Below are 230,686 nucleotides of genomic sequence, written 5' to 3'. Positions count from 1 at the left end.
GTTACATGATGACAAACTTCTACGCACAGTGGAAGATAGCAAGTCTCTATGCAACCCTTAAGGGACCTGAGCTTCAGATGCCTGATGTGCAGATGGGCAAGAACAGTATCACTATCAAGTACAAGTTCTTCCTGCCTACTACTCCTACAGCAGTATGCTTCGTTACTTATGAAGTATTTGGAGATGGTACCATCAGATGTGAGATGAACTATGATGCTGTAGAGGGACTTCCTGATATGCCTGAGTTTGGCATGATGTTCAAGTTAAATGCAGATTTCGACCAGCTTACCTGGTACGGCCTTGGTCCTGATGAGACCTATGCAGACAGAAAGTGTGGCGGAAAGCTTGGTATCTACAGCAATGAAGTAAAAGATAATATGGCAAGATACCTTGTGCCTCAGGAATGTGGCAACAAGTGTGATGTAAGATATGCGAAGGTAACAGACAAGAGAGGAAGGGGAATGATGTTCTTCGGAAATCCATTCTACTTCAGTGCTCTTCCTTATACACCGCATGAGATTGAGAATGCAATGCACCACTATGAACTTCCACAGGTTCACTACACAGTTGTGCGTGCTTCAATGGGTCAGATGGGTATCGCGGGTGACGACAGCTGGGGGGCTAAACCTCATCCGCAGTTTCTTCTTCCTAGAGAAGGGTCACTCAAGTTTGAGTTCTTCTTCAGGGGTATCTAAGATAAGCAGCCGGGACAAAAGTCCTGGCTGTTTTTCATTAATACGGCCTGGGCAAATCGGGAGGACTCCATAACTCGTACAGACGCCCTCCCGATTTGCCCAGGCCTTACGTAATGGAGAAATCATGGACTTTTGCCTGGCTTTATGGGATAATTTAGTGAGTTTCATATATAGGAGGAGAGCGTATGGCACTGGTGGATCTTTGTAAGAGGGCTGCAGAAGCAAAGTATGAAGTACAGAATTTGAGTACTGAGACCAAGAATAAGGCATTGTTGAAGGTAGCAGAAGAACTGGTTTCAAAATCTGCAGACATAATAAAGGCTAATGCAGTTGACTATAAGACTGGCGAGGATAATGGAATGCATCCCGGCCTATTGGACAGGCTCCTTCTTAATGAGAAAAGAATTGAGGCTATGGCTGAGGGGCTTAGGCAGGTGGCAGAGCTTTCAGATCCTATCGGTGAAGAGATTGAGGAGTTTGACAGGCCAAATGGGCTTAAGGTTAAGAAGGTTCGTGTCCCTATGGGAGTTATAGGAATCATCTACGAATCCAGACCTAATGTTACAGCAGATGCCTTTGCGCTTACTTTTAAGTCGGGGAATGCTGTTATTCTTAAGGGTGGAAGTGATGCAATCAACAGCAATATTGCCATCACTAATGTGATCCGTAAAGCTCTTGAAGAATCCGGGGTTATACCTGATGCTGTACAGCTTATTGAGGATACGGACAGGGCTGTGACCAAAGAGTTCATGACTATGAAGCAGTATGTAGATGTGCTTATCCCAAGAGGAAGTGCCGGGCTTATAAGGGCTGTCACAGAGAACTCCAATATTCCTGTTATTGAGACTGGAACAGGCAATTGCCATATTTATGTTGATAAGGAAGCGGATCTTACTAAGGCTATTCCTATTATCATAAATGCCAAGACCCAGAGGATAGGTGTGTGCAACGCAGCTGAATCTCTGGTGGTTCACGAAGATATTAAAGAGGAGTTTCTGCCTCTTTTTGCTAAAGCAATGAATGAGCATAAGGTAGAGGTGAGAGCGGATAAGGCTAGTAAGGATTTAATTGAAGGTGCTCTTGATGCTACCGAAGAGGACTTTGGAAAAGAGTATCTTGACTATATTATCTCTGTTAAGACCGTTAAGGATGTGGATGAAGCTATTGCTCACATCAATAAATACAACACAGGTCATTCAGAGGCTATCATTACTGAAAATAAAGAGACAGCGCAGAGGTTCCTTGACAGAGTTGATGCTGCCTGCGTTTATGTGAATGCTTCAACCAGATTTACAGACGGCTTTGAGTTTGGTCTGGGAGCTGAGATAGGAATAAGCACACAGAAGCTCCATGCAAGAGGACCAATGGGACTTAAGGAGCTAACCTCATACAAATACGAGATCATCGGGGAAGGACAGATCAGGGGTTAAAATGAAACATATTGATTTACAGGAAGAAAGAGAACACATAATTCAGGTATCAAGAGAGCTTCACGAGGTGGGGCTTCTTGTAAGAACATGGGGGAATATTAGTAGCAGAGTAGACAAGGATCATTTCCTTGTAACACCAAGTGGAATAAAATATGAGGACCTTACTCCGGAGATGATAAGTCTGGTTAACATTAATGACCTTTCTTTTGAGGGAGACTATAAACCCTCAAGTGAGAGTAAGGTTCATGCTTACAGCTACAAAGTAAGGCCCGATGCAGGCTTTATCGTACATACACATCAGGTTTTTGCTTCCTGCGCAGGTACTTTAGGAGTTAAAAAAGTCTTTTCATATTTTTATGATGAGGATGTAACAATTCCAGTTGCGCCTTATGCACTTCCGGGAACAGAAAAGCTTGCGGAGAATGTTGCAAGGACTCTTAATAAGTACAAGGATTCCAATGGAATCATCATGGCTAATCATGGCACACTTTGTCTTGGAGGTAATTCTAAGGAGGCAATCTTTGAAGCGGAGATGATGGAGACTGCCTGTAACGACTTCCTCATCGATGTTTGCAAGACTGACATGACCCATGGAGTTGAGGTTGGCTATAACTCTCATCTTGAAAATGGCGTGGTAGTGTATGATCAGAAGGATACGCCTGAGAGAGTAAAAAGCATCCACGAGCAGATTTACTCAAAAAGACGTGACATAAATTACATAATCCATAATAAATCTGAGGCAGTTATGACTGTTTCCAGAAGAGCCAATCACATGCGACCTCTTCTGGATGACTTTGCTCAGCTCATAGGAGTGTCGGTCAAGATTCCTAACAATGAAGATGAGATATACCACAATATCAAGAAGAATGTTAACGTGGTATTTTCTCCTAATGATGGCGCATACTGCGTTGGAAGTACTGAAGATGATGCACAGGCTGTTGCAATTGTTCTTGATAAGGGCTGCATTGCCTACATGGCAGTAATGAGAAACGGCGAGGGACATTACCTTTCAAAGCTTGAGTGCATCAAGATGAACAGACATTACAGGAAAAGCTATTCCAAGCTCGCTGACATAAACAAAGACTAAGAGGAGAAAACCTATGATCAGAAGACCTAAGAGTATCAGACCCGGAGACACCATAGGAATTACAGCCCCTTCCTTTGGGGCATCAACTGAGCCCTATAGCCTTATGCTTCCCATATCAGAAGGGAACATTGAAAAGCTTGGCTATCACATAGTAGAGGGGGAGACAGCCAGAAAAGGCGACGGTATTGGTATCAGCACAGATCCAAAAGTTTGCGGAAAAGAGCTTATGGAGTTCTATAAGAGATCGGACATTGATGCCATAATCTCTGCCGGTGGTGGAGAGCTTATGTGTGAGACCATAAGCAATGTAGATTTTGAAGAACTAAAGAACTGTCCGCCAAAATGGTTTATAGGTTATTCTGACAATACAAACTTTGTTTTCCCTTTAGTTACTATTTCTAATACCCAGGCAATCTATGGACCTTGTATCTCGGGCTTTGCTAAGGATTGGGAAGAAACTGAGAAGGATTCATTTGCAATCCTTGAGGGAACCAAAAGCTCTTTTGACGGATATAAGAGATTTATTGAGCCTGGGAAAACAGATGATACTCAAGAGGAAAAGGAAGAAGTATCTGAAGGGCCTCATGTCTATACTGAAGAGGAACTCAGAGCAACCTATGCCTTCAATGCCGACAGGGAACTGGTTTCTTTTGTCAGTGGTGAAAATGGCATGAAAGAGGCAGCTGGTGAACAGGTACAGATGGAAGGAGTACTTCTTGGAGGGTGTCTTGATATTCTGGTGAACATATGTGGCACCAGATTTGACAAGGTCAAAGAGTTCAAAAAGGAACACCCTGATATCATCTGGGTATTTGAGGCTTGCGAGCTTAACCCCATGTCAATCAGACGCAGTATCTGGTGTCTTAAGGAGGCTGGATGGCTTGATGGGGCTAAGGGATTTCTTATCGGAAGGCCTGAAGATGCCTGGAAGCAGGATCAGATTGGCTGTAACCAGTATAATGCTGTGACTGGCGTAGTCGGAGATATGGGAGTTCCTATTATAATGGATGCGGAGATCGGACACGTGGATCCAATGCTTCCTGTAATCATGGGAGCCAAGGCAAAGGTAACTGTAAAGGGCAATGATCTGAACATTACTTATATTGACTGATCACAGGACAGGAGATAAGACTATGGCATCTATGGCTAAGGATATTGATGTTAAGAAGTTTTATGATGCGATTGTAAATTTTCAGAACAGTGAGGAATGTCAGGACTTTTATTACCAGGTCATGGACATGACTACCGGCCGTAAGAATAAGAGCGGAAGTGATGAGACTGTAAGGGACAGGATCCTTAAGGCTTACGCTGTCTTGTTCTGCGAGGATGCGAATCTTGAGCCCGGAGAAAAGGCTGGTCCGCAGGAGGTTGCTGATACTGCAGACAGGCTATACATAGGGAATGCCGGCTATGATCCTGAACACTGGTATCGGATGAAGTATCATTTCCCTGTAATAGATGATGATAACTATGACAGGTTTGCAGCTTTGGTGCTTTCTGACATGAATTCCGGGCCATTACATGATGCTGCTATAAATGATGGTGATACTTTGGTTGTGGGAGAGGCTGATCCTCTTCACATGACTGCCAAGGAGCGAAAGAATCAAAAGGTAAAGGGAGTAAACCTTCCTTCAGGAGGCGAACAGTGAATATTCTGATAGTAGATGAAGACAGTGCTTCCCTGAAGAAGATCAAAGCTTTTCTATCAAAGGAGTTTCCTGATCACAACTGCTTTTACTTTGACAGTTCCCTTTCTGCACTGGCTAAGGCCAGAGAGGAAGAGATAGATGTGGCAATTCTGGATACGGAGCTTGATGAGCTGGGAGGTCTTGACCTCGGTAAGTATCTTACAGAACTGAATCCATACGTGAATCTCATATATTATTCCGAAAAAACCGACCTGGCTTTTGAAGCTATGAGACTTCATGCCAGTGGCTACGTTAAAAAGCCCGGGAAGACTGCTGATGTGAAGAAAGAACTGGAGACTTTGCGTTATCCGGAGATTCGAAAGAAGTATAAGAGAGTCTTTGCTCAGACGTTTGGAAACTTCGAACTTTTCATTGATGGTGAACCGGTGGAATTCAAGTACACCAAGACCAAGGAAATTGTGGCAATCCTTATAAATAATAAGGGAGCACAAACTACCAATGGTGAAATTATTGCTAATTTATGGGAAGACGACGGAGACCCGGAAAAGAAACTTTCCTATCTCTGTAACCTTCGCCAGGATCTCCAGAACACTTTCAACAAACACAAGCTTGATGGAATTATATTGAAACAGCGTGGAAGTATGGCCATAGCAAAAGACAGGATAGAGTGCGATCTTTATGACTGGCTTGAAAATAAAAAAGACTCCAAGTACAGATATACCGGAGATTACATGAATCAATACAGCTGGTCCGAGTTCTATCACGCAGAACTGGACGAACTCAGCTATGAACTGGATGATGAAGATTTTTGAAAAATAAAATGGGATGCCTCAGGGCATCCCATTTGCTTTGCTATATCAGTTAGCTGATTTTACTTTCATCCACTCGTCGGCGTAAAGCTTGTCGCCGTCTTCACCAAGATACTGGTATGCTTCAACCTTCATTGTGGAAAGGTCAGGGAAAGCAACCTTGGAGTTCTTGATATCCTCGTCTTCAATGTTCTTTTGAGCTTCTGTGTTAGGAGTAGAGTAGGTGATGTACTCAAAGTTCTTAAGTGCTATATCTCCACGGCACATGAAATCGATCCACTTCTCAGCGTTTTCAACGTTCTTGGAACCCTTGGTAATTACCCAGGAATCAATCCATACGTTGGTTCCTTCCTTTGGAACTACGTACTCAAGGTCAGGATTTTCTCTTGCTGTGTAGATGGCTTCTCCTGAGTAGATAACTCCAAGAGCTGCCTCTTCACCGATCATTTTATCTCTTACCTGGTCAATTACATAGGCCTGAACAAGAGGCTTCTGAGCGATAAGATCTGCTGTGGCTTTCTCAATTTCAGATGCATTCTTTGTGTTCTGGGAGTAACCATTCTTAATAAGGGCTACCATGTAGGCATCTCTTACAGAATCCTGCATAAGGATCTGGCCTGAGTATTTCTCATCCCAAAGAATGTTCCAGCTGTCTACAACGTCATCAACCATTGTCTTGTTGTAAAGGATTCCTACAGTTCCCCAACAGTAGGGAATGGAGTATTTGTTCTCGGGGTCAAAGCTCTTTGATGTTTCAAAGTACTGCTGACCGATATTCTTAGCATTTGGGATGTTGTCGAAGTTCAGGGGCTGGATCATATCATTTTCCCTGAGCTTTTGTATCATGTAATCTGAAGGACAGACAACGTCGTAGGCTGAAGTATCCTGAGCCAACTTGGCATACATGATCTCATTGGTCTCGAACATGTCATAGACAACCTTGATGCCTGTTTCTTCCTCAAACTGTCTTATTACATCCTCGTCGATGTATTCGCCCCAGTTGTAAACATAGAGCTTTCCGTTTGAGCCGGCGCTGGAAGAGCTTCCGCATCCGATCAAAAGTCCGGCAGTCATTGCGACTGCAAGTACCACTGACAGTAATCTTTTTTTCATAATTCCTCTTATTTCTCCTTTGACTTACTACTTGGTGATCTGTAAACCACCATTAACAAAACAAGCACAACAACAAATATTATAGCAGATAAGGCGTAGATCTCCGGCTGGATACCTCTTTTAACCTCGTTATAAATAAGCGTTGAAAGGGTGTCAAAACCTGATCCCTTGGTAAAGTAGGTGATGATAAAGTCATCAAGGGACATGGTAAAGGCCATCAGTGCACCTGATACAATTCCGGGTACAAGGTCCGGCAGGAGAGTCTTTACAAATGCGTAAACAGGGGTTGCTCCAAGATCCAGAGCTGCCTCGTAAACATAGAAATTCATGTTCTTTATCCTTGGTATGACGCTTAGCATTACAAATGGAATGTTAAAAGTAATGTGAGCCAGAAGGATAGTATTAAAGCCCGTTGATATGTGCAGGAATCTGAAAAGGAGCATAAGCGAAATACCTGTTACGATATCTGCGTTTATCATGGGAATATTGGTCACGCCCATTATAAGAGACCGAAGCTTGGGACTTAGGCCAATCATGGCAATGCAGGTGAAGGTACCAATAATAGTTGAGATTATGGTAGACAGCACTGCGATGGATAAGGTGTTTATCATGGCGCCTGCAACTGCCTCATCGGAAAAGAGCTGCAAGTACCATTTTAAGGTGAATCCGCCCCAGCGTGCTCTTGACTTACTTGAGTTAAAAGAGAGCACAATAAGGGTCACGATAGGAGCGTACATGAACACCAAGAGGATGCCAAGATACAGTCTTTCAAAAAACTTCTTCATCAGATTGTACCTCCTTCCTTGTCAGCCAGGTTCTCAATGATCATGTTTATAAGGATAAAGATCATAAGAACTATAGAAAGTCCTGACCCTAAGTGCCAGTCATACACCTGTGTAAACTGCTGCTCGATGATGTTACCGATAAGCAGTATCTTTGAACCACCAAGCATAGTGGAGATGGCAAAGGTTGTAAGTGCAGGAATAAATACCATGGTTATACCACTTATGATTCCCGGTAAGGAAAGTGGCAGGATTATCCTAAGGAACGTCTGTAACTGGCCGGCCCCAAGGTCTCTTGCTGCATTTATCACGTTTTCATCAATCCTGCTAAGTGCATTGTATATAGGCAGGATCATAAAGGGCAGGAAGTTATAAACCATACCAAGTATGATGGCGCCTGGTGTATTGATGATATTGATGGTAGGTAGATGCAGGAATGTAAGCACTGTGTTTATAACGCCTTTTCCCTCAAGCAGAGTCATCCAGGTGAGGGTACGAAGCAGGAAGTTCATCCACATTGGGAGAATGAACAAGGTAACAAGGAAAGTATCACGCTCCAGCTTCATGGAAGAGAGTATAAGTCCCAAAGGATAGGCAAGGATAAAGCAGATTAGAGTGCTTATAAGGGATAACTCAATTGATCTTAAAAGGGCCTTCATGTATCCGGGTTCAGCTATCCTTGCAACATTTTGAAATGTAAAACTTCCGGCATTGTCAGTAAGTCCGTAGTAAAGCACCATGCCTAGGGGCACCAGGATAAAGATCACAGCCCAGGCAATGTACGGAGATGACATAAGGCCTGATGTTTTCTTGTCTTTAAACAGTTTCACTTATGGCCTCCTCATCCTCAGACTCAGGAACATTCATGATCTGAATATTGAATGGATCTACCTTGATGCCGACCTTGGAGCCTACCTCGGAAAGCCTTGTGGAATGTACAAGCCACTCAAAACCACCGGCCTCGACATCCATTTCATAATGAACTCCCTTAAAGGTAAGTCCTGTGACAACACCCTGAAGAGATGCATTTTCAGGAGATACAAGCTCCACATCTTCAGGACGGATAACAACGTCAACGGGCTTGTTTTCACCAAAGCCCTTATCAACACAGGCAAACTTTGTTCCGAGAATCTCAACCAGCTCATCCCTTATCATAGTGGAACGGATAATGTTGGAGTCACCAATGAAGTCAGCAACAAAAGCGTTTTCAGGCTCATTATATATCTTTTCAGGAGATCCTTCCTGCTGAATATAACCCTGGTTCATAACTACGATGTGATCAGACATGGTAAGTGCCTCTTCTTGATCGTGGGTTACATAGATGAAGGTAATGCCAAGCTCTTCCTTGAGACGCTTAAGCTCATACTGCATGTCCTGACGCATCTTAAGATCAAGAGCGCCAAGAGGCTCGTCCAGCAAAAGAACTTTTGGCTCATTTACAATTGCTCTAGCTATGGCGATTCTTTGCTGCTGGCCACCTGACAGGGAATCAGGCATACGCTTTTCATAGCCTTCAAGGTTAACGAGCTTGAGGGCATAGCTGATTTTGTCTTTTATATACTTGTCAGATTTATTTTTTATCTTAAGACCAAAAGCAATGTTCTCGGCTATATTCATGTGAGTGAAGAGAGCATACTTCTGAAATACTGTGTTGAGCTGCCTTTTATTTGGTGCAAGATCTGTGATATCCTTGCCGTCGAAGATAACCCGGCCCTGTTCAGGTTTTTCAAAACCACCGATGATCCTTAACGTTGTGGTCTTTCCACAGCCTGAAGGTCCAAGCAGTGTAACAAAAGAGTTCTCATATATAGAGAGATTAAGGTCATCAAGGATTACCTGACCATCATAAGATTTTGTGATGTGTTCAAGAGTAATAAGATCTTTGCCCATTATTGCGCTCCTACATTAATATAGTAAAATTCAATCTACTTTATTTTAATAGAGTGAGTGTGAGTGTCAATTACTTTTTTTGATATATTTAAAGTTTGTTGCACTTGTGATAGAATGTGATAAATAAAGGATTTTTCATATTTGTATTTATTAGGAGGCGCTTTCGTGGCAGCAAAAGACAAGTATGTAGCTTATGTGTCCAGCTACACATCAGGTTTAGGCACAAAATACGGTATCAGGATCTATGATGTAGATCTCAAGAATGGAAGACTGACCGAGAAGCAGAAGGTTGAGATCACAAACTCTTCTTATATCGGTATCTCACATGATAACAAGACTCTTTATTCCATTACTGATGAAGGTGTTGAGGCATATCATATTCTTCCTGATGGAGGCCTTGAATTCATTAATGAGGCATCTATAAATGGTATGCGTGGCTGCTATGTTAATGAGGATCAGACAGATCACTTCCTTTCTACAGCAGGTTATCATGATGGCAAGGTTACAATCTTAAGACTTAATGAGGATGGCAGCATCGGTGAGATCACAGATGAAAGATATCACAAGGGCCTTGGCACAGCTGCCGGAAGGAACCATGTTCCTCACGTCCAGTGCATAAAGGTTTCCAAGGACAACAAGTATCTTCTTGCTGCTGATCTTGGAATGGACAGGATAAATATCTACTCACTTAACCAGGAGACCGGCAAGATCAAGGAAGTGGATGTTATCCACTGCGATCAGGAATCTTCACCAAGACATATGCAGTTCTCAAAGGAAGGCAAGTTCCTCTATGTATGTCTTGAACAGAAGTGTGCTATTGATGTATATGAGTATCATGAGGATGAGAATGGTATGCCTGAGTTTAATAAGATTCAGGAAGTTAGCAATTCTGACGAGGCAGACTCAATCGGTGTTGCATGCAGCGCACTGACATTCTCAGAGGATTATAATTATCTGGTAAGCTCTACAGCAGGTGAAAACAATGCTATTGTTTATAAGGTTGATAAGGAGTCAGGTCTTCTTACTAAGAAGATCCAGCTTCCTGTAGCAGGAGAGTATCCTAAGGATGTAGCTCTTTTCCCTGATAACAAGCACCTTGTTTCACTTAACCATGAGTCAGATTCAATGACATTCTTCACTGTAGATATGGATGCAGGAACAATGGTAATGAACGGACCGGAGATTCCTGTAACTCGTCCTAATTGCATAGTATTCCACAAACTGGAAGGATAACAAAAACAAGGCTGTCACTTAAGCGACAGCCTTTTTTATTCTTACAATCAATTCTTTTGCCCAAGATAGAATCCCATAATTCCCTCAACCTTTGAAGACATATTGCTGATCATAAGATCGAGAAGAGTAATGGCGCACATGGATTCAACTACAACAACGGCTCTTGGAACAACAACAGGGTCGTGACGGCCCTTTACGTTGATTTCAATGTTTTCACCGTCTTTGTTTATGGTGTCCTGGGTCTTGGCAATGCTTGGGGTAGGCTTTACATAAGCTCTAACGACGATCTCACTTCCATCGGAAAGTCCTCCCAGGATTCCGCCGGCGTGATTGGTTTTCTTTGTGACCTTAGAACCAACAGTTTCAAAAGGGTCGTTGTTTTCTGAACCATACATGGAAGCCACTTTGCAGCCATCACCTATTTCTACTGCTTTGACAGCGCCAATGCTCATTACAGCATGGGCCAGGAGAGCATCCAGCTTATCAAAAACAGGCTCACCGATACCTGCAGGAACACCTGTAATCCGGCATTCTATCACGCCTCCGAGAGAGTCGTTGTTCTGGCGGGCTTGTTCAATGAGGTCCATAGCTCTTTTATCTGCTTCATAGTCAGGCATGACGGTAGGAGTCTTGAGCCTTACATCCATATCTGCCTTGGCCAGGTCTATTTCAACATTTCCAATAGATCTGGTATAGGCGCAAACCTTTATGCCCATTATTCCAAGCAGCTTTGAGCAAAGAGCTCCGGCAGCAACTCTTGCCACGGTCTCTCTTCCGGAGGATCTTCCGCCACCTCTGTAATCCCTGAAACCATACTTCTGATCAAAACCGTAATCAGCATGACCTGGACGGTAGTAGGAGGCTATATCATTATAGTCAGCAGAATTCTGAGATAAATTCTGTACCATCATGGATATGGGACTTCCGGTAGTTTTGCCCTTAAAGACACCGGAAAGTATCTCAACCAGATCATCTTCCTTCCTTGATGTGGTAGCACTTGAAGTTCCAGGCTTTCTTCGATCCAAAAAGACCTGAATGTCTTCCTCCTTCAGATCAAGCCCTGCAGGGAAACCATCAATCACACATCCTAAAGCCTTTCCATGGGATTCGCCCCAAGTAGAAACAGTAATATTTTTGCCGAAAGTAGAACCTGCCATTGCCATACCTCCTACGTTATTCTTTTAAGACATATTACAAGTATAGCATAGTCTAGTGCTTTGGGGCTTTTTTGCTTTTTGGATTTTTTTATTTAAAATTGGTGAATTATTTGTGAAATCGTTATATAATAAAATTCGTAGTTCTATACGCGCGAAATATCGCGAAAACAGGGGATTTTTGATATGAATGCTAGTAACTTGCAGATGAAGCTTGACTTCAAGAGCAAGGTGATTTCTAAAGTGGAGAAATTTAATAGGAAGCATAAGGCTTTATCTTTTCTGGGTATTGCCTATGCTGTGGTAGCTATAACCGGTTACAACTTCTTATTTTATTTTTACAGAAACACCAAAAGATTTACATGTCTTGCTTGTATCATCATGTTCTTTATTGCCAGCAGCAGTTTTTCTTATCCTGCTATGTCACTTAACATCAGCTTCGCCAGTGAAGCAGCATCCGGAGAAGAAGATGGATCTGCAGTGGCTGTTCTTTCCGGGCAGGAGGTTGCGGAGTCCAGCGCTGAGCTTGCAGTAGTTGAGGATGTTGATCAGGAAGTAATGGCCGAAGCCAGTGAAGTAGTGAATCCTGATGTTGCAGAGATCGACAACATGGTTTCACTTGCCCAGATCCTTGAAGATAACGAGGGCAGCGAAGAAACTGTGGCTGTTGAAGAAACTGAAGATGCAAAGACTCAGGTAAAAGATGCTGATGCTCAGCTTAAGAGTCTTGAGGAAAGTGAGGAAGTGGCACTTTCAAGTTCAGGAAACAGCTCAGATTCTGCAGATGTTTCTTTTGACGGCAGTGACTGGAACCTTCTTCTTGTTAACAAGCAGCATCCAATTCCAGATGACTATAATTTTGAACTTGGAACCATAAGTGGAAGTATGAGATGTGATGAGAGGATAATCTCACCACTTCTTGATATGCTCAAGGCAGCAAGGGCTGATGGTGTTAATCTCATTATCTGTTCTCCTTACAGAGATATTGAGAGGCAGACTATGCTCTTTACTAATAAGGTTGATCGTTACATGGGCGGCGGAATGAGTTACATGGATGCTTATAATCTGGCTTCACAGGCTGTTACTGTGCCCGGTTCTTCAGAGCATCAGATCGGTCTCGCGGTTGATATTATTACAGACGGTTATTCCACTCTTGATGAGGGCTTTGGAGATACAGCTGCCGGAAAATGGCTTGCTGCCAATAGCAGTGATTATGGATTTATCTTAAGATATCCTTCCGGAAAGGAAGAAATCACCAGCATAGAATATGAACCATGGCACTTCAGATATGTAGGGGTTGACGCAGCTAAAGTTATAGCGGATAATGACCTTTGCCTTGAAGAGTTTTGGAATATTTATGTTGATTAAGAGGATTAAGTTTTATTTATGTACAAGATTTTAAAGAAAGACGGAAGCGCCAAGAGAGCTGAATTTGATACTGTGCATGGTAAGATTCAGACTCCTGTCTTTATGAATGTGGCAACTGTTGCTGCAATAAAGGGTGGCGTTTCAACAGAGGACCTGGAGGGTATTGGTACCCAGGTTGTTCTGTCCAATACTTACCATTTGCACTTAAGACCCGGAGACGATCTGGTTTACAGAATGGGCGGACTTCATAAGTTTATGTCTTGTAATAAGCCTATTCTCACTGACTCAGGTGGATTTCAGGTCTTTTCTCTTGCAAAAACAAGAAGAATAAGAGAAGAGGGTGTTTATTTCCATTCACATATTGATGGGCATAAGCTTTTTATGGGGCCTGAAGAGAGCATGAGAATTCAGTCTCACCTTGCATCAACTATCGCCATGGCATTTGATGAGTGTCCCTCTGCCAAGGCTGAGCATGATTATGTTCAGATGTCTGTAGACAGGACCACAAGATGGCTTGAGAGATGCAAAAGAGAAATGGACCGTCTCAACAGTATGCCCTACACCATAAACCCTCATCAGCTTCTCTTTGGAATCAATCAGGGAGCTATCTTTGATGATATTCGAATAGAGCATGCCAAGAAGATCAGTGATATGAACCTTGACGGTTATGCTGTGGGAGGACTTGCTGTAGGTGAGAGTCACGAGGAGATGTATCACGTTCTTGAGACGGTGGTACCTTACCTTCCTGAAGATAAGCCTACTTACCTGATGGGCGTTGGTACTCCTGCTAATATTCTTGAGGCTGTAGAAAGAGGTGTAGACTTCTTTGACTGCGTTTATCCAAGCAGGAACGGAAGACATGGTCATCTGTATACCAACAGGGGACATATCAATATCCTGAATGCAAGATATGAGATGGATGATACTCCGATCGAAGAGGGTTGTCAGTGTCCGGCTTGCAGGAGATACTCCAAGTCATACATAAGGCATCTGTTAAAAGCTGGAGAGATGCTTGGAATGAGACTCTGCGTTCTTCATAATCTCTATTTTTATAATCATATGATGGAAGAGATACGTGAGGCTATTGAAAAAGGCTCTTTTGCTGAGTATAAGAGAAACAAAATTGCTGGAATGCAGGAATTTGATGGAAGTGGCGCTTCAGATGGCTATAATATCGCTAAAAACTGGCGAAAAGGATAAGCTTGAATTTACGGCGCATTTCTAGTATTATTGTTTGGTGTATAAATATTTAAGGTATGGAGGAAGTTATGGGATTACTTTTAACTAGTGCAGAAGGCGCAAGTACAACCAGCATTATTTCAATGGTGCTTGTATATGCGGCAGTAATAGGTGTTTTTTATTTTCTTTTCATGCGTCCACAGAGGAAGGAGCAGAAGCAGAAGGCTCAGGTTCTTGCAGCTCTTGCTGTTGGAGACAGCGTAAGGACTACAGGCGGATTTATCGGAACAGTAATCGATATCAATGATGATATGGTTATCGTTGAGTTCGGTAATAACAAGAACTGCCGTATTCCTATGGTAAAGGAAGCAATCGTTGAGGTTGAAAAGCCTGAAGATGCAGTTGCAACAACAAGTGATACTTCTGATTCAAAAAAGAAGTAATATTTTGTGTGTCTTTTTTAAGCCTGGTTGGTCATCCAATCGGGCTTATTTGTTAATAAAGGAGGAGAGTATGAAGCTGAACATTACTTGTATCCCCGGAGACGGGATCGGTCCTGAAATTGTTGGGGAGGCTAAAAAGGTCCTTGATAAGGTGGCTGAAACCTTTGGCCACGAGATGATATATAAGGATGTACTTATGGGAGGATGCTCAATTGATGCTTACGGAGTTCCTCTTACACAGGAGACTATTGATGCAGCTAAGAGCGCAGATGCTGTTTTGATGGGATCCATCGGCGGTGATACTTCTACATCACCCTGGTATAAATTGGAGCCATCTAAGAGACCTGAAGCAGGTCTTTTGGGTATTAGAAAGGCTCTGAATCTTTTCGCTAACCTCAGACCGGCATATTTGTATCCGCAGCTTAAAGAAGCGTGTCCTCTTAAGGAAGAAGCTGCTTCAAAGGGCTTTGATATGCTTATCATGAGGGAACTCACAGGTGGCCTTTACTTTGGAGATCGCTTTACAAAAGAGATTGACGGAGAATTAACTGCCACAGATACCCTTGTCTACAAAGAGAGTGAAATAAGAAGAATTGCCATTAAGGCTTTTGAAGTTGCAAGAAAGCGCAGAAGCAGTGTTATTAGTGTTGATAAGGCCAATGTTCTTGATTCTTCAAGATTGTGGAGAAAAGTAGTCAATGAAGTAGCTGCTGATTATCCTGATGTTGAGCTTTCTCATATGCTGGTTGATAACTGCGCAATGCAGCTTGTAAGAGATCCTGCTCAGTTTGATGTCGTACTTACTGAGAACATGTTTGGAGATATTCTTTCTGATGAAGCCAGCATGATCACCGGTTCCATCGGAATGCTTCCAAGTGCTTCTTTGAATGATACAAGCTTTGGTCTGTATGAGCCAAGCCACGGAAGTGCTCCTGATATTGCCGGAAAGGATATTGCAAATCCTATTGCTACGATTCTTTCTGCTGCTATGATGCTTCGCTATTCATTTAACCTTGATAAAGAGGCTGATGCGATCGAGAGTGCAGTTCGCAAAGTATTGGAAGATGGCTACAGGACCGGAGACCTCATGGGAAGCTCCAATGCAGATGAGGTTACGCAGGTAGGCTGTAGGGCGATGGGAGACCTGATAGTTGAACGAATCACTAACCTATAAGACAGAAAAGAAAATATATGATCTTTTGCCACATGAGCCTGAGACTATAGGTGCTACGCTTTTTATCATAGCAATGTCCTGTTATTATCTCTGGCGCATGTTTGCGATAACTCCTGTATATGATGAGCTTTACACTTATTATACCTTTATCAGCAGAGGACCATTTTATGCGGCTATTCACTGGCCACTCCCCAATAACCATGTGGGCTATTCGGTTCTTTCGGCGATATTGGATTTGTTTGGTAATCCCTATATAGGGCTTAGGGGAGTATCACTTGTCTGTGCTGTGACAAATCTGGTTCTTATCTACAGGATCTGTAAAAGATATTATTCTCATGGACTTGGTTTTGCTGCCATGGTGCTGTACGCATCAATGCAGATAGTTACTGAGTATAGTGTTCAGGGAAGGGGTTATACTCTTTCTACTACATGTTTTCTGTTATCTATCTATATTGCAGGTTATATATGCAGTGCTAACGATACACCGAAATCATATTACAGATACCTGGCAGTGTGCTTTGTATTGGGGCTTTATACTGTCCCTAGCAGTGTGTATTGGGTCATTCCCATCAGCGTTGCTATTGGAGCATATCTTATAATAAATGCCATAGCCAGCAGCGATGTGCGGGGGAAACTTCGAGAGACAGTTTATTATAAGAAGTTCAGTACCTTTTTTATCTATGGTGTTATAGCAGCTTTTGTGACAACAGTTCTTTATATGATAATCTGGCTTGCTATTGGATCTAATCTGCTGGTAAAGACTGAAGGCTCTGAGTTCTATGGCCTTTCCCACGGAACAGTTCTTTTACGGGCCCCGGTATCTTCCATGCTAAAGGGAGTTGAGTATATGCTATCCCAGCCTTATATTCAGAGCCTTTCTGTGGAAGATTTTAATGAGAGATGCTTTGGCTGGGGAATGAGCCTTTTGAACTACATGGTCCCCAACATGTCCTGGATGCTTTTGATTATTATTTTGCTGAGTCTTGTGATAGCTCTTTTGGAGTGTATCAGGCATCTGGCCTACAGCAGAACGGTTATAAACCTTATTATTGTATCCAATGTTGTGGTCACTACAGCTATGCTTTTTATACAGCATAAGCTTCCGTATCTTCGGGTCTTTTCCTACGGTGCTTTTATTGTTTGTGCTTGCGTTGTAACTTGCCTGGAGAGACTTATCAATAACTGCATCAGGCTGTATAATCGCTACAAGACCAAAAAGAATGCAGACAAAGAAGATTCTAAAATGGTCGTTAATGAATTTGAAAATGCTATTAAAGGGGACAAGTGGTATTCCGGTCTTGGAGTTTATGTTCCACTGTTTTTGATACTCATATTTTTTATTATGAGATTATCATCCTATCAGTTTAATGCTCAGCTGGGAGAAAGAGAAAATGATGTGTTCAACACTCTTTATATTGCGGATGTGCGAAGACGCCACAACGTAGCAGCCATTGATTGCGACCAGCAATACCTGCTTAAGTTTGGCTGGGATATTGATTGCAATAAGACCGATGTTGACGGAGCTGATATGGTGATACTTGATAAGAATCTTTTGGAGCCGGGCTACAGTGGTCCAGACTTTTGGAAGTTCTATCAGACCTATGAGACTATAAATTGGGACTACATCGATACGATGCGTGCCATTTATGAAAATGAAAACTTTATATTATATATTAAGTAGGAGGAGGCAGTATGGCTATGAACAGTGACAGAGTTTTTAAAGGATTACAACAGGCGCCCCACAGGAGTCTTTTTAATGCGCTTGGTTTTACTGAAGAGGAGAGAAACAGACCTCTCATTGGTATTGTTAGCTCCTACAATGAGATAGTTCCCGGACACATGAATCTGGATAAGATCACAGAGGCTGTTAAGCTTGCTGTTGCAGAGGCAGGCGGAATGCCCGTTGTTGTTCCTGCGATTGCAGTTTGCGACGGAATTGCCATGGGACATATCGGTATGAAGTACTCTCTGGTAACAAGAGATCTTATTGCAGACAGCACAGAGTGTCTTGCAACAGCTCATGCTTTTGATGGTATGGTATGCATTCCGAACTGTGATAAGAATGTTCCCGGACTTTTGATGGCTGCAGCAAGAGTGAACATTCCTACTGTATTTGTATCAGGCGGCCCTATGATGGCTGGTAGGATTGATGGACATAAGACTTCTCTTTCTTCCATGTTTGAGGCTGTTGGCTCAGTATCAGCCGGATCTATGACAGAGGCTAAGCTCTGTGAGTTTGAGGAAAAGGCTTGTCCTACCTGTGGATCCTGCTCGGGAATGTACACAGCGAACTCCATGAACTGCCTGACAGAGGCTATTGGTATGGGACTTCCTGGAAACGGAACTATTCCTGCTGTTTACTCTGCACGTATCCGTCTTGCTAAGCAGGCTGGATATGCTGTAATGAGACTTATTGAGAAGAATATCCGTCCAAGAGATATTATGACAAAAGAAGCTTTCATGAACGCCATGACTATGGATATGGCTCTTGGATGCTCAACAAATACAATGCTTCACCTTCCTGCAATTGCACATGAGGCCGGTGTAGAACTTAACATGGAGATTGCCAACGAGGTATCTTCAAGAACTCCTAATCTTTGCCATCTGGCACCTGCAGGTCCTACATACATGGAGGATCTCAATGAGGCAGGCGGTGTTCTTGCTGTTATGAGCGAGCTGGTTAAGAAGAATCTTATTAACACTGACCTTATCACAGCCACAGGAAAGACTGTAAAAGAAAACCTTGAGGGTGTTGTAAATAAGAACCCTGAGGTTATCAGGCCAATCGAGAATCCTTACATGGAGTCAGGCGGAATTGCTGTCCTTAAGGGTAACCTTGCACCTGACACAGGTATTGTCAAGAAGAGTGCTGTGGTTCCTGAAATGATGACACATGAAGGGCCTGCAAGAGTATTCGACTGCGAGGAAGATGCTATCGAAGCAATCCTTGGCGGTAAGATCGTATCAGGTGATGTTGTAGTTATCAGATATGAGGGACCTAAGGGTGGCCCTGGAATGAGAGAGATGCTGAATCCTACTTCAGCCATTGCAGGCAGAGGCCTTGGTTCATCTGTTGCTCTTATTACTGACGGAAGATTCTCCGGAGCAAGCCGTGGTGCTTCTATTGGACATGTGTCTCCGGAAGCTGCTGTTGGCGGACCTATTGCTCTTGTTGAAGAGGGAGATATCATCAGCATTGATATTCCTAACAATGCACTGAATCTCAAGGTTTCTGATGAAGAGCTGGCAAAGAGAAGAGCAAACTGGCAGCCAAGAGAGCCTAAGGTTACAACAGGCTATCTTTCAAGATACAGAGAGCTTGTTACAAGCGGAAATCGTGGAGCTATTCTCGAGATCCCTAGAGCGTGAAAAAGTAATAAGAGGAGTATGAAATATGCAGTTAACCGGATCACAGATTGTTCTGGAATGTCTCAAAGAGCAGGGAGTTGATACTATCTTTGGATATCCGGGAGGAACAATCCTTAATATCTATGATGAACTATACAAACAGCACGACGACTTTTGCCATATCCTTACCTCCCATGAACAGGGAGCAGCTCACGCAGCTGATGGATATGCCAGATCAACAGGTAAAGTGGGCGTTTGCTTTGCGACCAGTGGACCTGGTTCAACAAACCTGGTTACCGGAATCGCTACAGCATACATGGATTCCGTGCCTATGGTGGCTATTACCTGTAATGTTAATCTGCCTCTTTTGGGAAAAGACACTTTCCAGGAGGTAGACATGGCTGGTATAACTATGCCTATTACAAAGCATGGCTATATCGTCAAGGATGTAAAGGTTTTAGCTGATACCATAAGGAAAGCCTTTAGGATTGCCAAGACCGGTCGTCCTGGTCCTGTTGTTGTGGATATTACGAAGGATGTTACAGCAGCAAGCTGTGATTACAGACCTGTTCAGATAAGTGAGGAAGAACCTGAAAGAAAGTATACAGAGGATGAGATTAAATCAGCCCTCAAGCTTCTTAAGGCATCCAAGAGACCGTTTATCTATGTTGGCGGAGGAGCTGTTATTTCAGGCGCTTCCAAGGAACTTAAGGAGTTTGCTGAAAAGATTGATGCTCCTGTATGCGATACTCTTATGGGCAAAGGTGCTTTTGATGGTACCCACAAGCTCTACACAGGAATGATCGGTATGCACGGAACAAAGACTTCTAACCTTGGAGTGAGTGAGTGCGATCTTTTGATCACTCTTGGAGCAAGATTCTCTGACCGAGTAATTGGAAATGCTAAAACCTTTGCGTCTAAGGCAAAGATTCTTCAGATTGATATCGATGCAGCTGAAATCAATAAGAACATCAGGACCAATATGTCTATCGTTGGTGACCTTAAGCAGGTGCTTCAGGTTCTTAATGAGAGACTTGAACAGATGGATCATGCTGAGTGGATCAAGAAGATAGAGGATTATAAGAAGCAGTTTCCACTTCGCTATGAATCAAATAAGCTTACCTGCCCTTATATCATTGAGGAGCTTGATAAGCTTACTGATTCCGATGCTATCATTTCAACGGATGTTGGACAGCATCAGATGTGGACTGCACAGTACTATAAGTTTAAAAATCCCAGGACTTTCCTTACATCAGGTGGTCTTGGCACCATGGGCTATGGTCTTGGAGCCTGCATTGGAGCACAGGTGGGGAATCCTGACAAGGTCTGCGTTAATATTGCCGGAGACGGGTGCTTTCGAATGAACATGAATGAGCTGGCAACTGCTTCAAGATACAACCTTCCAATTATTGAGATTGTGATCAACAATCACGTTCTTGGTATGGTAAGACAGTGGCAGACTCTTTTCTATGAAAAGCATTATTCACAGACTGTATTTGAGGACAAGGTAGATTACTGCAAGGTTGCAGAGGGCCTTGGCTGTATGGCTATAAGAGTAACTAAGAAGTCAGAAGTGGTTCCTGCACTTAAAAAAGCTCTTAAAGCAAAGACACCTGTGCTAATTGATTGTATAATAGAAGAGGATGACAAGGTGTTCCCAATGGTTTCACCTGGAGCTTCAATAAGTGAGACCTTTGATGCTTCTGACCTTGCATCTAAAAAGAAGTAAGCTTTTTCATTAAGAGGGGAATATGAAAAAAACTCTTCGAGCAGGACTTATTGGTCTGGGGGTATTGGTCCTTCTTCTTGGCGTTATCTATGGACTATTAGGGGTGTATTACATGGGAGGCTTCCCATGTTTCACCTGGATCAATGGTGTTTACTGCACCGGTAAAACTGTTAATGAGGTCAACCAGGAATTGATCCGGAACAACAACTATGATGGAGTTGTTGTTCTGGATAATAATGGTGCAAGACTTTTTGTGGGCGCCGATGACTGTGATATGACCATTGATTACAGGGATTCTCTTTATAGCGTTTTCAATGATAGAAACCCTTTATATTGGGGTGTCTATGTCTTTAAAAATCTCACCTGCAACTATGAACCAACCGTTACGGTTAATAAGGATAAAATAGCCGGGATTATATCTGATTGGGAGATATTTGTTAATCCTGATGATTTTAAGTGCTCAATTGAAAAGAGCTCTGACGGCTATAGTCTTGAGAATGCCTTCCTTACAGTACCTGTAGAAGAGAAAGTTATTGATACTGTCTATGATTCAATGATGCATTTGGATAGTGTTGTGGATCTTTCCAACTATGATGAATGTTACAGAGATGTGGATCTTAGAAGCTCTGAACAGGAGAAGGTTGCTCTTTTTGCAAAGATAGATGATCTCCAAAGCTGCAATGTTTCCTATGTGGTTGATTCTGAGGTTATTTATCTTGGTAAAGATAGAGCCAGCGATTTTATTCTTACCGAGAAGGAGTTGGAGGAGGCGCTATCAGAAAAACCAAATCGTAGCAACCCTGGACTTGGAAAATTCATAATTGCCGGAGAAGAAACAACCCTTTCTGAAGAAGATGATATTAAAACACTTGAAGGAATTGTTACAGATGAGAACGGAAATCCTATCATAAGTGAGAGTAAGATCTTTGCATTTTTGGAAGATATTTCGGAAAGTCATGATACTTCCTGGATGATGGAAAATTACAGAGAAGGAAAAACTTCTACTGTAATAATCAATGATTCCAGTAAGGGCGACGGTTCAATTTTTGATATCGATAGCGAATTTGAGTATCTGAAAGAAGAATTCAAAAACGGAAATGTTAAACAGGAAGCGAGAGAATTTCAGCTTTCTAAAAGCGCAGTTGTTCATGATGCTGCCACAGAAATTGGCAAAACCTATATTGAGATCAACATGGGAGAACAGATGCTGTACTACTATGTTGATGGAAATCTTTCCATGGAGATGCCAATTGTAACCGGAAATGTCAACAGAAGTCGTGGCACTCCCACGGGAATATATCCCGTCTACAACAAGCGTTACCACACAAATTTGGTTGGTGTTGATTATGTCTCCTACGTAAATTATTGGCTCGGAGTTCATAAGGGAGTCGGCATTCATGACGCCCTCTGGCGCAACAAATTTGGCGAACAAATTTACAAAACTGATGGTTCTCACGGCTGCATTAATTGCCCGCTCGAGACTGTTGAAAAGCTCTGGGAAGTGGTAGATGTAGGGACTCCAGTTGTTCTCTATTATTAAAAATGTCCCGGATAAGTACGTTATTATTTGATTAATGAGCCATGAAATCATCAATTTAAAAATGCGCAGTTCTCGCACGAGGCGATGATTTTCAGAAAGAAAAAGGCAGCAAGTACCGATTGCTATGAGCAACGTCGAAATGAGGTACTTGCTGCTTTTTGAGTTCTAGAAAATCACAACGCAGGAGCAAACAAGTATTTTTGAATTATGATTTTATGGCGTTATAAATAATTAAATAACGCTTGTTCCACTAAGACGAACTTGACAAAATTTATTTTGCGATTAGAATGAAATTTATAGTTGCAAAACACATAAAAATAATTTGCGAATCAGAAATATTAGGAGGAGAAGTAAGTGTCAAGAGTTTATAATTTTTCAGCTGGTCCGGCAGTCCTTCCGGAAGAAGTTTTGAAACAGGCTGCAGCAGAAATGCTTGATTATGCAGGATGTGGAATGTCCATTAACGAGATGAGTCACAGATCAAAAACCTTTGATAATGTGATCCAGACTGCCGAGCAGGATATCAGAGATCTTATGAATATTCCTGACAATTACAAAGTTCTCTTTTTACAGGGAGGAGCAAGCCAGCAGTTCGCAGCTGTTCCTCTTAACCTTATGAAAAATAAAAAAGCTGGCTATATCATCACAGGTCAGTGGGCTAAAAAAGCTTATCAGGAAGCTCAGAAGTATGGTGAAGCTGTTGAACTTGCTTCCAGTGCAGACAAGACATTCTCATATATTCCTGACTGCTCAGATCTTGATATTCCTGATGACCTTGATTACGTTTACATCTGCGAAAATAACACAATTTATGGAACAAAGTTTAAGACTTTGCCTAATACAAAGGGGCATATCCTTGTATCAGATGTATCTTCATGCTTCCTTTCAGAGCCTGTTGATGTAACAAAGTACGGCGTTATCTACGGCGGTGTTCAGAAGAATGTAGGACCTGCAGGTCTTGTTATCAGTATTATCAGAGAGGATCTTATCACTGATGATGTTCCTTCTTACACACCTACAATGCTTAAGTGGAAGACTCAGGCTGACAACGGCTCTTTATACAACACTCCTAACTGCTGGAGCATCTACATGTGTGGCCTTGTATTCAAGTGGCTTAAGGCTCAGGGCGGTCTTGAGGAGATGAAGAAGAGAAATGAAGCAAAGGCTAAGATCCTTTACGATTATCTTGATCAGAGCAAGATGTTTAAGGGAACAGTAAGGCCCGAGGATCGTTCTCTTATGAATGTTCCATTTATTACTGATTCTGAGGAACTCAATGCCAAGTTCATTGCTGAAGCTACAAAGGCAGGTTTCGTAAGTCTTAAGGGACACAGAACTGTTGGCGGTATGAGAGCAAGTATCTATAATGCTATGCCACAGGAAGGTGTACAGAAGCTCGTTGATTTCATGAATGAATTCGAAAAGAACAACTAACAGGAGGCTAATATAGATGTACAAGTATAAATGTTTAAACCCAATCGCTAAGATCGGCCTTAACAATTTCTCTGATCAGTACACAGCGGTTGATAATGTAGACGAAGCAGAAGGCATTCTTGTTAGAAGCGCCAATATGCTTGAGATGGACTTTTCTGATACTCTTCTTGCTGTAGCAAGAGCCGGAGCAGGAGTTAATAACATTCCTCTCGATAAGTGCACACAGCAGGGCATTGTTGTTTTCAACACCCCGGGAGCTAACGCTAACGGCGTAAAAGAGATGGTGCTTGCTGCAATGCTCATTGCTTCAAGAGACATTATCGGAGGAACAGAGTGGGTTAAGGCTAACGCGGGAGATCCTGAGATTGCAAAGCTCACAGAGAAATCCAAGAAGAAGTTTGCGGGAACTGAGATCTTTGGTAAAAAGCTTGGTATTATCGGACTTGGTGCCATCGGCGTACGTGTTGCCAATGCTGCAAGACAGCTTGGTATGGAGGTTTATGGCTATGATCCATATCTCTCAATCGATGCTGCATGGAGACTTTCTTCAGATGTTAAGCACGTTACCAATGTGGATGATATCTATTCAAAGTGCGATATCATCACAATCCATGTACCTGCACTTGATTCTACAAAGGGTATGATCAACAAGGATGCCATTGCTAAGATGAAGAAGGGCGTAATTCTTATCAACCTTGCAAGAGATATCCTTTGCAATGAAGCTGATGTTCTTTCAGGTATCAATGCAGGTAAGATCAGAAAGTATGTTACAGACTTCCCGAACCCTGTAATTGCAGGTCATGATGGTTGTATTGTTATCCCTCATCTTGGTGCTTCAACTGAGGAGTCAGAGGATAACTGTGCTGTTAAGGCAGTTCTTGAGCTTAAGGATTATCTTGAAAATGGAAACATCAACAATTCAGTTAATTTCCCTAATTGCGATATGGGAATCTGTGACAAGCCAAGAGTAGCTATTTTCCACAAGAATGTAGCTAACATGATCAGTCAGTTTACAACAGTGCTCGGCGGCGCAGGTATGAACATCTCAGACATGACAAATAAGTCCAGAGGTGACTACGCATATACTCTTATTGATCTGGAAGATACAGTTACAGATGACATTGTAAAGAAGCTGTCTAAGGTTGATGGAGTAATCAGAGTAAGAGTGGTAAGAAAAGACGTATAAATACGGAAAAATATAGTAAAATAGTGGGAGAGATTTTGGAAAGACAAGATCTCTCCCAAACTTTTTGATATGGAGGAGACAAAATGGCAGATATAAAGCCTTTTAAAGCCTTTAGACCTGTTGCGGATAAGGTATCAAAAATAGCAGCCCTTCCTTATGATGTATATAACAGACAGGAAGCGAGAGAGGTTGTGGAAAAGAATCCTGATTCCTTCCTTGCTATCGACAGGCCGGAAACTTTTTTTGAACCTGATCACGATATGTATGCTCCGGAAGTCTATGACAAAGCAAAGGAGCAGCTTTGGGGCAGGATAGAAAAAGGGGATTTTGTACAGGACGAAGCTAATTCCTACTATATTTATGAACTTACTATGGATGGCAGAAGCCAGACGGGTATCGTGGCTGTTGCTTCTATAGATGATTACTTAAATGGCGTTATAAAAAAGCATGAAAACACAAGGGAAGAAAAGGAAAAGGACAGAATAAACCATGTCTATACCTGTAAGGCACAGACTGGCCCGATTTTTCTTTGCTACAGAGATAATGCCACTATCAATGAGATAGTTGACAGGGTTAAAACGGTGGATGAGCCTGTTTACGACTTCGCTTCAGAAGATGGAGTAAGACACAGGGTTTGGTTGATGGGAGACGAGGAAGAGAACAACATGATCTGCCGAGTGTTTACTTCCATTAATGACATTTACATCGCTGACGGACACCACAGATGCGCTTCAGCTGTTAAGGTTGGCCTTAAGATGAGGCAGGAAAAGGGTGATCAGTACAAAAAGAATCTTGAAGCGGATTATTTTCTGTCAGTTCTTTTTCCTGAGTCTGAGCTTATGATCATGGATTACAACAGGGTAGTTAAGGACCTTAACGGATTGACTCCTGAAGAATTTCTTTCTGTGCTTTCAAAGAAGTTCGATGTTAAAAAGGAAGAAGCGGCAGTAAAACCTTCCAAGAAGGGTGAATTTGGATTATTTCTTGATGGATGTTGGTTCAGGTTAAATGCCCATGATGACATCACAAGCGACGATCCTGTAGAGGGTCTGGATGTATCTGTTCTGCAGAATCAGGTTCTTTTCCCTGTCCTTGGCATTGAGGATCCTAAGACTGATAAGAGAATAGATTTTGTTGGCGGAATAAGAGGCCTTAAGGAACTTGAAAGGCGCTGCAAGACTGACATGTGCCTTGCTTTTTCAATGTATCCCACCAGTATAAATGAGCTTTTTGAGGTGGCAGATGCAGGAAAACTCATGCCTCCAAAGTCCACCTGGTTTGAACCTAAGCTTCTTAGCGGATTGTTCCTGCACGATATACGCGGTATTGTGGTACAATGAATGATATAAGGTCAAAAAGTAGAAGCGCGTTCATGATTGCATGATAAGCGGTTTGACCTTTTTACCTGAACAAACAAGATATATAAATTTAACTTCATGGGAGGGATCACTTTGAATAATAAGTTATACAAAATGATGAACTGGCCGGAAATTGAGGAGATTATCTACTCTGATGGTGATAATCCCCACAGGATACTTGGCGCCCATAAGGTGGGAAGTAGCTACCTGATCCAGGCGTTTTATCCTGATGCACAGTCCATGCAGGTTTATATTGAGAACTCTAAAAAGACCTACGAGATGGAGCTGGCTGATGAAGCCGGATTTTATGCAGCCATCGTGCCTTACGTAGACAAGCTTAAGTATTACTTTATTATCAAGGACACTGAGGGCAAGGAGACAAAGGTTGTTGACCCTTATGCTTTCGGTGCGCTTATGGACAGAGAGGATTTCATAAAGCTTGGAAGTGGTATTCATTTCCGCATTTATGAAAAACTTGGCGCTCATCTGATGACCAGAAACGGCGTTAAAGGATGCGAGTTCTGTGTTTGGGCACCTTCCGCTGCCAGAGTCAGCGTAATTGGTGACTTCAATACATGGGATGGAAGAGTTTGCCAGATGCACAGGCTTGATCCTATCGGCGTTTTTGAGATCTTTATTCCCGGAGCAAAGGAAGGGGATGGCTATCAGTTTGAGATCAAGACTAGAAGTGGTCTGATCTTAAAAAGACCTGATCCTTATGCTACAAAGTCCAGAGGAGAAAATGGCTCTATCTCAGTGATCAACGACATTAAGCCTATTAAGTGGACTGATGATAAGTGGATTGCAGCGAGAAAAAAATTTAACAGGGACGAAGATCCCCTTTCAATCTGCGAGATCTCACTTGAGGCTTTTGCCGGAAGACATGAGGGCAAAGGATCCATGGAGGAGATTACAGCAGACGTGCTTGAGTATGTTCAGAACCACGGCTTTAACACCATTGAGCTCATGCCTGTAATGAAGCATGTTCCCGGACATTTTTATCATGTCCTGAATTTCTTTGCTCTGGATGATGCAAATGGTTCAACTGCTGAATTTATGAAGTTTGTAGATACAATGCATCAGGCAGGAATCAGAGTTATCCTTGACTGGGTTCCTACTTTCTTCCCGAAATCCAGCTGCGGACTTTCTGATTTTGATGGAAGAGCTCTTTTTGAATATGCTGATCCAAGGGTTGGAATTCATCCAAAGTCAGGGGATCTTATATTTGATTATGGAAGAAGAGAGGTTTCTAACTTCCTCATTTCTAACGCGCTGTTCTGGGTAGAGAACTTCCATATTGACGGAATCAGAACCTCAGATATTTCAAGGATCCTGTACCTTGACTATGACAGAAAGCCTGGCGAATGGATGCCTAATATCTATGGCGGCAACGAGAACCTTGAGGCTCTGGAATTCCTTAAGCAGTTTACAACAGTGCTTCACAAGGACAATCCGGGGATTCTTCTTCTTACAAAAGAGACAGCTTGCTGGCCACACGTTACTGATGAGATCGATAACGGCGGACTTGGCTTTGATTACAAGTGGAATAATGGCTGGACCAGGGATTTCCTTGCATATATGGAAAATGATCCTCTCTTTAGAGCTGGTCACCATGATGAAGTTACCTTCAGCCTTATTTACAGCTATACCGAGAGATTTATCCTGGCATTTACCCACGAGGATCTGGAAAAGGGCCTTGAGGGACTTTACTATAGGATGCCCGGAGATACTTCACAGAAGATGGCGAACCTTCGTCTTGCAATCAGCTTTATGATGGTTCATCCCGGCAGAAAGCACCTTTACATGGAGCCTGACGCCCTTACAATTGACCAGGCAGTATTTGTTGAGAATCTTGTAAAGAAGCTCAATGATCTCTACTATGCAAATCCTGCACTTCACATCTTTGACAATAACGAGGGCGGATTTGAATGGATCAATGTCCTTGCTTCTGACGAGTGCATGCTTGCTTTTGTAAGAAAGACTGAAAGTGACAAGGAAATGCTGGTTGTTGTAGCTAATATGGCCGGCGTTGAGAGACAGTTTGAGATTGGTGTTCCGGCTGATGGAAGGTATCAGGAGATCTTTAATTCCGATGATATTTCTTTTGGCGGAACAGGCAAGATAAATGAAGGCAGAAGAGAAGCCAAGAGGAAGGAAATGGATGGCAGAAACTACTCCATTGGCCTCCAGATGGCACCTGTATCTCTTTCAATCTTCAGTTACACTCCATACACTGAGCAGGAGAAGAAGATAAGAGCTATCAAGGAAGAGGAAGAGATCAAGAAGGAAAAAGAGCGTCAGGAGAGGATTGCTGAGCTCAAAGAGAGACAGAGTCTTGAGGAAGAGAGACTTCTTAAGGAACTGAAGCTCAAGTATGAAAAAGAACTTTTGGAGCAGGAGAAGGCTATTGAGGAGAAGTACGAAAAGATTGAAGAAGAGAGGATCTTCAGTATTGTATCCAAAGAAGCTTTGAAGAGCGTGACCAAGAAGGCACCTGCAAAGAAGAACGCAGGAAAGACTACCGCGAAGAAGACCACAACAAAGAAAGCGTCTACTTCTAAGAAAACAGCTCCAAAGAAACCTGATACAAAGTAAAGTACCTGCTTGTAAATTCTCAAAGGGCACATTATAATGAGTGATGTGCCCTTTTTATTGGGTTTATGAACGAGCTGGAATAGCGCAGTCGGTAGCGCAACTGATTCGTAATCAGTAGGTCGAGGGTTCAAGTCCCTTTTCCAGCTCTCTTTTATTGCAATAAATTGGTACAGCGATAATATCTGTGATATAATATAATGTCGAGTGTATGTACTATTCAGAGCCAAGACTCGAAAACGCATACGTTTTCGAGTTGTTGGATGTCCGCCAAATGGAAACATTTAAAAATGCATCTGTTTGAGTAAACTCAACATTTGTATTTTTAAATGTTTCCGCTTGGCTCTGAATAGTAACAAAATATAATGTTTAGAGAGGGTTATCAGAAATGAAAGAACTTCAGGATTATGTACGTACAATACCGGATTTTCCAGAGAAAGGAATAATGTTCAGGGATATCACATCAGTTCTTCAGGATCCTGATGGATTCAAGCTTGCTATCGACAAGATGCAGGACCTTGTTAAGGATCTTGATTTTGATGTTGTTCTCGGAGCTGAGTCAAGAGGCTTTATCTTCAGTGCTCCTATTGCATATAACAGAGGAAAGGCTCTTGTTCCTGTTCGTAAGAAGGGTAAGCTTCCTTGCGAGACAGTTGAAGTATCCTATGATCTTGAGTATGGTCAGGCTACTTTAGAGCTTCACAAGGATTCAATCCAGCCTGGACAGAGGGTTCTTCTTGTAGACGACCTTATGGCTACAGGTGGAACTATCGAGGCTATGATCAAGCTCGTTGAGATGCTTGGTGGTGAGGTTGCCGGTATTCTTGTACTTATGGAGCTTAAGGGTCTCAAAGGAAGAGAGAGACTTAGCAAATACAGATTAGATGCAGCGCTTAGCTACGAAGGGAAGTAATATTTAATGGCGCAAAACTTCGATGACGGAAAAATTGAAGCCACTCCTGAGTTTCAGTCTCCGGATTGCCTATATAAGGGTCTTATCGAAAGGGTAAGAAAGTATCACCCTTCAGATGATATTTCTCTTATTGAAAAGGCATATCATCAGGCGGCTGCTGCCCATGAGGGACAGACACGTAAGTCGGGTGAACCTTATATCATTCACCCTCTTTGTGTTGCAATTATCCTGGCTGACCTGGAAATGGATAAAGAGACCATTGCAGCAGGTCTTCTTCATGATGTCGTTGAAGATACCATTTGCACCAATGAAGAGATTGAACAGACCTTTGGAACAGACGTAGCACTACTTGTTGACGGTGTTACCAAACTGACAGCTTTGCAGCTGACTACAGATAATACTAATAAAACTCAGGAACAGATCGATATGCAGGCTCAGAACCTGCGTAAGATGTTCCTTGCTATGGCTAAAGATATCCGTGTCATCCTTATTAAGCTGGCGGACAGACTCCATAATATGAGAACTCTGGCCCATATGCCACCTGAGAAGCAGCAAAGAATTGCGCAGGAGACGTTGGATATCTATTCACCTATTGCAGGAAGACTTGGTATCAGCAGGATCAAAGTTGAACTTGATGACCTTTCACTTAAATATCTGATGCCTGATGTATACAGGGATCTGGTAGATAAGGTTGCTATCAGAAAGAGCGAGCGTGAGCGCTACGTTGAAGAAATCTGTGAGAATGTTCGTAAGAACATAGCTGATGCAGGTATCAAGGGTGAGGTTAACGGAAGAGTTAAGCACTTCTTCAGTATCTATAAGAAGATGCGCAACCAGAACAAGACCCTCGATCAGATCTATGATCTTTTCGCTATCCGTATCATTGTTGATACTGTAAAAGACTGCTATGCAGCCCTTGGTGTAATCCATGAGCTTTATAAGCCTATTCCCGGTAGATTTAAGGATTACATAGCAATGCCAAAGCCTAATATGTACCAGTCGCTTCATACTACACTGATTGGACAGACTGGTCAGCCTTTTGAGATTCAGATCAGAACCTATGATATGCACAGGGCTGCTGAATACGGTATTGCTGCCCACTGGAAATATAAAGAGGCTTCAGACGGCAAGAAGTCTGAAAGCGGTGAAGAGGAGAAGCTCATCTGGCTTCGTCAGATTCTTGAATGGCAACAGGATCTTTCTGATAACCAGGAGTTCATGAGTCTTCTTAAGAGTGACCTTAACCTGTTTTCTGAGGATGTTTATTGCTTTACCCCTACAGGTGAAGTTAAGAACCTTCCTGCAGGATCTACACCTATCGACTTTGCTTACAGCATTCATAGCGCTGTTGGTAATAAGATGATCGGTGCCAAGGTCAATGGCAAACTGGTTCCTATTGATTACAAGATCCAGAACGGTGACAGAATTGAGGTTGTAACCAGCCAGAATTCCAGAGGACCGTCAAGAGACTGGCTTGCTATTGCAAAGGCTACCTCTACTAAGAATAAGATCAATCAGTGGTTCAGACACGAGCTCAAGGAAGAGAACATTACCAAGGGAAAAGAGCTTCTCATTGAGTATTGTAAGAGTAAAGGACTGGACTACTTTATAATCGCCAAACCAGAGTATCAGGCTATAGTTACCAAGAAATACGGCTTCCACGAGTGGGATGCAGTTCTTGCAGCAGTTGGTCATGGAGGACTCAAGGAAGGTCAGATCATCAATAAGCTCTTAGAGCTTGGAGATAAGGAGCACAAGAGGAACATCACTGATGAGGAGGTTCTTGCAGCAGTTGCTGAGAGCCATATTACTCCTCAGGTATCAGGTTCTGACAATGAGATCATTGTTAAGGGTGTTCATGATGTGGCAGTTAGATTTTCTAAATGCTGTAATCCTGTTCCCGGAGATGAGATTTGCGGCTTTGTCACAAGAGGAAGAGGCGTATCGATCCATCGTAAGGACTGTATCAATGTAGTTAAGATGCAGGAAGAAGACAGGACAAGGCTTATCGAAGCCAGATGGCAGAGCGACACAGCTGCTTCCGGTGGAAAATATGCTGCTACCATTAAGATCTTTGCCAATAACAGACATGGTCTTCTGGCTGATGTTTCAAGAGCTCTTACAGAGAAAGATATCGATATCATTTCCATGAACACAAGGACCAGCAAACAGGGACTTGCAACAATGGAAACATCCTTCCAGGTATCATCAAGGGCTCAGCTTCGTGAGATTGTTGATAAGATCAGACAGATCGATTCTGTCATCGACATTGAAAGGACTACAGGCTGATGGCTGAAAAAGAGACTAACGTTGGAATGTTTACCCTTGGTATGGTGGGCACCAACTGCTATTTTGTCTTTAAGGAGAATCAGGAAGATCCAGAGGGCTTTAAGCACTGTATCTTATTCGATCCTGCAGATCAGGGTCAGAGGATTTTCGACGCCCTTACGGAAAAGAAATTTAAGATAGATCTCATTTTGCTGACTCACGGCCACTTTGATCATATTGGAGGAGTGGACAAGCTTCGTGAGATTACAGGAGTTAAGGTTGGTTGCTACATAAAGGAAGAGGCAATCTGTAAGGATAAATACCTTAACCTTTCCAATGACTTTGGTGCAGACTGCGCCGTTTCTCCTGATATAACTTATAATGATGGAGATATCATTGAAGCTGCAGGCTTATCCTGTAAGCTTATTGCAACTCCGGGACATACTTCCGGCAGCTGCTGTTTTTATTTTGAAAAGGACGATATTCTTATTAGCGGAGATACGCTGTTTGATGAATCAGTCGGAAGAACAGATTTTCCTACCAGCTCCACAAGTGAACTGATTCGTTCTGTTAAGGAGAAGCTCTTTGTGCTGCCGGATGATACTGTTGTATATCCTGGACACGGCGAAGTGACCACCATTGGTCATGAGAAACAGTACAACCCATTTATTATTTAAGAAAATGCAAGTAATATATATTAAAGAAGACAAGTACCAATATGATATTCATTCCCTTTTCAAAGCATTTTATCCCGACGAGGATGTCAGGGTAATTGTAGGAGAAAAGGGCTTTAACGCTGAAAAAGAAAAGGATGTTTCACCTGAGGATGAAATATCCTTTATTGATGTAGATAAGAGTAAGAATGACCTCAAAAAGGATATTTACCTTACACTTTCAGAAAAGACCGGTAAAATCCTTCCCTGGGGAGATCTTACCGGAATTCGTCCCACCAGGATAGCCATGAACCTGGTTGATGAAGGCAAAAGTGATGAAGAGATCTTTCGGTATATGAAGGATACTTATCTTGTCAGCGATGAGAAGATAAACTTAAGCATTGACATCGCCAGAAGAGAGAAGCAGGTTTTAAAAGACATTGATTATCAGAATGGATACAGTCTGTACATTGGAATACCATTCTGTCCTACAACCTGTTTTTATTGTTCATTTACTTCGTATCCAATAGGAGCATTTAAAGGAATTGTTGATGATTACATTTCCTGCCTGAAAAAAGAGATTGATTATGTGGCGAAGGATTTTGCCGGAAAGACCCTTGATACTGTTTATATTGGAGGAGGAACACCCACAACCCTTGAACCTGATCAGATTCGAGAGCTTATAGGTTATCTCAGGGAAAGAGTTGATCTTTCTCATGTAAAAGAGTTTACGGTTGAATCAGGGCGTCCGGACTCCATTACCAGAGAGAAGCTAAAGGCTATGAAGGAGATGGGGGTTACCAGAATATCGGTAAATCCTCAGACCATGAGCGATGCTACTCTAAGGGTTATTGGAAGACAGCATACGGTGGCGCAGCTTATTGATTCCTTCAACATGGCAAGGGAAGAGGACTTTGACAATATCAATATGGATATTATCTTAGGGCTCCCCGGAGAAGATGCATCAGATGTTCAACATACGATAGATGAGATAAAGAAACTTGGTCCTGATGATCTGACTGTTCATTCACTGGCTATTAAGCGTGGTTCCAGGCTTTTTGAAGCTATCAGGGAAAGAGAACTCAGGGGCGAAATGAAGACCACCATGCTGGAATCCATGAACAACACCGGAGAGATGATGGAGATTGCAAGGAAGGGCGCCTTAGATCTTGGACTTGAACCTTATTATCTCTACAGGCAAAAGAACATCAGTGGTAATTTTGAGAATACAGGATATGCAAGACCGGGAAAAGCCGGTATATATAATATTCTGATAAATGAGGAAGTCCAGTCAATTGTTGCACTTGGAGCCGGAACGGTCACCAAGAGAGTTTATGGTGAGGGTGGCAGGATAGAACGTTGCGACAATGTAAAAGATGTCAAACTCTACATGGACAATATTGAAGAGATGATTGACAGAAAGAGGAAACTTTTTGCATAAGAGGGGGAAGCGTTTAAACTGCATATTGTTAAGCCTTGTGGCATTTCTACTTATGACGGGATTTGCATTCAAACCTGCCAAAGAAAGTGACTATCCTTTTGGGGCAGGCGTTTTCTCTTATGATCATCTTCCTAACGAGGCTGATATAAGGTGTATGAAGGAGAATGATATCACGGAAGTTTATCAGTACATTGCTCCGGAAATATCTGATGAGGAAGTGCATCGTTTTCTGAAAGAAATGGCAGTAAATGGTATTGACGTTTACGTCCTAGCCGGTGAACCGGAATGGTGCTATGAAGAGAACTATGCCAGCATGAAAACGGTTCTGGATAGGACAAGATCTTTCAATATGGGATTAAGTAAAAAACATAAGATCAAAGGCGTTGTTTTTGATATTGAGCCATATCTTTTGAAAAAATGGCACAACATCCCGGATGAACTCCTTGAACAGTACACCAATAATGTAGTTAAGGTCATGGAGGAGAGGGCAGAGGATGAGGTTCCTTTGAGCGTTTATCTTTGTGTACCGTATTCCTATGATACTTCAGGAAGGGAAAAGGTGCTTAGACAGCTGGTCAGTGAAACTGATGGCGTAATTGTCATGAACTATTATAAGGGCTCAGAGAAAGAGAATATAAAAAGAGAAGCAGCTCTTGCCAGATGGTACAAGAAACGTATCATCAATGCTTATGAGCTTCAGCCGGGGCTTCTTTCACAGACCAATAATTCTATCACTTATTACAAGGATGGTATTGATGCTGTTAATGATAATTACCAGGATCTTATAAGTGAATATTCCCATCATGATATGGGGATCGCTTTTCACACTTTGGAATATCTACGGGCATTGACTCTGCAAAACTCTGAAAAGAAGAAATAAAACGATATTACAAAAGTAAATTTATTTGATTTAGAAGATTAGTGATTTGTGGGAAACCGTTTTTTTTAAAACAGTGCCCCGTTTTATACAAATTTTAGTAAATTAATATTGATAATAATTGTGCAATATGCTATACTGAGTTAGTTAGTTAAATATTGCACAATTTAAAATTAAAGCAATATAAAAGGAGGTTTTTAAGTATGTTATTCCAACTCTATGGAAGCAGTGCTCCAATGCAGCTCATTGGATGGGTACTGGTGTTTGTGGGACTTATTCTCATGAACGAGATTGGCCGTAGGACCAAGGCTGGCGGAATGTTAGTTTTCGTCATCATTCCTACAATTCTTACAGTTTACTTTATTCTTGCACATCTTGGTATGTTTGGTGGAAAAGCAAATCCTACTGTTGCATACATGGATGGCTGGTTCCATTATTTCAAGCTTTATGCTGCTGATATTGGCTGCGTAGGCTTCATGATGATCAAGTACAAATGGGGCATCGGCAAGGAGAAATGGTTCAAGTGGTTCCCTTGGTTCATCGTTGCTGCTAACATCATGATCGCTAACGTTTCTGATATGGAGTCTGCTCTTGCAGCATTCAAGATCACTGGCGACTTCTCAGGCGCTTGGTGGGCATCAAACGAAGGCGTATTCATCTATGGTGGATGGTGGAACATTGTTAACGCTCTTGCGGGTATGATCAACATCTTCTGCATGACAGGATGTATTCACCTTTATTCTTCAAAGGATAAGAACCACGCAGATATGCTTTGGCCTGATATGACAGTATGGTTCATCCTTGCTTATGATGTATGGAACTTTGAGTACACATACCTCAACCTTCCTACACACACATGGTACTGTGGTGTTGCACTTCTTCTTGCTCCTACATTTGCTAACGCTTTCTGGAACAAGGGTGCTTGGATCCAGAACCGTGCTAACACACTTGCTATCTGGTGCATGTGGGCTCAGGTTGTTCCTACATTCCAGCTTATTGGTAAGTTCCAGGCAGCTCTTCCTTCAGTTTACGGTGGAGCTACAGCTGCTGGTGTTAACACTGAGATGCTTTACAACTCAGCTATGCAGATCTATCAGAGCGGCGCAGGTAAGACTGCTGCAGCAGGTGAGGCTATTTCGGCACTTGGAATCACAGCTAATCCTACAGCTCAGGGTGTTGTTGCAGTTCTTTCAATTGCAATCAATGTAATCTGCATCGCAGAGATTATCAAGAGATCTGTTAAGATGGGCAAGAACCCTTATGCTAACGAAGTATTTGTTGGAACTAAGGACTTCGACCTTGCTATGGAGCGCGCAGAGGTATAAATGGATAACGTTAGAGTTATAGAAGTAAAGAGAAGCATCTTTGAAAGTAATGATAAGGATGCTGATAAACTCAGGGGTGAACTTAAGGAGTCTAAGACATTTCTTTTGAACCTTATGTCCAGTCCCGGATCAGGTAAGACAACAACTCTTACCAGAACAATTGAGGCCCTTAAGGACAAGTACAGGATCGGTGTTATGGAAGCTGATATCGACTCTGATGTTGATGCTAAGACAATTGCAACAACTGGAGTTAAAGCGATCCAGCTTCATACAGGTGGAATGTGCCATCTTGATGCCGACATGACAAGGCAGGGTATCAAGGAGCTTGGTGTTGAGGATGTGGATTTTGCCATCCTTGAGAATGTAGGAAACCTTGTATGTCCTGCAGAGTTTGATACAGGAAGCACCAAGAATGCCATGATCCTTTCAGTTCCCGAGGGACATGATAAGCCACTTAAGTATCCACTGATGTTCTCCATTTGTGATGTGGTTCTCATCAACAAGATTGATGTTATTCCATATTTCGATTTCGACATGGAGAAATGTAAGGAGTACATCCTTATGCGTAACCCTAAGGCTAAGATAATTCCTATCTGTGCCAAGACAGGGGAAGGCATAAATGAGTGGGCAGATTGGCTTTCAGAGCAGATCGATGCTCAGATGAAATAATATTATTTAGGCAATGAGACTATGGAGATGCCGGACGATAAACATGGGGAAGTTTATCTTTATCCTTGTATTATCGCCCGGTATTTTTCGCTCAAAATGTAACTATTTGTTTGTTTGAAGAAAAGGTTATTTAGGATAGAACTATGCATGAACTTGGAGTTGTTTTCCGCATAATTGATGACCTTACTGATCTTGGTAAGGAAAATGAACTGGAGAAGATCCATTCAGTAACTATTCAGCTGGGAGAGGTTTCAGGAGTTGTTCCATCTCTTTTAACTGATGCTTGGAAGTGGGCAGCTGACAGAACTGAACTAATGAAGGATGCTGAGCTTATTATTGAGACTCTTCCTGCAGTCACGTTTTGTGAGGATTGTAAGAGCGAATATGAGACAGTAACATATGGCAAGATATGTCCAAAATGTGGCAGTGAACACACCTATCTCTTAAAGGGCAATGAATTTTTGATAAAAGAGATAGCAGCCACTTGATATAGATTAAACGCTTATAATTTTAGAAAGTAGAGGGTAGAGTAGATGGATATGAATAATTTTGATATGAACGATCTGATGACTCCTTATTCTCTTGATCCAAATCGTAACAAAAAGGATCCAAGAGCAGGGATCATTCCTGAAACCGTTGATATGAATGCGCCTTTCCGTGAGCCACTGGCAAGGTTCTCAAAGGCTGTAACAGACAGAAAAGAGATCAAGCTTGGCCTTGAGAAGATCACAAAAGAGAGCCCTGAGTATTGGGGCCTTTACAACCTGATCACAGATGAGCAGTGTGAGATCGCTCTTAAGCTTGAAAAGCGTAAGCCAAAGACTTTCGAGCAGATTGCAGCTCTTTGTACTAATTATTCCAAGGAAGAGCTTCAGAAGCAGCTTGATGAGATGTCTTATAACGGCGTTATCGAGTGGAACTATGAGAATCCTAAGCATGAGAAGCAGTATGTACTTCCTATGTACGTTCCCGGATCAGCTGAGTTCGGTAACATGAACCACAAAGTTTTAGAGGCACATCCTGAGGCTGGTGCTTTCTTTGAGAGAATGAGCCGTATTCCTCTTGAGGGTCTTACACACATGGTTCCTATGGGCGGAGCCGGTGTTGGTATGCATGTTATCCCTGTTGAGAAGGCTATTGATATGCAGGGATCTTCCATCAATCTTGAGAAGATTTCCTACTGGCTTGATTACTACGAGGGAAAATATGCTGCATCACCTTGCTCATGCAGAAGATCAAGAAAGACATTTGAGCAGGGTTGCGCAGATGATCCTGAAGGATGGTGCATCGCTATCGGTGATATGGCTGACTATGTTGTTGAAACACAGAAGGATGGCCATTATATCACTAAGGAAGAGGCTCTTGAGATCTTCAAGCAGGCTGAGGATAACGGTTTCGTTCACCAGATCACAAATATTGATGGCCAGGAGAAGATCTTTGCTATCTGTAACTGTAATGTAAATGTCTGCTATGCACTTCGTACATCACAGCTCTTCAACACACCTAACATGTCACGTTCTGCTTATGTTGCACACGTTGACAAGGATGCCTGTGTTGCGTGTGGTGGTTGCGTAGAGGTTTGTCCTGCCGGTGCTGCAACTCTTGGACAGAAGCTTTGCAAGAAGAATGGCCAGGAGGTTGTTTATCCTAAGATGCCTCTTCCTACTGAGCAGAAGTGGTCACAGGATATGTGGACTGAGGATTACCGTGACATTAACCGTATCAATACTCACAAGACAGGTACTGCTCCTTGTAAGACAGCTTGTCCTGCACATCTTCCTGTACAGGGCTATATCAAGATGGCTTCACAGGGCAGATATGATGAGGCTCTTGCTCTTATCAAGAAGTACAATCCGCTTCCTGCAGTTTGTGGACATGTATGTAACCGTCGCTGCGAGGATGCCTGCACAAGAGGTACTATCGATCAGGCCCTTGCTATCGATGAGGTTAAGAAGTTTGTTGCTATGCGTGACTTAAACGCAGATACAAGATATATTCCTAAGAAGGTTATTCCTAAGCTTGGTGGCGGCTTTGACGAGAAGGTTGCTATTATTGGTGCAGGTCCTGCAGGTATTTCCTGTGCATACTACCTGGCACTTAAGGGATACAAGCCAACACTGTTCGAGAAGAACAAGAAGCCCGGCGGAATGGTAACTTATGGTATTCCTTCCTTCGTTCTTGAGAAGAACGTAGTTGAGGCTGAGGTAGATGTTCTTAAGGAGCTTGGTGTTGATATCCGTCTTGGTGTTGAAGTAGGTAAGGACATCACACTTAAGCAGCTTCGTGAAGAGGGCTATAAGGCATTCTACATTGCTATCGGCTGCCAGGGCGGTCGTGGAGTAAATGTTCCCGGAGAAGACGCTGAGGGCGTTATCAAGGGTGTAGATATCCTTCACGATGTAATCGATGATGAGAACTACAAGCTTACTGGCGATACAGTTGTAATCGGTGGTGGTAACGTTGCTATCGACGTTAGCCGTACAGCACTTCGCTGCGGATCACCTAAGATCACTCAGGTTTCTCTTGAGACCCGTGACATCATGCCTGCTCTTCCTGAGGAGATTGAGCTTGCTGAGTCTGAAGGCATTGAGTTCAGAGGCGGCTGGGGACCTAAGGAGATCCTTACAGAGAACGGTAAGGTTAAGGGCATCGTATTCAAGAAGTGTACTCAGGTTAAGAATGCTGAGGGACGTTTCGATCCTAAGTATGATGAGAATGACACAATGGAGATCGCATGCTCCAACGTTATCCTTTCAGTAGGTCAGGCTACCGTTTGGGGAGACCTTCTTAAGGATGAGAACGTTGAGTTCAGAGGACCTGCTCCTGTTGCTGATAAGATCACATTCCAGACAACAGTTCCTGATATCTTCGTTGGTGGAGACATGTTCTACGGACCAAGATTTGCTATTGATGCTATTGCTTGTGGTAAAGAAGGTGCTGAGTCTATCCATAGATTTGTACAGCCTCATTCTTCACTCACAATCGGACGTGATCCAAGCTTCTTCATTGAGCTTAACAAGGATGATATTTCAGTTAAGGATTATGACCATGTTGGACGTCAGGTTCCTGGCAACAAGAACACTGATGGAAAGCTTTCCTTCCGTGATACAAAGCTTGTATTCACAGAAGAGCAGGTTAAGAAGGAGACTTCACGTTGTCTTAGCTGTGGTGCATCTATTGTTGATCCTAACAAGTGTATCGGTTGCGGACTTTGCACAACACGTTGCGAATTCGACGCCATCAAGCTCACAAGGGACAACCCTGATGCTTCAACCATGAGAAAGGCAGAAGAGAAGCTTAAGTACATTCTTCCTAATGGCGCTAAGCAGGCCCTTGCAAGACCATTCGTAAAGAAGACTCCAAAAGAGACTGCATGGCTTAAGAAGTGATATTACTCATAATGAGGGTGGCCTTGTGGCCACCCTTAATTATGAGAGCAATACTTGACTTAATTGAGAAAAGTGTATATTAATAAGAAAGTGATGCTTAGTTCACTTAGTCAATATTTAAACTAGAGGGGTATTTGCAGTACTTATGGCAACAAAGAAAGATACTAAAAGTAAAAAGAATTCTCTTTTGATAGTTGAGTCACCAACCAAGGTTAAAGCTATCAAAAAGTTTTTGGGCGCAGGGTATGAGGTTGCTGCCTCAAACGGACATGTAAGAGATCTTCCCAGAAGTACCATGGGAATTGATGTTGAGCATGACTTCGAGCCCAAGTATATAACTATCAGAGGAAAGGGAGATGTGCTTGCGGAGCTTCGTAAGCAGGTCAAGAAGGCCGATAAGATCTATCTTGCAACTGACCCGGACCGTGAGGGGGAGGCTATCAGCTGGCATCTTTGCTATGCCCTTAAGCTTGCAGAGGCAGATGCAAAGGTTCAGAGAGTAACCTTTAATGAGATTACCAAGAATGCGGTAAAAGAAGCTATGAAGCACCCAAGGGATATCGATATGAACCTTGTGGATGCTCAGCAGGCAAGACGTGTTCTTGACCGTATGGTGGGATATGAAATTTCTCCGCTTCTCTGGTCCAAGATAAAGAGAGGTCTTTCAGCTGGTCGTGTTCAGTCTGTTGCTCTTCGTATCATTGCTGACAGGGAAGAAGAGATTGACTCCTTCATCCCTACTGAGTACTGGACACTGGATGTAAACCTTTCAGTTGATGGCGAGAAGAAGCCTTTAGTTGCTCATTACTATGGTAAGGGCAATGAGAAGAAGGAGATAACTTCCAAGAAAGAGCTGGATGAGATCTGCAAGTCATTGGAGGGTCAGAAGTTCGTTATTTCTGATGTAAAGAAGGGCGAGAGGAGCAAGAAGGCTCCACTTCCGTTTACTACCTCTACACTTCAGCAGGAGGCTTCAAAAGCCCTTAATTTCTCAACTCAGAAGACCATGAGAGTTGCGCAGCAGCTCTATGAAGGAATTGAGCTTGGTAAGGAAGGTACAGTAGGTCTTATCACTTACCTTAGAACAGATTCCACAAGAGTATCTGACGAGGCTGTAGCAGCTGCCAATGACTACATCAAATCAAACTTTGGCGAGAAGTACCTTGCTGAGGGCGCTACAGTTAAGAAGAATGAAGGAAAGATCCAGGATGCTCACGAAGCAATCCGTCCTACATATATTGACCATACACCTGTAATGGTTAAGGATCATCTCTCCAGAGATCAGTTCAGACTGTATCAGCTTATTTGGAGAAGATTTATGGCAAGCCGTATGGCTGCTGCAAAATATGAGACCACATCAGTTAAGATTGATGCTGGAGAGCACAGATTTACTGTGGCTGCATCCAAGACTGTATTTGATGGTTTCCTTAATGTTTACACTGACGATGAGGACCAGATTGAGAAGAATGTTCTCATGAAGAACCTTGATACTAATACTAAGCTTAAATTCGTTTCCTTTGAAAGTGCACAGCACTTTACTCAGCCGGCACCTCATTATACAGAGGCTTCTCTGGTACATGACCTTGAAGCTCTTGGAATCGGAAGACCAAGTACCTATGCTCCAACAATCTCCACTATCATGGCGAGACACTACATCACCAAGGAGAACAAGAGCCTTTACATAACCGAGCTTGGCCAGGCAGTTAATAAGATGATGATGGAAGCCTTCCCTCAGATTGTGGACGTTAACTTCACATCCAACATGGAAGCTCTTTTAGATGGTATTGCTGATGGCGAAGTTAAGTGGAAGACTGTTATCGAGAATTTCTATCCTGATCTTAATGAAGCAGTAGCTGCTGCAGAGAAAGAGCTTGAGAAAGTTCAGGTTCAGGATGAGGTAACAGATGAGGTCTGCGAGCTTTGCGGACGTAATCTTGTTATCAAGTATGGCCCTCACGGAAAATTCCTGGCTTGTCCCGGATTCCCTGAGTGTAAGAACACAAAGCCATATTTTGAAAAGATCGGAGTTTCCTGCCCTAAGTGCGGAAAGGATATTGTCCTTAAGAGAACAAAGAAGGGCCGTATCTTCTATGGCTGCATAGATAATCCAAACTGTGACTTCATGTCATGGCAGAGACCTGTTTCCAAGAAGTGTCCAAAGTGCGGAGGACTTATGTATGCTAAGAACTCTAAGCTTGCCTGTGGAAACCCAGAATGTGGTCACGTGGAAGATAAAGAAACTAAATAACGCTAATTTTCTGAAAGTTTCTGAAAACTTCACCTTATTTTAATAATTGTAGGCGCTTTATTATTTGAAGCGCCTATTTTTTTATGCTATGATACAAATAGCGTAGTGAGATTTTATACGCTTTTTCGTTCAATATCTTGTAAAGGAGAACTCTGATGAGTAGTGTACAACTACTGGACAAGACCCGTAAGATCGGGAAACTACTTCATAACAGCAATTCAGGAAAAGTAGTTTTCAACGATATCTGCAGAGTGTTGTGTGATATTTTATCCTCTAACATGTTCGTCATCAGTAAGAAGGGTAAAGTATTAGGAATTGGTGAGAGTGCAGATGTAGAGTCTTTGACGGGACTTCTTGTTGACAGTGTAGGTTCATTTATTGATCCTATGCTGAATGAGAGACTTCTTACAATTCTTTCCACTAAGGAAAATGTAAACCTTGAAACACTGGGATTTGAAGGCATTGATTCCTCTAAATTCCAGGCAATAATCACACCTATAGAAATAGCTGGAGAGAGGCTGGGAACTCTTTTCATATATAAGACAGAAAAGCCCTACGACATAGATGATATTATTCTTTGTGAGTATGGCACAACAGTAGTTGGACTTGAAATGCTAAGGGCTGTCAATGAAGAGAATGCTGAGGAGAGCAGAAAGCTGGCAGTTGTTAAATCGGCAATAGGAACTCTTTCATTTTCAGAGATGCAGGCCATCATCCATATATTTGATGAGCTGGACGGAATGGAAGGCGTGCTTGTAGCCAGTAAGATCGCAGACAGAGTTGGTATCACCAGAAGTGTAATTGTAAATGCCTTAAGGAAATTCGAAAGCGCCGGAGTAATAGAATCCCGGTCCTCTGGAATGAAAGGCACCTACATCAAGGTAACCAACGATGTGGTCTTCGGGGAGATAAAAAAGCTAAAGCAGGAACTATAATTTGCCGATAAATATTGTAAGTACATCAGTATTTGCGACAGGGATGGATTTAGATGAAAGGATTTATCACAGGATAAATCCTTTCTTTGTTTTTATCATACATTTTGTAGACAAACCTTTCAAAAAACACAATATAAAGTATATAACACTTGTATTTTACGCGAAAAAATCATATTATTAATAATAATGCGAAGGAGGGGATGAAAGTGATAAACAGCAATGTCTTTGACTACATTAACGTGCTGGATAAGGCCGCTGATGCTTCCTGGACCAGGAACGAAATAATTGCTAATAATATTGCTAACATCGATACACCCGGCTACAAGAGGCAGGACCTTAACTTTGAGGATGAGCTTGAAAGAGCTCTGGGCCACTCCAGGTACAAGACCATGGATGCTAAGGTCGCTGACCTTAAGGATAAGCATTTACAGGCCAGGGTTGTTAATGACTACTCCGGATTTTCCTACAGGACTGATAAGAACAATGTTGATATAGATACTGAAAATGTTATGCTTGCAGCCAACCAGCTCAAGTACAACGGTCTTATGGAAGGCATTAAGGCGGAGTTTAAAAACCTTGCTGCTGTAACCAAGTCATCATAATGAGGGAGGTGTCAGATGAGCATATTTGATTCTTTTAATATCAATTCATCAGGTTTGACGGCTCAGCGATTCAGAATGGATATCATTTCTGAGAATATCGCCAATGCCAATACCACCAGAACTGCTGATGGCTCTCCTTATGTGAGAAAGGTTGTCAGATTTGAGGAAAAGGGTACACAAACTCCTTTTTCCAGGATACTTAACGAACGGCTTGACCATTATTCCGGTCGCGGCGTTAAAGTTACCACTGTTCAGGACGACACCTGGACACAGATGAACGTCGTATATGATCCATCTCATCCTGATTCTGATGAGAATGGTTATGTTACCTATCCTAACGTCAATACGGTTACTGAGATGACGAACCTTATTGACGCCAGCAGATCCTATGAGGCTAATGCAACAGCTTTTACAGCAAGTAAGGCAATGGCTACCAAGGGGCTGGAAATAGGACAGAGCTGAGCTGAGAACACCTGGCGAAGTCTTTTTGAGCCTGGTGTGAACTTGTTACGCGTAGCGTAACTTCCTTGTTTTTATGGGAAAATGGGAGGGAATCTTAAATGGCATCTCTTGATATTTCGCAGCTTCGAAACGTAAGTTCAGATGTTATCAGACATGCAGAGAAGACAAACAGCAGAGTATACAATGTTCTTGGCGACGACCAGAAGGGGAATGACGAGTCCTTCAAGAGCATATTTTCAGCTGCAATCGACAACATAAACACCACAAATGCTTATTTGTCCGATGCTGAAAATGAGGAGATCAAGTGGGCTTTAGGTCAGACTGACAACACCCACGATCTTTCTATTGCTTTACAGAAGGCATCTACAACTCTTCAGTACACGGTAGCCATCAGGGACAAGGCTATGGCGGCTTACAGAGAGATTACTCAGATGCAGATCTAAAGTTTTAGTTGTTTTATATATATGGGGAGGGAGAATAAATGCCTGAAAGAATTAAAGCTATTTGGCAGCGAATTCTCGACTGGTGGAATCAGTTCACAGCCCGTCAAAAGACCCTTATCATTGGGGCCAGCACGGTTGTACTGCTTACCATCATTATTTTGGTGTCTGTTTTAAATCAGCCACAGTATATTCTATTGGCAAATGCCAATTCTACAAAAGAAGCTTCTCAGATCAAGGAGCTTCTGGATTCTAATGCAGTAAATTACAAGATGTCAGATGATGGTTTGGAGTTTAAGGTCCTTAAAAAGGATCAGGCTTCAGCCAATCTTTTGCTGGGTGCAAATGATATCCAGTCCTATGCATACAGCATCGATAATGTTACAGAAGGCAGCTTTTCAACAACAGAGTCTGATAAACAAAAGAAATATGTGCTGTATTTAGAGAGCCGTCTGGAACAGGACTTTATTGCAAAGTTTGACGCCATTGAAAGTGCCAATGTAAAGCTTCACATTCCTGACAATGACGGAACACTCATTGGTAATCAGGAAGATTCATCAGCCTGGATACTTCTTAATCTCAAGGAAGATGGAAAGTTTGATGAAGAAAATGCTGCTTTCCTTGCTAAGGCGGTTGCTGTTGCTATCGGAAATGAGAATACTGACAATATCGTAATCCTTGACAGCTTAGGGAATATGCTCTTTTCAGGCGGAGAGGATACCACCACTTCAGGTCTTGCTTCAAGCCAGCTTACTGTTAAGGCTAAAGCAGAACAGCTCCTTAAGTCAGAGGTGAAAAAAGTTCTTCTTGGAACAAAGCTTTACGACAATATAGAGGTTGCCAGCAATCTGGTAATGGATTTTACAAAACAGGAAGTTGTTGATCATCAGTATACACCTGCTGAAGATCAGACTCAGGGTGTACTTAGCCATGAGGATACCTACAACGCTGAGAATGTCAGTGGAATCAGTGGTATTCCTGGTACAGATACAAATGCTGAAGATGAGACTACTTATGTAACGCAGGATAATACCAATTCCACATCAACTATTACTGAGGAGTCAAGGGATTATCTTCCAAATGAGAAGATCACTACAACTGAGAGTGTTCCCGGCGCAGTTAATTATTCTAACAGTTCAATTTCTGTTACAGCCATTAACTACGCAGTAATGAAGGAAGAGGACTATAAGGCTGAAGATCACGAGAATGCAACCTGGGAGGAGTTTAAGGCAAGTAATACTGAACCTTTAGTTTCAGAGGTTCCTGAAGCCATGATCAATGTAGTGTCTAAAGCAACAGGTATTCCGGCAGAGAATGTTGCTATGGCAGCCTATACAGAATATGTATTCTTTGACAGGACAGGAAGTACTATCACTGTTACAGATATACTTCAGATTGTTCTTATCTTTGTTATTCTTGGACTTCTTGCCTTCATCATTATCAGAAGCATGTGGACATCCAAGAAGGTGGAGGAGGAGCCGGAACAGCCGGAGCAGCTTTCTGTTGAGCAGCTTCTTGAGTCACAGCCTGAGGAGCAGCTGGTTGACATTGAGATGGATCAGGGCTCTGAGACCAAGAGGCTTATTGAAAAGTTTGTTGATGAGAATCCCGAAGCTGCAGCTACGCTTCTTAGAAACTGGCTCAACGAGGACTTTGGTTAAGTTATTTATTTGTTAGTGGGGAGTTAAACTATGGATGTAGAAGTAGAAGCTAGTGGAAATTCGCTAATAGCGGATTTTACCGGAACTCAAAAAGCGGCTATTCTTCTGATCGCACTTGGACCAGAAAAATCTGCTGCCATATTCAAACATCTTAAGGAAGAAGAGATTGAGGAGCTGACACTGGAGATTGCCAATACCAGGTCAGTTACATCCCAGATAAAGGAAGCTGTCCTTGAGGAGTTCTACGGAGTGTGCCTTGCTCAGCAGTACATTGCTGAAGGTGGTATCACTTATGCTAAGGAACTTCTTGAGAAAGCTCTCGGTGAGGATAAGGCTCTTGATGTTATCAGTAAGCTTACTGCTTCCCTGCAGGTTAAGCCTTTCGAGTTTATCCGTAAGACTGAGCCATCACAGATCCTTACTTTCATTCAGGACGAGCATCCTCAGACCATTGCCCTTATTTTGTCCTATATGTCACCTGCTCAGTCTGCCATGATCCTTTCAGCTCTGGCACCTGACAGACAGGCTGATGTTGCTAAGCGTATCGCGGCCATGGATAGAACCAGCCCTGATACCATTAAAGAGGTAGAGAAGGTTTTGGAATCAAAGTTGTCATCTCTTGTAAATCAGGATTACACGATTATCGGTGGTGTAGATGCAGTAGTAGAGATCCTGAATACTGTAGACCGTGCCACAGAGAAACACATCATGGAGACTCTGGAAATCGAAGAGCCAGAGCTTGCAGACGAGATCAGAAAGAAGATGTTCGTATTCGAGGACGTTCTCCTTCTGGACGACAGATCTATTCAGAGAGTGCTGCGTGAGGTTGAGAACTCTGACCTTGCTCTTGCGCTTAAGAGTGCTACCGAGCAGGTACAGACAGCTATCTTCAACAACCTGTCAAAGCGTCTTGCAGCTATGATCAAGGAAGATATGGACTTCATGGGCCCTGTTCGTATGAAGGATGTTGAGGAAGCTCAGCAGAAGATTGTTAACGTCATCAGGAAGCTTGAAGATTCCGGCGAGATCGTAATCTCCAGAGGCGGAGGTGATGAGTTAGTTGTCTAATCTTTTTAAGGCGGGTTTTGTAAGCTTTGATGCTTCAGAAGCCCGAATAATCGACAGTAATGAGTTGGCTAACAAAAAGATCGAGGCCTTCCAGGAGCAGGAGCTTAGAAGACAGCGTGCAATGATGTCTCAGGAAGAGGGATACGAGGAAGGCAGGGAAGGGGAAGACTTTATTCCCGGTATTGATATGGAACAGCTCACCCAGCTTACAGAGGATCAGAGCATGTTACAGTCAGTACCACCTGATCCTCAATTTGATATGGAAGCAATGCAGGCTGAGATCGACTTGAAGCTCCAGCAGGCACAGGAACAGGCTGACATGATCATTCAGAATGCCAATGCCCAAGCTGAAGAGATCAGGAATAATGCCGTAGAAGAGGGAAGAGCCCAGGGGTATGAAGCTGGCTATCAGGAAGGTGTTGCTGCAGCTCAGGCTCTTCAGGATGAAATAGAACAACAAAGAGGTGATCTGGAAAAGGAGTATCAACAGATTGTAGATGAGCTGGAACCTGAGATGGTGGATATCCTGACCCAGATCTATGAGCATGTCTTTAACATAGAACTCAGGGAAGATAAGGGAATCATACTTCATCTTCTTAAGACAACTCTTTCCAGAATTGAACCGGGAAATGATCTGATCGTTCATGTCTCATCTGATGATTACGATGAGGTAATGGATGAAAGAGATACTCTTCAGGCAGCTATTACGTCACCGAATACAACTATGGAGATCATTGAAGATCCTCTTTTGAAGGAGAATGAATGCATGATCGAGTCTGACAGTGGGGTATTTGACTGCAGCCTTGGAGTTGAGCTTTCTGAGATAACACGTAAGCTTAAACTCCTTTCCTTTGACAGAAAGAAAAGATAATTAGGAGATACTTATATGCTGGTATCCTCATTTGATCTTTCAAAATACAAAAAGATGGCCAACGCACCATTTTACCGGACAAGAGGTAAAGTGGTTAATGTCATTGGTCTTACTATTGAGTCAGCAGGCCCTGATGCCAAGCTTGGAGATATCTGCCTTATCTATCCCAAGAAAAAGGATGATGACTCCCTTACTGAACATGTGGTAAAGCCTGCCATGGCAGAGGTAGTAGGTTTTAAGGATAACCATGTTCAGCTTATGCCCTATGAGAATACCAGTGGTATCGGAAATGGCAGTATTGTTGAGAACACTGATTCTCCTCTTCGTGTAAACGTTGGTGAAGGTCTTCTTGGTCAGACTTTGGACGGCCTTGGAAGGATTGACGGAACCAACTACGGTCAGGGTGTTCAGTTGGAGGGCGGCGTTGCCTATTCAGTTGAGAACCAGCCACCGGATCCCATGACCAGAGATCCGATCTCTGAGGTGCTTTCTCTTGGAGTTAAGGCAGTTGACGGACTTCTTACAGTAGGTAAGGGACAGCGTATTGGTATCTTTGCCGGTTCAGGTGTAGGTAAGTCCACACTCCTTGGTATGTTTGCGAGAAATACCCAGGCGGATATAAACGTTATTGCTCTTATCGGAGAGCGTGGAAGGGAAGTAAGAGAATTCATCGAAAGAGACCTTGGCGAAGAGGGTATGAAGAGGTCAATTGTTGTGTGTGCAACCTCTGATAAACCAGCCCTTGAGAGACTTAAGGCTGCCAAAACAGCTACCTCCATAGCAGAGTATTTCAGGGACAAGGGAAAAGACGTACTTCTTATGATGGACTCCCTTACCCGTTTTTCCATGGCTCAGCGTGAGATAGGTCTTGCTTCAGGGGAACCTCCTGTATCAAGAGGATATCCACCATCAGTATATGCTGAGATGCCTAAGCTTTTGGAGAGAGCCGGAAGATCACGTAAAGGTTCTATCACAGGTCTTTATACCGTGCTTGTAGATGGTGATGATATGAATGAGCCTATCACGGATACTGCCCGTGGTATTTTGGATGGACATATTGTCCTTAACAGAAAGCTGGCTCAGAAGAATCATTATCCGGCAATTGATGTTCTGGCAAGCATCTCCAGATGTATGTCTGCAATAGCTGACCCTGAGCACAAAAAAGCTGCCGGTAAGCTTAAAAACGTCCTTGCTACCTACAATGATGCCGAGGATCTTATAAATATCGGCGCTTACAGAAGTGGTGCTAACAAGAACATTGACTATGCTGTTTCCAAGATTGAAATGGTCAACAATTTTCTTATGCAGGAGACTGACGAGAAGTTCACCTTTGAAGAGATCAGAGGTCAGCTCCTTGCCATGTTCAACGATTGATAGCCTATGGCAAGATTTGTTTACAGAATGCAGAGTGTCCTGAATATCAAGCAGCAGACTGAGAATCAGACCAAGATGGAGTTTGCTGTGGCTCAGGCTGAGCTTAATAAACAGCTTGATATACTTCAGGAATACATAGACAGGAAAGCTGCATACCTTCAGGAAGCTGAGGAGCTTCGAAACGACGAATCTCTTAAGCTTCAGGATATTCTGGATAATCAGTATGCAACTGCCCAGATGGACGTTATGATCAAGCACCAGTCCATGGTGGTCCAGAAGGAAGAGCAGAAGGTTGAAAGAGTGAGAATAAAGCTCACCAGGAATATCCAGGAGAGAAAGATGCAGGAGACCTTGAGGGACAGAGCTTTTGCAGAGTTCCTTGAGGAACAGAAACAGGAAGAAGCTAAGGAAAACGATCAGCGAACCAGCTTTACCTACGGACAAAGACAGAAGGAAGATAATTAAATGGCTGATACCAACTTACTGAATTCACCTGACGACCCCAAAGCCGCCAGGGCCAAGCTAAAAGCTGACAAAAAAGAATACAGGAAAGCCCTTAAGGAGCAGCGCAAAGCCCAGAAGGAAAAAGAGCAGGAATTTGCTGACAGAAGTGCGGAACTAAGCGGTGATAACGCCGGCGGTTTTGCGACAATCGTCATCACCTTCCTTATTATCCTTATCTGGCTTGCTATCATGGCTCTTTTAGTTAAACTGGACGTTGGTGGTTTCGGTTCAGATGTACTTGCTCCAATCCTTAAGGATATTCCATACGTTAATCTTATCCTTCCGGAAGGTTCTGTTGAGAAGAAAACTGATAGCACGACTACAGAGACTACAGTTGATGAGTCAGGAAATGCCACAACCGGAGCTATTGATAACCTTGATGATGCACTTGCCTATATCAGGAGACTTGAGAAGGCTTTAAACGATGAGATGCAATCTAATGCGGATCTTCGTACCGAGAACGAGAAGCTTAAGGCGGAAGTTGCTCGTCTTGAGCCCTTTGAAGAGCAGCAAAAACAGTTTTATGAGGAAAAGGCAAAGTTCTATGAGGAGGTTGTTTATGGCAACAACTCTCCTGACGCTGAGGCATTTGCTCAGTACTATGAGATGATCGATCCTGACAATGCTGCAGAGATCTATGCCAAGATCAAGCAGCAGGGTGTAGATGACGCTGCTATCAAGGCCTTTGCGACAACCTATTCCAGCATGAAAGCAAAGAGCGCTGCACAGATTTTTGACGAGATGGTCAATGAGAATCAGATAACTCTTGTCTCCAAGATACTGGCTCAGATGAGTGTTGAGAATCGTTCTGATATTCTTGCTGCCATGGAGAAGGAAAATTCTGCCAAGCTGACTCAGCTTCTTGAGCCTACATCTATGGAGCAGAAGTCAACTAAGATAACAGGGTAAAACTATGAAGATGTCAGGGAGAAACGTCCATTGGCATCTTCATTTTTTTTATATAAACCTCTTAAGTTTGAGGCTGAATAACCGATATACATAACGAAGTACTACGGGTGTACTTTGGGTACAAGAAAAAGAAAGGAGGAGTTGCATGGGCAGTGCAAATAACGCAGTAAGCGCTATTGCAGCTTACATGGCACAGGGCACTGCAGCCACAAATGTTTCAAATGTCGTAAGCTCCAAAAAGAGTTCTCAGACAGCAGCTACAAGCTTTGACAATGTGTTCAATAAGGTTTCGGATTCCCTCATCCAGGCCAGAACAACGGAAGCTTCAAAGGATGTAAATCAGGCTCTTAACGCTGCAAAGCAGACAAAGACAAATGATCTTACAACAAAAGCTGAAACAACCAAGGCAGATATACAGGTTGATGAGAACACTAATACTAATCAGGTGGATACAAGTTCGCAGGAAGTGAACGAGAATACCACTGAAGTGGCAGCAACAAGTCAGACAAATGAAACACAGGGCACGGAAGCTGATACTAAGCTGCAGGAAGCCATCACTGAAGATGGAAAAGAGCTAATGGCTCAGATCGCAGAGACCTTCGATGTAAATGAAGAGGATATAGTCAATGCGATGCAGGTACTAGGCCTTATGGCGGCAGATCTTTTAGACCCGGCTAACATACAGATGCTTGTGACAGAACTTACCGGTCAGGAAGAGGCCATAGATCATATTACAGATTCTGATATATATACATCACTGCAGGACCTCATGGAGGGTGCGGAGAGTATGAAGAGCGAACTTATGAATGAGTTCAATCTATCAGAGGAAGAACTAAGGAGCGCTGTTGAAGATAGTAAGAATAGCTTCAAGGAGCAGTTTCAGACAGAGAAAAACCAGATTCAGCAACAGCAGCCCGAGATCTTTTTGAATCCTCGGGAAAGCGTAATTAAGGAACAGCTGAACACCCAAAAGACCACCGCACCACAGTCTGAGGCGTTCACAGAGAAGGTCCCGGAAGAAAAGTCTATAGAGATCATCACGGAAGACTCAAAAGGTAGCAGTGATAACAAAGGAAATTTCCATTCCGGTGCCGAATCATCCAATCTTTTCAATCAGGTGATGAATAATATCGCAGATGCTGTAATGAATGCAGATCCTACATCCTCTGTAAGCTACACCGACAGAGCACAGATGGAAGATATTATCAGACAGATCACTGAAAAGATCACTATTTCATCAAAAGCAGAAGAGACATCAATGGAATTGCAGCTGCATCCAGCCAGTCTTGGTAATGTAAATGTACTTCTTACCAGTGGCAAGGACGGAATCGTAGCCAAGTTTACAGCCCAGAACCAGATAGTAAGAGAAGCTGTTGAAGCTCAGATGGTTCAGCTCACACAGAAGTTTGAAGAAAATGGCATTAAGGTAACATCTATTGAAGTTACAGTTGGTGGCCATGGATTTGAACAGAATTTAGAGCAGGGCAACGACAGACAGCCTGGTCAGGCAGGAACTGATAAGAAGGTTAAACCTCTTAGAAGGATCAATCTTTCAGAGCTGGAAGATGACCAGATTGAAGAACTCACCAGTGATGCCGACAGAATAGCTGCTTCGATGATGGCAGTAAACGGAAACTCAGTTGACTTCAGTGCATAACTGAAGAACAAAGAGGTTAAAGAATATGGCAGATACAAGTTCAGTAAATGCAATCATTAAAAATGGTGAAGTAATAAACTCAGGTATTAAGACCAAAGAGCAGGAGGCAGCATCAAAAACTACTCCTAACGGTTATGATAAGGATGCCTTCATGCAGATCCTTGTAGCTCAGATGAAGTATCAGGATCCATTGGAGCCTACATCCAATACTGAGTATATTTCCCAGTACGCAACCTTCACACAGGTTGAGCAACTCTCCAATATGGCAAGTGCAATGTCCTTATCAAGGGCATCTGAGATGGTTGGAAAGACAGTTACCATTAAGCAGACTAATGCTGAAACAGGTACTTCTTCCGAGATCCAGGGTGTGGTTGACTACGTTAACTACAGCGGAAACAAGGCATACCTTAATATTGGCGGCGTTAACTACGACATAGAAGATGTAGTTCAGGTTCTTGATTCCAGCTACACAGAAGCTCTTGAAGCTGTAGCTGATTTCCAGAAAGCTATCGACAAGCTTCCTAACCTTGACATGATCACGGAAGAGGAGCACGGCCTTACAATCGATACTATGTATCAGTACTACAATGAGAATATGCCTGATAAGGCTAAAAAGATGATGGACAAGAACTACGTTACTTCACTTCTTCAGTATGTTAACCGTATTGATGATATCAGGGAAGATGACCACAGGAAATTTGTTGAGAAGGATAACTCATAACTGATCGATTTGTTATCATGGAGGACTAAAGACATGACGTTGGATAACAGACAGTTTATGTCCATCGGACAAGTCCAGGATCAATACTTAAATCCCAATACTCCTAAAGTAGGCAAGGATGCAACCCCCTTGCCTACTGGAGAAAATTCTTTTGCTTCAGTTCTAAATAAAGTAAAGGAATCAGCCGATATAACTAACAGTGAAGGACCTGTTAAGTTTTCTAAGCATGCCATGAACAGGCTGAGCCTTCGAAACATTGAACTGACTAGCGAGCAGATGGACAGACTAAATCAGGGCAAGATCGAAGCCAGTGAAAAAGGCATAAAGGATTCATTGATCCTGGTGGATCAGCTGGCATTTATAGTAAACGTACCCAACAATACCGTAGTAACAGCAATGGATCAGACAGAAAACAAGAGCAACGTATTCACTAACATAGACGGAGCAGTTATTGCATGATTGGCCCGAAGAGGGGTTCCGGCTTAGCCGGCAGGTGGACGTGCCTGACCCTCCAGGAAATCTTCAGATCCCGGACAGACTGCCGGAATCTATCCGCAAAACTCTTGCTTCGTCCGAAATCAAAATTGTAATGGCTTTTATTTGATGGAGGACTTTGCCTTATGATGAGATCACTTTATTCTGGTGTTGCAGGACTTCGTACACATCAGACCAAGATGGACGTTCTTGGTAACAACATTGCTAACGTAAATACTACTTCTTTTAAATCACAGTCAATCACATTCTCAGATCTTATGTATCAGACAACCCAGACAGCATCCGGAGCAACAGAGACAAAAGGTGGCGTAAATGCACGCCAGATCGGTCTTGGTGCTAAGTCAGGTGCTATTGCAACTGCAATTGAGTCTCAGGGTGCAACTCAGACTACAAATAACCCTTTCGACATTATGATAACCGGTAAGGCTTTCTTCGTTGTTAACAACGGTAAGGAAGATCTTTACACAAGAGACGGCTCTTTCTACGTAGACGGCGCCGGCAATCTTGCAATGCAGTCAAACGGATACCTGGTACAGGGCTGGGTTGCTCAGGAAGATAAAGAGACCGGTGAGATCAAGGTTAACAAGAATGGCGGACTTGCTTCACTTCAGATCATGAGTGCAGACAATGCCACATATTCACCTGCATCCACAACAGCAGCTCTTTACTCCGGAAATATCGATGACCACGATACAAACGTAACATCTGATGATGGTAAGACAATTACCCTTGAGTTCTACGACAACAAGGGATATCTTTACACGGGAAAATTCACACTGAAGGATACAGGAACAGACCATCTGTTTTCACTTCAGCTGACAGATATTATTGATTCTGATGGAAATACCATCAATAAGACATTGGCTGATGGCACAACAACTCTTGATCACATTAAATTTGGATCAAGTGAGTCTTTTGACTACACTATTTCTGATACTCACGAAATCACAGTTGGATCAACAAGCGCTGAGATTTATCAGAAAGCAGGAACAAAGGTTTATACTGATGTACCTAGAACAGGTGTCCTTTCAGACCTTTTGACATCCAGCAAGACAAGCTACGCCGGAATTCTCAACAAGCTCTATGGCGTAACAGATAAAGAAGTTATTGACCAGACTAATGGTTATTCAAAGACTTCAGCATACAGTATTGATGACTCTGGTAAGATGACCATTACCTATGAGAAGGATTATGTAAAAGCTAAATCACTTAATTCCGGTTTTTCATACAAGTCAGGAAATACTGATGCTTATTATGTGTCAAATGGTACAAAAGGTGAGGCTTATCAGGTTCCTACAAGCACTAGTGGAACAATGAAGGATCTTATTGCAGCTACAAAGGCAACTCTGGAAAAGGTATTTGGCATAGATTCAACACCTATGACAACCTATACCTCAGACAGTAGCTATTCCTACACATTTAAGACAAATGCAGGAAGTACAGCTGATGTATTCACAGTAACAAAGAGCTCAACACTTCCAGCTACAGCAAGTACAGCAAAGTACGAGCAGATGGACGATTATACAAGTTATGATGCAGATTTCATGGATGGTTCTGGCAACCTTACACTGAAGTCTACTACAGATGCTTATACAGCAGCTCATCCCGGCGAGAAGCTTTTCTATTCATACGCATCCGGAACACTTAAGGTTGTTGGATCAAAGGTTGATTCTACAACTACAACACCTGATAAGTCATATTCCTATACAGGTAATGTTACTGGATATACAAAGAATGCACTTTATGCGGCATCTTCTCTTACAACAGCTCAAAAAGTTGAATTGGCAAAGGTTCTTGATAATGTTGTGACTCCTTCTCCTGCTTTGGTTGTTGCTGGTGATGATGCTCAGACAGCAACTAATCTTACAACTTATTTAAATTCTAATGGATACACACACCTGACCTTTAGGACTATTACCGGAACAAGCGGATTGGAACTCTACACATCTGAGCCATCAGTAGTTGAAGACACTACTAATGTAGTATTTACCGGAACACCTTTCTCAAAGGCTTACAATGCAGCAGAAGGCAGTGCAGCTACTCAGTTCACATCAAAGACTCCTTCCACAGTATTCAAAAACTCCTCTGATGGATCTGCGTATGTATTAACAGGAAATGAAGCTAAACTTGGAGACTATAACGCAAATGTACTTAACACAGTTTACGGCATTGATCCTACAAGTACAGCAATGGGTTATTCTTCAACATCACTGGTTAAGTTTAGCTCAACAGGTGCAATTACAATTTATGATAACTTAACAGCAAATCCTACCTTCAGCTCTGATTACTCAACATCTGAAGGAAGCTCAGATACAACTATCAGTTTTGTAACAAATAATCCTACAAGTGCATACTCAAACGTTCCATTAAGCGGCAATATTACAGATCTGTTATCAACAGCAACAGGAAGTCTTAAGGATCTTCTTAACTCAGTTTACAATGTATCCGATGAAGATGCTGACGCTTTTGGAACAGACGGAACCTATAAGATCAACAACGATGGAAGTATTTCATTAAGCACAGGTTCAAAGACTGTACAGCTTGTTTTCAACGCTGCAAACGGTGCTCTTACAACAGCTAATGGTGCCAAGGACGGTATGGTTGACATGTACTTTGACCAGAGCATTGACGGACTTGAGGCATTTGGTTTCCAGGTTTCAAATTCCAGTGATCCTTCTGAGCAGGCTAAGAAGGGAACACTTGAAGTTGATTTCTCAACCGTTACTAACTACAACACATCAGGCTCATCAACAATCAAGGCTGTTAAGGGCGACAAGAAGTCTCTCAACACAGGTAGGGCAGTAGGTGAGATGAACGGTGTTACAGTAAGTACTGACGGACAGATCTACGCTACTTATTCAAACGGCCAGACAAAGCTCCTTGGACAGATTGCATCAGCCGAGTTCGCTAATGCATCAGGTCTTTCAAAGGAAGGAGATAACCTGTATAAGTCAACTCTTAACTCCGGTGATCCTACAGTTCAGGATATCACTACAGACGGTGGCTACATGAATACAGGTGTTCTGGAAATGTCAAACGTAGACCTCTCTAAGGAATTTACAGAGATGATCACAACACAGCGTGGTTTCCAGGCTAACAGCCGTATCATTACAGTATCCGATACACTTCTTGAGGAGCTCACAAACCTTAAGAGATAATAGATAGCTCTTTTAACCAAATAATCCATCAAATAAAAATATCCCTTCGGAATACGTCCATTCCGGAGGGAGTTCTTTTAACCTGAATTCAAATTATAAAATCTTAATAAAACTTTCAGATTATACCCATAGAATATGCGGGCTTAAACAATTAAAATTAATGCACAATGGGAAGGTGTGAAAGGAGGCTCTTTATGGCTGTTATTAATATAAATCCGATCAGTATGGCGCAGGGGGCAAGCCCGGTAACGCCTGCTGCCCAGCCAAGGCCGGCGCAGGTTGGGAAGACAACCGGTGGGAGTGAAAAGGTCCTGGACGCTGCTAGAAAAGAAATAGAGCGCCGGGCGGATTATAGAGAAAACTTAGCCACTAAGGAATATGGTCCTGTAATATCAAGGTCCAGTGATGGTGATACTGTGAGAGTTAAGGCCTCTACCATTGATCAGGCAAAGGCTATGGAAAGTGCGGGTGCTTATGAGGTTCCTCAGATGTCCCTGCGGACTTTTGATGCTGCTAAGGACCTCCATGAGTATGGGCTTATAGAAGATAAGTTGCAGGATTTTGATCTGCCGGGAAAGACTGATGTCGCAGATAAAGCTGCTACAGCTGAGAAAGCTGACATTCCTGAGAAAACAGATATTCCTGAAAAGCCTGCTTATGAAGCGCCGAAGCCTGAATATAAAGAGTTAGAGTTTCCTGAGGAAGTGAAGGAAAAAGCTTATGAGGCACCTGAAGTTGCTGCAACAGCTGTACAGCCTCAGCAAAGTGCTGATACCGCAGCTGCAACAGTACAGGTTCAGCCATCTGCAGAGACGACTTCATCCGCAGCATCTGCAGAGACTTCTCTTCAGGGAGTTTCTGATGCAGAACTTCAAAGGAAGTATCTTCAGGGTGATATTTCCCAGACAACCTATAATCAGGAGATGGAATCCAGAGCTGCCAGAGAAGAACAGCTTAAGGCAGAATTTAGCAAGGCATCAAATGATATAACAAATGATGCGGCAAAAGAGACAGAGAACGAAAGAAGCGGTGAAGCGATCGAAGCACTTGGATCCGAGGATTCTTCAAAGAATATTCCCATTGATGTAAGAGAGCAGTTTGTACAGACTATGGATGATATGGGAAGCTGATTTTTCCTCAATTCATGGAAGATAAAGTATAAATGGGATGGACCCCCGAGGCAGGAGATAGCCCCAGGGGGTCTTTTTTATTCTTTTTTTAAAGGAAAATATTAAAATTGTACTGTTAAGTATTGAATATTAGTGGTAAAATGTTTTTAATACCACAATATGTAGTATTATGCCATGATAATGCAATTATATTGATTATTCTTTTTGTTGGGGGAAGGTTACGGTTCTGAATTTTGTTTCAAAATAATTCCCAACAAGTGAAATTATGCTTCAATTATGTCCAAATTGTGAACGTTTCCAGGAGATTTAGCCTCGGAAACGTGGTAAAATTAGTACATAGAGAAATTTAATTTCAAAAATGATTGAAATTTTTGCAAATAATGAAATTATTGGTTCCGAAAGGTGGCGTTTTATATGGGTTCAATTATTGAGCTTACCAAGTTGGATACCAGGAAAATCTACATAAATGCTGACCTTATTGAGACTGTCGAAGCTAATCCCGACACAGTCATTATTTTAATGTCCGGAAGAAAACTCTTGGTCAAGGAAAAACCTGAGGAAATTTATAAGATCATCAATTCTCAGAAAGTAGAATAAACTATTTTATTAAGGAGGATTTGTTGTGGATATTGCGTCATTACTTGGTGTTGGATTATGTTTTCTTTTCATGATCCTCAGTATTGTATTTTCCGCCGGAATCACCGGTGTTAAATACTTTTTGGATGCTCCATCTGCGATGATCACATTCGGTGGTGCTTTCATGGCGGTTCTTGCGTCAAGAAGTATGCCCAGCTTTATCAGCGGTCTTAAATCCTATACGCTGATATTTAAAATGCCTAATGATGATACCAAGACTACCATTAAGAGCATTATTGACTTGTCTAATACGGCGAGAAAAGAGGGTTTGCTTGCTCTGGAAGAAGCTGCCGGAAACCTTGAAGATGCCTTCATGAAAAAAGGCGTCATGCTTATTGTTGACGGTACTGAGCCTGAGCTTGTTAAGAGCATTCTTGAGGCTGAGATTGATGCCATGTCCGAGAGACATAAATCAAACTATTCCTTCTTCGGTGACGTTGCAGGTATGGGTCCTTCCTGGGGTATGATCGGAACCCTTCTTGGACTGGTTCTGATGCTTCAGAACATGTCAGATCCTTCATCAATCGGACCGTCCATGGCGGTTGCCCTCATTACGACATTCTACGGATCCGTTCTTGCGAACTGGTTCTGTTATCCTGCTGAGAATAAGCTTAAGGCAAGGGATAACGCTGAATATATGGCAAAAAGTATTGTTATTGAAGGACTTCTTTCTATTCAGGCTGGTGAAAACCCACGTGTTACTGAGGAGAAGCTTAAGTCATTCCTGTCACCTGGTGACAGAGCAGCTTATGAGGCTGAAAATGGTTCCGGAGATGGCGGAGGAGAATAATAAATGGCAAAGAAACCAGAAGAAATAAAACCTGGCTTGCCGGCGTGGCAGGGTACCTTTGGTGACCTGATGAATCTGCTCCTTTGTTTCTTCGTTTTGCTTTTCTCTATGGCAACTATGGACGCAGCGAAATTCGAAGAGGTTGCAGCTTCCTTCAGTTCCGCGTTTGGTATTTTTTCAGGTGGTGAGATGGCTATAGGCCAGGGAGCTCTTATCGGAGATGGTGTATCCCAGCTCACAGAGCTTTCAAGTTATGTTACATCCATGGGTCTTGCTCAGAGCGGAGATGACTCGGATTCTGAGACGGCAGATGTGGGAGATATGGATCAACAGGAGCTTATGGAGGCTGCTGAAAAAGAGCAGCTGGAGGCTTCCGAGGAACTGGCTGAGAAGATTGAAAAAGCTCTTGATCAGGGTGAGATAGACAATCTTGTATCCCTGAACTACACCAGCCAGTATGTACAGCTCACAATCCAGGGATCAATTCTTTTTGATTCGGGTAAAACAGATATTAAAGAGGATGCAATCCCTGTAATCGACAAGGTAGGACAGATCCTTGAGTCCTATGCCGGTGGAACAATAGAGATTGAAGGACACACAGATAACGTGCCTATGTCCGGTGGCGGAAAATATGCCAACAACGATGAGCTTAGCTCAGGAAGAGCTCTTTCAATCTTTTATTATCTGACTGAGCACACAAATCTCGATCCGGCAAACCTGGTTCATACAGGAAGAGGTCAGTACGATCCAATAGCGGATAACTCTACTGATGAGGGCAGAGCCCGTAACAGAAGAGTAGAAATAAAGATCTATAATCCATTAAGTGCTTCATACTAAAACCTTAAGGAGAATGAAAACTTATGAAAAAGAATCTTTTATCAATAATCATTCTGGCACTTCTTATTGTCAATCTGGCTATGACCGGATTTATGATGCTCAGTGTCATGACTACAAACTCTCAGACAGCCAAGATCATTTCTGACATTGCTGCAGCTCTGGAGCTTGAGGCCAATGGTGGTTCCACCGGAGGATTTTCCGGATCTGCATCAGGTGTTGTAGCTGTAACAGATATGGCTACCTGGGGCTTTACAGGAGATGAGAAGCTTACGATCAACCTTAAGCAGGGCGCTGATGGTAAGCAGCATTATATGGTTGTTGAGGTTGTATTCTCTCTCAACAAGGCAAGTGCAGATTATGCAACTCTTGGTTCAGAAGATAACCTCGCCAACGTAAAAGAAGTAGTTAAATCAACAATCACAAGCACTCTTTCCAGCTACACTCTTGAAGAACTTCAGGCTGGAGCAGATGAGACTGCAAGAGAGACTATTCTTGAGAATGTTCAGGAAATGTTCAATTCGAACTTTATCTATGATTGCAGCTTCTCAAGTGTACTTTATAACTAATTATTTATTTAAGGAGATAAGCCTTGAGTGAAGTACTATCACAAAGCGAAATAGATAGTCTGCTGTCAGCACTCTCAACAGGTGAGCTTGATGTGGACCAAATGCAGGCCACGGACGAGAAGAAGGTCAAGGATTACGACTTCAAACGTCCGGCCAAGTTCTCCAAGGAACATCTTCGTACTTTGGAGATGATCTACGAGCATTACGGTCGTCTTTTGTCCACCACATTGCCTCTGTATTTGCGTAAGAACGTATCGGTTTCCGTGGCAAACTCAGAGACTGTAACCTATTCAGAGTTTAGCAACGCCCTTTCCAATCCTGTTATCCTGGGTGTTATTAGTTTCCTTCCGTTACAGGGAACTATTATCCTTGAGCTTCAGGCTAACATCGGATTTTCCTTCATTGACAGAATGCTGGGAGGTGAAGGAAACGGACTGGACAAGCCTAGACCCTTTACTGACATCGAGATGCCTCTCATAGAGAAACTGGTTACCATATGTATGCAGCTTATGGTTGAGCCGTGGCAGAACGTTGTGGCCATCAATCCTGTTATGGAAAGGATCGAGACAAACCCACAGTTCGCCCAGGTTATTTCACCTACTGATATGATTGCCATTGTAACTCTTAACATCAAGATAGGTGATACAGAGGGACTTATGAACGTCTGCCTTCCATATTTCACGTTAGAGAGTGTTATGGATAAGTTGAACACCAAGTTCTGGTTCTCTACGATGCAGAAGAACGCAGAAGAGGACTACGAGGAACATCTGGAGGCTATGGTCAGACATGTGGATGTGCCTGTGAAGGCTGTCCTTGGAAGATGTAATGTTTCAGTTAATGACTTCGTGCATTTACAGGCAGGAGATATTATAAGACTTGATAATCGGGTAAATACGGATATGCAGATATTTGTTGGGAATATCTATAAATTTACCGCTTTGCCCGGTACAGCAAAAGACAAATATGCCGTACGGATCACGTCGGTTGTAAGAGAGGAGGAAGAGTAGGAGCATGGATGGAATGTTATCTCAGGACGAAATTAATGCTTTGCTAGCCGGTATGGATACTTCCGGTGGGGGCGATGCTGCACCTGCAGATGCTCCTGGGGATGCTGATCTAGGAGGTGGCGATGCGCCTGCAGATTTTGGCGGAGGCGGAGGTAGCGGTATTGATGAGTCTCTTCTTACCGATACTGAAAAGGATGCCATTGGAGAAGTTGCCAATATCAGCATGGGATCATCAGCTACAACGCTGTACTCCCTTGTCAACCAGAAGGTAAATATTACCACTCCTCAGGTTGAACTGGCTAACTGGGAAAATGTGATACAGAACTATGAGAGGCCCTGTGTATTCATTCAGATCAAGTACACAGTTGGTCTTGATGGAACAAATATCCTGATTCTGAAAGAGCATGACGTTATGGTAATCACCGACCTTATGATGGGTGGTGATGGTACCAATACAGAAGGAGAGATCGGTGAGCTTCAGCTTTCTGCTATTTCCGAGGCTATGAACCAGATGATGGGCGCTGCTGCCACATCTCTTTCTACAATGATCAATCAGAAGGTAGATATTAGCCCGCCACAGTCAACTCTGCTTGACATGATCAATGATGATCCATCTGATATCGCTGAGTTCCTTACAGGAACCTTTGTAAAGATTTCCTTTAAGATGCAGGTAGGAGATCTGGTGGATTCAACTCTTATGCAGTTGTATCCTATCGACTTCGCTAAGACTCTTAAGGATACTGTAATTGCCGGTGATGCAAGCGCTGCTGGAGAGGCTGCGCCTGAACCAGCTCCTGCACCAGCTCCTGAACCAGCTCCTGCACCGGCTCCGCAGCCTATGGGAATGCCGGGAATGGATCCATCTATGATGGGACAGGGTATGCCACAGATGGGAATGCCTCAGATGGGTATGCCACAGATGCAGATGGCAATGCCACAGATGCAGATGGCTCCTCAGATGATGAACATGAATATTCAGCCTGCTCAGTTCCAGACTTTTGCAGGTGGAACTTCCATTATGGCAGGTGGCGAGAATATCGGTATCATCAAGGATGTTCCATTGGAGGTTACAGTTGAGCTTGGAAGAACTGCCAAGCCTATAGCAGATATTCTTGATTTTGCTCCCGGTACCATCATAGAGCTTGATAAGGTTGCCGGTGAACCTGTAGATGTTCTTGTTAACGGCAAGTTTGTTGCCAAGGGAGAAGTTGTAGTAATCGAGGAAAGTTTTGGCGTACGTGTGACAGAAATTGTCCAGTAAGATGGGGAACTGTTTATGAGTTCATATTTGCAGCTTGTTTTTATGCTTTTGATCTTCGTTGCCGTTCTTGCTGCCACATATTTTTTTACCAAGTGGATAGCTGGTTTTCAGAAGGAAAAGCAGACCACCGGTAATATAGAAGTCATTGAGACGGCAAGGATTTCAGCCACCAAGTATATACAGATTGTCCGTATTGGACAAAGGTATATGGCTATTGGTGTTGGCAAGGATGAAATCACAAATTTGGGAGAAGTGTCCAGGGAGGACTTAAACTTCAGGGAAGAAGATTCTGAAACAAATATGAGTTTCAAGGATATCCTTGAAAAGTTTAAGGGTGAGATAAAGAAGTAAATGAAAAGACGGGGAAGTGTGGATCAGAATATCAGACATCTGCTCAGGAAGGGGCTTTTATCAGCCCTTGCCTGTCTTTTAATGTTTTCTTTTCTTTCGGTTGCGCATCCTTTGACTACCCACGCTACAGAGAATGTTATATCAGATACCACGCCTACGGATCCGACCGTAGACAGAGATAGTCAGCTTACCGGTTCCAAGGATGAGAGGACCAATATCAATGATCCCGGAACAGCCGAGACACCGGACGATCTGAAAAAGCTTAATATAGCCAATACGGTAACCATCACCTATGACAATGGTAATGGCTCTTTAAATGGCGCTTTGAGGATACTTATTACCCTTACACTGATATCACTGGCGCCAACCCTCCTGGTAATGATGACCTCTTTTACCAGGATTATTGTATCGCTGCATTTTGTAAGGACTGCGCTTGGAACCCAAACGTCACCTCCTAACCTGGTGATGATTGGGATTGCTTTGTTTATGACACTTTTTATCATGCAGCCTACACTTACAACTGCTTACAACGATGCAGTTATTCCTTTTGAAGAGGGCCAGATGGACCAGAAGGAGTTCTTTGAAGAGGTTATGAAGCCCTTCAGGCAGTTTATGTATGGCCAGACCCAGACCAAGGATGTAAGGCTCTTTATGGAGATTGACGGAATTGAGTGGGATGGAGAGCTGGAGAGTATTCCCAATGTGGTACTTGTTCCAAGCTTTATTGTAAGTGAGCTAAGAACAGCCTTTATTATTGGCTTTTTGTTATATGTTCCATTTATTGTAATAGACATGGTTGTAGCATCGGTACTTATGAGTATGGGTATGATGATGCTCCCGCCGACCACCATATCGTTGCCCTTCAAGATTCTCTTGTTTGTATTGGCAGATGGATGGACGCTGATAATTGGAAACATTGTTAAATCATTTTATTAAAAGAGAAAGGAGCCGGATATGATCACATTAGCGGATATTAACCTGATCATTGGAGAAGCTCTTATGCTTGTTATAAGAGTTGCACTTCCGATTCTGCTTACATCTATGTGTATAGGTCTTGCAGTATCAATATTCCAGACCGTTACATCAATCCAGGAGCAGACCCTTACCTTTGTGCCTAAGGTACTTGGGGTATTCATGATGATCATGCTCCTTGGAAACCATATGCTAACTGAGCTGTCAGGCTTTATCACCAGTTTGTGGTCTGACTTTTCAAAGTACGTTCGCTAGGAGCGGTAAATGATTGATTATAACTTCAGCTATGGCGATCTTGAGGTTTACCTGCTTATAGTTGTCAGGATAATGTCTTTCATCTTTGTTTGCCCCTTTTTAGGTGGAAGAGGAACACCGAACCTTGTGAAGATTGGCTATGGACTGTGCCTTTCAATTCTTTTATATGGAGCGGTACCTTTTTATCCGATTGATTACAACACGGTGGCAGGTTATGCAGTCATTGTTTTAAAAGAGGTTATGGTTGGCCTTTTAATTGGCCTTTCAGTTAATCTGTGTCAGCTGATCGCAGCCTTTGCCGGAACTATTGTTGACATGCAGATAGGTCTTTCAATGGTAAGTATGATGGATCCTGCTACCAATCAGCAGGTTACCATTACAGGATCTCTGTATTCACAGTATCTGACAATGGCGCTTATTCTTACCGGTTTTTATCAGTATATTTTAAGGGCGCTGGCAGACAGTTTTACCCTGGTACCGATAAATGGGGCAGTGATCAACTCAGATAAGATGTTACAGGTACTTTTGGATTTTATGAAGGATTATATCGTTATCGGATTCAGGATATGCCTTCCGATATTCATCATCACCTTCATAACCAACGTAGTACTTGGTATTTTGGCGAAAGTTTCACCTCAGATGAACATGTTCTCTGTAGGTATTCAGATAAAGATCATAGTTGGTCTTATTGTAATGACATTTACAATTGTAATGCTTAAGGATGCTGCAAATTTCATTCTTATTTACAGCAAGGAGATGATCCAGAGTTTTGTACAAAGTATGCAGAGCGGATAATGATTCCACAGTATTAATTAAATATAATCTGCAGTTCTTTGCCGAGGATCAAAACGGCGCTGAAAAGACAGAACAGGCTACACCGAAAAAACTCAGCGATGCCAGAAAAGAAGGCCAGGTTGCCAAAAGTCAGGAGATAGCAACAGCATTTACTATGCTCACTCTTTTCCTGATATTAAAGTTTGGCTATACCTTTATGGGAACTAACTTCAAGGCTGTTTTTGAAAGAGCCTACAACAATATTCCCTATGTAACAAGGACCTACAATGGATATCCTCCTGTTACAACTATTATGGCAATATTGACCAATGCGCTTTTGACCATCCTTTTGGTCTGTGCACCATTTTTTCTTTTGGGTGTGGCTGTCAGCTTTATGTGTGACCTTATACAGGTTAAATGGCGACCAACAACCAAGCCATTAAAGCCAAAGTTTTCAAAGCTGAACCCTATCAGCGGAATGAAAAAGATCTTTTCCACAAGAAAGCTTTTTGAACTGGGCAAGAGTCTACTAAAGCTTGCTGTTATGGCGGCTGTTATATATACGTTTTTTACAGGCAGGACAGAATCTCTTTTCCTTCTGTATGACATGCCTTTAAAGCAGGCAATAGGCCTTATGGGTAATCTGATATTTGATCTGGGATTTAGGATTACAGCAGCTTATATGGTCATTGCTTTTATTGATTACATTTATCAGAAATACAAATTCAAAAAAGACATGATGATGACCAAGAAAGAGGTCAAGGACGAGTTCAAGAACTCTGAAGGAGATCCTCAGATCAAATCGGCTCAGAGACGTCGTATGATGGAGGCTTCCAGAAGGAGAATGATGCAGGCTCTGCCTGAGGCTGACGTTGTCATCACCAACCCTACTCATTACGCAGTTGCCATCAAATATGATGCGGATGAGGCTGATGCGCCTATTGTGGTAGCTAAGGGTGCAGATTATCTGGCTCAGAAGATAAAAGAGATAGCTAAAGAAAATGATGTTGAGATAGTAGAGAATAAGCCTCTTGCACGAATGCTTTTTGCTAACGTTGAGGTTGGAGAGCTGGTTCCACCAGAGCTTTACAAGGCGGTTGCCGAGGTTCTCGCGTATGTATATCACCTGAAGGGTAAGGTTTAAGCATCACCTGTTTAGAATCCTTTGGATAACAACTAAGACGGAAGGAGGATAATGATGGATCTTAAGAAAATTCGAGATCGTGTATATGATTATGGTCTGGCTCTTTATATCGTAGCCGCTATTGTAATGCTCATTATTCCGCTTCCGGACTGGCTTCTGGACGTACTCCTTGCCTTCGACATGTCACTTTCCTTTGTTATCATGTTCACGGCAATGTTTGCGTCGGACGTTTTGCAGATGTCATTCTTCCCGACAATCCTGCTCTTTACGACCATATTCAGGATTTCGCTGAACGTATCGTCCACGAGACTTATCCTGACTCAGGGTAGTGCCGGTCAGGTTATTGAAGTATTTGGTTCCTTCGTAGGTGGTGGTGACCTGATCGTAGGTGCTATCGTCTATATTATCCTTATTATCGTACAGCTCATGGTCATCAACAAAGGTTCTGAGCGTGTAGCTGAAGTATCAGCTCGTTTCACCTTGGACGCTATGCCCGGTAAGCAGATGGCTATTGATGCCGACCTTAATACCGGCGCTATTACAGATGCAGAGGCTAAAGAGAGACGTGATAAGATCCAGGAAGAGGCAAGCTTCTTCGGAGCCATGGATGGTGCTACCAAGTACGTAAAGGGAGATTCCACAGCGGGTCTTATCATTACAGCAGTCAACCTCCTTGGCGGAATTGCCATGGGTGTTCTGAGAATGGGGATGGATGTTAATACAGCCATTAATACCTATTCAATCCTTACTATGGGTGATGGTCTTGTAAGTTCAATCCCTTCACTTATGATCTCTATGTCAACAGGTATTCTGGTTACTAAGGGCTCAAAGGAAGCAGACTTTGGCCATGTCCTTATCGGTCAGCTCTTTGGTGCATCCAAGACACTTTACCTGGTTGGCGGAGTTGTGGCAGGACTTGGTATCCTTTCACCACTTCCTACAGTTCTTTATCTTACCTTTGGTGCAGGCTTCATTATCCTTGGAAGGATTGCAAGCCAGACCATGGAAGAGGCTGTGGTAGAAGGAGAAGTTTCATCAGAGGAAGAACAGCAGGCGGAGGAGATCAGGCAGCCTGAGAATGTTACAAGTCTTCTTCAGGTGGATCCTATCGAGCTTGAATTTGGTTACGGTATTATTCCTCTTGCTGATGTAAATCAGGGCGGAGACCTTCTGGATCGTGTTGTTATGATCAGACGTCAGGTGGCGTTGGAGCTTGGAACTGTGGTTCCTATCATTCGTCTGAGAGATAACATTCAGTTGAATCCGAATCAGTATATTATTAAAATTAAGGGTATACAGGTAAGCGATGGAGAGATTCTTTTCGACCATTATATGGCCATGAATCCGGGACATGTTGAGGATGAGATCACCGGTATCCCGACATTTGAGCCATCATTCCATCTTCCTGCTACCTGGATCACCGAAGGACAGCGAGAAAGAGCTGAGTCCCTTGGATATACGGTTGTTGATCCGCCATCTATTATTGCTACGCATTTGACTGAGGTTATCAGAGAGCATATTGCAGAGCTGCTTACAAGGCAGGATGTTCAGAATCTTGTGGACAACCTTCGGGAGAACAATCCGGCCCTTGTGGACGAGCTTGTGCCTAAGCTCATGAGCCTTGGTGAGATAGAGAAGGTTCTTCAGAATCTGCTAAGCGAGGGTATCTCGATCAGAGACCTTGTTACTATTTTTGAGACCCTGGCTGACTTTGCACCTTCAACCCATGATCCTGATATTCTCACGGAGTACGTGAGACAATCGCTTAAAAGAGCTATTTCAAGTAAGTACTTTGCTACAGGTGAGACCACAAGTGTTCTTACCCTGGATCCTAAGATTGAGCAGGAGATCATGAGCTCTGTTAAGCAGACGGAGACTGGTGCTTATCTTACTCTTGACCCGGCAAGGACCAAGTCTATATTGACTGCAGTTGGGGAGAATGTGCAGAGACTTGAGGAAGCCGGAAAGATGGCCATTATAATGGCATCTCCAATTGTAAGGATGTACTTTAAAAAGATGACACAGGATTATTACAAGGACCTTATTGTAATTTCCTATAACGAAGTGGAACCAACTATTGAATTACAATCTGTGGGGATGGTAACGGCATAATATGATTATCAAAAAGTATGTTGGAAAAACTGAAAGTGAGGCAACGGAGGAAGCTAGAAGGGAGCTGGGGCCTAACATTGTTGTAATGACTGTTAAGCCTGCCAAGAAGACGGGATTCTTTTCCTTCTTCCAGGCTCAGAAGATTGAGGTTACTGTGGCTTTAGAGGAGGAGTCAGAGAGACCTCAAAGGACCTATTCGCCTCAAAAAGAAACTCCAAGGCCTGTGGTAAAGCCATCTGAGGATATTTCCCAGAGGGATACCATCATTGCTTCCAGTGGAGGAATTGCGCCAAGAACATCTGAATTAAAGGATGATAACAGTGCTATTGAAGAAAAGCTTGATAACTTAAGTAATCTTTTGGAAAAGAATTTCCTGAAGACAGATAAGGAGGAGTTTAGCGATAAAGAGCCTTTAGAACCTGTTAGTGCTCCTTCCAGAAAGAAAGCTCCTGAACTGTCAGAGGAGACAATGTCTTTTATCAAGCTTCTTTACAATACTCTTATTGAAAATGAAGTCGATGAGATCTATGTGAATCAGCTTACAGACGAGGTTGAGAAACTTGCTAAACCCGGCCTTCCTTTTGACTATGCACTGTCAAATGTATATCAGAAGATGGTACTTAAGTTCGGCAAGTCTGAGCCTATTGAGCTTGATTGCGAAGGCCCCAGGGCTGAGATCTTCATTGGACCTACGGGTGTCGGAAAGACAACTACAATAGCCAAGCTTGCTTCTGAGCTTTCAGTAACCCAGAAAAAGAAAGTAGCTCTTTTAACTGTTGATACATATCGTATAGCAGCTGCTGAACAGCTTCGTACTTACGCCTCAATCCTGGAGATCCCATTTAGGGTCATCTATTCAGTTGAGGAGATGAAGCAGGCTGCAGAAGACTTCAAGGATTACGACTACATTATGGTGGACACTGCCGGACACTCCCTCCACAACGAGGAGCTTAAGCAGGGCGTTGAGAGTTTCATCAGAGTCCTTGAGGATATGATGGACTGCGAAAACTTCCTTGTGCTTTCTGCAACTACTAAGTACAGAGATCTTATTGAAATTGCGGATGCATATTCCGAGATGGTAGCTTATAAGCTTATATTTACCAAGATGGATGAGACCGGTGCAAAGGGGAATCTTTACAATGTAAGGATGCACACCGGTGCGCCGATTGCCTATATTACAAACGGCCAGAACGTTCCTGATGACATCGCTATATTTGATGCCCAGAGGATCGTTAAGACTCTTCTTGGTGGAAAGAGTTAATTTTCGTTGGGGAAAAGAACTAATGGATCAGGCAACACAGCTTAGAAATATTATTAAGAATTCAAATATGCCCCAAAGGCCTTTGGCCAGGATAATCACTGTCACCAGTGGAAAAGGCGGAGTGGGCAAGAGCAATGTGGCCATCAATCTTGCAGTGCAGTTTCGCAAGATGGGTAAAAGAGTCATTATCCTGGATGCAGACTTTGGCCTGGCTAATATCGAGATAATGTTCGGTACCATACCGAAGCACAATTTAAGCGATCTTATTTATCAGGGCAAGAACATTAAAGACATCATTACCTGGGGACCGGAAGGGGTAGGATTTATTTCTGGAGGTTCCGGTATTTCGGGAATGTATAACTTAAGCCGTGATTATCTTGTATACATAATCGTAAATCTTGCTGAACTGGATGCGATTGCAGATATTATTATCATTGACACGGGTGCTGGTATATCCAGTGCAGTAATGGAATTTTTGGTTGCCAGTGGTGAGATCATTTTAGTTACGACACCGGAGCCTACATCAATTACTGACAGCTATTCACTGCTAAAGGCCCTGAACCAGTCACCGAGATTTTCCAGGGAGAATACCAAGGTCAAGGTTGTGTCTAACAGGGTAAGCTCTGATGATGAAGGACAGCAGCTGTTTAATAAGCTTAATGCCGTAGTGGCAAGGTATTTGAAGCTTCCTCTTACGTATCTTGGACCGATACCACAGGATCAGATGCTTGCCCGAGCAGTAATGCAGCAATCACCGGTATCCTTGCAATATCCTAATGCCAAGTCCGTGAAGGCCTTTGAGAATATTGCAAATCAGCTTATGAACCCGGGAGAGGCTGCAGAAGTAAAGCAGCGAGGAATGGCAGCATTTTTCTCCCATATCATTACAGGAAGAAAGCTTTCCAGTGCAAAGGTGATTGGAGAAAATCCCAATACTACTGTGTAACGATTTATTGTATAATAAAATAGTATAAGATTAAAAATGGAGATAACTTATCAATATGCTCACTGACTATATTGCACCAGGCAATAGGGTGGAACTTAAAGCTACAGGCAAGATCTGGATGGATGACGATTCCCGGACCAAGCACATCTATATGAGTAAACTTATGGATGTGACGTCTGATGACAGGATCGAGATCCTGATGCCTTTTGAGAGAGGCAAGATAGTTCTTTTGCCGGTAGATGGGGAGTACAGCCTGTGTTTTTATTCAACAAAGGGTCTGTACCAATGCTTTGCCAAGATTGTGGACAGATACAGAAGTGACAATATGTACATTCTTGTCATGGATCTGACCAGTGAATTATCAAAACTTCAGAGAAGAGAATATTACAGATTCAGCTGCGCTCTTGAACTAAATTCCAAAGTGATATCTAAGGAGGAGCAGGAGGCATTTGAAAAGAACCGGAAAAATCTTGTTGATACCGGTTCGGACCTGCAAAAGAGCGTTGTTGTAGATATAAGCGGAGGCGGACTACGATTTGTAGCGAACTTCAGGTATGAGGAGGGCAGCACCATATATGCTTCCTACAGACTACCGGGAAGTGCCAGTGATAAAGTATATGAAATGATTTGTAATGTTTTAAAGGTTCAGGAGCTTGAAAGCAGGCCGGGGCTGTTTGAACACCGTATCCAGTACATTTTTATTGATGAGAACTCCAGAGAAGATATTATTCACTTTATCTTTGAAGAAGAACGAAAAATCAGAAAGAAGCAGACTTAATTATGAAAAAAATTCTAATTATTGATGACTCTGCACTTATGAGAACTGTACTCAGTGATATTATTAATGCAGATTCAAGATTTCAGGTGGTTGATAAGGCTAAGGACGGAATTGAAGGCCTTGAACTCCTCAAAAAGAATACTTATGACGCTGTAGTCCTTGATATTAACATGCCTCGTATGGATGGCATAACAATGCTCAAGGAAGTACAGAAGGCAAAGATCAGAGCAAAGATCATGATGGCCTCTACCGACACCAAAGAAGGTGCTAAGGTTACCATGGACGCTTTGGATCTGGGAGCACTTGATTTCGTTCACAAGCCTGACAGAGCTTCAGAGTGCAGAGGTGAAGATTTCACTAAGCACTTTATCAATACTCTGGCTGCTGTGGCAGAAAGTAAAGCGCCCACTATATCTTCAAAGGCCTTTTCATTTGAGGATGCCAAGGAATCACGAAAGGTTGTGGAGCTGGTTACTAAGTCTGCCAGCAAGATCACCGGTAACAGGATTGTAGCAATCGCAAGTTCTACCGGAGGCCCCAGAGCACTTCAGTCCGTGATACCTAAGCTTCCCAAGAATCTTAAAACACCTGTAGTACTTGTACAGCATATGCCGGAAGGCTTTACAGCTTCCCTTGCAGAAAGACTTGATTCTCTTTCCGAGGTAAAAGTAAAGGAAGCAGCTGAGGGAGATACCCTTCAACCCGGGTGGGTATATATCTCAAGAGGCGGAAAGCATATGCATATAGTTAAGAGCGGTGGTAAGAGCACTATCCATTATGTTGATGGACCTACCAGAGAGGGCGTAAGACCCTGTGCTAACTTTATGTATGAGTCGCTGATGGAATCCGATTACGACGAAATATGCTGTGTAGTTCTCACAGGCATGGGCGCCGACGGTACCGAAGGAATCAAGAATCTAAAGTCAAAAAAGAAAGTATATGTAATCGGTCAGGAAGAGAGCACCTGTACCGTTTATGGAATGCCCAAAGCTGTAGCAACGGCTGGGCTGGTTGATCAGGTAGTTAAGCTTGACAACGTTGCCCAGGAAATAATAATGCATGTCGGTGTGAATTGAGGGGTTTCATTACATTTTATAATTCTTTTATCTTTGTTCACTAAATTCCTCCATTCAGAAAGCCGATATTATGTTCAAAAGTATGCGGTTTAACGTATTTACTTTTGAATCTAATCATTTCTTATGGAGGTAAATAGGTTATGGATGTTTCCCAGTATCTAAGTGTCTTTCTCGATGAAGCAAAGGAGCACCTTCAGTCACTGAATGACAACATCATGATCCTTGAGCAGGATCCCGAGAATGAGGATTGTATCAACGAAATCTTCAGATCGGCGCATTCCATGAAGGGTATGGCTGGAACTATGGGCTATACCAGAATGCAGAATCTTACTCATGACATGGAAGATGTATTCTCTGACGTACGTGGCGGCAAGATCAAGATCAAATCTGCTGATATTGATGTTTTGCTGCAGTGTCTTGATGCTATTCAGGGATATGTAGACAATATCACCGAGAATCAGGACGAAGGTACTGAAGAGCATCAGAATATCATTAAGTCTTTAGCTGATATCAGGAATGGTGTAAGTGGCGGCGGTGACGCAGCTGCTGCTCCTGCAGCAGAGGCTGCACCTGCAGCGGAGGCAGCAAGTGATACTTCATCAGACGCAGCTTCCGGTGCAGATGGTTCTTCGGATTATAGAGCAATCAAGCTCGATCCGTCTGTTAAATCCACATTAGAGGAGGCAGTAGCACAAGGTAAGAAGATTTATGGTGTTACTGTGCATATTCAGGAATCTTGTATTTTGAAGGCTGCAAGAGGCTTCCTTGTATTTAAGGGCCTTGAGGAAATCGGTGAAATCGCCGTTTCAGATCCTTCAACACAGGATATCGAAGATGAAAAGTTTGACTTTTCTTTCAGTTTAGTTGTTATCACAGATGAACCCAAAGAAAAGGTTGAGGAAATAGTAAAGTCTGTATCAGAAGTTGAGAGCTGCGAATGCGGTGAATTTGACCTTGGTGGAGCCAAGACAGTAGAAGAAAAGGATGAAGCTCCTGCAGCAGAGGCAGCACCTGCAGCAGCTGCAACTCCAGCTCCAGCAGCAGCTCCGGCAGCACAGACTACTGCACCAGCACCTGCAGCAGGTGGCGGCGGTGGAGGAAAGAAGCCTGTTGGCAAGCCTGTTGTTAACAGAACAGTCCGTGTAGATATTGAGAAACTGGATGTTCTTATGAATCTTGTCAGTGAGCTTATCATTGCTAAGAACTCACTTATTTCAGCTGCTAATACTTCAGGTGTCAGCAACGTTAATGAACAGATTGAGTACCTTGAGAGTGTAACCACTAACCTTCATGAATCAGTTATGAAGGTTCGAATGGTTCCTATTGAGAGCGTACTTCAGAAATTCCCTCGTATGATCCGTGATCTTAACAAGACTCTTGGTAAGAAGATGGAACTTACCATGACTGGTGAAGATACTGAAATGGACCGTACCGTGGTTGATGAGATTGGCGATCCTTTGATGCACCTTATCAGAAACAGTGCCGATCATGGTATTGAATCTGCAGAACTTCGTGCTCAGCGTGGAAAACCAGATGTAGGACAGATTTTCCTTCATGCCTTCCAGGATGGTAACAGCGTTGTTATCGAGGTTGGTGATGATGGTAATGGTATTGATGCTGAGGCAGTAAAGAATAAGGCTATTGAAAAGGGAGTAGTAACTCCTGAACAGGCAGCTCTTCTGTCTGAGAAGCAGTGTGTAGAACTTCTTTTCCACCCAGGCTTCTCAACAGCAAAAGTTGTATCTGAAATTTCCGGTAGAGGTGTTGGACTTGACGTTGTTAAGTCAAAGGTAGAATCCCTTTCCGGCGAAGTAACAGTTAGAACAAAGCTTGGTGAAGGATCAACATGGGTTATCAGACTTCCTCTTACCCTTGCTATCATTCAGGCTCTGATGGTTATCGTAGGCGAAGAGAAGTACGCTATTCCTCTTGATTCAATTCAGAGTATCGAGGATGTTTCTCCTAGCGATATCAAGCTTGTTGAGAATAAGGAAGTTATCAATCTTCGTGGATCAGTTACACCTATTATCAGACTTAATGAGGTTCTTGATACTGAGTCCACCAAGTCTCAAGATGAAGACATGGTAGTTGTTATTACAAGAAAGGGCGATCAGTCCTTCGGACTTGTTATTGATGAACTTATGGGACAGCAGGAAATCGTTATTAAGCCTCTCGGCAAGTATACAGCTAAGTGCAAGCTCATTAGTGGAGCTACTATCCTCGGTGATGGTGAGATCGCTCTTATCCTGGATACAAACTCTGTTATCTGATAGTTTCTGCTACATAGACCTTAAAGCAATTATAAGAAAGGAAGATTATCGATATGAATGAACTTAGAGACAATTCCGAAACTGGCGAACTTATCCAGTACATTGTAATTAAGATCGATGATGAACAGTATGGCATCAACATCAAGTTCATCGATAACATCGTTAGAATGCAGCAGATCACCAGAGTGCCTAAGGTTGATGACTATCTTAAGGGTGTTATCAATATTCGAGGCGAGATTGTTCCTGTAATGAGCGTAAGGATGAAGATGGGACTTGCTGAAGATGAGATCACAGGAAAGTCAAGGATCATTATCCTTAAGACCAGCGAAGGCGATCTTGTAGGCATCATTGTAGACCAGGTTAATCAGGTTCTTACACTGGATTCTAATAATGTTGAGAAAGTTCGTTATGACGACAAGAAGGGCAAATCAGATGCTTCTTTCGTTAATGGTGTTGGACATTATGAAGGCGGACTGGTATCTATCTTAGACCTTGATGCTGTAGTATCAGAAAAGGATGCAAAAGAGAAAACAGCAAACGCCGGCTGATCGGAGGAAATGCTATGGGAGATATGAGTCTGGACAATCTGTCTAGTCAGTATTTTGATATTCTTAAGGAGCTGGGTAATATTGGTGCCGGTAATGCCACAACAGCTCTTGCTCAGATGATTGGCACAAAGGTAGATATGGCTGTACCTCAGGTCAGACTCCTTGATTTTAAGGATGTTGGCGATATGATGGGCGGCGCTGAACAGATTATGGCCGGAATTTACCTTGCTGTTGAGGGAGATATAGATGGTTCTATTATGTTCCTTTTAAACAAACAGGCAGCAAGACATCTTGTTGATAAGCTGATGGGTACCGGTGCTAAACCTGAGGATCAGGAGTTTGATGAGGTTGAGATGTCAGCACTTAAGGAGGTTGGTAATATCATTACCGGTTCCTACCTTAACTCACTTTCAATGATGACTAACCTCAAAATGGTTCCTTCAATACCTTATGTGGCCATTGATATGGCTGCAGCAATCCTTAGTGTTCCTGCTATTCAGTTTGGTATGATGGGCGATAAGATTCTTTTAATTGAAACCCAGTTCTTTGATGAGCTGAAGCTCAGTGGTTATTTCATTTTGCTACCTGATGTGGATGGTTATAGCAAGATTCTCTCATCACTTGGTATGGGAGATGGCAATCTTTAAAGCGAAAGGGCGATTATGAGTCAGATTATTAAGGTTGGTATGGCCGATCTGAATATTTGTGTCAGCCCTGATGGAATAACCACCCTGGGATTAGGTTCCTGCGTGGGAATTGCGGTAAGAGATCCTGTCACCAAAATTGGTGGCCTGGCACACATAATGTTACCGGACTCAACTGAAATAAAGAACAATTCGAATATTCCTAAGTTTGCTGATACAGGAATAGAAGAGCTTATTAAGCAGATTGTTGCAAAGGGAGCAAGCAGACAAAGGCTTGTAGCAAAGATTGCAGGCGGAGCTCAGATGTTTGCTTTCCAATCCAACAATACCACAATGCGTGTAGGCGATAGAAATGTAGCGGCAACCCTCAAAAAACTGAAGGAAATGAATATTCCGGTTCTTGCTCAGGATACTGGTGACTCGTATGGTAGAACGGTCATTTTTTATCCGGAAAATGGCAATTTTATAATTAGGGCTGTTGGCAAGCCTGAGAAAACTATATGAATACTGATATTGATCAGATTAAAAAAGTCAATACGAAGTTGATCACTCCGCTGATAGTGCTTGGATGTACGGCGATCATAGCTATCTTTACGTACTTTAAGCGCTATCCGGCCGGTGATTTCTTTGTTATTGTTTTTGCCTCTGTGGTTATTTTTCTTATTATTGGTCTCATCATTGAAAAGATGATCAACAGGTTTGTGGAGATCAATTATGAGAAAAAAATGGCGGAAAGAGCTGAAGCTGAGCGCCTTGAGGAAGAGGCAAGAGCCGCTATGGAAGCGGAAGGTGGTGGAGAAGAGATAGGTCCTTTGGACATAGAGGAACAGGACGTTCCACCACAATTCTAAACTACTGACTAGGAAGTTGACTTTATGGACGAGGCAGGCAGAAGTAAATTATGGAATGAATATCATAAGACTAAATCAGCTGATATCCGTGAGCAGCTGATATTGGAGTATGCGCCTTTAGTAAAACTGGTTGCCGGAAGACTTTCCATGTATCTCGGATTTAATGTGGAATACGATGACCTTGTTGGCTATGGTATCTTTGGACTTATTGATGCTATAGACAAGTTCGATCTTATGAAGGACGTTAAGTTTGAGACCTATGCTAGTTTGAGGATCCGTGGAGCAATTCTTGATCAGATCCGTAAAATGGACTGGATTCCCAGGACTATCAGACAGCGCCAGAAAAAGATTGATGCAGCCATCAGGGAGATCGAGAGAGATGGTGGACATGTAGCTACTGACGCTGAGATTGCTGCCAAAATGGATATCAGTGAGGATGAATATCAGAACTGGCAGAATCAGATGAAGGTAACAGGTGTTGTTTCCCTCAATGAGTTTATGGACCAGGGCGCAGATATCCCTGAAGACGCTAACAATCGAAGTTCTTCTTTTGTAAAGCCTGAGGAGGCAATAGAAAAGGAAGAACTAAAAAAGATGCTTGCAGAGTCCTTAGAACTACTCACTGACAAAGAGAAGAAGGTCATTCTTTTATATTATTATGAAGAGCTTACGTTAAAAGAGATAAGTGAAGTATTGGAGGTTTCCGAATCCCGTGTTTCTCAGCTTCACACCAGGGCACTTCAGAAAATGAGAGAAAGATTAGGAGATTATCTGGGTATTATTACAAATTCAAGATAAAGTATTGGGCGAGGTTAAGATATGAATGGTTATTTCCAAATGGTTATAACTCCCAAAGGCACCGGCATAAAGGTTTTTGCCCCCACTGAAGATGGACAACCCTTAAACGTTAATGACGTGAGGGATTATCTTGATGACCGGAAAATTCAATATGATGTTGTGATCATCAACGAAGCTGTGACGAAGGCTGATGGAGAGGTTGTCATGTTTACAGAAGCGCAGATGCTTCCTGAACGTGAAGGGTGTAAGTTTGACGTTTCCAAAGACCGAATGACTGTCACAGCATTTTTTTATCCTCCAACTCAGGACGGTGAACTCATGACAGAAGAAGAGGTTCTTGGTTCACTGGCCTACAGGAAGATTACCTATGGAATTCAAACTGATGCCATTCATGACTTCTTTGAACACAGGCAGTACTGTACTGAAATTGTAGTTGCCCAGGGCAAACCTGTTAAACAGGGAAAGAATGCCAGGGTTGAACTTCATTTTAATTCCAATCTCAGGGCAAAGCCTACTTTGAGAGAGGATGGAAGTGTGGATTATTTCCACTTAAACCTCATTAATAATGTTGAAGCCGGACAGCTACTTGCAACACTACATCCTGAGGTCCCTGGAGAACCCGGCATAAATGTCTATGGCGAGAACATCAAGCCTGCTGCTGTGAAGTCTGCCTATATTAAGTATGGCAAGAACACTGTTTTGTCCGAAGATAAGATGACACTAACAGCTGAAAAGTCAGGTCATGTTACCGTTAAAGAAGGTAAAATAACTGTTTCAGACGTACTGACAGTTGAAAATGTCGATGTTTCTACCGGGAATATCGAGTATGAAGGAAGTGTACAGGTTAAGGGAGTTGTTGCCTCCAACTTCTCAGTAAAAGCTGGCGGAAATATCGTGGTTAAGGGCATTGTAGAGGGTGCAACCCTTGATGCCGGAGCTGATATAATCCTGGAATGTGGAGCAAAAGCCGGTGGAAATATAAAAGCCGGTGGAAATGTAGTTACAAAATTCATAGAAAATGCTACTATTACAGCAAGAGGAGGGATAACCAGTGAGTGTATCCTTCACTCAACTGTATCTTCCGGTACCGAGATAAATGTAACAGGTAAAAGAGGTTTTATAGCCGGCGGAAAAGTTTCTGCTGCAGAAAAGATACAGGCCAAGATCCTTGGATCTGAAATGGGGGCCAACACTATTATTGAGGTTGGTGCGGATCCGGAACTTAAGGTCAGGTTAAAAGAGCTGCAGAAGAATATAACAGCTGCCAATAAGAATATTGAGGGTATAAAGCCTACTATAGAAGGCTTTACCAAAATGCTCAAGGCAGGAGCTAAGTTCACTCCGGATCAGGTGGCTAATGCCAAGAAGCTTATTGATCTCAATAAGACATTGACAGAACAGATCCAGAAAGATTCGGATGAATATCAGGAACTGATGGAAAAGCTTGCAGAGTCCAAGGAAGCTGAGGTTATAGTTGAGGGGACAGCTTATCCGGGAACAACTGTTAATATAGGCGAGCTTTCTATGATAGTAAAAAAACCGGTTCAATACAGTAGGTTTGTTGTAGACAAGGGAGATGTTAGGCTCGCACCGATCTAATAAACAGGAGGAGAAAGATGTCAATCAATCGAATTGACTTTGGAGTGATGGCTGCGTCCACTGATGTATCCACCATTAAGGCAGCTGAAGAAGCCAAGCCTTATGCGGATCAGCAGAATTTTCAGGCACAGTTCAAGGAAGAGGTGCAGAACAAGGAACACTCCGTAAACGCCAAAAATGATATTGACCAGGGGAAGCTTAATTCAGATGCTCAGGAAAAAGGCTCAAATGAGTACATGGGCGATGGTGGAAGAAACAGACGCCAGAATGAAGATAAGAAGGAGGCACTTGAGAGGCAGCTTTCTGTAGAAAAGATGGAAAAGATGGCCGAAAATATGCTGGACAGGAAAGGAAAGCCTGTGGACCTTCGTATATCATCGGGTTTTGATCTGAAGATTTGAAGAATTAAGCTTTCTATATTATAATGAAATGACGTGTATAATTTATACGTTTAGTTTTTGTGGGGAAATTGGGCGGAGAAATGATCAGTATTACAGAAATTGTTCTCATAGTCGCAGGATTTGCTGCGATCATATTAGGGTATCTTCTACCTGCCGGAAAAGAGCTGGATGAAGAAGACAAGATGCTCATGGAGAGGGAGATTCGTGAGCTTGTTAGACGTGAGGTTGAAGAGCAGAAAGATACCATAGATGATATGGTTGGGGACAGCGTCGAGAATTCTTTAGACAGGACAGAAAGGGCCATGGAGCGGATCTCTAATGAAAAGATGTCTGCTATTGGCGAGTATTCTGACACTGTCATCAATGATATCCACAAAAATCACGATGAAGTAATGTTCATGTACGATATGCTCAATGACAAACACAAGAATCTTACCAGTGTTGTCAGTGAGGTTACCAGGAAGGCTGATGAGGCCAAACAGGTTGTTCGTGATGCTGAGGCTACAGCCAGAGAGGCTCAGGAAGCTTCTAATAACATTTATCCTTCTTCTCTTGGGGAGAATGTAAGAGCAATACTTCTTGATGAGGCTGACGATAAACTCAGCGGAATCCATATTCCTTATAAAGAGAAGGCTCCTGAACCGATTAAACCTGTTCCTCAAGAGCCCATTGAGGAGGAAAGCGTACCTGAGCTTGGCGGACTTGATGAGATTCCTGTAGAAGTCCTTAAGCCAGAGCAACTATCTGCCCTTCATGTCATTGGAGGCAAGAGTGAAAAGGAGTCACCTACTTCAAAGGTGGTTCCGATCACAGAAGCAGTCAGAGTTGAAGGAAGATCCAAGAATCCTGATACTTCGATGCAGGAGCTTACAGCCAACGATCCTGTTTCTCAGAATAAACAGATCATTGAAATGCATAAAGCCGGAAAGAGCAATATGGTAATAGCAAGGGAGCTTGGCCTTGGTATAGGAGAAGTAAAGCTTGTAATTGATCTTTCCAATAAACATAGAAAAGTCAGATAAGAGGTTTTTGAATGAAATTAAAGTATTATCTTCGTGGAATGGGTATTGGAATTATCCTTACTGCGATAGTGATGGGGTTCGCTCTTGGGGGTAGAAAGTCGACACTGAGTGATGCCGAGATCATTAAAAGAGCTAAGGCTCTTGGTATGGTTGAAGCTGATAGCGGAGTTTTAACTCAAAACACAGCTGAGGTGGATAAAGATAATGAAAATGATTCATCTGCATCCGATCCGTCACTGGATCAAGAAGGAAAAGAAGTATCTGAAGAAATCCAACAAGAAGTCGCTTTATCAGATCCATCAGTTTCAGAAGTGGCTGAAGAGAAGGAAGACGGAGAAAAAGACTCTTCAGAAGCTGTCACAGCTGTTTCAACAGAACAGGTAAGGACTGAAAGTGCTGCAGAAGCATCTACTAAAGAAGTTAAGGGAAGCAGTGCTCCTTCATCAGTGGCATCTGTAGCATCTTCTGAGGCTTCTAGCGAAGCTACTACGGCTGCATCTACAAACGCATCTACAGAAGAAAGAAAAGAAGAGGTAGCAGAGACTGCAAATGCTGAAGCTAGTAGAAATGCTTCTTCATCAGAGCAGACTTCAACCTCAGGCACTTCCAAGATAGTGACAATTCCCGGAGGACTTGGGTCAGATCAGGTAGCAGCTATATTATATAGAGAAGGTTTGGTTGATAACGCTGTTACTTTTAACAGATACCTTATAGACAGAGGCATGGACAGAATAATCCGTTCAGGTACAAAGACCATACCTGATGGTGCTTCATACGAGCAGATTGCTAGTATTATAACGAAAGGCTGAAAAAGAAGTAGAAAACTGCTTCTTTTTTTGTTGATTTATAGTTTTTCTTGTGATAATATATAAAAGCTGCGGACTAATTGGGCGTTTATGCCATTTAGAACTTGCAGCAGTAACATAAAAAGCACGTGTGCCTGATTCCAGATCCGGTGTCAGTAAACTCTGATCAGATTTGGAGCCTGCCGGTTAGGATAACGCAACTTTTCGGAATTACAGGTGGAGGACATACGGAAGATCAAACCAAACGGAGGTATTAAAATGAGCGTTGTATCAATGAAGCAGTTACTTGAGGCAGGTGTACACTTTGGACACCAGACAAGAAGATGGAACCCTAAAATGGCTCCTTACATCTTCACAGAGAGAAACGGAATCCACATCATCGACCTTCAGAAGTCAGTTGTAAAGGTTGACGAGGCTTACAAGGCAGTTTTTGAGATTGCACAGCAGGGTGGAACAATCCTTTTCGTTGGAACAAAGAAGCAGGCTCAGGACGCAGTTAAGACTGAGGCTGAGCGTTGCGGAATGTACTATGTAAATGAGAGATGGCTCGGTGGAATGCTTACAAACTTCAAGACAATCCAGAGCAGAATCGCTAGAATGAAGACTATCGAGAAGATGCAGGAAGACGGAACATTTGATGTTCTTCCTAAGAAGGAAGTTGCTCAGCTTAAGAAGGAGCTTTCTAAGCTTCAGGCAAACCTTGGCGGAATCAGAGATATGAAGAGAATTCCTGATGCTATCTTTGTTGTAGATCCTAAGAAGGAGAGAATCTGCATTCAGGAGGCTGAGTCTCTTGGAATCACTCTTATCGGTATCGGTGATACAAACTGTGATCCTGAGGAGCTTGACTTCATCATTCCTGGTAACGATGATGCTATCAGAGCAGTAAAGCTTATCGTTGGCAAGATGGCTGATGCAGTTATCGAGGCTAACCAGGGCGCTGAGTCAGACGCAGCTGCAGATTACGTTGCAGAGGGTGCTGAGGAAGCAGCTGAGACAGTTGAGGCTTAATTCTCTAAGTTGTAAATCGAATATAAAACCTACGGAGGAAATATAAATGGCTATTACAGCAGCAATGGTAAAAGAGTTACGTGAGTCAACAGGCGCTGGAATGATGGAGTGCAAGAAGGCTCTTACAGAGACTAACGGAGATATGGATCAGGCCGTTGAGTACCTTAGAAAGAACGGTATCATGAAGGCTGAGAAGAAGGCTAGCAGAATCGCAGCTGAGGGTCTTACAAGAGTCGCTGTTAAGGATGATCAGACAGCAGCTGTTGTTGAGGTTAACTCAGAGACAGACTTCGTTGCACAGAACGAGAAGTTCCAGTCATTCGTTGAGGCAGTTGCTACTCAGGCTGTTAACTCAGATGCTAAGGATCTTGATTCATTCATGGCTGAGAAGTGGAATCTTGATGAGTCTAAGACTGTTAACGAGGCTCTTATCGAGATCACAGCAGTTATTTCAGAGAAGCTCAGCATCAGAAGATTTGAGAAGGTTGTTGCTTCAAACGGTATTGTTGTTCCTTACACACATGGCGGCGGAAGAATTTCAGTTATCGTAGAGGCTGAGACAGACGTTGTTAATGATGAGATCAAGGATGCAGTTAAGAATGTAGCTATGCAGGTTGCAGCTCTTAATCCTAAGTTCGTTTCTTCTGAGGATATTTCAGAGGAGTACAGAAACCACGAGAAGGAGATCCTCCTTGCTCAGGCTATGAAGGAGAACGACGAGCTTCCAGAGGGTAAGAGAAAGCCTCAGGAGATCATCGAGAAGATGCTTATCGGTCGTCTTAACAAGGAGTTCAAAGAGATCTGCCTTAATGAGCAGGTTTATGTTAAGGCTGAGGATGGCAAGCAGTCAGTTTCTCAGTACCTTGCACAGGTTGGTAAGGCTAACAATGCTAACCTCAAGATCAAGAGATTTGTTCGTTTCGAGACTGGCGAAGGTATCGAGAAGAAGAACGAGAACTTTGCTGAGGAAGTTGCTAAGCAGGCAGGCGGACTTAACTAATTATAGTATGCTAATTTATGGAGCTTTGGACATGTGCCAAGGCTCCATTTTTTTATGGAAATTTTAAGGTAAATGTCATATACTAATACATGGTGTGTTTTGGAAAACGATACACACAAGATGTATGATAAAGGTTGGGTGATCTATTGGAACAGGCAGTTACTATCAAAGGAACTAAATCAGGTATCATACTGGTTTTGGATCCATCTATTTCTTTTGATTCATTATCAGCTTCAATTGCAGAGAAGTTTAAAGAGAATGCGTCTTTTCTTGGAAAGCATACCTTTGGACTGGTGATAAGAGGCAGAAGTCTGTCTGCAGAGGAGACTGATCAGGTGATCGATATCATCCAGAATAATTCCTATCTGACCATTGGCTGTGTGATTGACGATGAATCTTCTCTTGAAAAGGGATTTAAAAGAGCGCTTAGTTCTGAACCGGAACAAGATACTTCTGTTTTGGAGGAGAGTATTTTAACACCTGACGGAGATTTGGCGTTGATCTACAGAGGTAATCTCAGGTCCGGGCAGGATATTTCCAGCGAGAGAAGCATTATTGTTCTTGGAGATGTAAAACCCGGAGCAAACGTTACTTCCTATGGCAGCATTTTTATTCTTGGTGAACTTCGTGGCAATGCCTTTGCCGGAGCTCAGGGCGATAGGAACGCTGTGATAATGGCTCTTGATCTTAATCCTATTCAGGTGAGAATTGCTGATGCTATAGCTATTTCACCTGATGCAGAAAAAGGTGCTAAATTAAAGGTCAAAAAGAAGAGGATCCTTGCTACTAATGATAATGAACCTGAAGTTGCCTACATTGAGAACGACCATATTGTAAAAACTGGATATGGTGCGTCATTTTTAAGACAGTTTTACAAGATTTAAGTATTTTGATTTAGGAGGATATTAATGGGAGAAGTAATAGTAATTACCTCAGGTAAGGGTGGCGTTGGTAAGACAACAACTACTGCTAACCTTGGTACTGGACTTGCTAAACTGAATAAGAAGGTTGTTTTGGTTGATACTGATATAGGTCTTCGTAACCTTGATGTGGTTATGGGACTGGAGAACAGGATTGTCTATAATCTTGTTGATGTAGTAGAAGGCAATTGCAGAAAGAATCAGGCTATGATCAAGGATAAGAAATATGAAAACTTGTATCTTCTTCCTGCTGCCCAGACAAGAGATAAGACAAGTGTAACTCCTGAGCAGATGAAGCAGCTTACAGATGAGCTTAAACAGGAATTTGATTATGTTATTCTTGATTGTCCTGCAGGAATCGAGCAGGGCTTCATGAATGCCATTGCAGGCGCTGACAGAGCTCTTATTGTTACTACACCTGAGGTTTCAGCTGTACGTGATGCTGACAGGATCATTGGTCTTCTTGAATCCAGAGAGATCAAGAACCATCAGCTTATTGTTAACAGACTTCGTCCTGACATGATCAAGAGAGGCGATATGATGTCAGCTGCTGATGTAGTGGATATTCTTGCAGTTGAGCTTATCGGACAGATTCCTGATGATGAGAATATTGTCGTTTCAACTAATAATGGTGAGCCTTTAGTTGGTGATAACTCACTTGCCGGACAGGCATATATGAATATCTGCCGTCGTGTAACAGGAGAGAACGTACCTTTCCTTGATCTTGATTCTAAGAAAGGCATTTTTTCCTGGTTTAAGAAAAAGTGATAGGAGGCTGATTGCAATATGAAGATCACAGATTTTTTTAAGAAGAAATCATCAAGCGATGTTGCTAAGGACCGCCTAAAGCTTGTTCTTGTTTCTGACAGAGCCAGCTGCTCTCCTGAGGTTATGCAGAGAATTAGAAGTGACATCATAGAAGTCCTTTCCAAGTACGCAGAGATTGATATGGAGGGCATTGATATCAACATCACTCAGGTTGATACTGAGGATAACAGTGGAAAGACTGTTCCGGCTCTTTATGCAAATATTCCAATCAAGAAGATGAATCACACTGCTAAATAATATGGATAACACTAATTTGTCCCTTTCTTCCGAGGAGGCTCAAAAGCTTCTTCTGGAAGGAAAGGGTAACACCCAAATTGATAATATCGGTAAGACCAACTGGGATATCATAAAGGAGAATATCTTTACATATTTTAACCTGATATTCTTTATAATGGCTGTGCTGCTTGTTATTTCAGGAGCCTGGAATTCACTTACATTCCTCCCGGTTGTTATTTGTAATGCTCTTATCGGTATTTTTCAGGGCATAAAAGCCAAAAATATACTGGACAGGCTAAAGGTTCTTCACCAGACTACTGCCACTGTAATCCGAGATGGACAGGAGAAACTGGTACCTATTGATAAGCTTGTTCTTGGCGATGTAGTAGTTTTTTCTTCAGGGAATCAGATATGCGCTGATGCTGTTGTTATAGATGGTGAAATTGCTGTAAATGAGTCCCTTCTGACCGGTGAAGCTGATGAGATCATTAAGACTTCCGGTTCAGAGCTTATGTCCGGTAGCTTTGTTGTTTCCGGAAAATGTCTTGCCAGACTTACTAAAGTAGGTCAGGATTCCTATATTTCACAGCTTATGCTCAGGGCTAAGAAGATGCCCTCAGCTGAGCAGTCTGAGATGGTAAAGTCCATTAACAAAATAGTTGCTTTTGCCGGACTTATTATTATTCCTGTGGGAATATGTCTTTTTGTTCAGAGCGTTTTTATTCAGGGGAATTCTTTTGCCGAGAGCATTCCCTCAATGGTTGCTGCGCTTATAGGCATGATTCCTGAAGGTTTATACCTTCTTCTTAGTATTACTCTTGGACTTAGTACAATTAGACTTGCCAAAGAAAAGGTTATGCTCCATGACATGAGGAGTATAGAAACTCTGGCAAGAGTAGATACTATTTGTGTGGATAAGACCGGAACAATAACTGATAACAGTATGCTTGTGGCAGATGCTGTATTGGCTGACGGTACAGAAGATCCGGAAGTTTTTGATTACTATGTGAATCTTATAGCTGATTATATTGGGTGTGTTCCGGATGATAACATAACCATGCATGCTCTGGAGGATTATTTCCCCATAAGAAACAGTAGGACATGCGTTTCATTCCGTTCCTTCTCGTCCAAGTACAAATACAGCGCTGTTCAGTTTACGGATGGCTCTTACGTCATGGGGGCACCTGAGTTTATTCTTCAGGATAGATATGAAGCATATAAGGATGTGATTGATTCTTACGCCGGAAGAGGCCTTAGGGTTCTTTGTTTTGCTTCTTATTATGGCGGAGCAGATGGAAAAGAGATTATTGATGAATATTCTGATAATCTATCGGTGGAACTTCCGGATGGAGAACTTAAAGGGGCTGTTACCAAACCTCTTGTCTTTATTTTGTTACAGAATCCTGTAAGGGAAGCAGCACCTTCTACCTTTGCTTACTTTAAGAAACAGGGGGTAGATGTAAAGGTTATTTCCGGAGATAATCCGAGAACTGTTTCCGAAGTTGCCAAGAAGGCAGGTATTGATAATGCCGACAGATATGTTGATGCCAGCACCCTTGAGGACGAAGATATAAGAGATGCTGCTCGGAAATATACTGTATTTGGCAGAGTTTCTCCTGAGCAGAAGCAGAAGATAGTAAGAGCACTGAAAAGAGATGGCCATACTGTTGCCATGACCGGCGATGGTGTTAATGATATTCTGGCAATGAAGGATGCTGACTGTTCTATTGCTATGGCAGCCGGATCTGATGCGGCTGTACAGGCTGCTCAGGTAGTCCTTATGGACAGTGATTTTTCCAAGATGCCAAAGATTGTTGCAGAGGGTAGAAGAAATATCAACAACATAGAGAGAACAGCAACATTGTTCCTTGTGAAAAATATCTTTTCCCTGCTGCTTGCTGTGTTCTCTATTATCAATGTACTTACTTACCCTTTACAACCATCGCAGATAACTATGGTTAGTCTCTTTAACATAGGCATACCTGGATTTTTCCTGGCAATGGAGCCTAATAATAAAAGGATAAAGGGACATTTCCTTGTTAAGGTCCTATTAAAGGCTATGCCAGCTGCGCTCACAGACTTTTTTGCGATAGCTGCTCTGGTTGTATTTGGCAATACCTTTGGGGTAGAGCCTACGGATGTTTCTGTTGCAGCAACATTTCTTTTAGCTATTGTTGGATTCATTATCCTGACCAATATATGTAACCCTGTAAATAAGTACAGACTTAGAGTTATTTTCGGGTGCATTGGCGGAATGATATTGGCAGCATTTATATTTAATGATCTGTTCTCTATTTCCTATGTATCAGTAGAATGTGTCATGCTATTTGTTCTTTTTGCAATTGCTACTGAGCCTTTTATGAGGTATCTGACCATTTTGTTTACTAATTTGGAAGAGAGGATGCAGCATAAAGCTAAATTGTGATATAATAAATAGCATAAAATTTATTTAATAGGAGATTGCTATGGAAAACAGTCAGGAAAAATATGAATCATTAAAGCTTGGCAATCAGCTTTGCTTCCCGCTTTATGCCTGTGCGAAGGAGATAATAAGGAAGTATAAGCCCTACCTTGATGATATCGATCTTACTTATACTCAGTACATTACCATGATGGTTCTTTGGGAGAAGAAGACAGTTAATGTTAAAACCTTGGGGGAGTGCCTTTATCTTGATTCAGGTACTCTTACTCCTGTGCTTAAAAAACTTGAGGCAAAGGGATATATTTCCAGAGTCAGATCCAGCGAGGATGAAAGGAATCTGGTGGTTTCTATTACCAAGTCCGGTGAGGCTTTGAAGGATAAGGCTATTAATATTCCAGCTGCCATGGGTTCTTGTGTAAGGCTTAGTCAGGAGGAGGCAAAGCTTCTTTATGACCTTTTATATAAGATTATTGGAAATGTTAGATAATCTTTATTGATTTTTTATCCTTTGAGAAATATAATGATATTCGGTCAGTTGTGCGTTTTTGGGGATTAATTATTTTTTTGCATTTAAAAGTCAAAAAATTAACAAAAAACGCACATTCTTTATGGAGGTTTTTATGAGTTCAAATCATCATGAACATCATGAACATCACCATGATCCTGAGCATATGAAGGCTATTGTTAACAGGCTTTCCAAGGCAATCGGTCACCTTGAATCAGTCAAGAAGATGGTTGAAGATGACAGGGATTGCGCAGAGGTTCTCGTTCAGTTGGCTGCTGTAAGATCCGCAATCAACAACTGCGGAAAAGAGATACTCAAGGAACACATGAGCCATTGCATTGTCCATGCAGTTCAGGACGGGGATGAACAGGCCATCATTGAACTCAATGAGGCCGTAGACAAATTTATGAAAAACTCATGAGCTATCTCATGAGAATTGTATGTGAAAGGGGCGAAAGACCTTGGCTATTCCTATTTTAAACGTAGTAAACTTTCTTATTCTGTTTCCCTTCATTATGGCAGTTCTGATCTTTATTCTTAAGAATGCCAGCCCATTCAGAAGTGCAGTGATCATTCTTGGCGGCTTTACAATTATGGCAGCTGCTATTTATGTTGCTGTGAATGTGCTTATGTCCGGAGACACTACACAGTTTGTGTATCTGGCGGAGACGCATATTCCTGACAAGATTGTAATAGGAGGAGAGATCTTCCTTATGTGTCTTGTTTGCTTCCTTAGTATCAAATACAAGAAGTATTATGCGATTCTCTTTTCACTTGCCGGAACAATTCCTGTTTTGTGGATGGATCTTACAGGACATGTTGTAGAGGGAAATACTCATATCAGAATTGATACCTTTGCAGCAGTTATGTATCTGATTGTAGGTATTGTAGGTATTCTTATCTGCATCTACGCTTCAGGTTACATGAAGGATTATCATCATCATCACACAGATGTGGATGACAGATCTAATTACTTCCTTGCACTTATGTTTGTATTCCTTGGAGCAATGTTTGGACTGATCTCATCAGACTCTCTTGGTTGGATCTATTTCTTCTGGGAGATCACATCAGTATGCTCATTCCTTATGATCGGTTATACAAGAACTCAGGAGGCTGTAGACAATTCCTTCAGAGCTCTTTGGATGAACCTTCTTGGCGGATGCGGATTCGCAGCAGGCCTTATGATCTGCAATATGGGTCTTGGCATTTCTAACCTTAGCCAGGTTACTGCCGGTGGAAACGAGCTTGTTATTGTTCCAGTTACACTTTTTGCTTTTGCTGCACTTACAAAGAGTGCTCAGTTCCCATTTTCACGCTGGCTCCTTGGAGCCATGGTTGCACCAACTCCTTCCAGTGCGTTGCTTCACTCAGCTACAATGGTTAAGATTGGTGTCTACATGCTGATCAGAGTTGCACCTATCATGTATGGAACTCTTACAGGTGTCATGATCACAGTCATCGGTGGATTTACATTCTTTGCAGCATCACTTCTGGCTATTACTGTTAGTGATGGTAAGAAGGTTCTTGCTTATTCAACAATTTCAAACCTTGGACTTATCACAGCCTGCGCAGGAACAGGTACTACAGAGGGTGTATGGGCAGCTGTTATGCTGGTTCTTTTCCATGCTGTATCAAAGTCACTCCTGTTTCAGACTGTAGGTGATATTGAGAACTGTATGCACAGCCGTGATATTGAGGATATGCACGGACTTATCATTAAGCTTCCAAGACTTGCATTCATCATGATCATTGGTATCTGTGGAATGTTCATGGCACCTTTTGGAATGCTTGTATCAAAGTGGGCTGCTCTTAAGTCCTTCGTTGATTCAGGTTCTGTATGGCTTGTTCTTTTCCTTGTATTTGGATCAGGTAGCACATTGTTCTACTGGGCAAAATGGCTTGGAAAGATCTGTGCAGTTATTCACCAGTCCTTTGAGCTGGAGGATATCACACCTAGAAGTGAGCTGGTTTCTATTTTCCCTCTTACTTCACTGATCATCATCATGTGTTTTGCATTCCCATGGATGTCAGGAACTATGATCCAGCCTATTCTTGATGAGGCTTTCCATACCAATATTCCTGATGTTATCGGTGGATCTGATGTTATTATCATGATGATCATGGTAGCTATGGTATTTATGATCCCTATTGGTTCAAGATTCCTGTCAATTGGTAAGAATTCAAAGATGACAATGTCTTATGTAGCCGGTGTAAATGCTGGTGATGACAGGCATTACATTGATTCTTTCGGTAAGGAGAGAGCACTTTATATGTCTAACTGGTACATGGAAGAGTTCTTCGGTGAGAAGAAGCTCCTGTGGCCATGTATCTGGGTGGCTGCTGTCCTTGTGGCAGTAATGCTCATCATTGTTGTAGGAGGTGCTATCTGATGGATTATACTTTCATAATTAAGGCAATAGCATATATAGTTCTTGCTCCGATTATCGGAGGACTTTTGTCTGGAACAGACAGACTTTTCGCTGCTCGAATGCAGGGAAGACAGGGCCCACCAATCATTCAGCCCTTCTATGATGTAAATAAGCTTCTTCATAAACAGACCACCGTTGTTAACTCAATCCAGGTGCTGTTTGTGACAGGTTACCTTATCATGACAGTATTCACCGGATGCCTTTTCTTTGCCGGTGGAGATATGCTCCTTGTTTTCTTCGCCCTTTCTATGTCAGAGGTACTTATGGTTATGGCTGCTTTCTCAACCAATGGACCTTACAGTATCATGGGCGCACAACGTGAGCTGTTACAGATGATGTGCTATGAGCCAATGACTCTTTTAGTAGCTATTGGATTTTACTATGCACAGGGAAGTTTCATGGTAAATGACCTTATTAAGGCTTCTTCACCTGCAATACTTCAGCTTCCCGGATTCTTTATCGGATTTGTATTTATACTGATCATTAAGCTTCGCAAATCACCTTTTGATCTTAGTACTTCACATCATATGCATCAGGAGATGGTTAAGGGACTTACAACAGATCTTTCAGGTAACAACCTGGCTTTTGTTGAGATCGCAGAGTGGTATGATACAGTGCTTATGATGGGTATCGTTGGAATGTTCTTCATTACAGCAGATCCTATAAGCCGTATCTGGGCTATAATTGCATGCGTTGTTGTATTCTTCCTTGAGACACTTATTGATAATATCTTCCCACGAGTAAAATACATCACAATGCTCAAGGTTACATGGGCTGTTATCCTTGTATTTGCGGGAACTAATCTGTTAATTCTTAACGTATTAAAATAAGAATAGAAGGGAATAAGATCAATGAACATTGCAAAATCACCTTGGGTGTTACATTATGATGGATCCAGCTGTAACGGCTGTGATATAGAAGTTCTTGCTACCATGACTCCCATGTATGACGTGGAGAGATTTGGTATCATCAATACCGGTAATCCTAAACATGCGGATGTGCTTCTTTTAACTGGAGGTATCAATGCTCAGACAGCTCCAGTTGTTAGACAGCTCTACAACATGATGCCTGATCCAAAGGTAGTTGTTGCCTGCGGAATCTGCGCATGTGACGGCGGTATTTTTAAAGAATGTTACAACATCTTAGGAGGAGCAGACAAGGTTGTTCCAGTAGATGTTTATGTACCTGGATGTGCTGTAAGACCTGAAGCGCTTATTGAGGGCGTTGTAAAGGCTGTTGGCATTCTCGAGGAGAAGAGAAAGAAACTGAAGGCTTCCATGAAGGCCGGCTACTGTACTGTAGATTACAGCAAGATGGCTATTCATATGACTGCTGATGATTACGATCCAAGTAACCAGTATGATGCAGTTCTTACAGAAGAAGCACTTCGTCAGCAGGCAGAAGAGAAGATCAAGGCTTCTGCGAAACCAGCTGCACCGGCTCCTAAGCCCGCAGCTAAAGCTGCAGCACCTGCTCAGGCGGCTCAGGCACCAAAGCCAGCTGCTCCGGCAGCTCCAGCAGCTGATAATTCTGAGAAAGGAGATAAGGCTTAATGAATACTGAATTTATAAGTGTTAATCCAGAGAGCGTTATAGACGAATCTCAGAAGCTTAAATTTGCCGGATATCATCTTATTCAGCAGTGCGCTACAAGAGTTCCTGATGCCTACGAGCTTATTTATACCTTCGGAAAAGAGCTTGAGATGAAGAATCTTAAGATCGTACTTCCAGAGGATCAGGAAATCTCAAGTATTACAAGCATTTTCCCTTGCGCATTCATCTATGAAAATGAGATGCACGATCTTTTCGGTGTGCAGATCAAGATGATCAATATTGACTATGAAGGCAAGCTCTATCGTACAGCGATCGAGACACCATTTAAATAATTGGAGGAACCTAAATGTCTACTAGAAGTGTAATTCCATTTGGACCCCAGCATCCGGTTCTTCCGGAACCTATTCACCTTGACCTTGTTATGGAAGATGAGAAGGTAGTTGAAGCTATCCCTTCCATCGGATTCATCCACAGAGGTCTTGAGAAGCTGGTTGATAAAAAAGATTTTAATGAAATGGTCTATGTTGCAGAGCGTATCTGCGGTATCTGCTCTCTTGGTCATGGACTTGGTTATAGTGAAGCTGTTGAGCACATCATGGATATTGATGTTCCTTCAAGAGCTAAGTATTTAAGAACAATCTGGTCAGAGCTTTCAAGAATACATTCACATCTTCTCTGGCTTGGACTTCTTGCTGATGCTTTCGGCTTTGAGTCTCTTTACATGGAGTGCTGGAGACTTAGAGAAGATGCCCTTGATATGTTCGAGGCTTCCACCGGCGGCCGTGTTATCTTCTCAGTTATGAAAGTTGGCGGAATCAGAAGAGATGTTTCTGATGAGATGCTTAAGGACTTCTACCAGAGGATCAACAGAATGGAAGAAGAACTTAAGGTTATTGCTAAGCCTTTCCTTAACGATATGGCTGTACAGACAAGACTTCGTGGTGTTGGTGTACTTACAGCTGCAGAGGCTGATGAGCTTGGATGCGCAGGTCCTTTCCTTAGAGCCAGCGGAATCGCAAGAGATATCAGAACTACCGGTTATTGTGCATATGGTGATGTTGATTTTGAGCCTATCATCAGCACAGAGGGTGATTCCTATGCTCGTACCGAGTGCCGTATAAAAGAGATCTTCCAGGCCTTTGACATTATTCGTCAGTGTATCGACAAGATGCCTGCAGGTGATATCGATGTCCCTGTTAAGGGTATGCCAAACGGCGAGTATGTAATGAGAATAGAGCAGCCTCGTGGAGAAGCTATCTATTACGTAAAGGCTAACGGAACCAAGTTCATAGACAGAATGAGAGTCCGCACTCCCACATTTGCTAACCTTTCAGGCCTTGTTGAGACACTTAAGGGTTGTGATCTGGCTGACGTGCCGATCTTAGTTCTTACAATTGATCCATGTATCAGCTGTACAGAGAGATAATTGGAGGGAGAGAGGAATGGCTATCGTAAGCTTTAAAAACACAGTAATTCATAACCTTTTATCAAAACCCAAGACAAGAAAGGTTGAGAAGGAGTATCCACAGGGTACAAGAGGTCACGTTGAAAATGATATGGATCTTTGCATTCTGTGTGGTCTTTGCTCTATAAAGTGTCCTACACACGCTATCACTGTAGACAAGGCTGAAAAGACCTGGTCCATCAGACCTATGAGCTGCATCCAGTGCAGATGTTGTGTAGATAACTGTCCTAAGAAGTCACTTTCTATGGGACTTAGATTCCAGGAGCCAGGTTCTGAGAAGGTTACAAAGACCTTTAAGCAGTCTGAGAAGGCTATCGCTGCTCAGGAAGCACTCATGAAGGCAGCTAAGGAGCGTGCAGCTGCAGCAGCCGCTGCAAAGGCAGCTCAGGCAGCTCAGGGTGGCGCAGCTCCAGCAGCAAATGCAGGAGCACCTGCAGCTAATCCTGCACCAGCAGCAAATGTACAGCCTGAAGCACAGAAGGCACCTGAAGAGAAATAATTCAACAGACCATTTTGGCATAATATTGGCATGACAAAACGAATAGTAGTAAAAGGGGCGGTACAGGGTATAGGTTATCGCCCCTTTATTTCTGAAAAGGCAACTGAATATGGACTTTCAGGCTATGTGAAGAATTGCGGAGCATCTGTTGAGATTTTGGTTTCTGGTGCAGAGATGGACGTAGATTCTTTTATTGCCATGCTATCCAAAGAGGTTCCTGCTGGTGGCTTCATCCTTTCTGTTGAGGCCAGTGAAGTTGATAAGGACGCTTTGGCAGCTCTTAACCCCAAAGATGATGGCTTGTATTTTGGTACAGACGATAGTTTTGTGATCATAGAGAGCAGCCAGCTGGATCTGTCATCGGAGCTTCCGGTATTCCTTCCGGATATCGGGATTTGCGATGACTGCATGTCTGAGATGCTGGATACTTCAAACAGACGCTTTAGATATCCTCTGATAAGCTGCGCTGTCTGTGGGCCACGTATGAGTATTCTGAACAGGCTCCCTTATGACAGGGATACTACTACCATGGAAGATTTTTGCATGTGCCCATCCTGTCAGAAGGACTACGGTATTGGACGCAGGAAATATGCCCAGACCATTTCCTGCCACGACTGCGGCCCTCAGATGATATTAAAGGTTCGAAAGAGTGCGACATTTGAATCTGGCGAGAAATCTGTCCAGAAGGCCATTGAACTTCTTCGTGATGGTAAGATAATTGGCCTTAAGGGAATTTCTGGGTATCAGCTTGTCTGCAGACCCGAAGCAGAAATAGCATCACGGCTTCGAAAGGTTAAAGGTCGTGAGAATAAGCCTTTTGCCCTTATGTTCTCTACGGTGGAGGACATCAGAAAATATGCCTTTGTATCAGAACTTGAAGAAAAGCTTTTGAAATCCTCTGCAAGGCCAATTGTATTAGTTCGCGCCAATAATGAAATCATCTTCCCTGAAGAGGTTCTGAAAGGAAGCCTATATATTGGTGCTTTTCTTCCTTCAGCAGGAATTCACAGACTTCTGACGGATGAACTTGGTCCCTTGATCGTTACCAGCGCCAATAAGTCTGATGAACCTATGATCATCAATGACGAAAAGTTTCTTTCCGTGTTTATGCCTGATTCAGGAAAACAATCCGATGATGGCATAGCTGATACAAGTGTAGATGCAGTTCTTTATCATAAGCGTCGCATCAACATGGCACAGGATGATTCAGTCATGTTTGTTATAAATGTTGACGGCAGGGAAACTTCCCAATTTATTAGGCGTGCCAGAGGCTTTACACCACTTCCTGTTATTGTTGATCCAACTTCTGATAACAACGATCTATCATCAACTTCATATTCTGATAGAGTGTTATCTGATGAACATAAAATTGGAATTTTGGCTTTAGGTGGAGATCTCAAAAGTTCTTTTGCCTTTGGAAAGGGCGATAGAATCATCCCGTCCCAATACATTGGTGACTTGAAGGACTATGAAGTCAATAGAAGCTATGGAAAGCTTTTAAATGATTATCAGCGTATATTTGAATTTAAGCCTGAGGTTATAATAAGCGATCTCCATCCCTTGTATATGTCCACGAAGATGGGAAAAGAGCTTTCGAATAAGGAGGATATACCTCTTCTGGAACTTCAGCATCACTTTGCCCATATTTACTCTGTAATGGCTGAAAACAGTCTGACAGAATGCATTGGAGTATCCTTCGATGGAACAGGTTTTGGGCTTGATGGGAATATTTGGGGCGGCGAATTTGTTTATTGCAAAGGCTCCAAAGCAGAAAGGATCCTTCATCTTTCCTATGCTAAGCTTGCAGGAGGAGATGAGGCACCAAAGAATGCTGGAAATGTGGCACTTTGCTACATCCATGAGGCAAAGAAACGTGGGCTGATAAGTCCGGATGCTTTTGATAATGTCTGTGAGTCCAAAGTTCATATAAAGGACATGACTCATGTATCAAACTCTGATTCCAAACTATTGCTAGCAGCCCTTGATAATAACATAAACACCTTTGAAACCTCCAGCATGGGAAGGCTATTTGACGCTGTTTCTGCACTTCTTGGAATATGTAGTTACAACAGCTATGAAGGCGAATGCGCTATAATGCTTGAGAAAGAAGCTCTTTTATTTAAAGGGGAAGACTATCCCAAGTTTACCTTCTCTATAAAAGATGATGAAGCTGATCAGATAGCTCTTTTTGCTGAAATATATAAATGCCTTCAGGAAGGGAACTACAGTAAGCGAGCTATTGCTTACGGCTTCCATATGGCTATTAAAGATTTGATAACAAAAGCTTCTGCTTTATTATATCGAAAATTTAGCGACACGGATTCTGCATCTGTTGATATGGCTGTGTGTCTCTCGGGTGGAGTATTTAATAACAGGCTTCTTCTTACAAGAGCAATAAAAGCCTTAAAAGATGAAGGCTTTGAAGTCTGCTGGAACCAGAAGGTTCCCCTTGGAGATGGTGGAATATCAACAGGTCAGGCATATTATGGCTTGCTAAATTCATGAAAACGATCTAGTATTACAAGATCGTCATAAGTTTTTTATGTAATCAAAGGTAATATAAAGTGTAATTCCGGCTTGACCGGTTCTGTTAGGAGAACAATATGTGCGTAGCAATACCAGGAAAAGTAATAGCCCTTGAGGGCACAAAGGCCACTGTAGATTTTAGTGGCAACATAGTTCACGCTGAGGCTGGACTTGTTAATGTTAAGGTTGGAGATAAGGTCCTTGTTCATGCCGGCTGCATCATTCAGACAATGGATGATAAGATGGCTGACGAGATGGAAGAACTTTTTAAAGAGATAGAGGATATTACTGCATAATGGCTATGGATCTGGATAGGATAATAGATGAACTAAAAAACTATGATGGTCCTGAAGTGCGAATTATGGAAGTGTGCGGTACCCATACAGCGGCTATTTCAGAAAATGGTATTCCATCCATGCTTTCACCTAAGATCAAACTCATATCAGGTCCGGGCTGTCCGGTTTGTGTTACAGTTACTGCTGTGATAGACAAACTGGTAGAGCTTTCCATGGCTGAGAATACCTGTGTTCTTACCTTTGGTGATCTTATTAGGGTAAAGGGAACTACTAAATCCCTTGCTGATGCTAAGGCTGATGGTGCTCATGTTCAGATGGTTTACTCCCCAATGGAGACCATTACCAGGGCAAAAGAAAACCCGGATATAACCTACGTTTTTGCGGCAATAGGATTTGAAACAACAACGCCTGTTTATGCTCTTGTCGTAGAGAAAGCCATAGAAGAAAACATTAAGAATTTAAAGCTCTTAACGTCCCTTAAGACTATGCCTGAAGTCATCAGATGGGTAGTTAATAACGGAGGCGGAATAGATGGTTTTATAGCCCCCGGCCACGTTTCAGCAGTTACAGGTGGCAACTTATTCAAAGAGCTTTCAAAGGAGCTTGGTATTCCTTTTGTAGTATCAGGCTTTGAGGGAAGACAGCTTCTTTTAACTGTATATGCTCTTTTGAAGATGAAAGGAAACCCCGGATATAAAAATCTTTACCCGGATGTTGTTACTGATGAAGGTAATCTTAAGGCAAAGGAAGCAGTAGACAAGTACTTTGAACCCTCTGATTCGTCCTGGCGTGGTATGGGCAAGATCAAGGGCTCTGGCATGATCCTTCGCAAGGAGTATAAGCAGTTTGATGCCGGAAGTTATGGCCTCGATGAAGACCATATGCCAAAGGGCTGTAGCTGTGACAAAGTTTTAGTTGGAAAGATAAGCCCCAAGGAGTGCCCATTATTTGGAAAGAGCTGTACTCCGGATAACGCACATGGTGCTTGCATGGTCTCCACCGAAGGCAGCTGTTATAACTACTTCATTTCGGGAAGAAAATAAGAAATAGATATTAACGAGGATATAAAATGAAAATAACCATGGCTCATGGAAGTGGCGGAGAGTCCACCTCTAAGCTGATTGAAAGTGTATTTGCAAAACATTTTAAGAACCAGTTCCTTGATAAACTGGAGGATTCTGCAGTAGTTCCTGGAAACGGAAGACTGGCTGTAACCACCGATAGCTTTGTGGTTACTCCTATTGAGTTTCCTGGAGGAGATATAGGAAGATTGTCTATATGTGGAACAGTGAACGATCTTCTTATGAGCGGCGCAAAGCCTATGTACTTAACCTGTGGATGTATTCTTGAGGAAGGACTTGATATTGAGGTTCTGGACAGAGTTATAGCATCTATGGCCAAGACAGCTAAAGAAGCAGGCGTCGTAATCATTACCGGTGATACTAAGGTTATTGAGAATAAAGGTGGTACACCCGGCCTTATAATAAATACTTCAGGAGTAGGATTCATTAGTGAGGATTTGGATGTTCCCGGTCCATTAAAGCTTCAGGACGGCGATAAGATAGTCCTTTCAGGTAATCTTGGAGACCATCATGCAGCTATCCTTGGCACAAGAATGGGTATTGAAAGCAACATTGTGTCCGACGACGCACCATTAGTTGAAATGGTACAAAAACTCCTGGATAACAACATAAGAGTTCATGCCATGAGAGATGTAACAAGAGGCGGACTTGGAACAGTCTTAAATGAATTTGCTTCTGCTTCTCAGTGCAGCATTGAACTTAATGAAGATGAACTTCCGGTTTCTCCTGCTGTCAAAGATTTTTGCGGAATCCTGGGCCTTGACCCTATGTACATGGGAAACGAGGGAAAGATGGTATTATCTGTACATCCTGATGACGCAGATGAAGCTCTTTTGCTCATAAGACAGTCAAAATACGGCGAGAATGCAGCAATCGTTGGCGAGGTTAAAAAGAATCAGGAAAGCGCTGATAATATTAATGTAACCGTCAGGACTAAAATCGGCGGAAAACGCGTGGTTGGGCTAATGTACGGTGAAGGTCTTCCAAGAATCTGTTAGGTGTGCTAAAATACGTTACAGACGTTTTTGGAGATTTCAAAAAGGTAATAATATGGAATTTAAAAGAATAAATAAAGATACAGTAACATGCATCATAACTGAAGACGATATGGATGAGCAGGGAATCAAGCTTGAGGACCTGTTTGAGAAGAAGAAGGAAGCCATGGATTTTCTTCATGAGGTCATGAAGAAGGCTGAGGAAGAGGTTGATTACAAGCCAACCGGTAGCTTTATGCCACTTCAGATCACAGTTCTTCCTGATCATTCAATTTCGCTTACTTTGACTGAGAATGCCTCAGCTTCTTTTGGTGAGATCCTTAAGAATCTTACTGAAAAGGCCGGAATCACAATTCCTAAGAGTGTTCTTGAGGACATTGGTGATTCAGTTGATGAAGAGAGGCTCAATCGTCTAAACGAGTATCTGAAGAACCTTAAGCAGTTCACCAGCCAGGTTAAGAACATTATTGGCGAGAACGGACTGGATGAATCTAAGGATACAGATTCTGAGAAAATTTCTGTCAATAATAATGCTACAGTAGGTAGCACCAAGAACAAGGCTGACAAGATATCAACCGGAGCTTCCAAGTCTGCAAAGAGTTCTGATAAAGATCTTCAAAGGCTTAAGTTCCATGAATATATCTTTAAATTTGACGACCTTAAGACTGTGATCGACTTCAGCGCAAAGGTTCCGAGGGATATCGATATCAGCAGTTCCCTTTACAAGGATCCTGTTTCAGGAGATTATTTCCTGGATCTTGTCAGGAATGATGTGGAGCCTAAGGTATTTGCTTCACTTTTCACCATGGCGTATGAATTTGGACATTTTGAGGCCAGCAACCTGCATGTTATTGCACACATTAAGGAGAGCTATAACTGCATAATAGAAGGAAATGCAGTAAAAGAAATGTCTTCACTTTCTAATATGTGATATGATAAGTGACAGGAACGGTCCAGCAACGAGCCGTTCCTGATTTTTTATGTAATAGCATAGATTATTCGAGGATTTATGAGACTTAATAAATTTATTGCTTCTAGCGGGGTTTGTTCCAGAAGGGAAGCAGATAAGTTAATAGAGTCCGGTCGGGTCACTGTAAATGGTGCTATTCCTACTGCCGGGGCTGATGTTTCTGAGAAAGACACAGTTCTTTTAGATGGAAAAGAGCTAAAGGCTAAGGAAAGTTTCACCTACCTTGCTTACTATAAGCCCATTGGTGTCACCTGTACCGAAAAGGATGCCCATGCTAAAAGAACTGTCATAGAGGATTTGGGCCTTGATAAAAGAGTTACTTATGCCGGGCGTCTTGATAAGGACTCAGAAGGGCTTCTGATCATGACTGACGACGGAAACCTTATCCAGGCAATGATGAAGGGCTCCAAAAGACATGAGAAGGAATATGAGGTCACAGTTGACCGTGAGATTTCCGGCGAATTTCTAAATAAGATGTCTAACGGAGTGTACCTTCCGGAACTTGATAAGACCACCAGAGGTTGTCAGGTGAAAAAGACCGGAAAAAGCTCTTTTAACATAATTCTGACCCAGGGCCTTAACAGGCAGATAAGGCGTATGACAAAGGAGTGCGGAGCTAACGTCATTTCCTTGAAGCGTATCAGGGTCATGAATATTAAGCTTTCAGAATATGACCTTAAGCCTGGGCAGTACAGGCCTATAAGTGAAAAGGACCTTTCAAAGCTCCTTAAGGACTGCGGATTATAAAATAATTGTTGGGGGATTTTAATATGGCAAATGCTGATATAAGAGCTGAGTATGATGCTCTCTGTAAGGAGATAAAGCATCATATGGATTTATATTACAATCAGGATACACCTGAGATTTCTGACTATGAGTACGACCAGCTGATGCAACGGCTTAAAACTATTGAAAAGGAGAATCCATCCTTTGTCACAAAGGACTCTCCAAGCCAGATAGTTGGCGGAGTAGCGAAGCGCGAGGCTGGTGTCAAGGTTACTCATAACGTTCCCATGCTTTCAATTGAAGATGTGTTTAATAAAGATGATGTGACACAGTGGGTTAATAAGGTACATTCCATGCACCCGGGAGCTGTCTTTAGCGTTGAGCAGAAGATTGACGGACTCAGCCTTTCTCTTCGCTATAACAGAGATGAAAAGGACGGAAAGCTCCATCTGACTCTTGCAGAAACAAGAGGGGACGGTCTTATTGGCGAGGATGTTACAGCCAATGCACTGGTGATTCCTGATGTTCAAAAGGCACTTAACCTTCCTTATGAATATCTGGAGCTTCGCGGCGAAGTTTACATGTCTCACGATGATTTTGAGGCATTTAATGAAGAGCAGGAGAAGCAGGGAAAAAAGACTGCTGCCAACCCAAGAAACTTAGCTGCAGGTACTTTACGCCAGCTTGATCCTGAGATCACTAAAAGGCGTGGCCTTAAAATGTTTGTATTTAACGTTCAGGATGGGCCACAGGAGCTACGAGAATCTCACGTAAAAGCAATGGATATTTTGACTGATGCAGGCGTTAAGACAGTTTTCCATAAGGCCTGTTCATCGGCACAGGAAGTGGTAGATGCCATAGATGCAATCGGCGAAATGAGGGATGGACTGGACTTTGATCTTGACGGTGCAGTTATCAAGGTTGATAACACCTTGTGGAGAGAGGATTTTCCAGCTGGTTCCAAGTATTCAAGTGGGCATATAGCGTACAAGTATCCTCCTGAGGAGCGAGTTGTTGTAATGGATGAGATACTGGTGGATGTAGGAAGGACCGGTAAGCTCACCTTTACAGGAAGCTTCCATGACAGAGAGACCGGAAAACCTGCCAGGCTTTGTGGGACCAGTGTATCAAGGGCAACTCTTCACAATCAGGATTACATTACTGAAATGAAGGTGGGAATCGGCGGTGAATACAAGCTATTTAAGTCAGGAGAGATCATTCCTAAGCTTAATGGCTGCGTAAAAGAGCCGGAGACTATATTTAAGGCTCCTACAGAATGCCCTGTTTGTGGTGGACATCTTATTAGAGAAGCAGATACAGCTGATATAAGGTGCATAAATCCCACATGTCCTGCACAGGTTACAAGAACAATTGCCTATTTTACTTCAAGAGATGCCATGAATATCATGGGTCTTGGTGATACACTTGTAGAAGCACTTGTAAAAGAGGGATATCTTAACAATTATTCTGATATTTATCATCTCAAAGACCACAGGGATGAGCTCATCGAAAAGGGAATTATTGGTAAAGAGAAGAACACTGATAAACTACTTGGAGAAATAGAAAAATCCAAAGAAAATGACCCTGTAAGGCTTCTTACAGGTCTTGCCATAAGAAACGTAGGAAAGTCCACAGCAAGGGAGATCATGAAGCATTTTGAGGATCTTATGGATCTTACTAAGGTTACCAAAGATGGCTTTTTGCAGATTCCGGATATTGGCGAAACCACGGCTGATGATCTTTATGAATTTTTCCATGATGAGAGGAACCTTTCTATCCTTAATGAAATGAACAGCCTTGGCCTTAATATGAAGGCTGTAAAGGATGAAGGCGCTTCTGATAAACTTTCTGGAATGACCATTGTTGTAACCGGTACACTTCCTACTCTTGGAAGGAAGGAAGCAGAGGAGCTTATCGTAAAAAATGGAGGAAAAGCTTCCGGATCAGTATCGAAGAAAACTTCTCTGGTCCTTGCTGGAGAAGCTGCCGGCAGCAAACTGACCAAGGCAAATGAGCTTGGAATCAAGGTTATAGATGAAGCACAGTTCCTATCTATGATACAATGAGGAATGTATTATCAAATAAACTAAGGAGAATTAAACAAAATGCCCATCAAAGTACAAAATGACTTACCGGTAAGAGACACACTCGAAAAAGAAAATATATTTGTAGTTGATGAGAACAGGGCCATGCATCAGGATATCCGTTCACTTCAGATCTGTATCCTTAATCTGATGCCACTTAAGGAAGACACAGAGCTTCAGCTCCTTAGATCCATGTCAAATACACCTCTTCAGATTGATGTATCCTTTATGCAGATGAGTACTCATCATCATGCAAATACATCACCTAACCATCTGATGAGATTTTATAACACCTTTGATGAACTTAAGGATAACACCTACGACGGACTTATCATTACCGGTGCACCTGTTGAGCAGATGCCTTTCACAGAGGTTGATTACTGGGATGAACTTTGCAGAGTTTTTGAGTGGTCCAAGACTAATGTAACATCTACCTTTCATATCTGCTGGGGAGCCCAGGCCGGCATCTATTATCATTACGGAATAGACAAGGAGCCCCTTGCGGAAAAGAGATTTGGAATCTATCAGCATCGTGTAATGAACCGTAAAGTTCCGCTTGTCAGAGGCTTTGATGATGTTTTCCAGATGCCTCATTCAAGACACACAGAAACACCTGCAGATAAGATCCATGCCTGTGAAGATCTGGTAGTTTTGGCAGAGTCGGAGATAGCAGGAGTATTCCTTTGCATGAATAAATCTGGTTCTCAGATATTTGCAATGGGACATGCCGAGTATGACAGACTTACTTTGGATGAGGAATACAAAAGAGATCTTAGTAAGGGTCTGCCAATACAGCCTCCAATCAATTATTACCCTGATAATAATCCAGACAACAAACCTGATCTTGTCTGGAGAGGACATGCAAACAACCTTTATTCTAACTGGCTGAACTACTATGTATATCAGAACACACCATACAAGTGGGGACAGATCCTCGATGAAGAAAAGAGGCAGATGGCTTCACACGGTCTGACACATAAGGCCTGACATTAAATGTTTATCATTCTGGGATCAGAAGGTGAATTATGGCAGAAAAAAGAAAAATGCGTAACATATATATAGCTTTTCCTGAAGGAAAACATAAGGTTCTTACTCTTAGCTATGACGATGGAAAAATGCCTGATAAAAGGCTTTTGGACATACTTAATGAATATGGTATCAAAGGCACCTTTAACATAAACTATGGACTTGAGAATAATCCTTTCACATATCCTTATGAGGAAAGGATTCCCATGTCAAAGATAAAAGAGCTATATAAAGGACATGAAATTGCTTCCCATTCCTTTACACATCCTACAATTGCCCGTTGCCCCAAGGAACAGATGGCTATGCAGATCCTTGAGGACAGAAGAGGATTGGAGGAAGTGGTTGGATATCCGGTAAGAGGTTTTGCTTACCCCAACGGCTCTTTTTCAGATGATGTTGTAGATGCTCTGAAGTCGTGTGGAATGGCTTATGCAAGGACTATCCGTTCAACACATTCATTTGATCTTCCTACAGATCCCTTTAGATGGGATCCTACCTGTCATCATACTGAGTCCTGTCTTGAAGATCTGTGTGATGGATTTGTTGATTTCTATAAAACCCAGTACCTGAAGTGCTTTTATGTATGGGGCCATAGTTATGAATTTGAGAAAGAGAATAACTGGGATATAATCGAAAATTTTTCTAAAAAGATTGGAAATAAATCTGATATCTGGTACGCAACAAACATCGAAATAATTGATTATCTCGATGCCTACAATCGCGTACAGGTTTCTGTTAACGGGGATTTTGCTTATAATCCAAACGCATGCAGCATATGGATCGAGGTGGATAAAAAGTCTATAGAGCTTAAATCGGGGCAGATTACTGAGTTGTAATTTTCATTTAAATAAGTTAAAATATTATTGTTAGGACGTTAATTTTTCTGATAAGGAGAACTCGTATGCCTCTTAATATGGAAAACGAAGACGTTAATGTAAACTCTTCCGAGCTTAAGAAAAAACCTACCAAGAAAACCAAGGAGATGCTTGACGAGAACGCTAAGCAGATCGAGGAATTACATGAGCAGCAAAGAGTCCTTACAGATGAACTTGCCGGTCTTGAAAAAGAAGAAGCTTCTCTTGGAGATAAATCTGCCCTTAAGATGAAGGTTACTCACAAGAAATTTGGTGAAGGAACAATCATAAAGCAGGACGGCAAATATATTGAGGTTAAGTTCGCTGATGTAACAAAGAAGTTTGTTCTTCCTGGATGCATTGCGGATAAGTATCTTGAGGTTGAGGATGAGAGCATTCTCGACTATTACATCAAGTGCAATGAGATCCATGAAAAGAAAATGTCCACAGAGCTTAAGATCAAATCTGCTACTTATGCGATTCAGAGACATGAGGATGCTATTGACAGACTTAAAGCAAAGCTCAAATAAATAGTTTCCAGATGAATTATAAAGGGAATGTCATTTATCTTGACATTCCCTTTTTTGATGCATTATTACATTGCTTTTTTCTCAAGATCATCAACCTTTTTCTGGGCTGTAGAGAGCATGAGTTTAATTCTGTTAAGCTGGTTAACCTCTGATGCACCTGGATCGTAGTCGATGGCCACAATATTGCAACCAGGGTACATGTGGCGCATCTGCTTGATAACACCCTTTCCAACAACGTGGTTTGGAAGGCATCCAAAAGGCTGTGTGCAGACGATATTGGTAGCACCTTCTTTAATAAGTTCTACCATTTCTCCTGTAAGGAACCAGCCCTCACCGGTCTGATTACCTATAGATACTATAGGCTCAGCATATTTAACCAGTTCATAGATACTTGTTGGAGGATCAAAGTGTACACTCTTTGTAAATGCCTTAGTAGCTGCACCACGAAGTCTTTCGATTCCCCAGATTGCGCCTCTCATAAGAAGAGCAGTCTTTTTGGAGGTACCAAGCTCAGCTGCCTTGTAGATTTGGTTGTAGAAGCAGTAGAGCATGAAGTCCATAAGATCAGGAACAACAGCCTCTGCACCTTCTGCTTCAAGAAGCTCTACCAGATGGTTGTTGGCTGCAGGAGCAAACTTTACAAGGATCTCGCCTACAACACCAACTCTTGGCTTAACAATATTCAAAAGCTCAATCTTATCAAAGTCTTCTATGATCTCACGGCAGATTTTCTGGAACTTAATAAAGCTCATATGCTTAGCTGTGACAAATTCTTTTGTGACTTCAAGCCATTTTTTGTGACAGGCATCAACAGATCCTTTTACAGCTTCATAAGGGCGCATTCTGTAGACACATCTCATGAAGATATCACCGAATATAGCACCATAAGCAGCTCTCATGAACATCTCGGCATTGATGTGGAAACCGGGATTAGCTTCCAGTTTGGAGAGGTTAAGTGATACAACAGGGATCTGCTCCATACCGGCCTTTTTAAGGGCTCTTCTGATAAATCCGACATAGTTAGTGGCTCTGCATCCGCCTCCGGTCTGGGACATGATAACAGCAGTCTTGTTAAGGTCGTATTTTCCTGAGTGGAGCTCATCCATAATCTGACCTACAACCCAAAGAGAAGGATAGCAGGCGTCATTATTTACGTACTTAAGTCCCATGTCAATTGCATGTCTGTTATCATTTTGCATTACTACAAAATTGTAACCACAGGCAGCAAAGGCAGGTTCTAAGATATCAAAATGTATAGGTGACATCTGAGGGCAAAGAAGAGTATAGTTCTTTCTCATTTCCTCAGTGAAAAGTACTCTGTTATTAGCAGTGGAACGGATGGTCCTTGGCTGGTTTTTCTGCTTGCGGACACGAATTGCTGCAAGAAGTGAACGAACTCTGATCCTTGCACTTCCAAGGCTGTTTACTTCATCAATCTTAAGGCAGGTATAAATCTTGTCAGAACCTGACAGGATATCATTAACCTGGTCTGTTGTTACAGCATCAAGACCACATCCAAAGGAATTAAGCTGAATAAGATCAAGATCATCCCTTTCTCTTACAAAGCTTGCTGCTGCATAAAGTCTAGAATGATACATCCACTGGTCAGAAACTATAAGTGGACGCTCTGGCTTACCAAGATGAGAAACAGAATCCTCAGTCAGTACAGCAACTCCATAGGAGCAGATCATATCAGGGATTCCATGGTTGATCTCAGGATCAACGTGGTATGGTCTTCCGGCAAGAACAATTCCATGTCTGCCGTTTTCCTCCATCCACTTAAGGGTTTCTTCACCCTTTTGCTGTACATCTTTTCTGGCAACAGCCATTTCTTCCCAGCCATCCTTAGCTGCAGCGATGACTTCTTCTGCAGGGATCTCTGAAAACTCTTTTACCAGAGCATCAGTCACAGTGTCGATATTAGTGAAAGCCATGAAAGGATTTCTAAGCTTCACTTTTCCGTCTGTAATAGACTCAACATTGTTTTTGATATTCTCTGAATAAGAAGTAACAATTGGGCAGTTGTAGTGGTTGGTTGCACCTTCAACTTCCTGGCGCTCATAGAAAAGGCCTGGATAGAAGATGAAATCTACCTTCTGTCTTATAAGCCATTCAACATGACCGTGGGAGATCTTAGCTGGGTAACACTCAGATTCGCTGGGGATGGATTCAATACCAAGCTCGTAGATCTGATGTGTTGATCTTGGTGAAAGAACAACCTTATAGCCAAGCTTTGTAAAGAATGTAAACCAGAAAGGGTAGTTCTCATAGAAATTAAGTACCCTAGGAATACCAACAGTTCCCCTGGTTGCCTTGTCAGCTTCTAAAGGCTCATAGCCAAAGATTCTCTTGTATTTATAGTCAAAGAGGTTAGGGATATTGTCAGCATTTTTAACCTTACCGATACCTCTTTCGCATCTGTTACCTGAAATATGCTGACGACCACCGGTAAACTTGTTGATGGTAAGTCTGCAGTGGTTTGTACAACCCTGACAGGTTGTCATGCTGGTTGAGTACTGAAGAGAATTGATCTGGTCGATAGACAGCATAGTTGTCTTGTAATCCTTAGTCTCTTCAAATCGCTCCCTGGCAATGAGAGCCGCACCAAATGCGCCCATGATACCAGCAATGTCAGGTCTTATAGCTTCAGCACCTGAGATGATCTCAAAGGCCTTGAGAACTGCATCATTATAGAAGGTACCACCCTGAACAACAATGTGCTCTCCAAGATCCTTGGCATCAGATACCTTGATAACCTTAAAGAGTGCATTCTTGATTACAGAATATGCAAGACCTGAGGATATATCAGCTACATCAGCGCCTTCCTTCTGGGCCTGCTTAACTCTTGAATTCATAAATACAGTACATCTGGTACCAAGGTCTACAGGAGACTTAGCATAGAGAGCAACCTTGGCAAAGTCCTGAACAGAATAGTCAAGAGACTTGGCAAAGGTCTCAATAAAGGATCCGCAGCCTGAAGAACATGCTTCATTAAGCTGAACGGAATCAACGGAATTATTTTTGATGTGAATGCACTTCATATCCTGACCACCAATATCAAGGATACAGTCAACCTTAGGGTCAAAGAATGCAGCAGCATTGTAGTGGGCAATGGTCTCAACCTCTCCATCATCAAGAAGGAGAGCAGACTTAAGAAGAGCTTCGCCATAACCTGTAGAGCAGCTTCTTGCAATACGAACGCCCTTTGGCATCAATTTATAGATCTCCTGGATAGAGGAGATTGCTGTCTTAAGTGGTGAACCATTATTGCTTGAATAGAAGGAGTAGAGAAGATCACCGTCTTCGCTGATGAGGGCACATTTTGTTGTAGTAGATCCTGCATCGATTCCAAGGAAGGCATTTCCTACATAATCATCAAGCTTACGGGTTTTTATTCTGTATTTATCCTGACGAGCCTTAAAGGATTTATATTCATCCTCGCTCTTAAACAGTGGATCAAGACGTGAAACCTCAGCCTCCATTACAATCTTTCCAGAGAGCTTATCAACCATCTCGTTCATGGAGTAGGAAGTCTCTTCGCTGGCATTAAGAGCTGAACCGATAGCTGCAAAAAGATGTGAGTTATCAAGTTCAATGGTGTGTTCCTCGTCCAGCTTCAGGGTTCTTATAAATGCAACCTTAAGCTGATCCAGGAAGTGAAGAGGACCACCAAGGAAAGCTACATGCCCACGGATTGGCTTACCACAGGCAAGTCCTGAAATTGTCTGGTTTACTACAGCCTGGAATATGGATGCAGAAAGATCTTCCTTAGTGGCACCCTCATTGATAAGTGGCTGAATATCAGACTTGGCAAATACTCCGCATCTTGCAGCAATTGTATATAAAGAATTGTAGTTTTTAGCATACTCATTAAGACCTGTTGCATCTGTCTGCAAAAGAGATGCCATCTGGTCTATAAATGATCCTGTACCACCGGCACAGATTCCGTTCATTCGCTGCTCAACATTGCCATCTTCAAAGTAGATGATCTTGGCATCTTCACCTCCAAGCTCGATCGCAACATCAGTCTTTGGTGCAAGAGCTTTAAGTGAAGTAGAAACAGCAACAACCTCCTGAACAAATGGAACTTCCAGGTGCTTAGCAAGTGTAAGTCCGCCGGAACCTGTTATAACTGGATGAAGAGTTATGTTTCCACACTTTTCTTTTGCCTCAGAAAGGAGCTCTGCTAAAGTCTCCTGAATATTAGCAAAATGTCTTTTATAATCAGAAAAAACGATAGACTTTTCCTTATCTAAAAGAGCAATCTTAACGGTTGTGGAACCAATATCAATTCCTAATGTGTAATCCTTGGAAATCATGTAAATACCTCATTTTCTTCTAATTAAATGTTGCAGAAGACAATCTCTATGATTATAATTCAGTAGTAATGAAAAATCAATTATAAGGAAAACGAACATATGAGTAATTTTATGAATGAAATGGAAAGAAAATTCGGCAAATATGCCGTTCCTAATCTGACTTTCTACATCATAGGACTTTTTATTACAGGATATCTGCTTCAGCTAATGTCGCTGACAGGTCTTAATTTAACCCAGTACCTTACACTTGATCCCTACAGGATACTTCATGGCGCTCAGATTTGGCGTCTTTTTTCCTGGGTTCTTATCCCGCCTGCAAGACTTAGTATCTTTACAATAATCACTTTGTTTTTCTATTTCTTCATTGGTACTACCATGGAGAGGACAATTGGAACCTTCAGGTACAACGTATTTATTTTTGGTGGATTTCTGCTTATGATCCTGGCTGCTTTTGCGACCTATGGAGTCTACTTTTTGGTACTTGGCGGAAATGTTCAGATGCTGGAAGTTTTGATGGCAAGCCTTTCGAGGGTATTCTATACTTATTACCTTCAGGAAGCAGTATTTCTTATTTTTGCCATCTGTTACCCAGACATGCAGATCCTTTTGTATTTCATCATTCCTGTAAAGGTGAAGTACATTGGAATTTTCTACGCAGCATTCCTTGGATTCCAGGCTGTATACGATGGAATTATCGGTGGAAATTATGCTGTACTATTTGCAATTCTTTTCCAGTTTATTAACGTAGTTCTTTTCTATCTTCAGACAGGAAAGCTTAATCACTTAAAGCCTCATGAGGCAAAGAGAAGAGAGACCTATAAGCAAAGCGTTAAGATGACACCAAGAGGAATAACAAGACATAAATGCGCTGTCTGCGGAAGATCCGAAGAGGATGATCCAAATCTTGAGTTCAGATTCTGTTCAAAGTGTAATGGTAACTATGAGTACTGCCAGGATCATCTGTTCACACATCAGCACGTTAAATAAGGAGTTATATGGGAAACTTAGATAATAAAGAAAAAGAGTTTGCTGAAATTTTAAAGCTTGTAACAAGAACTGCAAGAGAGAACAGAAATGTCATCTCTAAAGAGCAGGTTGAGCTTGCATTTTCAGAACTGGAGCTGGATGAAAACCAGCTGAATATGGTCTTTGACTATCTTTCAAAGCACAATATCGGCATTGATGAAGCAGTTGATACAACTGAAAACCTCACAGAGGAAGAGACCAACTATTTAAATGATTACCTTGAGAGCCTCGAAGGTCTTCATAATCTTTCTGATGGCGAGAAGGAAGCAGTTTCTATGGCTGCAATTGCAGGAGATAAGGAGGCCCAGGCCAAGCTTATCGAGAATTACCTTCCACTTGTGGTTGACGTTGCCAGAATGTATTCTGAGCAGGGTGTTTTTCTTGAGGATCTTATTGGCGAAGGGAATGTAGCGCTGACTAAGGGCGTAACTATGCTTGATGCTGTCGGAGAACCTTCAGAGGTTGAAGGATTTCTTTATAAGCTTATGCTTGATGCCATGGAGCGCATAATAGAAGAGAATCTTGCTGAAGATACCGGAATGCAGAAGGTTCTTTCTCTTGTTAACGAGGTGGCTGATAAGGCAAAAGAGCTGTCAGAGGACCTCAGGCGCAAGGTGACAGTGGAAGAGCTTATGGAAGAGACTGGCTGGGATGAAGAGAAAATAAGGTCTGCGATCAAGTTTTCCGGTGACAATATTGAAGACCTGGACAGCGGAAAAGAAGATAAATGAGAAATATAGTTAACGAAGACGATTTTAAGTACTACATGCAGGATATAGAAAGGCACTACTTCGGTGGCAGGTACAACTACCTGGAACTTTTGGACAATGAAATGGTTCCTTTTAAATTTAAGTCCATCATCACCAAGTATCTGAAGGAACAGGTTGGACTTGAAACCACACTGGAGAGCCACATCTATTACCTGGAAAAAGATACTTTTGACTACGAGATATATAAGCAGCTAAGATGCAGGGTAAGAGTATCGCAGTACAAAGATCCTAATAAAAGAGATAAAGGTTTCAAGGAAAAGCTATATTCAATAACAGAATTTGTAAGTATTCCAAAAGAAGAAAAGGAAGAGATGGGAATAATAGTGAGAGAGCTTGTTATTTCAAAGCTTGCACTATTTGGCTTTTCTGTTTGATATTTCTTTTGAAAAAGAGCACAAAAAAATCACCCGGCATAACCGAGTGATTTTTATTTTGTACTTAATTAAATTATCAAGCTCTTTCAACTTTGTTGGATCTAAGGCAGCTTGAGCATACGTGCATTCTCTTAGTAGCGCCGTTAACCTTAACTGCTACGTGCTGAACGTTTGACTTCCAAACTCTGTTAGATCTTCTATGAGAATGGCTTACGTTGTTTCCGAAATGAACGCCCTTGCCACAAATTTCACATTTAGCCATTTTGACACCTCCTTATAAGCCATGTTATCAATTCTAATAGCAAATTACTGCGGGAAATTTCCGCAACATTGATATATTAGCAAAAAACAAATCATATTGCAAGTGGAATATGAAAAAATTCCTTTATTTTTTAGAAGACACCGATTATAATACTATATGTATGCAAAAAAGAAGGCGTATGTAACTATAAGGAGGACAAATATGAAGGCTTCTTCTATGAACACTCACATGGGAAATATTTCTATAGATAATGAAGTTATTGCCCAGTATGCCGGTGCAGTTGCAATGGAGTGCTTCGGAATAGTAGGAATGGCAAATGTCAATGTTAAGGATGGTCTTGTCAGCCTGCTTAAGCTTGATACCATGACAAGAGGTATCAATGTTACCCTGGATCAGAACAACAAGCTGAAACTTGATTTTCATGTAATCGTTGCTTATGGCGTAAGTATCTCAGCTGTATGTGATAACCTTATTGATAACGTTAAATATAAAGTAGAAGAATTTACGGGGCTTGAAATCGAAAAGATTAACATCTATGTCGAAGGCGTCCGTGTCATTGATTGATCGATTTTGAGTTCAGGAGGATTTTGTTTTGAGTAATAATGCTATTGACGCTAAGATGCTTGCTAAGATGTTCCTTAGCGGAGCTAAGAATCTTGATGCCAAGAAAGAATGGATTAACGAGTTAAACGTGTTCCCTGTTCCTGATGGAGATACAGGTACTAACATGACAATGACTATCATGTCAGCTGCCAAGGAAGTACAGAATCTTGGGGATTCAACTGATATGGGAGCTATCTGTAAGGCTATTTCATCAGGTTCCCTTCGTGGAGCCAGAGGAAATTCCGGAGTTATTCTTTCACAGCTCCTTAGAGGATTTACCAAGGTTGTTAAGGAACATGAAACAGTTTCAGTAAGAATCCTTGCAGAAGCTTTTGAGAAGGCTGTTGAGACTGCATATAAGGCAGTTATGAAGCCAAAGGAAGGAACAATCCTTACAGTCGCCAAGGGCGCAAGTGAAAAGGCTCATGAGCTTTATATGGAAGGTTGTGATGACATCGCTAAATTCTGTGAAGATGTTATCAGCTATGCAGAGGAGGTTCTTGCTAAGACTCCCGATATGCTTCCTGTTCTTAAACAGGCTGGTGTAGTTGATTCAGGCGGACAGGGACTTGTACAGGTTCTTAAGGGAGCAAGGGATGGATTCCTCGGAAAAGAAATAGATCTTTCTATTACAGATGAGGATGTAACTCCCGGTGCAAGAGCATCAGCAAAAGAGACTACTCAGGAAACTGACATCAAGTTTGGTTACTGTACTGAGTTCATAGTTCTTTTAAATAAACCTCTTAATGTAAAGCAGGAGATCGACTTCAAGGGCTTCCTTGAGTCAATCGGCGACAGTATCGTAATGGTAGCTGACGATGAGATCTGTAAGGTCCATGTTCATTCAAATGATCCGGGACTTGCTATCCAGAGAGCTCTCATGTATGGTCAGCTTTCAAATATGAAGATTGATAACATGTGGATGGAGCACAGAGAAAAGCTCTTCCATGAGAACTCTGACGGCTCCTGGTCTGAGATCCAGACAGAGATCAACGGAGCAGCTGAGCTTACACCTACTTATTCAGCAGGAGATGATATTCCTCTTGGGGATAAGGTTGAGATGAATGATGCAGAGGAAGAAGTTCCTGTTGGACCAAGGAAGGATGTTGGATTCGTAACTGTATGTGCAGGATCAGGACTTGCTGATATCTTCAGGGGCCTTGGCGTTGATTATGTCATTGAAGGCGGTCAGACCATGAACCCAAGTACTGCAGACATCCTTGATGCAGTTGATAAGGTCAATGCTGATACAGTAATCGTTCTTCCTAATAATAAGAACATCATTCTCGCAGCTAACCAGGCAGCTATTATGTCTGAAGACAGTGAGGATGGAAAGAAGATCGTTGTAGTTCCTTCAAAGACTGTACCACAGGGTATCACAGCAATCATTAACTTCGTTCCTGATGCTCCTTTGGATGGAAATATCGAGGCTATGACAGAGTCTCTTTCAACTGTTTCAACTGGAGAGGTTACATACGCTGTAAGAGATACAGTTATTGACGATGTAACTATAAAGCAGGGCGATTATATGGGAATCGGCGACAAGGGAATCCTTGGTGTTGGTTCTGATATCTCTGATGTGACCTTTGATATGCTTGAGAAAATGATGAATGATGATCTTGAGCTCATAAGCGTCTACTACGGAGATGAAGTTGATGAGAAGGATGCAGAGAGCCTTAGAGACAGGATCTCAGATCGCTTCCCACAGTGCGATGTTGAACTTCAGTTTGGTGGACAGCCAATTTACTATTACATAGTTTCTGCAGAATAAAACATATTAAAAGCCGGGCAATTTAGTCCGGCTTTAACTTTAGGGGTATTTGTTTTGGGGAAAAGAGAACTTGATGAAAGCATAATTGAACTAAAGGGCATAGGGGAAAAGACCGGTAAGCTCTTTAATAAACTTGGAGTATATAGCTGTGGCGATCTTCTAAGTTATTACCCAAGGGGCTATGATCTTTTTGATGCCCCTTTAAAAGCCTGTGACCTTAAAGAGAATGTTATCTGTGCTGTAAAGCTGACAATAATCGGCAATGTGACAAAAAGGCGTGTCAGAAACCTTTCAATTGTAGCTTTTGAAGCTGCGGATGATACAGGAATGGTGAAAATGGCATATTTTAACGCGCCTTATCTTGCGTCATCCTTAAAGAGTGGAACTACCCATATCTTTAGAGGAATGGTCAGGAAAAAAGGAAATTTCTTTTCCATGGATCACCCCAAGATGTATAAGATCGAGGAATATGCTGCTCTTATGGGGCATCTTCTTCCAAGATATCCTCTTACTAAGGGACTTACAAACAATACTGTTATGAAGGCTGTTGAAAAAGCCTTTCTAAATGTGGGGACCATAGAGGAATTTGTTCCCGGTGATGTTCTTTCAAGGCTTGGACTTATGGATTATTCAAGGGCTCTTAAGGCTGTTCATTTTCCTGACAATGGTTCCATGCTTGAGGATGCCAGAAGAAGGCTTGCTTATAATGAATTTCTTTTGTTTGTTATAAAGCTAAGACTTCTTAAACAGACCCAGGAAGAAGCCAAAAACGAAAACCCGATGATCGAAGTTGCAGATGTGACAAGACTTTTGGAACAGCTTCCTTATAAGCTTACAGGTGCTCAGCTTCGGGCATTTGATGATATTAAAGCCGATCTTTCCGGTGACTATGTCATGAACAGGCTTATCCAGGGTGATGTAGGCAGCGGAAAAACCATTCTTGCATTTATGGCTCTTTTAATGTGTGCTGCCAACGGATATCAGGGAGCAATGATGGCTCCTACGGAGGTTTTGGCAGCCCAGCATTTTGAGAGCTTTAAGAAATTGATAAAGGATTATAATCTGACAAGTCTTAAACCAGCTCTTTTAACAGGAGCTCTTTCTGCAAAAGATAAAAGGGAAGTTCAAAGGCAAATATCCGAGGGCGAAGTAAACTGTATCATTGGTACAAATGCACTGATACAGGAAAAGGTTATATATAAGAATCTTGCTCTGGTTGTGACTGATGAGCAGCACAGATTCGGTGTCAGGCAAAGAGGGGCCCTGGCTGGTAAGGGGCTTAGCTGCCATGTGCTTGCCATGAGTGCAACTCCGATTCCAAGGACTTTGGCCATTATTCTCTATGGAGATCTGCATATTTCCTTAGTTGATGAGATGCCGAAGGGAAGACTTCCTATAAAGAACTGCGTTGTTGGAACTTCCTACAGGCCTACAGCTTACAAATTCATAAATGACCAGATCCAGGCCGGAAGACAGTGCTATGTCATCTGCCCAATGATAGAGGAAGGGGAGCTTGATGGTGTTGAGAATGTTACAGACTATACTCATATGCTCAAGGCCACACTTCCGGAAATGGTGAATGTAGCTATGCTCCACGGTAAGATGAAGCCAAAAGAGAAAGATGAAATAATGGAGGCCTTTGCCAGAAAAGATATTGATGTTCTGGTTTCCACAACAGTTATAGAAGTGGGTATCAACGTTCCTAATGCTACTGTAATGATGATAGAAAACTCCGAAAGATTCGGCCTTTCTCAGCTCCATCAGTTAAGGGGAAGAGTTGGAAGAGGAAATGAGCAGTCATACTGTATATTCATTAATACCTCAGATGACGAGGAAACCAAAAAGCGTCTTGATGTTATGAATAAAACAAATGATGGCTTTAAGATTGCAGAGGAAGATCTTAAGATGAGAGGCCCGGGAGATCTGTTTGGAGTCAGGCAAAGTGGTGAGCTTTCCTTCAGGCTTGGAGATATTTACCATGACTCTGATCTGGTCAAGGAATCAGCTATGGATGCAGACAGGATTTTGTCATCAGACCCTGAACTGGCCCTTCCACAACATGCTGTGCTGAGGGAACTTATAGCCACAAAATCTGCAAATTCAGTTGACACTGCGACCTTATAAAATTAAAATGTTTTTAGTTAATTAGGTAGAAAATAGGAGGAGTGTCGGCGTTCGCCGGCCTATGGACATGTCTAAGATTGCTATTATTACCGACAGTAACAGTGGAATTACACAAAAGCAGGGTGAAGAGCTTGGGATTTTTGTTGTTCCCATGCCCTTTATGATAAACGGTCAGGATTTCTTTGAAGATATCAATCTGACTCAGGCTGAGTTCTATGAAAAGCTTGCTGAGGACGCTGATGTTTCCACAAGCCAGCCTTCACCAGACTCCCTTATGACTATGTGGGATAAGGTTTTAAAGGAGTATGACCAGATTATTTATATTCCTATGAGCAGCGGACTTTCAGGCTCATGTCAGAGTGCACATATGATAGCTTCTGAGGAGTATGAAGGTAAAGTTTTTGTGGTTGATAACCAGAGAATTTCTGTAACCCAGAGACAGTCTGCACTGGACGCCAAGGAAATGGCTGATGCCGGTTTATCTGCCCAGGAGATTGTAGATAAGCTTATGGAGAATAAGATGGAATCCAGCATCTACATCATGCTTGATACTCTCCATTATCTTAAGAAGGGCGGTAGGATCACTCCTGCAGCAGCTGCCCTTGGAACGCTTTTAAGGCTTAAACCTGTTTTGCAGATACAGGGTGAGAAGCTTGATGCTTTTGCTAAGGCCAGGACCACTGCTCAGGGAAAGAGCATTATGATAAATGCCATTAAGGCTGATATAGAGAACAGATTCGGTGGAATGGAAGCCGGAGATTTCTGGATTGCCGGAGCATATACCAACAATCTTGATGCTGCATTAGAGTGGAAGAAAGAAGTTGAGGAAGCATTCCCGGGACATGAAATGCATCTGGATCCGCTTTCTCTTTCTGTGGGATGCCACATTGGACCAGGGTCTCTGGCTGTGACCATTACCAGGAAGGTCCATTTTTGATCTAATTTTAAAGAAGTTTTGAAGGGGTTATATAAATGTCAGTACAGCAACAATATGATGCTTCCAGTATCACAGTCCTTGAAGGACTTGAGGCGGTTCGTAAGCGCCCTGGAATGTATATAGGCAGTGTTACAACAAGGGGACTTAACCATCTGGTTTATGAGATTGTTGATAATGCTGTTGATGAACATCTTGCTGGATTCTGTTCCAGGATCCACGTTACGCTTGAAGCCGATGGCTCTGCTACAGTAGAGGATAACGGCCGAGGCATTCCTGTTGGTATGCACGCTAAAGGAATAACAGCAGAGCGTGTAGTTCTTACCATGCTCCATGCAGGCGGAAAATTTGATAATAATGCTTATAAGACCAGCGGAGGCTTACACGGTGTAGGTTCCTCCGTTGTTAATGCGCTGTCAACAAGGATGAGCGTCAGAGTTAAGAAGGACGGCTTTATTTATGAGGATGCTTACGAGAGAGGTATACCGACTGTAAAGCTGGAAAATGGTCTTTTACCTGCTGTTGGCACAACCAAAGAGACAGGAACAACTATCAATTTCCTTCCTGATGACACTATTTTTGAAAAGACAAGATTCAAGGAGGAGGATATTAAGTCCAGGCTTCATGAGACTTCTTACCTGAATCCTTCTCTTACTATTATTTTTGAAGATAAAAGACCCGGAGTTGAGGAATATATTGAATTCCATGAACCTGATGGTATTACCGGGTTTATCAGGGACATGAACAAGTCAAAAGAGCCTGTTCACGATGTTATTTCTTTTTCCGGTGAGAGTGAGGGTGTTGAGGTTGAGATTGCCTTCCAGTATGTGAATGAATTCCATGAGGAAGTGTTGGGCTTTTGTAATAACATCTATAATGCTGAAGGTGGTACACATCTTACAGGCTTTAAGACCATGTTTACCAACGTCATCAATCAGTATGCCAGAGAACTTGGTATCTTGAAGGACAAAGACGTTAACTTTACCGGTACCGATGTAAGAAACGGCATGACAGCCGTTGTTTCTATCAAGCATCCGGATCCTAGATTTGAGGGACAGACAAAGACCAAGCTGGATAATCAGGATGCAGCCAAGATTGTATCCAAGATAACTGGTGATGAGGTCACAAGATACTTTGACAGAAACCTTGAGACACTTAAGGCTGTCATTGGCTGTGCTGAAAAGGCTGCCAAGATCCGTAAAACAGAAGAAAAAGCAAAGACAAACATGCTTACCAAGCAGAAGTATTCCTTTGATTCAAATGGTAAGCTTGCTAACTGTATCAGTAAAGACTCTTCAAAGTGTGAGATCTTTATCGTAGAGGGAGATTCCGCCGGTGGCTCAGCTAAGATGGCAAGAGACAGAAACTACCAGGCTATTCTTCCTATCAGAGGTAAGATCCTTAACGTAGAAAAGGCTAGTATTGATAAGGTTTTGGCAAATGCAGAGATCAAGACTATGATCAACGCTTTTGGTTGTGGATTTTCTGAAGGCTACGGCAATGACTTTGATATCAACAAGCTTCGCTATGACAAGATAATTATCATGGCCGATGCGGACGTAGACGGTGAGCATATTTCAACCCTTCTTTTGACTCTATTCTACAGATTTATGCCGGAGCTTATTTATCAGGGACATGTATATCTTGCTATGCCTCCTCTTTATAAGGCAATTCCTGCAAGAGGTAAGGAAGAGTACCTGTATGATGATGTGGCTCTTTCTAAGTACCGTAAGACCCACAAGAGTGCGTTTACGCTTCAGAGATACAAGGGTCTTGGTGAGATGGACCCTGAACAGCTTTGGGAGACCACTCTTGACCCTGAGCGCCGCCTTCTTAAGCTTGTGGAGATAGAGGATGCTAAGATGGCTTCTCAGATGACTGAGCTTTTGATGGGTGTTGATGTTCCACCTAGAAGAGAGTTTATCCATCAGCATGCAACTGATGCTGAACTTGACGTATAAAGGGATTCAAGTTCACAGAATTTTTCGCTCGCGATAAATATTCTGTGAACTTGAAGACCGAACGAACATAAGGAAAAAAGATGCGTGAAGAATGAACGCATCGATTTCCGCATGTCCGTCGGATTTCGAGAGCACAGCGGAGAAATCCGTTATACGTCAATATTTGAAAGGGATTAATATAATGGAAGATAGAATTATACGAACCGAATATTCTGATATCATGCAGAAGTCTTTCATTGACTATGCCATGAGCGTAATCATTGCAAGAGCTCTTCCTGATATCAGAGACGGCCTTAAGCCTGTTCAGAGAAGAACCCTCTACGATATGTATGAACTGGGTATCAGATATGACAGGCCCTATAGAAAGAGTGCAAGAATAGTGGGTGATACCATGGGTAAATATCATCCCCATGGTGACAGCTCTATCTACGATTGTCTTGTAGTAATGACACAGGATTTCAAGAAGGCTATTCCTCTTGTTGATGGTCACGGAAACTTTGGTAATATCGAAGGCGACGGCGCAGCTGCCATGCGTTATACCGAAGCAAGACTTTCCAAGATCACTCAGGAAAACTTCCTTGAGGACCTTGATAAAAACGTGGTAGATTTTCTGCCTAACTTTGATGAGACTGAAAAAGAGCCATCAGTTCTGCCTGTAAAGATACCTAACTTTTTGGTAAACGGTTCTGAAGGTATTGCGGTAGGCATGGCCACAAGCACACCTCCACACAATCTTTCAGAGGTTATAGATGCAGAGATTGCCTATATTCAGGATGACTCACTTACCACAAAAGACCTTATGAGATATATCAAGGGACCTGATTTTCCTACCGGTGGTATTGTTATCAATAAGGATGAGCTATTAGACATCTACGAAACCGGTGCTGGTAAGATTAAGATCCGTGGTAAAGTAGAAACTGAAAAGGGCAAGAATGGACACATTAATCTTGTTATCACCGAGATACCTTACACCATGATCGGTATGGGTATCGGTAAATTCATGTCTGATGTGGCTGAGCTTGCTGAAAAGAAGATCACAAACGATATTGTTGATATTTCAAACCAGTCTTCAAAGGAAGGTATCCGTATTGTTATCGAGCTCAAAAAGGATACTGATGTAGAGAACTTCACAAATCTCCTTTATAAGAAGACCAAGCTGGAGGATACCTTCGGTGTAAATATGCTGGCAATTGATAACGGAAGACCTGAGACCATGTCTCTTCGTGAGATCATGAGAGCTGTCGCAGACTTCCAGTTTGAAGTGACCACCAGAAAGTACCAGACCCTTCTTAAACAGGAGCTGGACAAGAAAGAAATCCAGGAAGGTCTTATTAAGGCCTGCAATGTTATTGATCTGGTAATCGAGATCCTCAGAGGCTCTAAGGACAGACAGATGGCAAAAGACTGTCTGGTTAACGGAAATACTGAAGGCATTAACTTCAAATCCAGAGAATCAAAGGCAATGGCGTCACAGCTTCTTTTCACTGAGCCACAGGCTGATGCAATTCTCAATATGAGATTATACAAACTCATTGGCCTTGAGCTTGAGGCTCTTATCAAAGAGCATGAGCAGACAGTTGCAAACATCTATAAATATGAGGATATTCTTGACAGCCATGAGTCTATGTCAATGGTTATCGTAAATGACCTTACAAAGATCAAGAAAGAGTACCAGAAACCAAGGAAAACTCTTATTGAAAACCGCGAGACGGCTGTTTATGAGGAAAAGCCTGTCGAGGAAATGGATGTGGCATTTATCATGGACAGATTTGGATATGCTAAGACCATAGATGTTAACACCTACGAGAAGAATAAGGAGACCATTGAGGCAGAATTCAAGTACTCCTTTATCATGAAGAATACAGGTAAAGTATGCTTCTTTACCAATACCGGTAACCTTCATACTGTTAAGGCAATGGATCTTCCTCAGGCTAAAATGAGGGATAAGGGTGTTCCCATCGACAATGTCAGCAACTTTGACACAGCTAAAGAGACTATTGTTCTTGCTGCCAGCCAGTCAGACCTTAATCTTTACAGAATTCTCTTTACCACCAAGACTTCTATGATGAAGGTTGTCGACGGCGGTGAATTTGATGTTTCTAAGAGGACTGTAGCTGCTACTAAGCTTTTGGATGGGGATGAGGTTGTAAATGTGGAAATTCTCCACACCCAGAAGACCGTTGTCCTTCGCTCCAATGATGGTTTCTTCTTGAGGTTCCTTGTGGATACAGTTCCCGAGAAGAAGAAGGCAGCTGTTGGCGTAAGAGGAATGCGCCTTGGAAAGAACGATTATATAAGAGATGTATTTTACTTAAATGACATGGAGGAGAAGTCCGTAGAACACAACGGAAAAGAGCTTCACCTCGGACATCTTAAGATAACCAGCAGAGATACAAAGGGAACAAAGGTGAGAGTATGAGAGTAATAGCAGGTTCTGCAAGAAGACTTCGTCTCGTTACGCCTGAGGGCAACGACACTAGGCCAACCCAGGACAGGATAAAAGAGACTCTGTTTAATATGATACAGAATCAGGTTCCTGGAGCGGTTTTCATCGACCTTTTTGCGGGAAGTGGCGGAATTGGAATAGAGGCTCTTTCAAGAGGAGCTAGTAAGGCATATTTCATTGAAAATGCTCAGGTTGCCTACAAATGCATATTGGAGAACCTTAAGACTACACATTTTGAGGACGTCTCTACAGTTCTCAAGCAGGATGTGGTTCTTGGGCTTCGTAACATTAAGGAGAAGGAAGCTGATATAATCTTTATAGATCCTCCTTATCATGGTGAGCTTTACGAGAGAACTCTTTCTCAGCTTTCTGAAATGCCCTACGTTACAGAGAATACTATGATCATTGTGGAAAGTACAAAGGATTTCGATATGTCTTTTGCTGAGGACTATGGCTTCGAGATCAGGAGAGTCAAGGAATACAAGACTAATAAGCATGTGTTCTTATACAGAAAGGTAAACTGATATGAAAATTGCTGTTTATCCCGGAAGCTTTGATCCGGTTACTTACGGTCATCTGGATATAATCAGGCGTGCATCTTCAATGTTCGATGAGCTGATTGTAGCTGTAATGTGCAATTCCGCTAAAACTCCATTGTTTACGCTTGATGAACGTGTTAAAATGTTAAAAGAGTCAGTGAAAGACCTTAGCAATGTAAGGATAGAGTCTTTTAGTGGCCTTTTAATTGATTATTGTAAAGAAAATGATATTCATATTGTTATCAGAGGCCTCAGAGCTATCACTGATTTTGAGTACGAGCTTCAGATTGCACAGACCAACAAGGAACTGTCACATGATCAGGTGGATACAGTATTCCTGACTACTAATCTGAAGTATTCTTACCTTAGCAGCTCAGTTGTAAAAGAAATAGCAAGCTACAAAGGGGATATAACACCTTGTGTTTCAGATTTTGTAGCTGATGCTCTTTATAAGAAATATGAATCGAAATAAAGTCAGGGGGACTTAAAAATGACCAGCAGAATTGAACAACTGATTGACGAGATCGAGACTTATATCGACAACTGTAAGCCACAGCCTCTTTCCCAGACCAAGATCATTGTTAATAAAGAGGAGATCGACGAGCTTCTTCGTGAACTTAGAAGCAAGACTCCTGAAGAGATAAAGAGATATCAGAAGATCATTAGCAACAAGGAAGCTATCCTTAATGACGCCCGTAAGAAGGCTCAGGAACTCATAGATGAAGCTACAGTTCACACAAACGAGCTTATCAATGAGCATGAAATCATGCAGCAGGCTTATGCACAGGCCAATGAAGTTGTTTCTCAGGCTGCAATGCAGGCAAAGGGCATTCTTGATAATGCCATGATGGAAGCAAATGATATGAAGGCTGCAGCTGTTCAGTATACAGATCAGCTCCTTGCAGATGTTGAATCTATTATTTCACAGTCTATTGACGCAACCAGCAAGCACAACGATGAGATCATCGAGTCTGTTAAGCAGAACAGCATCAATATTGTTAAAGAGGTTGCTCAGAATAATGACAGTATTCTCTCAGCGCTTACACAGTACAGTGAGATAATCAAATCTAACAGAGCAGATCTTAAGCAGAGTGCAACTGCCACAACAACAGCCTCTGTTCCTACTGAACCTGCTGATGACGGAAACGCCGGTGGCGAAGCTGAGTCTTTAAATCTTGATATGTTAAACTGATATGCTACGACTTTTTGAGCTGCCGCTTTTGCGACAGCTCTTTAACTTATTTTTCGGAGGGGTTATGAAAAAGTATTTTTGTCTATTTCTATCTGCAATAGTCCTTACTATGTCTATAGTTCTTTTCCCTGAAAATAGCATGACTGTGAAAGCAGCCAACAAAACCGTAAATATTGTAATTGATCCCGGTCATGGGGGAACTGGGGATAAGAATCTTGGAGCTCAGTATAACGGACTTTCAGAAAAAGAACTGACACTTCAGGTTGCAAATGCTTTAAAAGCTGAGCTGGAAAAATATGACAACGTTAATGTCTATATGACAAGAACCACAGATACACTTGTCTCTTTAGAAGACAGGGCTAAATATGCCAAGAGCGTAAATGCTGATTTTGTGTACAGTATCCACTTTAATGCTTCTGCCGGTCATGATTTCTACGGTTCAGAGGTCTGGACTTCAGCCTTTGGTAACGGGTACATGATGGGATATAACTTTGGACAGATTGTTGGTGCTGAATGGAATGCACTTGGTCTGTATCAGAAGGGCACAAAGTCTAAGGTCGGAGGCTCAGGAAAGGATTACTACGGCATCATAAGGCACTGCGTAGCAAGGCAGATACCATGCGTAATCTTAGAGCATGCTTACCTTGACCATGGTTATGATGTTCCTAAAGTAAAGAGTGATGGGTTCCTTGCTAAGCTTGGTGCTGCTGATGCAACAGCCATAGCCAAGTATTTTAAACTGAAATCATCAGTTACAGGAGCTGATTATTCAAATTATTCCTATGCCTCGGTTAAAAAGCCTTCAGGCACTATGTACCAGGATGAGACAGAGCCAGAAACCTGCGAGATCAAGGTGCTTTCCACCGATCCTGCCAGCGGAAATGTCCTTGTGGAAATGACTGCTAAGGACAACCAGAGCCCAGTTATCTATTTCAGCTACAGCTATGACGGAGGCAAAAATTTCTGCTACCTGCAGATGTGGGACAGAAGCAAGACCACCCAGTCTTTTAATGTAAAAGTTCCATCAGGAACCACAAACCCTACAATTGTCTGCAGGTGCTACAACAACTATGAAAAGGTAGCACAGAGTAATGCTGTACCGGTTACAAGCACCTTCAAATATTAAGGGATAAAGCCATTGAGACTTGATAAATTCTTAGGGGACCAGAATATTGGTACCAGAAAACAGATAAAAGAATACATAAAAAACGGCCGCTGTCATGTCAACGGAGAGGTAGCAACCAAGCCAGATGTACATATCAACGAAGATACGGATATCATCACCTTTGACGGTGTAGAGCTTACATATAGCCGTTTTCATTACTATATGTTAAATAAACCTGTTGGCGTGGTTTCTGCTACCAGGGATGGCAAGAATGAGACTGTTTTGGATCTTCTTGCTTCTGAGAACGTCAAGGGCTTAAGTCCCTGCGGAAGGTTAGATATTGATACGGAAGGTTTACTTCTTTTAACTGATGACGGAGATCTTATCCATAAACTGTTATCTCCCAAGAAGCATGTTGATAAGGTTTATGAAGCCCATTTGGCAAAAGAGCTGTCACAGGACGATATAGATAGACTTGAAAAGGGCCTTGATATCGGTGATACCAACGATGATGGAAGTATAAAGATGACACTTCCGGCAAAGGTTGAAGTTCTTTCCCCTGACAGCGAAGGCAGACCTGTGATACATCTTATTATCCATGAAGGCAGATTCCATCAGGTTAAGAGAATGTTGGAAGCTGTTGATAATGAGGTTTTATTTTTGAAAAGACTCTCAATGGGAAGCTTAAAACTTCCTTCGGACCTTCCTTGTGGAGAGTACAGGCCTCTTACTTTGGAAGAAATAAATGAATTAAAGAATTAGGTTTTTCTATGAATAATGAATTTTTAAATGATTTTGAAGCAGTTATATTTGACCTGGATGGTTCACTGGTTGATTCCATGTGGATGTGGAAGGCAATCGACATTGAATACCTTCAAGGCTTTGGGATAGAGCCTCCAAAGAACCTCCAAAAGGAGATTGGTGGAAGGAGCTTTGTAGAGACAGCTCATTATTTTAAAGAGAGATTTGGCATCGAGGATTCTGTCGAAAAGATTGGTGACGACTGGAATAAAATGGCCTGGGATAAGTACACAAATGAAGTCCCTTTAAAGGAAGGTGCCTTTGAGTTCTTATCCGAGTGCGAAAAGAAATCCATCAAACTTGGCATAGCTTCCAGCAATTCCAAGGAACTGATAGAACAGGTCCTTTCTTCCCATAATATAAAGGAGCGATTTGTCAGTATCAAATCAGGTACCGAGATCCTAAAGGGAAAGCCTGCTCCTGATGTTTATCTGGCTGTTGCAAAAGAGCTTGATGTTGCACCGGAGAAATGCCTTGTTTTTGAGGACCTGGTTGATGGGATAAAAGCGGGTAAAAATGCCGGAATGACTGTCGTAGCTGTTAGCGACGACTACTCAATGCACAGTGATGATCTCAAAAGAGAGCTTGCAGACTATTATATAGAAGATTATTGGGGATTTATCTAATGAAGAAGAAATATAAGGGTGAGTTTGGTTATATCAGCTACAGAAAGAATGTGGCTATCATTAGGACAGCAATCTGCCTACTTATTGTGGTTGGTTTATTTGTTACAGGTCTTATTATGTACGGCTCCCAGAAAAATGTCCTTAGCATCATTGCGGCTCTTGGCTGCCTCCCTACAGGCTGGAGCGCAGTAAATATGATAATGTTTTTGAGGGCAAAAGCTTGTCGGGAGAGTGATTTTAATAAAATTGAGGAAGCTAAAGGCGGACTTCTTATTCATTACGATCATGTGATCACTTCATATGATAAAAACTTCAATGTTGCAGCCTCAACTGTACTTGATAAGAATATCTGTTGTTACACTTCAGATCATAGCTATGATACCGTTGATCTGGAGAAGCACATAAAGAAAATGATGGCCCAGAGCGGTTATTCTTCTTATAGTATTAAGGTTTTTGACAAGCTTGATGCTTTTTTGGATAGGCTATCCCAACTTGAAAAACTCAGGGATGAAAAAGGTATTGATCCGGCAGCAATTGAAGATGCCTGGGTTCCCGGGACAACCCAGACCCCTGCATCAGTTCTTTTATCAATATCTCTGTAAGGTATTTATTATGAAAGAAATCACTATTGGAGCAAATGAAGAGGGTAAGAGACTGGATTCCTTTTTGAAATCCTATCTTAAAGAGGCTTCCGGAAGTTTTATCTACAAAATGCTTCGAAAGAAGAATATTACCCTCAATAATAAAAAGGCAGACGGAAAAGAAAAGCTATCTAGCGGAGATTCCATTAAGCTTTTCTTTTCAGATGAAACCTTTGAAAAGTTCCGAGGTCAAAAGGAAAGTTCCGGATTCAAAAATCTGGGAGATGCCCTCAAGACCTTCGGGGAATTTCCTGTTGTTTTTGAAGATGACAATATTGTTCTAGTGAATAAGCCCTGGGGTGTACTTTCTCAAAGGGCAAGTCAGGATGACCTTAGCCTTAATGAATGGCTCATAGATTATCTTTATGATAAAGGGGAGCTTACAAAAGAATCCCTATCTACCTATAGGCCATCTATCTGCAACAGGCTTGATAGGAATACCAGTGGACTTATTATCTGCGCAAAGACACTTATAGGCGCAAGGAAAATGAATGAGATAATAAAGGACAGATCCGTAGAAAAGTACTACAGGACCATAGTTACAGGCAGGATTAAGGACGGGCTGTCTTTAAAAGGTTTTCTTAAAAAGGACGAGAAAACCAATAAGGTTACAATAAAAGATAAGGATCCTAAGGATGATTCTTATTCCTATATTGAGACTGAGTATGAACCTGTTGAGTACATTAAAGACACGGATCTGACTCTTTTAGAGGTTAAGCTTGTAACAGGCAAACCCCACCAGATAAGGGCGCATTTAGCCAGTATAGGTCATCCAATTATTGGAGATGTGAAGTACGGCGGAAAGAAAATAAAGGGGCTAAATACACAGCTCCTTCACAGCTATCGACTGGTTTTTCCGGACAATATGGGAGAGCCTTTTACTGATATAGAGGGAAGAGAATTTATAGCACAGCTTCCCGACAAATTCAAAGAATTCTTAGAATGAGAAGGTCGATATGCCTACATGGAAATCCAGGGGGCTTCGTGGATCTACATTAGAAGAGCTGATCAACAGGACCAATGAGAGATACCTGGAAATGGGTCTTGCTCTTATTCAGAAAATCCCCACACCAATTACACCAATTAACATAGAGAAGGAGACCAGGCATATCACCCTGGCTTATTTCGATCAGAAGAGTACCGTAGACTATATTGGCGCTGTACAGGGAATACCTGTATGTTTTGATGCCAAGGAATGTGCTTACGAGACTTTTACTCTTGAAAACATTCATCCCCATCAGGTTGCTTTCATGGAAAATTTTGAAAAGCAGGATGGCGTGGCCTTTTTCCTGATCTATTATACCGGACTTAATGAGTTTTATTATCTTCCCTACAGACAGCTGAAGATCTTTTGGGACAGAGCTGAAAACGGCGGAAGAAAGAGCTTTCGCCACGATGAGCTAGATGAAAAATATGTTATAAAATCTCCAGGTGATTCCGGGCTTCTAATTCCGTATCTGGATGCCCTTTCTATAGACCTTGAATCCAGAGAATAAATTGTTGACATGTATCTTGATATAATGTAAACTCTTCTCTATGATAACGAATTACCATATTAACACTGTACATTACTAAAGTGAGGTTTATATGAACAAAGTGTTATTACATACCCCGGACGGAGTAAGGGATATTTACGGATCAGAGTGCAGAGACAGGCTCATTATCACAGATAAGATCCATGACAAGATTAAGAGTTTTGGTTATGAGGATATTGATACTCCAACCTTTGAGTATTTTGATGTGTTTGCTGAAGAGATCAATACTTCTGATGCAAAAGAGCTTTACAAATTCTTTGATAAAGAAGGAAATACTTTAGTACTTAGACCTGATTTTACTCCTTCAATAGCAAGATGCGCTTCCAAAGTCATGCTGGAGGACGGAGAGGTAGTAAGAGTAGTTTATCAGGGCAAATCCTTCCTTAATACTTCTAATCTGCAGGGTAAGCTTAAAGAGAACTTCAACATCGGCGTAGAGCTTTATAATGACAATTCAGTTTATGCTGATGCTGAGATGATAGCTCTTTTAATAGAAAATCTTAAAGCTTCAGGACTTACAGATTTTCAGGTTAGTATCGGAGATGCTGATTATTATAAGGGAATCTGTGAAGTAGCAGGAATTGATGAAGAGACAGAATCTCTTATCAGGGAACAGATAGTTCAGAAGAACTATTTCGCTGCAGAGAATATCATGGCAGAAAGAGGCATTCCTGATAATTACAAGAACCTAATCGTAAAGGTTTCTGAATTTATTGGATCTGATGAAGCCCTTGATATGGCTGAAAAGGAAGTTACCAATGAGCGTTCGGTAAATGCTATTGCCAGGCTCAAAAGGTTGTACCAGGTTTTAAAAGAATACGGATGCAACCAGTATGTGTCTTTTGACCTGGGAATGCTCAGTAAATTCAATTATTACACAGGTGTCATTTTCAGCGCATACACTTACGGTGTTGGAGATGCCATTGCTAAGGGGGGGAGATACGACTCACTTCTCGGCAAGTATGGAAAGGAAGCTCCGGCTATTGGCTTCGTTATTATTCTTGATGATCTTATGTCTGCGCTTTACAGGCAGAATATTGAGATACAGCAGGAAGAAGCGGTAGTAACTCTTGAATATGATGAGAATAGCTTCTCAGATAAGTTATCAAAAGCTGCAAAACTTAGAAAAGAAGGCGCCAAAGTTGCCCTTTGTTATAAGAAGGGGTAAAGGGTGAATAATATGAGATATCTTACATTTGCACTTGGTAAGGGAAGACTTGTTAACTCTACCATGGAAATACTTAATAAATGCGGGATTGAATGCGAAGAGATCCTGGATAAGAAGACCAGAAAGCTTATTTTTACCAACGAAGAACTGAAGCTTAAGTTTTTCCTGGCAAAGGGGCCTGATGTTCCTACCTATGTTGAATATGGTGCTGCTGATATTGGAATAGTTGGCGCAGACACTATATTGGAAGAAAACAGAAGAGTATACGAAGTTCTGGACCTGGGCTTTGGAAAATGCAGAATGTGTGTCTGCGGACCTCATGAGGCAAAAGAGCTTTTGGAGCACAGAGAAATGATAAGAGTAGCCAGCAAATATCCCAATATTGCTAAAGACTACTTCTATAATAAAAAGCATCAGACAGTTGATATTATTAAGCTTAATGGATCTGTTGAACTTGGACCTATCGTAAACCTATCTGATGTTATTGTTGACATTGTTGAGACAGGCTCCACTTTAAGAGAAAACGGACTTGAAGTACTTGAAGAAATCTGTCCGTTATCTGCAAGAATGATTGTAAATCAGGTAAGCATGCAGATGGAAACAGAAAGGATCAGAAAACTGATTGCAGATATGAAGGAGAACCTTGGGTAATATGCGAACACTAAAACTCACTGAAGAAACTAAAAATGCACTTCTCGGAAATCTTCTCAACAGAAATCCCGGAAGTTATACAGAATATGAGAATACAGTAAATGAAATAATAAATGATATCCGTAAAAACGGTGATAAAGCTCTATTTGATTACACACTAAAGTTTGACAAATGTCAGCTTGATGCTACAAGCGTTAAGATAACCAGACAGGAGATAGAAGAGGCATATAAAGCACTTGATCCTGAATTTATTGAGGTTATGAAAAAGAGTGCTGAAAATATCAGAGCATTCCACGAGAAGCAAAAGCGTAACACTTGGATTGATACAAAAGAAGATGGCTCTATTCTTGGACAGCGTATCCTTCCTATTGAGATTTCGGGAGTTTATGTCCCTGGAGGAAAAGCAGCTTATCCATCCAGCGTTTTAATGAATGTTGTTCCTGCAAAGGTTGCAGGAGTTGAGAGGATTGTAATGTGCACACCTCCCGGAAAGGATGGAAAGGTTAATCCCGGAACCCTTGTAGCTGCTGATATAGCAGGTGTTACCGAAAGCTATAAGGTTGGTGGTGCACAGGCAATTGCAGCAATGGCTTTTGGTACAGAGTCTATCCCTAAGGTAGATAAGATCACAGGTCCCGGAAATATTTTTGTTGCACTTGCAAAAAAGGCTTGCTTTGGTCACGTTTCTATTGATTCCATTGCCGGTCCCAGCGAGATTCTGGTTTTGACAGATGATACAGCTAATCCAAGATTTGTTGCAGCAGATCTGCTTTCACAGGCTGAACATGATGAAATGGCAAGCGCAATTCTCATTACCACATCTCAGGACATTGCAGAAAAGGTATCAGATGAAATTGATGGATTTTTAAAGACCTTAAGCAGAGCTGAGATAATTAAAAAATCTTTGGATAACTATGGATATATCTTTGTGGCTGATAATATGGAGGATGCTATTGAAGCAGCTAATGCAGTTGCATCTGAACACCTTGAAATAATCACAAGGAACCCCTATGAGACAATGACCAAGATTAAAAATGCAGGCGCTATTTTCCTGGGGGATTATTCATCGGAACCTTTGGGTGATTACTTTGCAGGTCCTAACCACATACTTCCAACAAACAGAACTGCAAGGTTCTTTTCACCTCTTTCTGTTGATGATTTCATTAAGAAAACTAGTATTATTTCGTATTCACAACAGGCTTTATTAAATGTTCATAAGGACATCGAACTGTTTGCAGCCCAGGAAGGCTTGACTGCTCATGCAAATTCCATAGCAGTTCGGTTTGAGTGAATCAGTCGATGAGGTTGGCTTATGACTGTTATAGTCAATAAGCTTAAATTACATTTGTAATTAAATTTAATAATGTAAAAATTGCAAGTTAACTTTCTAAATTATATGTAAACTGCAAGTTTATACTATGTTTATAAACGTAAATCGCAATATTTAGGCTTAAATACTAAGGAGACACAAGTTATGGAAAAAAGAAGTGCGACAGTAGAGCGAAAAACGCAAGAAACAAACATAAAAGTTTCCATTAATCTTGATGGTAGTGGCGTTTCAAACATCTCTACAGGGATCGGTTTTTTCGACCACATGCTTCAGGGATTTGCAAAACATGGATTTTATGACATTGATGTCACTGTGTCTGGAGACATTGAGGTAGACGGTCATCACACTGTTGAAGATACCGGAATTGTACTTGGGCAGGCCATTGCAAAGGCGCTTGGGGACAAGAAAGGCATTAAGCGCTATGGTAGCATGATCTTACCAATGGATGAAACCTTAGTACTTTCAGCTGTTGATCTTTGTGGAAGACCTTATTTTTCTATGGATGCAGAGTTTGAAGCACCTATGGTCGGTGGATTTGACACCCAGCTTGTGAGAGAATTCTTTTATGCTGTATCTTATTCTGCAGCCATGAATTTACACCTTAAGGTTTTATCAGGATTAAATGATCATCACAAGATCGAAGCTCTTTTCAAGGCTTTTGCGAAAGCCCTGGATGAGGCAACTACCATCGATCCCAGAATAACAGATGTATTAAGCACAAAAGGAGCGCTTTAATATGGGCTTTTCAGGAAAAAGATTTATTGGTTCTGTTTATCTAAAAGATGAGAAGGTTGTCAAAAGTATTACTGATCAGCAGGTGATCTCTGAAGATCCTGTTGCTTTCGCTATAAAGCTTTCTGACTCCAATGTTGATGAAATATATGTATTTGATCTTTCTCCTTCTGGAGATGATGCTAAACACGAAAAGGCTCTTGATATGATCAAGGATATCTGCAAGGCTGTCGATGTTCCTGTTACCGGTGCCGGAAATGTTAAGCGTATGGAAGACATCAAAAAGCTTTTGTATGCCGGATGCAAACGTGGAAGTCTTAACTTTGAAAAGCCCGGAAATATTGAAATCCTTCAGGAAGTTTCTGAGAAGTTCGGCGAAGATAAGATTGTAATCTGTTACAGCAATCCTTCTGTACTTGAAGACAATAAAGAGGCTGTGGAGAAGTTTGGCTCAGAAATAGTTCTTTTCCCTAAGGACAATAATGACTTACAAAAGCCATCAATTGACCTGCCATTTTCCGTTTTAATTGACTCCATCCAGAATGAGCCTGATGAATTATTTGCCACTAATGATTTCATTGATGGAATTACTGGTAACATTATTAACGACAACTTCTCGAAAATTGACGCATATAAGCAGTCTCTCACAGATAAAGGCATTAAGATATGTGCCCTTGAACCTGCATTTTCCTGGGAAAGCCTTAAGAAGAATTCTGACGGTATGGTCCCTGTAATAGTTCAGGATTATAGGACTGATCAGGTTCTTATGCTGGCTTACATGAATAAAGAGGCTTATGAAAAGACTCTTTCAACAGGCAAGATGACTTATTTTAGCAGAAGCAGAAATCAGCTTTGGCTAAAGGGAGAGACAAGTTCTCATTTCCAGTATGTGAAAGCTCTTTATGCTGACTGTGACCTTGATACCATTCTTGCAAAGGTTAAACAGGTGGGAGCTGCTTGCCATACAGGAAGCTACTCTTGTTTCTTTAACGAGATTGCCAAGAAAGAATACAGCGAAAAGAATCCTCAGAAGGTTTTAGACAGCGTATACGAGGTTATAAAGGACAGAAAAGAGCATCCAAGAGAAGGCTCTTATACAAATTATCTCTACGAAAAAGGCATTGATAAGATCCTCAAAAAGGTTGGAGAAGAGGCTACAGAGATGGTTATAGCCGCTAAAAACCCAAATGATAATGAGGTTATTTACGAAATGTCAGATTTCCTGTATCATATGATGGTCCTTATGGCTGTCAAAAATGTCAGCTGGGAGGACATAACTGACGAACTGGCAAGACGATAAAGGAAACTCTATGAATACTAAATTAGCTTTATCAGATGAGACATTACTTAGCATCGAAAAGCCTGAGAGATATATAGGCAATGAGGTCAACTCTGTAACAAAGGATAAGTCACAGGTTGATATAAGATTTGCTTTTTGTTTCCCTGACGTTTACGAAATAGGCATGTCTCATCTGGGAATACAGATACTGTATGGAATGTTCAATTCTTACCCGGATGTTTGGTGTGAGCGTGTTTATTCTCCCTGGATGGATATGGATAAGCTCATGAGAGAAAAGAACATTCCTCTTTTTGCGCTTGAATCTCAGGATCCCGTGAAGGAATTCGACTTCCTTGGCTTTACCCTGCAGTATGAGATGTGCTATACAAACATACTTCAGGTCCTGGATCTTTCAGGTATTCCATTCCTTTCTGAAGAAAGAAATGAGAATGATCCGATCGTTATCGGTGGTGGCCCTTGTACCTATAATGCTGAACCAATAGCTGAGTTTTTTGATATCTTTTACGTAGGTGAGGGTGAAACAAGATACAGAGAACTTTTTGACCTGTACAAGGAATACAGGAAAGAAGGCTATTCCAGAAAAGAGTTTCTGCACAGGGTAGCCAAAATACCCGGAATGTATGTACCTTCTCTTTACAAGGTTGAATATAAGTCAGACTTTACAGTAGATAGCATCGCACCTGTTTATGATGATATACCTAAAAGAATAGAAAAAGAGCTTTGCACCGATCTTACAAATGCTTTTTATCCTACAAAACCAGTTGTTCCATACATTAAATGCACTCAGGACAGAATTGTCCTTGAGATCATGAGAGGCTGTATAAGAGGCTGCAGATTCTGTCAGGCAGGACAGCTCTATAAGCCTCTTCGCGAAAAGGATGTGGAGCATCTAAAAGAGATTGCTGTGGAAGCATTAAATAACACCGGATACGAAGAGATTTCACTTAGTTCCTTAAGTTCCAGTGATTATTCTAAACTTCCTGAACTCATCGATTTTTTGATAGACAGATGCAACGAGAAGAAAGTGAACATTTCACTGCCTTCCCTTCGTATCGATGCATTTTCCCTTGATGTAATGAGTAAGGTCCAGGATGTAAAAAAGAGCAGTCTTACCTTTGCGCCTGAGGCTGGAACCCAGAGAATGAGAGATGTTATAAATAAAGGTCTTACTGAGGAGGATATCCTTAGAGGATCCCACGAAGCGTTCCTGGGTGGTTGGAATAAAGTTAAGCTGTACTTCATGTTGGGACTTCCCACTGAGACAGATGAAGATATTCTTGGTATCGGTGATATCGCAAATAAGGTTGCTGTTGAGTATTTTGAGACAGTACCCAAGGAAAAGAGAAATGGAAGAACAATTGATATTGTTGCCAGCACCTCTTTCTTTGTTCCAAAGCCTTTTACACCATTCCAGTGGGCGCCAATGAATACAAAAGAGGAATTCCTGGATAAGGCTAATAAGACCCGAAAAGGAATCATGTCTCAGCTTAATCAGAAACATATCAAATATAACTGGCATGAAGCTGATGCCAGCATGATGGAGGGAATATTTGCAAGAGGTGACAGAAGGCTTTCAAAGGTTATCTTAAAGGCTTATGAGAAGGGGTGCATATACGACGCCTGGAGTGAGTACTTTGATTTTGCCAAGTGGATGGACACCTTCAAGGAATGTGATATAGATCCATTTTTCTACACAACCAGGGAAAGAACTGAGGATGAGTTGTTCCCTTGGGATATTATCGACTGTGGTGTAACTAAGGAATTCCTGCTTAGAGAGTGGAAAACAGCTCTGTCAGGCAAGCCCTCTACCAACTGCAGAAAGGGATGTCTTGGCTGTGGAGCAGCAGCTTACGGCGTAGGAGTATGTAAGGAAAGTAAATCCAATGATTAAATTACGTGTGAAATTTTCAAAGAATGGTCCTATTAAATTTATAGGCCATCTTGATGTAATGAGATATTTTCAAAAAGCAATAAGAAGAGCTGATGTGGATATAAAGTATTCAGAAGGCTTTTCTCCCCATCAGGTGTTATCTTTTGCGCAGCCTCTTTCTGTAGGGGCAACAAGTGATGGAGAATACCTTGATATGACTGTTAATTCCATGGTAAGTACTTCAGATATCATGAACAGACTTAATAACGTAATGAATGAGGGCATAGAGATTCTGGCTGTTGAAGAACTTCCTGAAAACGCCGATAAAGCAATGACCACTTCTTATGCAGCGAAGTACAAAGTAAGATTCAGGGATAGTCTTAAGCCATCTTTTGACTGGATTTCAGAAATGGAGAAGTATCTGGAGGCGGATAAGCTTCCGGCCATGAAAAAGACCAAGAGCGGCGAAAAAGAAATAGATATGAAGCACATGATATTTGATTATTCCTTCGACAGAGAAGATGATAGTGCAACATTTCTTTTGAGCATGAGCAGTGTAGAGACTCTTAAGATAGCTCTTTTGTTTGAATACTTCTTTAAGAGTCTTGGAGAAGAGTTTAATCCTTTGTCCCTTGCAATCCATAGAATTGATATATATACCTCCGGAATGGATGGGGATAAGCTCTATATTGAGCCTTTCATTCCGGGTGATGTGTCTGAAAGAGTATACATAAATGGCTGATATTCTCGTTTCAAAATACAATGATAATCCTGTAGTAGCCTGTTACATAGATGACAGGCTTGAACATCTTTCTGTCCTTCATGACTCTGACAGAGGTGATGTTTATCTATGCAGGGTTGAAAACATTGTAAAGAATATTAGTGCAGCCTTTGTCCGCTATGGTGATGGAAATACTGGATATGTGCCCTTTAAGAGCATCCTGAGTTCTAATGTGTGTAATCGAAAGATAGTATCTCCTGATGAAATAAGGCAGGGAGATGAAGTGATCCTTCAGGTTGAAACAGAAGCTCAAAAGCTCAAACAGGCTAAGCTTACCTCTTATATTTCTGTATCCGGAAAGTATTCAGTAATTACTCTAGGCAAAAAAGGACTAGGAGTCTCATTAAAGCTAACTTCCAATGTCAGAGATGAACTATCTTCTGAACTAAAAGAAACATATCAGGAGTTATCAAAGAATAAAAAATCGGAATTATTTGGCCAATCCTTTGGGGTAATTTTAAGGACGGAAATCCTAGATCTATTGAACTCAGGTGTTTCTAAGGAGGAACTATTAGATCTGGTTTATTCTGATATGTCCTGTAATCTTAAGGACCTTTCTACAATCCTAAAGAATGGAAGAACACGGACTTCATCATCCTGTCTTTATAAGCAGGAAAATGACACTTTGGATTCTCATATTACCAAAGCTAAGAATTTCCTTACTTTACAGGGGATTGAAGATGTTAATGTGATAAATGAATCCGTGGTTTATAGCATAAAGACTGATATCGAAAAGCTGATGCATCGTAAGATTTGGTTAAAAAGTGGTGCTTTTCTGATCATAGAACAGCTTGAGAGCTTTAATGCCATTGATGTTAACACCGGAAAAGCAATTTCAGGCAAAAAAGACATTATTAAAAAGGTGAACGAGGAAGCAGCTTTAGAGATAATGCGCCAGATTCGGCTTCGCAATCTTACCGGTATGATTCTTATTGATTTTATAAACATGAAAGATAAGGATGCAGTTGAAGATCTTTGTAATTATGTAAGGTCTCTTTGCAGGAAAGAAGCTGTACACACCCAGTTTATTGATATAACTGGATTGGGTATTGTTGAGCTTACCAGGAACAAAAACGATAAATCATTAAAAGAAATATTAGAAAATCACAATAATACTGTTGACAACATGATAGATGAATGATATTATACCATGGTATGCCGCTTAACTAGGCTTAAGTGGGTTTATCCCCGCCGAAGTTAGCGAGTTTTTTGAAGAAGGAGGTAACTTATGTACGCAATTATTGTAACTGGTGGAAAGCAGTACAAAGTTTCCGAGGGCGACGAGATCAAGGTAGAGAAGCTTGATGTAGAGCCTGGAAAAGAAGTAACATTTGATAATGTTATTGCAGTAAGCGACGACAAGACTCTTAAGGTTGCTGGCGATGTAAGCTCAGCAAAGGTTAGCGCTACAGTAGTAGAGCAGGGTCGTGCTAAGAAGGTTATCGTTTACAAGTACAAGAGAAAGACTGGCTATCACAAGAAGAACGGTCACAGACAGCCATTCACACTTGTTAAGATCGACAAGATCACAATGTAATTAGTTTAAGCGAATACCATGACAACCATAACAATTACCAGATCGTCAGATGATAATTACAAAAGGATTGAATGCAAAGGTCATGCAGGTTTTGATGACTATGGCAAGGATATAGTTTGTGCAGCAGTTTCAGTACTTACTATTAACACCATCAATTCTCTTGAGGAACTCACTGATGATGATCTCGTTGTAACACAGGACGAGAAAAAGGGAATAATTACAATGGAATTTGATAACAAGCTTTCAGATTCAGCGGTTTTACTTCTGAAATCCTATGAACTTGGGATCAATGGTATTTACGAAGAGTACGGTAAGAAGTATTTGAACATTAAAATTAGGAGGGAATAAGTCATGATGAATATGAACCTTCAATTTTTTGCTCACAAGAAGGGTGTTGGATCTACTAAGAACGGTAGAGATTCAGAGTCCAAGAGACTTGGAGCAAAAAGAGCTGATGGACAATTCGTGAAGGCTGGAAATATTTTATACAGACAGCGCGGAACACACATTCATCCTGGTGTAAATGTTGGAATCGGTAGCGATGACACATTGTTTGCACTTGTTGATGGTGTTCTCAGGTTTGAGCGCAAGGGCAGAGACAAAAAGCAGGCTAGCGTTCATCCTGTAGAGAATAAGTAATTTGTACCTTTCAGGCTTCAAACTTATCGTTTGAAGCCTGTTTTTTACTAAATGATTGAGGAATAATTATGCCTGTATTTGTTGATAAAGCCAAAATATTTATTCAAAGTGGAAAGGGCGGCGACGGCCATATCTCTTTTAGACGTGAGAAGTATGTTCCTAACGGAGGCCCTGACGGCGGTGATGGAGGAAAAGGTGGAGATATCATCTTCAAAGTAGATGAAGGTATCAATACACTTTCAGACTTCCACTACGGCGGAAAATATAAGGCTGAAAATGGTGAAGATGGAAATAAGAGACGTATGCACGGTAAAAACGGTGCAGATCTCATAATAAAGGTTCCTGAAGGAACTGTAATAAAAGAGGCCGAAAGTGGTAAGGTTATTGCTGATATGAGTGGCAATAACAAAGAGGCCGTTATTTTAAAGGGCGGAAAAGGCGGAAACGGTAACATGCATTATGCAACATCTACAATGCAGGCTCCAAAGTATGCACAGCCTGGTCAGCCAGCAATATCACTTGAAGTTCTTTTAGAGCTTAAGGTCATTGCCGATGTTGGACTTGTTGGTTTTCCAAATGTTGGAAAATCCACCTTCCTTTCAAAAGTATCCAATGCCAAGCCTAAGATTGCCAATTATCATTTCACAACACTTACTCCTATGCTTGGTGTTGTTGATCTTGATGGTGCAAGAGGCTTTGTAGTCGCAGATATTCCCGGACTTATCGAAGGTGCATCTGAAGGAGCAGGTCTTGGACACGAGTTTCTTCGTCATATCGAGCGTACCAGAATGATGATCCATGTGGTTGATGCTGCCTCTACTGAGGGTAGAGACCCATTAGAGGATCTTGAAGCTATCAATAACGAGCTCAAGAACTACAACGCAGACATATCTAAGAAGATCCAGGTTATTGCAGCCAATAAAGTGGATATGCTTCCTGAGGGTGAAAATTCAGAAATAATTAATAAGATCAGAGAAAAGTATGAACCACTTGGAGTAAAGGTTTTTGCAACATCCACCCTTACTGGAAAAGGCATTAAAGAATTGTTATACTATGTAAGTAGTACACTTTCTGAGATGAAGGATGAGCCGGTAACCTTTGAACAGGAATTCTTCCCTGAAGAAATCTCCAGAGAAGCTGATGATGCATACTCAGTATTCTACGATCAGGACGAGGCAGAATATGTCATTGAAGGTCCTAAGATTGAGAAAATGCTTGGTTACACTAATCTTGAATCCGAAAAGGGATTTGCTTTCTTCCAGAAGTTTCTTGCTGATACAGGAATTTTGGATGAACTTGAAAAGTTACACATACAGGAAGGCGATACCGTCAGAATGTATGGCTATAGTTTTGAATACTACAGAAATGCAGATACTGTACCTGTAGATGACGATGAAGATACAGATGAGGTTGATGAATAAATGACACTTACTAGCAAACAAAGAGCTTTTTTAAAGGGACTTGCAGCTGACCTTGAACCGGTTTTCCAGATTGGAAAATCCAGTGTTTCTCCCGAGGTTGTTACAGCTATTTCCGAGACTTTTAATACACATGAGCTTGTAAAGATCACAGTATTAAAGAATTGTCTTGATGATGTTAATGAAGTAGCCAGAACTGTTTCAGAGAGAACAAGGTCTGATCTGGTTCAGGTAATTGGAAGAAAGTTTGTTTTATATAAGCCTTTCAAGGACGATCCGAAGATTATTCTTCCCAAGAACAAAAAAGCAGATATATAAATCTAAACCCTTTCAATATACCATTTCGGAGGCTAAATTATGGAATGCAGAAAAATTGGTATACTAGGCGGAACATTTGACCCTATACACAACGCACATTTACTTCTCGGCGAATCGGCCAGGGAGCAGTTTGGGCTTGACAGAATTATCTACATCCCCAATAACCTTGCTCATATGCCAAACAGAACCGAAGTATCCAGCGGAGATATACGTTATCAGATGGTGAAAATGGCTATTTCTGATAACCCATATTTCACCTGCTCAAGACTTGAGATAGATAAACCGGAAGGCACCTATACCTATGATACTATTCAGGATCTGAAGCTCATGTATCCCGGAGATGAATTATATTTGATCCTTGGTGGAGACTCTATTATAGGCATTGATACATGGTATAGAGCATCTGAACTGTTGAAATCCTGTATTATTCTCGCGGCTGTAAGAGAACAGGATGATCTTCCTGCTCTTGATAAAAAGAGAAGAGAACTGGCCAAGATTTATGGAGCTGATATAAGACTTCTGACTTTTAACAGGATGGATATTTCCGGAACTGAAATAAGACAAAGAGTGAAGACCGGACGTTCTGTCAGATATCTCATGCCGGAACAGTGTATTGAGTTCATGTGTATAAAGGGGCTTTATAGATGAAAACTATTGAGATCTCTCAAAAACTCAGAAAACAGCTGGAGAAGGAATTAAAACCTGACAGGTTTGATCATACCTTAGGTGTGGCTTATACTGCTGCCAGTATGGCTTTTGTGCATGGAGCAGATGTCGAAAAGGCCTTAATTGCAGGCTTTTTACATGACTGCGCTAAATGTATGTCACATGATGAGCAGATAAAAATCTGCGAAAAGAACAATATCGACATTACTGATGTAGAGAGAAGAAATCATTCTCTTTTACATGCCAAGGTTGGAATGTACCTTGCAAGAACCAGATATGATGTCTACGATACGGAAATCTTAAATGCCATAAGATGGCATACAACCGGAAGAGAGGACATGTCTCTTCTGGAAAAGATAATTTACATAGCAGACTTTATAGAACCTAACAGAAAGCCATTAGAAGGACTTCCTGTCATAAGAAAAGAAGCCTTTGAGGATTTAGACAGGTGTCTTGCTCATATTCTCCATGATTCTGTTATCTATCTACAAACCATCGGAAAAGAATGTGATGATGCTACTATGAACGCCTATGAATTTTACAAAAAATACTACAAATAACGAGAGGTAAATATGTCAGATATTGAGATTTCAAAGAAGATGGCTGCCATGGCGGTTGATGCTTTAAATGACAAAAAGGCAGAAGATGTTAAGGTAATTGATATCAGCAATATTTCTACATTAGCTGATTATTTTATCATAGCTGGAGGTACTAACCGTAATCAGGTTCAGGCCCTTGCTGATAATGTTCAGGAAAAGCTGGGAAGATCAGGACACATGACCAAAAATGTAGAAGGATACGACAGTGCAAACTGGATCCTTCTTGATTTTGGTGACATCATAGTTCATGTTTTCGACAACGAAAATAGACTATTCTACGACCTCGAAAGAATCTGGAGAGATGGAAAGCTCATCGACGCAGGAGAATTGGCATAAATGCCGCTTTTAATCCATTCATTTTAAAATGCTTGTTTGCTCCTACGTTGTGGTTTTCTAGAATTAAATAAAACAGCAAATGCCTCATTTCGACGTTGCTTAAAGCAATTGGCATTTGCTGTTTTTTTAATTCTGAAAATCATCGCCTCGTGCGAGAACTGCGCATTTAAAAAATATATGGCTCAAAAGCTACTTAATCTCAATAGAATCTCATAACTCCAAAAACCTTACCCAGTATCTTACAATCATCTACGATAATTGGATCCATAGAATCGTTTTCAGGCTGGAGTCTGATATGATCTTTCTCTTTATAGAATGTCTTTACTGTAGCTGAATCATCGATAAGAGCTACAACCTGATCTCCGTTTTTAGCTGTATCACATACTTGTACGAATAGTTTATCACCGTTGTAGATGCCGGCGTTTATCATGGAATCGCCTTTTACGTTAAGGATAAAGGCATCTGCACCCTTAGGGCACATCTCAGCAGGGATAGGAATGTAGGAATCGATGTTCTCCTCGGCGAGGATAGGAGTTCCTGCTGCTACCTGACCAACTACAGGAATGCTGACAATCTCAGTCCTTACCATATTGAATCCATCATCACAGATTTCAATTGCGCGAGGCTTAGTAGGGTCTCTCCTGATATATCCGTTCTTCTCAAGAGTCTCTAAGTGGGAGTGAACGGAAGAAGTAGATTTAAGATTAACAGCCTTACATATATCCCTTACAGCCGGTGGAAAGCCTCTTAAAAGAGTCTGTTCCTTGATATAATCAAGAATTTCCTGCTGTTTGGGTGATATCTTACCTTTTGACATAGGGCTCCTCCTGTGTGAATATACTACATTTTTTTATTAGTATAGCACAGAGTTAAAAACAAATGCAAATATTTGTTCGGAAAATATGTTCGAAAAATGTTGACAAGCGAAAGTTTGTTCGATATTATTATTTCAGAACAGTTGTTCGTAACATTTGTTTGGGTTTTCATTTAAGGAGTATAGTCATGAGTGAAGCAATGAGAGCAGCAGCAAGTCTTTATAACGATCCCAGATATTTCAGCGAAAGTGAAGTGCGCATTCGTAAAAACAAGATGAAAAGACAGCGCATTTTCAGAAGACAGGTTTGTCTCTTGGCATTAGCAAGTGCATTAGTGCTTTTTCTTATGATATTTATTTTTTCATCATTTATGTCAGATGCTCAGTCCGATGATTTTACACCTGAATTTAAATATTATAAGACAGTAACTGTTCATGCTAATGATACTTTATGGGATATTGCAAAGAGTAATTATTCCTCTGAACATTATAAGAACGTTAATGCATATATATCAGAGATTTGCTCAATCAATTCAATTGCTGATTCTTCATGCCTTCAGGCTGGAGAAGCACTTATAATTCCTTACTATTCAACTGAATTTAAATAAATTTAGTCTATCATTCTTCCTTGGTTTATTATATGATATGACCGAGGGAGTGATTATGAAATTATCTAGTCTATTAGTATATGATTCTATTGTAATTCAGTGTCACGACAACCCTGATGCAGATGCAATCTGTTCAGGGTATGTTTTGTTTAGATACTTTGAATCTCATAAAAAGAAGGTCCGTTTTGTCTATTCTGGCAATTTCGAGATCACAAAGAGTAATCTGGTTTATCTTGTTCAAAAACTCAACATTCCAATTGAATATATAAAAACCTTAAGATCTAAACCAGATCTTCTTTTGATGACTGATTGCCAGTACGGGGAAGGTAATGTTAAGAAGTTTAAAGCCAAGGAGGTTGCAGTAATCGACCATCATCAGGTTTCCTGCAATCTGCCTGGCCAAAACGAAGTAAGAAGTAATCTTGGAAGCTCATGCACTGTTATTTGGAATCTTCTCAAGATAGAAGGTGAAGAGAAGTTAATAGACAAAAAGATTGCAACCGCCCTTTACTATGGGCTTTATTCAGACACCAATGCTTTTTCAGAAATTGCGCATCCTTTGGATAAAGATATGGTGGATTCTCTTGACTATGATAAGTCGCTTATCTTAAGACTTAAGAATATGAATCTCACTCTTAAGGAAGCCAGAATAGCTGGTGTTGCAATGCTTGGGCTTGAGTATCATAATGCCAATAAATATGCGATTTTGAGAGCTGAGCCCTGTGATCCTAATCTTCTTGGACTTATAGGAGACTTCATCGAAGGAATTGATACTGTAGATGTATGCCTGGTATATAGCGTACTTCCTTTCGGTGTTAAATTTTCTATCAGAAGCTGTGTTACAGACACAAGGGCAGATGAATTGGCTTCATTTATAGCTGATAAATTAGGTTCAGGAGGCGGTCATACTGAAAAAGCCGGTGGAATATTAAAACATGAGCTTTTAAAGAAGGAATACCCTGATTATGTAGATGTAGATGATGATTCTCCAAGACATTCCATCAACAACATTATCAGAGAGCGTTTAAATGATTACTTTGAAAACTCTGACATAATCTGTGCAAAAACGACTCCTCTTGACACTTCAAAAATGAAGAAATATGTCAAAACTCCAAGGATTATTGGATTTGTTAAACCTCAAAAACTTATTCCTCCAGGAAATATGGCTATTGTAAGAACCATAAAAGGAGATAATAATGTACCGATAAGAGATAACACAGTCCTTATTATTGGCCTGAATGGAGATGTTTTTCCAATTAGTGAAGAGAAGTTCCAGAGTACCTATAAGATAAATGGCAGAAAATTTAAACTAGATCTTGATTATACTCCTATAATCAAAGACGCAGATAACGGTAAAACTTATCCTTTGATTCCCGAAGCAAAGGGGTGTATTTCTACAACTGAGCATCATATCTATGCCGAGAAGCTTACAAAAACCACCAAGGTATTTCCATATTGGGACTGCGATACCTACATGATCGGTAAAAAGAGTGATTACATTGCAGTTAGTGTAGATAATCCCCATGATATATTTATTGTAGAGAAAGATCTTTTCAAAAAAATATATCGGTCAACTAAATAAAACCACAAAATTTTAATTCATTTATTGTGGCCTTTTTCCCTTGAAGTAGCATGTAAAAAGATGGTAATATATTGCCGTTACATGTTTACTTTGGGGGTTTTTTTTTGAGTTACACAAGAGCTAATTACAGAAGAAAAGATGGCCAGAGACTTACGGCCTCAGAATATAGAAAAAGACGTCAAAAAGAAATAATAATTCATCTTAGCATGCTGGCATTTGCTTTTCTGGCAGTTGCAGCAGGGCTTATTTTTCTTGTAGTCAAGGTGACCCATAAGAAGACGGAAGAGCCTGTTGCGCAGGTTGTAGAACAGGCAGTAGAAGAGGTATCAATTATTGATACCGTGGTTGAAGACGTGGAGATTGAAGAAGAGAACGTCTACCTGACAAAATCCGAAGATTCCGAGAGCTTTTTTGATGGATATAGTGTCTCACCTGATTCCGATACGGTATATATTTCCAGCGAGGAAGTTTATAGTACTTACGGACTATTAGTCAACCTTGAAACCGGAAAGGTGGTTGCTTCCAAGGATGGTAATGTCCGCATCAATCCAGCTTCCATGACCAAGATATTGACCCTTTTGGTCGCTGTAGAAAACATGGAAAATATAGATGACACCTTTGTCATGACCAGAGAAATTGGGGATTATGTATTCAAGCATGACTGTAGTGCAGTAGGATTTGAGGTAGGAGAAGAGCTCACAATCAAGGATCTTCTTTACGGTACGATACTACCTTCCGGTGCAGATGCAGCAATGTGTCTTGCTGAGTACGTGGCAGGATCTCAGGAAGCTTTTGTAGATTTGATGAATAACAAGCTCGCAGAGCTTGGGCTTTCAGATACAGCGCATTTTACAAATTGCGTTGGAGTTTATGATGAAGATCATTACTGCACACTTCTTGATATGGCTATGATACTGAAGGCGGCTGAAGAGAACGCTCTTTGTCATGAGGTATTAAACGCAAGGACCTATCTTACTACACCTACAACTGAGCATCCGGAAGGCCTTCAGATATCCAACTGGTTTCTCAGGAGAATAGAAGATAAGGATACCCATGGTGATGTAGTAGGCGCCAAGACTGGCTTCGTAAACCAGTCAGGTTGTTGTGGTGCAAGCTATCAGATATCCAATGATGGTAAACACTATATCTGTGTAACAGCCGATGCCTGGAGCTCCTGGAGATGTATTTATGACCAGGTTGATATTTATGAGACTTACACAAGCTGATTCTCACTAAAAAACAGGCATTTTGAGTTATTTTTTGTTCTAATCATTATCGATATATAGTATACTTTTATAGACAGGTTATGGAGGTATACTATTGGGTAAAGGCACAGTCGAAAATGAGTTAAAAAAGGTTGTTTACCTTAGTATGATAATGACCATGACTATATTGGCCATTCTCATAATAGCCCTTAACAGGATAATGAACTGGGAAATATGGATGTTACCACTCATTATCTTAGGTACAGCTATTTGCTGGGGGATATACCTGGCAAACCATTTGCCACAAAGATCACAGATATACATTTGTGGTATTGTGTCTATGCTCTTTGTGTTTTATTATTGCGTCAAGATTCAGACCGTATTCGACTGCGGAACTGTCATTGTTATCATGTTGTTCCTTTTCACTTTTACCAGGGAACGAATTCTTACTATAGCAGGTGCTATTTGCGCCTTTTTAAGTCTAATATTTCACCTTATTGTTGAAAAAAGCATACATCCACTTGACCTTGACCTCTACTCTGTAGTCAGAGCTGCCATGGTCTTTCTAATAGTTCCTTTTTCAGCAATAATCATAGACCATATCGTGAAGGCCTGGACTAATGCCGAGCACAAATATCTAAGTCAGATAAAATCCCTCACAGATGAAAACGAAAGAGTTAATAACTTCCTGGCAAACGTTTCCCATGAAGTAAGAACACCTATCAGTGCGGTGATAGGTCTTTCTCATGTGCTTCAAAACGAGAATCTTTCAGAACAGACAATGAGCAAGATAAAAGCCATATCAATTGCAGGCCACAGGGTTTCTGAGCAGATCAATGATATCCTCGATTTCACGGAAATTGATATGGGTAAAATAGCTATCACTAATGACACCTATATGGTTTCTTCAATGATCAATGATCTTTTACCGCAGCTGGCCTATTCTGACAATTACGGACTTGATCTTGTGATCGATATAGATCCTAAGATTCCCGCCGTTCTTGTAGGCGACGAAACTAAGATAAAAAGAATTATATGGCATCTAATAAGGAATGGTTTTAAGTACACTAAAGAAGGTGGTGTATGTCTTAATATAACTGCCGATAAAAGACCTTACGGCGTTAATCTCATTATAGTTGTTAAGGATACAGGCGTTGGAATAAATAAAAATGAGATGGACAGCATATATGAGAAGTTCTATCAGGTGGATAGTGGCAGAGCCAGAACAAGCGGAGGTTTAGGCCTTGGAATTCCTATTATCAACGGTCTCACTAATGCTATGGGCGGCGTTTTCACTATAGAAAGCCAGATAGGTGAGGGCACTGTTGTAAAGGTTAGTATTCCTCAGAAGGTGGTTGATTCAAAGCCTGGTATTTCAGTGTCAGATCATGAGAACTGTGTTGCAGCCGGTTTTATTAGCTTTATGACTACAACTCAACCTAAGATCCGCGATTTTTATCTGGAAATGATCGGAAGGCTTTCAAATAGTCTGGATATTAAGTTTTTCAGAGTTCAATCAATAGATGAGCTGCAAAAACTGATCCTTAACAATAAGATAACTCACTTATTTGCAGGAACAGGAGAATATCTTGCGAATAGAGACTATCTTGATGGACTAGCCCGGAAAATGAATGTTGCTATATTAGCTGATCAGGGATTTGATGAAACGGTAGCCCATGGTATTACTTTGCTCCAAAAGCCATTTTATGGCACTCAGATTGCAAATTTCCTTAACCATCAATTCAGCAATGAAATACCTGAGGACTTAGTGGTTACCTTCCCAGGAGTCAAAGCGCTTGTTGTTGATGACGAGCATATGAATCTTGTGGTAGCAAAAGAGATATTTGAATCTTATGGAATGATCATTTCAACAGCCTCCGGTGGTGAAGAAGCCATTAAAATGTGCGATCAAAATGATTATGACATCGTCTTTATGGATCATATGATGCCCGGCATGGACGGTGTTGAAGCCATGCACATAATCAAGCAGAACGCCGGTAAGGCAAATAAGCCAATACTTGTTGTAGCTCTTACAGCAAATGCCATCAGTACAGCAAGAGAAATGTTTATTTCCGAAGGCTTTGATGGTTTTATTCCTAAGCCAATAGAAGTAACAGAGCTGGAAAGAGTGCTAAAAAAGGTCCTTCCAAACAATTTCATTTCCTACTCAGAAAAGAAAGCAATTATATCCAAGGATACAGTTTCAGAGAAGAAAACATTAGATAGCACCAAAGAGGATAAAACGGATATCATTGAGGTTTTAAAAGGCCTCGACGTTGATACTGAATATGGACTTGATTATTGTTCAGGAGACAAGGACTTCTACCTTGAACTTCTTGCTGACTATGCTGATAAGTCAGATTCCAAGCTAAAAGAAATACAGGATTACTTTAATAACAAGGACTATAAGAACTACGAAATCAGAGTCCATGGAGTCAAGAGCACATCAAAGCTTATAGGAGCCATGAGCTTATCAGAAAAAGCCAAACAATTGGAAGATGCAGCAAAAGAAAAAAATGAAGCCTTTATAACAGATTATCACGACATATTTATAAAAGACTATGAAGCGCTAATGAATACAATTAAAAGCCACCTTTCACCCGGTGAGGAAGGAGGCTCATTATGCTAAATTCCTTCAGAAAATTCTTAAGAAGCTTTCTTAAGGTTGAAGACAATGTAAGAACCAAAATATTTATCATACTAAACGGAATTGGCTTTTTAGCCATGTCTGTTGCCATTCTGACAGACATAATCATCGGCGAACATCCCGTTGAGATCATTGCCCTGATCATCACTGGAATACTTTCTTTTATTATCACTATTTGGGCTTCAAGAAATGACAAGATCCAGATAGCTGCCAATATAATGGCTGCATGTATCGTTATAATAATTGTGCCTATAGCCTTTTATTTTGGCGGAGGACCTACAGGTGGCGGAATTATCTGGTACAGCTATGCCTATCTTTATGTAGGCATTATACTTGTGGGAGCCATGAGATGGATCATGCTGTCTCTTCTGACCGTGAACATAGTAGGGCAATTTGTTATCTGTTATCTGTTTCCTGATTATATTCCAAGTCATGATAAACTTCCTTTTTTCGTTGATGTTTGCGTCTCAGTTTTGCTAGTGGGTATTTCCGTATTTTTCATGGTGCTTATCCAGCATATGCTTTATTTGGAGGAGAGTGAAAAATCAAAGGAAAGAGCTAAAAAGATTGAGGAATTAAACAGAGCTCAGAACAGATTCTTCTCTAGCATGAGCCATGAGATAAGAACACCTATCAACACCATTATTGGTCTTAATGAGCTAACCTTAAGAGAGAATATTTCACCTGAAGTTACAGAGAACGCCAAGAACATTCAGGCTGCATCAAAAATTCTTTTATCTCTTATAAATGATATCCTTGATATGTCCAAGATTGAATCAGGAAAAATGGACATAGTAAAGGTTCAATATGACGTAGGAAAGATGCTTTCCGAGATCGTTAATATGATATGGATAAAAGCCAACGAAAAGGGGCTTAAATTTACGATTTCAGTTGATCCTACTATGCCTTCACAGCTCTTTTCCGATGAGGTCAGGATAAAGCAGATTCTGATCAACCTGTTGAATAATGCCGTGAAGTACACAAAAGAAGGTCATGTTTCTCTTTCAGTTCACTGCACAAGGACAGAAGGTGGAAAAGCTCTTGTATCATATTCTGTTGAAGATTCAGGAATGGGTATAAGGAAAGAGAGTATACCTCATCTTTTTGATGCATTCAGAAGAGAAGATGAAGAAAAAAACAGGTATATCGAGGGCACAGGTCTTGGTCTGTCTATAGTTAAACAACTGGTTGATCTGCTTGGTGGAAGTATATCAGTAAATTCTGTTTATACTAAGGGCTCAACTTTCGTTGTTTCAATCGAACAGGAAATTGTCGATGACTCCATGCTTGGTGATTTTGACAGCCACAGGGAAAACGCTGCAAAGGACACTTATCAGTATCATCAAAGCTTTGAAGCACCTGAAGCAAGAATACTCATAGTGGACGATAATTCAACAAACCTTATGGTAGCAAAAAAGCTACTTAAAGCAACTAAGGTTATGGTTGACACCGCAGAAAGCGGAGAAAAAGCTCTAGGGCTGACTTTGCAACATGAGTATCACGTAATACTCATGGATCACCTTATGCCTGTAATGGACGGTATAGAGTGTCTTCATGCCATCAGAGCTCAGGCCGGAGGTCTTTCAAAGGATACTCCTATTGTGGCACTTACAGCCAATACGGGTTCAGAAAACCAGGCTCTTTATAAACGTGAGGGCTTTGATGCTTATCTGATGAAGCCTGTAGACAGTGCAGAGCTTGAAAGCACCATCAGAAAGCTGCTTCCTCAAAAGCTGGTAAAAGTCAGCCAGGGTAATGACGCTTCTGAAGATAACGAGAGTATCTATCATGAAATCAGAAGGAAGATCCCTATTGTCATAACTACAGAAAGCACTTCAGATCTTCCGGCAGAGTTAATAGAAAAATTTAATATACCTGTTATCCCCTTTAAAGTTCATATCAATGAAGGTGTTTTCTATGATGGCTTGGAAGCAGGCAATGACACTATAGTACGTTCCATGCAGGATACTAGTATCATTACCAGAAGTGAAGTACCTTCTGTTGCGGAATATGAGGATTTCTTCTCTGATCAGCTGACGCATGCACAGCATATAATCCATATTTCCAGTGCTAAAAGTATAGGAGATGGATATGCTAATGCCTGCGAAGGTGCGTTGGCATTTTATAACGTGAGAGTAGTGGATTCAGGCCTTGCATCAGGTGGTCTCGGATTATTAGTAATGTATGCAAAAAGTCTAACTGAAACAGGAATGTTTGATCCTGATCAGATCGTAGAGGCTCTTGAAGAGAAAAAAGACAAAATATCTACAAGTTATATAATCAACAATACAGATTACCTCTACAGAAGCGGAAAACTGTCTAATTACGTGCATAAGATATGTGTAGCATTTATGCTGCATCCAATTGTTGAAGCCAGAAATTCCAGCTTAAACATTAGGAAACTATGGGCCGGCAGCTTTGATAAAATATCATCCAAATATATAAAGAGTCTTTTAAAGCATCCCGGAGAAATAGATAAATCAGTCCTGTTTATAACCTATTCGGGACTTATGCATTCTGAAATTGAAGAGATCCAAAAAGAAATTGAAACCTATATACATTTTGACAAAATATATGTGCAAAAAGCTTCACCGTCCGTTTCAATTAACTGTGGCCCGGGTACCTACGGTCTGTTTTTCATGAGGAAAAACTGATGATCCAATATAACCTTTACTTTGAAATATGTTCAATACCCATATATCTGATAATGCTTATAGCGACTCTTTCCAGGAAGATGATAAGAGGAAGATCAAACTCTTTTCTGAATCTGATCCTTATCTCTGGACTTTTAGCCGCTTTAAGCGATACGACAGGAAATTATATCCTTTCCAAGGCATATCCACTTACAGATTTGCAGGTATTTTCTGTTAAAATTTTAAATTATATCTATTACTTTTTCAGATCTGCATCAATCACACTTTATATCTTTTACATTTATAGCGTAACAAGAACCTGGTATAAGATCAGGCAGATATGGAAGCGACTGATCATCCTGATGCCTTTTCTTATTATCGTTACTTTACTTGTAATAAATATATCAAGAGGAAATATTTTCTACGTAACAAATCAGACAGGATATCACCGTGGAGCTCAGGTTCTTACAGTATATTTCTGTGCTGCATTCTATATGTTTTATGGTATCATTTATCTGATCTATAGAAGAAAGCTTCTTAAGACTTCAGAATGGGTTTCTTTAACAATGCTTTATATTCCAAGTATTGTGGGTGTCATTATCCAGTATTTCAAGCCTGAGACCCTTGTAGAATGCTTTTTCACCAGTCTGACATTTCTTTTCGTAATAATCTTCGTTCAAAAGCCTGAGAAACAGGTAGATATGAATACCACACTGCCAGGATACTTTGCTTTTAAAGAAGAAATGGGTAAAATCCATGCTACAAAGCAAAAGGTTCAGGTTGTAATTGCAAGGATTTCCAACGCTGAACAGCTTCTCAGATATCTGGGAGAAAAAGCATATTATGATTATATGCACTCAATTGGCAGAGTAATAGAGCATTACGCAAAAGAAGAAAAACTAACAATTGAGTTTTATTTTGAAAATCCCGGATGCTTTTATATTATTCTTGAAAATATAGACTACAATCCTGTGCAAGCTATTCCTTATGTCCGGGAAAAAGTTAGGGGGAAAAGCGGAAAGGTATCAGACACCGGTGCGAGCATAGATCTAAAAATAGTTACAATAGCCTTTCCTGATGATATTGAAAACGTTAACGATCTGTTATGGTTTGGTCATAACTTCATAAGATTTACTGAAGGAAAGATCTATTGTCATGCTTCACAGATACTCAGCCAAAGAACCTATCAGATAGAGACAAGACTTGATGATATCTTAGGTCGAGCCATTGATAACGGCCAACTTAAGATAAATTACAATCCAGTTTGGTCAGTAAAAGAGGGTAAAGCTCTTTTTGCAGAAGCCGTAACTACTATACATGACGAGATTTTCGGAGAAATCGATGCAGATACACTTAGAGTCGCTTCAGAAGCAAGAGGCACCAATATGCTTATGGAAGACTATGTGATGGAACGTGTATTTGCATACTTGGGATCAAATAAAGTTGCAAAAGAGTATTATGAGTACATTATAATTCATCTTTCCTCCAGTCTGGGCATGCAAAAGAACTTTACTGACAGGGTTTGGACTCTCAGAAATCAATATAACGTTAATCCTGCTTTCATTTGTTTTGCCATAAGTGACACAGTATATGATATGATGAGAGGGGGACTTTATGACAACATAAGGAAGTTGACCCTTCAGGGCTACAGACTTGGAATTGATGGTTATGGTAACGGTTATTCGAACATAAAGAATATTGTGGAACTCCCTATCAGCACTATAAGACTGGACAGGACCATGATAACCGAAGTAGAAACCGAACAAGGCAAGGCGCTTCTTAGTGGATTGATCCAGATGCTAAACAACATTCCAATTCCTGTAGTTGCTCCTGCTGTTGACAATTTTGAGACAAAAGAAATGTTAACCAATATGGGGTGCGACCTTATGCAAGGTGCGTACTTTGAGAGGGAAAAGCATTGAAAAAGATAATGATAGTAGATGACGAGCCTATGATGCTCAAAATTGCAGATCGGGCTCTAAAAGACTTTTATCAGACAATTCAGGCTTCCTCCGGAGAAGAAGCTCTAGAGCTTTTTGACAGCCAGTCTCCGGATATGATCATTTCTGATCTTAAGATGCCTTCAATGTCAGGAGAAGAACTTCAAAAGAAGATAAACGAAAGACGAGGAGAGAATCTCCCCTTTATTTTCATGACTGCTGATGAGGAATATGATAATGCAGAAGCAAACTTTATCAGAAAGCCTGTAAAAGCAGAAGAACTGTTAAACCTGGTAAATAGATTATTTGAAAAGACAGGCAGAAAGATAATCACCCACGATGAGTTAAAAAGAGGCACAGGTGATACCAAATCCGAGAGAGAAAAGCTTCCACAGTGGCTCGTTAAGTCTCCACTGGTCAATGTTCATGCCGGCCTTAATAACAGCGAAACAGCAGCGTATATGCTTTCTGCAATAGACATTTTCCTTGATCATGCTCAACCAAATCTTGAGGATATGGAAAGATTTTTTGCAGCAGGTGACTATGAAAATTTCACTGTTAAAGTTCATGCTTTAAAGAGTACAGCAAGGATAATTGGCGCCATGATACTTTCAACCATGGCCGGCGCAATGGAAAAGGCCGGAGTAGAAGGCGACATGGAATACCTTAAATCAGAGTATCCTTTGCTCATTGATGAATATAAAAAGTACGTAAAGCTCTTTTCCCATAATAAGAAAGAAGAGAGCAAAAAAGACATTTCTGACGATGAACTTGCAGACGTTATGCTAGCAATTAAGGAATATGTAGCTGCTGAGGACTTTTCACTTACAGAAGATGCTATAGAGTATCTTGAAAAATGTAATATTTCTCCTGAAAAAGAGAAGTACATAGCCGATATAAAAAAGAGCCTTTATCAGCTTGACTGGGATAGTATCCACAGTATAGTCGGTTAATGGTATTGGAGGATTATATGGTTCAAAAGAGTAAAAAGGGTCAACCGGGAAAGAACAATGTGCTGATAATCAGCTCTCAGGAAAAGTTTTCCGTTCATGGAATGGAAATGAAGCTTAATGAGATAGGATTTAACAGCACTTATGTGCCTCTTGATATAAAAGTACTTCAGGAAGAAGCTGAAAGCAGTGAACTGATCGTCTATTATATGGACGAAACAGTTAATGATGATCCAGCTTTTTTGGTATTCCTGAAGGATCTTTGCATGGAAAAGGAGAAGAACCTCATCCTCATTGGCAGAAGAGATGAATATAATGAGATCATCAAAACCGTGCCTTTGGAGTGCATTACAGCCTGGTTTGAAAGACCTTTAGAGATGAAGGCTTTTCTTGATAAGGTTGTGGAACAGTTCGATAAGTTGATGGTTCAGGGCATGCGTAAAACAATACTTATCGTAGATGACGACGTGACCTATATGCAGATGATACGTGAATGGCTTAAGGACAGTTATCAGGTTGTAATGGTCAATTCAGGAATAAAGGCCATTAAATGGCTGGCAGGAAACAAAGTTGATCTGGTTTTGTTAGATTACAATATGCCAATTACCAGTGGACCACAGATTTTCCAGATGCTTAAAAGTGATGTTGATACAGACGAAGTTCCAATAATGTTTCTTACTGGAATGCAGAATAAAGAAAGCGTTATGACAGCCATGAGACTTCGTCCTGCAGATTATCTTTTGAAGAGTATTAGCCGAAACGAACTCAAGGATAAACTGGATAAATACTTCGAAATGCAAAAGGCCAGGGTTAAGGCGGGATTGTGATATCATTGCGTTAAATTCCGGTTTAATGAAATAATCTATATATAAATACCGAGGTGATTGAATGTTCCTACATTTGCTTGTAGATAGGGAAAAGGAAGCTTTTATCGATCTTGCCCGGCTTGCAGCCGGTTGTAATAATGATATAACTGATGAACAGGAAATAATGCTTGAACAATACTGTGATGAAATGGGTATTTCTTTTCCCATGAGCCATGCTAAATCACTTGATGAGATCATCGATTTTTTCAAAGAATCCTCCTATCAAAACAGAAAAATGGTTGTCTTTGAAATAATAGGCTTACTGTTTTCTGATGGAAATTTTGATGAAAATGAAATGGCATTCGTGAAAAAAATGGCCAATGCACTGGGTGTAAGCAAAGAAACTGTTGAGGAAATGTTTGAACTAAATACCAGGTATTTGGCAATTCTTCATGATATTCTATGTATTATCGAGGATGAAAACAGCTGATTTTAGCAAAAACAGACCAGAGACTTATAAAAGCCTCTGGTCTTTCTTTTATAATATTAGTGAAAAAATTATCAAGCCTGTACAAATGCAGGTGTATCAGCAGGTGCATCAAGAAGCTTTTTAAGTTCATCATCTACTTTCAAAAGTGTGATTGAGAATCCTTCCATATCAAGGGATGTCATGTAATTACCTACAAGAGTCTTATAAACCTTGATATTTTTCTTTGTAAGCTCTTCTGCAAGGTGCTTATTGGCAACGAAAAGTTCCATAAGAGGAGTTCCGCCCATTCCGTTGACCATAACAGCAACCTCATCTCCTGCATTGTAAATACCTTCTGCAAGTATCTTGTTAAGGAGCTTATCTACGATATCGTTGACAGGGCTGATCTTTTCGCGGTTAACACCAGGCTCACCATGGATACCAATTCCGATCTCAACCTCATCTTCTGCCAGATCAAAGCTTGGCTTTCCGGCTGCAGGAACTGTGCAGGCATCAACGGCCATACCCATGGAACGAACATTTTCTATAACCTTTTCAGCAACTTTCTTTACATCAGCAAGGCTTCCACCAGCTTCTGCGCAAGCGCCGGCAAGCTTATGAACGAAGATTGTTCCTGCTATTCCTCTTCTGCCTGTTGTCCAGGTACTGTTTTCAACAGCAACATCGTCAGCAGTAATAACCTGATCAACTTCAATGCCTTCATCTCTGGCCATATCAGCTGCCATCTCAAAGTTCATAACATCGCCGGTATAATTCTTGATTACAAGAAGAACGCCTTTTCCACCGTCAGCAGCCTTAATAGCCTCAAAAATCTGATCAGGTGTAGGAGAAGTAAATACTGCGCCGGCAATGGCTCCGTCAAGCATTCCCTTACCTACATAGCCACCGTGTGCCGGCTCATGTCCTGATCCACCACCGGATACAAGGGCAACTTTGCCCTTAGAGCCGCCAGCTCTGACAACTACATCAAAGCCATCAAGCCTTCTAAGATACTGCGGATAAGCTGCGATCATACCATCCAGCATCTCATCAACTACATTGTCGACCCCATTGATTAGTTTCTTCATTTCTGCCTCCTTATTAGTTATTTATTTTTTTCACAGTCCGTGTCTGCTCCGCGGCTGCGATAACATCCTCTATCTTACTTCCACAAACAGCTGTAACAGCTGCAGCTATAGCGCCTTCTACAACAGGTGCATCAGCAAGACGGGCATCAATATTCTCATCCTCTAATAGTTCGATGGCTGTTTCTGCGCTCATAATTCCGCTTCCAAGATCAGCAAGTAGAACAACACCGTCGCCATCATTGGCAGCTTTTATGGCTTCAGAAATCCTGACAGCATCTGTTCCAATTTCCTTATCTTCAAGTCCACCGGCGCAGATAATACCCTTATGTGCAGAAGCTATCTGGTCTGTTAGGTCTTTTATTCCTTCAGCTATCTTCCAGCTATGCGATACGATTACAAGTCCAACCATCTGATCACCCCTTTAAAAAGTCTCTTATAACTTCAAGTGTCATTGTTGCTGAGGTCGCACCTGGATCCTGATGACCGATACTCCTGTCGCCAAGATAGCTTGCGCGTCCCTTGGTGGCAGCAATAGTCTTGGTGAATTCGATTCCTTCATTTGCTGCCTCGCAAGCTGCATCAAGACCATCAACTAAAGAGCCTCCCTCATCAACCTTGGAAGCAAAAGCATCATGAGCAGGAATAAGTGAGTCAAGCATTGTCTTTTCGCCCTTTTCAGCCTTACCTCTCTTTTGTATACCGGCAATCGCTGCTTCTAAAGCAAGCTTAAAATCTTCTGCAGAAAGGCTATCCTTACCGGCAAGAACCTTTGCAGCTTCCATATAGGCTGTTCCATACAAGGGTCCGGATGCACCACCTACAGTAGATAAAAGAGTCATTCCTGTCTTTTTAAGTGCTGCACCAAGATCAGCTTCATCAGGTGAAACCTTCTCGATCACAGACTGAAAACCTCTGGCCATATTAACACCGTGGTCAGCATCCCCAATTTCTCTGTCCAGGTCTGTCAAAAAATCCTTGTTCTCAATAATCTTTTCTCCAATACACTTTAAGCAGTCATATACTCTGGTCGACATATACAATTTGCCCTCCACTTTATAATTTTTTAATACCCTGCATAGTATATTATAACAAATAGACAGTAAAATAACACAATTATCTATACAAAATATACAAGATTTAACCAATTTTATTTACAATAAAAAACCTCCACAGCTGCCTGCGGAGGTTTCCCGGATAGTTATTTAATTTGCTTTTTCAGCTTTTGCTGAAATAAGGTTTTGGATAAGATCATCCATGGAATCTGCTTTGAAAGAATTTCCATTGATATCGGCAAAGAATTTCATATTGCCGTTTTTATCCATTTGTATTCCAAAATTGGATATCTCATCACTTTCGTCGGTATTTCCACCGATCTTTTCACTCATGTCACTAATGGACTTCATGGCATCATCAATCTGCCCCAGTAATTTGTTCTTAGCTTCCTCGTCTGCCGGATCCTCAGAAGCAAGAAGCTTCATTTCATCCTCGCTAAGAATAATGCTGTATTCCAGATCTCCGCCAATCTGAGAAAGATCATCATTAGGACCAGCTACGAAAACGTCGGCATTGTCATATTTCTTCTGGAGAAGGTCTACAACCTTTCCATACATCTCGACTTCGGGAGAAAGCTCAACCTTTGCACTCTCACCAAAGAGATTACCAATGCCTTCTGTTTTCTTTTGAACTTTCTCCTTCGAAGGCCCTCTCGGATTTTTGGAAATTGTTCCATTCCTTACAGGAGTAGTATCTTTACTATGGAACAGTTGGTTAATATTGCCATTAATGCCGTTAGCCATATTCTTCCTCCTTGAAAGATACACACAGAATCCTTTCTGCGGTTACAAAAATGTATAATAGCCCTAGTATTAATAGTCTTCAGTTTGAGGTCAGTATAACACCCGCTGCTTGAAAATATTATTAAATATGTATTAAAGTTACCCCAAAAAGAAAAAAACTTCCAAAAAACCAAAGGTCTTTTGGAAGTAAAATTTCATTGCATTATTTATTGGCCTGTTCGAAATCTTCAATGTATTGAATAATAAACTTAACAGTTCCATCTATGCCAAGAATACTTGAATTTATGCAAAGATCATAGCTGTCAGCCCTTCCCCATTTCTTGGAGGAATAATAGTTGTAATAGCTCTGACGCTGCTTATCCTTTTTATTCATCATCTCTCTGGCTTTGTCATCAGTATTAACGTCGTCAAATCTTTCTTTGATCCTTTTTATCTTAGTCTCCTCATCGCCATGAATAAAGAGATTTAAGACGTTCTTATAATCTGAAAGAGCATAATCAGCGCATCTTCCAACAATTACACAAGGACCTTCATCAGCAATCTTCTTAATGGTATCAAACTGTGCCAAAAAGACCTTATGACTAATTGGCATATCAACAAAACTTGATGCGTTATAACCAAAGGAATATGTATCCATAACCAGGTTATAAAGGAATGAATTAGTAGGTCTCTCATCATGATTCTGGATCATTTCCTCACAGAATCCACTTTCCTTGGCTGCTCTGCTAAGTAACTCCTTATCATAGCAGTTAATTCCAAAGTGCTGCGCGACCTTTTCCCCAATTTCTCTTCCGCCTGAACCAAACTGACGACCAATGGTAATAATTGTGTTCATACAAGTCACCCCTTTGCATCAATATTTTTCTGCTATACCCTTATTTTATACTATTTTAGCACCTCAATCAAATGGGAAAAGTACTCAGGCAAGGGTGCATCTACTTCTACATACTCAGAGGTTGTAGGATGGATGAAACCAAGGGTCTTTGCATGCAGACATTGTCCCTGAAGCTTGAATTTACTCTTTCTACCTGGTGCATAGACCTCATCTCCCAATAAAGGATGCCCGATATGAGCCATATGTACCCTTATCTGATGAGTTCTTCCTGTTTTTAATCTGCATTCCACATAGGTAAAACCATCCTCGTAAAAGCGCTTTATTACCTTAATATGAGTAAATGCATTCTTTCCGCCCTGTTTAACTACAGCCATTTTCTTACGGTCTGTTGCACTTCTTCCGATAGGAGCGTCAATATCAAGCTCATCTTCTTTTATGACCCCATAGCAGATGGCATGATAAACTCTGTTGATGGAATGTTCTTTAAGCTGAGAGGCAATATTCTGGTGAGAGGCATCATTTTTACAGATAATTACAGATCCGGTAGTATCCTTATCAATTCTGTGAACAATACCGGGCCTTAAAACTCCGTTAATGCCCGAAAGATTATCCATGCAGTGATACATAATGCCATTGACCAGTGTGCCTTCATAGTGACCGGCTGCCGGATGTACCACCATATCCTTAGGTTTATTAACAATGACTACATCATCATCCTCATATAGAATATCAAGAGGAATGTCTTCAGGCTTGATCTGCGGAAGTTCAACAGGAGGGATTTCCATATATATCCTGTCCCCTTCGCTTACACTAAAGGAGGCCTTCACATTTTTATCATTGCAAAAGACCTTTTTGTCATCGATAAGCTTTTTGATATAAGTCCTGGAAAGATTATCCATAAGTTCGCTTATAAGCTTATCAATTCTGTATCCTTCATATTCATCTGTAACAACAAAATCAAATCTGTCGTTATTTCTTTCCATTATTTGATTTCCCTGAATTTCTTGTGCTGTTTAAAGCTTAAGAAGTTAAAGTCATTTTCCTTGTAGTAAAAAAGGAAAAGAATTACAAAAAGAAATGTTGAAACAGTTACATAAATATCCGCCACATTAAAAATGGGGAAGTTAATGATAACAAAGTATATGAAATCAACAACATAGTCCTGTCTAACCCTGTCAATCAGGTTTCCTGCTGCTCCACTGGCAATAAGAACAAGAAGAATGTGCAGCACATTATACTTCTTATCATCAGGCATTCTAAAAAGAACATATGCAATGATAAAAAGAATAAGCACAGCAACCAGTATAAAGAATACCTTCTGATTCTGAAGCATTCCGAAGGCTGCTCCTGAATTCTTAAGGAAATTCAGTTCAAGAACACCATCTATTATTTTAAAAGCCGGTTTATCCTGAAGATATATGCATGCAAGGTACTTAGTGAACTGATCTAAAGCTACTAAAAGAACAATCAGCACAATATCTACTGCCAGGAATATTTTCTTTTTCTTAGACATCTTTGTATTCATAATTCTACATCCTTACAATCAATCGTTATTCTCAATATAGATAAGTTCATCAAGAGCATCAGACATTTCCTGTCTGGTAACTGTATCGTCTATAAATGCCTTACCTATCTTTTTCAGAAGAACAAATTTAATCTTTCCTGAATCTGACTTCTTATCAGACTTTGTAATATCAAGAATCGCTTCTTTGTCCACACTGTCTATTGAAATAGGCAGATTGAAAGGAACAAACATATCCCTGATCTCATAGTATTCTTCCATGGAAATAAGCTGTCTTTTCCAGGAAATAAAAGCAGCTGCTATTGCTCCAAGGGCCACACATTCTCCATGGTACATTTCAAAATTCATATACTTTTCAATTGCATGACCAAGGGTATGACCAAAGTTAAGAAGTGCTCTTTCACCCTTTTCTGTGGGATCCTTTTCAACAACAGCTCTCTTAATCTCACAACTTCTCATAACCATTTCAAGGAGAATATCAGGCTCCTTGTCATTGATCTCATACATATTCTCAATAAGCCAGGTATAGAAATTCTGATCCTTAATAAGTCCATGCTTCATAACTTCTGCAAAGCCGGAAGCATATTGTCTGTCGCTCAAGGTATTAAGTGTGTTTACATTCATATAAACCAGTCTTGGCATATAAAAAGCGCCAACCATGTTTTTAACGCCCCCAAGATCAACACCGGTCTTACCGCCTATGCTGGAATCTGTCTGTGCAAGAAGTGTTGTTGGAACCTGAACGAAAGATACACCACGAAGATAAGTAGCAGCTGTAAAGCCACACATATCGCCAACTACGCCACCTCCAAGGGCTATCAAAAGGTCGTGTCTGTCAAAGTGTCTTTCAATAAGAAATTCGTATATCTTCCTGATCTCGTCAAGGTTTTTATTGCTTTCCCCTGCAGGAATCGCATAACTGACAACAGTGTCACTAGCCTCAGAAAGGCATTCACAAACCTCTTTTGCATATAATTTTTCAACATTAGTGTCAGTAATAACCGCTATTTTTCTATCTTTAAATCCAAGGTCTGAAATCTCTTTTCCTAAAGAGCTAAAATCAGTTGTAAAAACGATATCATAGCAGGGCTTATTCTGATAGTTTACTGTAATTCTGTTTTCCATTTCATCCTCTTTTCGTAAAAAAAGGCTGTTGACTGTAAATCTACATGTCAACAGCCTGATGCTTTAATCTATCTGCTGTGGGCCTTCTGAAATGCCACCACCAAATGTTCCTGATAAAATATTCTGGAAATCACCGGAAATATCAACAGAAGCGGGTGTGATAATAAATATATATCTTGAAATCTTCTGAAGATTACCTGAAATTGCAAAACATGAACCGGATGTGAAATCTATGATCCTTTGAGCTATATCTACATCAAGTCCCTCAAGATTAAGTACTACAGTACGATTAGCAAGAAGGGTCTCTGTTATCTCTCTGGCATCCTCAACTGATGTAGGTTTTATAACACAAACCTCCATACCGGCAGCTGAAAGTGATTTCTTCCTTGAAGGAGTTGTCTTGGGAGTTGTCTTTTTAAGCTTCTCCTCGGCAACCTCTATACTGGGATCATCCTTACCTATAGGTGCAGAGTTATTTATGGCCTCTACCTTAGATGGGCTATCATAATAACTATCATCTGCATCATAATAACTACTGTCGTCTTCCCCATTAAGCTGAATTGCTTTTAAAAATTTATCCATAACGCTCATAGTATTATGCACTCCTCACATTTAATCCCAACAAATCTATAATATTTTATCGTAATATGACACAATATGTCAACAATTGTAACGTTATTCTTCAGTGGATTCCTCGGCTGGGCCTTCCTCTTCAACTGGAATATCTGACTCATCTTCAGGAGCAAGCTCTGATTCTCCCATATCATCACCTGATTCTCCTGTAACAGCTTCATTATCATTTCTGATATCATAAGAACTGTCACTTGTGTCAGAATTTTCTGCTTCAAGTCCGCTCTTTGCCTTAGAATCAACAGTAAGAGCATCAAGAACAATATAGTCAAAAACATTTAGACCATAAGTGGTATTGGACTTAACAATAGAATATTCATCATTCTGATAAAGGATTTTGATCTGCCTGAAATCAGCATATCCTTTATTGATATTGTAAACACCGATAAGAGAATCGGTTTTACTTACAGTATATCTTTGATTAGAGTCTGTAAGGATCAGAGTGTCACCACTTCTTAAGGCATCAGTATCAAGATAATACTGGGTTTCATCCTCATTATAAATAGTAATTGGAATGAACTCCGAAGTCTCTTTTCCCTGTTCATCGTATTTAACACGAAGAACACCGGTTTCATTTTCATTATTCTTAATTATGTAGCTCTTAGGAACAAGATAAAAACTCCTGTTTACAATAGATGAATTAGGAATCTTTAATCCTGTCTCATCTTCTGTAATAAGCTCAATATTAAGGAATCTGTCCCTGCAGAAGGTGATCATGGAATTAGTGAAAGTAAGCTGCACAAATGTATCCCCATCAGCATTTGTGAAGGTACTTACTTTTCCCCAGGATTCATTCTGATTTTTGATGAATCTAACCTTAACATATTCAAGTTCAACAAGTTCCTGAACTTTTTCAGGATCATCCTCCTTAATGACAATAGACCACTCTTCACTGGTGCTTATTTTATATACAGGGTCTCCGGTCTTAACAAGATTATTGTTAATAAGCTGTGTTTTTGAATAGTTTGCCTCATCAAAAAGATCTGCAGTCATCTGCTCCAATGTAAGATTTTCATATCCATCTATTGAATAAATGACAATTCCTGTATCCGGAGCGTATCTGTAATCAATGGACTGAAGTGTTCCACTATTAGCATTAAGAGACTGGATATTAGATAAAATACTGTTGTTGGAAAGCTTCTGAACAGTACCGTCAAGGCTTACCTTAAAGTCATAAACAGTGTGAAAATCATGAGGATCAAATGATGAGTCAAAGTTTACAATCTGGGTTCGAAGTTCAGAAAGATCCTCGTCTCCAAGAGCAACCTCTTCAGAACCCTGAGACTTAAGATATTCCAAGAGCTGCCCGGACTCATCGACAGTATAAACCAGATTACCTACTGCTACTCTGCCACCTTCTGTAGCAAAATAGTTGATGTATCCGGCTGTATCACTTTCTATTATCTTTTCTGAACGAATAGCTATTGCGTCATAGATATTGTTAGTAGAAAGAGATCCCTCCATAACCTGGTATCCAACCATATGATCCCTGCGAAAATAAGTAATAACACTAATAATGATATATATCGCCATTACAGCAAAGAAAACCATACCAATATTGATGTTATTAAGATTCTTGGGATATTTTGTAACTTTGGTATTTCTGTTTCCTGCCATCTGTTACATATCCTTTAAATTCATCAATATATAAGCCGCGGATAGCCGCGGCTTATATATAAAAATATTCAACTTATTGTTTGATCAAAGTGAAATAACTACTTTAGACTTTACTGACTCTGGAAGTTCAGACTCATCAAGTGAAAGGCTCAGCACAAACTCTACCCCAAATTTTTCTGAAAGCTTTTCAAGCTTCCCAACTGTGTCTGTGATATCCTTGCCTTCGAGACATGAAATATTTAAAAAACTGTCAAAATACATTTGCTGGAGATCATGGTCCTGTGAAATGATACCACTGACGAATCCAATGAATTCATCAGGATTTGTGATCATAAAATCAGATACTACAATTAAACGGATCTTATTATTCAGTTCGTACATGTGCTTGGTGTTCTTGTCCAGAAAAACGACACTTCCAAGAACGTTCTTTACCTCGGTGTTAACCTTGTCCAACAGGCATTTAGTCTTTCCTTTTCCCTTTTTCCCAACAATTAACTGAACCATCGGCATACCCTCCTGCAAGTAAGAAATTTTATAAAATAATTATAGTTTATTAGGTGGTAAAAGACAACCTCAATTCACTATTTCATTGAGCAATAAGCTCATGTCTGTATAAAGTGTTCCGGAGTCTGTATCACGCATGATTACTGAAATGTATGGATTGCCACTTGTATCTCTAGCAAGAAGGATAAGACAATGTCCTGCTGCATTGGTAGTACCGGTCTTCCCTCCGATAACAGTTACACCAGTAGGCTGAGATTTCTCTCCCCTAAGATATGCATTTGTGTTATTTACTGTAATTTCCTTGGCTGTTCCCTTTGAATCCAGATAGCTTGTGGAATACTCATTCATATTGATGATCTCTGAAAATGTATCGTATTCCATGGCAGCATTAAAGATCAGATACAGATCATAAGCAGTTACGTAGTGATCATCATCAGAAAGGCCGTGAGGATTGATGAAATGTGAATTGGTAGCACCAATCTTTTTTGCCTCAGAATTCATTACAGCTACAAAATCATCTATAGAGCCGGAAATATTGGAAGCGATCAGGTTAGCAACATCATTGGCTGAATAGATAAGAAGAAGGTGCAGTGCCTGATCCAGCGTCATCCTGTCGCCCTCTTTTAAGTTGATCTTCTGGGCTCCGGACTCAGTTACGTATACATCACTTCCGGCCACAAGAACCTGATCCAAAGTACCGTACTTAAGAGCCACATAGGCAGTCATTACTTTGGTAAGGGACGCAGGATGAACCTGCATATGAACATTCTTTGCATATAAAGTCTCTTTATTGGATAAGTCAAAAAGACCTGCACTTGCTGTCTCTGAAATCTCCACTCCGGATTCATTTATATCAGAATCCACAACGCAAAGATCAGAAGCAAATGTAGGATAGACGTTTGAATCAGCCATATCGGAGGTCGAAGAGCCAACCGAATACTTGGCTGAATATGAAACACCGGCACAGCCGGTAGTAAATACAACACAAAGAATTACTGCACTAAATACTGAGAGCAGCTTATTTGTACATCTCACGCCACTCAAGATCTCCTCTGTCAAGTGATTTAATCAGCAGTTCAGCTGAAGCAAGGTTCGTAGCAACAGGAATATTGTGCATATCACAAAGAGTCATGACATTATTGATATCAGGCTCATGTGACTTTACAGTGAGAGGATCTCTAAGGAAAATAACAAGATCGATCTCATTATGTTCTATTGCTGCGCCAAGCTGCTGTGATCCCCCCAGATGTCCAGCAAGATATTTATGCACAGTAAGATTTGTAACCTCTTCAATAAGCCTTCCGGTCGTACCGGTAGCATAAAGATCATTTTTACTAAGAATACCCCTATAAGCTATGCAGAAATTCTGCATAAGTCTCTTTTTAGCATCGTGAGCAATTAATGCTATATTCATTAACGCTATACCCTCCCTATGATGTATTTATTGCCCTGCAGGCGTACGTTTAATACAAATCCAATGCCTGCATAGACACTGATAAGCGATGTGAGTCCATAACTTACAAACGGAAGCGGAATACCTGTATTAGGCATAACTCCTGTTGCAACACCCATATTAAGGAATCCCTGGAAACCTACCCAGGCTCCAACACCGGCAGCGATCACCTGTCCTGCCATATTCTTGGCTCTCATGGATATCATAAAGCACCTTATGGCAATGAGTACTATAAGAGCAACCACAAGGCAAGCACCGACAAAGCCAAATTCTTCGCCAATAACCGTAAAAATAAAGTCTGTCTGAGACTCGGAAATGAATCCACCATTGAGAACCGAACTGATCTCATTGGTATTATAACCCTTACCATAAAGCTGTCCTGAACCTATAGCCATCATGGAATTCAGAGTCTGGTATGCATCTGAATTGGCATAGTCTTCCGGATGAAGCCATGCAAGGATACGCCTTTGCTGATAGTCGTGAAGAATACTGCTCTCTCCCTGAACGGCATTATAAATAATAAAAAGTGCCAGCGGGATTGCAGTTCCCAGTACAAAAGCTACAATCTTCCAGTTAATACCGGCCACAAATATGATGGAAGCAAATATTATCATGACCATGATACAGGTAGAAAGATCAGGCTGAGATGCAATCAGCAAAAGAGGAACTGCCAGGAACAACAGGCATATGACGATAAAACCAAGGTTCTTGACCTTATCCTTATATTTCATAATAAACTGCGCATAAAATAAAATCAATAAAATTTTGGCAGTCTCTGATGGCTGAAAGGTAATACCAAACAGGTTTATCCACCTCTGGGCACCATTGGTACTGGAGCCCAAAGGAGAAAGAACAAGACCTAAAAGAACAATATTCGTCAAATAACAGATAATGTAAAACTTAACGAACCACATGTAGTCAAGAAGGGATAAAAAGACCATGATACCGATTCCAAGAGCCATACCTGCAATCTGCTTGTTCTTGGAGCCGGGATCAGCGGAACTGATCGACATTATTCCTATTACCGTTAAGCCAATGACCATCAGGACCAGCGCAAAATCGTAGTCGATGATCTTATATTTCTTAAAATAATCCATAAGTAATCCTTAATCAGCGTTTGTGGCACCATCCTGAAGTGTCTGCGCTGTTCCAGAGATAATATCATCCTCATCTCTAAGTTCAAAGTAATATGATAATGCTTCTTTTGTAATCTGAGCTGCGTAACTGGAAGTATAACCATAAGCTATACGCGTAGCTATTGCTATCTCAGGTTTTTCATAAGGTGCATAGCAGACAAAGAGTGAATGGTTCGGCCTTGATGCTGATTCCTGTGCTGTACCGGTCTTACCGGCTACAGCTACTCCAAGATTAGCGTAGTAGGATTTATCCTGAACCACCTGTCTCATTCCTGTATGAATAGCATTCCAGTAGGAAGCTGGCATATCAACAGTATTTCTTATGGTCGCACTGTATTCTTCCAGAAGGTTACCGTTAGAATCTGTAGTCTTATCAATAAGAGTAAGGTTATAACAGGTTCCGTTGTTGGCAACAGTAGTTACATATCTCGCAAGACCAACTGTTGTATATGAATGAGAACCCTGACCAATGGCTGAACGAACAGCGTCCTGATCTGAAACCTGAGGCTCTGACTCTGCTATCTCAATGCCTGACTTCTCAGTAAGACCATAAAGATCTGCATATTTAGCAAGCTTTTGAAGACCAATCTCAGGTGAGTAATTTCCACCTGTAAGTCCCAGCCTGTAACCCACTTCGTAAAAGAAAACGTTGCAGGAATTCCTGATTCCTCCTGTAACATTAAGTCCGCCGTGGCCTCGTGGATAGATCCAACAACGAGGACCCGGGTTAAACTTTTCAAAGATACCTCCGCAGTATATCACTGAGTCTGTAGTGATAACTCCTTCAGTAAGACCTGCTGTAGCTGATACCATCTTGAATGTGGAACCGGGAGCTGTCTTTTGCTGTGTTGCATAGTTGTAGAGCGGATTTGAATTATCGCTTCGAAGCTTAGCATAATAAGCTGCATCTACTCCGTTTGCCATAAGGTTATTGTCATATCCGGGATAAGATACTATGGCAAGTACATCTCCGGAATTGACATCGGTAACAACCATAGAACCTGTACATGGATCCAGAGCAAGCTGGGCCGGGGTAATGTCAAGGTTGGAAATTCTGTTGAGCATAAAGCTGTAAGCAGACTCTCCGCCTCTTTCCCAAAGTCCAAGCTCTTCCTCGTCAACATGAATATTTCCCTGCTCCACAAGGATATTGCAGACCTGTGTTCCTGATATATAGCCATCAAGTAACAGATATTTATAAAGCCTTGTCTGGAAATCATAGTCCTGAGAAAGCTCTTTTCCCACATATCTGACTATCTGATTAAAGATTTCTTCAGAATCAGCATACTGATTATCAATGGAAAGCTTGGAAACATCTACCCAGTTCATTGCTATTGTATATTTCAGATACTCAGCCAGGGAAATAGTCTCATCCTTAGTCCAGGCAATATACATTTCATCTTCTCTGTCCACCTTTGAAGAATCAATTATGCCATCAGAATATAGCATTGAGGCTATATGGCTCATATACCACTGATACTCCTTGGAGAGCTGATCATAAGGAGTCTTTTTGTCTGTGAGCTCAGCTTCAATTTCAGCAAGTACTGATGCGTTCTTGGTAACAAACTGCTCGTAAACAGCTCTTTCGCTCTCCTTGGCATCAGCTGCATTCAAATGGCTGATATCAATTACATCATTATCAAAAATGGCATAATAAACATCATATATCGGGATAACTATATTGCTGGAGCTTGATGTAGAGGTATATGTATAAGTCTTAACGTTCTGGATCTTGGATGCCAGAATTCCAGCCAGTGACTGCTCGATAATGTTGTAGCAGGCCTCTGTCAGTTCCTTATCAATAGTCAGATAAACATCATTTCCTGCAACAGAATCCACATAGTTACTGGTCTCGATAACCTGACCGGTGTTATCAACATAAACAGTCTCTGATCCCTTTGTTCCCTGAAGAACACTTTCCATGGACTGCTCAATACCAGACTTACCTACAGTATCATTAAGACCGTAACTTGGATTTTCCTGAATAAGACTTGCCAGTTCATCCTCTGAAATCTTACCTGTGTAGCCTAAAAGCTGGGAAAAATATATCGAGTCAACATATTTTCTTGCAGTACTCTCCTCTATGGAAACACCTGCAAGATTAGAAGCATTCTCCATAACATCAGCCACAGTTTTCTCGCTGACATCAGAGGCAACTGTGGTATCAATATACTTCTGGTATGAATTCTGGCTCATGTTGTAGCGAATATTAAGGATTTTTAAGGCCCTGTCCTTTGTATATCCCTTTCCGGGAACAAACGTAGAGGAATCATCAGGATCATCATAATCGCCAATCTTGAAGTTCATGCACATATCCTCAATAACTTCATCAGCCGTCTTGGTCTTTTCCTCATATTTAAGGTCATTTACAGATGCATGCCCATAGACATCAGCAAGAAATCGAAGTAACTGATTGCCCTCTACCGTGAACTCATAAAAGTTCGCATCATTAACAATAATGCCAAAATCCTGGTCGACAGAATCGCCATTCTTTTCGATAATATCGATGAGTTCATTCAAAGTAGTGTTAATGGCCTTATGTCTTCCTGAACCGGATTTATAAACGTCCTCAATAGTAACTGAATTAGCCAGCTCATTATATGCAAGAAGCTTACCGTTTCTATCATAGATATTACCTCTTGCTGCCTGAATGGTTTTTTCTTTTTTGATCTTGAGCTTGAAAGTGTCCAGATAGTACTCGCCATTAATTACCTGCAGTGAAAAGAGCCTGTAGACCAAAATACAGCCCAGGATAATAAGAACTCCAGAAACAATGACTGCTCTGGAGGTTATAAACTTTATGATCCCCTCTTTGATATTGTTAAACAAACTTCTTGGCGCTCCTTAGCTCTTTTTCATCGATAGAATTATTGATCCACAGAATAAGCGGATAATAAAAGATAGCAACAAGTGCAGTATAAACAAGTTCCGGAATGATTATGTTGTTCATATAATATCCGATATCAAACTTTGTCCTGAAAAGAAACATCAGCACATAGCAGATAAATCCAAATATAAAGTCCGAGAGACTTATCACCAGGATAGGAATAGCAAGATTCTGGGTAAAAAACACATCGTGAAGTTTCCCGACAACAAATCCAATATACATATAGATCAGTGCATAAAATCCAATGTATGTTCCAAAGAAAATATCAACTAAAAGTCCACAAAAGAATCCTGTAAGAAGTCCCGATTTGTCTCCTCTGATAAACCCGGCAGATGCTGTAAAGATAATCAGAAGATTTGGAGTTACTCCACCAAAATCAATAACCCTGAACAACGTGGTCTGCAGGATAAAAGAAACAAGAATGAATATGAAGTTAAACAAAGGACGTCTGAAATTCATAATATACCTTAGTTACCTATGTTCTTCTTCTGATCCAGTAAAACAAGTACTTCGTTCATGTGTTCAAAATCCACAGCAGGTGTGATCCTTCCTGACTTGGTCAGGTTATTGGAATCCGCATCAATTGTGGAGATATAACCAATCAATATTCCGGGAAGATACTTATCGCTGATATTAGAGGTAACAACCTTGTCACCGATACTAACCTTATCTGCGTCATCAACAAGCTTGGAAAAACTGATATAACCCTGCCTGTACAGTTCAAGATCTCCGGAAACTATAAGATTATCTGAAGAAGCAAGAACCATACCACTAACAGCAGCATTATCAGCTATGATTGACTGTACCTTAGCCCAATCTGGGCCAACGTCTATTACTCTTCCAACAAGACCTCCACCGGCAATTACATTCATATCAGTCTGTATGCCATCATCAGAGCCTTTGTCAATTACAAAGGAGTGATACCAGTTTCCTGCGTCTTTGGCAATGATCCTGGCCCCGGTCTTTTGGTATTCCTCATACTGGGCATCCAGTTCGTAGAGGTTTCTTAGCTCAGTAAGTTCATACTTTTCCTGCTCTAAGTTGGTATTAGCCACAGTAAGCTCATCAATCTGAGCCTTGAGCTTCTCGTTTTCATCAAGAAGCCTTGTAATAGATGACAGCTTATCTGTTGTGTCCTGTAAAAATGAACCCACCGTAGTGATTCCCTTTTGAAAGGGCACAACAAAAACACCAGCGAAGGAGTTCAGTGGTCCAGTAAACAAGCTGGTGTTAAATGTTATGATTATAGTTCCTACACAGAGGATTGTTAAAATAAAGAGGAGATATTTACTTGGAAGTGTAAATTCTTCTCCTCTTCTCCTTACAATAGGACTCATTTATTTGTCCTCTTCTATTCCATATGCAAGAGCTTTGTACTGATCTTCTCTGATGATCTTTGCAAGTCCCATGGCAACAGAACCGACAGGATTTTCTGCAATATTAACGTTGAGGCCTACACCATTTGAAAGACGCTGAGCCAGATGGCATACCTGTGATGCTCCACCTGTCAGGTAAAGACCATGCTTGAAGATATCTGCAGCAAGTTCCGGTGGAGTCTTCTCAAGAGCAGCCTTGATATTGTCAAGGATCGCATCGAAGTTCTCGATAAGGGACTGATTGATTAGATCTGTAGGGATCTGTCTCTCAACAGGAAGTCCTGTAACAATGTCTCTTCCGTAAACAACAGCATCCTTGCCCTCTTTTTCAAAGTCCTTAAGAGAAATCTTAACGTTCTCAGAAGTCTTCTCACCAATAAGAAGTCCAAACTCTTTTCTGATCACGTTTCTGATGGACTCATCAAACTTCTTTCCACCAACCTTAATAAGCTTACTTACAACGATGCCTCTAAGAGAAAGGATAGAAATCTCTGTGGTATCATAACCAACGTTAACCACCAGAACACCCTGGGAGTTCATGACATCAACATTCATTCCAAGGCCGTCAGCCAGTGGCTTTTTAACCATCATGATCTTCTTAGCCTTGATGCCTGCGTCATTGATAAGATCGTGAAAAGCTCTTCTTTCTACCTCTGTTACATCCTTAGGTACAGCAATATATACCTCACAAGGCTTTACAGATCCCTTCATCTGATCTGTTATAAAGAGCTTTACCAAAGTCTCCATATGCTCGATATCAGCAATAACGCCGCTGTTAAGAGGATAAGAAATCTTTATCTTATCAGGAGCCTTCTCATACATATCATATGCTGAATTACCATAAGCAAAGACATTTGTCTTATTCTCAATGGCAATCATGTTCTTTTCTACTGTAAGTCCGTCCTCATCTCTGTTGTAAATCTTGATATTACTTGTACCAAGATCAATTCCAAATATATTAGCCAAAACAGCCTCCTTATAGCTTAATAAGCATAATTTTACAATTAATTAGTATAACACAACCAAACCTTTATCCACAAGCTTTTGCAAAGTCTTAAGAATACCAAGCTTGGCGTGTGGCCAGGTAAGTCCCCCCTGGAAAAATACGCTATAGGGCTCCTTAATTGGACCATCTGCAGAAAGTTCGATAGATGAACCTGAAACAAAGGCACCGGCTGCCATGATAACCTGAGCATCATAGCCAGGCATATCCCAGGGCTCAGGAGCAACAAAGCTGTCCACAGGAGCAGCTGCCTGGACTCCCTCACAAAATGCTATTACTCCCTCAGGCTTTCCAAAGGTTACGGCCTGGATTATATCGTGTCTCTCCTCTGTTGCGTTTGGAACCACATCAAAACCGAGCTTTTCATAAATGTTAGCTGCGAAAATAGCGCCCTTAAGTGCTGAAGCAGTAACAGTTGGTGACAAGAAAAATCCCTGATAGAACTGAGGCAAAATTCCCAGAGAAGCTCCAACCTCTTTTCCAAGACCCGGTGAAGTGAGCCTGAAGGCAGCATTTTCAACACATTCCTTCTTTCCGGCAATATAACCACCAATTGGAGCAAGTCCGCCGCCTGGGTTCTTTATAAGTGATCCAACAACCATATCAGCGCCCACATCAGTAGGTTCTATAGTCTCTACAAACTCTCCATAGCAGTTATCAACCATACAGATTACAGATGGTTTAATCTCCTTAATAAAGCTGATCAGCTCTCCTATTCTTGTAACAGAAAGTGTAGGCCTTGTCTGATAGCCCTTTGAACGCTGAATGGTAACAAGTTTTATATTGTCATTATCTAAAAGAGATTTTCGTATTCCGTCAAAGTCAAAGCTTCCGTCAGGCAAAAGATCCACCTGTGTATAGTCGATGCCATACTCCTTAAGACTTCCCTTTGATGGCCTGATACCTATTACTTCCTCAAGAGTATCATAGGGCTTTCCTACAGGGGAAAAGAGCATGTCTCCGGGACGAAGGTTACTCATGAGAGCAAGTGCCAGAGCATGGGTCCCACAGGTGATCTGTGGGCGGACCAGAGCGTCCTCCGTATGGAAAACTGAAGCATATACTGCCTCAAGCTTTTCTCTTCCAATGTCATTATAACCATAGCCTGTTGTACCAAGAAGACATGCTTCACTAACTTTATTATCCTGCATTGCCTTAAGGACCTTAAGCTGATTGAACTCTGCATTTTCATCAATCTTCTTAAAGCGTTCCTCTAAAGATGAGAGAATCTCCTCTCCAAAATCATATACTTTCTTTGATATTCCAAGTTCTTCGTAAATCTTACTGTTCATAAATCCTTACTATCTCTTTCAAAATCTTTTCTTCATCCCGGTCAAAGTCTCTTTTATCTATCCAGATAACGTCTTCTTCACGTTTAAACCAGGTAAGCTGCCTTTTGGCAAAATGTCTTGTGTTACGTTTTATCAGGTAAATGGCCCTGTCAAGGTCATATTCACCATCCAGATATCCAAACATCTCACGATATCCCAAGCCCTGCATGGAAGTAGCTGTTCTTGGAATTCCAAGTTTTGATAGCTCTTTTACCTCTGCTTCAAGTCCTTCCTCTATCATAAGATCCACACGCTTATCTATCCTTGAATAGAGAACTTCTCTGTCATCCGTCAGAACAAAATACTTAAAATCATATGGAGATGTTCGTTCACGTTGTTCCTTATTGTGCTGCGATATTGGTCTTCCGGTCTTTTTATAATACTCAAGGGCCCTGATAACACGCTTGGAATTATTCTCATGGATTGCTTCAGCTGACTCAGGATCTACTGCCCTTAGCTCTTCGTGAAGCACGTGAACACCTACAGTCAAAGCCCGCCTTTCAAGCTCTTTTCGATAGGAATCATCCTCATCAGTCTCAGTAAAATCAATATCGTAGAGAACAGCCTGAATATAGAATCCTGTTCCACCTACTATAATCGGAACATGTCCTCTTGAAGCAATATCTTCTATCGATTCCTTAACAAGCTTCTGGAATTCAAAAACGTTGAAATCCTCTGAAGGCTCAAGAAAATCAATCAGATGATGGGGAACACCATCCATCTTCTCAGGACTGATCTTGTCAGTACCAATATTCATGTATTTGTAGACCTGCATAGAATCAGCGGAGATGATCTCTCCGCCAATAGTCTTAGCCAGTGCTATGGAAAGCTTTGACTTTCCAACAGCCGTAGGTCCTGTCAGTACAATGAGTTTTTGCTTTTCCATTACTCAACAACTCTCTTAAACTTCTTGTCAATCTCATACTTGCTCATGGATATGATAGTTGGTCTTCCATGAGGGCAATTGTATGGATTTTCAAGGGTGAGAAGCTCGTCCAAAAGAGCTTCCATCTCAGCATAGCTCATTTTGGTGTTCCCCTTTACCGAAGCCTTACAAGCCATACTTGCTATCTTATAGTTTATCACATCCGGTGTTCGTTCAAGATTGGTCTCATGGGATAGTTCATCCAGGATCTGAAGGAACATATCCTTTTCTGAATCACAGCCAAAAAGATCAATCGGAATAGCTCTCATGGCATATTCCCTGCCACCGAAGTTCTCAATATTAAATCCAAGCTTTTCAAAATACTGTCTGTACTGAAGGAAAAGCTCTTCCTCAGAACTTGTAAGCGCTACAATAACAGGTGGATTCACCATCTGAGACAACATCTCTCCATTCTTATAGCGCTTCATCATGCGCTCGTAGTTGATCTTTTCATGAGCTGCATGCTGATCAACAAGGAACATCTTGTCCTTAAAGGCAATGATCCAGTAGGTGCCAAATATCTGGCCCAGGATCTCATATTCCTTCACGTTATCTTTAGTCAGCACTTTCTCGTCAAAGAGATTAAGCTGCATCGGCTTTTCTACGACAATAGCTTCTTCCTGTTTGATGATGGGTGAAGGATGCTCACTTTTTTCAGCGATAGAGCCATCAGAATCGCCAAATATCCTGGTCCATACAGCAGACTTATTACTGTCCTCGATCTTTATAGGCTCTGCCTTTACGCCATGGGCATAAACAGGAGTATCTTCGCTTATCTTGTGCTGTTCAAAACGAAGTCTCTCAAAAGGCTGAGGTGCAGCAGTTTTAGGAGCAGAAATGGATGATTTTTCGTCGCTACCATTTGAAGTGTCATTTCCAGGAAAAGAATCGTTTCCGCCTTCTACGTTTCCATCACCACTTCCAAAACCGACAGCGCTGCTCTTAGAAACAGGCTCATCCTCACCAAGAAGTGCATCAGGGATCATCTCATGCTGGCGAAGTGTATTCTCAACATTAACCCTGATAAATTCTGAAAGTCCAATCTGGTCGTTAAACCTGACTTCCATCTTGGCTGGATGAACATTTACATCCACGCAAGATGGATCCATTCTAAGGTGAAGCACTGCAAAAGGAAACTTATGCATCATAAGATACTGCTTATATCCCTCTTCCAGAGCTTTTGACATTACCTTATCCTTGATATATCTTCCATTGACAAAGAATATCTCATAGTTTCTGTTGGATCTGTTTATGGATGGCTCACCAAGATATCCTTCAAGGATATAGCCCTTATCTGCAACATTGATAGGAATAAGGCTTACCGAAATATCCCTTCCGTAAATCCTGTAGATGATTTCCTTAAGATCCCCATTTCCTGATGTAGAAAACTTATCGTCCTTGTTGTTTATGTAATGGAACGAAACCGTTGGATTATCCAGGGCCATATGCTCCATTACATCCCCAATGTAGCTGCCTTCCGTCTGGGGTGTCTTAAGAAATTTCTTTCTTGCAGGAGTATTGTAAAAGAGATTTCTAATTATGAGTGTTGTTCCTTCGGGTGCTCCGATATCCTCAAAAGCAGCCTCATCGCCGCCATTTATACAATACCTTGTTCCAACAAGCTCATCCTTTGTCTTAGTTATCATGTCCACCTGAGCAACAGAGGAAATACTTGAAAGAGCTTCTCCTCTGAAACCAAGGGAATGGATGGAAAAGAGGTCTTCAATGCTCTTAAGCTTACTGGTAGCATGTCTCTTAAAAGCCTTTCGGATCTGAGTCTTTTCGATTCCGGAACCATTGTCCGTAACCCTTATCATATCAATTCCGCCGCCCTTGATCTCAACAGTAACCGCGGTAGCTCCTGAATCTATGGCGTTTTCAACCAGCTCTTTTACCACACTGGCAGGGCGCTCAACCACTTCACCTGCAGCAATCTGATCTATTGTGTTTTTATCAAGTTCATTGATAAATGCCATCAGCTTTTCCACCTGTTCTTAAGATCACTCTGAAGCTTGTACAGAGTGTTTAATGCATCCATTGGAGTGAGAGTTGTGATATCAATCTCCTGAAGCCTTTTTAAAACGTCTTCATCTGTAACCGTGTCAAAAAGGGACATCTGGTTGGTATCAACCTCGTCGTAGTGTTTAACCTTAACCTTTTTGTCGCTCCTGTTATCCTTGGCAATACTCTGAACTTTTTCTGTGATATCATTATCCGTAAGTTCAGCAACTATCTCTTTTGCCCTGTCTATTACCATGTCTGGAACGCCAGCAAGCTTTGCTACCTGGATTCCATAGCTCTTATCTGCACCACCTTTGACGATCTTACGAAGAAAGACAATATCATCGCCATTTTCTTTAACAGCAATACAATAGTTGTTTACATTGTCCATCTTGCCCTCAAGCTCAGTAAGCTCGTGGTAATGGGTTGCAAAAAGAGTCTTGGCGCCAAGGAACCTTCTGTTACTGATGTGCTCGGTCACTGCCCAGGCGATAGCCAGACCATCATAGGTACTGGTTCCTCTTCCAATCTCATCAAGAATTAAAAGAGAATTTGGTGTGGCATTTCTAAGGATATTGGCAACCTCATTCATCTCAACCATGAAAGTTGACTGTCCGCTTCCAAGGTCGTCAGAAGCTCCAACTCTTGTAAATATTCTGTCCACAACGCACATGTCAGCAGAGTCTGCGGGAACAAAACTTCCGATCTGACACATAAGTACTATAAGGGCTGTCTGCCTCATATAGGTTGATTTTCCGGCCATATTAGGTCCGGTAATTATTGAGATACAGTGCTTTTTATTGTCCAGATAAGTGTCGTTAGATATGAACATATCTGATGCGTCAAGCATACGCTCCACCACGGGATGGCGGCCATTCTTGATATTGATAAGCCCCTTTTCGTTAAGGGTGGGCTTTACGTAATGATTTCTTTCAGCCACATGGGCAAGGGATGCAAATACATCCAAAAGAGCCAGTGCCTTTGCGGTAGTCTGTATCCTGTCGATCTCCATTCCAATGGAGTCACGTATCTTACAGAACATCTCATACTCAAGGTTATTGAGCTTATCCTGAGCATTTAAGATTGTGTCCTCAAGCTCTTTTAACTTTGGTGTTGTATATCTCTCGCAGTTAGTAAGAGTCTGCTTTCTGATGAAATAGTCAGGGACCTTGTCCTTAAAGGAATTGGTAACCTCAAAGGAATAGCCAAATACATTGCTGTACTTGATCCTAAGGTTTTTAATTCCGGTCTTTTCCTTCTCTTCCTCCTCCATCTGAGCAAGCCACTGTTTACCATTGGTTCCGGCTTCTCTGAAGTGATCAATATCAGCGTCAAAGCCTTCCTTGATAATACCGCTTTCCTTAATTACAAGTGGAGGCTCCTCAACGATGGATTTATCTATAAGGTCATAGATGTCGGTAAGGGGATCCAGATCATCAGCAATTTTGCTGATCCCGGGGTCTGTGCTTACATCTAAAAGAGCTGTGATAATAGCAGGGATCATCTTGATGGAATTCCTAAATGCGAGAAGATCTCTGGGATTGGCAGTCTTAAATATGATCTTGGACATAAGACGTTCAAGGTCATAAACAGGATTAAGATATTCCCTGACTTCCTCCCTGGTAACCACGTTCTTTGTAAGGGCTTCAACTGCATTCTGCCTAAGAAGGATTTCCTGACCATCAACAAGAGGCTGTTCTATAAAGCCTCTTAGCATTCTGGCACCCATGGCAGTCTTTGTCTTATCAAGCACCCAAAGAAGTGTACCTCTCTTTTGCTTATCCCTCATGGTCTCCACAAGTTCAAGATTACGCCTTGTGGAACTGTCAAGAAGCATATATTTACTGGTGAGATACGGATAGATATGGGTGATATTGCTGATATCAGACTTCTGCATATCGATAAGATACTGAAGCAGTGCTCCGGAAGCCACAATTCCATAAGGAAAATCATCTATTCCAAGGCCGATAAGAGATGAAACCTTAAAGTGCTTCATAAGAAGCCTCTTACAGCCTTCCTCATCGTAGTACCTGTCATCTATCGGATTTATAAATATCTGAAGCCTGTTTCTGATCTCATCAAGATCGGCTCCGGAGAATTCAAAAGCATTATTGCAGATGATCTCAGAGGGTGTATACTTCCCGATCTCATCCATCACAAGCCTTAAGGAATCAACCTCAGTAAGGTAATAATCTCCTGTGGTAACATCCGCTACAGAAATACCGATATTATCAGGAGCGTAGAAAATACACATAAGGTAATTATTCTTACTCTCCTCAAGGGATTGCATATTAAGGTTTGTTCCGGGTGTTACTATTCTTGTAACATCTCTTTTAACAATGCCCTTTGCAAGCTTAGGGTCCTCCATCTGCTCACAGATAGCCACCTTATAGCCCCTTGAAACCAGCTTATTCAGGTAGGTCTCCACAGCATGAAAAGGAACTCCGCACATGGGAGCTCTCTCTTCAAGGCCACAGGCCTTACCTGTAAGTGTCAGTTCAAGTTCTTTTGAAGCAACAAGTGCATCATCAAAAAAGATCTCGTAAAAGTCCCCCAATCTGTAAAACAGGATACAGTCCTTATATTCCAGCTTGGTCTGGATATAGTGCTGCATCATAGGGGAAACCTGGGATATATCAACATTATCAATCAACGTGTGATCCACGGGGGCATGTCTCCAATCTAGTATTGTTCAAATTATCTCATCGTTCCCATGTAGTAAAAGCCGTGGCATTCGTCCAGTGAAACATCCACAAAAGAACCAATAAGAGCTTCATCGCCAGGGAAGTGAACAAGAGTGTTGTTCGACATTCTTCCTGTTAAAAGAGCTGCATCATGCTCATTAACGCCTTCGACTAATACTCTCTCTGTCCTGCCCTGAAGCTTTTCTGCCTGCTCCTTGGCTGTGTCCTGAACTACTTTAAGGAGTTTGTCGAAGTTTACCTTTACTTCTTCCTCGGGAACCTGGTCAGGCATGGAAGCGGCTGGAGTTCCTGTACGCTTTGAGTAGATGAAGGTGAAGGCATTATCAAATTTCACCTGCTTGATAACATCTATTGTGTCATCAACGTCAGCTGCAGATTCTCCCGGGAAGCCAACGATGATATCTGTAGTAATGGCAACGTCCGGGATGCGTTCACGGATCTTCATTGCAAGATCAATGAACTGCTCCTTGGTATACTTACGATTCATTCTTCTAAGAATCTCATTATTTCCTGCCTGAAGAGGAAGGTGAATATGTCTTGCGATCTTAGGATTTGCAGCGATCACATCAATTACATCATCAGAAAAATCCTTTGGATGAGGAGTCATGAAACGAACTCTCTCAATACCTTCAACCTCGCATACCATCTTAAGGAGCTCAGCAAAGGTAATCTTATTGGAATCTCCTTCTTCAAAATCAAAACCATAAGAATTAACATTCTGACCTAGGAGCATAACCTCCTTAACGCCATCAGCAGCAAGCTTCTCGCACTCTCTGATAATGTCCTTAGGAGATCTGCTTCTCTCTCGTCCTCTTACATAGGGAACGATACAGTAGGTACAGAAATTGTCGCAGCCAAACATAATGTTTACGCCGGACTTAAATGGGTACTTTCTCATAACAGGAAGGTCCTCAACAATCTTGTCAGTTTCCTTCCATATATCGATTATCATTCTGTCTGAATCCAGGGTAGTATTAAGAAGTTCAGCAAACTTATAAATATTGTGAGTTCCGAAAATCAGATCAACAAATCTATAACTCTTTTGTATCTTCTCAACTGCAGACTGCTCCTGCATAAGGCAGCCACAGATAGCGATCTTCATATGAGGATTCTTTTTCTTGAAATTACTGCACTGGCCAAGTCTTCCATAGACTCTCTGGTCAGCGTTATCTCTTACTGTGCAGGTGTTGTAAATGACAAAATCTGCATCCTCAGTTTCAACTTCCTCATAACCTGCAAGTTTAAGAATTGCCAAGAGCTTTTCTGAATCTCTGGCATTCATCTGACAACCAAATGTAACAACGCAGGCAGTGGGTTTACGTCCAAGATTCTTTTCAAGGGCAGCAACTTTTTCTTTTGCCTGTTCTATAAATTCAAGCTGCTTTAAAGACTCAGCGTCCTTAACATCATTTTTATTACTGTTTAAAATATTGATACTCATTAAATAACTCTTTCCTTAAATCTATTACTTGTATGCGTCAACAATTCCAAGAAGGATATCTACGCATTTTCTCATTTCCTGTATTGAAGCGTACTCGTACCTGCCATGATAGTTGTATCCACCAGTGCAAAGGTTTGGACATGGAAGTCCTTTGTATGATAGAGATGCGCCGTCTGTGCCACCTCTGATAGGCTTATCAATTGCTGCGATACCAAGATCTGTCATAACTTTCTTGGCATTATCAACAAGATGCATATGAGGGCGGATCTTCTCGATCATATTGAAGTACTGGTCTCTTACAGTTACTTCTACAGTGCCCTCACCGTATTTCTTGTTAAGATAATCTGCAGCAGCCAGGAACAGTTCTTTTTTCTTAGCAAAAAGAGCTTCATCATGATCTCTTATGATATAGCTTGCCTTGGCAGATTCTGTAGAACCATTTATCTCAGTAAGGTGGAAGAATCCTTCCCTGCCTTCTGTGTACATAGGCTTCTGGTCCTCAGGTAAAAGGCTGTCAAACTCATAACAGATAAGGGATGCGTTGACCATCTTACCCTTGGCATCGCCGGGATGAACGCTTCTTCCATTAACCTTGATCACACCCTCTGCAGCATTGAAGTTCTCATATTCAAGCTCGCCAAGCTTACCGCCATCAACGGTAAAGGCGTATTTAGCACCAAATCTTGGAATATCAAAAAAGGCAGTTCCCTCACCTATCTCCTCATCAGGAGTAAAAGCTATCTTGATGTCTCCGTGCTTAATCTCTGGATTCTTTATAAGCGTCTGAGCCATCGTCATGATCTCGGCAACGCCTGCCTTGTCATCTGCACCAAGTAGTGTGTTTCCATCAGTAACGATCAGATCTTCTCCTACATGATTCTTAAGTTCAGGGAAATCCTTGGGAGAAAGAACTGTATCTGCGTTAAGGGAAATGTCCTGTCCGTCATAGTTTTCTACAATCCTTGGCTTTACATCTTTACCGGAAACCTCATCAGAGGTATCCATATGAGCAATAAAGCCAAGAGCCGGGCTTTCTGCATTGCCACTGTTTCCAGGAATTGAGGCGTAAACATAGCAGTGCTCAGTGTCATAGTAAACCTCACTGGCACCTATCTCTTCAAGTTCCCCCTTAAGGAGCTTTGCCAGATCATGCTGCTTCATTGTTGAAGGAGATGTTCCGGTTGTATCATCGGACTGGGTATCAATCTTCACATATCTTAAAAATTTCTCAATAACATCAAATGTTTCCATTATTTTTTACGACCTGTAACTTTCTTTTTAAAATTTTTATCAATAACGCTAATGTATATTCTTGCTGATCTGTCAGCCAAAAGCTCTGTGAACACCTCTTTTACGCCAACAGCAGTCTTTTTCTTAACCTGAGAAGGCTTAAGTCCTCTTTCATCTGTATCGGAAACCAGCTTCCACTTATATCCTTCCGGAAGCTTTGGAAGCGCCATCTCCTGTGGAGTCCAGTGCATATTAAAGGATACATAGATAAAGCTCTTTTCCTTATCTTCCTTCTCATAAAGGCCGCAGAAAAGCATTCCCAGAAGATGTGAGTGCCCTGACAGGTCAGGTCTCCAGGCCTCTCTACCGTGGCAGGAAAGGTCAGGATAGCCACAGGAAATATAATCCATTAGCTTAAAGGGTTCCTTTTCATGAAGAATCCTGTTACCAAATCTGAATTTAGAAAGGAATAAGACATAGTCAAAGATGTCTCTGTTTCTATCAAGGGCCTTCCAGTCAACCCAGCCAGTCTCGTTGTCCTGACAGTATGGGTTATTATTACCGCCCTGGCTGTTTCCAAACTCGTCTCCGGAGAAGATCATAGGGGTTCCCTGGGAGAAGAAAAGCATGGTCAGCGCATTCTTTATCTGTTTCTTTCGAAGGGAAAGAATGTCATTTTTCCTTGTTCTTCCCTCAATTCCACAGTTCCAGCTAAGGTTATTATCAGTGCCATCCTTGTTGTTCTCACCGTTTTCCTCGTTGTGCTTATGCTCGTAGGAAACCAGGTCAAAGAGCCTGAAGCCCTCATAATCGCAAAGGTAATTGATGATGCCATGATCAGTACCATTGGCTATCATGGACTTCATAAAATCTGAAGCCGTATTATCATCGCTCTTTAAGAACCTTCTGCTGTTATAAAGAAATGCATTGTTATAATCCGCAAGGAGCCTTTGAGAAGGAGCCTCACCCTTATAAATGCCATTGTAATCAAGCCATTCATACCAAACCTTTATATCTGTAAAAAGAGGCTCGTTAGTAATAAGCTTAATTGGAAGAACGCTTCCCTTTAAATGGAAACCATCAACGTGATAGGTGCATCTCCAGAACCTGAGGGCATCAATAATAAGTGTTCCACTCTCATCCTCTTCAAAGTAAAACTGCATGATTACTTCAAGGCCATTTTCATGCATTGTCTTAACAAAACGCTTAAATTCATTCTCGCAGTCTGAAGGATCTGCGCAGTAGGAAGACCTGGGAGCAAAGTAATAACCCTTCTTATAGCCCCAGAAATTAAGCTTTAGATTAACCTGATTCTTGTCGGATATGCTACCATCCTTTGAATACAAAGGCTTAGCAATTCTTCTGTCTGATTTTTTATATGGATTCTCAATTTCATTCATCTCATAGCAAGGCATCAGCTCTACCGCTGTAACCCCAAGAGATTTAAGATATGGAATCTTTTCTATTATTCCGGAAAAAGTTCCTCTTGCCCCAGAGGATACTCCGCTACTTGGACTTTTTGTAAAGCCTCTGACATGAAGCAGATAGACAAAAGAATCTTCATACGGAATAAAGTTATTGTCGTCACCTTCCCAGTCAAAAACATGATTGGAGGTCTTTAGATCAGCTTTATTATCAAGCTTGGCCCTAATATCGCAGTCCGGAACATCCTTACCGAATTTCTCAAGGCCAAAAAGCTGTTTGGCGTATGGATCACAGAAAAACTCATCATCTGCAAAATAATTATAAGTGCCATAGTCAGCAATATTCTCAATTCCCTGTATCCTTGCCGAGTAGATACCACCTCTTTTAACATCCTTTGGAAGCTCAATTTTCAGAGGCTCCAGCTTGGATTTAGGGTCAGAAGGGTAAAGTGTGATTCCACAATGTTTGTTATCTTTAAAGACACTGCGGACAATAAGGCTTCTGTCATAATCAATATAGCAGCCTAAAGGATATGGTTTTTCCTTGCAGATTCTGATCTTTTGCGTCATTTTGCACCTATTTTCCCATGATTTTTATCATACGACACAATATTCTATCACATTTGGACCTTAGATGCACCAAAACTATCTGTATTTATGCTATACTTAGCATATATGTATTGAAAAATTCACTATTTGAGGAGGCCTGTATGGAATTTTCTAAAATAGCTACTGATTGGAACACCAAGATTCAAAATGGTGAGCAGAGTACTGTAGATGTAGAACTGGACGGAGGTCAGGTCGTAACCTGTGCTCTTATGATCGTTCTTACCGTTGATTCAAAGGATTATATCGTTCTCCTTCCACTGGATGAAAACGGTCAGAATAATGACGGAAACGTTTGGTTCTATGAATTTATCTTAAATTCCCCTGATGGAGAGCCCGAACTTGGCAATATTGAAGACGATGATGTCTACGAAAAGGTTACTGAAGCCTTTGATCTCTACCTTGATGACGCTGAATTTGACGAACTGGTAGATTTACCTGAAGAAGAGTCAGAAGATCTTTGATCTTTCCCATAATTAATATCCCATAAATCTTTTATGGGCCGAAGGAACCTACAGGGAAGCATAGGATTTTCCTTGTTTCCGGTAACATAACTCATTATGAGCGCCTGCTTTGCTCTTGTCATAGCCACATAGAGCATACGGCGCTCTTCTTCTATCTGGGCCATTTCAGTTGCATTTCTTGAGGGAATAATTCCTTCATTAAGATCCGGGAGCCAGACGATATTGAATTCAAGTCCCTTAGATCCATGCATTGTAAGAAGCTTAACCCTGTTTCCCGAAAGATTCTTCTTTTTGCCCACATTACTCTTTTCTTTTTCATCTTCCAATTTCTTTCTAATGTCATCAAGTAATAATCTGTTTGTTTCAAAAGCACTGGCATATTCTGAAAAATAATCAAGTTCTTTCATGCTTCCAGGAAACAACTTGTCAATCCCAATATTTTTCCTTATATATCGAACAGCCAGTGACGGTCTTAGGTGTTCGATCATGCTTATGCTTGCAAAGAATTCTTTTGCCTTCTTTTGTCTTTCTTTATTACCCTTATAGAATCTTATGACATCCTGCTCACAAACTGTCTCCATAGAGGCTGACTCTCTTGAAATATACCTCATTGGCTGATTCACTATCTTGTAGAAATCACTTCTTTTATGCCCGTTATAGGCAAAAGAGATATATTCGATGCATAGGCTAACCCCCTTATCCAAAAGAAAACTCTTTTTCTTATCTTCAAGATTTGAAGGGATGCCATTTTCTTTAAGAACTCCGGCAATCTGCAGAGCCTCTGAATTTGTTCTGCATAAGATTGCTATATCAGACAGATCCTGTAAGTGTTTTTGAAGAAAGCCCACAATTGCTTCAGACTGTTTCTTTTTATCCTTATAGCATCTTGCAACTACCTTTCCCAGTCCATTAGCGGCATCGACCTTAAGGTCTTTTTTAAATCTCACATTGTTTTCATCTATTACCTTCAGAGCATTTTCCAGTATTTCTTTTCCGCAACGGTAGTTAATGTTAAGGTTGATCATCTGTGGAGCATTATCGGCAAAGCTTTCCCTAAACTTAAGCATTATCCCCGGGTCAGAACCCCTAAATCCATAAATTGACTGATCATCATCTCCCACAGTAAATAAATTAGGGGAATCCCCGGCCAATAGCCTCACAACTTTATATTGAATCGGATTTATGTCCTGGTACTCATCAATAAGGATGTACTTAAATCTCTTTTGCCAATTTACCAGAATTCCAGGGTTATTTAAAAGGACCTGATAACACCTTTCAATCATGTCATCAAAATCAATCTTCCCAAATTCAATCAAAGCTTTGCTGTAGCCTTCAAAGACATCTTTGAAACAATGCTTTATTGTCAGGCTCTGACTGCATTGATCTGGAGAAAGAGCCATATTTTTGATTCTTGATATTTCAGAAATGATCTCAGAAATCTCTTCAAGACAATCTTCATATTCTTCGTTGCCAATAATTCTCCCCACCCTCAAAGAAGAAAGAATATCTCTAATCATTTCATATTTAAAACTCTCAGTTGCTATAGAAATCCGGGAATCTTTTTTGGAGGAACTACTCCGATAGATGTTATAGAAAACAGAATGAAATGTTCCAAAAGAAACATCGGGATAAGAACTATCCGTGAGCTTCATAAATCGGTACTGCATTTCGATGGCTGCAGCCTTGGTAAAGGTTATAACAAGTATTGATGAAGGCAATACTTGACGTTCCTCAATCAAATAGCGCAGTCTCTCGACAATTACTGCTGTTTTGCCGCTTCCGGGTCCGGCCAGTACCATGGCTGGACCCGTATCATGCTGAATGGCCTTCAGCTGAGCGGCATTGAAATCTTTATTTTTCAAGTAACTCAATTCCTTTTTTAATTCTCTTAATGGTCTCTTCTTTGCCAATGACTTCCATCAGCTCAGTTGCTCCGCAAGGAGTCATCTCTTTTCCGGAAACAGCAATTCTTACAGGCCAGAGAACATATCCATTCTTGTACTCTTTCTCCTTGATGTAATCAGAAAGAAGTGCATACAGAGAATCATTTGTATAATCATCATGGGCCTCAAGAAGTGGAAGAACCTCTTTTAATACTGCAAGAGATGTCTCTTCATTGGTCTTCATCTTCTTGTGGGCATAAATTGCTGTGTCGTACTCTGGAAGCTCATCAAAGAAATCAACCATAGGTGCAATATCAGGCCAGATCTCAATTCTTGTCTTCACCATATTGGAGATCTTCTTAAGATCAAGAGGCTTGGAAATAGCCTTCTCGAGATAAGGCTTTGCCTCCTCAAAGAAAACTTCCTCGTCCATTTTCTTAAGATACTCGCCGTTCATCCATTTGAGCTTTGTATAGTCAAATACCGCAGGAGACTTGTTGATACGCTTATAGTCAAACTTTTCGATGAGATCCTGAAGGCTCATGATCTCGCTATTATCTTCAGGAGACCAACCAAGAAGTGCAACAAAGTTAACTACTGCCTCAGGAACAAAGCCCTGCTCGATAAGATCCTCAAAAGATGAATGACCGGATCTCTTTGAAAGCTTATGATGCTCCTCGTCAGTGATAAGTGGGCAGTGAATGTACTTAGGAACTTCCCAGCCAAAGGCATCATAGAGTCTGTTGTACTTAGGTGATGAAGAAATATACTCATTACCACGAACAACATGTGTGATACCCATAAGATGGTCATCAACAACATTAGCGAAGTTATATGTAGGATAGCCATCAGACTTGATAAGGATCATGTCGTCAAGCTCCTTATTCTCAACACTTACATCTCCGTAGAGCTCATCATGGAAGGTTGTTGTTCCCTCTGTAGGGTTATTCTGTCTGATAACAAAAGGCTTTCCCTCAGCAAGGTTTTTCTCAACCTCTTCCTTTGAAAGGTGAAGACAGTGTTTGTCGTAAACGCTGATCTCTTTTACCTCACCATCTACTTCAATCTTCTGAACAAGAGTCTTAAGTCTCTCTTCGTCGCAGAAGCAGTAATATGCCTCGCCCTTATCCACAAGCTCTTTTGCATACTGCATGTAGATTCCGGCCTTCTGTCTCTCACTCTGAACATAAGGGCCAACAGGGCCTCCGATATCGGGACCTTCATCATGAATAAGACCTGTTTCCTTAAGAGTTCTGTAGATGATATCTGTTGCACCCTCTACATATCTCTCCTGATCAGTATCCTCAATTCTAAGGATGTAGTCTCCACCTTCATGCTTAGAGATAAGGTAAGCATAAAGAGCTGTACGTAAGTTACCAACATGCATACGTCCTGTAGGACTTGGAGCATATCTTGTGCGAATTTTAGTCATTTGTAATTCCTCTTTTATTATTAGTATTTCTATTATTTTGTCCCGGTGGAGCCAAAACCGCCTCTGTCAGAACCTTCCAAATGCTCACATTCCTCAAAAAGAATTGTGGGCTGGTTCTCCATTATCCTGAACTGGGCAATACGGTCATTAAATCCTATATGGGTATCCCTCATGGCAATTACAGGAACAAACCACTGATCATTGTCTCCGCGATAGGAATGATCAATAACACCCATGTGATTGGCCTGGATTATTCCGAAATTCTTGAAGGTTGAGCTTCTTGGAACCACATGAGCTTCATAGCCTTCAGGAATCTCCATGGCAACACCAAGAGGTATCAGGTGGAATTCACCCTCTTTAAGATCAACATCCTCTGCACTGCGAAGGTCTATCCAATCAGACTTCCCATCGATGTACTGAAGCCTTTCCAGCTTGTCATTAAAGTACTTAATCTTGATCTTTTTCTCCAAAGTATTGCCCTCCTCCACTTTTTTAAGCCTAACAATCATACCACAAAATAAAAAAAGTTCAAATTGTCAAAGCAATAAATGACAGAAACTGAGCAATATTTCTATAGTAAATTAACCAAATAATGGTATTATATGATTTGGAACTAAAAACACTTATAAAAGGAGCAGATAAAATGAAATTCTTTATTGACACAGCCAATATTGATGAGATCAGAAAAGCAAATGACATGGGGGTTATTTGTGGTGTTACAACAAATCCTTCTCTTATTGCGAAGGAAGGCCGCGATGTTTATGAGGTAGTAAAAGAGATTGCTTCTATCGTTGACGGACCTATCAGCGGAGAGGTTAAGGCTACCACAGTTGATGCTGAAGGCATGATTGCTGAAGGTAGAGAGATTGCAAAGCTTCACAAGAATATGGTAGTTAAGATTCCTATGACAGTTGAGGGACTTAAGGCTTGCCACACTCTAGCTGCTGAGGGAATCAAGGTTAATATGACACTTATCTTCACAGCTAACCAGGCTCTTCTTGCTGCAAGAAGCGGCGCTGCTTTCGTTAGCCCATTCCTTGGAAGACTTGATGACATCAGTGTTCGTGGTACAGACCTTATTTCAGAGGTTGCTGAGATCTTCAACATCCACAACATTCAGACAGAGATCATCGCTGCATCAATCCGTCATCCTATGCATGTTACTGATTGTGCTCTTGCAGGTGCCGACATCGCTACTGTACCTTACAAGGTAATTGAGCAGATGACACATCATCCTCTTACAGATCAGGGTATCGAGAAGTTCCAGAAGGATTATCTTGCAGTATTTGGCGAGTAATATTAGTGATATAGAGTAAAAGAAAGAGCTTAAATCATGCTTGCATGATTTTAAGCTCTTTTTTATTACCCGAAATTACAAGTTGTATACACCTAAAAAGTTATAAAGTAACTTTCTTAAAGGATTTTTTGCCCTTCTTAACCATAACTCCTTCGGCAAAGGTATCCTTGTTGTATGTAGCCTTAACATCTGTGACTTTCTGGTCAGCAAATGTTACTCCGCCCTGCTCAACTGCACGACGAGCTTCGCTTCTGGTTGCGCAAAGACCTGCTGAAACAAGAACCTGAAGGATATCAACAACTCCATCTCTGAAATCCTCTTCCTTAAGAGCAACAGATGGAACATTAGCCATGTCTCCGCCACCTGCAAACAGTGCTCTTGCGCCGTCCTGAGCCTTCTGAGCCTCTTCCTTACCGTGAACAAGAGATGTAAGCTCAAATGCAAGGATCTCTTTTTTCTCGTTGATACGAGAACCATCCCACTTCTCCATCTCAAGAATCTCTTCGATCGGAAGGAATGTGAGCATCTTAAGACACTTATCTACATCAGCATCCCCTACGTTTCTCCAGTACTGGTAGAAATCAAATGGTGATGTCTTGTTAGGATCAAGCCATACAGCGTTTCCTGCTGTCTTACCCATCTTGTTTCCGTTAGAGTCTGTAAGAAGAGTGATTGTCATTGCATGAGCGTCCTTACCAAGCTTTCTTCTGATAAGCTCTGTTCCACCCAGCATATTACTCCACTGGTCATCTCCACCGAACTCAAGGTTGCAGTCGTATTTCTGGAACATGTAGTAGAAATCGTAAGACTGCATGATCATATAGTTAAACTCAAGGAAGGAAAGTCCCTTCTCCATACGCTGCTTATAGCACTCAGCACGAAGCATGTTATTAACTGAAAAGCATGCTCCTACCTCTCTAAGAAGCTCAATGTAGTTCAGATTAAGCAGCCAGTCAGCATTATTGACCATCATGGCCTTTCCTTCACCGAAGTCAATGAACTTTTCCATCTGACGCTTAAAGCACTCAGCGTTGTGATCAATATCTTCTCTTGTAAGCATCTTTCTCATATCGGAACGACCTGAAGGATCTCCGATCATGGTTGTCCCACCACCAATAAGAGCAATTGGCTTGTTTCCAGCTTCCTGAAGTCTCTTCATAAGAGTCAGAGCCATGAAATGACCAGCTGTAAGCGAATCAGCTGTACAGTCAAAGCCGATGTAGAAAGTTGCCTTTCCATTGTTGACAAGATCTCTTATCTGCTCTTCGTCTGTTACCTGAGCAATAAGGCCTCTTGCCTTAAGTTCCTCAAAAATCTGCATAATGCACCTCCTAAGTGTGTGATTGCGAAAGCTCTTTTGCAAAAGAAAAGTCCTTCGCAATCAGTTAATGATCACGAAGGACGAGTTTAATCGTGTTACCACCTTCATTCACGCATGGCTCACACCATACGCCTCAACAAGTACTCCAACCCATACATTGAGTCTTTATACTCTTCCGAAGTAACGCCCCGGCAGTCGTCACAGCTTACTAAACTCCAGAAAAAAGTTATTCTTCCGTGCAGCTCACGGATGTATTCACAAATTCACTTAACTACGCCTCTCACCAGCCGGCTGTTCTCTGTTGTCAGTCTGAATCTGCTACTTGTTCCGGTCATCGCCTTTACTTGATTTATTTTATTTTCTTCATTCTTTCTTGTCAAGACGATATCACGAAAAGTGTGGCTTTATCACCTTGCTTACAACCTTCAGCATTGCAAACATGATAAAGCAGTCAATTGGAAGCATAATGGCATTAGACAAAATACGTCCCGGAAGGATAGCCTTGAAAGCCTGTCCGTACAACATATTAAGCCACAATGTGTTAAGCCCAATATTGCAGATGATCTTAACAAGAAGCTGAGAAATAACTATATTAACAATCTTCACAGGCTTATTATAGAGAAAAAAGCCATAAATTACAGCGCCAAGCATAGCTGTAATGGTAAAGCCCGGGAAGAAGTTACCATCTCCTGACGCAAACCATTTGATGATATCCATTGCTCCACCAAAGATTGCTCCAATCCATGGTCCAAAGAGATAATCAACAACCTGATTCGGAAGACCTGAAAAGCCAATTCTGATGTACTGTCCGATCTTGATGGTGGCAATATAGCCAAGGACTATAGCCAGTGCACCCATCATGCCACAAAAGCAAAGGACCTTAACATCTGAAAGCTTTGACAGGGTTGGAAGTTTAGATTTTTGTAACACTGTTGAATTTTTAGACATAAAAACACCTCCTTTGCAGTTTCCTTTAACCACATCGGAGGTGAAGATGTTCGATGTAGCAGCGGGATGCGACATTAAAACCGCGGGATAACTCCCTTCGTCCCAGTGACAACTCCCTGTTCACCGGGCACTTAACGCTCTAACGTCTACTCTGCATATCAATGAATATTTATTTAAGGTCATACTAGCATAGTACGACCAATAGCGCAATAGAATTACCAGTCCAGAGATGTATTTTCTATCTTCCTATCCCTGATCATAAGCTCCTGAATAACTTCTCCGGGCTTTCGGCCATCAAAAAGAATCTCATTTACTGCCTGTACAAGTGGCATCTCAATTTCATACTTCCTGGAAAGTGCATAGGCTGCCTTGGCGCTGTATACTCCCTCGACAACCATTTTAACTTCAGCCATAGCTTCATCCATAGACTTACCCTGACCAATCAAAATGCCGGCACGACGATTTCGTGAATGCATGGAAGCACAGGTAACAACCAGATCACCTATACCTGAAAGGCCTGAAAAGGTTTCATATTTTCCGCCCATAGCCACGCCAAGACGGGCCATCTCTGCAATTCCTCTGGTTATAAGTGCAGCCTTTGCATTGTCACCAAGGCCGTAACCATCTGCGATTCCTGCAGCCAGAGCAATGACATTCTTAAGTGCTGCTCCTATCTCGATTCCAAGCATGTCAGAACTTATATATACTCTGAAGAAATCGTTCATAAATACATTCTGAACAAGCTTTGCTGTATCCTTATCAAAAGCTCCTACCACTATTGTTGTAGGCATTGCTTTACCAACTTCCTCCGCATGGGAAGGTCCGGAAAGGACGCAGACTTTGCTTCCGGGTAGCTCATCAAGGATAACATCTGACATAACCATAAGGGATGATTCCTCGATTCCCTTGGTGCAATTTACGATCACAGGCTGATCCTCATCATCCTTGGGCATATATGGCACCATAAGTTTTACTGTCTCCCTCATATGAGCAGAAGGAATTACCAGGGCCAAAATCTCTTTTCCTGAAACAGCTTCCTCCATATTGCAGGTAAATTTGACACTGTCCTTAAGCTTAACGCCGGGAAGCTTATCCTCATTTTCCCTGTAAGTACGAAGCTTTTGAACAGAGGCTTCACTTCTTGACCAGATTGTTACATCATGTCCGTTTTCAGACAGAACATAAGCCAGGGCAATGCCCCAGCTTCCTGCTCCAATAATCCCTATTTTTTTTCTCAGGTTTTCTTCCATTAGTCCACCTTATTCTTCTTAAAGATATATGTCTTGCGTTCATTACCAGCAAGGAGCTTCTTGATATTTCCTCTGTGTTGATAAAATGCAAGAGCTGTCAAAATAAAGAGTATTACGTAAACTTCAATAAGTGCTCCCTGTGGAGCTCCAAACAGTCCCATCTGACCATAAACGACAGTCATTATAAAAAGGCATGAATAGTAGCAAAGGCTGCATACTGAAACGATATGGCACAGGTTTAACGGAAGGAAGAAGGAAACTACTCCCATCAGAATAAACAGTGGAGTGTACTGTATTCCAAGGTAAATGGTGTAACCCGCAGTACATGCAATTCCCTTACCACCTTTAAAATGTAAATGAAGAGGAAAATCATGTCCAAGTACAGAGCCGGCTGCAGTGTAGGTCATATAAAGAACTATAAGCTCAGGATGGTTCTTTCCAAAGAGCAGATAAGTTATAAATATAGCCAGCATGCACTTAAGCATATCCCCTAAAAGTACGATCAATCCTGCCTTTGCCCCCATTACCCTCAAGGTATTGGTTGTTCCGGCATTTCCACTCCCAACTTTTCTGATATCTACGCCCTTCAGCTTACCGTATATAACAGCAGTCTGAAAGTGCCCCAAAGCATAGCCGATCAGTAAACATAATACTCTTTCCATACTATTTGTCCTCTTTTCTCTCCCTGATTATAAATCTCAAAGGTGTGCCCTTGAAACCAAAGGCCTCCCTAATCTGATTCTCAATATATCTGGTATAGCTGAAATGCATTAAGTTCTTATCGTTTACAAATATTACAAAGGTTGGCGGCTTAACTGATGCCTGAGTGATGTAATAGAGCTTAAGGATCTTACCCTTATCACTTGGGGGCTGCTGCATAACAACAGCCTGGGTCATAATCTCATTAAGTACTCCTGTAGAAACACGAAGAGCGTGATTCTCGCTGACCATATCGATCATATCATAGAGCTTGACAAGCCTTTGTCCGGTCTCTGCTGATATGAACATTATCTCGGCATAGTTCATAAATGCCAGAGTATTTCTGATATCCTTCGTGAATTCCTTTACTGAGTGGTTGTCCTTCTCAATAAGGTCCCACTTGTTGACTGCTATAATAACAGCTTTTCCGCTCTCATGAGCAATTCCTGCTATCTTTGCATCCTGCTCCGTTACGCCTTCCTCAGCATTTATAACAAGGACTGCAATGTCTGCTCTCTCAACTGCCCCAACAGTTCTGACTATCATATAGTGCTCAAGAGCATCCTTAACCTTGTTCTTTCTACGAAGTCCTGCAGTATCAATAAATACGTACTTCTTTCCGTCATGCTTTACTTCAGTATCAATGGCATCTCTTGTGGTTCCGGCGATGTCCGATACTATAAGTCTGTTCTCACCAATAAGCCTGTTGATAATTGAGGACTTTCCTACATTTGGCTTACCAATAATGGCTACCTTGATGGAATCATCCTCTTCCTCTGTGGTTGAATCCTTCTTGAAGTGGCTTACAACCTCCTCCAGAAGGTCACCAATTCCCTGCTTATTTGCTGCAGAAATCGGGAAGGGCTCTCCAATACCCAGATTATAGAATTCATAAACGTCAAGAGAATCCCTGTTAAAGTTATCAACCTTATTGACACAAAGAACTATTGGCTTTCCTGAACGCCTAAGCATATCAGCTACTTTGGCATCAGAATCAGTCAGTCCCTGCTTAACATCAACCATAAAAATAATAACATCGGCTGTGTCAATGGCTATCTGAGCCTGTTCTCTCATCTGAGACAGGATAACATCCTTAGAATCCGGCTCAATACCACCTGTATCGATGAGAGTAAAGCTGTGATTAAGCCACTCCACATCCTGATAGATTCTGTCTCTTGTAACTCCGGGAGTATCCTGGACAATTGCGATCCTTGATCCCGCCAGAGCATTAAAGAGTGTGGATTTTCCCACATTGGGACGGCCCACTACCGCTACAATATTCTTTCTGCTCATTTAACTTTCCCATACCGGATAAAAGAGCTGTCAAAGCCCAAACAGGTCTCTGACAAGATCATGGCCATCGCTTCTCGCTATGCCTATCTTTATATCCAGTTCCTTTTCTATATCTAAAGTAGTTACATCATCGAGAAGATAGTTGTCGCCGCTCCTAAGAAGGTTCTCAGGAAGATACAGCATACTTCCAAGGGGCTTTCCCTTTAGCTGTTTTATTATATCCTGACCGGTAAGCAGCCCGGAAACTGTAATCCTCTCGCCAAAAAACTCATTGATTATCTCATAAACATGGACCTTTAGTCCAGGGCAAAGTGCCATAGCCTTATCCGCAATTTCTTTTATGCAAGGATAAACCAGGCGTCCAGTAGCAAGAGAAATCTCTCTATTCAAGGATTTCAAGGCATCTGAAGCCTCTTTCTGAATAATCTCAAACTCTTCATCAACTTCATCAATAAGAAGCCTCATCATTCCCACGCCGTTCTCAAGCTGTATATAGCCATCGTATCTGTCAGCTTCCGGGAAATCCCTTCCAGCAAGGAAGTACCACTCATCACTGGCGTGAATGAAATGAATTCCATGTTCATTATATATCTTTTTCTGCCAGCTCTCGATAAGGTCGATCACCTTACCTGCATCTTCACCGTCAAAGGGTTCCAGAGGATACAGCCCATCACGGTACTTGGAAAGACCTACAGGAACAACAGAAACACTCTGAAGATTAGGAATATATTTGGTCAGATCACTTATAGATCTCTCAAGCTCTTTTCCGTCATTAACACCTTTACAAAGAACTATCTGCCCATTAAGTTCAATCCCGGAACCATCTGCACAGAGCCTGTCCACCTTTTTAAGGGCTTCTCCAGCAAAACGGTTACCAAGCATCTTGCACCGAAGCTCTGGATTCGTGGTCTGAAAAGACACGTTGATAGGCGAAAGATGGTACTTAAGGATCCTGTCTATGTCAGCATCAGACATATTTGTAAGTGTGACGTAATTTCCCTGAAGAAAAGATAGTCTTGAGTCATCATCCTTAAAATAAAGGGTTGGTCTCATACCCTTTGGCATCTGATCTATAAAGCAAAAAATGCATTTATTGGAACAGGACCTGTAATTATCCATAAGTCCGTTCTCAAACTCAATGCCAAGCTCCTCATCAAAGTCCTTGTCAATATCAAGAAGCCACTCTTCGCCATCAGCCTTTCTGATAAGCACATCCAGGTGATCATCCTGAACAAGATACTGATAGTCAAAGATGTCATTAATCTTTTCATTATTGATTTCAAGAAGCAGATCTCCTGCCTCAATTCCCATCTCTTCTGCAATGCTGTCAGGCAGCACTGTGCCAATAACATGGCCCTTTTGTTTATCCATATATATCCTCACAATCACATTAAATTATACATTAAATTCCTTGACGTGTCAGTAACGCGATGTTAAAACAGTAAGTGGAGCATTATGCAAACCAATATATTCTAATTTCATGAAAGGAATCAGTATGCCTGATTTTCATCAACTTGAGAGCTTAATACCAGTAGCCCCATTAAACCTGATTGTTATGGAATCTGCAAAAGAGCTGGGCGAAAGTGTTGACCGTTATATCTCCGGTTTCAGAAAAACCCTCTATTCCATGCCGGACTTCGATCCTGCATTCCACGGATATGCTAAGGATTCTTATTTGATCAACTACAGCCTTGACAGATTTGGCAGCGGCGAAGCCAAGGCCACTATAAATGAAAGTGTAAGAGGTAATGACGTCTATATTCTTACAGATGTATGCAACTACAGCATCACCTATAAGATGTACAATTATATCAATCACAAATCTCCCGATGATCACTATCAGGATCTGAAAAGAGTCATCGGCGCAATCACTGGAAAAGCTAAGAGAATAAACGTAATCATGCCCTTCCTTTACGAAGGCAGACAGCATAAAAGGTCTGGAATGGAATCCCTTGATGCTGCTCAGATGTTTAAAGAGCTTCATGATATGGGAATTCAGAATTTCATCACTTTTGATGCCCATGATCCAAGGATCTCTAACGCAAAACCTTTAGGGGGCTTTGATAATTTCCTTGCATCCTACCAGTTTATGAAAGCTCTTTTATCTCATATTGATGACCTTACTGTTGATAAGGATCACCTGACAGTAATCTCTCCTGATGAAGGCGCTTTGGACAGAGCCGTTTACTTTGCTAATGTAATTGGCGCAGACACCGGTATGTTCTATAAAAGACGTGACTACGCTCACATAGTAAATGGCTCCAACCCTATCGTAGCCCATGAGTTCCTGGGCTCTGATATCTCAGGCAGAGACGTTATCATCATTGATGATATGATATCCTCAGGCTCCAGCATGATCGACACAGCTAAGCAGCTTAAGAACATGGGCGCAAAGAGAGTATTCATCTGCACCACCTTTGGTCTGTTTACAGATGGTATGGACAAATTCGATGAGGGTTATGAGAAAAAGTACTTTGATGCTGTTATAACGACTAACCTGACCTATATGAACGATGAAGTTAAATCAAGAGATTATCTCTTCATTGCAGATATGGGCAAGTTCCTTGCAACCATCATTGACTTCCTCAATCATGATGCATCAATGTCAACTGTTAACATGCCAACAGAAAAGATCCACGAGATCATCGACAAGTACAATAAAGGCCTTATCGCACCTGAGCTTTACGAATAATATGCATGCAAAAACCCTCCGGAATAAACTCCGGAGGGCTTATTTTTTATTCAGCTGAGTCAAATCCGATTATTACCTTAAACAGGTCACCATCAAGCCTTATATCAAAGGTTCCACCCATGGCAACCGTAAGATTCTTGGCTATTGAAAGGCCAAGACCGGAGCCTTCTGTAGTTCTTGAAACATCTCCTCTGATAAATCTTTCAGTAAGTTCATCAGAGTCAATATTAAGCTCAGAAGCTGAAATGTTTTTAATCGAGAAAACTACACGTTCTTTTCCTTCTTCACTCTCCTCTTTATGCATATCCAGATATACTCTGGTGCCTGAAAGAGCATATTTGCAGACATTGTTAAGAAGGTTTTCAATGACTCTCCACAAATGTCTTGCATCGGCAGTTATCTCCATGTTCTGAAGTTCCGGCTTAAATATGATCTGAAGCTTTTTTTTCTCAAACTTCTCAAAGAACTCTCCAATGGTCTGATTAACCAGCTCAACAAAGTTAATCTTTGAAAGCTCAATACTGATATTTCCGGAGCTTATCTTGGAAGCTTCCACCAGATCTTCAGTAAGCTGCTTAAGCTTGTGAGATTTGTTTTCCAGGATATCAACATATTCCCTTACTCTCTCATTTTGTATATCTTCTCTCTTGATAAGATCCACATAATTTATGATTGAGGTAAGGGGCGTCTTTATATCGTGGGAAACATTGGTAATAAGATCAGCCTTCAGCTTCTCATCCTTCATGCTGGTGTCTACTGCCTTATCAATTCCTTCACCTATAGAATTAACTGCTTCTGCCAGATTTATATTGTCCGCATGAAGCTCAGTGATATCTACCTTAGCCTTGAGATCACCATTTTTGATGTTCTCAATAACATGTATTATCTTGTCTCTGTCAAGATTCTGACGGTACAGATAAACTCCGACTATTATATCCAGCAAAAGAGCTATCACTATCCCTGCAAGCCCCATCCTAAATAGCAAAAGGTTGAAGGCAACAAAGAAAATATAAGGTATCCAGGTCCTTATGATAACATTTCCGTTATCCGTTGTATTGATAATAAGGTTTCTTGCAGCATTTACTATAGTTCTAAGGAAAGACTCTTTCCAGAGGGTCTTATACTTCACCTTCTTATAAATTCCATAGATCATGTAAAGCAGTCCGATATTCATTACAAATACGCAGGCGCTGCAGATCATCGGAAAATATGAATGCCTGAAGATCGAAGTAATACTGTCAGTGTAAAGGCCTGCCCCAATAATTCCCAAAACAGGAACAGCCATTATTATAAGGCCGATGAGCATTATGCCTTCAGTATACATATTCTTTACAGGTACCGTCTCCGGCGTGCTTGCATCATCCAAGGCCTTACGGGAAATTCTGCGCATTTCCACACTCATTAAGATAAGATAAATAATAGCTGCAATGGCACAGAGAATATACATCTGATTCCTGTAGGGCATGTACTTAGAGAAGTTCTGCTTGCCCTCGGTAAAGGAATCCACTGCCCCATAGGAATTGGTATCTACAGCAATATAGATCTTGATCTGGTCCGGATAAGCGTAGCTGTAATTTTTTATAATGGAGCGTACCACATTCTCTTTAATAAGGGTGTTGGTCTCATATTGTATGTCGTAGGGACAATAATATATGTATCTTCCGTAATCCTGGAATATGGCCTTAATGTCTTTTCCTGTGGTCTCACCTGAAAGCTCTGAAACATTGGTATATACACTGGTCTTGCCATTCATGGTCCTTGTGACATAATACCTTAAGTTTGAATTCAGATAGTCATAATACTTTATCGAATTCAGGTACTCCTCATAGTTGGCCAAAAGATCTTTTGCCGCCTCTTCCACGTATGAGCAAAGGAGATTGTACTCCTCCCATGTAGATACAAGGTCCTCGATATTCTTACCATCTACAGTCTGATATCTTGAATCAAGATAGGTATGTTCCCCCTCACCCTTAACAGTATTGCCGGATATAGCAAAGGTCATGCTATTACCAGGAAGCTGACTGTTAAGATAGGTACTCATCCCACCGGAATGCATATTGCTGTTAAGATGGGTATAGGTTGTGGAAGTGCTAAGGAACTTATCGCCATCTTCCTCGGAAAAATAACTTGTCTCATATTTAAAGCCGCTTTGTGCCCACTTAAGAAGGTCCGAAAGATAATAAACCGCTGTTATATAGTCCCCTGAAAGGGTCGCAGACCTGTTGACGTAAGCTGTTACATCAATCTGTTTCTTTTCATCAAACTCTCCGCCTGTTTCCAGCTGGGTTCTAAGGGCTACAAGCCTTAGCACATCTGAGACATTGTTTCCAAGAATGTTATTGAACAGATATGAATCTTCATAGCTTCTGGATCTGTCAGATTCATACAGATTATAAGAATAATATCCGTTAATACCCTGTATCATTATGGAGGTGCCAATGATAGCATAGCTTACTACAAAAGCAATAAATGCAGCCAGGATATGCTGGATTATCCTTACTGTTGTTGATTTTAAAGCAAAGTTTTTCATTTAGTGTCGTCCTCGATCATGTATCCAATGCCCCACACAACCTTAAGATACTTGGGTTCTCTTGGATCCACTTCTATTTTTTCCCTTATGTGTCTTATGTGAACTGCTATGGTGTTGTCAGTTCTTCCGGTAGTATCGCCCCAGATATTCTGATAGATCTGCTCAATGGAATAGACCTTTCCTTTGTTCTTGGCAAGAAAAGCAATGATCTTATACTCGATGGGCGTGAGTCTTATAAGTTCTCCGAATACCGTAACTGTCTTAGCGTTGTCATCAACAACCAGGCCACCTGAGGTGTAAACATTTTCTTTTTCGATAATAGTTCCAAGGGATGTGTATCTTCTTACATTGGATTTAACACGGGCAATGAGTTCAAGAGGGTTAAAGGGTTTTGTGACATAATCATCGGCGCCGATGTTTAGTCCCAGGATCTTATCTGCATCCTCTGATTTAGCAGAAAGAAAGATAACAGGTATTGAGCTGAACTTTCTTAAAGCTTTCACCAGATGAATCCCATCCATCTTAGGCATCATAATGTCCACTATAGCAAGATGAATATCATTTCTTCTAAGGATGGAAAGGCCTTCTTCACCGTCATAAGCCTTAAAAACCTTAAAGTCTTCCTGCTCAAGGTAAATCTCAATGGCATCAACTATTTCCTTGTCATCATCGCATACTAAAATGTTTTCCATAACAACCTCACATTTCTCTTTAAACTAATTAAATCATTAAATTCTTAAGATTTACCGTCGAAATTTCTTAAGATTTCTTAAGAATTTGACGAATATGCGTTTATTTCTATTTTAAACTCAGGAAACTGCACAGATTTCCGCGCTTTTCTCCATGGATACGGTGCGAAAAAAGCAGATCAGGATTACATCTTGTACAGATATCTGTGATAGAAATATGCTCCTTGGGAACGCCGCTTTGTATCAGTGTCAGCTTTATGGCATTCCAGATATAGAGCCTGTATTTGCCCTCAGGATAAGGAACAAGAATCTGGTTCTCCGAAAGCTCTTTTTCTGAAAAGGCCTGTGAAAAGTCTGATGCCACATCCTCGCCAATCTCATAGCAGGGTCCACATATAGATGGACCTATTGCGCAATAAAGATCCTTTGGATCAGTCCCGTAGTTTTCCGTCATCTTCTTTATAGTTTCGGCCGATATCTTGCCCTTAGTTCCCTTCCATCCGGAATGAGAAAGACCAATTGCCTTATTTACAGGATCAATGAAGAATACCGGAGCACAATCCGCATGAAATGCTCCAAGGATAATGCCCGGGATATTTGTGATCAGACCATCTACATCAGTATAATCCCGAGCTTTAGCAGGTCCTTTTCCCCTATCATCTTCCGTTACAACTCTAACATTGGTGGTATGGGTCTGAAAGGTAAGAACAAAATCATCCAATTTCCTGCCATGTCCAAGAGCATCAGAAACACGCCTGTAATTCTCATCTACCGCTTCCTTCTCATCGCCTCGTGTATAGCTTAGGTTACACTCTGAATAACAGCCCTTTGACACGCCTCCAAGCCTTGTGCTAACAAGGTGATCCACCATGCCAAGCTTTTCTATTTCAGGGAATATCAGATATTTAAGACCGTTATGATCTCTTAGCTCCATAGTATTATTACTTCCAATACGAATGAATTTAATTGGTTCCATAGTTTTTCCTTTACTCGCAGTCAAATGCGTTTTTGATCCATTTAAAAGTGAATATGTTATCTTCTGGGGAAATAGCAATTACATCATATCTGACCGGAAGGTCATAGGATTTATACTTAGAATATAAATAGAATTTAGAAACTTTGCAAATATGTTGAATTTTCTTGTAGGAAACAGCTTCCTGAGGTTCTCCGTAGGTGGTGTCCTTGCGGTACTTTACCTCTATAAAACATAGATATCTGCCATCCTTAGCTATTATATCAATTTCTCCCTGTCTGCACATGTAGTTCTTTTCCAGGATTCTGACTCCCTGTTCCTCCAGGAAACGACATGCCAGGGATTCCGTGCCGTCTCCGACTTTTCTTTTGTTCAATTACAACTACCTCTTAACTAATGTCTTGTCTTATCCTTTGCCTTAATCTTGTCCATAGCATCAACAAATACAAGGATCTCAGCTACAACCTCATAGAGCTCAGGTGGGATCATCTCACCAATCTCCAACTTAGAAAGAGTGTCTGCAAGCTTATCATCCTCATGGACAGGAATTTTGTTTTCCTTAGCCTTTTCAATGATCTTCTCAGCTAAAGCTCCCTTACCGGAGGCTATGACCTTAGGCGCTCCATCTTCATTCGGATCATAGGACAGAGCAACCGCGGTTTTTACTTTGTTTTTCTTTTCTTCTGCCATCATAAAGTCCTCTATGCTCTGGCATCAAAGGATTGAGTTGAAAGAATAGGTGTCTTCATTACGTCAAGCATCTCATCAACAGCAGCATCCTGACCATCCATATCATCATGTAACATAACATTGACATTCATGCTATAGCCTCTCTTTTCAAGCCGCTCATTGAGAATATGGATGTTGTCGTTTATAAGCTCAATAACGCTGTCATCAGCCACATAAAAGTTTGTGGTAACCTTGTTCTGGACCAATTTCACATAAACATCCAAAGGCCCAAGATTGTCCATATCCAGGTGAAGGATTGCGCTTACGCTTCCATCCTCGCTCATCTTCTTGTGTTTGTTCTTGTATACATACAGATCCCCATGAGCATTCTGCCCAGCCATCTGAAGAGGAAGCTGAACATACTGGAACATCTGGTTGAGCTGATTCATGAAGTCCAGGTTATTCTGGAGGTTGTTTGTTGTCTGTGCCAGACTGCTCTCCGGTCCCAGGGTCTGGTTTATAGCATTAGAAAGAGACTTAACCTGATTCCCAAGCCTCTGGTATAGATTTTCAATATTTTCCTTATTCTGAACATCTCCGGGCTTTAATAGCCACTGGGAAGTAATATTTCCCTTTAGGAGTTTGTTGTAATCATCACTCTTAAATACATTTTTCCAGGATGCACTTTCCGCCACATCAGTAAGATCTGACTTTGAAAAGTTATCAGCCAGCTCTTTTAACAGTTCCTTTTGGGCCTGCTCAAGCTTTGGACTCGTTGCCTGGGTTCCATTGAAGTCCTCTGACTGCCCATTTAACTCCTTAAGAGCAGCTTCGTACTTACTTATGGTCTTATCTGAAATTCCAAGGTTCTTTAAGTTGTTGACAAAATTATCGGAAAGGACTGGTTTTTCCTGAAGCTGAGCAGTTTTCTCAGGGATTTCTCCGGAAGCCTTTGCAGCGTTTTCAGGATTTTTTTCAGCTTCTGACCCTTTTATCTGTAGCGCCTGCTCTTCACTAGCGTTTACCTGAGCCGGGATTTCTTTTCCCTCTGAAGTAACTGTACCTGATTCAGCTGCCTGTTCATTCTGGGCTGCTATAGGTTCCCCTGTCTGCTGCATCTGACTTTCTGTGGCCTGAGTTTCTGCATTTACGCTCTGTTCAGCGCCTTCTCCAAAGAGCTTTAGAACACTTCCATACAGATTCAGAGCAGCAGTAGTATTTCCAGCCTGAGTGAGCTGATCAAAAGCTTTTGGAAGCTCATCCATGATGTCCTCCATGGCACTTGTTACCTGATGCTCATAATTTTTGTAGTTCTGGAACTGAACTATATTGTTGTCAGTTATGGGAATGTTAAGACTCTTCATCTCAACCATGGTAGAAATAGAAGTGTCAGGATGCGCAGACAGGTTACGGTTCATTTCAAGAAGAGATTCTTTCCCAATGGAAAGACCTGCTTCCATCATGTCCTTAACCATTTGAACGGTATCGTTATTGATCTCGATACCGGCAGCAGTCAGAGCCTTTAAGGTGCTCTGATCAATAGAAGTATTCTCATAAAGAGGAGTTATAGATACCCCCGAAGCCCCACTTCCCCTAATGGCAAAGTTGAGAGTCTGCCCTTCACGAAGGCCCATACCCTCCTGGAGCTTAGCGGATATAACATAGTCTCCAACATTTATATTAGCAACCTTACCCTCTGCAGTGTCTGAAATAGACATTACAGTACCCTGGATGGTAGAACCGGCTTTCAGCTCAAGAGGCTTACTTTCAACACCTCTTTGCTCCCGGATCTGACTACCCTCAATGATGATGGTATTATTGGGCTTATTTACGTTGCCGATGATGTTCATATAAAGTTTCCTATAAATGACCTTCTATGGATATCACAGGGACCATACTTTTTAATGGCAGCAATATGTGCCTCGCTACCATAACCCTTATTCGAATCAAAACCATACTCAGGATATTTCAAAGCCATTTCCTTCATGACTCTGTCCCTTGTAACCTTAGCTATAATACTGGCAGCTGCAATGGAAACACTCTTTGCATCTCCCTTGATGATAGAAATCTGCTTATACTCTTCAAGTTGAGGAATATGAACAGCATCAATTAAAAGAGCTCCCGGCTTAACCTGGAGATTTTTTACAGCCTCAGTCATAGCTTCAAAAGTAGCCTGAAGAATATTTATCTCATCAATACGCTTTTCTGATGCACAGCCGATGCCAACAGCAACGGCCTTATCCATAATGACATCATAAAGCTCTTCTCTCTTTTTTTCGGATAATTTCTTAGAATCATTTAGATACAGTATGTCACTGTCTTTAGGAAGTATGACCGCAGCAGCATAAACCGGGCCTGCAAGAGGCCCTCTGCCCACTTCATCAATACCACATAGAAACCCGTACTGACTGTTCTCCCTCTCAAACCTGCTCATTTCAAAGGTTCTTTTTTTCTCATTCTCAAGAGCTTTTATCTTTTTAGCAGCAGATTCACATAGCTTTTTTACACCGGTTCTTTCATCTGAAGAATACTTGTCGATAAAGCCCTGAAGGTCGCCATTTATTTCAGCGGCCTTCAAAGACTCTTTTATCAAAGCTAAAGAATCCATCACTCTACCCCTCCAAACTTGGAAAATGGATAGATTCTTATAAATGCCCTGCCTAAGATATCCTTTTTACTGATATTCCCCACAGACGGATCCCTTGAATCCATACTGTGATTACGGTTATCTCCCATTACAAAGAATTCGCCTTCACCAAGGGTTATTTCAGTGGCCGCAACTCCGGGATCAATAATAACCTCAGCCCCATAGTTTTCCTCAAGGATATTTCCATTGATATAAATATTGCCATCATAGTCAACCCTTACGGTTTCTCCCGGAAGTCCAATGACACGTTTTATAAAATACTGCTTATCCCCATATTTATACGGGAAAATAATGATATCAAAGCGGTCCGGATCATGAAACCTGTAGGAAACCTTATCCACTAATAGAGAGTCCCTGTCCTGAAGTGTAGGCTCCATTGAAGAACCACTGACTTCTGTGCGCTGAGCAATAAAGGTAATGAATAAGAAAGTAAGAACAAAGATAACTAAAAGGTATAAAACAGTACTCAGAATTTCTTTAAAAACTTCTTTCATTTCTCCGGCCTCTCTAATGATAGTCTTCCCAATCTTCCGTTTCTGAAATCATCCAGAAGAAGGTTTGCAGCACGTGTTATGTCAGGCTCCGCCCCCTGTTTGATGAGCTTCCTGTTAGTAGCTAAAGCCGAAAGCACTGCGCTAAGCGGTGTTGCATAAGGCTCCTCTTCAAATTCACGTATCTGCTCATCACTTATATTATACTTCTCTTTTATTGCCTGAGGGTAGTACTCATTTAGCAGTTTAATAAGTTCACAGGCAAGTTCAGTCAGGTCCAGATTCTCATCATTCATGGACCCGATCAGTGCAAGATGAAGGCCTACAGTTTCATCCTCGAATTTAGGCCAAAGAATACCCGGAGTGTCAAGGAGCTGCATATTCTTTCCAAGAGCTATCCACTGTTTACCTTTTGTGACACCAGGTTTATTTCCGGTCTTAGCAGCAGCCTTTCCTGAGAGTTTATTGATAAAGGTGGATTTACCAACGTTTGGAATTCCTGCAACCATAGCACGGATTGGTCTTCCAACGATTCCGCGCTTTTTATCTCTCTCAATCTTCTCGGCGCAGGCACTCTGAATCAGGTCTTTTACCTTACCAGCTTCATTACCTGTCTTGGAATTCATCTCCATTACAAAATAGCCTAATGACTGGTAATAATCGCGCCACTTGGCAGTAACATTAGGATCAGCCAGATCAGCTTTGTTAAGGATTATAAGCCTGAATTTGTTTTTTCCCAGTTCATCAATATCCGGATTTCTACCGGAAGCAGGGATTCTTGCGTCAGTTAATTCAAGTATTATGTCTATCAGTTTGATATTTTCCTGCATCATTCTGATAGCTTTGGTCATATGACCTGGATACCACTGATAATTCATCTATATCCCTTTCTCTTAATAATTGTTAAGGATAGGTCCACCGGAGGCATCTTCTGATTTAAGTTTAAACCAGGCCTTTCCCACTATCATGCTATGTTTTACAATTCCAATATTAGCACTTCTGGAATCCTCAGAGCTGTTTCTGTTGTCACCAAGAACAAAGTATTCGCCACTGCCAAGCTTTATTGCATTAGCAGCAATACCTGCATCTTCCATCTTATCATAATCATCGGGATCTTCCTCAGATAACTGTCCGTTTATATAAAGAACACCTTCAATAATCTGTACAGTATCCCCGGGAGAAGCAACAACTCTTTTAACATAATAGTGGGAATTAACATTGCCATTAGGTAAAAAAACTATGATATCCCCTGTTTTGGGGCTGACGATCTTAGTTAGGACCCTGTCCACCAGAACTCCCTGACCGTTAAATAGACCCGGTTCCATGGAATCACCGATGACCTTCACCTGCATTCCAAAGGAAAGAACCAGTACGATAGAAAGAACAATCGCAAGGATTGTCACAAAGATCCATGAAAAGATCTCTCTGATAACCCCAGGCGTAATTCTCTTTTTCTTTTGATAGAATGATAAAGTGTTTCGATTTCTCTTTGAACGCATAATAACCTCATACATTAGAGTACTTACACGTAAAAAGGCAATTACTGAAACAGTAACTGCCTTTAAAAAACATATTATCTGGTAACAAGCTCTTTAACCTTAGCCTTCTTACCTGTAAGTCCCTTAAGGTAGTTCAGCTTAGCTCTTCTTACCTTACCTCTTCTTACAACTTCAACCTTCTCTACGATAGGTGAGTGAAGAGGCCATGTCTTCTCAACTCCAACACCGTAAGACTCTTTTCTTACTGTGAAAGTTGTACGATTGCTACCGCCCTGAATCTTCTTAACAGTTCCTTCGAAAACCTGAATTCTCTCACGGTTTCCTTCCTTGATCTTAGCGTGAACTCTTACTGTGTCACCTGTGTGGAACTCTGGCGCATTAGCGTTCAGCTGCTCTTTCTCGAGCTCTTCGATAATTGTACTCATATCTTTTCTCCTATTTCCATGGACGTTCTTAAATGTAACCTGTACACCAGAGGACCGTCTGATTTTCACAACGTACTATAATATAACACATATTACAGTATGTCGTCAACCCAAAAGATTTTTGGGTCCGAATCTGTCAGGAAGGGAATCTGCAAGAGAGCAGATTACATATTCAGTTTCTGATTTAGCCAGGATGATCTTAAAATCATCTTCACAAAATTCGCTCATCACCTGTCTGCAAACACCACAGGGAGGACAATAATCCAGTTCCTTGGCATCCTCAGCTCCACCGGCAATAACAATAGCTTCAAAATCCTTTACACCCTCGCTGACAGCCTTGAAAAAAGCTGTTCTCTCAGCACAGTTTGTAGGAGTAAAGGCAGCATTCTCGATATTACAGCCGGTAAAAATCCTTCCATCCTTTGAGATGAGCGCAGCCCCCACATTAAAATGCGAATATGGGGTATAGCTCCTTTTTCTCATTGAAAGAGCTGTTTTGATCAGCTCAGTTAAATCATATTCCATAGTTTATCTCGTTTTCTATTAAATTATCTTGATCCCTTATCGTAAGGAATACCCTCTGCCTTAGGTGCTCTTGAATTAGATGAAGTAAATGCAAGAACAATAAGGGAAATGATATAAGGCATCATGTTATATACTGATCCCGGAATATTCAAAGCAGCCAGGAAATCAAATCCTGAATATACGTTAGAAAGTGCTCTGAAGAATCCAAACAGTAAAGCAGCCAGTCCAATATTAACAGGTTTCCACTGACCAAAGATCATAACCGCCAGGGAAAGGAAACCAAAACCTGCTACACCTACTTCGAATTTCCACTCGCTGACGCCGGCTGTGATATATACAATACCGCCGATACCTGCGAGCATTCCTGAAATAAGAACACCCGCCCAACGCATTGTGTAAACATTGATACCTACTGAATCAGCAGCCTGAGGATGCTCACCACAGGCCATAAGTCTAAGGCCAAATCTTGTCTTGTAAAGTATTACATAGGCAAGGATAAGGCAAATAAGCGCCACCAGCATAAACCAGTTAAACTGGAAGCTTCCAAGAGGAACAACCAGCGCCTTCTTAGTCTGTACATACTGTACAGTTGAAGATACGTTATCCGGGTTCTCAGCAATGTTGATCGACTTAACAATTACAGTTGCAGCCGCTGCAGCCAGCATGTTAAGAGCTGTTCCAACCAGTGTCTGGTCAGCCTTAAGGTTAATACATGCTACAGCAAGAAGCATTGAATAAACAACTCCGCAGATAATGGAAGCTGCAAGAACCACCAAAACAATAACAATAGCTGGAAGTGATGGTGAAAGATACTTAAGGGCAAGTGCTCCGCCCAAAGCTCCCATAACCATTATTCCTTCCAGTCCCAGGTTGATAACACCGGAATGCTCAGAAAAACATCCTCCAAGAGCTACCAGGGTAAGAACTGATGCAAATAACAGAGTATATTGAAGAAGTAGTACCATTATCTGTTACCTCCTTCCTCTTTATTTGATCTTACATTCCGCTCTTTTCTTCTCTCCTCACTGATCCTGATGCGGTTATTGAGGTAAAGCTTGAAGAAGAGAACGAATCCACACAGATAAATGATAATAGCTGAAATGAAGTCAGAAATCTGTGAAGGATATATATTCTTATCCAGATAAGAACCACCGCTGGTAATATGCTGGATAAAATAAGAAGCAAAAATAGTTCCGATAGGATCAAGTCCTCCAAGGAATGTTGCAGCAATACCATTGAATCCCATTGAAGGAACTGAAGACTGGGTTACAGACCACTGCTCATAGCCTGAAAGGAACAGGAAGGCTGCTCCAAGACCAGCTAAAGCACCACCTATAAACAAAGTAACAATAACGTTTCTCTTCTCTTTCATTCCGCTATACTTAGCAGCATCCTTTGCAATACCTGTAGCCTTGATCTCATATCCGAATACGGTCTTGCTAAGAACAATCTTCAGTATGATTGCAATGATAATAGAAAGAGGGATTGCTATTGTAACATACTTATTATTTGAAAAGAGCTTTTCCAGTCCCATGGAAGGAAGAAGCGCTCCTGGGTTGGTTGAAGCAAGCTGTACAGTATATGGGCTGGCTGTCTCCTTTACCCCTGAAAGAAGCATGTTTACTGTATAAAGGCCTATCCAGTTAAGCATAATTCCTGAAATAACTTCATTAACATTCAGATAGGACTTAAGAACACCAACAATAATTCCGAAGATTCCACCTGCTATAAGAGCTGCAAGAAGGCAGACAATCCAGGGTAATTTGAGCTGTAATGCACAAAACAGAGCTGCTCCTGCACCTGCTACGTACTGACCAGCTGCTCCAATATTGAAAAGTCCGGCCTGATAACAGAACTGGATTGAAAGTGCACACATAAGAAGTGGTGCTGCCTTAACCAGAGTGTTACCAAGATATTTCTTTGCTGCAGCCGCAGTAGGATAAGTAAAGTAGTTCTTAAGAATGGTTATGATAGCTTCTGTAGCACCCTTAGGGCTAATAATGAGAAGTGCAATATAACCGAATAAAAGTCCTATAACAATGCACAAAAGTGCTGCCAGTAAAGACTGGAGTGTAGGATTAGAAAGGGGATGTGCTTTTTCTTTATTATTACCTGCCATCATGCTCCAATCTCCTTTCTCTTAGCGCCGGCCATGTAAAGACCAAGCTCTTCAGGTGTTGTAGTCTTGGGATCAAATTCTCCCACTAATTCACCCTCGTACATAACGAGGATTCTGTCTGAGATACTCATTACCTCTTCAAGCTCTAATGAAACAAGAAGAACTGCATGTCCGGCATCTCTTTGAGCTATAAGCTGCTTATGGATATACTCGATAGCTCCAACATCAAGACCTCTTGTAGGCTGAACAGCTATAAGAAGGTCGGGATTCTTATCAATCTCTCTTGCAATGATTGCCTTCTGCTGGTTACCACCTGACATGGAACGTGCGATAGTAGGCGCTCCCTGTCCGGATCTGATATCATACTGCTCAATCAGTTTATCAGCATACTTGTTGATCTCTCCTTTTTTAAGGAAACCAGCCTTGGTGCTAAACTCAGGTTCAAAGTACCTTTGAAGTACAAGGTTATAAGCCAGTGAATAGTCCATAACAAGACCATGTTTGTGTCTATCCTCAGGAATATGACTCATACCATGGGTAGCACGTTCTCTGATAGAAGCATGAGTAATATCTCTTCCGCAAAGAGTGATCTTACCTGAAGTACAATTCTCAAGCCCTGATAGGCCGTAAACCAGCTCAGTCTGACCATTTCCGTCAATACCAGCAATGCAGACAATCTCACCTGATCTAACATCAAAAGAAACATTCTTAACTGCATTATTGTGATGAAGCTTACTTGGAACAGTCATGTTCTCAACATGAAGGATAACATCCCCGGGAGTCTTATCTTCCTTGGTAGCTACAAGCTGAACATCTCTACCTACCATCATTCGGCTAAGCTCATCCTGATTGGTGTCAGCAATATTAACTGTACCGATATACTTTCCTCTTCTAAGAACAGTACATCTGTCAGCAACTGCCATAATCTCAGCAAGCTTATGGGAGATAAAAAGAATTGATTTTCCTTCCTTGGAAAGATTCTTCATGATCTCCATAAGTTCATCTATTTCTGCAGGAGTAAGTACCGCAGTTGGCTCGTCAAAGATGAGAACCTCATTATCTCTGTAGAGCATTTTAAGGATCTCAGTTCTCTGCTGCATACCTACAGTAATATCCTCAATCTTCGCATCAGGATCTACCTTAAGTCCATACTTATCAGAGAGCTCCATGACTTTCTTTCTGGACTCTTCCTTCTGTAAAAATCCGTGTTTAGTTGTCTCATCACCCAGGATAATGTTGTCCAGAACTGTAAAGCACTGAACCAGCTTGAAGTGCTGATGAACCATTCCGATACCAAGATCATTAGCATCGTTAGGATTATTGATCTTAACTTCTACCCCATCCTTTTTGATGATACCTTCTTCAGCCTGATACAGACCAAAAAGCACGCTCATAAGAGTGGATTTACCCGCTCCATTCTCTCCCAAAAGCGCATGTATCTCACCTTTTTTCAACTGTACTGTCACATTATCATTGGCTATGATACCAGGGAACCTCTTGGTAATGTTCAGCATCTCAATAGCATATTCACTGTTTCCTGCCATTGATGACCCTCCATATATATTTGTTTTTTTGCATTACTTGAGAAAAAAGGCCGGAAGACTATGAATCCACCGGCCCTTAGAAAGCTCAAAGAGCTAAATTATTTGATGTTGCCCTGGAAGTTGATCTTAGCTGTTGTAGCTGAAGGCTGCTCAGCTGAAGAATCGTTAGATACTGTGATCTTTCCGCTAACCATATCAGCAACAAGTGCCTCGTAGTCAGCCTTCTGGAAGCCATCTGTCCAAACTGTTGAATCAGCAAGACCTACATAGTTGAGAGAAAGGTCATCACCTGATACAAGACCAAGGTTCTGGATCTTACCAGCGTAAGAATCCCACTGGCCATCTCTGATAGCTGAAAGAAGTGTGTTAACTGTAGCCTGAAGACCCTTCATAGCTGATGTAATAGTCATACCCTTCTCGAACATTCCGTCGATTGTAGCAGCCTGGTCAACGTCAACACCGATAACCTTGCCACCAACCTTTGCAGCAGCCTCACCAGCAGATGTGAAGATACCACCACCACAAGCGAATACTACTTCTGTGCCGCCCTGATACCATGTATCCATAGCAGCTGTGATATCAGCATCACCATAGAACTGGTTACCATAAGCGTAGTTGATCTCTACGTCTGTGCCAAGCTCTGCAGCTGCAGCGTCAGCACCCTGAACGAAACCGTAACCATAACGGATAACAGCAGGAACAGCCATTCCACCAAGGAAGCCGAGCTTTGTGTAGCCCATCTTTACTGCTGCATAACCAGCCATGTATCCAGGAAGCTCTTCCTGATAGACAGCTGAGAATACGTTAGCGTATGTCTCGTTGTTGAAATCAGAAGCATCACCCTCAAGGTCATACTCAGAAACGTCAAGAGCTACAAACTTAACATCAGGATATGTCTCAGCTGTATCCTTGATTGCGCCTGCAAATGCATAACCAGGCATAACGATTACGTTGTAACCATCAGCTACAGCCTTGTCGATCATAGCTTCTCTCTCAGCGTCTGAATCGCCTTCTGGCTTGTAGTATGTGAAGTCGATACCGTTCTCGTTACCGAACTTCTGGCATGCTTCATAAGTTGACTGGTTGAAAGACTGGTCTGTGATATCACCGTAGTCAGTGATCATAGCAACCTTCATGTCAGATGCAGCAGCTGCCTCTGTAGTTGTCTCCTCAGCCTTCTGCTCTGGAGCAGCCTCAGTTGTCTCGGTTGTCTCTGCCTGTGTAGTATCAGCAGGCTCTGCTGTTGTAGCCTCGCCACAAGCAACAAGAGAAGATACCATTGTTGCAGCCATAAGAACTGCTAAAAGTTTCTTTTTCATAATTTCCCTCCGTTTATAATGATAATAGAAACATTTATAATAAAACCATTTAGGCTTTATCCAATTTGATAAGGTTCTTTACAGCCTCAATAGTGGTCTTGTAAACCACATCCATGTCATGAACCTGTGGATTCGAAAGGCCTTTTTTAGCTCTTTCCTGATTAGCAACAGCAAGTAACACTGCGCCGGTACGTAGTCTCAAATAACTTCCAACAATGAAAAGAGTTGAACTTTCCATTTCAGAACAAAGGCATCCGCACTTTATCCAGGCATCCCATTTATTGAGGAGCTCGTAGCCAACTGGCTTTGTCTCCGGTTCATGCTGGCCAAAGAAGGAATCCTTGCACTGAGCAACACCAACGTGATATCTGGCCCCAACTGTCTTAGCACCCTCTACAAGTGCATTCACAACTGCAAAATCAGCAACAGCAGGATATTCTATAGGAGCATATTCCTTAGATGTGCCCTCAGCACGGATAGCGCCAGAAGCTATTACTATATCGCCTCCGATAACATCATCCTGCATTCCACCGGATGTACCCATACGAATAAAAGTGTCAGCTCCACATTTAGCAAGTTCTTCTACAGCTATTGCTGTTGAAGCACCGCCGATACCATGTGACATAACACTTACCTTTTCACCAAGTAAAGTTCCTGTATAGGTATTATATTCTCTGTTATAAGCTACAAATTCGGGATTGTCGAAAAGCTTAGAAATAGATTCACATCTTCCCGGATCTCCTGTAAGTAATACATATCTTCCTACATCACCAGGCTTAACATGAGTATGATACTGATATCCAGCACCTTCCGTATAATCTATCATATGAATCATTACCCCAACATCTAGTGTTTATTTATTTCAAAGACACACTTTGTCTTCATAATTATAATTCAAAAGTTTATAAAAGTCACTATAAATCTAATTAATTGACTAATAGTCATGTTTGCCGGATTACAAAAGTCCGGGCATAACATGTATTACTATTTTCCGCTCTTCTACATCGATGTTCTTCACGCAGTCTTTGATCGCAGGAATGTAGACTTTTTCATCGGAATCTTTACGAGTCATCTCATATACATCATTAGCTCCGGTCTGAAGGATTTCCGTAAGAATTCCAAGCTCTGTACCCTCTTCATCAACAATCGTAAGACCGATAAGATCAGCACAATAGAATTCGCCGGGTTCTAATTTGATGGCATCTTTACGATCTATGGTAAGTTCGCAGCCCCTAAACTTCTCAACTTCGTTAATATCGTTAAACTGCTTAAACTTTACTATGACGAACTTCTTAAAGAATCTGGCACTAACAATATCCAGCTCCAGTTCTTCACCCCTCTGAGTATGAAGTGTAACCTTCTTAAGTTTTTTAAATCTATCGGGATCTTCTGTTGTAGGGAAGACATTAACCTCTCCCTGAAGTCCGTGTGTTGAGGCAATCACGCCTACCTGAAATGTCTCTGTCATGAATTTTCCTCTTTATTCTCTGCTGTTTTCTTCCTTCTGCGCTTCTTCTTTTCCGGCTTAGGTGGATTTTCAATCATCCACTTCTCGTAGAGATCAGGGCGACGTTCTTTGGTCCTTTCTATAGACTGCTCCAATCGCCATTCATCTACTTTTTTATGATCTCCGGACAAAAGAATTGCCGGCACCCTTTTCCCCATCCATTCTTCCGGCCTTGAGTACTGTGGATATTCTAAAAGGCCATTGCCAAAACTCTCTGTCATGGCAGATTCGTCATTGTTAAGAACTCCAGGAACAAGCCTTGATATAGTATCTATCATTACCATGGCAGGAAGTTCGCCACCGGTAAGGACATAGTCACCGATTGAAACGTAATCCGTAACAATTTCCTCAAGTACTCTCTCATCAACACCTTCATAGTGTCCACAAAGGAAAACCAGATCCTCTTCCTTTGCAAAATCCGCCGCCATCTGCTGGTTAAAAACAGCACCCTGTGGAGTCACATAAACAACTCTGAGTCTTTTGCCACCGGCATCTATTTTAGCTGCATCTTCGCAGTTTCTATTCTTTTTTATCTTCTCCTCAATAGCTTTATAGCAGTCATAAATGGGCTGCGCCTGCATAAGCATCCCAGCGCCTCCGCCATAAGTATAATCATCAACCTTATGATGCTTCTCATCAGCAGAATAATCTCTGATATTAACCGCCTCAAAATCTATTAAGCCTTTATCTTTAGCCCTTCCCAAAATGCTGGTCGATAGTCCCTGTTCAATCATCTCGGGAAAGAGTGTCATCACATGAAAGTTCATTTATGCATTCCTAAACGAAAAATTGCCGTTGTTACTGGCGGACTTAAGAAATAATGGCCCACCATAACAACGGCCAATAATAATTACACTATCTCTACATCAACCTTAACGTTCTCACGAGTAGATGCAGCCTTAACTACAGCACGGATTGCCTTGGCAATACGTCCCTGCTTACCAATTACCTTGCCCATGTCTGAAGGTGCAACATGAAGCTCGATCATAATATTGCGCCCGTCCTTTTTCTCGGTAACAACTACTTCCTCCGGATTATCAACAAGCGCCTTTGCGATAACTTCAACTAATTCTTTCATTGTTTTACCCCCGGCATATTATAAAGAATAATTACACAGAATTATTTCTGAATGCCGGCCTGTCTGAACAGCTTTGCAACAGACTCTGTAGGCTGAGCACCGTTTGAAAGCCACTTCTTAGCAAGCTCCTCATCAACCTTAACTGTGCTAGGATCTGTGTTAGGATCATATGTTCCGATCTCTTCGATGAACTTACCCTGTACAGGGAACTTTGAATCTGAAACGATGATTCTGTAGAAAGGAACCTTCTTCTTACCAATTCTCTTTAATCTGATCTTTACTGCCATTTTTAATTTCCTCCATAAAATAAAAATATAAATAGTTATTAGTTTTATATGTATCTAACAGCATTAGCTGGAACATATCATGAATTTAGAAAAATTTGTTACCACCAAAGCCACCGAAACCGCGTTTACCAAAACCTCCGCGTTTTCCCATCAGGCCAGGCATCTGCTTCATCATCTTGTTCATCTGTTCAAACTGCTTGATGAATCTGTTGACTGCAGCAATATCGTTTCCTGAACCTTTTGCAATCCTGTACTTGCGCTGTGGGCTCATGAGCTTTGGATTCTTACGCTCTTCAGGAGTCATTGAAAGCACGATGGCTTCAAGTCTGGCAAGCTGCTTCTCATCAGGAAGCTGATCATCACTGATCTTGCCTCCAACTCCCGGAAGCATTCCCATAATGGCTCCAAGTCCGCCCATGTTTCTCATCTGCTTCATACTCTCAAGATACATCTCGAAATCAAGCTTGCCCTTTTTCATCTTCTGGGCCATCTCTTTTTCTTTCTCTGCATCCATCTGAGCATTGGCTTCTACAGCCTTGTCGATGAGACTCAGTACATCACCCATTCCCAGGATTCTGCTGGCCATTCTGTCAGGATAGAACTGCTCAAGATCTGAGAGTTTCTCACCCATACCAACATAAAGAATAGGCTTTCCGGTAACAGCCTTTGTGGAAAGAGCTGCACCACCTCTGGAATCACCATCCATCTTAGAAAGGATGATTCCATCTACTCCAACCTTCTCATTGAACTCAGATGCCACATTAACTGCATCCTGACCTGTCATGGCATCAACAACAAGAAGGGTCTGATGAACGGTAACTGCTTCCTTGATGTCCACAAGTTCCTTCATCATTGCTTCATCTATCTGCAAACGACCAGCTGTATCGATGATAACTACGTTCTCGTTATTCTTCTTAGCATAGTCGATTGAAGCCTTAGCAATCTCTACAGGGCTTACATCAGTGCCCAGTGAAAAGAAATCTACCTCCTGCTTCTGTGCATTGATCTTAAGCTGATCAATAGCAGCAGGTCTGTAAATATCGCAGGCTACAAGCAAAGGCTTTCTACCTTTAAGCTTAATCTTTCCGGCAATCTTGGCTGCTGTAGTAGTCTTACCAGCACCCTGAAGACCAGCCATCATGATGACTGTTATCTCATTTATCGGCTGAAACTTAATCTCTGTTGTCTCAGAGCCCATAAGGGAGATCATCTCTTCATTAACTATCTTGATGACCATCTGCCCGGGATTAAGTCCGTTTAAAACATCCTCGCCAACAGCTCTTTCCTGAACTGAGGAAATAAACTGTTTAACGACCTTGAAGCTTACATCGGCTTCAAGAAGAGCCATCTTGACTTCCTTGAGAGCAACCTTTACGTCCTCTTCAGTAAGAAGTCCCTTGCTCTTTAGCCCTTTAAATATATTCTGTAATTTATCAGATAAATTCTCAAAAGCCATTAAGTAAGTTCCTCTAAAATTCTGTCAGAAATATCTCTGGCCTTACATTTAAGGTCATCAGGCTCCATATCCATTGATGAAAGCTTCTTAAGTTCCTCAGCCTGACTTTTAATGGCCTCAAAACGCTTTATCATGTGTAAGGAATCCTCGTATCCCTGCAGTGCTTTGGTGCATCTCTTGATCAGATCGTGTACTCCCTGCTTGCTGATACCATGCTCATCCGCTATCTCAGTAAGGGACATATCATTATAAACAGCTGCTTCGTAGATCTGTCTTTGATGCTCGGTCAAAAGTTCACCGTAGAAATCATACAAAAGGCCCTGTTCAACGATCTTCTCCATAAACATACCTCACCTTCGCAACAGAACCTATAATATACAAAAAAAATAAAGGTGTCAAGTATTTTTTCTTGACACCCCAAAAATCAATATCCATTTATGGCAATATTCAGGTCCACATCCCCATCAATACCATCAACAGAGCCACTTGAAGTAAACTGCCAGATATTGAAGTGATATGGGTAATACAGTGGAGTTCCATAATAAGCAATCCAGATATCATAGTCATCCACGTCTACAGCATCCATCAAAAGAGTGAAGGACTTAACGTTACCATAGACCATAGGAGTATAACCAGCATTCCTTACAGTCTCACAAAAGACTTCTACTACCTTCTCATACTCATCAGATGAAAGGTTTGCTGTTCTGGCTGTATCAGACTCAGCTGACTCCACATCAATAACAACAGGATAGGCTATTTCATAGGGTTCAATAAGATCAAGGATCATCTGGACTTCTTCCTTGGCCTCTTTCTCATTAACAGCCTGGGAATAAAAATAAACACCTACGTCGATACCGTTCTCAGTTGCACCCTCCACGTTGTCTTCAAAGTAATCATCTGTAAGAAGCTTACCTTCAGTGGTACCACGAAGACCAGCTCTTACAATAGCAAAATCAATACCTGCAGCCTTAACCTTGTCCCACTTTATGTTTCCCTGGAATCTGGAAACATCAACACCCTTTTTAATGGAAACAGATGGATCATCTCCCACATATTCAAGGAATCCATCCTCTCCCTCAACAAAATCATCCTCAGAAAATCCGTGATGCTTAATCTGATCACTTATAGGAAAGAAATAATATCTGCCTGAGCTGGCAACAACGATCTGGTCAGGGAAAAGAGCTCTGATCGCACTTGTAGCGCTTTCTCCTCCTTCAAGCTTCTCCTGGATCATGGCTTTGATAGAATTTCTGGCATTCTCCTCAGCCTCGATCTTGGCATTTTCAACCAGCTTCTGAGCTTCAATCTCAGTGTAATAGCCTTCAGCATTGAGAGCATCAAGCTCACTTTTTACTGCATCTTCCTGTCTCTGAAGATTGGCATTCCTGATTAGGAGCACAATACTAAAAGACAGAGCCATAAGCGCCACCAGGCTTAAGAAGATTATTGAGATTATATTCTGAGTATTTCTTACGCCGCGGCGTTCACCTCTATCCAGTGTATTGTTATTCATAGTTTACATTCTCTCATCAAAGTAGCTTTTATATCCCTCGCCGAATATCTCGCTGGCACTGGAGACGATCATAAAGGCATTTGGATCTTCTTCTCTTACGATATCCTCTGCCTGTGGGTATAATCTCTTTTTAATGGCGCACATGATGACCTTCTTCTTCTCCCCGGAGTAAGCTCCCTGGGCAAAAACGTGAGTCGCGCCAATATCAAGCTCTGTAAGAAGTCTTGCTGTAATTATGTCCGGTCTGTCAGAGATAATGTAAATAAGCTTCGCCCCATCTCTACCATAAAGGACAAAGTCCACAACAAAGCTGACAACCATAACAGCAATAAAGGAATACATTGCAGCAGCCAGATCATGAAATACAAAGGCTGCTATCATAAGAACAACCATATCTGTAAGGATATACAAAACTCCTGTCTTAATATGGGGATAACGCATCCTTAACAGTTTAATTATAACATCGGTACCGCCACTTGTGGCGTGACATTTAAAGATCATTCCTATGGCAAGTCCCGTCATGGCGCTTCCAAAGGTAACAGCCAGTATCAGATCGTGTATAACATAATCACCGAAAAACATAGTGGTAAGATCGGTAAATACAGAGATCATGGCTGTGGCGTAGACTGTTGAAATAGTGAATCTTATGCCAAATTTCCAAACAGCAATTGCCAAAATAGGGATATTCAAAAGCAGAAACCATGTACCGGTTCCTATATTCACCAGTCTATTAAGAACAATGGCAAGACCGGTCATCCCGCCGGGGGCCAGATTGTTAGGATCAACCAAAAGAGCTGTTCCTGCCCCATAGATCAGGGCCGCTACTGTTATGATCAGATACTCCTTCAGTCTCTTCTTCTGTGGTGATAAGCTTTTGAAACTCATATTTAAATATTTGTCCTTACTATTCTTGGCTGATAGCCATTTTCATTAAGAGCAGCAAGTATCTGCTCCTTGTGCTCTGTTCCGAAAGCCTCTAAAGTGATACGAAGCTCAACAGCAGCACTTCTGTTTATAGATACAAACTGGTTGTGCTCCAGTTTGATAACATTTCCCTTTACCTGGGCTATGATTCCGGATACTCTTGACAGTTCCCCCGGCTTATCCGGCAAAAGAACTGATACTGTGAATATCCTGTCTCTCATAATGAGACCCTGCTGAACAACTGAAGACATGGTGATAATATCCATATTTCCGCCAGAAAGCACACAGGCGATCTTCTTGTCCTTGCAGTCAAGCTGCTTAAGAGCAGCTACTGATAAAAGTCCTGAATTCTCCACAACCATCTTATGATTCTCAACCATATCAAGGAAGGAAACTACAAGATCCTCATCAGGAACAGTTATGATATCATCAAGATTCTTGCAAAGATATGGGAATATCTTTTCTCCGGGAGTCTTAACTGCTGTACCATCTGCTATGGTATTAACCTTAGGAAGAGTTACAACATGTCCGGCCTTCATAGATTCCTGCATGCAGTTAGCACCTGCAGGCTCAACACCGATAACCTTGATATTGGGGTTAAGAAGCTTAGCCAGAGCAGAAACACCTGTAGCAAGTCCGCCTCCACCAATAGGAACAAGGATAACATCAACCGTTGGAAGCTCTTTAAATATCTCCATGGCAATAGTGCCCTGACCTGTAGCAACATCAAGGTCATCAAAGGGATGAACCAATGTGTATCCGTGCTCATCAGCAAGCTCTAAAGCCTTTTTATATGCATCATCATAAACATCGCCATAAAGGACTACCTCTGCTCCAAGAGCCTTAGTCCTGTTGACTTTAATAAGAGGTGTGGAAGTAGGCATACAGATAACAGCTTTTACGCCATACTGCTTTGCAGCATAAGCCACGCCTTGCGCATGGTTACCGGCTGAAGCAGTAATAAGTCCCTTCTTTCTCTCTTCATCGGACATTGTGGTTATCTTATAGTAAGCTCCCCTGACCTTATAAGCACCGGTTCTCTGGAGATTCTCAGGCTTAAGATAAACCTTGTTACCTGTAACACCACTCCAGTAATCGCTGAAAATAAGTTTAGTGTCAAGAGTGACCTTCTTGACGTCCTCGTATGCTTCCTCAAATTTCTCAAGTGTTAACTTTTCCATACTTTCCTCCTCTATATCACTCGAAGAGTGCATCCACGAATTCTGCAGGATTGAATCTCTCAAGATCGTCAATTCCCTCTCCCACACCTATATACTTAACAGGTATGTTGAGTTCAGAAACAATAGCTACAGCGATTCCGCCTTTTGCTGTTCCATCAAGCTTAGTCAGAACAATTCCTGTAAGATCGGCAGCTTCGCCAAATTCTCTAGCCTGCATGATCGCATTCTGTCCGGTGGTACCATCAAGAACGATGAAGTTCTCACGGCAGATGCCAGGAAGCTCCTTATCAATGATCCTGTTCATCTTGGCAAGCTCTTCCATAAGGTTCTTCTTGTTATGGAGTCTTCCCGCTGTATCAACGATAAGAATATCGCAGTCTCTTGCTTTAAAAGCAGAGCAGGCATCATAGATAACGCTGGCAGGATCAGCACCTTCTCTTCCTGTAATGATCGGAGTCTCTGCCCTGTTAGCCCACTCCTGCAGCTGCTCTGTTGCAGCTGCTCTGTAGGTATCTGCAGCTGCAATAATTACTTTCTTGCCCTTTTTACGGAAGATAGCTGCTAGCTTACCTACTGAAGTAGTCTTTCCTACACCATTTACACCGATAATAAAAAGAACTGTCTTCTTATCTTCAAAGTCGTAGGCACCTTCCTCCATCCTCATCTGATTCCAGATATCCTGAAGAAGAAGCGCTCTGCAGGCCTCAGGATCAGTAATATGCTTTTCCTTGACCTGACTTCTAAGTTCATCCAATATCCTGCTGGTGGCGTTTATTCCGATGTCACCCATGATAAGGACTTCCTCAAGTTCCTCATAAAAGTCCTCATCAATGGCTGAATTGCCGGAAAATACATTATCTATTCCCTTTACAATATTGTCTCTGGTCTTAGACAGTCCAGCCTGAAGTTTCGCAAAAAAACCATTTGCCATTAGTTAGTAAGCTCCTTATCAATAAGGTTGACGCTGACAAGGGTTGATACACCCTTCTCCTGCATGGTGATACCGTAGAGTCTGTCAGCACTTTCCATTGTACCACGACGGTGTGTAATTACAATGAACTGAGTATTCTTAAGCTTATGGAGATACTTGGCAAAACGGAATACGTTGTTCTCATCAAGAGCAGCCTCAATCTCATCAAGAAGACAGAATGGTGATGGCTTAAGGTTCTGAATAGCAAACAAAAGAGCTATTGCTGTAAGAGCCTTTTCACCACCGGACATCTGCATCATGTTAACAAGCTTCTTTCCGGGCGGCTGAGCATTGATCCTGATACCTGCCTCAAGGATATCCTCATCCTCGGCAAGTTCAAGACTTCCCTTACCGCCTCCGAACATCTCCTTGAACACCTTGTCAAACTCATTGTTAATAAGTTTGAACTGTTCCATAAACTGATTTCTCATGGATTCATCAAGGTCCTTTATGATTTCCTTAAGCTGCCTTTCAGCTTCAATAAGGTCATCATGCTGGTTCTTCATGAAGGTATATCTCTCCATCAGGTTCTGGTAGTCCTCAATGGCATTGACATTAACATCGCCCAGCTTTCTGATGGAATCCTTAAGAGATGCAGTCTCTTTCTTCATAGCCGGGATGTCAGTCATTTCCTCATCCCTCATCTGGGCTGCATCTGTAAGTGTGATCTCATATTCATTCCACATGTAGTTGATCTGGGACTCAATAGCTTCCTGACATTTCTCACGTCTGCTTCCAAGTCTGATTACTTCCTTGTCCAGATCATTCATCTGCTTATTCAGTTCTTCAGTCTGTCCAAAGAATTCCTTCTGTGAAAGAGTAAGGTTATTCTTCTCCTCCTTCTTGGCATCCAGTTCCTTGGTTGCATCAGACTGAACATCCACAGATGCTTCAATGGTAAGTCTTATTTCCTCAATATCTTTTTTGCTCTGAGCAAGAGTCTCATCATTCTTTTTGATGGTCTCAAGAATTTCCTCAAGAGCCTCTTCCTCATTTCGTATCTCTTCATCAATACGGTTTATATTGGTCTGTGAGAATTCCTGCTTCTGAAGGACCTTCTCATACTGGATATCCCACTTGGCAACATTCTCATTTTCTTTCTCTTCAACGCCGTGCAGGTCTTCAAGCTGGCCCTGGAAGGCACTAACCTTATCAGAGCACTCTTTCTCAAGCTTTTCTGAATCACTAAGCTGCAAAAGAGCTTCATCCTTCTCTTTAGTGATCTCTGAAAGCTTTGCTTCGATCTCATCATTCTCAGCCTTAAGATCTGTATAGGTACCCCTTTGTTCCTCCTGTCTCTTTTCCTCATTTTCTACATTGAGACGGGCGGTATTCTGAGCAATGAATTTACCCTGGAGCTCAGTTCTTATCTGCTCAGCAAGAGCTCTGAGTTCATTTCTCTCCTTCTTTGCATCCTCGATCTCCTTCTGGATCTCATCGATGCGCTCCTTGTACTTCTTAACGTTGGCCTCAAGATCAGCCATTTCTCTTCTACGTCCAAGTAGATTTGAGTTATTCTTGAAGGCACCACCAGAGATAGCACCACCGGGAACAAGCAGCTCACCTTCAAGTGTTACCATTCTGACAGTATATTTGTACTTACGGGCAATCTTAACAGCGTTATCAATATTGTCGACTGCAACAATCCTGCCCAGCATAGCCTTTGCAACAGGCTTATACTTAGGATCAGTTGTCACAAGCTCATCAGCCATACCAAGAACACCGGGCTCTTCCAAAGCTTCCTTCGCCTTGAGTTCCGGAGGATTATCAAGGGATGTGAGCGGAAGGAAAGTAGCTCGTCCAGCCTTTGTCTGCTTAAGGTAAGCGATCATCTTCTTGGCAGTCTCTTCGTTATCAGTAACGATATTCTGGATATTTCCACCAAGAGCAACTTCAATTGCAGTCTCATACTTTGGCTCAGTCTTGATGATATCGGCAACAACACCAATGATTCCCTTGGTGTCATCCTTTCTCTCCATTACCTTCTTAACAGAACCGCCGTAGCCCTCATATCTCTCAGTAAGATTAGCAAGGGCTTCAAGTCTTGATTTCTCCTGCTGGTACAGTTCCTGAGTCTTTCTGAGTTCTGTATCCTTTTTAGTCATATCCTCTCTGATGGATACAACTTTGCCTTCCGTCTCCTTCTGCTTCTTGTTCATCTCGGAGATTTCGGCAGTTATAGAATCAAATTCATCCCTAAGGTTCTTTAAAGTCTCTTCCTGCTTGGACTCATCAGATCTGGCTCTTACCAGTTTTCCGGTAAGTTCAGCTTTTCTGATGTTCACCTGTTCCTTCATGGTGTCAAGGGAACTGAGCTTTGACTTGATGTTAGCTCTTTTATCAAGAGTTTCAATAATGGTACTCTTGCAGTCCTCAATCTGGTTGTTGATGTCCTCAATCTGTGAAAGGACCTTATCAAGGGCTTTCCTTGCATCATTTCTGTCAGCAGAAAGTCCTTCAACTTCCTTATCTATCGCTTCCTTTTCTTCAAGGTAAGTGTCCTTTTCCTTATTACGGGCTTCAAGCTTCTCACGCTCATCCTTTTCTCTTTTCCTAAAATGAGCATCATTCTCTGTAGCAGACTTGATCTTCTCGTTAAGGATACCTATCTGGCCTTCCAGCTTTTCCTTCTTAACAGAAGAATCTGTGATCTTTGCTCTAGCCTCGTCAATCTGCCTGTCTATTTCTTCCAGCTGAGTCTGGATACTCTCGTATTTCTCCTTAGTCTCAGCGTAAGTAACCTTGGCCTCTTCAAGCGCTTTAGACGCGATTTCATAGTTCTTTTCAGTCTCTTCAAGCTGCTGCTTCTGAGACTTATTCTCAACAAGGAACATGTTGACATCCAGAGTCTTAAGTCTTTCCCTATATTTCAGGAATTCCTTGGCAACTTCTGACTGCTTCTCCAAAGGTCCGATCTGTTTTTCCAGTTCAGAAAGAATGTCTGAAAGTCTTGTGAGGTTGATCTTCTCCTCCTCAAGCTTTTTAAGAGCAGTCTCTTTTCTTGCCTTGAACTTAACGATACCGGCAGCTTCATCAAAGAGGTTACGCCTGTCCTCAGGCTTACTGGAAAGGATCTGGTCAATCTGGCCCTGTCCAATGATGGAGTAACCCTCTTTACCAATACCTGTATCCATGAACAGCTCATTAACATCCTTAAGTCTGCAGGCTGAGCCGTTGATCATATATTCACTTTCACCTGAACGATAAAGGCGCCTTGAAACAGTAACCTCATCGTAATCAATAGCCAGGGAATGATCTGAATTATCCAATGTGATGGCAACATAAGCATAGCCCAGGGGTTTCCTGAGCTCTGTGCCGGAGAAAATAACGTCCTGCATGGATCCGCCACGCAGCTGTTTGATACGTTGTTCACCAAGTACCCATCTGACAGCATCAGCAACATTACTCTTTCCTGAGCCGTTAGGTCCTACAATACCGGTGATTCCGTTATGAAAGTCAAATTTAATCTTATTTGCAAAAGATTTAAAACCGTGAATCTCAATACTTTTTAAATACATTACTGCTTATTCTTAAGCGCAAGAATTGCCTTGTAAGCTGCCTGTTGTTCCGCAGCTTTCTTGGTCTTTCCTGCCCCCTCTCCCAAATTCTTATCGCCGACAAAAACGCGAACCTCAAATATTTTATCATGTTCAGGTCCACTTTCGCCACAAATTTCATACCTTACAGATCCAAGATTTTCACCCTGGGCCATCTCCTGGAGCAAAGATTTACTGTCTCCAAACATCTGGGCTGCCTCAGCATTTGAAAGCACATAGGTATCAATAAAACGCTTTGACTGCTCAATTCCACCATCCAGGAAAAGAGCTCCTATAACAGCTTCCATTACATCGGCAATAATAGACTCCTTGTTTCTCCCCCCGGTAGCCTCTTCGCCCTTTCCAAGCTGAATGTACTGTTTGATATTCAGCTGCTGAGCATCAAATGCAAGAGCTCCTTCACAAACAAGTGAAGCTCGTATCTTGGACATTTCTCCCTCTTTCTTGTCAGGGTAAGTTCTGAAAAGATATGCACTGGAGATCATCTCAAGGACAGCATCCCCAAGAAACTCAAGCCTCTCGTAGTCCGGTTTTTTATTGATCTTCTGTTCATTGACAAAAGAGCTGTGGGTCAGCGCCTGAACAAGTAGAGCCCTGTCCCTGAAGGTGTAGCCGATTACCTTCTCAAATCTGCTTAAATCTTCCTCTGTTAACATAATCACTCCGTAATACAAAGAAGAGGCAGTCATAAAACTGCCTCAACAAAGCTTATTTATTTGAGATAGCTGCCTTTAAAAGTTCAACTGCCTCGCCAACAGTCTTGATATTTTCTGTTTTCTCAGGATCTATCTGAACATCAAATTCATCCTCAAGTCCCATGATGATCTGGAAAAGATCAAGGGAATCAGCACCAAGGTCCTCTGTAAATGTTGTATCAGGCTTGATCTCCTCAGGATCAACGTTAAGTACGTTCGCAATAACTTCTTTCATCTTCTCGAATTCCATAATAAATCTCCGTTCCTTTTGTATAAAAATATTTATCAGCGCTTTATTTACTCTGAAATCTTTGCGCTAATCTTCTCACTAATTTGTTGTTCTGTAAAGGTTACACATTGCAAAATTGAATTTTTCACTTCTATATCGCTTGCACTACCGTGTGTCTTTACAACAAGACCTTTAAGTCCCAGCATAGGTGCTCCGCCGTACTGGTCCATACTGTAATTGGAAAGAGTCTTCTTGAGATCATTCTTTATAAGAAGAGCTCCGATCTTGGTCTTAAGGCTGCTCATAAGGGACTTCTTGATCACGTGCATAAGGGATTTAGCCACGCCCTCATACATCTTAAGGATCACATTTCCGGTAAAGGCCTCACAAACAATGATGTCTGCTCCGCCGGCCGGAATATCCCTTGCCTCAATACTTCCGATAAAGTTAATATCAGGACAGTTCTTAAGAAGAGGGAAAGTCTCTTTTACCAGGGCATTGCCCTTCTCCTCCTCAGCGCCGACGTTAACAATGGCAACTGTAGGATTCTTAATTCCCATGATATTCTCCATGTAAACAGTTCCCATCTTAGCAAACTGTACAAGGTGATTGGCTCTGGCATCAACATTAGCACCACAGTCAATAAGAAGAGAACTTCCCTTCTCAGTAGGGATAAGTGGTGCTAAAGGAGCTCTGTCTACTCCCTTAAGCCTACCTACGATAACCTGGCCACCAACCAAAGTTGCTCCGGTGCTTCCTGCAGAAACATATGCATCAGCTTCACCATGATTGACCATGTACATGGCCTTCACGATCGAAGAATCCTTCTTCTTACGAATAGCCATTACAGGAGGCTCAGCCATCTCAATAACCTCGGTAGCGTCAACAACCTCAATCCTATCCTTATTGTAATTATATTTGGAAAGTTCAGCCTCTACAGCTGCCTTCTGGCCCACAAGGAAAACCTTCAGGTTGTTACTCTCCGCCACAGCATCAACAGCACCCTTTACAGTAACGAAAGGAGCATTGTCTCCGCCCATGGCATCCACTGCTACGCGAACAATATCAGACATTTCTTGTCCCCCTTTTGATTATCAGACAAAAAATAGTTTACTAAAGCATTATACAAAAATCAAGGCTTTCCGGTAGATACCGAAAAGCCTTTAAATTCCTTGTAAAATATGAGGTTATACTAATTATGCCTCAACTTCAACAATGCTCTTCTTATTGTAGTAGCCGCACTTCTTGCATGCACAGTGAGGCTGCATAAGAGCTCCACAATGACTGCACTTTACCAAAGTAGGAGCTGTCATTTTCCAGTTAGCTCTTCTCTGATCTCTGTGGCCTTTTGATGACTTATTCTTTGGGCAGATTGACATTTCAGTAACACCTCCTTACTGTATCCGTATAAGAAACCGCCTGTTTCCAGGCAATCATTTACGTTTATTCATTAGCATACTAGTGTATTTTACCACCTGTATATCATTTGTCAACACTTTTCTAAAGAATTTACGTGAACAAAACAGGAACATAGGTCATCACTTCACCAAACAGAGAATTGTAGAGCTCTTCGCCCGTCTCAGTCATAATTAGCCCCTGGATTCTTGTGTTGTCTTTATGTTCTGCGCAAAGGCGCTCCACCAGTTTGTTCATCATTCCCGGAAGGACTTTCTTGTTGGAGGATTCACAAAAAATGTAGTCAATGTCAAGGATGTCAGGTGGCGGAGAATCCGGTCCATTCTGAATGATATCGTAATCCGTGGCTTCATCCTTTCGAAGGAATATAGCTCCCTTAACCTTATTATTTTCTACATAGAACAAGCTCGAAGAATCATAGCTGGTTCCATCAAGTCCGCCTTCACTAAACTCATCCTTAAACCAGTCAAAAACAATATTCTCTTCATTACTTTTTAGTTCATCAAGGAATATTCCGTATTCTCCAGCCCTTTGAGCCTGAGCCTTCTTAAGGGAATCCCTGGCTTTTCCAAGGGTAAAATCAGCCAGAGGAACATCAAGCCTTTCAAGCTCCACATCCATTGCTTCAAAGAAAGGCTCAAGGGTCACCTTATCATCAACAGCTTCGTAGGATACGCAAATTTCCCCCTTAGGAAGAAGCTCGAACATATCAGTAGCAACGCCGAGTCTTCTAAACTCAGGGGCAGTATAGATAGACCTGATAATAACTTTGCCACGTACTTTTTCAAAGATCAGTGTTCCTGCAGGGTCATCGCCAAAAAATCCGCCAATCGCCTCCAGTTCACCGGTCATAAGACTCTTAGTGAATTCTTCCGGTACATATTCTTTATACTTAGAAATTTGAATAGCTTTTATTTTTTCTGCGCTCATATTTACCCCCTCAAAATGAATCAAAAATCATCTTTTTCGCCAGTATCTTGATCTTTCACACTTGCTTTTATCTGTTCCTTGTATTCCTGCATTTTTTCTGCCTCTTCTTTATGGTGACCATACTTGGATGCATCAAATCTGGATATAATAGCACCATTCTTAAAAAAGTCTTCAAATTTGATAAGGAACTGTCCGTAGGTTTCATTCATGGACGAATTGAAATAGCTTTCTGTCCTAACGAGTTTTCCCTTTTCATCGTACATTGAATTCATGTTGCCATATGGGTTACGGAGAATAACATATCTCTCACCACCTACTTCCTTTGCTCCAAGAACTGTATACGCATGGCCTGTATTCATTCCCTCAGCGTCGGAAGTCTTAGTGCCATAAGTGTAGATAATTCCTTTTTCTCTGGCATGAAGCATATCATTAAACAGCTCAGATAAAAATCTTTCATCCTTAATGGCATCCTGGAATCTACCCTTAAGAGTGGTAAAGCCTTCAATTCCTTTAGTAACCGTATCATTATAGAATTCCATATTCTCCATCAATCTGTTGCCGGAAGCTATCTGATCGTCAAATAAACCAGTCAAAGCAAAGAGCCACTTTCCCTGGCTTCCATGCCACAGAGCATTGTAACCAAGGGCAGGATTTTGTGTAGAAGGGCCACGGTATCCAATAAAGGCAGCAGCTTTTTCAAGCATCTGCATCCAAAGAGCTCCTGATGTGTGCACAGCGCCTCCTGCGATCAACTTTGGTGTTTCTTTCTTTACTCTGATATATTTTGGAACTACATGATGTTTATTGTCAGTCTTATCTTCTTCATAGGTAAAAAGTCTTACCGTAACGGTTCCGTCTCCGTTATCCTTCAAAGCATCCTTGATGATCTGAGGATTTGTATTAATCAATGCTGTGGTTGAAGCAACCATCCAGCAGTTTGAAACCTTACCCTGACGAAGATCATTT

The 230,686-nt window shown here is 41.5% G+C and carries 216 protein-coding genes, 1 tRNA gene, 1 riboswitch and 1 other annotated feature (2 of these 219 only partly in view); of the genes, 141 read left to right on the top strand and 76 right to left on the bottom strand.

Translation table 11 applies throughout. From position 1 onward, the window contains the following. From BO18_RS29840 to BO18_RS29815, 6 genes are all read left to right on the top strand, one after another. Window positions 1-695, top strand: the 3' end of a protein-coding gene (locus tag BO18_RS29840) for a glycoside hydrolase family 2 TIM barrel-domain containing protein (protein ID WP_034452386.1). 2,371 nt of this gene lie to the left of the window's left edge; the window shows 695 of its 3,066 coding nt (coding positions 2,372-3,066); its start codon lies beyond the left edge, outside the window; the stop codon is at window positions 693-695. 185 nt (window positions 696-880) lie between these two features. Next, the gene (locus tag BO18_RS29835; RefSeq protein ID WP_034452383.1) at window positions 881-2,125 is read left to right on the top strand and encodes a glutamate-5-semialdehyde dehydrogenase; all 1,245 of its coding nucleotides are present in this window, start codon (window positions 881-883) and stop codon (window positions 2,123-2,125) included. Window position 2,126: 1 nt separating this feature from the next. Further along, complete coding sequence (locus tag BO18_RS33825; protein ID WP_051689309.1) at window positions 2,127-3,212, top strand: class II aldolase/adducin family protein; 1,086 nt, start codon at window positions 2,127-2,129, stop codon at window positions 3,210-3,212. 13 nt (window positions 3,213-3,225) lie between these two features. Then, on the top strand, window positions 3,226-4,323 hold the full coding sequence (locus BO18_RS29825) for a S66 family peptidase (protein ID WP_051689308.1): 1,098 nt from the start codon (window positions 3,226-3,228) through the stop codon (window positions 4,321-4,323). Between the two features lie 22 nt (window positions 4,324-4,345). After that, window positions 4,346-4,861, top strand: coding sequence for a hypothetical protein (locus BO18_RS29820; RefSeq protein ID WP_034452381.1), 516 nt, complete (start codon window positions 4,346-4,348; stop codon window positions 4,859-4,861). Beyond that, window positions 4,858-5,673, top strand: coding sequence for a response regulator (locus BO18_RS29815; RefSeq protein ID WP_034452380.1), 816 nt, complete (start codon window positions 4,858-4,860; stop codon window positions 5,671-5,673). The genes BO18_RS29820 and BO18_RS29815 overlap by 4 nt, the downstream gene beginning before the upstream one ends. Before the next feature lie 45 nt (window positions 5,674-5,718). Here the strand turns inward: BO18_RS29815 and BO18_RS36380 are convergent, their stop codons facing one another. Genes BO18_RS36380 through BO18_RS29795 form a run of 4 tightly spaced genes read right to left on the bottom strand, consistent with a single transcriptional unit; the run spans window position 5,719 to window position 9,455 of the window. Next, window positions 5,719-6,783 carry an ABC transporter substrate-binding protein gene (locus tag BO18_RS36380; protein WP_034452378.1) on the bottom strand — a complete coding sequence of 355 codons (1,065 nt, stop codon included), beginning with the start codon at window positions 6,781-6,783 and terminating at the stop codon, window positions 5,719-5,721. 8 nt (window positions 6,784-6,791) lie between these two features. Continuing rightward, window positions 6,792-7,568, bottom strand: coding sequence for an ABC transporter permease (locus BO18_RS36375; RefSeq protein ID WP_034452377.1), 777 nt, complete (start codon window positions 7,566-7,568; stop codon window positions 6,792-6,794). Next, a complete protein-coding gene (locus BO18_RS29800) occupies window positions 7,568-8,359 on the bottom strand; it encodes an ABC transporter permease (RefSeq protein WP_034452602.1) in 792 nt (263 codons plus the stop codon). The genes BO18_RS36375 and BO18_RS29800 overlap by 1 nt, the downstream gene beginning before the upstream one ends. A gap of 22 nt (window positions 8,360-8,381) precedes the next feature. After that, complete coding sequence (locus BO18_RS29795) at window positions 8,382-9,455, bottom strand: ABC transporter ATP-binding protein (protein WP_034452376.1); 1,074 nt, start codon at window positions 9,453-9,455, stop codon at window positions 8,382-8,384. 165 nt (window positions 9,456-9,620) lie between these two features. Between BO18_RS29795 and BO18_RS29790 the strand changes: the two genes are divergently transcribed. Continuing rightward, window positions 9,621-10,688 (top strand): lactonase family protein, encoded by a 1,068-nt coding sequence (locus tag BO18_RS29790; protein WP_034452374.1) that lies wholly within the window; start codon window positions 9,621-9,623, stop codon window positions 10,686-10,688. Window positions 10,689-10,735: 47 nt separating this feature from the next. On the opposite strand, the gene aroC is transcribed toward BO18_RS29790, so the two are convergent. Continuing rightward, window positions 10,736-11,845: a chorismate synthase gene (gene aroC / locus BO18_RS29785; RefSeq protein WP_034452373.1), complete on the bottom strand. Its 1,110-nt coding sequence runs from the start codon at window positions 11,843-11,845 to the stop codon at window positions 10,736-10,738. 183 nt (window positions 11,846-12,028) lie between these two features. Between aroC and BO18_RS33820 the strand changes: the two genes are divergently transcribed. The 88 genes from BO18_RS33820 to BO18_RS29335 all read left to right on the top strand — a co-directional run bounded on the left by BO18_RS33820 (window position 12,029) and on the right by BO18_RS29335 (window position 106,605). Further along, a complete protein-coding gene (locus BO18_RS33820) occupies window positions 12,029-13,210 on the top strand; it encodes a M15 family metallopeptidase (RefSeq protein ID WP_051689307.1) in 1,182 nt (393 codons plus the stop codon). An 18-nt stretch (window positions 13,211-13,228) separates the two neighbouring features. Continuing rightward, window positions 13,229-14,410: a tRNA guanosine(34) transglycosylase Tgt gene (tgt, locus tag BO18_RS29775; protein WP_034452371.1), complete on the top strand. Its 1,182-nt coding sequence runs from the start codon at window positions 13,229-13,231 to the stop codon at window positions 14,408-14,410. Window positions 14,411-14,478: 68 nt separating this feature from the next. After that, window positions 14,479-14,832 (top strand): preprotein translocase subunit YajC, encoded by a 354-nt coding sequence (gene yajC, locus BO18_RS29770; RefSeq protein ID WP_034452370.1) that lies wholly within the window; start codon window positions 14,479-14,481, stop codon window positions 14,830-14,832. A gap of 70 nt (window positions 14,833-14,902) precedes the next feature. After that, window positions 14,903-16,006 carry a 3-isopropylmalate dehydrogenase gene (gene leuB, locus BO18_RS29765; RefSeq protein ID WP_034452369.1) on the top strand — a complete coding sequence of 368 codons (1,104 nt, stop codon included), beginning with the start codon at window positions 14,903-14,905 and terminating at the stop codon, window positions 16,004-16,006. Next, window positions 15,984-17,687, top strand: a complete 1,704-nt coding sequence (locus BO18_RS29760) for a glycosyltransferase family 39 protein (RefSeq protein WP_034452368.1) — start codon at window positions 15,984-15,986, stop codon at window positions 17,685-17,687. Before leuB ends, BO18_RS29760 begins: the two co-directional genes overlap by 23 nt. A gap of 17 nt (window positions 17,688-17,704) precedes the next feature. Continuing rightward, window positions 17,705-19,375 carry a dihydroxy-acid dehydratase gene (ilvD, locus tag BO18_RS29755; protein ID WP_034452600.1) on the top strand — a complete coding sequence of 557 codons (1,671 nt, stop codon included), beginning with the start codon at window positions 17,705-17,707 and terminating at the stop codon, window positions 19,373-19,375. Window positions 19,376-19,400: 25 nt separating this feature from the next. Then, a complete protein-coding gene (gene ilvB / locus BO18_RS29750) occupies window positions 19,401-21,083 on the top strand; it encodes a biosynthetic-type acetolactate synthase large subunit (RefSeq protein WP_034452367.1) in 1,683 nt (560 codons plus the stop codon). A 22-nt stretch (window positions 21,084-21,105) separates the two neighbouring features. Beyond that, entirely contained in the window at window positions 21,106-22,623 is a 1,518-nt protein-coding gene (locus BO18_RS29745) for a L,D-transpeptidase (protein ID WP_081861334.1), read from the top strand. A gap of 354 nt (window positions 22,624-22,977) precedes the next feature. After that, a complete protein-coding gene (gene serC, locus BO18_RS29740) occupies window positions 22,978-24,057 on the top strand; it encodes a 3-phosphoserine/phosphohydroxythreonine transaminase (RefSeq protein WP_034452364.1) in 1,080 nt (359 codons plus the stop codon). A gap of 16 nt (window positions 24,058-24,073) precedes the next feature. Next, the gene (locus tag BO18_RS29735; protein WP_034452362.1) at window positions 24,074-25,243 is read left to right on the top strand and encodes a phosphoglycerate dehydrogenase; all 1,170 of its coding nucleotides are present in this window, start codon (window positions 24,074-24,076) and stop codon (window positions 25,241-25,243) included. Window positions 25,244-25,326: 83 nt separating this feature from the next. Further along, the gene (locus tag BO18_RS29730) at window positions 25,327-26,583 is read left to right on the top strand and encodes a DUF1015 domain-containing protein (RefSeq protein WP_034452361.1); all 1,257 of its coding nucleotides are present in this window, start codon (window positions 25,327-25,329) and stop codon (window positions 26,581-26,583) included. A gap of 111 nt (window positions 26,584-26,694) precedes the next feature. Beyond that, window positions 26,695-29,196 (top strand): 1,4-alpha-glucan branching protein GlgB, encoded by a 2,502-nt coding sequence (gene glgB / locus BO18_RS29725; RefSeq protein WP_185752631.1) that lies wholly within the window; start codon window positions 26,695-26,697, stop codon window positions 29,194-29,196. Window positions 29,197-29,269: 73 nt separating this feature from the next. Continuing rightward, window positions 29,270-29,342 (top strand) — tRNA-Thr (locus BO18_RS29720). A 239-nt stretch (window positions 29,343-29,581) separates the two neighbouring features. After that, window positions 29,582-30,106 (top strand): adenine phosphoribosyltransferase, encoded by a 525-nt coding sequence (locus tag BO18_RS29715; RefSeq protein WP_034452360.1) that lies wholly within the window; start codon window positions 29,582-29,584, stop codon window positions 30,104-30,106. A gap of 6 nt (window positions 30,107-30,112) precedes the next feature. Then, window positions 30,113-32,395, top strand: a complete 2,283-nt coding sequence (locus tag BO18_RS29710) for a RelA/SpoT family protein (protein WP_034452357.1) — start codon at window positions 30,113-30,115, stop codon at window positions 32,393-32,395. Next, complete coding sequence (locus BO18_RS29705) at window positions 32,395-33,051, top strand: MBL fold metallo-hydrolase (RefSeq protein ID WP_051689305.1); 657 nt, start codon at window positions 32,395-32,397, stop codon at window positions 33,049-33,051. Before BO18_RS29710 ends, BO18_RS29705 begins: the two co-directional genes overlap by 1 nt. A gap of 4 nt (window positions 33,052-33,055) precedes the next feature. Beyond that, on the top strand, window positions 33,056-34,468 hold the full coding sequence (gene hemZ / locus BO18_RS29700) for a coproporphyrinogen dehydrogenase HemZ (protein WP_034452355.1): 1,413 nt from the start codon (window positions 33,056-33,058) through the stop codon (window positions 34,466-34,468). After that, window positions 34,461-35,348: a hypothetical protein gene (locus BO18_RS29695; RefSeq protein ID WP_034452353.1), complete on the top strand. Its 888-nt coding sequence runs from the start codon at window positions 34,461-34,463 to the stop codon at window positions 35,346-35,348. The genes hemZ and BO18_RS29695 overlap by 8 nt, the downstream gene beginning before the upstream one ends. A gap of 200 nt (window positions 35,349-35,548) precedes the next feature. Further along, window positions 35,549-36,670 carry a DUF5692 family protein gene (locus tag BO18_RS29690; RefSeq protein WP_034452350.1) on the top strand — a complete coding sequence of 374 codons (1,122 nt, stop codon included), beginning with the start codon at window positions 35,549-35,551 and terminating at the stop codon, window positions 36,668-36,670. Continuing rightward, on the top strand, window positions 36,671-37,339 hold the full coding sequence (gene hypB / locus BO18_RS29685) for a hydrogenase nickel incorporation protein HypB (RefSeq protein WP_034452348.1): 669 nt from the start codon (window positions 36,671-36,673) through the stop codon (window positions 37,337-37,339). Window positions 37,340-37,482: 143 nt separating this feature from the next. Next, window positions 37,483-37,827, top strand: coding sequence for a hydrogenase maturation nickel metallochaperone HypA (locus BO18_RS29680; protein WP_034452344.1), 345 nt, complete (start codon window positions 37,483-37,485; stop codon window positions 37,825-37,827). 153 nt (window positions 37,828-37,980) lie between these two features. Continuing rightward, window positions 37,981-40,728, top strand: a complete 2,748-nt coding sequence (locus BO18_RS29675; protein WP_034452595.1) for an FAD-dependent oxidoreductase — start codon at window positions 37,981-37,983, stop codon at window positions 40,726-40,728. 145 nt (window positions 40,729-40,873) lie between these two features. After that, the gene (topA, locus tag BO18_RS29670) at window positions 40,874-42,976 is read left to right on the top strand and encodes a type I DNA topoisomerase (RefSeq protein ID WP_051689304.1); all 2,103 of its coding nucleotides are present in this window, start codon (window positions 40,874-40,876) and stop codon (window positions 42,974-42,976) included. A 155-nt stretch (window positions 42,977-43,131) separates the two neighbouring features. After that, window positions 43,132-43,911 carry a GTP-sensing pleiotropic transcriptional regulator CodY gene (gene codY, locus BO18_RS29665; RefSeq protein ID WP_034452342.1) on the top strand — a complete coding sequence of 260 codons (780 nt, stop codon included), beginning with the start codon at window positions 43,132-43,134 and terminating at the stop codon, window positions 43,909-43,911. Between the two features lie 206 nt (window positions 43,912-44,117). Next, the gene (gene flgB, locus BO18_RS29655; protein WP_034452592.1) at window positions 44,118-44,513 is read left to right on the top strand and encodes a flagellar basal body rod protein FlgB; all 396 of its coding nucleotides are present in this window, start codon (window positions 44,118-44,120) and stop codon (window positions 44,511-44,513) included. A 15-nt stretch (window positions 44,514-44,528) separates the two neighbouring features. Continuing rightward, window positions 44,529-44,975, top strand: coding sequence for a flagellar basal body rod protein FlgC (flgC, locus tag BO18_RS29650; protein ID WP_034452339.1), 447 nt, complete (start codon window positions 44,529-44,531; stop codon window positions 44,973-44,975). A 98-nt stretch (window positions 44,976-45,073) separates the two neighbouring features. Beyond that, window positions 45,074-45,418: a flagellar hook-basal body complex protein FliE gene (gene fliE / locus BO18_RS29645; protein ID WP_034452337.1), complete on the top strand. Its 345-nt coding sequence runs from the start codon at window positions 45,074-45,076 to the stop codon at window positions 45,416-45,418. A gap of 38 nt (window positions 45,419-45,456) precedes the next feature. Next, a complete protein-coding gene (gene fliF, locus BO18_RS29640; protein WP_034452334.1) occupies window positions 45,457-47,076 on the top strand; it encodes a flagellar basal-body MS-ring/collar protein FliF in 1,620 nt (539 codons plus the stop codon). Between the two features lie 30 nt (window positions 47,077-47,106). Next, window positions 47,107-48,144: a flagellar motor switch protein FliG gene (fliG, locus tag BO18_RS29635; protein ID WP_034452332.1), complete on the top strand. Its 1,038-nt coding sequence runs from the start codon at window positions 47,107-47,109 to the stop codon at window positions 48,142-48,144. Beyond that, window positions 48,137-49,015, top strand: coding sequence for a FliH/SctL family protein (locus BO18_RS29630; protein ID WP_034452330.1), 879 nt, complete (start codon window positions 48,137-48,139; stop codon window positions 49,013-49,015). The genes fliG and BO18_RS29630 overlap by 8 nt, the downstream gene beginning before the upstream one ends. 15 nt (window positions 49,016-49,030) lie before the next feature. Beyond that, the gene (gene fliI, locus BO18_RS29625; protein ID WP_034452328.1) at window positions 49,031-50,389 is read left to right on the top strand and encodes a flagellar protein export ATPase FliI; all 1,359 of its coding nucleotides are present in this window, start codon (window positions 49,031-49,033) and stop codon (window positions 50,387-50,389) included. A gap of 6 nt (window positions 50,390-50,395) precedes the next feature. Continuing rightward, window positions 50,396-50,854, top strand: coding sequence for a flagellar export protein FliJ (locus BO18_RS29620; RefSeq protein ID WP_034452325.1), 459 nt, complete (start codon window positions 50,396-50,398; stop codon window positions 50,852-50,854). Further along, on the top strand, window positions 50,855-51,802 hold the full coding sequence (locus BO18_RS29615; RefSeq protein ID WP_051689303.1) for a hypothetical protein: 948 nt from the start codon (window positions 50,855-50,857) through the stop codon (window positions 51,800-51,802). A gap of 145 nt (window positions 51,803-51,947) precedes the next feature. Beyond that, on the top strand, window positions 51,948-53,459 hold the full coding sequence (locus BO18_RS29610) for a flagellar hook-length control protein FliK (protein WP_034452322.1): 1,512 nt from the start codon (window positions 51,948-51,950) through the stop codon (window positions 53,457-53,459). A 25-nt stretch (window positions 53,460-53,484) separates the two neighbouring features. Continuing rightward, window positions 53,485-54,180 (top strand): flagellar hook assembly protein FlgD, encoded by a 696-nt coding sequence (locus BO18_RS29605; protein WP_051689302.1) that lies wholly within the window; start codon window positions 53,485-53,487, stop codon window positions 54,178-54,180. 33 nt (window positions 54,181-54,213) lie between these two features. Next, window positions 54,214-54,639, top strand: coding sequence for a TIGR02530 family flagellar biosynthesis protein (locus BO18_RS29600; RefSeq protein ID WP_034452321.1), 426 nt, complete (start codon window positions 54,214-54,216; stop codon window positions 54,637-54,639). 161 nt (window positions 54,640-54,800) lie between these two features. Then, window positions 54,801-57,833, top strand: coding sequence for a flagellar hook-basal body complex protein (locus tag BO18_RS35865; RefSeq protein WP_051689301.1), 3,033 nt, complete (start codon window positions 54,801-54,803; stop codon window positions 57,831-57,833). Between the two features lie 194 nt (window positions 57,834-58,027). Continuing rightward, on the top strand, window positions 58,028-58,963 hold the full coding sequence (locus BO18_RS29585; RefSeq protein ID WP_034452320.1) for a hypothetical protein: 936 nt from the start codon (window positions 58,028-58,030) through the stop codon (window positions 58,961-58,963). Window positions 58,964-59,377: 414 nt separating this feature from the next. Next, complete coding sequence (locus BO18_RS29580) at window positions 59,378-59,560, top strand: flagellar FlbD family protein (protein ID WP_034452319.1); 183 nt, start codon at window positions 59,378-59,380, stop codon at window positions 59,558-59,560. A gap of 25 nt (window positions 59,561-59,585) precedes the next feature. Next, on the top strand, window positions 59,586-60,389 hold the full coding sequence (locus tag BO18_RS29575; protein WP_034452317.1) for a motility protein A: 804 nt from the start codon (window positions 59,586-59,588) through the stop codon (window positions 60,387-60,389). 3 nt (window positions 60,390-60,392) lie between these two features. Continuing rightward, window positions 60,393-61,226 carry an OmpA/MotB family protein gene (locus tag BO18_RS29570; protein ID WP_034452315.1) on the top strand — a complete coding sequence of 278 codons (834 nt, stop codon included), beginning with the start codon at window positions 60,393-60,395 and terminating at the stop codon, window positions 61,224-61,226. 23 nt (window positions 61,227-61,249) lie between these two features. Next, on the top strand, window positions 61,250-61,792 hold the full coding sequence (locus tag BO18_RS29565; RefSeq protein WP_034452313.1) for a flagellar basal body-associated FliL family protein: 543 nt from the start codon (window positions 61,250-61,252) through the stop codon (window positions 61,790-61,792). Window positions 61,793-61,815: 23 nt separating this feature from the next. Beyond that, the gene (fliM, locus tag BO18_RS29560; protein ID WP_034452312.1) at window positions 61,816-62,799 is read left to right on the top strand and encodes a flagellar motor switch protein FliM; all 984 of its coding nucleotides are present in this window, start codon (window positions 61,816-61,818) and stop codon (window positions 62,797-62,799) included. 4 nt (window positions 62,800-62,803) lie between these two features. Beyond that, on the top strand, window positions 62,804-64,060 hold the full coding sequence (fliY, locus tag BO18_RS29555) for a flagellar motor switch phosphatase FliY (protein WP_034452311.1): 1,257 nt from the start codon (window positions 62,804-62,806) through the stop codon (window positions 64,058-64,060). Window positions 64,061-64,075: 15 nt separating this feature from the next. Beyond that, window positions 64,076-64,411, top strand: a complete 336-nt coding sequence (locus tag BO18_RS29550) for a flagellar biosynthetic protein FliO (protein ID WP_051689300.1) — start codon at window positions 64,076-64,078, stop codon at window positions 64,409-64,411. Beyond that, the gene (gene fliP / locus BO18_RS29545) at window positions 64,412-65,347 is read left to right on the top strand and encodes a flagellar type III secretion system pore protein FliP (RefSeq protein WP_034452308.1); all 936 of its coding nucleotides are present in this window, start codon (window positions 64,412-64,414) and stop codon (window positions 65,345-65,347) included. Window positions 65,348-65,365: 18 nt separating this feature from the next. Then, on the top strand, window positions 65,366-65,638 hold the full coding sequence (locus BO18_RS29540) for a flagellar biosynthetic protein FliQ (protein WP_034452306.1): 273 nt from the start codon (window positions 65,366-65,368) through the stop codon (window positions 65,636-65,638). A 9-nt stretch (window positions 65,639-65,647) separates the two neighbouring features. Next, the gene (locus tag BO18_RS29535; protein ID WP_034452303.1) at window positions 65,648-66,433 is read left to right on the top strand and encodes a flagellar biosynthetic protein FliR; all 786 of its coding nucleotides are present in this window, start codon (window positions 65,648-65,650) and stop codon (window positions 66,431-66,433) included. Then, window positions 66,408-67,556: a flagellar biosynthesis protein FlhB gene (gene flhB / locus BO18_RS29530; protein ID WP_034452302.1), complete on the top strand. Its 1,149-nt coding sequence runs from the start codon at window positions 66,408-66,410 to the stop codon at window positions 67,554-67,556. Before BO18_RS29535 ends, flhB begins: the two co-directional genes overlap by 26 nt. A 54-nt stretch (window positions 67,557-67,610) precedes the next feature. Continuing rightward, complete coding sequence (flhA, locus tag BO18_RS29525; protein ID WP_034452300.1) at window positions 67,611-69,668, top strand: flagellar biosynthesis protein FlhA; 2,058 nt, start codon at window positions 67,611-67,613, stop codon at window positions 69,666-69,668. A gap of 1 nt (window position 69,669) precedes the next feature. Next, window positions 69,670-70,929: a flagellar biosynthesis protein FlhF gene (gene flhF, locus BO18_RS29520; protein WP_034452299.1), complete on the top strand. Its 1,260-nt coding sequence runs from the start codon at window positions 69,670-69,672 to the stop codon at window positions 70,927-70,929. Window positions 70,930-70,951: 22 nt separating this feature from the next. Next, a complete protein-coding gene (locus BO18_RS29515; protein ID WP_051689299.1) occupies window positions 70,952-71,875 on the top strand; it encodes a MinD/ParA family protein in 924 nt (307 codons plus the stop codon). A gap of 55 nt (window positions 71,876-71,930) precedes the next feature. Further along, window positions 71,931-72,653, top strand: coding sequence for a flagellar brake protein (locus BO18_RS29510; protein WP_034452298.1), 723 nt, complete (start codon window positions 71,931-71,933; stop codon window positions 72,651-72,653). A 2-nt stretch (window positions 72,654-72,655) separates the two neighbouring features. Then, the gene (locus BO18_RS29505; protein WP_081861332.1) at window positions 72,656-73,729 is read left to right on the top strand and encodes a protein-glutamate methylesterase/protein-glutamine glutaminase; all 1,074 of its coding nucleotides are present in this window, start codon (window positions 72,656-72,658) and stop codon (window positions 73,727-73,729) included. A 140-nt stretch (window positions 73,730-73,869) separates the two neighbouring features. Further along, complete coding sequence (locus BO18_RS29500) at window positions 73,870-75,999, top strand: chemotaxis protein CheA (RefSeq protein WP_034452294.1); 2,130 nt, start codon at window positions 73,870-73,872, stop codon at window positions 75,997-75,999. A gap of 53 nt (window positions 76,000-76,052) precedes the next feature. Then, the gene (locus BO18_RS29495; RefSeq protein ID WP_034452292.1) at window positions 76,053-76,547 is read left to right on the top strand and encodes a chemotaxis protein CheW; all 495 of its coding nucleotides are present in this window, start codon (window positions 76,053-76,055) and stop codon (window positions 76,545-76,547) included. 14 nt (window positions 76,548-76,561) lie between these two features. Beyond that, the gene (locus BO18_RS29490; protein WP_034452291.1) at window positions 76,562-77,194 is read left to right on the top strand and encodes a chemotaxis protein CheC; all 633 of its coding nucleotides are present in this window, start codon (window positions 76,562-76,564) and stop codon (window positions 77,192-77,194) included. A 15-nt stretch (window positions 77,195-77,209) separates the two neighbouring features. After that, complete coding sequence (locus tag BO18_RS29485; protein WP_034452290.1) at window positions 77,210-77,695, top strand: chemotaxis protein CheD; 486 nt, start codon at window positions 77,210-77,212, stop codon at window positions 77,693-77,695. Then, window positions 77,692-78,042 carry a hypothetical protein gene (locus BO18_RS29480; protein WP_034452289.1) on the top strand — a complete coding sequence of 117 codons (351 nt, stop codon included), beginning with the start codon at window positions 77,692-77,694 and terminating at the stop codon, window positions 78,040-78,042. Before BO18_RS29485 ends, BO18_RS29480 begins: the two co-directional genes overlap by 4 nt. Before the next feature lie 24 nt (window positions 78,043-78,066). After that, a complete protein-coding gene (locus BO18_RS29475; protein WP_034452288.1) occupies window positions 78,067-78,840 on the top strand; it encodes a FliA/WhiG family RNA polymerase sigma factor in 774 nt (257 codons plus the stop codon). Between the two features lie 21 nt (window positions 78,841-78,861). After that, entirely contained in the window at window positions 78,862-80,439 is a 1,578-nt protein-coding gene (locus tag BO18_RS29470; protein ID WP_034452286.1) for a DUF342 domain-containing protein, read from the top strand. Between the two features lie 17 nt (window positions 80,440-80,456). Further along, a complete protein-coding gene (locus BO18_RS29465) occupies window positions 80,457-80,840 on the top strand; it encodes a hypothetical protein (RefSeq protein WP_034452285.1) in 384 nt (127 codons plus the stop codon). Between the two features lie 80 nt (window positions 80,841-80,920). Continuing rightward, entirely contained in the window at window positions 80,921-81,862 is a 942-nt protein-coding gene (locus tag BO18_RS29460; protein WP_034452282.1) for a DUF6115 domain-containing protein, read from the top strand. Window positions 81,863-81,873: 11 nt separating this feature from the next. After that, entirely contained in the window at window positions 81,874-82,671 is a 798-nt protein-coding gene (locus BO18_RS29455; protein WP_034452280.1) for a hypothetical protein, read from the top strand. 255 nt (window positions 82,672-82,926) lie between these two features. Beyond that, window positions 82,927-83,679, top strand: coding sequence for a 30S ribosomal protein S2 (gene rpsB, locus BO18_RS29450; RefSeq protein ID WP_034452278.1), 753 nt, complete (start codon window positions 82,927-82,929; stop codon window positions 83,677-83,679). 46 nt (window positions 83,680-83,725) lie between these two features. Then, a complete protein-coding gene (gene tsf, locus BO18_RS29445) occupies window positions 83,726-84,679 on the top strand; it encodes a translation elongation factor Ts (RefSeq protein WP_034452276.1) in 954 nt (317 codons plus the stop codon). Between the two features lie 146 nt (window positions 84,680-84,825). Next, on the top strand, window positions 84,826-85,563 hold the full coding sequence (gene minC / locus BO18_RS29440; RefSeq protein WP_051689298.1) for a septum site-determining protein MinC: 738 nt from the start codon (window positions 84,826-84,828) through the stop codon (window positions 85,561-85,563). A 24-nt stretch (window positions 85,564-85,587) separates the two neighbouring features. Continuing rightward, window positions 85,588-86,367 carry a septum site-determining protein MinD gene (minD, locus tag BO18_RS29435; protein WP_034452274.1) on the top strand — a complete coding sequence of 260 codons (780 nt, stop codon included), beginning with the start codon at window positions 85,588-85,590 and terminating at the stop codon, window positions 86,365-86,367. 18 nt (window positions 86,368-86,385) lie between these two features. Then, window positions 86,386-86,664, top strand: a complete 279-nt coding sequence (minE, locus tag BO18_RS29430; RefSeq protein ID WP_034452272.1) for a cell division topological specificity factor MinE — start codon at window positions 86,386-86,388, stop codon at window positions 86,662-86,664. A gap of 1 nt (window position 86,665) precedes the next feature. Continuing rightward, window positions 86,666-89,068: a cation-translocating P-type ATPase gene (locus BO18_RS29425; RefSeq protein WP_034452271.1), complete on the top strand. Its 2,403-nt coding sequence runs from the start codon at window positions 86,666-86,668 to the stop codon at window positions 89,066-89,068. A gap of 40 nt (window positions 89,069-89,108) precedes the next feature. Then, window positions 89,109-89,552 (top strand): MarR family winged helix-turn-helix transcriptional regulator, encoded by a 444-nt coding sequence (locus BO18_RS29420; protein WP_034452270.1) that lies wholly within the window; start codon window positions 89,109-89,111, stop codon window positions 89,550-89,552. Window positions 89,553-89,685: 133 nt separating this feature from the next. After that, window positions 89,686-89,991: a metal-sensing transcriptional repressor gene (locus BO18_RS29415; protein ID WP_242856624.1), complete on the top strand. Its 306-nt coding sequence runs from the start codon at window positions 89,686-89,688 to the stop codon at window positions 89,989-89,991. Window positions 89,992-90,031: 40 nt separating this feature from the next. Then, the gene (locus BO18_RS29410) at window positions 90,032-91,960 is read left to right on the top strand and encodes an NADH-quinone oxidoreductase subunit 5 family protein (protein WP_051689297.1); all 1,929 of its coding nucleotides are present in this window, start codon (window positions 90,032-90,034) and stop codon (window positions 91,958-91,960) included. Continuing rightward, the gene (locus BO18_RS29405; protein ID WP_034452268.1) at window positions 91,960-92,829 is read left to right on the top strand and encodes a respiratory chain complex I subunit 1 family protein; all 870 of its coding nucleotides are present in this window, start codon (window positions 91,960-91,962) and stop codon (window positions 92,827-92,829) included. The genes BO18_RS29410 and BO18_RS29405 overlap by 1 nt, the downstream gene beginning before the upstream one ends. 21 nt (window positions 92,830-92,850) lie before the next feature. Continuing rightward, window positions 92,851-93,552 carry an NADH-quinone oxidoreductase subunit B family protein gene (locus BO18_RS36370; RefSeq protein ID WP_034452266.1) on the top strand — a complete coding sequence of 234 codons (702 nt, stop codon included), beginning with the start codon at window positions 92,851-92,853 and terminating at the stop codon, window positions 93,550-93,552. Continuing rightward, a complete protein-coding gene (locus BO18_RS29395) occupies window positions 93,552-93,884 on the top strand; it encodes an NADH-quinone oxidoreductase subunit C (RefSeq protein ID WP_034452264.1) in 333 nt (110 codons plus the stop codon). The genes BO18_RS36370 and BO18_RS29395 overlap by 1 nt, the downstream gene beginning before the upstream one ends. 14 nt (window positions 93,885-93,898) lie before the next feature. Further along, window positions 93,899-94,978 carry a hydrogenase large subunit gene (locus tag BO18_RS29390; protein WP_034452263.1) on the top strand — a complete coding sequence of 360 codons (1,080 nt, stop codon included), beginning with the start codon at window positions 93,899-93,901 and terminating at the stop codon, window positions 94,976-94,978. A gap of 16 nt (window positions 94,979-94,994) precedes the next feature. After that, complete coding sequence (locus BO18_RS29385) at window positions 94,995-95,516, top strand: NADH-quinone oxidoreductase subunit I (RefSeq protein WP_051689296.1); 522 nt, start codon at window positions 94,995-94,997, stop codon at window positions 95,514-95,516. Window positions 95,517-95,546: 30 nt separating this feature from the next. Continuing rightward, the gene (gene hypF / locus BO18_RS29380) at window positions 95,547-98,021 is read left to right on the top strand and encodes a carbamoyltransferase HypF (protein WP_034452262.1); all 2,475 of its coding nucleotides are present in this window, start codon (window positions 95,547-95,549) and stop codon (window positions 98,019-98,021) included. 98 nt (window positions 98,022-98,119) lie between these two features. After that, window positions 98,120-98,338 carry a HypC/HybG/HupF family hydrogenase formation chaperone gene (locus BO18_RS29375; protein WP_034452259.1) on the top strand — a complete coding sequence of 73 codons (219 nt, stop codon included), beginning with the start codon at window positions 98,120-98,122 and terminating at the stop codon, window positions 98,336-98,338. Beyond that, on the top strand, window positions 98,338-99,381 hold the full coding sequence (gene hypD / locus BO18_RS29370; RefSeq protein ID WP_081861330.1) for a hydrogenase formation protein HypD: 1,044 nt from the start codon (window positions 98,338-98,340) through the stop codon (window positions 99,379-99,381). The genes BO18_RS29375 and hypD overlap by 1 nt, the downstream gene beginning before the upstream one ends. 26 nt (window positions 99,382-99,407) lie before the next feature. Further along, window positions 99,408-100,418: a hydrogenase expression/formation protein HypE gene (hypE, locus tag BO18_RS29365; RefSeq protein WP_034452257.1), complete on the top strand. Its 1,011-nt coding sequence runs from the start codon at window positions 99,408-99,410 to the stop codon at window positions 100,416-100,418. A 52-nt stretch (window positions 100,419-100,470) separates the two neighbouring features. After that, entirely contained in the window at window positions 100,471-101,346 is an 876-nt protein-coding gene (locus BO18_RS29360) for an adaptor protein MecA (protein ID WP_034452255.1), read from the top strand. Window positions 101,347-101,424: 78 nt separating this feature from the next. Next, window positions 101,425-102,132 (top strand): pseudouridine synthase, encoded by a 708-nt coding sequence (locus BO18_RS29355; protein WP_034452253.1) that lies wholly within the window; start codon window positions 101,425-101,427, stop codon window positions 102,130-102,132. Between the two features lie 23 nt (window positions 102,133-102,155). Next, window positions 102,156-104,177: an NAD-dependent DNA ligase LigA gene (ligA, locus tag BO18_RS29350; RefSeq protein WP_051689295.1), complete on the top strand. Its 2,022-nt coding sequence runs from the start codon at window positions 102,156-102,158 to the stop codon at window positions 104,175-104,177. A gap of 39 nt (window positions 104,178-104,216) precedes the next feature. Then, a complete protein-coding gene (metA, locus tag BO18_RS29345) occupies window positions 104,217-105,182 on the top strand; it encodes a homoserine O-acetyltransferase MetA (protein ID WP_034452251.1) in 966 nt (321 codons plus the stop codon). 38 nt (window positions 105,183-105,220) lie between these two features. Continuing rightward, window positions 105,221-106,057: a polysaccharide deacetylase family protein gene (locus BO18_RS29340; protein WP_242856623.1), complete on the top strand. Its 837-nt coding sequence runs from the start codon at window positions 105,221-105,223 to the stop codon at window positions 106,055-106,057. Between the two features lie 65 nt (window positions 106,058-106,122). Then, window positions 106,123-106,605, top strand: a complete 483-nt coding sequence (locus BO18_RS29335; protein WP_034452249.1) for a hypothetical protein — start codon at window positions 106,123-106,125, stop codon at window positions 106,603-106,605. A 65-nt stretch (window positions 106,606-106,670) separates the two neighbouring features. Here the strand turns inward: BO18_RS29335 and BO18_RS29330 are convergent, their stop codons facing one another. Further along, the gene (locus BO18_RS29330; RefSeq protein ID WP_034452247.1) at window positions 106,671-110,924 is read right to left on the bottom strand and encodes a 2-hydroxyacyl-CoA dehydratase; all 4,254 of its coding nucleotides are present in this window, start codon (window positions 110,922-110,924) and stop codon (window positions 106,671-106,673) included. A 99-nt stretch (window positions 110,925-111,023) separates the two neighbouring features. Between BO18_RS29330 and BO18_RS29325 the strand changes: the two genes are divergently transcribed. From BO18_RS29325 to BO18_RS29315, 3 genes are read left to right on the top strand one after another with little or no spacing between them, the layout of a single operon-like run. Beyond that, window positions 111,024-111,911, top strand: coding sequence for a hypothetical protein (locus tag BO18_RS29325; protein WP_034452244.1), 888 nt, complete (start codon window positions 111,024-111,026; stop codon window positions 111,909-111,911). A gap of 8 nt (window positions 111,912-111,919) precedes the next feature. Beyond that, a complete protein-coding gene (locus tag BO18_RS29320; RefSeq protein ID WP_034452242.1) occupies window positions 111,920-112,681 on the top strand; it encodes a hypothetical protein in 762 nt (253 codons plus the stop codon). Further along, entirely contained in the window at window positions 112,678-113,094 is a 417-nt protein-coding gene (locus tag BO18_RS29315; protein ID WP_034452240.1) for a hypothetical protein, read from the top strand. Before BO18_RS29320 ends, BO18_RS29315 begins: the two co-directional genes overlap by 4 nt. A gap of 76 nt (window positions 113,095-113,170) precedes the next feature. On the opposite strand, the gene rpmB is transcribed toward BO18_RS29315, so the two are convergent. Continuing rightward, window positions 113,171-113,356: a 50S ribosomal protein L28 gene (gene rpmB, locus BO18_RS29310; protein WP_034452238.1), complete on the bottom strand. Its 186-nt coding sequence runs from the start codon at window positions 113,354-113,356 to the stop codon at window positions 113,171-113,173. A 201-nt stretch (window positions 113,357-113,557) separates the two neighbouring features. On the opposite strand from rpmB, the gene BO18_RS29305 reads away from it, so the two are divergent. The 31 genes from BO18_RS29305 (at window position 113,558) to rsfS (ending at window position 142,979) form a co-directional block, all read left to right on the top strand. Next, window positions 113,558-113,920 (top strand): Asp23/Gls24 family envelope stress response protein, encoded by a 363-nt coding sequence (locus BO18_RS29305; RefSeq protein WP_034452237.1) that lies wholly within the window; start codon window positions 113,558-113,560, stop codon window positions 113,918-113,920. Window positions 113,921-113,948: 28 nt separating this feature from the next. Beyond that, window positions 113,949-115,730, top strand: coding sequence for a DAK2 domain-containing protein (locus BO18_RS29300; protein WP_034452235.1), 1,782 nt, complete (start codon window positions 113,949-113,951; stop codon window positions 115,728-115,730). Window positions 115,731-115,784: 54 nt separating this feature from the next. After that, on the top strand, window positions 115,785-117,854 hold the full coding sequence (gene recG, locus BO18_RS29295) for an ATP-dependent DNA helicase RecG (protein ID WP_034452233.1): 2,070 nt from the start codon (window positions 115,785-115,787) through the stop codon (window positions 117,852-117,854). A 67-nt stretch (window positions 117,855-117,921) separates the two neighbouring features. Beyond that, window positions 117,922-118,791, top strand: coding sequence for a DegV family protein (locus BO18_RS29290; RefSeq protein ID WP_034452571.1), 870 nt, complete (start codon window positions 117,922-117,924; stop codon window positions 118,789-118,791). A gap of 35 nt (window positions 118,792-118,826) precedes the next feature. Beyond that, a complete protein-coding gene (locus BO18_RS29285; protein ID WP_034452231.1) occupies window positions 118,827-120,749 on the top strand; it encodes a DNA gyrase/topoisomerase IV subunit B in 1,923 nt (640 codons plus the stop codon). A gap of 181 nt (window positions 120,750-120,930) precedes the next feature. Further along, a complete protein-coding gene (locus BO18_RS29280) occupies window positions 120,931-123,168 on the top strand; it encodes a DNA gyrase/topoisomerase IV subunit A (RefSeq protein WP_066738519.1) in 2,238 nt (745 codons plus the stop codon). Beyond that, entirely contained in the window at window positions 123,165-123,719 is a 555-nt protein-coding gene (rsmD, locus tag BO18_RS29275; RefSeq protein ID WP_034452229.1) for a 16S rRNA (guanine(966)-N(2))-methyltransferase RsmD, read from the top strand. Before BO18_RS29280 ends, rsmD begins: the two co-directional genes overlap by 4 nt. Window position 123,720: 1 nt before the next feature. Then, the gene (coaD, locus tag BO18_RS29270; protein WP_034452227.1) at window positions 123,721-124,206 is read left to right on the top strand and encodes a pantetheine-phosphate adenylyltransferase; all 486 of its coding nucleotides are present in this window, start codon (window positions 123,721-123,723) and stop codon (window positions 124,204-124,206) included. 18 nt (window positions 124,207-124,224) lie between these two features. Continuing rightward, a complete protein-coding gene (locus tag BO18_RS29265) occupies window positions 124,225-124,926 on the top strand; it encodes a hypothetical protein (protein WP_034452225.1) in 702 nt (233 codons plus the stop codon). A gap of 64 nt (window positions 124,927-124,990) precedes the next feature. Further along, window positions 124,991-126,052: an N-acetylmuramoyl-L-alanine amidase family protein gene (locus BO18_RS33810; protein WP_051689294.1), complete on the top strand. Its 1,062-nt coding sequence runs from the start codon at window positions 124,991-124,993 to the stop codon at window positions 126,050-126,052. A gap of 12 nt (window positions 126,053-126,064) precedes the next feature. Next, window positions 126,065-126,793: a pseudouridine synthase gene (locus BO18_RS29255; RefSeq protein WP_034452224.1), complete on the top strand. Its 729-nt coding sequence runs from the start codon at window positions 126,065-126,067 to the stop codon at window positions 126,791-126,793. A gap of 8 nt (window positions 126,794-126,801) precedes the next feature. Further along, window positions 126,802-127,458, top strand: coding sequence for an HAD family hydrolase (locus tag BO18_RS29250; protein WP_034452222.1), 657 nt, complete (start codon window positions 126,802-126,804; stop codon window positions 127,456-127,458). After that, entirely contained in the window at window positions 127,458-128,060 is a 603-nt protein-coding gene (locus tag BO18_RS29245; RefSeq protein WP_034452221.1) for a hypothetical protein, read from the top strand. The genes BO18_RS29250 and BO18_RS29245 overlap by 1 nt, the downstream gene beginning before the upstream one ends. Window positions 128,061-128,070: 10 nt before the next feature. Continuing rightward, window positions 128,071-129,045, top strand: a complete 975-nt coding sequence (locus BO18_RS29240; protein ID WP_034452219.1) for an RluA family pseudouridine synthase — start codon at window positions 128,071-128,073, stop codon at window positions 129,043-129,045. Between the two features lie 10 nt (window positions 129,046-129,055). After that, the gene (locus tag BO18_RS29235; protein ID WP_034452218.1) at window positions 129,056-129,595 is read left to right on the top strand and encodes a Holliday junction resolvase RecU; all 540 of its coding nucleotides are present in this window, start codon (window positions 129,056-129,058) and stop codon (window positions 129,593-129,595) included. 91 nt (window positions 129,596-129,686) lie between these two features. Further along, a complete protein-coding gene (gene hisZ / locus BO18_RS29230) occupies window positions 129,687-130,802 on the top strand; it encodes an ATP phosphoribosyltransferase regulatory subunit (protein ID WP_034452216.1) in 1,116 nt (371 codons plus the stop codon). Between the two features lie 12 nt (window positions 130,803-130,814). Continuing rightward, entirely contained in the window at window positions 130,815-131,453 is a 639-nt protein-coding gene (hisG, locus tag BO18_RS29225) for an ATP phosphoribosyltransferase (protein ID WP_034452215.1), read from the top strand. A gap of 1 nt (window position 131,454) precedes the next feature. Beyond that, the gene (gene hisD, locus BO18_RS29220; RefSeq protein ID WP_034452214.1) at window positions 131,455-132,744 is read left to right on the top strand and encodes a histidinol dehydrogenase; all 1,290 of its coding nucleotides are present in this window, start codon (window positions 131,455-131,457) and stop codon (window positions 132,742-132,744) included. A 183-nt stretch (window positions 132,745-132,927) separates the two neighbouring features. Further along, on the top strand, window positions 132,928-133,518 hold the full coding sequence (gene hisB, locus BO18_RS29215; RefSeq protein ID WP_034452213.1) for an imidazoleglycerol-phosphate dehydratase HisB: 591 nt from the start codon (window positions 132,928-132,930) through the stop codon (window positions 133,516-133,518). A gap of 1 nt (window position 133,519) precedes the next feature. Continuing rightward, the gene (gene hisIE, locus BO18_RS34580) at window positions 133,520-134,815 is read left to right on the top strand and encodes a bifunctional phosphoribosyl-AMP cyclohydrolase/phosphoribosyl-ATP diphosphatase HisIE (RefSeq protein WP_081861328.1); all 1,296 of its coding nucleotides are present in this window, start codon (window positions 133,520-133,522) and stop codon (window positions 134,813-134,815) included. Between the two features lie 10 nt (window positions 134,816-134,825). After that, window positions 134,826-136,706 carry a TIGR03960 family B12-binding radical SAM protein gene (locus BO18_RS29205; protein ID WP_034452210.1) on the top strand — a complete coding sequence of 627 codons (1,881 nt, stop codon included), beginning with the start codon at window positions 134,826-134,828 and terminating at the stop codon, window positions 136,704-136,706. Continuing rightward, entirely contained in the window at window positions 136,699-137,427 is a 729-nt protein-coding gene (locus BO18_RS29200) for a TIGR03936 family radical SAM-associated protein (protein WP_051689293.1), read from the top strand. The genes BO18_RS29205 and BO18_RS29200 overlap by 8 nt, the downstream gene beginning before the upstream one ends. Then, complete coding sequence (locus tag BO18_RS33805; RefSeq protein ID WP_051689292.1) at window positions 137,420-138,607, top strand: ribonuclease E/G; 1,188 nt, start codon at window positions 137,420-137,422, stop codon at window positions 138,605-138,607. Before BO18_RS29200 ends, BO18_RS33805 begins: the two co-directional genes overlap by 8 nt. A gap of 87 nt (window positions 138,608-138,694) precedes the next feature. Further along, complete coding sequence (gene rplU / locus BO18_RS29190) at window positions 138,695-139,003, top strand: 50S ribosomal protein L21 (protein WP_034452209.1); 309 nt, start codon at window positions 138,695-138,697, stop codon at window positions 139,001-139,003. An 18-nt stretch (window positions 139,004-139,021) separates the two neighbouring features. After that, window positions 139,022-139,351, top strand: a complete 330-nt coding sequence (locus tag BO18_RS29185; RefSeq protein ID WP_034452208.1) for a ribosomal-processing cysteine protease Prp — start codon at window positions 139,022-139,024, stop codon at window positions 139,349-139,351. A 3-nt stretch (window positions 139,352-139,354) separates the two neighbouring features. Beyond that, the gene (gene rpmA / locus BO18_RS29180; RefSeq protein ID WP_013280832.1) at window positions 139,355-139,642 is read left to right on the top strand and encodes a 50S ribosomal protein L27; all 288 of its coding nucleotides are present in this window, start codon (window positions 139,355-139,357) and stop codon (window positions 139,640-139,642) included. Between the two features lie 68 nt (window positions 139,643-139,710). Beyond that, window positions 139,711-141,063, top strand: coding sequence for a GTPase ObgE (gene obgE, locus BO18_RS29175; protein ID WP_034452206.1), 1,353 nt, complete (start codon window positions 139,711-139,713; stop codon window positions 141,061-141,063). After that, window positions 141,064-141,378 (top strand): ribosome assembly RNA-binding protein YhbY, encoded by a 315-nt coding sequence (gene yhbY / locus BO18_RS29170; protein WP_034452204.1) that lies wholly within the window; start codon window positions 141,064-141,066, stop codon window positions 141,376-141,378. It begins immediately after the preceding gene. 39 nt (window positions 141,379-141,417) lie between these two features. Further along, window positions 141,418-142,026 carry a nicotinate-nucleotide adenylyltransferase gene (gene nadD / locus BO18_RS29165; RefSeq protein ID WP_034452202.1) on the top strand — a complete coding sequence of 203 codons (609 nt, stop codon included), beginning with the start codon at window positions 141,418-141,420 and terminating at the stop codon, window positions 142,024-142,026. Further along, window positions 142,023-142,604 (top strand): bis(5'-nucleosyl)-tetraphosphatase (symmetrical) YqeK, encoded by a 582-nt coding sequence (yqeK, locus tag BO18_RS29160; protein WP_034452201.1) that lies wholly within the window; start codon window positions 142,023-142,025, stop codon window positions 142,602-142,604. Before nadD ends, yqeK begins: the two co-directional genes overlap by 4 nt. A gap of 12 nt (window positions 142,605-142,616) precedes the next feature. Beyond that, complete coding sequence (gene rsfS, locus BO18_RS29155) at window positions 142,617-142,979, top strand: ribosome silencing factor (RefSeq protein ID WP_034452200.1); 363 nt, start codon at window positions 142,617-142,619, stop codon at window positions 142,977-142,979. A gap of 199 nt (window positions 142,980-143,178) precedes the next feature. Here rsfS and lexA read toward each other — a convergent pair whose 3' ends face one another. Then, on the bottom strand, window positions 143,179-143,796 hold the full coding sequence (gene lexA / locus BO18_RS29150) for a transcriptional repressor LexA (protein ID WP_034452199.1): 618 nt from the start codon (window positions 143,794-143,796) through the stop codon (window positions 143,179-143,181). 185 nt (window positions 143,797-143,981) lie between these two features. Between lexA and BO18_RS34575 the strand changes: the two genes are divergently transcribed. The 9 genes from BO18_RS34575 to BO18_RS29105 all read left to right on the top strand — a co-directional run bounded on the left by BO18_RS34575 (window position 143,982) and on the right by BO18_RS29105 (window position 156,654). Further along, the gene (locus BO18_RS34575; protein ID WP_051689291.1) at window positions 143,982-144,401 is read left to right on the top strand and encodes a LysM peptidoglycan-binding domain-containing protein; all 420 of its coding nucleotides are present in this window, start codon (window positions 143,982-143,984) and stop codon (window positions 144,399-144,401) included. A gap of 55 nt (window positions 144,402-144,456) precedes the next feature. After that, window positions 144,457-145,983: a DHH family phosphoesterase gene (locus tag BO18_RS29140; RefSeq protein ID WP_034452197.1), complete on the top strand. Its 1,527-nt coding sequence runs from the start codon at window positions 144,457-144,459 to the stop codon at window positions 145,981-145,983. 104 nt (window positions 145,984-146,087) lie between these two features. Continuing rightward, window positions 146,088-147,209, top strand: coding sequence for a D-alanyl-D-alanine carboxypeptidase family protein (locus tag BO18_RS29135; RefSeq protein WP_051689290.1), 1,122 nt, complete (start codon window positions 146,088-146,090; stop codon window positions 147,207-147,209). 94 nt (window positions 147,210-147,303) lie between these two features. Continuing rightward, window positions 147,304-149,817: a hybrid sensor histidine kinase/response regulator gene (locus BO18_RS29130; RefSeq protein WP_081861325.1), complete on the top strand. Its 2,514-nt coding sequence runs from the start codon at window positions 147,304-147,306 to the stop codon at window positions 149,815-149,817. Continuing rightward, window positions 149,811-152,489: a DegV family protein gene (locus tag BO18_RS29125; RefSeq protein ID WP_051689289.1), complete on the top strand. Its 2,679-nt coding sequence runs from the start codon at window positions 149,811-149,813 to the stop codon at window positions 152,487-152,489. Before BO18_RS29130 ends, BO18_RS29125 begins: the two co-directional genes overlap by 7 nt. Then, window positions 152,489-154,390: an EAL domain-containing protein gene (locus BO18_RS29120; RefSeq protein WP_034452191.1), complete on the top strand. Its 1,902-nt coding sequence runs from the start codon at window positions 152,489-152,491 to the stop codon at window positions 154,388-154,390. Before BO18_RS29125 ends, BO18_RS29120 begins: the two co-directional genes overlap by 1 nt. After that, window positions 154,387-155,361, top strand: a complete 975-nt coding sequence (locus BO18_RS29115) for a response regulator (protein ID WP_034452189.1) — start codon at window positions 154,387-154,389, stop codon at window positions 155,359-155,361. The genes BO18_RS29120 and BO18_RS29115 overlap by 4 nt, the downstream gene beginning before the upstream one ends. A gap of 17 nt (window positions 155,362-155,378) precedes the next feature. After that, a complete protein-coding gene (locus tag BO18_RS29110) occupies window positions 155,379-156,185 on the top strand; it encodes a response regulator (RefSeq protein ID WP_051689288.1) in 807 nt (268 codons plus the stop codon). Window positions 156,186-156,246: 61 nt separating this feature from the next. Further along, a complete protein-coding gene (locus tag BO18_RS29105) occupies window positions 156,247-156,654 on the top strand; it encodes a TerB family tellurite resistance protein (protein ID WP_034452187.1) in 408 nt (135 codons plus the stop codon). A gap of 71 nt (window positions 156,655-156,725) precedes the next feature. Here the strand turns inward: BO18_RS29105 and dhaK are convergent, their stop codons facing one another. The 25 genes from dhaK to BO18_RS28980 all read right to left on the bottom strand — a co-directional run bounded on the left by dhaK (window position 156,726) and on the right by BO18_RS28980 (window position 185,232). Beyond that, window positions 156,726-157,721, bottom strand: coding sequence for a dihydroxyacetone kinase subunit DhaK (gene dhaK, locus BO18_RS29100; RefSeq protein WP_034452186.1), 996 nt, complete (start codon window positions 157,719-157,721; stop codon window positions 156,726-156,728). A gap of 13 nt (window positions 157,722-157,734) precedes the next feature. Beyond that, window positions 157,735-158,130 carry a dihydroxyacetone kinase phosphoryl donor subunit DhaM gene (dhaM, locus tag BO18_RS29095; RefSeq protein WP_034452184.1) on the bottom strand — a complete coding sequence of 132 codons (396 nt, stop codon included), beginning with the start codon at window positions 158,128-158,130 and terminating at the stop codon, window positions 157,735-157,737. A 4-nt stretch (window positions 158,131-158,134) separates the two neighbouring features. Further along, window positions 158,135-158,755, bottom strand: coding sequence for a dihydroxyacetone kinase subunit DhaL (gene dhaL / locus BO18_RS29090; RefSeq protein ID WP_034452181.1), 621 nt, complete (start codon window positions 158,753-158,755; stop codon window positions 158,135-158,137). A 168-nt stretch (window positions 158,756-158,923) separates the two neighbouring features. Next, window positions 158,924-159,517: a DUF6033 family protein gene (locus BO18_RS29085; protein ID WP_034452179.1), complete on the bottom strand. Its 594-nt coding sequence runs from the start codon at window positions 159,515-159,517 to the stop codon at window positions 158,924-158,926. A 202-nt stretch (window positions 159,518-159,719) separates the two neighbouring features. After that, a complete protein-coding gene (locus tag BO18_RS29080; protein WP_034452176.1) occupies window positions 159,720-160,352 on the bottom strand; it encodes a cytidylate kinase-like family protein in 633 nt (210 codons plus the stop codon). A 50-nt stretch (window positions 160,353-160,402) separates the two neighbouring features. Next, window positions 160,403-161,335 (bottom strand): RluA family pseudouridine synthase, encoded by a 933-nt coding sequence (locus BO18_RS29075; protein WP_034452174.1) that lies wholly within the window; start codon window positions 161,333-161,335, stop codon window positions 160,403-160,405. Then, complete coding sequence (lspA, locus tag BO18_RS29070) at window positions 161,335-161,877, bottom strand: signal peptidase II (protein ID WP_051689287.1); 543 nt, start codon at window positions 161,875-161,877, stop codon at window positions 161,335-161,337. The genes BO18_RS29075 and lspA overlap by 1 nt, the downstream gene beginning before the upstream one ends. Window positions 161,878-161,895: 18 nt before the next feature. After that, window positions 161,896-162,999 carry a 3-dehydroquinate synthase gene (gene aroB / locus BO18_RS29065; RefSeq protein WP_034452173.1) on the bottom strand — a complete coding sequence of 368 codons (1,104 nt, stop codon included), beginning with the start codon at window positions 162,997-162,999 and terminating at the stop codon, window positions 161,896-161,898. A gap of 63 nt (window positions 163,000-163,062) precedes the next feature. Continuing rightward, window positions 163,063-163,590, bottom strand: coding sequence for a cell division protein SepF (locus BO18_RS29060; protein ID WP_034452172.1), 528 nt, complete (start codon window positions 163,588-163,590; stop codon window positions 163,063-163,065). An 84-nt stretch (window positions 163,591-163,674) separates the two neighbouring features. Beyond that, a complete protein-coding gene (locus tag BO18_RS29055; RefSeq protein ID WP_185752630.1) occupies window positions 163,675-165,246 on the bottom strand; it encodes an HlyD family efflux transporter periplasmic adaptor subunit in 1,572 nt (523 codons plus the stop codon). A gap of 84 nt (window positions 165,247-165,330) precedes the next feature. Next, a complete protein-coding gene (locus BO18_RS29050; protein WP_034452171.1) occupies window positions 165,331-165,750 on the bottom strand; it encodes a hypothetical protein in 420 nt (139 codons plus the stop codon). Between the two features lie 69 nt (window positions 165,751-165,819). Then, on the bottom strand, window positions 165,820-166,785 hold the full coding sequence (locus BO18_RS29045; protein ID WP_242856622.1) for a D-alanyl-D-alanine carboxypeptidase family protein: 966 nt from the start codon (window positions 166,783-166,785) through the stop codon (window positions 165,820-165,822). Then, the gene (gene mgsA, locus BO18_RS29040) at window positions 166,769-167,164 is read right to left on the bottom strand and encodes a methylglyoxal synthase (RefSeq protein ID WP_034452167.1); all 396 of its coding nucleotides are present in this window, start codon (window positions 167,162-167,164) and stop codon (window positions 166,769-166,771) included. Before mgsA ends, BO18_RS29045 begins: the two co-directional genes overlap by 17 nt. Before the next feature lie 5 nt (window positions 167,165-167,169). Further along, the gene (locus BO18_RS29035) at window positions 167,170-168,300 is read right to left on the bottom strand and encodes an FtsW/RodA/SpoVE family cell cycle protein (protein WP_034452164.1); all 1,131 of its coding nucleotides are present in this window, start codon (window positions 168,298-168,300) and stop codon (window positions 167,170-167,172) included. Between the two features lie 9 nt (window positions 168,301-168,309). Next, complete coding sequence (locus tag BO18_RS29030; RefSeq protein WP_034452162.1) at window positions 168,310-171,168, bottom strand: penicillin-binding transpeptidase domain-containing protein; 2,859 nt, start codon at window positions 171,166-171,168, stop codon at window positions 168,310-168,312. Continuing rightward, window positions 171,161-171,685, bottom strand: coding sequence for a rod shape-determining protein MreD (gene mreD / locus BO18_RS29025; RefSeq protein WP_034452159.1), 525 nt, complete (start codon window positions 171,683-171,685; stop codon window positions 171,161-171,163). The genes BO18_RS29030 and mreD overlap by 8 nt, the downstream gene beginning before the upstream one ends. Window positions 171,686-171,693: 8 nt before the next feature. Further along, window positions 171,694-172,563, bottom strand: coding sequence for a rod shape-determining protein MreC (gene mreC, locus BO18_RS29020; protein WP_034452157.1), 870 nt, complete (start codon window positions 172,561-172,563; stop codon window positions 171,694-171,696). After that, window positions 172,564-173,568 carry a rod shape-determining protein gene (gene mreB, locus BO18_RS29015; RefSeq protein WP_034452154.1) on the bottom strand — a complete coding sequence of 335 codons (1,005 nt, stop codon included), beginning with the start codon at window positions 173,566-173,568 and terminating at the stop codon, window positions 172,564-172,566. It abuts the gene before it with no gap. 42 nt (window positions 173,569-173,610) lie between these two features. Then, the gene (locus BO18_RS29010; RefSeq protein ID WP_034452152.1) at window positions 173,611-174,897 is read right to left on the bottom strand and encodes a methionine gamma-lyase family protein; all 1,287 of its coding nucleotides are present in this window, start codon (window positions 174,895-174,897) and stop codon (window positions 173,611-173,613) included. Continuing rightward, window positions 174,887-175,822, bottom strand: a complete 936-nt coding sequence (gene miaA / locus BO18_RS29005; protein WP_034452150.1) for a tRNA (adenosine(37)-N6)-dimethylallyltransferase MiaA — start codon at window positions 175,820-175,822, stop codon at window positions 174,887-174,889. Before miaA ends, BO18_RS29010 begins: the two co-directional genes overlap by 11 nt. Beyond that, the gene (mutL, locus tag BO18_RS29000; protein ID WP_034452148.1) at window positions 175,822-177,837 is read right to left on the bottom strand and encodes a DNA mismatch repair endonuclease MutL; all 2,016 of its coding nucleotides are present in this window, start codon (window positions 177,835-177,837) and stop codon (window positions 175,822-175,824) included. The genes miaA and mutL overlap by 1 nt, the downstream gene beginning before the upstream one ends. After that, complete coding sequence (gene mutS, locus BO18_RS28995; RefSeq protein ID WP_034452550.1) at window positions 177,837-180,479, bottom strand: DNA mismatch repair protein MutS; 2,643 nt, start codon at window positions 180,477-180,479, stop codon at window positions 177,837-177,839. Before mutS ends, mutL begins: the two co-directional genes overlap by 1 nt. 80 nt (window positions 180,480-180,559) lie before the next feature. Continuing rightward, complete coding sequence (gene miaB / locus BO18_RS28990; RefSeq protein WP_034452146.1) at window positions 180,560-182,008, bottom strand: tRNA (N6-isopentenyl adenosine(37)-C2)-methylthiotransferase MiaB; 1,449 nt, start codon at window positions 182,006-182,008, stop codon at window positions 180,560-180,562. Between the two features lie 24 nt (window positions 182,009-182,032). Beyond that, a complete protein-coding gene (gene pepT, locus BO18_RS28985) occupies window positions 182,033-183,259 on the bottom strand; it encodes a peptidase T (RefSeq protein WP_034452145.1) in 1,227 nt (408 codons plus the stop codon). Continuing rightward, window positions 183,259-185,232, bottom strand: coding sequence for an alpha-amylase family glycosyl hydrolase (locus tag BO18_RS28980; protein ID WP_034452143.1), 1,974 nt, complete (start codon window positions 185,230-185,232; stop codon window positions 183,259-183,261). Before BO18_RS28980 ends, pepT begins: the two co-directional genes overlap by 1 nt. Window positions 185,233-185,372: 140 nt before the next feature. Here BO18_RS28980 and BO18_RS28975 point away from each other — a divergent pair, with 140 nt between their 5' ends. Further along, window positions 185,373-185,732 (top strand): DUF1292 domain-containing protein, encoded by a 360-nt coding sequence (locus tag BO18_RS28975; protein WP_051689286.1) that lies wholly within the window; start codon window positions 185,373-185,375, stop codon window positions 185,730-185,732. Here BO18_RS28975 and BO18_RS28970 read toward each other — a convergent pair. The 3 genes from BO18_RS28970 to BO18_RS28960 are packed head-to-tail and all read right to left on the bottom strand — an operon-like array spanning window position 185,666 to window position 189,517. Continuing rightward, a complete protein-coding gene (locus BO18_RS28970) occupies window positions 185,666-187,642 on the bottom strand; it encodes an ATP-dependent helicase (RefSeq protein ID WP_185752629.1) in 1,977 nt (658 codons plus the stop codon). The genes BO18_RS28975 and BO18_RS28970 overlap by 67 nt on opposite strands. After that, window positions 187,584-189,047 carry a glutamate--tRNA ligase gene (gltX, locus tag BO18_RS28965; protein WP_034452140.1) on the bottom strand — a complete coding sequence of 488 codons (1,464 nt, stop codon included), beginning with the start codon at window positions 189,045-189,047 and terminating at the stop codon, window positions 187,584-187,586. The genes BO18_RS28970 and gltX overlap by 59 nt, the downstream gene beginning before the upstream one ends. 32 nt (window positions 189,048-189,079) lie before the next feature. After that, the gene (locus BO18_RS28960; protein WP_034452138.1) at window positions 189,080-189,517 is read right to left on the bottom strand and encodes a dUTP diphosphatase; all 438 of its coding nucleotides are present in this window, start codon (window positions 189,515-189,517) and stop codon (window positions 189,080-189,082) included. Between the two features lie 173 nt (window positions 189,518-189,690). Here BO18_RS28960 and fsa point away from each other — a divergent pair, with 173 nt between their 5' ends. Then, the gene (fsa, locus tag BO18_RS28955; protein WP_034452137.1) at window positions 189,691-190,344 is read left to right on the top strand and encodes a fructose-6-phosphate aldolase; all 654 of its coding nucleotides are present in this window, start codon (window positions 189,691-189,693) and stop codon (window positions 190,342-190,344) included. A gap of 100 nt (window positions 190,345-190,444) precedes the next feature. On the opposite strand, the gene tyrS is transcribed toward fsa, so the two are convergent. The 6 genes from tyrS to BO18_RS28925 form a co-directional block, all read right to left on the bottom strand. Further along, window positions 190,445-191,665 carry a tyrosine--tRNA ligase gene (gene tyrS / locus BO18_RS28950; protein ID WP_034452136.1) on the bottom strand — a complete coding sequence of 407 codons (1,221 nt, stop codon included), beginning with the start codon at window positions 191,663-191,665 and terminating at the stop codon, window positions 190,445-190,447. Between the two features lie 73 nt (window positions 191,666-191,738). Beyond that, window positions 191,739-192,009, bottom strand: a binding site (T-box leader). A gap of 43 nt (window positions 192,010-192,052) precedes the next feature. Beyond that, the gene (locus BO18_RS28945) at window positions 192,053-192,613 is read right to left on the bottom strand and encodes a folate family ECF transporter S component (protein WP_051689284.1); all 561 of its coding nucleotides are present in this window, start codon (window positions 192,611-192,613) and stop codon (window positions 192,053-192,055) included. Between the two features lie 57 nt (window positions 192,614-192,670). Further along, window positions 192,671-192,769, bottom strand: a riboswitch (THF riboswitch). 59 nt (window positions 192,770-192,828) lie between these two features. Continuing rightward, window positions 192,829-193,863 carry an NAD(P)H-dependent glycerol-3-phosphate dehydrogenase gene (locus BO18_RS28940; protein WP_034452135.1) on the bottom strand — a complete coding sequence of 345 codons (1,035 nt, stop codon included), beginning with the start codon at window positions 193,861-193,863 and terminating at the stop codon, window positions 192,829-192,831. Further along, window positions 193,863-194,525 carry a glycerol-3-phosphate acyltransferase gene (locus tag BO18_RS28935; RefSeq protein ID WP_034452134.1) on the bottom strand — a complete coding sequence of 221 codons (663 nt, stop codon included), beginning with the start codon at window positions 194,523-194,525 and terminating at the stop codon, window positions 193,863-193,865. Before BO18_RS28935 ends, BO18_RS28940 begins: the two co-directional genes overlap by 1 nt. Before the next feature lies 1 nt (window position 194,526). After that, the gene (gene der, locus BO18_RS28930) at window positions 194,527-195,855 is read right to left on the bottom strand and encodes a ribosome biogenesis GTPase Der (protein WP_034452131.1); all 1,329 of its coding nucleotides are present in this window, start codon (window positions 195,853-195,855) and stop codon (window positions 194,527-194,529) included. Window positions 195,856-195,885: 30 nt separating this feature from the next. Beyond that, window positions 195,886-197,226: a DUF512 domain-containing protein gene (locus BO18_RS28925; protein WP_051689283.1), complete on the bottom strand. Its 1,341-nt coding sequence runs from the start codon at window positions 197,224-197,226 to the stop codon at window positions 195,886-195,888. A 124-nt stretch (window positions 197,227-197,350) separates the two neighbouring features. Here BO18_RS28925 and BO18_RS28920 point away from each other — a divergent pair, with 124 nt between their 5' ends. Further along, a complete protein-coding gene (locus BO18_RS28920) occupies window positions 197,351-198,547 on the top strand; it encodes a ribose-phosphate pyrophosphokinase (RefSeq protein ID WP_034452545.1) in 1,197 nt (398 codons plus the stop codon). A gap of 46 nt (window positions 198,548-198,593) precedes the next feature. Here the strand turns inward: BO18_RS28920 and BO18_RS28915 are convergent, their stop codons facing one another. The 34 genes from BO18_RS28915 to BO18_RS28750 form a co-directional block, all read right to left on the bottom strand. Next, window positions 198,594-201,077 (bottom strand): sensor histidine kinase, encoded by a 2,484-nt coding sequence (locus BO18_RS28915; protein ID WP_051689282.1) that lies wholly within the window; start codon window positions 201,075-201,077, stop codon window positions 198,594-198,596. Next, a complete protein-coding gene (locus BO18_RS28910) occupies window positions 201,074-201,769 on the bottom strand; it encodes a response regulator transcription factor (protein ID WP_034452129.1) in 696 nt (231 codons plus the stop codon). The genes BO18_RS28915 and BO18_RS28910 overlap by 4 nt, the downstream gene beginning before the upstream one ends. 106 nt (window positions 201,770-201,875) lie before the next feature. Beyond that, entirely contained in the window at window positions 201,876-202,700 is an 825-nt protein-coding gene (gene pgeF, locus BO18_RS28905; RefSeq protein ID WP_185752628.1) for a peptidoglycan editing factor PgeF, read from the bottom strand. 52 nt (window positions 202,701-202,752) lie between these two features. Next, entirely contained in the window at window positions 202,753-203,115 is a 363-nt protein-coding gene (locus BO18_RS28900) for a YraN family protein (protein WP_034452125.1), read from the bottom strand. Window positions 203,116-203,132: 17 nt separating this feature from the next. After that, window positions 203,133-203,429, bottom strand: coding sequence for an EscU/YscU/HrcU family type III secretion system export apparatus switch protein (locus BO18_RS28895; RefSeq protein WP_185752644.1), 297 nt, complete (start codon window positions 203,427-203,429; stop codon window positions 203,133-203,135). A gap of 11 nt (window positions 203,430-203,440) precedes the next feature. Then, window positions 203,441-205,258, bottom strand: a complete 1,818-nt coding sequence (gene fliK, locus BO18_RS28890) for a flagellar hook-length control protein FliK (RefSeq protein ID WP_034452120.1) — start codon at window positions 205,256-205,258, stop codon at window positions 203,441-203,443. Next, entirely contained in the window at window positions 205,255-206,016 is a 762-nt protein-coding gene (locus BO18_RS28885; protein WP_034452118.1) for a ribonuclease HII, read from the bottom strand. Before BO18_RS28885 ends, fliK begins: the two co-directional genes overlap by 4 nt. Beyond that, window positions 206,016-206,549, bottom strand: coding sequence for a signal peptidase I (gene lepB / locus BO18_RS28880; RefSeq protein ID WP_034452117.1), 534 nt, complete (start codon window positions 206,547-206,549; stop codon window positions 206,016-206,018). The genes BO18_RS28885 and lepB (BO18_RS28880) overlap by 1 nt, the downstream gene beginning before the upstream one ends. Beyond that, window positions 206,546-207,424 (bottom strand): ribosome biogenesis GTPase YlqF, encoded by an 879-nt coding sequence (gene ylqF / locus BO18_RS28875; RefSeq protein WP_034452115.1) that lies wholly within the window; start codon window positions 207,422-207,424, stop codon window positions 206,546-206,548. Before ylqF ends, lepB (BO18_RS28880) begins: the two co-directional genes overlap by 4 nt. 15 nt (window positions 207,425-207,439) lie before the next feature. Further along, a complete protein-coding gene (gene lepB, locus BO18_RS28870) occupies window positions 207,440-208,045 on the bottom strand; it encodes a signal peptidase I (RefSeq protein ID WP_034452113.1) in 606 nt (201 codons plus the stop codon). Between the two features lie 74 nt (window positions 208,046-208,119). Continuing rightward, window positions 208,120-208,470: a 50S ribosomal protein L19 gene (rplS, locus tag BO18_RS28865; protein ID WP_034452111.1), complete on the bottom strand. Its 351-nt coding sequence runs from the start codon at window positions 208,468-208,470 to the stop codon at window positions 208,120-208,122. A 105-nt stretch (window positions 208,471-208,575) separates the two neighbouring features. Further along, window positions 208,576-208,995, bottom strand: a complete 420-nt coding sequence (gene cdd / locus BO18_RS28860; RefSeq protein ID WP_034452110.1) for a cytidine deaminase — start codon at window positions 208,993-208,995, stop codon at window positions 208,576-208,578. Window positions 208,996-209,018: 23 nt separating this feature from the next. After that, a complete protein-coding gene (locus BO18_RS28855; protein WP_034452108.1) occupies window positions 209,019-209,960 on the bottom strand; it encodes an ABC transporter permease in 942 nt (313 codons plus the stop codon). Continuing rightward, entirely contained in the window at window positions 209,960-211,117 is a 1,158-nt protein-coding gene (locus tag BO18_RS28850; protein WP_242856621.1) for an ABC transporter permease, read from the bottom strand. The genes BO18_RS28855 and BO18_RS28850 overlap by 1 nt, the downstream gene beginning before the upstream one ends. Next, entirely contained in the window at window positions 211,114-212,658 is a 1,545-nt protein-coding gene (locus BO18_RS28845; RefSeq protein ID WP_034452107.1) for an ABC transporter ATP-binding protein, read from the bottom strand. Before BO18_RS28845 ends, BO18_RS28850 begins: the two co-directional genes overlap by 4 nt. A 98-nt stretch (window positions 212,659-212,756) precedes the next feature. Further along, entirely contained in the window at window positions 212,757-213,977 is a 1,221-nt protein-coding gene (locus BO18_RS28840; protein WP_034452106.1) for a BMP family lipoprotein, read from the bottom strand. A gap of 49 nt (window positions 213,978-214,026) precedes the next feature. Further along, window positions 214,027-214,803, bottom strand: coding sequence for a uridine phosphorylase (gene udp / locus BO18_RS28835; RefSeq protein WP_185752627.1), 777 nt, complete (start codon window positions 214,801-214,803; stop codon window positions 214,027-214,029). 129 nt (window positions 214,804-214,932) lie between these two features. Beyond that, window positions 214,933-215,445: a ribosome maturation factor RimM gene (gene rimM / locus BO18_RS28830; protein ID WP_034452104.1), complete on the bottom strand. Its 513-nt coding sequence runs from the start codon at window positions 215,443-215,445 to the stop codon at window positions 214,933-214,935. Further along, complete coding sequence (gene trmD / locus BO18_RS28825) at window positions 215,442-216,251, bottom strand: tRNA (guanosine(37)-N1)-methyltransferase TrmD (protein WP_034452102.1); 810 nt, start codon at window positions 216,249-216,251, stop codon at window positions 215,442-215,444. The genes rimM and trmD overlap by 4 nt, the downstream gene beginning before the upstream one ends. Window positions 216,252-216,334: 83 nt before the next feature. Next, window positions 216,335-216,562, bottom strand: a complete 228-nt coding sequence (locus BO18_RS28820; protein WP_034452101.1) for a KH domain-containing protein — start codon at window positions 216,560-216,562, stop codon at window positions 216,335-216,337. Window positions 216,563-216,603: 41 nt separating this feature from the next. Next, window positions 216,604-216,849, bottom strand: a complete 246-nt coding sequence (rpsP, locus tag BO18_RS28815; protein ID WP_034452100.1) for a 30S ribosomal protein S16 — start codon at window positions 216,847-216,849, stop codon at window positions 216,604-216,606. Window positions 216,850-216,934: 85 nt separating this feature from the next. Then, on the bottom strand, window positions 216,935-218,305 hold the full coding sequence (gene ffh / locus BO18_RS28810; RefSeq protein ID WP_034452098.1) for a signal recognition particle protein: 1,371 nt from the start codon (window positions 218,303-218,305) through the stop codon (window positions 216,935-216,937). Continuing rightward, window positions 218,305-218,646 (bottom strand): YlxM family DNA-binding protein, encoded by a 342-nt coding sequence (gene ylxM, locus BO18_RS28805; protein ID WP_034452097.1) that lies wholly within the window; start codon window positions 218,644-218,646, stop codon window positions 218,305-218,307. Before ylxM ends, ffh begins: the two co-directional genes overlap by 1 nt. Window positions 218,647-218,729: 83 nt before the next feature. Beyond that, window positions 218,730-219,818, bottom strand: coding sequence for a glycoside hydrolase family 25 protein (locus tag BO18_RS28800; RefSeq protein ID WP_051689281.1), 1,089 nt, complete (start codon window positions 219,816-219,818; stop codon window positions 218,730-218,732). Window positions 219,819-219,821: 3 nt separating this feature from the next. Further along, window positions 219,822-220,703 carry a YitT family protein gene (locus tag BO18_RS28795; protein ID WP_034452096.1) on the bottom strand — a complete coding sequence of 294 codons (882 nt, stop codon included), beginning with the start codon at window positions 220,701-220,703 and terminating at the stop codon, window positions 219,822-219,824. Between the two features lie 2 nt (window positions 220,704-220,705). Further along, window positions 220,706-221,923: a threonine ammonia-lyase gene (ilvA, locus tag BO18_RS28790; protein ID WP_034452095.1), complete on the bottom strand. Its 1,218-nt coding sequence runs from the start codon at window positions 221,921-221,923 to the stop codon at window positions 220,706-220,708. Window positions 221,924-221,939: 16 nt separating this feature from the next. Further along, window positions 221,940-222,854 carry a signal recognition particle-docking protein FtsY gene (gene ftsY, locus BO18_RS28785; protein WP_034452094.1) on the bottom strand — a complete coding sequence of 305 codons (915 nt, stop codon included), beginning with the start codon at window positions 222,852-222,854 and terminating at the stop codon, window positions 221,940-221,942. Further along, window positions 222,854-226,411 carry a chromosome segregation protein SMC gene (gene smc / locus BO18_RS28780; RefSeq protein ID WP_034452093.1) on the bottom strand — a complete coding sequence of 1,186 codons (3,558 nt, stop codon included), beginning with the start codon at window positions 226,409-226,411 and terminating at the stop codon, window positions 222,854-222,856. The genes ftsY and smc overlap by 1 nt, the downstream gene beginning before the upstream one ends. Then, the gene (gene rnc / locus BO18_RS28775) at window positions 226,411-227,106 is read right to left on the bottom strand and encodes a ribonuclease III (protein WP_051689323.1); all 696 of its coding nucleotides are present in this window, start codon (window positions 227,104-227,106) and stop codon (window positions 226,411-226,413) included. The genes smc and rnc overlap by 1 nt, the downstream gene beginning before the upstream one ends. Before the next feature lie 52 nt (window positions 227,107-227,158). After that, the gene (gene acpP / locus BO18_RS28770) at window positions 227,159-227,395 is read right to left on the bottom strand and encodes an acyl carrier protein (protein ID WP_034452091.1); all 237 of its coding nucleotides are present in this window, start codon (window positions 227,393-227,395) and stop codon (window positions 227,159-227,161) included. A gap of 47 nt (window positions 227,396-227,442) precedes the next feature. Then, window positions 227,443-228,447, bottom strand: a complete 1,005-nt coding sequence (plsX, locus tag BO18_RS28765; protein ID WP_034452088.1) for a phosphate acyltransferase PlsX — start codon at window positions 228,445-228,447, stop codon at window positions 227,443-227,445. A gap of 123 nt (window positions 228,448-228,570) precedes the next feature. Further along, window positions 228,571-228,753 carry a 50S ribosomal protein L32 gene (rpmF, locus tag BO18_RS28760; RefSeq protein ID WP_022773549.1) on the bottom strand — a complete coding sequence of 61 codons (183 nt, stop codon included), beginning with the start codon at window positions 228,751-228,753 and terminating at the stop codon, window positions 228,571-228,573. 130 nt (window positions 228,754-228,883) lie between these two features. Next, a complete protein-coding gene (locus BO18_RS28755; protein WP_034452085.1) occupies window positions 228,884-229,720 on the bottom strand; it encodes a hypothetical protein in 837 nt (278 codons plus the stop codon). 20 nt (window positions 229,721-229,740) lie between these two features. Next, window positions 229,741-230,686, bottom strand: partial view of a C2 family cysteine protease gene (locus tag BO18_RS28750; RefSeq protein WP_034452084.1) — the end only. 1,739 nt of this gene lie beyond the right edge of the window; only the last 946 of its 2,685 coding nucleotides appear in the window; its start codon lies beyond the right edge, outside the window; the stop codon is at window positions 229,741-229,743.

The sequence above is a fragment of the Butyrivibrio sp. AE2032 genome, assembly GCF_000702965.1.
The sequence above is the reverse complement of the archived record's forward strand: the minus strand, read 5'-3'. Positions and strand labels throughout refer to the sequence as shown.

Excerpts from the sequence above, each read along its gene's own strand:
- yqeK (WP_034452201.1), top strand. The coding sequence starts at position 142,023 with ATGAAAACTATTGAGATCTCTCAAAAACTCAGAAAACAGCTGGAGAAG.
- BO18_RS29055 (WP_185752630.1), bottom strand. The coding sequence starts at position 165,246 with ATGGCAGGAAACAGAAATACCAAAGTTACAAAATATCCCAAGAATCTT.
- BO18_RS29615 (WP_051689303.1), top strand. The coding sequence starts at position 50,855 with ATGGCTGATACCAACTTACTGAATTCACCTGACGACCCCAAAGCCGCC.
- BO18_RS29465 (WP_034452285.1), top strand. The coding sequence starts at position 80,457 with ATGTCAATCAATCGAATTGACTTTGGAGTGATGGCTGCGTCCACTGAT.
- BO18_RS29510 (WP_034452298.1), top strand. The coding sequence starts at position 71,931 with ATGCTCACTGACTATATTGCACCAGGCAATAGGGTGGAACTTAAAGCT.
- miaB (WP_034452146.1), bottom strand. The coding sequence starts at position 182,008 with ATGAGTATCAATATTTTAAACAGTAATAAAAATGATGTTAAGGACGCT.
- BO18_RS33810 (WP_051689294.1), top strand. The coding sequence starts at position 124,991 with ATGAAAAAGTATTTTTGTCTATTTCTATCTGCAATAGTCCTTACTATG.
- BO18_RS29395 (WP_034452264.1), top strand. The coding sequence starts at position 93,552 with ATGAATACTGAATTTATAAGTGTTAATCCAGAGAGCGTTATAGACGAA.
- BO18_RS29455 (WP_034452280.1), top strand. The coding sequence starts at position 81,874 with ATGAAATTAAAGTATTATCTTCGTGGAATGGGTATTGGAATTATCCTT.
- BO18_RS29800 (WP_034452602.1), bottom strand. The coding sequence starts at position 8,359 with ATGTCATCTCCGTACATTGCCTGGGCTGTGATCTTTATCCTGGTGCCC.
- tsf (WP_034452276.1), top strand. The coding sequence starts at position 83,726 with ATGGCTATTACAGCAGCAATGGTAAAAGAGTTACGTGAGTCAACAGGC.
- BO18_RS29125 (WP_051689289.1), top strand. The coding sequence starts at position 149,811 with ATGCTAAATTCCTTCAGAAAATTCTTAAGAAGCTTTCTTAAGGTTGAA.
- fliE (WP_034452337.1), top strand. The coding sequence starts at position 45,074 with ATGGCATCTCTTGATATTTCGCAGCTTCGAAACGTAAGTTCAGATGTT.
- BO18_RS28845 (WP_034452107.1), bottom strand. The coding sequence starts at position 212,658 with ATGGCAGGAAACAGTGAATATGCTATTGAGATGCTGAACATTACCAAG.
- ylxM (WP_034452097.1), bottom strand. The coding sequence starts at position 218,646 with ATGGAGAAGATCGTTGAACAGGGCCTTTTGTATGATTTCTACGGTGAA.
- BO18_RS29715 (WP_034452360.1), top strand. The coding sequence starts at position 29,582 with ATGAAAGAACTTCAGGATTATGTACGTACAATACCGGATTTTCCAGAG.
- fsa (WP_034452137.1), top strand. The coding sequence starts at position 189,691 with ATGAAATTCTTTATTGACACAGCCAATATTGATGAGATCAGAAAAGCA.
- BO18_RS29605 (WP_051689302.1), top strand. The coding sequence starts at position 53,485 with ATGGCAGATACAAGTTCAGTAAATGCAATCATTAAAAATGGTGAAGTA.
- BO18_RS29570 (WP_034452315.1), top strand. The coding sequence starts at position 60,393 with ATGGCAAAGAAACCAGAAGAAATAAAACCTGGCTTGCCGGCGTGGCAG.
- fliI (WP_034452328.1), top strand. The coding sequence starts at position 49,031 with ATGCTGGTATCCTCATTTGATCTTTCAAAATACAAAAAGATGGCCAAC.
- BO18_RS29610 (WP_034452322.1), top strand. The coding sequence starts at position 51,948 with ATGGGCAGTGCAAATAACGCAGTAAGCGCTATTGCAGCTTACATGGCA.
- BO18_RS29835 (WP_034452383.1), top strand. The coding sequence starts at position 881 with ATGGCACTGGTGGATCTTTGTAAGAGGGCTGCAGAAGCAAAGTATGAA.
- flhF (WP_034452299.1), top strand. The coding sequence starts at position 69,670 with ATGATTATCAAAAAGTATGTTGGAAAAACTGAAAGTGAGGCAACGGAG.
- BO18_RS29320 (WP_034452242.1), top strand. The coding sequence starts at position 111,920 with ATGGGAAACTTAGATAATAAAGAAAAAGAGTTTGCTGAAATTTTAAAG.
- BO18_RS29420 (WP_034452270.1), top strand. The coding sequence starts at position 89,109 with ATGGAAAACAGTCAGGAAAAATATGAATCATTAAAGCTTGGCAATCAG.
- BO18_RS35865 (WP_051689301.1), top strand. The coding sequence starts at position 54,801 with ATGATGAGATCACTTTATTCTGGTGTTGCAGGACTTCGTACACATCAG.
- ylqF (WP_034452115.1), bottom strand. The coding sequence starts at position 207,424 with ATGAATTATCAGTGGTATCCAGGTCATATGACCAAAGCTATCAGAATG.
- ffh (WP_034452098.1), bottom strand. The coding sequence starts at position 218,305 with ATGGCTTTTGAGAATTTATCTGATAAATTACAGAATATATTTAAAGGG.
- tgt (WP_034452371.1), top strand. The coding sequence starts at position 13,229 with ATGTACAAGATTTTAAAGAAAGACGGAAGCGCCAAGAGAGCTGAATTT.
- yajC (WP_034452370.1), top strand. The coding sequence starts at position 14,479 with ATGGGATTACTTTTAACTAGTGCAGAAGGCGCAAGTACAACCAGCATT.
- BO18_RS36370 (WP_034452266.1), top strand. The coding sequence starts at position 92,851 with ATGAACATTGCAAAATCACCTTGGGTGTTACATTATGATGGATCCAGC.
- BO18_RS28925 (WP_051689283.1), bottom strand. The coding sequence starts at position 197,226 with ATGGATAAACAAAAGGGCCATGTTATTGGCACAGTGCTGCCTGACAGC.
- BO18_RS29315 (WP_034452240.1), top strand. The coding sequence starts at position 112,678 with ATGAGAAATATAGTTAACGAAGACGATTTTAAGTACTACATGCAGGAT.
- rnc (WP_051689323.1), bottom strand. The coding sequence starts at position 227,106 with ATGTTAACAGAGGAAGATTTAAGCAGATTTGAGAAGGTAATCGGCTAC.
- BO18_RS29495 (WP_034452292.1), top strand. The coding sequence starts at position 76,053 with ATGAATGAACTTAGAGACAATTCCGAAACTGGCGAACTTATCCAGTAC.
- BO18_RS28850 (WP_242856621.1), bottom strand. The coding sequence starts at position 211,117 with ATGATGGCAGGTAATAATAAAGAAAAAGCACATCCCCTTTCTAATCCT.
- flhA (WP_034452300.1), top strand. The coding sequence starts at position 67,611 with ATGGATCTTAAGAAAATTCGAGATCGTGTATATGATTATGGTCTGGCT.
- fliP (WP_034452308.1), top strand. The coding sequence starts at position 64,412 with ATGAAAAGACGGGGAAGTGTGGATCAGAATATCAGACATCTGCTCAGG.
- hypF (WP_034452262.1), top strand. The coding sequence starts at position 95,547 with ATGACAAAACGAATAGTAGTAAAAGGGGCGGTACAGGGTATAGGTTAT.
- BO18_RS29245 (WP_034452221.1), top strand. The coding sequence starts at position 127,458 with ATGAAGAAGAAATATAAGGGTGAGTTTGGTTATATCAGCTACAGAAAG.
- codY (WP_034452342.1), top strand. The coding sequence starts at position 43,132 with ATGAGTAGTGTACAACTACTGGACAAGACCCGTAAGATCGGGAAACTA.
- BO18_RS28935 (WP_034452134.1), bottom strand. The coding sequence starts at position 194,525 with ATGGAAAGAGTATTATGTTTACTGATCGGCTATGCTTTGGGGCACTTT.
- BO18_RS29730 (WP_034452361.1), top strand. The coding sequence starts at position 25,327 with ATGGCAGATATAAAGCCTTTTAAAGCCTTTAGACCTGTTGCGGATAAG.
- flgC (WP_034452339.1), top strand. The coding sequence starts at position 44,529 with ATGAGCATATTTGATTCTTTTAATATCAATTCATCAGGTTTGACGGCT.
- aroC (WP_034452373.1), bottom strand. The coding sequence starts at position 11,845 with ATGGCAGGTTCTACTTTCGGCAAAAATATTACTGTTTCTACTTGGGGC.
- hisIE (WP_081861328.1), top strand. The coding sequence starts at position 133,520 with ATGGGCTTTTCAGGAAAAAGATTTATTGGTTCTGTTTATCTAAAAGAT.
- BO18_RS28855 (WP_034452108.1), bottom strand. The coding sequence starts at position 209,960 with ATGGTACTACTTCTTCAATATACTCTGTTATTTGCATCAGTTCTTACC.
- BO18_RS29820 (WP_034452381.1), top strand. The coding sequence starts at position 4,346 with ATGGCATCTATGGCTAAGGATATTGATGTTAAGAAGTTTTATGATGCG.
- trmD (WP_034452102.1), bottom strand. The coding sequence starts at position 216,251 with ATGAACTTTCATGTGATGACACTCTTTCCCGAGATGATTGAACAGGGA.
- acpP (WP_034452091.1), bottom strand. The coding sequence starts at position 227,395 with ATGGAATTCGAGAAGATGAAAGAAGTTATTGCGAACGTACTTAACGTT.
- BO18_RS29360 (WP_034452255.1), top strand. The coding sequence starts at position 100,471 with ATGGAATTTAAAAGAATAAATAAAGATACAGTAACATGCATCATAACT.
- BO18_RS29745 (WP_081861334.1), top strand. The coding sequence starts at position 21,106 with ATGAAAAAAACTCTTCGAGCAGGACTTATTGGTCTGGGGGTATTGGTC.
- BO18_RS29705 (WP_051689305.1), top strand. The coding sequence starts at position 32,395 with ATGGCTGAAAAAGAGACTAACGTTGGAATGTTTACCCTTGGTATGGTG.
- BO18_RS28755 (WP_034452085.1), bottom strand. The coding sequence starts at position 229,720 with ATGAGCGCAGAAAAAATAAAAGCTATTCAAATTTCTAAGTATAAAGAA.
- BO18_RS28975 (WP_051689286.1), top strand. The coding sequence starts at position 185,373 with ATGGAATTTTCTAAAATAGCTACTGATTGGAACACCAAGATTCAAAAT.
- cdd (WP_034452110.1), bottom strand. The coding sequence starts at position 208,995 with ATGGAATATGATTTAACTGAGCTGATCAAAACAGCTCTTTCAATGAGA.
- BO18_RS36380 (WP_034452378.1), bottom strand. The coding sequence starts at position 6,783 with ATGAAAAAAAGATTACTGTCAGTGGTACTTGCAGTCGCAATGACTGCC.
- mutL (WP_034452148.1), bottom strand. The coding sequence starts at position 177,837 with ATGGCATTTATCAATGAACTTGATAAAAACACAATAGATCAGATTGCT.
- BO18_RS29390 (WP_034452263.1), top strand. The coding sequence starts at position 93,899 with ATGTCTACTAGAAGTGTAATTCCATTTGGACCCCAGCATCCGGTTCTT.
- metA (WP_034452251.1), top strand. The coding sequence starts at position 104,217 with ATGCCCATCAAAGTACAAAATGACTTACCGGTAAGAGACACACTCGAA.
- lexA (WP_034452199.1), bottom strand. The coding sequence starts at position 143,796 with ATGTCAAAAGGTAAGATATCACCCAAACAGCAGGAAATTCTTGATTAT.
- plsX (WP_034452088.1), bottom strand. The coding sequence starts at position 228,447 with ATGTCTGATATTGTTCGCGTAGCAGTGGATGCCATGGGCGGAGACAAT.
- BO18_RS29585 (WP_034452320.1), top strand. The coding sequence starts at position 58,028 with ATGGCTGTTATTAATATAAATCCGATCAGTATGGCGCAGGGGGCAAGC.
- minE (WP_034452272.1), top strand. The coding sequence starts at position 86,386 with ATGAAGATCACAGATTTTTTTAAGAAGAAATCATCAAGCGATGTTGCT.
- fliY (WP_034452311.1), top strand. The coding sequence starts at position 62,804 with ATGGATGGAATGTTATCTCAGGACGAAATTAATGCTTTGCTAGCCGGT.
- rsfS (WP_034452200.1), top strand. The coding sequence starts at position 142,617 with ATGTCAGATATTGAGATTTCAAAGAAGATGGCTGCCATGGCGGTTGAT.
- BO18_RS29600 (WP_034452321.1), top strand. The coding sequence starts at position 54,214 with ATGACGTTGGATAACAGACAGTTTATGTCCATCGGACAAGTCCAGGAT.
- BO18_RS28940 (WP_034452135.1), bottom strand. The coding sequence starts at position 193,863 with ATGGAAGAAAACCTGAGAAAAAAAATAGGGATTATTGGAGCAGGAAGC.
- BO18_RS29285 (WP_034452231.1), top strand. The coding sequence starts at position 118,827 with ATGTCAGTACAGCAACAATATGATGCTTCCAGTATCACAGTCCTTGAA.
- BO18_RS29050 (WP_034452171.1), bottom strand. The coding sequence starts at position 165,750 with ATGGTTCAGTTAATTGTTGGGAAAAAGGGAAAAGGAAAGACTAAATGC.
- topA (WP_051689304.1), top strand. The coding sequence starts at position 40,874 with ATGGCAACAAAGAAAGATACTAAAAGTAAAAAGAATTCTCTTTTGATA.
- rpsB (WP_034452278.1), top strand. The coding sequence starts at position 82,927 with ATGAGCGTTGTATCAATGAAGCAGTTACTTGAGGCAGGTGTACACTTT.
- BO18_RS29500 (WP_034452294.1), top strand. The coding sequence starts at position 73,870 with ATGGATGTTTCCCAGTATCTAAGTGTCTTTCTCGATGAAGCAAAGGAG.
- ftsY (WP_034452094.1), bottom strand. The coding sequence starts at position 222,854 with ATGGCAAATGGTTTTTTTGCGAAACTTCAGGCTGGACTGTCTAAGACC.
- fliK (WP_034452120.1), bottom strand. The coding sequence starts at position 205,258 with ATGAACATCATCGGCAACGTAAATAAGCCCAATAATACCATCATCATT.
- BO18_RS29080 (WP_034452176.1), bottom strand. The coding sequence starts at position 160,352 with ATGAACACAATTATTACCATTGGTCGTCAGTTTGGTTCAGGCGGAAGA.
- BO18_RS29515 (WP_051689299.1), top strand. The coding sequence starts at position 70,952 with ATGGATCAGGCAACACAGCTTAGAAATATTATTAAGAATTCAAATATG.
- BO18_RS28840 (WP_034452106.1), bottom strand. The coding sequence starts at position 213,977 with ATGAAAAAGAAACTTTTAGCAGTTCTTATGGCTGCAACAATGGTATCT.
- BO18_RS29460 (WP_034452282.1), top strand. The coding sequence starts at position 80,921 with ATGATCAGTATTACAGAAATTGTTCTCATAGTCGCAGGATTTGCTGCG.
- BO18_RS29485 (WP_034452290.1), top strand. The coding sequence starts at position 77,210 with ATGAGTCAGATTATTAAGGTTGGTATGGCCGATCTGAATATTTGTGTC.
- BO18_RS29795 (WP_034452376.1), bottom strand. The coding sequence starts at position 9,455 with ATGGGCAAAGATCTTATTACTCTTGAACACATCACAAAATCTTATGAT.
- der (WP_034452131.1), bottom strand. The coding sequence starts at position 195,855 with ATGAGCAGAAAGAATATTGTAGCGGTAGTGGGCCGTCCCAATGTGGGA.
- BO18_RS29375 (WP_034452259.1), top strand. The coding sequence starts at position 98,120 with ATGTGCGTAGCAATACCAGGAAAAGTAATAGCCCTTGAGGGCACAAAG.
- BO18_RS29540 (WP_034452306.1), top strand. The coding sequence starts at position 65,366 with ATGATCACATTAGCGGATATTAACCTGATCATTGGAGAAGCTCTTATG.
- BO18_RS29505 (WP_081861332.1), top strand. The coding sequence starts at position 72,656 with ATGAAAAAAATTCTAATTATTGATGACTCTGCACTTATGAGAACTGTA.
- nadD (WP_034452202.1), top strand. The coding sequence starts at position 141,418 with ATGGAATGCAGAAAAATTGGTATACTAGGCGGAACATTTGACCCTATA.
- mutS (WP_034452550.1), bottom strand. The coding sequence starts at position 180,479 with ATGATGCAGCACTATATCCAGACCAAGCTGGAATATAAGGACTGTATC.
- fliF (WP_034452334.1), top strand. The coding sequence starts at position 45,457 with ATGCCTGAAAGAATTAAAGCTATTTGGCAGCGAATTCTCGACTGGTGG.
- BO18_RS29105 (WP_034452187.1), top strand. The coding sequence starts at position 156,247 with ATGTTCCTACATTTGCTTGTAGATAGGGAAAAGGAAGCTTTTATCGAT.
- hypB (WP_034452348.1), top strand. The coding sequence starts at position 36,671 with ATGGATAACGTTAGAGTTATAGAAGTAAAGAGAAGCATCTTTGAAAGT.
- BO18_RS28910 (WP_034452129.1), bottom strand. The coding sequence starts at position 201,769 with ATGGAAAACATTTTAGTATGCGATGATGACAAGGAAATAGTTGATGCC.
- minD (WP_034452274.1), top strand. The coding sequence starts at position 85,588 with ATGGGAGAAGTAATAGTAATTACCTCAGGTAAGGGTGGCGTTGGTAAG.
- BO18_RS29325 (WP_034452244.1), top strand. The coding sequence starts at position 111,024 with ATGAGTAATTTTATGAATGAAATGGAAAGAAAATTCGGCAAATATGCC.
- BO18_RS33805 (WP_051689292.1), top strand. The coding sequence starts at position 137,420 with ATGGCTGATATTCTCGTTTCAAAATACAATGATAATCCTGTAGTAGCC.
- hemZ (WP_034452355.1), top strand. The coding sequence starts at position 33,056 with ATGCAAGTAATATATATTAAAGAAGACAAGTACCAATATGATATTCAT.
- BO18_RS29825 (WP_051689308.1), top strand. The coding sequence starts at position 3,226 with ATGATCAGAAGACCTAAGAGTATCAGACCCGGAGACACCATAGGAATT.
- BO18_RS29265 (WP_034452225.1), top strand. The coding sequence starts at position 124,225 with ATGACCAGCAGAATTGAACAACTGATTGACGAGATCGAGACTTATATC.
- BO18_RS28920 (WP_034452545.1), top strand. The coding sequence starts at position 197,351 with ATGCCTGATTTTCATCAACTTGAGAGCTTAATACCAGTAGCCCCATTA.
- BO18_RS29675 (WP_034452595.1), top strand. The coding sequence starts at position 37,981 with ATGAATGCGCCTTTCCGTGAGCCACTGGCAAGGTTCTCAAAGGCTGTA.
- BO18_RS29385 (WP_051689296.1), top strand. The coding sequence starts at position 94,995 with ATGGCTATCGTAAGCTTTAAAAACACAGTAATTCATAACCTTTTATCA.
- BO18_RS29470 (WP_034452286.1), top strand. The coding sequence starts at position 78,862 with ATGAATGGTTATTTCCAAATGGTTATAACTCCCAAAGGCACCGGCATA.
- obgE (WP_034452206.1), top strand. The coding sequence starts at position 139,711 with ATGCCTGTATTTGTTGATAAAGCCAAAATATTTATTCAAAGTGGAAAG.
- rimM (WP_034452104.1), bottom strand. The coding sequence starts at position 215,445 with ATGACAGAGACATTTCAGGTAGGCGTGATTGCCTCAACACACGGACTT.
- BO18_RS28820 (WP_034452101.1), bottom strand. The coding sequence starts at position 216,562 with ATGAAAGAATTAGTTGAAGTTATCGCAAAGGCGCTTGTTGATAATCCG.
- miaA (WP_034452150.1), bottom strand. The coding sequence starts at position 175,822 with ATGGAAAAGCAAAAACTCATTGTACTGACAGGACCTACGGCTGTTGGA.
- BO18_RS29565 (WP_034452313.1), top strand. The coding sequence starts at position 61,250 with ATGAAAAAGAATCTTTTATCAATAATCATTCTGGCACTTCTTATTGTC.
- BO18_RS29620 (WP_034452325.1), top strand. The coding sequence starts at position 50,396 with ATGGCAAGATTTGTTTACAGAATGCAGAGTGTCCTGAATATCAAGCAG.
- BO18_RS29240 (WP_034452219.1), top strand. The coding sequence starts at position 128,071 with ATGAAAGAAATCACTATTGGAGCAAATGAAGAGGGTAAGAGACTGGAT.
- BO18_RS29235 (WP_034452218.1), top strand. The coding sequence starts at position 129,056 with ATGCCTACATGGAAATCCAGGGGGCTTCGTGGATCTACATTAGAAGAG.
- BO18_RS28885 (WP_034452118.1), bottom strand. The coding sequence starts at position 206,016 with ATGGATTCTTTAGCTTTGATAAAAGAGTCTTTGAAGGCCGCTGAAATA.
- pepT (WP_034452145.1), bottom strand. The coding sequence starts at position 183,259 with ATGGAAACATTTGATGTTATTGAGAAATTTTTAAGATATGTGAAGATT.
- lepB (WP_034452117.1), bottom strand. The coding sequence starts at position 206,549 with ATGAAAGAAGTTTTTAAAGAAATTCTGAGTACTGTTTTATACCTTTTA.
- BO18_RS29690 (WP_034452350.1), top strand. The coding sequence starts at position 35,549 with ATGTTATTCCAACTCTATGGAAGCAGTGCTCCAATGCAGCTCATTGGA.
- tyrS (WP_034452136.1), bottom strand. The coding sequence starts at position 191,665 with ATGCAGATTTTTGAGGAACTTAAGGCAAGAGGCCTTATTGCTCAGGTA.
- dhaL (WP_034452181.1), bottom strand. The coding sequence starts at position 158,755 with ATGTCGACCAGAGTATATGACTGCTTAAAGTGTATTGGAGAAAAGATT.
- rplS (WP_034452111.1), bottom strand. The coding sequence starts at position 208,470 with ATGAGTACAATTATCGAAGAGCTCGAGAAAGAGCAGCTGAACGCTAAT.
- hisZ (WP_034452216.1), top strand. The coding sequence starts at position 129,687 with ATGAACAAAGTGTTATTACATACCCCGGACGGAGTAAGGGATATTTAC.
- BO18_RS29060 (WP_034452172.1), bottom strand. The coding sequence starts at position 163,590 with ATGAGCGTTATGGATAAATTTTTAAAAGCAATTCAGCTTAATGGGGAA.
- BO18_RS33820 (WP_051689307.1), top strand. The coding sequence starts at position 12,029 with ATGAATGCTAGTAACTTGCAGATGAAGCTTGACTTCAAGAGCAAGGTG.
- smc (WP_034452093.1), bottom strand. The coding sequence starts at position 226,411 with ATGTATTTAAAAAGTATTGAGATTCACGGTTTTAAATCTTTTGCAAAT.
- rpmA (WP_013280832.1), top strand. The coding sequence starts at position 139,355 with ATGATGAATATGAACCTTCAATTTTTTGCTCACAAGAAGGGTGTTGGA.
- hypE (WP_034452257.1), top strand. The coding sequence starts at position 99,408 with ATGAAAATAACCATGGCTCATGGAAGTGGCGGAGAGTCCACCTCTAAG.
- mreD (WP_034452159.1), bottom strand. The coding sequence starts at position 171,685 with ATGAATTTCAGACGTCCTTTGTTTAACTTCATATTCATTCTTGTTTCT.
- BO18_RS29085 (WP_034452179.1), bottom strand. The coding sequence starts at position 159,517 with ATGGCTAACGGCATTAATGGCAATATTAACCAACTGTTCCATAGTAAA.
- aroB (WP_034452173.1), bottom strand. The coding sequence starts at position 162,999 with ATGGAAAACAGAATTACAGTAAACTATCAGAATAAGCCCTGCTATGAT.
- BO18_RS29140 (WP_034452197.1), top strand. The coding sequence starts at position 144,457 with ATGAAATTATCTAGTCTATTAGTATATGATTCTATTGTAATTCAGTGT.
- BO18_RS36375 (WP_034452377.1), bottom strand. The coding sequence starts at position 7,568 with ATGAAGAAGTTTTTTGAAAGACTGTATCTTGGCATCCTCTTGGTGTTC.
- BO18_RS29355 (WP_034452253.1), top strand. The coding sequence starts at position 101,425 with ATGAGACTTAATAAATTTATTGCTTCTAGCGGGGTTTGTTCCAGAAGG.
- leuB (WP_034452369.1), top strand. The coding sequence starts at position 14,903 with ATGAAGCTGAACATTACTTGTATCCCCGGAGACGGGATCGGTCCTGAA.
- lepB (WP_034452113.1), bottom strand. The coding sequence starts at position 208,045 with ATGCGTTCAAAGAGAAATCGAAACACTTTATCATTCTATCAAAAGAAA.
- ilvD (WP_034452600.1), top strand. The coding sequence starts at position 17,705 with ATGAACAGTGACAGAGTTTTTAAAGGATTACAACAGGCGCCCCACAGG.
- BO18_RS29710 (WP_034452357.1), top strand. The coding sequence starts at position 30,113 with ATGGCGCAAAACTTCGATGACGGAAAAATTGAAGCCACTCCTGAGTTT.
- BO18_RS34575 (WP_051689291.1), top strand. The coding sequence starts at position 143,982 with ATGAGTGAAGCAATGAGAGCAGCAGCAAGTCTTTATAACGATCCCAGA.
- BO18_RS29305 (WP_034452237.1), top strand. The coding sequence starts at position 113,558 with ATGAAGGCTTCTTCTATGAACACTCACATGGGAAATATTTCTATAGAT.
- BO18_RS29550 (WP_051689300.1), top strand. The coding sequence starts at position 64,076 with ATGAGTTCATATTTGCAGCTTGTTTTTATGCTTTTGATCTTCGTTGCC.
- ilvB (WP_034452367.1), top strand. The coding sequence starts at position 19,401 with ATGCAGTTAACCGGATCACAGATTGTTCTGGAATGTCTCAAAGAGCAG.
- BO18_RS29535 (WP_034452303.1), top strand. The coding sequence starts at position 65,648 with ATGATTGATTATAACTTCAGCTATGGCGATCTTGAGGTTTACCTGCTT.
- BO18_RS28800 (WP_051689281.1), bottom strand. The coding sequence starts at position 219,818 with ATGAATAACAATACACTGGATAGAGGTGAACGCCGCGGCGTAAGAAAT.
- BO18_RS29290 (WP_034452571.1), top strand. The coding sequence starts at position 117,922 with ATGTCTAAGATTGCTATTATTACCGACAGTAACAGTGGAATTACACAA.
- BO18_RS28895 (WP_185752644.1), bottom strand. The coding sequence starts at position 203,429 with ATGGCAGAAGAAAAGAAAAACAAAGTAAAAACCGCGGTTGCTCTGTCC.
- BO18_RS29075 (WP_034452174.1), bottom strand. The coding sequence starts at position 161,335 with ATGGAAAGAAATAACGACAGATTTGATTTTGTTGTTACAGATGAATAT.
- ilvA (WP_034452095.1), bottom strand. The coding sequence starts at position 221,923 with ATGGAAAAGTTAACACTTGAGAAATTTGAGGAAGCATACGAGGACGTC.
- yhbY (WP_034452204.1), top strand. The coding sequence starts at position 141,064 with ATGACACTTACTAGCAAACAAAGAGCTTTTTTAAAGGGACTTGCAGCT.
- hypD (WP_081861330.1), top strand. The coding sequence starts at position 98,338 with ATGGCTATGGATCTGGATAGGATAATAGATGAACTAAAAAACTATGAT.
- BO18_RS29680 (WP_034452344.1), top strand. The coding sequence starts at position 37,483 with ATGCATGAACTTGGAGTTGTTTTCCGCATAATTGATGACCTTACTGAT.
- BO18_RS29120 (WP_034452191.1), top strand. The coding sequence starts at position 152,489 with ATGATCCAATATAACCTTTACTTTGAAATATGTTCAATACCCATATAT.
- rpsP (WP_034452100.1), bottom strand. The coding sequence starts at position 216,849 with ATGGCAGTAAAGATCAGATTAAAGAGAATTGGTAAGAAGAAGGTTCCT.
- gltX (WP_034452140.1), bottom strand. The coding sequence starts at position 189,047 with ATGACTAAAATTCGCACAAGATATGCTCCAAGTCCTACAGGACGTATG.
- rsmD (WP_034452229.1), top strand. The coding sequence starts at position 123,165 with ATGAGAGTAATAGCAGGTTCTGCAAGAAGACTTCGTCTCGTTACGCCT.
- BO18_RS29330 (WP_034452247.1), bottom strand. The coding sequence starts at position 110,924 with ATGATTTCCAAGGATTACACATTAGGAATTGATATTGGTTCCACAACC.
- rplU (WP_034452209.1), top strand. The coding sequence starts at position 138,695 with ATGTACGCAATTATTGTAACTGGTGGAAAGCAGTACAAAGTTTCCGAG.
- BO18_RS29035 (WP_034452164.1), bottom strand. The coding sequence starts at position 168,300 with ATGGATTATTTTAAGAAATATAAGATCATCGACTACGATTTTGCGCTG.
- BO18_RS29335 (WP_034452249.1), top strand. The coding sequence starts at position 106,123 with ATGCCTCTTAATATGGAAAACGAAGACGTTAATGTAAACTCTTCCGAG.
- BO18_RS28945 (WP_051689284.1), bottom strand. The coding sequence starts at position 192,613 with ATGTCTAAAAATTCAACAGTGTTACAAAAATCTAAACTTCCAACCCTG.
- BO18_RS29580 (WP_034452319.1), top strand. The coding sequence starts at position 59,378 with ATGGGTTCAATTATTGAGCTTACCAAGTTGGATACCAGGAAAATCTAC.
- BO18_RS29185 (WP_034452208.1), top strand. The coding sequence starts at position 139,022 with ATGACAACCATAACAATTACCAGATCGTCAGATGATAATTACAAAAGG.
- BO18_RS28795 (WP_034452096.1), bottom strand. The coding sequence starts at position 220,703 with ATGAGTTTCAAAAGCTTATCACCACAGAAGAAGAGACTGAAGGAGTAT.
- mreC (WP_034452157.1), bottom strand. The coding sequence starts at position 172,563 with ATGAGTCCTATTGTAAGGAGAAGAGGAGAAGAATTTACACTTCCAAGT.
- lspA (WP_051689287.1), bottom strand. The coding sequence starts at position 161,877 with ATGAATACAAAGATGTCTAAGAAAAAGAAAATATTCCTGGCAGTAGAT.
- BO18_RS28915 (WP_051689282.1), bottom strand. The coding sequence starts at position 201,077 with ATGAAAAACTTTGCTTTAAAATCAACAACAGTAAGGATAATCCAGCAT.
- BO18_RS29110 (WP_051689288.1), top strand. The coding sequence starts at position 155,379 with ATGGTTCAAAAGAGTAAAAAGGGTCAACCGGGAAAGAACAATGTGCTG.
- udp (WP_185752627.1), bottom strand. The coding sequence starts at position 214,803 with ATGATAGATTATACGGAAGGTGCTGGATATCAGTATCATACTCATGTT.
- BO18_RS29340 (WP_242856623.1), top strand. The coding sequence starts at position 105,221 with ATGGCAGAAAAAAGAAAAATGCGTAACATATATATAGCTTTTCCTGAA.
- mgsA (WP_034452167.1), bottom strand. The coding sequence starts at position 167,164 with ATGAATATAGCATTAATTGCTCACGATGCTAAAAAGAGACTTATGCAG.
- BO18_RS29490 (WP_034452291.1), top strand. The coding sequence starts at position 76,562 with ATGGGAGATATGAGTCTGGACAATCTGTCTAGTCAGTATTTTGATATT.
- BO18_RS29405 (WP_034452268.1), top strand. The coding sequence starts at position 91,960 with ATGGATTATACTTTCATAATTAAGGCAATAGCATATATAGTTCTTGCT.
- hisB (WP_034452213.1), top strand. The coding sequence starts at position 132,928 with ATGGAAAAAAGAAGTGCGACAGTAGAGCGAAAAACGCAAGAAACAAAC.
- ligA (WP_051689295.1), top strand. The coding sequence starts at position 102,156 with ATGGCAAATGCTGATATAAGAGCTGAGTATGATGCTCTCTGTAAGGAG.
- BO18_RS29425 (WP_034452271.1), top strand. The coding sequence starts at position 86,666 with ATGGATAACACTAATTTGTCCCTTTCTTCCGAGGAGGCTCAAAAGCTT.
- rpmB (WP_034452238.1), bottom strand. The coding sequence starts at position 113,356 with ATGGCTAAATGTGAAATTTGTGGCAAGGGCGTTCATTTCGGAAACAAC.
- BO18_RS29010 (WP_034452152.1), bottom strand. The coding sequence starts at position 174,897 with ATGAACAGTAAGATTTACGAAGAACTTGGAATATCAAAGAAAGTATAT.
- hisG (WP_034452215.1), top strand. The coding sequence starts at position 130,815 with ATGAGATATCTTACATTTGCACTTGGTAAGGGAAGACTTGTTAACTCT.
- rpmF (WP_022773549.1), bottom strand. The coding sequence starts at position 228,753 with ATGTCAATCTGCCCAAAGAATAAGTCATCAAAAGGCCACAGAGATCAG.
- dhaM (WP_034452184.1), bottom strand. The coding sequence starts at position 158,130 with ATGGTTGGACTTGTAATCGTATCGCATAGCTGGAAGATAGCTGAAGGA.
- BO18_RS29280 (WP_066738519.1), top strand. The coding sequence starts at position 120,931 with ATGGAAGATAGAATTATACGAACCGAATATTCTGATATCATGCAGAAG.
- BO18_RS29480 (WP_034452289.1), top strand. The coding sequence starts at position 77,692 with ATGAATACTGATATTGATCAGATTAAAAAAGTCAATACGAAGTTGATC.
- BO18_RS28980 (WP_034452143.1), bottom strand. The coding sequence starts at position 185,232 with ATGACGCAAAAGATCAGAATCTGCAAGGAAAAACCATATCCTTTAGGC.
- BO18_RS29205 (WP_034452210.1), top strand. The coding sequence starts at position 134,826 with ATGAATACTAAATTAGCTTTATCAGATGAGACATTACTTAGCATCGAA.
- BO18_RS29200 (WP_051689293.1), top strand. The coding sequence starts at position 136,699 with ATGATTAAATTACGTGTGAAATTTTCAAAGAATGGTCCTATTAAATTT.
- coaD (WP_034452227.1), top strand. The coding sequence starts at position 123,721 with ATGAAAATTGCTGTTTATCCCGGAAGCTTTGATCCGGTTACTTACGGT.
- BO18_RS29735 (WP_034452362.1), top strand. The coding sequence starts at position 24,074 with ATGTACAAGTATAAATGTTTAAACCCAATCGCTAAGATCGGCCTTAAC.
- dhaK (WP_034452186.1), bottom strand. The coding sequence starts at position 157,721 with ATGAAGAAACTAATCAATGGGGTCGACAATGTAGTTGATGAGATGCTG.
- BO18_RS33825 (WP_051689309.1), top strand. The coding sequence starts at position 2,127 with ATGAAACATATTGATTTACAGGAAGAAAGAGAACACATAATTCAGGTA.
- pgeF (WP_185752628.1), bottom strand. The coding sequence starts at position 202,700 with ATGGAGCTAAGAGATCATAACGGTCTTAAATATCTGATATTCCCTGAA.
- BO18_RS29415 (WP_242856624.1), top strand. The coding sequence starts at position 89,686 with ATGAGTTCAAATCATCATGAACATCATGAACATCACCATGATCCTGAG.
- BO18_RS29250 (WP_034452222.1), top strand. The coding sequence starts at position 126,802 with ATGAATAATGAATTTTTAAATGATTTTGAAGCAGTTATATTTGACCTG.
- hisD (WP_034452214.1), top strand. The coding sequence starts at position 131,455 with ATGCGAACACTAAAACTCACTGAAGAAACTAAAAATGCACTTCTCGGA.
- BO18_RS29475 (WP_034452288.1), top strand. The coding sequence starts at position 78,067 with ATGGACGAGGCAGGCAGAAGTAAATTATGGAATGAATATCATAAGACT.
- fliG (WP_034452332.1), top strand. The coding sequence starts at position 47,107 with ATGGATGTAGAAGTAGAAGCTAGTGGAAATTCGCTAATAGCGGATTTT.